Raw genomic sequence first — 228,598 nt, forward strand, 5'->3', positions numbered from 1 at the left:
CATGGTGCTCGGCGGGATCGGCGGGCGCGCCGCCGACCGCGAGTCGATGCGGCGCGTGGCGGAGTCCCTGGCGGCAGAGGGCCTGGACGCGTGCATCGACGGGATGGCCGGTCACCGCCTCGACGGCGCACCGCCGGTGCCGGTGCTGTTCGCCGCCGGGGAGCAGGACGAGATCGCCGCGGACGCGCCGGAGTTCGCGGCGTCGCTGGGTGCGCCGTTCGTGTCGCTCGGAGGGCGCACCCACGTCAACGCCGTGTCCAGCCGCCGGTTCAAGGACGCGGCGGTCGAGTTCCTCGCTCCTGCGGGCTGACCAGCCCGGACTCGTAGGCGAACACCACCAGCTGGGCGCGGTCGCGGGCGTGCAGTTTGGTCATGGCACGGTTGACGTGCGTCTTCGCGGTGAGCGGGCTGATCACCATGTGCTCGGCGATCTCCTCAGTGGACAGTCCCTGCGCGACCAGTGCCACCGCCTCGCGTTCGCGGTTGGTCAGTTCGTCCAAGACCGGGCCGGGGCGCGGTGGCCGGCTGACGTACCGGTCGATGAGTTTGCGCGTGATCGACGGGGCGAGCAGCGCGTCGCCGCGGGCGGCGACCCGGACGGCGTGCAGGAAGTCCTCCGGCTCGATGTCCTTGACCAGGAACCCGGCCGCCCCGGCGCGCAGCGCGTCGAACACGTACTCGTCCAGGCCGTAGTTGGTCAGGATCACCACGTGCACCCCCGCCAGCGCCTCCTCCGCGGCGATGCGCCGGGTCGCCTCGATGCCGTCCACCACCGGCATCTGGATGTCGACGAGCGCGATGTCCGGCACGTGTTCCCGGGCGAGGGCGACCCCGGCCGCGCCGTCGGCGGCCTCGGCGACCACCTCGATGTCGTCCTCGTTGTCCAGCAGCGCGCGGAACCCGCTGCGGATCAGCGGCTGGTCGTCGACCAGCAGAACGCGGATCACGACGCCCGGTCCACGGGGAGCTCGGCCCGGACGGTGAACCCGCCCTCGCCGCGGGGCGCGGCGACGAGGCTGCCGCCGAGCGCGGTGACGCGTTCGCGCATGCCGAGCAGCCCGACCCCGGGCACCGGCGCGGCGTCCGGGGTGGCGGTGCCGTCGTCGTCGACGCGGATCACCACGGCGCCGGACCGGTAGCCGATGTGGACCGACGCGGAGGCGGCGCGCGCGTGGCGGGCCACGTTGGTCAGCGACTCCTGCACGATGCGGTAGGCGGTGCGTTGCACGGCGGCGGGCACGTCGTCGTGTTCTCCCTCGATCGTCAGCGTCGTCTCCAAACCCGTGGATCGCGCGCGGCGCACCAGTTCCGGCACGTCGCTCAGTCCGCGCGGGGGACTCGTGTCGTCGTCGCGCAGCGCCTCCAGCGTCGCGCGCAGTTCGCGGGCCGCTTCCCGCCCGGCGTCCCGGATCGCCAGCAGCGGCTCCGGCACCTCCTCGCCCCGCTTGCCGGCCAGGTGCACGGCGACCTCGGCCTGCACCTTGATCACGGAGATCTGGTGGGTGAGCGAGTCGTGCAGCTCCCGCGCGATGTGCAGCCGCTCCTCGTCGGCGCGGCGCCGCGCGGTCTCCTCCCGGGTGCGCTCGGCCTCGTCCGCCCGGCGCTCGGCCTGGCGCACCGCCTCGCCCGCCGCGCCCGCGGCGACCAGCCAGGCGAGCTGGAGCACGTCCCGGGCCTGGGTGAAGGCCGCGCCCACGGTCAGCTCGTGCGCGACGAGCAGCGCGAACGGCAGCGTCGCGAGCATGACCACCGTGGCCGCCACCGCGACGAGACGGCGCCCGGCGCGGAACGCGGCGAACACCGCGAACAGGTACGCCAGCGCGGGCACGTCGAGCCCGATCGCCTGGTAGCCCAGTGCGCTCAGCCCGGCCGCCGCCAGCACGACCACCGGCGCCCGGCGGTGCGCGGCCAGTGCCAGGCCCCCGGCGACCAGCAGCGCGTAGCCCAGCGGCGCGAGATCCGTGGCGGCGTGCTGCCGGGACAACGCGGTCACCAGCAGGATCGCCGCCATCCCGGCGCCGATCGCCCAGTCCCCGGCACGGCTCATGCGGCAAACCCTAGCCGCAGCGCGGCGTGGGCGAGTCCCGCGCGCGGAGGATCTCGCGACTACCACGGACGCGGTAGATCCGCCGGTCCTGCGGCAGCGGTGGCAGCGCGGATTGCCTGCGTGCGCCGGACGACACACGGCGGCGGCCCGCGCAGGATTGGCCGCAGAAACCGTTACGGCAGAAGGAGTTCACGATGATCGTCGGATCCACACTCGCCCAGGCCGCCGACGTCGGCACGCTGACCTCGGGACGGCTCGTCGGTGCGCTGGCCGCCCTGGTGGCCGTGGCCGGGGTGGTCGTCGGGGCGCTGGCGGTGGCCCGGCACCGGCGGCGCGGGTCCACCGCCGCGCTGGCCACGGGCGTGGCGGGCATGGCAGGCGGCGGGCTGGTGGTGGCGCTGGCCGAAGGCGGGCCCGGCACCGGCTACGGGATCGTCGGCGGGTTCCTGGCGCTGGCGATCGGGCTGGTCGCCGCGGTCCTCGGCGGGCTGGGGCTGGCCCGGTCCCGCGCGTGAAAGCGGTCGCCGCGGCCGCGCGCCGCTGTTAGCTTGCCAGGCGTGGATCTCTTCTCACGCTCGTGGGCGGCGCTGCGGGCCGCGGTCGCCGGACTCGCCGACGACGACCTCGCCCGGCCGTCCGGGTGCGCCGGCTGGCTGGTGCGGGACCTGGTGTGCCACCTGATCATCGACGCCCAGGACGTGCTGATCACGCTGGTGACCCCGGCGGCCGAGGAACCGACCCGGGACGCGCTGACCTACTGGGAAGTCAGCGGCACGCCGCCGACGGGCGAGGACCCGCTCGACGCGCTGACCGTCCGGCTGGCCGCCGCCTACCAGGAGCCGTGGCTGCTCAAGTTCCACCTGGACGACGTCGGCTCCGCCGCGGGGCGCGCGGCGGAGCTGGCCGACCCGGCGGCCCGGGTGCGGACGCGCGAGCAGGTCCTCACCGTGGCCGACTACCTGTCCACCTACGTGATGGAGTGGACGCTGCACCACCTCGACCTGGTCGCGCACCTGCCCTCGGTGCCCGGGCCACCCGCCGACGGGCTCGCCGCGTCGCGGGCAATGCTGGAGAAGATCGCCGGGGCCGCGTTCCCGGCGTCTTTCTCCGACGCCGACGCGCTGCTGGTCGGCACCGGGCGGCGCGCGCCCACCGAGGCCGAACAGGCGGCGCTGGGCGAGCTGGCCGGGCGAGTCCCGCTGGTGCTCGGATGAGGGCCGGGGTGATGCTGCCGCGCGATCTGGCGGCGGCGGAGATCGTGCCGTTCGCGCGGCGGGCCGAGGAGCTCGGGTTCGGCGAGGTGTGGGTCGTGGAGGACCTCGGGTTCCACGGCGGTATCGCGCAGGCGGCCACGGTGCTCGCGGTGACCTCGCGGATCCGGGTCGGGATCGGGATCCTGCCCGCGGGGGCGCGTAACGTCGCGTTCACCGCGATGGAGCTGGCGACGCTGGCGAACGTGCACCCGGGGCGACTCGTGGCGGGCATCGGGCACGGGGTGCCCGGCTGGATGCGGCAGGTGGGCGCGTGGCCGGAGAGCGCGCTGACGTTGTTCGCCGAGTACGCGCGGGCGCTGACCGGGCTGCTGCGCGGGGAGCGGGTCCGCGTCGAGGGCCGGTACGTGCGGCTGGCCGAGGCCGGGCTGGAGTCGCCGCCGGAGGCGGTCCCGCCGGTGCTCGCCGGGGTGCGCGGCCCGAAGTCGCTCGCGGTGGCCGGGGCCGAGCTGGACGGCGTGATCCTGGCCGAACCGGCGCCCGCGAAGTACATCGCCGCGGCCCGGCGGATCCTGCCCCCGCACGCGCGGGTGGTGGCCTTCGAACACGCGGTGGTGGACCCGGACGCCGACGCGGCGCGGGCCCGGGTGCGGCCGCTGCTGGCCGGGATCGGGGGCCAGTCGCTGTCGGCGCACGTCGAGCCGCTGCCGTTCGCGGCCGAGCTGCGTGAGTTGCGCGCGCGGCATCCGGACGACCAGTCGTTCGCGGCGGCGTTGCCGGGGGAGTGGGTGGACGCCCTGACGCTGGCCGGTCCCGCGGAGTCCGTGCGGTCGCGGACCGGTGGGCTGGGTGCGGATTCGGTGGTGATGATCCCGGTGGGGCGGGATCGGCTCGCCGCGCTGGAGGCGTTGGCGTCGGCGCTGTGAACCGCGCCGTTCAGCCGGCCGCCGCGGTGATCGCGCCGATCACCGCGGGGCCGTCCAGCAGCACCGGGTCGTTGTGGTCGGCGCCGGGCACCTCCACCGCCCGCCCGCGCGCCGCCGCGGCCACGGCCCGGCTCTGCTCCGGCGGCACGATCGTGTCGGCGCCGCCGTAGACCACCGTGACCGGCGCGGACACCCGCGCGACCTGCTCGGCGACCGGGAAGGTGTCCAGCAACAGCAGCCGCACCGGCAGGAACGGGTAGTGCCGGCGGGCGACCGCGGCCAGGTCGGTGAACGGCGACCGCAGCACCAGCGCCGCCGGCGGGAAGTCCACGGCGAGCCCGGCCACCACCGCGGCCCCCAGGCTCTCGCCGAAGTAGACCAGCGGCACCCGCGCCTGCGCGGCCAGGAACTCGCGGGCGGCCCGCACGTCCAGCGCCAGCGCGGCCTCGGTGGGCGAGCCCGGGTTGCCGCCGTACCCGCGGTAGTCCAGCAGCAGGGTCGCGATCCCGGCCGCGTGCAGGGCCCGCGCCAGCGGCGCGCGCAGCGCCCGGTTCCCGGCGTTGCCCGGCGCCACCAGCACCGCCGCGCGCGGGGTCTCGACCGGGAAGTACCAGGCGGTGAGCGTCAGCCCGTCCGCGGTGCGCAGCGGGACGTCCCGGCCGCCGGGCAGCACCTGCGCCGCGGACGGCACCGGCCCGCCGGAGGGCAGGTAGATGAGCCTGCGCTGGAAGGCGAAGGCGCTGCCGAACACCACCGCCACGATGATGACGACCACCGCGGCCCCGATCAACACGCGCCTGCACACCACCCCATCTTCCGCATGTGGCGCCGGTCATCGGCAGAATCGGGCCATCGTGTTAAAAAGGCGAATGTGATCGCGCTCCCCGACCGGGGTCGGCCACGGGGGAGCGCGGCAGGAGTACGTCGACGTACGACACCCGGCGTTCGTCGTCCGAGCGTGGACGAGGTGATTCGATGCTGGTCGGAGTGCTGAAAGAGGCCACTTCCGGCGAGACGAGGGTGGCCGCGACACCCGCGACGGTGGCCCAGCTGCTCAAGCTGGGGTACGAGGTCGTGGTGGAGCCGGGCGCCGGGGAACTGGCGAGCTTCTCCGACGAAGCGTACGCCGAGGCGGGTGCGTCGATCGGGAACGCCGTGCAGGCGGAAATCGTCCTGGGGGTGAACGCGCCGGCCAAGGAGCAGCTGGACGCGATGAAGCCCGGCGCGACGCTGATCAGCCTGCTGTCCCCGGCCTTGAACAAGGACCTGGTCGAGGATCTGGCGAAGCGGCCGATCACCGCGATGGCGATGGACGCGGTGCCGCGGATTTCGCGGGCGCAGTCGCTGGACGTGCTGTCGTCGATGGCGAACATCGCCGGGTACCGCGCGGTGGTGGAGGCGGCGCACACGTTCGGCCGGTTCTTCACCGGTCAGGTGACCGCCGCGGGCAAGGTGCCCCCGGCGAAGGTCCTCGTCGTCGGCGCCGGGGTGGCCGGACTGGCCGCGATCGGCGCGGCGGGCAGCCTCGGCGCGGTGGTCCGTGCGACCGACCCGCGGCCGGAGGTGGCCGACCAGGTCAAGTCCCTGGGCGGGGAGTACCTGTCGATCGAGGCGCCTGACGTCGAGGTCTCCTCGACCGGTTACGCCAAGGAGATGAGCGACGACTACAAGGCCCGCGAGCGGCAGCTCTACGAGGAGCAGTGCCGGGACGTGGACATCATCATCACCACCGCGCTGATCCCGGGCCGGCCCGCGCCGCGGATCATCACCGCGGACATGGTGGCGTCGATGCGGTCGGGCAGCGTGATCGTGGACATGGCCGCCGCCAACGGCGGCAACGTCGAGGGCACGGTCGCCGGGAAGGCCGTCACCACGGACAACGGGGTGACGATCCTGGGCTACACCGACCTGCCAGGGCGGTTGCCGGCGCAGTCCTCGCAGCTGTACGGCACGAACCTGGTCAACCTGATGAAGCTGGTGACGCCGGGCAAGGACGGCACGCCGGTGTTCGACCTCGAGGACATCGTCATCCGGTCGATGACCGTGGTGCGCGACGGTGAGCTGTTGTGGCCGCCGCCTCCGGCGCAGGTGTCCGCGGCCCCGGCGCAGGCAGCCCCGAAGGCCGCGGCCAAGGAGCCGGAACCGGAGAAGGAGAAGCTGTCCCCGGCGGCCCGGATCGGGCTGACCGCGGTGGCGGGCGCACTGCTGTTCCTGCTGGTCGCGGCGTCGCCGCCGGCGTTGCAGGGGCACCTGACGGTGTTCGCGATGGCGGTGGTGATCGGGTTCTACGTGATCGGGCACGTGCACCACGCGCTGCACACGCCGCTGATGTCGGTGACCAACGCGATCTCCGGGATCATCGTGGTCGGCGCGCTGCTGCAGGTCGGGCACGGCGGCGGGGTGGTCACCTGGCTGGCGTTCGCGGCGATCCTGCTCGCCTCGATCAACATCTTCGGTGGGTTCGCCGTCACCCGGCGCATGCTCTCGATGTTCTCCCGCAGCTGAGCCGGATCAGGAGACCACAGTCATGACTCTCGACACGATCGCGCAGGCGGCCTACCTGGTCGCCGCGTTGTTGTTCATCCTGGCGCTGGCGGGGCTGTCCAAGCACGAGACCGCCAAGACCGGCAACGGGTTCGGCATCGCCGGCATGGTCGTCGCGCTGGCCGCGACCATCGCACTGGCGGTGCACCGCGATATCTCCACCCTCGGCGTGGTGCTGCTGGTGGTGGCGATGGTGCTCGGCGCCGCCGTCGGCCTGCAGCGGGCGCGGGTGGTGCAGATGACCGGCATGCCCGAGCTGATCGCGCTGCTGCACTCCTTCGTCGGCCTGGCCGCCGTGCTGGTCGGCTGGAACGGCTACCTGGAGGTCGAAGCCCACCCCGGCGGGGCCGAGGCCCAGACGTTGGCGGCGCTCGGGCTGGGTGGCATCCACTCGGCCGAGGTGTTCATCGGCGTGTTCATCGGCGCGGTGACGTTCACCGGGTCGATCGTCGCGTTCCTGAAGCTGTCGGCGCGGATCAACTCCAAGCCGCTGATGCTGCCCGGCAAGAACTTCCTCAACCTCGGCGCGCTGGCGGCGTTCGTCGCGCTCACGGTGTGGTTCGTCATCGACCCGCAGCTGTGGCTGCTGATCGTGGTCACCGTGGTGGCGCTGGCGCTGGGCTGGCACCTGGTCGCCTCCATCGGCGGCGGGGACATGCCCGTCGTGGTGTCGATGCTCAACAGCTACTCCGGCTGGGCCGCGGCGGCGAGCGGGTTCCTGCTGGAGAACAACCTGCTGATCGTCACCGGCGCGCTCGTCGGCTCCTCCGGTGCCTACCTGTCCTACATCATGTGCAAGGCGATGAACCGGTCGTTCATCTCGGTGATCGCGGGCGGGTTCGGGATCGAGGCGGGTCCGGCGGAGGACACCGACTACGGCGAGCACCGGGAGATCACCGCCGACGGCGCGGCCGAGCTGCTGGCCGACGCGAGCAGCGTGATCATCACCCCCGGCTACGGCATGGCCGTCGCCCAGGCCCAGCACGGCGTGGCCGAGCTGACCCGGCGCCTGCGCGAGCGCGGGGTCGAGGTGCGCTTCGGCATCCACCCGGTGGCCGGGCGCCTGCCCGGGCACATGAACGTGCTGCTCGCCGAGGCCAAGGTGCCCTACGACATCGTGCTGGAGATGGACGAGATCAACGACGACTTCGCCGACACCGACGTCGTCCTCGTCATCGGCGCCAACGACACCGTCAACCCGGCCGCGGCCGAGGACCCGGGCTCGCCGATCGCCGGCATGCCGGTGCTGCGGGTGTGGGAGGCCCGCAACGTCGTCGTGTTCAAGCGGTCGATGTCCTCGGGCTACGCGGGCGTGCAGAACCCGCTGTTCTTCCGGGAGAACTCGGCCATGCTCTTCGGCGACGCGAAGGAACGGGTGGAGGACCTGCTGCGCGCCCTGCCCGCGCCGAGCACGGCCGGCGCCGGAGCACGCGCCGGCGGCTGAGTCGGTGAAAGCGCTTCCCCGACGGGCCGTGCCAGGCGCGGCCCGCCGGGGAAACTCCAGGTAACAGATCAAGGCCGATCACCCGGTTGATCTACCCACCTGCTATGTTCGCGCTCCCCACCGTCGAGAACTCCACAAGGACAACGACATGGAAACCGAGAGCGACCAGCACGCTGCTTCAACCGACGTGATAAGCAGCGCGGCCCACGCCGCCCGCTTGGTCATGTTGGACACCATGGACGAGAAGATCCGGTACGCGTGCGAGACCCTGGGCGAGCCGTCGACCTCCGACGTGCTGGCCTTCCTGGTGACCTACGGAGTGGTCACCAACCCCAAGCGCGAGCGGGCCGCCGTCGCGGAGCAGGTCGACAAGTGGCGGAAGGAGCGCGGGCTCGGCGACACCGGGGATCTGCCGCGGTTGTCGGTGAAGATGCTGGCCGAGCTGGACGGCCGCCGCGACGCCGACGCCGCCGAGGCCGCTGAGGCCGAATCGGCCGGTGACGAGACCGACACGCCGACCGGGGAGACCACGGACACCGCCGAGGCCGAGAAGCCGGCGAAGCGGAAGTCGCCGGAGGGGTCGCGCGGGTTCTACCTGGTGGCGTTCATGTCGCTGCTGGTCTCGGTGGACACCTCGTGGCGGTTCTTCGGCGAGAAGCTCGGGATCACCAACGTCTACGAGCGCGCCGCGATGTTCGCCGTGGTCGAGGTCGCGCTGATCGCGTGCGGGTTCGCGATGCGCGCGGAGATCCGCAGCCCCAAGGGCAAGCCCGGTCCGGCCCGGCTGATCCTGTGGGCGCTGTGCGCCGCGTCCGGCTACATGGCCTTCGACCTCGCCGGCCCGGTGTCCGGTCTGGCGCGGGTCACGCTCGGCCCGGTGCTCGGCGTGGTCATGCTGCACCTGGCGCTGGGCATCGAGCTGCGGCACACCCGCAACCGCGTCACCACGTGGTCGCGGGTCAGCCGTGAGCTGAAAGAGCGCTTCCTGTCCCGCCTCGGCCTGGGCGACGACGAACGGGACGCCCTCGCCCGCACCCGGGACCGCGCAGCCCGCCGTGCCGCGCACCTGGCTCGCGCGTCCTGGTTCACGCCGTTCCGCAAGACGCGGCTGGACCGCGCGCTGCGGGCGGCCAACGCCGCGCACGACGACCGGATGCGTGCCCGGCTGATGGCGGAGCTGGCCGCCGTCCAGCACGCCGACGAGCTGCGCAGGCTGGACCTGGCCTCGCCGTGGTCGGACTCGCTGACCAACAGCCTGAAGTTCCTCAAGCGCTGAGGCCTGGTGCGAAACGGCCGCGTGCCCTCGGGTGCGCGGCCGTTTTTCAGTCCGGAGTGGACGGCAGCCCGTGCGCCTCGAGCCAGGCCCTGGCCCGGCGCGGGGAGGCGCGGGCCAGCCACGCGTCCTGCACGATCTCGGCCAGCTCGTCGTAGCCGAGCCGGTCCAGGTGTGCCTCCCGCAGCAGCACCGACGGGTGGCCGCGGAAGTGGGGCGTGGTGAAGAACGGCGAGTGCTCGTCGGCGACGAGAGCTTCCTTGTCGGCCTCGGAGGCGACCCAGAAGACGATCACGTCGGGGTAGCGCTCACCGGTTTCCGGGTCGGCCGCGTCCGGGCGCGGGTTGCGGAAGAACACGAACGACCGGCCGCCGACCTGGTAGACGGGCCTGCCGCGGGTGCCTTCGAGGCGCTGCACGTGCGGCATGCCCATCGCCAGGTCGTGCACGTCCTGGACGCGGGCCCGCCGGCCGGTCAGCCGACCGCCTCGTCGGTGGACCCGAGTCCGGTCTCGCCGCCCGAGGACGTGCCGCCGCCGGTGAGGCGCTGGCGCAGCAGGGCCTTGCCCTGCTCGGCGCCCTTGCGGCTCTCGCCCTGGGCGCGGCGGAAGAACTCGGCCAGTTCGGTGTCGCCGTCCCGCTCGGCGTCGGCGATGTACTGCTCGAGCCGCAGCGCGTTGCTGAGGCAGGCCTCGACGAACCAGATGATGTTGTAGTCCTTGTCCTGGGTGCCGGTGACCTGCCCGGTCTCGCTCGTCGACATCGGTCCTCCTTCCAGTTGACGACGACGGGTACCCGGGATGGGCCCGGTCAAGCGCCCGCCGGGCGGGTTGATGCGCGCGTGTCGGTGACGTTGCGGTGCCGCGCGGTGCGGACGATGGGTTTCGCGACTGGGGGAGGACAGCGTGTTCGGCAGATTCAAGCGTGACCGGGCGCCGCAGACCGCCGGGGTGCCGCGGTGGCCGCTGGAGGCGTGGCGGCGCAAGGACCTCCGAGCGGACAGCCCCTCCTACGTGGCCGTGTGCCTGACGCCGGCGTTCCCGGAAGAGGAGGAGCGTTCGGCGCTCGGGCGGACGAGCAGCACATCGGTCTGGACGGCGAGGCCACCGCCCTGGTCGAGAGAGTGTTCCGCAAGCCGACGGAGCCGACGAGGGCGGTGGTGCGGGCCTTGGCCCGCGCGGCCTCCGCCTGACGAGGGTGGCCGGCAGGCGGAGGTGCGCGGACTGGAACCGCCGCTCGCCAGGTAGGCCGCTGCCCGCGGGCGTTGGCCCGTGGGCCGCGGGCGTGGGCCCGCAGGGGTTCGGTCTGACGGGGGTGGCCGGCAGGCGCCGGTTTTGCGGAGGGGGCCGGCTCCCCGCTACGGCGGAGGCCACTGCGCCGACGAAAGCCCCGGCGCGAGCCCGGCCACCCCCCCCGTCAGGCCGGACAGCCGCGGGCGCTGGCCTCGCTGGCGGCAGGGCGCTGGGCACGGGCCGCTGGCCGCGGACCCCTGCAAGGCCGCCGGCGGGCCGCGGCCTCGTCTTCGCGCAACCACGGACTCCGCAACACCGTGAGGTCCCCGCCAGGCTGTTCTGGCGGCGGTCGCCTTCCGCCGTGGTCCTGCGTCCCTGGATGCCGCGGGCGGGGCGGCCGCCGCTCAACCGGTCAGGAATCAAGAAGCGCAGGTCAGGGCCCGGCGCATAACGTTCCTGTCATGACCTCGATCGACACCATCACCCTCGAAGTGCCCGACACCGCCGCCGCCGAACGGTTCTACGCCGACGCCTTCGGACTCGGCTCCCGGCTCCGCCTGCGCGCCGCCCGGGAGGAGACCACCGGCTTCCGCGGCTTCACCCTCTCGCTCATCGTGTCCCAGCCCGCCGACGTGGAGGCGCTGTTCCAGTCCGCCGTGGACGCCGGCGCCACCGTGCTCAAGCCCGTCGCGAAGAACATGTGGGGCTGCGGCGGCGTGGTCCAGGCGCCGGACGGCACGATCTGGAAGGTCGCCACCCCGGCGAAGAAGAACACCGGCCCCGCCACCCGGAACATCGAGAACATCGTGCTCCTGCTGGGGGTGTCCGACGTGGCCGCGAGCAAGAAGTTCTACGTCGACCACGGGTTCACCGTGGCGAAGAGCTTCGCCCGCATGTACGTCGAGTTCGCCGCCGGGGAGGGCCCGATCAAGCTGGGCCTGTACCGCCGCAAGGCGCTGGCCAAGGACGCCGGCGTGCCCCCGGAGGGCAGCGGGTCGCACCGCATCGCCATCAGCGGCGACGGCGGCCCGTTCACCGACCCGGACGGGTTCGCGTGGGAAGCCACCTCGGCCGCGGCGCTGTCCTGATGTGCCTCCACCAGCCGCCCGCACACCTGCGCACCACCGGAGCGGAGCACGCCCGCGAGGACGTGCGCGACGAGCCGGCCACGGAGACCGAACGCGTCGTGCTCGCCGAACGTCAAGCCAGCGCGGCGATGAGCTCGTCCAGCCCGTCCACCCGAAGATCGAACGCGTCGCCCTCCGACGGCGGGTCGCCGACCGGGCGGTGCACGTAGGCGGTCCGCATGCCCTTCGCCTGGGCGCCGCGCAGGTCCCAGGCGTGGGCGGCGACCATCAGCACGCGGTCCGGCGCGCAGCCGGCGGTGTCGATCGCGTGCTGGTAGATCTCCGGCGCCGGCTTGTAGGCGCGGACGTCCTCACTGGACAGTGCCTGGTGCCAGCGCAGCCCGGCGTGCGCGTTGAGCCGCAGCAGGGCGGCGTGGCTCGCGTTGGACAGGGCAACCACGGGAAACCGCCGCGACAGCCGTTCCAGCCCGGCGACGGAATCGGCCCACGCGGGTAGCCGCTGACCGGCGGTCGCGAGCCGCGCGACGACCGCCGGATCGGTGACCCCGGCGCGCCCGGCCACGAGCCGCGCCGCCTCGGTGTCGAGGACCTCCGAGGTGGCGTAGGCGCGTTCCCCGCGCCCGATGCGGTCCTGCTCGCGCTCGATGTGCTCCTGCCACAGTTCGAGGAGTTCGTCGCCCGCCCCGGGTACCGCCTCGCGGATCGCGGCGCGCAGCCCGCTGGGTTCGTCGACCAGCGTGCCGAGCACGTCGAAGACGACGACCTCGATGTCAGGGGTACCGGGCATGGTTCCCGATCTTGCCTCCGCGCGCGTCACCGGTCAAGCTGGTGACGTGGAGTTCGCCTTCGTGAGTGGTGATCCGGCGCTGGACCTGGCCGGCACGGTGCTGTCCCGCCGGGACGCCCCGGTCGACCTGCTGTCCGCGCCCGCGGACCTGGAGCGCTGGGTGGCCGCCTGCCCCGGCCTCCCGGACCGGGTGCGCGTGGACCGCGCCGGCTTCGAGCTGGCGCGCTCGCTCCGCGAGGCGTGCTACCGGCTGGCGCTCGATCGCGTGCACGGCCGGCCGTTCGACGCGGCGAGCCTGGCGATCGTCAACCGCGCCGCCGCCGCGCCGCCGCCCGTGGTGCAACTCGGCGACACCGGCCTGCGCCTGTCCGGGAACCTCCGCGCGGTCCTGTCGCAGATCGCGCGCGGCGGGATCACCGTGCTCGCCGATCCCGCCGCCTGCCTGAAGGAATGCGGCCGCGCCGGATGCACGCGCCTCTACCTCGACCGGTCCCGCGGTGCGCGGCGCACCTGGTGCGGGATGGCGGAGTGCGGCAACCGCGTCAAGGCCGCGGCCTACCGCGCCCGCCGGCGAACCTCGGCCTGACGCGTCACTCCCGAACCCGGGCCAGGATCCGGTCCAGCGCCCGGCGCACCGCGTCCGGCACGCCGTCGCGGCGCAGATCGTCGCGGAACTGCTCGTTCAGCCCGCCCGGGGTGGTGTGCCGGGTGCTCATCACGGTCAGCGAGTCCGGCCGTTCCAGCAGCGAGGAGCCCAGCTCGCCGAAGACGTGCGTGACGAACGTGCGCGCCGCGTCGTGGTCCACGCCGCGGGCGGCCATCCAGTCGGCGATGGTGCCGAGGTAGTCCAGGTGCGCGGAAAACGCCGCGGTCGCGCCGAGGAACGTCTCCAGCGCCGCTTCGTCGCCGGGCACCAGCACGCTGCCCACCCGCGTGTACAGCTCGCGCGCCACGGCGTTGTCCGGGTACACCACGGTCAGGCTGCGGCGGCGCGTCGCCTGGGGGAGCGGAATGGACCGGACCACCGCACCGGCCGGAGCGGACCACGCGCGCAGCCGCTCCGACGGCACCCCAGCGGTCGCGCTGATCAGCACGTGCTCCGGCCGGAACGTCAGCTCCGCCAGCACTTCGCGCGCCACCGGGGCGGGGACCGCGAGCACGATCGCCGAAGCGTGGCCGAGCACGTCCTGGTTGTCCGCGCACACCCGCACGTTCGGAAACCTTTCGGCCAACTCCGCCGAGACCGCGCGCCCGCGCGGCGACAGGAACACCTCCGGCGGATCGTCGCCCGTGCTCAGGCCGGTCACGATCGCGGCGGTGATCTCGCCGGTGCCCACGAACCCGTACGCCATGGTCACACCGCTCGCAGGTCCTGTTCGACGGCTTCCAGCTCGGCGACCGTGCCCTGCACCTTCGGCCCGGTGAACCACCTGCGCGCGGAGGCGAACCACCACACCGCCGCGCCGCCCAGCACGACGAGGAACGCGATCGGCGTGTAGTTGAAGGTGCTCACCGTGACCGGGTACGCCTGCGGCAGCATGAACAACACGAAGATCACCACCACCCACGCGGTCGCGACGACACCGACCGGCCGGCCCCACCGCCCGAGGTGCCACGGGCCGCGCTCGAACTGCGCGCCCTTGCGCACGCGCAGGAACACCGGGATGACGTAGGCGACGTACAGCCCGACGGTCGCGATCGAGGTCACCGCTGCGTAGGCGGTGGCGCTCCACAGGTACGGCAGCGCGAGGATCAGCGCACCGGTCGCCGCGAACCACACCGAGTTGGTGGGCGTGCGGGTGCGCTTGTTGATGCTGTGCCAGACCGTCGAGCCGGGGATCGCGCCGTCGCGGGCGAACGCGTAGATCATCCGCGAGTTCGCCGTCACCGACGCCATCCCGCAGAACAGCTGCGCGCCGATGGCGATCAGCAGCAGGAACTTCCCGGTGGACGCGCCGGCCGCGTCGAGGAAGATCTGCGCCGGCGGCACCCCGGTCGCCGTGTTCACCGCGCCGTCGTAGTCCTGGATCGCGAACGTCAGGCCCAGCAACAGGATCCAGCCCGCGACGAGCGACACCAGGATCGAGTTCACGATCCCGCGCGGGCCCGCGGTGGCCGCGTTCCTCGTCTCCTCGGTCATGTGCGCCGAGGCGTCGTAGCCGGTGAGCGTGTACTGGGCGACCAGCAGCCCGAGCGCGAACACGTACGGCGCGAAACCCCAGCCGGTGTTGTTCACGAAGTGGCCGAACACGAACGACGCGGGCTGGTGGCGGTCCGGCACGACCACCAGCACCGCGACGATCACCAGGACCCCGGTCAGGTGCCACCACACGCTGACGTTGTTCAGCACGGCCACCAGCCGCACGCCGAACGTGTTCAGCAACCCGTGCACCACCAGGATGATCGCCAGCAACAGGATCGTGTGCCCCGGCGTGGCGGCGAACCCGAACTGCAGGTCCAGGAACGCGTTGAGGAACAACGCGGCGCCGAAGTCGATGCCCGCGGTGACCGCGACCTGGCCGATGAGGTTGAACCACCCGGTGAACCACGACCAGGCCGCGGCCGAGCGCCGCGGCGCGAGCTTCGCCGCCCAGTAGTAGAGCCCGCCCGCGGTCGGGTAGCTCGAGCACACCTCCGCCATGCCGAGGCCGACGAGCACCACGAACACCCCGACCAGCGGCCAGCCCCAGATCATCGCGGCCGGGCCGCCGGTGTCCAGGCCGAACCCGTAGAGCGTCAGGCAGCCGGACAGGATCGAGATGATGGTGAAGGAGACCGCGAAGTTGGAGAACCCCGACATCGTCCGCCGGAGCTCCTGGGCATAGCCGAGCTGGTGCAGCCGGGTGCTGTCGGAGTCCACGGGCTCACCTCGGTGTTCGGTCGACCGGGTGCCCGAACGGTAGTGGTCATCCGCGACGAGCGTCAAGGTCCGTTCGGGTGTCCACATCGGACACGATCCGGCCGGTCGGCGGAACGTGGCGCAGCAGACGGAGGAGCAGCACGGCCACCACGGCGAGGGCGGCGGCGCTGATAGCGGCGACCAGGTGCAGGCCGTCGGCGAAGGCCGCGCGCGCCGGGGTGAGCAGCGCCCGGGCCAGGTCGGCGGGCAGGTGCCGGGCGGCGGCCACCGCGTCGGCGAGGCTGTCCCGCGCGGCGCCGGCCGGGAGGTGCTCCGGCGGGGTGAACCGGCTGGTGTAGACCGCGGCACCGATGCTGCCGAGCGCGGCGAGCCCGAACGCGAACCCGAACTGGCCGCTGGTCTCGTTGAGCGCGGCGGCGGAGCCGGCCTTCTCCGCGGGCGCGGAACTCAGGACCAGGCCGGTGCTCAGCGTGACCAGCGGGCCGGAGCCGAGGAAGATCAGCGCGAACCCGGTCGCCAGGGTCGCCGGGCCCGAGGTGGTGCCGGTGCGGGTGAGCACGATCAGCCCGCACACCGAGATCGCCAGCCCGGCGGCGATCAGGTGAGCGGGCCGGAACCGGCGCGCGAGGACCGGCGACACGACGAAGGACAGGGTGTTGGCAGCGATCGCCGGCATCATCCACAGCGCCGCGCCCAGTGGCGAGAGGCCCTCGACCAGTTGCAGGTCCTGGGTGATGAACAGCATCAGCGCACCCATCAGCAGCGTGCCGGACATCATCGCGCCCAGTGCCGTGCTGAACGAGCGGTTCGCGAACAGGCGCAGGTCGAGCAGCGGGTCGGCCAGGCGGCGTTGCCTGCGGGCGAACACGGTGGCGAAGGCGATCCCGGCGGCCAGGCCGGCGAGCGGCAGCGGGCGCCAGCCGTCGTGGGCCAGCTCCTTGAGCCCGTGGATGGCGGGGATCACCGCGGCCAGCGACAGCGCGACGCTGACCAGGTCGGGCTTGCCGGCCTGCGGGTCGCGGTACTCGGGCAGCAGGACCGGGCCGGCCACCAGCAGCAGCACCATCGCGGGCACGCCGAGCAGGAACACCGAGCCCCACCAGAAGTGCGCGAGCAGGGCGCCGCCGGCGACCGGGCCGATCACCGCCCCGGCGGAGAAGCACAGGCCCCACAGGCCGATCGCCAGACCCATCTGCCGCTGGTCGCGGAACAGGGTGCGGATCAGCGACATCGTGGAAGGCGCCAGCGCCGCGCCGGCCACCCCGAGCACGGCGCGCGCGGCGATCAGCATGGCCGGGCTGGTGGCGAACGCGGCGGCGACGGAGGCGGCCCCGAACGCCGCCGCGCCGATGAGCAGCAGCTTCCGCCGGCCGATGCGGTCGCCGAGGGTGCCCATCGTGATGAGGAACCCCGCCATGGCGAAGCCGTAGACGTCGGTGATCCACAGCTGCTCGACGCTGCTCGCGCCCAGGTCGGCCGCCAGGTGCGGGAGGGCGAGCAGCAGGACGTAGACGTCGATGGAGACGAGCAGGGTGGGCAGGGCGAGCACGCCGAGCGCGAGCCACTCCCGCCGCCCGGCCCGCGCCGGGATCGGGTGGGTCATGCCAGGTCCTTCCGGTCCGTGAGGGGCAGTCACGGACAGGTCGGAGCGGCGACCGGCTTCTCGACACCGGGCGGCCGCCGGATCTCCGGCATCCGGCGGCCGCCCCGGACGTCAGCTCACCGACACCTGCGCGAACCGCCGGGTGATGCGGCTGTCCGTGGACGCCACGGGCGCTTCCGTGTGCACCCAGCCCTCGCCCCCGAAGTACCGCCGCACGATCTGCTCCGCCGTGCGCGTCGCCACCGCCTGGCTGGTCAGCGTCGGGTTCGGGCCGCCCAGCGCGTTGGCCAGCGCGGAGTTGTCGGCCACGAACAGGCGCCGCACCCAGCGGGCCTCCGCCGCGTCGTCGAGCACCGAGTCGCGTTCGGACAGTCCCATCCGCATCGACGAGTGGACGTGCAGGATCAGCGGCGGCCAGTCGATCCGGAACACCTTCCGCGCCCCGGCCGCGCGCGTCACCTCGACCGCCTTGCGGGCCAGGAACTCCCGGTTCGCCACCGTGCGCGCCGAGCGCGCCCGCTGCCGCATCTCGACCTTCGCCACCGGCCCGTGCTCGTCCGCGGGCAGCGCCGACAGCGTCGCCCGGTTGTGCGGCTCGACGTCGTCGTCGGTCATGATCAGGATGTTGAACAACCGGTCCGCGCCGTGGGTGAGCACCTCCTTGAGCTCCTCGCCGAGCAGCCGCCCGGTCGGGCCGTCCCATGGGCCGGTGAAGCCGCGCCCGTTTCCGTAGCGCCCGCGGATCCCGCTGTCGGAGAAGGTGAGCGCGAACTGCTGGATCGCCGGCGGCAGCCCGACGTTCATGATCCCGCCGCGGCCCGGGAAGTCGGCCCGCGCCGCCGACGCCGCGCCCTTGGTCGACCCGGTGTAGTCGTCGAACAGCCCGATCACCCAGTCGAAGTAGTGGTCGGTGTAGCCGCGGCCGACCCAGTCGTTGGGGTTGGGCAGCCCGCTGTTGAACCACAGCCGCGGGTTCTCGGTGCAGCCCGCGGACAGCACCACCACCCGGGCGTCCTCGGAGTGCTCCTCGCCGGTGGTCACCGAGCGCCACGACACGCCGGTCGCCACCGTCTCGCCGCCGCGCTGCTCGGACCGGATCCGGGTGACGAACGCGTCGGTGACCAGCGAGACCGGCTTGCCGTGCGGCGACCACGCGTCGGCGGTCAGCGCCATCGGCATGTAGGAGTTGTCGGCCGACCGCTTGGCCGCCATCGTGCGCGGCGCGCCCGCCGGGTGCTTGCAGCCCTGGAAGCAGTACCCGCAGAACGTGCAGCCGGTCGCCAGCGGCCACTGCACCCGCGGGTCGTCGTGCCCGCTGAACCGCCCCGCGGTGCCGCCGGGCGGCAGGATCGCGTTCTCCTGCGGCCGGTAGGAGTCCCCGGTCGTGGTCTTCGTGGTCTGCAGCGTCATGCCGAGCTTCTCGCAGCCGCGGAAGAACACCGACTCCTTCGTGCCCATCGCCGCGGTGTGCACCGGCAGGGTCGCCTCGACCCATTCGTAGTAGGGCACCAGGTCGGAGTAGGTGAACGGGAACAGGTGCGCGGTGTCGTAGGCCCCGGCGTCGCGGCCCTCGTAGCCGGCGAACACACCCGGGTAGGCGCGCGGTGAGTTGCCGAAGTAGTGCTGGGTGGTTCCGCCGACCCCGGCCAATTGCCACAGCAGCGAGTTCTGCGGGGTCTCCCGGAACCACGCCGGCCGGGAGCGGTCCGACGGCCCGAACCGCATGAACCCGGTGAGCGGGTTGTTGGCGTCGTTCTCGTAGTGGGTCCAATCGGTCTCCGGGTCGGCGTACCCGCCGGCCTCCAGGACCAGCACGTCCAGGCCCCGGGCGGCCAGTTCCTTCGCGACCACCGAGCCGCCGGCACCGGCGCCGATGACGATGACGTCGCGCATCAGACGTTCTCCACCTTCGTGCGGCCCTGGTAGTACCCGAGGAAGTCGTCCCAGCCGTGCACCACGCCGTGCGGCTGGTACCCGGACAGCTGCCAGCCGACCGGCCGCGCGCTGATCGACTTCGTGGCCGGGTCGAACACCGCCCACTCGCAGGCGCTGCCGTAGGCCGCGAACTCCAGCACGGCACCGGCCACGAACCGCAGCACCCCGGACACCGAGCCCTGGACCGGCTCGGGCAGGTTCGCGTCCAGCAGCGACACCAGACCCGCGTGCGGCTCCTCGAGCTGCTCGAACACGCGGCACTTGTCCGCATAGGACAGCCGGGCGAACGGGGAGAGGAACGCGCCGCTCAGCGCGAGCGGGTTCACCTCGGTCGCGACCAGGTTCAGCAGCATCGCGATCACCGACGACAGCGGCAGCGTCTCGTCGTTCTCCAGCAGGGTGCGCAGCGCCGAGTCCAGCGTCCGCACACTGCTCAGCGGCAGGTCCAGCAGCGCGGACGGCAGCGGCGTGCCGGACAGGCCGGTCGCCAGGCTCTGCGTGAGCGGCGTGGCGAGCTGGTCCGGGAACGGGACGTACTCGTCGAGGGCCTTGATCAGGAAGTCGGTGGCGCGGGCCTCCAGCGCGCCCGGCTCGGTGCGCGGCGTGCCCTGGGCGCGGGAGTAGGCGTCCGGACCGGGGCAGGCCATCACGACCAGGCCGTTGAGGGTGTCGCGGGCCAGCTCGGCGAGCACCGGGCGGAGGGCGGTGACCACGTCGGCCAGGCCGGCGGTGCGGACCGGTCGCGGCGCGGCCGTGGCGGTGATCCCGGAGAGCCCGGGGAGCAGGCCGCCGGCGGCGACCGCGGCGCCCAGCACCCCGATCTTCGCCAGGAAGGCCCGGCGGCCGACGTCGTTGTCAGCGTGTGGCATCGATGTTCTCCTGTGGTGGGCGGCGAGTGCCCGGCGGCTCTGCCGGGCTTGCACCGGATGGAGCAATCCTCGGTGAACCGTTCACCGGCGCCCATGTCCCCGGCGACAACTCCCCCGCGCGGGGTTTTGTGCCGGCGGACAAACCGGCCGCCTTAAGCTGCCGGGGTGCCATCGGACATCTCGGGCATCGACGCCCTGGTCACCGCGCTGCTCGGCGAGCTGGACGACCTCGCCGACGCCGTCACCCGGCGCATCCGCCACGAGGTCGTGCTCTACCAGGCCGGCGATCCGGTGCCCGCCGGGTCGCTGCGGCAGTCCGTGCGGGACAACGCCGAGCTGATCCTGCGGCAGTTCGTCAGCGACACCGCCCCCGACCTGTCCGCGCCGTGGGCCACCGGACGCGAGCGCGCCCAGCAGGGGGCGCCGCTGCCGGAGGTGGTGCGGGCCTACCGCGTCGGGTTCGCGCACCTGTGGGACGCGCTGGTCGCCAAGGCACGCGCCTCGTCGTCGGTGGACGACCGGGTGCTCGTCGACTTCGCCGCGACCGTGTGGCGGCTCGTCGGCACCTACACCGACGCGATGGCCGACGCCTACCGGGACACCGCCTCGCAGATCATGCTGGAGCGCGAACACGAGCGGTCGATGCTGGTCGAGGCGCTGTTCACCGGGGTGCTGGCCCAGGACACGCTGTGGGAGGCGGCGCAGACGCTGGGGCTGCCGGTGGAGGGCTGTTTCGTCGTCGTGGCCGCGGAGAACCCCGAGCTGGGCAGGCGGTCCCTGGTGGGCATCGAGTCCCGGCTGCGGTCCGACGGGATCCGCTCGGCGTGGCGGCTGTCGCCCGAGGAGCACATCGGCGTGCTGGCGCTGCCCTACCCGTCGCTGGGGGAGCGGCTGCCGGACCTGCTGCGCGGCCGGGCCACGGCGCGGATCGGGCTCAGCCCCGCCTACCCGCACCTGCGCGAAACGCCGCGGGCGCTGCGGCTCGCGCGGCTGGCGCTGGGCACCCTGCCGCCCGGGCGGGCCGACGTCGCGCCGTGGGACGACGCGCCGGTCGCGGTGCTGATCGCCGCCGCGCCCGGGGAGGCCGAGCGGGTGGCGAGCACGGTGTTCGGCCCGCTGCTGGACCTGCCGCCCGCCGACCGGAAGGTGCTGGTCGACACGCTGGACGCGTGGTTCGCCTGCGCCGGGTCCGCCGCCGAGGCCGGCAAGCGGCTGTACTGCCACCCCAACACCGTGCGGTACCGGTTGCGGCGGGTCGAGGAACTCACCGGCCGCGGGCTGGGCGATCCCCGGGCCGTGGCCGAACTGGCGACGGCGCTCCAGGTCGTGCGGCTGCTGCCGGCACGCGAGTGAGGCTACGGTCGGGCGATGACCGATGATGCCGGCTCGCGCCCCGCGGCGTGGCGGGACGCCTGGACCGAGGGCGGCCTGTTCCCCACGCCCCCCGACGACACCGCGGACTACCGGACCCTGACCTACGAGGTGACCGGGCGCATCGCCCGGATCACGTTCGACCGGCCCGAGCGGGGCAACGCGATCACCGCGGACACGCCGTTCGAACTGGCCGCCGCGGTGGAACGCGCCGACCTCGACCCGCGCGTGCACGTCATCCTGGTTTCCGGGCGGGGCAAGGGCTTCTGCGGCGGCTACGACCTGTCGATCTTCGCCGAGCACGGCGACACGCCCCCGGAGACGGACCCGGACCGGGCCGGCACCGTGCTCGACCCGGTGGCGCAGGCCCGCAACCACGACCCGTCCCGGCAGTGGGACCCGATGGCCGACTACGCCCTGATGAGCCGGTTCAACCGCGGCTACGCCAGCCTGCTGCACGCGACCAAGCCGACGGTGGCGAAGCTGCACGGGTTCTGCGTCGCGGGCGGCACGGACATCGCGCTGCACTGCGACCTGATCGTGGCCGCCGACGACACGAAGATCGGCTACCCGCCCACCCGCGTGTGGGGTGTGCCCGCGACCGGCCTGTGGGCGCACCGGCTCGGCGACCAGCGCGCGAAACGGCTGCTGTTCACCGGCGACTGCATCACCGGCAGGCAGGCCGCCGAGTGGGGGCTGGCGGTGGAGTCCGCGCCGGCGCAGCGCCTGGACGAGGTCACCGAGGCGCTGGTCGCCAAGATCGCGCTGCTGCCGGTCAACCAGCTGATGATGGTCAAGCTCGCGCTCAACAGCGCGCTGACCGCGCAGGGCGTCGCCAACTCGGCGGTGATCGGCACGGTCTTCGACGGCATCTCCCGCCACACCCGCGAGGGCTACGCCTTCCAGGCCCGCGCGCGGACGGCGGGATTCCGGCAGGCGGTGCACGAGCGCGACGAGCCGTTCGGGGACGCCAAACGCCCCTGACGGCTCATCCGGTGGGGATCAGCACCACCCACACCGGTCCGTCGGCGGCGGGCAGCGGGGCGCCGCCCGGGGTGGTGAACGTCGTGGCCGCGTGCGGGGTCGGGCGGGACCAGACGGCGTCGAAGGCGGCGCCGTCGCGCAGCAGGGTCGCGGCGCCGGTGCCCACCGTCTGCGCGACCGGCGCGGTCCGGCCCTGGGCGTCCGCGATGGTGCCCGGGCGGGTGGTCACCTGCTGCAGGATCACCGTGGCCGCGCCGAGCTGCCCCACCTCGGTGGAGGTCAACGGGCTGCCGTCGAGCCACACGAGCCAGCGCCCGCCGTCCCAGCGGAAGTCGAAGGACGCCGCCGCGTAGGACACCGTGCGCCCGGGGGTGGGCGTGCGGCCGGGCGGAGCGGGCCCGCGGGCGATCAGGGCGTCGAGAAGCGGGCCCTCGCCCGCGGGCAGCGCTTCGGGACGCACGAACAGGTTGTGCGGGGCCGGTCGGGCGTCGTCCCGGACGTAGGCGGCGGGTGTGTCGGCGGGGGAGGCGTTGACGATCCGATCCGACAGCGCCGGGGTGTGCAGGGCGCGGTCGATCTCGGGGGCGGCTCCGGCGTAGGCGAACACCGGGCGGCCGAAGGCGGCCAGCAGGTCGTAGTCGGTCTCGCGGGCGCTGCGCACCGGGCCGATGGCCGGCGGGCGGCGGGTGGTGAACACGGCGGCGAGGCGGCTCAGCCCGCCTTCCACGGGCTCGGCGAAGACGATGTCGGCCGAGCCGAGCCCGGTCGCGAGCCGCGCCTGGGCCACGTTGTCGATCTTGACGACGAGCACCGGCCCGGTCGGCGTGGCGGGGGCCGCCGGGCCGCTGCTCCCGGTCGTCGAGCAGCCCAGCAGGAGGCCGGCGCTCGCGAGCCCGGCCAGGAACCGGATCGCCCGTCCCCGCATCGCCCCACCTCCCGTGGTAGCGATTGTCCTACCGCGACGGCCGGCGCGCTCGGGCACGCTCCCGGTTCTTCACGGCGAACCACGCGACGGCGAAGGCGTCGCCGTCCGGGAGGCCCACCGCGACGTCGCCTTCGCGGGGTTCGCCCGCGATCCAGAGCCGGCGCCGGTCGAGGAGTCCGGCGAGGACGTCCGGCGGGCAGTCGGTGATCGCGAAGCGGGCGCGGAGCCCGGTGGGGAACACCGCCCATCCGGAAACCGGCCGGCCGTCGGTCTCGTCCGCGATCGTGGCCGCGGTGACCTCGGTCCACACACCGGCCGCGAGCAACCGCGCGGCGTTGGCGTCCCGCCGGCGCCGCACGGCGGACACCGCGACGACGAGGAGGACGGGAGCCAGCAGCACCCACGGCAGCGCGCCACCCACCACGACGAGCAACGCGACCTCCATCCCCGCGAGGACGGCGGCGGCCCCGAGGACGGCCGTGCGCCCGCGCAGCCGCCGGGCCAGGCCCGACCGCGTGAGGGGACCGGGAGCCCACCGGATCACCAGCACCACCACCCAGCCCACGGCGAGGACGGCCCCGAACCCGGCGTAGAGGGCGTCCACACCGCGGGGCGGGTGTTCGATCAGTCCGATGAGGACAGCCACCATGCCCAGCAAAGCGAGCGGCAGCGCGACGGTCAGCCGGATCTCGCCGGTGGCCCAGGACGGCAACCGCCGGACGAACACCAGCACCAGCGTGGCGGCGAACCCCACCCCGAGCCCCACCGCGGACGTGGAATCCCACCCGCCGGCCAGGTGCACCGCGGCCACCGCGGCGAACAGCGCGAAGAACCGCCAGCGCGGACGCCACGCGCGCTCCTCCACCGTTTCCTCCACTCGCCGATCGCGTCCGCAGCCTAACCAGCCTCCCGCGACGGCGAGTAGTCATTTTCGGCGCTCCCCTTGCGGACAGCGCGCCGGGTGGGTTACCGTGCGAGAGATCTCCGCGGATGCCGGCTCAGCCGCCCGCCAGATCATCTTCCTTCTCGATCCCGGCCCGATCACACCTGTCCGGGTCAATCCGTTCCGGCGCTCGTGCGCCCTCCGTCCTTTGTGGAGTACCACCATGTCCAGTCACGGCATTCTCGACATCCACGGCAAAACCGCCACCCTCGGCTACGGCCGCGGCGGGACCACTGTCCCGTTCGGACTCGTCCGGTCGCACGGCCTGCGGCGCGGCGACGAAATCGTCCTGGACGGCCAGGAACTGGTTTCGGTCAACGGCGCCGATCCCGGCCCCCGTTCCGAGTTCGACCGGCTCACCCCGGTGCACCCGGACCGGCGGCTCGTGCTGGAGACCGCCCGCCACCAGCTCACCACCCGCGTGCTCGACCTCGCCGCGCCGATCGGCAAGGGGCAGCGCGCGCTCGTCGTCGCGCCGCCGCGCACCGGGAAAACCACTGTCCTGCAAGCGATCGCGCACGGCGTCGCCACCAACCACCCGGACACGCACCTCATGGTGCTGCTCGCCGACGAGCGGCCGGAGGAGGTCACCGACCTGAGCCGCTCGGTGCGCGGCGAGGTGATCGCCTCCACCTTCGACCGCGCACCGGCCGAGCACACCGCCGTCGCGGAACTGGCCCTCGAGCGCGCGAAACGCCTGGTGGAGACCGGACGCGACGTCGTGCTGCTGCTCGACTCGCTGACCCGCCTGGGCCGGGCGTACAACCTGGCCGCCCGCGCGTCCGGCCGCATCCTGTCCGGCGGTGTCGACGCGAGCGCGCTGCACCCGATGAAGCGGATCCTCGGCGCCGCGCGCAACATCGAGGACGGTGGTTCGCTCACGATCATCGCCACGGCGCTCGTCGGCACCGGATCCCTGGCGGACACGGTGTTCTTCGAGGAACTCAAGAGCACCGGCAACGCCGAGCTGCGCCTCGACCGCACCCTCGCCGACCACCGCGTGCACCCGGCCATCGACCTGTTCGCCTCCGGCACCCGCCGCGAGGAGCTGTTGCTGTCACCGGCGGAGCTGACGGTGATGACGGAGGTCCGCCGGGCGCTGGCGGGCCAGGACCCGCGCCGCGCCACGGAACAGTTCCTGGAGCAGCTCCGCACGACGAGGTCCAACGCCGAGTTCGTCGCGCGGGTGTCCGCGAGCCTGCACACCCCGGCGGCGGCCTGAAAATATCGGCGGAACTCCGGCGGTCCGGCCGCTACAGTGCGCCGGGTGAGCGCCCTCTTCTGCGACCTCCCGCTGGCCGAGCGGATCGAACGAGCCGAAGCCCGGCGGATGGCCGACGCCACCGCACTCGCGCGGAACCGGCCCGGCTCGGCCGCTTTCGTCCGGCCCGTCGCCGGGGGAGTGGCGACCTTCGCCGAAGCCGGGTCGCCGCTGAACAAGGTCGCCGGCCTCGGGTTCGGCGGCGTGCCGGCCGCGGACGTTCTCGACGAGACCGAACGAGCCTTCGCCGCGGTGGGCTGTCCGGCGCAGGTCGAGCTGGCGCATCTGGCCGACCCCTCCATCGCCGCGACGCTGACCGGGCGCGGGTACCGGCTGGAGTCCTTCGAGAACGTGCTGGGCCGCGACTTGCGGGAGCCGCCGGACCGGGTGGTCCCGCCGGGGATCGAGATCCGGCCGGTAGGTCCCGGGGAGTCCGGTGCCTGGCTCGAGGCTTCCGTGGACGGCTTCACCCAACCCGACACCCCGGCGGAGCCGTCCGCCCACGTGTTCGGGCGCGAGGTCCTGGCCACCGCCCTGCGCGACCTCGTGGCGGCCGGTGACGTGCGGCGCTACCTGGCCGTGTGCGATGGCGTGGTCGCCGGTGCCGCCAGCATGTGCGTCACCGGCGGGCTGGCGCAGTTCACCGGCGCCGCGACCCTGCCCGGTCACCGGCGCCGTGGCGTCCAGACCGCCCTGCTGTCCGCCCGGCTCGCCGACGCCGCGGCCGCCGGCTGCGACCTCGCCGTCGTCACCACGGCGCCCGCCTCGAAGTCGCAGCAGAACGCCCAGCGCCGCGGCTTCCAGGTGCTCTACACCCGCGCGGTGCTGGTGAAACCCGCGGAGTGAGTCCTCCGCCGATCATCGGACCGCGCTGCCCGCCGTCAGTCACCCCGGACGCGATCTGCGTCCGCGAGGTGAGGTCGAGCTTGCGCAGCATCCGCTCGATGAGGTGGCGGCCTCCCGCTGACCCTGGTGGTCACCCACCGAGCAGCGCGGAGATCCACCGGGCGGCGGTCGAGCACCTGCGCGCCACGCTTGAGGGCGGCGCTGAGCGGAGGCCCTGCGTGAGCAGGGCCTCCGCCTTCTGCTGTGCGCGCGTCCGCTGTCAGGCGACACCGCCGCGGCCGCGGCGGTGTCGCCTGACAGCGGACGCGCGCGAGCACGCTGGGTGGCGACAAGATCTTCGCCGCAGTCAGCCCGCTCCAGGGTCTGGCTGGAGCCCTGCCCGGTCATCTGGCGGCCAGAGGCGTGGTCGCATAACGGCTACCGGCGCCAGCTCACGCGCTGGGCGCGTGACCAGCGCAACTGCTTCCCGTCGCGGACCTGGCCACTCAAGCCCGTGCGAGCACGATTGACTCACCCGTGACAGCCGACTCATGGCGGACCTGCAACACCGTCACCTGCTCGATCAGTTCTCGGCTCAGGTCCAGGACCTCCTTGTTGCCGACCAGATCCGCTTCTACCGCGAGCAGGAGGGCACTTTGCCGGAGCCCCATTGCCTGGCCACGCGTCGTCGTCCGCGCGACGTCGCAGCACACTCCGGCGTGATCGACGACGAGAGACGCGATCAGCCCCGTCCATTCGGGCAGCGCCGGCTCTCGCGGGACTGCTTTCCGCAGTTCGGTAGCGACGGTTTGCATGTTCTCGAAATAGATCGACCGCATGTCACGGTGTAAGCCGACCTCATTCATGATCACTGCGCTGATGGTTTGTTCGGCGACAGCAATTTCCTGCATCCGCCGCCGGGACTGAGGGTCGTCTTCCAAGCGCGGTAGGACCACCGAATCGATCGACGGCCGGGACGCCTTCCAAGTGGTCAGACGCCAGGTGGCGATCTCCACGAGAATGTCGTGGCCGCGCGCGGCCGTACTTCGAGGGTGGTTCTGCCGGCGTGCCACCTCGACAGCGAAAACGCGACAGATCAGGTCGAGGTCGTGTTGCGCGTAGAGGAGGTCGGCTTCGGCGGAGGGATTGCCCCGCGCCCGTCGCGCGGCAGCTTTCTCCAAGTTTTGCTGCAATTGCTCCAGGGCTGAAGCGGCGAACGGTCTGAAGCGTCGCAGATGCGGAAGTAGGAAATCCATGGTCAGTGCCAGCGCTCGCCACATCGCGGGCAGCTTGCCGTCTGCGTCCGAGGTTGACATGCTCGGCGCACGGCGGATGCAGCTGTCGATCAGATGTCGCATCTGCCAGATCTGTTGAACCGCAGTCTCGTAGGCGCCGTAGAAGTCGTCGGGATGTGTCGGAGCGTTGTCCGCGGTTTGTGTACGGAGATAGAGGAGCTGACCGAAGAGTGGATCGTCGCTGATCTCCTCGGTGAGCAGATCCCTGACCTTGGTCTCCGGAACTTGCCGGTCCGCGGTTTCGGCGGACGTGGGCCACAGTCGTGGGAGGCCTGGTGCTTGCGGTGCGACCCAGGCGCTTGTCGTCGAACTCGTCAACACGTCGGTAGCGGGGCCGCTGCCTTCGCGAAGCTGATCCAGTTCGTCTTCAGTGGGAAGCCGGTAAACAGTAGCGCCGTCGGTCGATACTATGGTGTTCAGCCAGAAGACGAATGCTTCGACGTCGTTCGCCCAGACACCCTTCGCCGGCGTCATCCCCTGCTGTGGATCGATCGCCGGAGGGGCGACGGATACCAGCTCGGGGCGAGTGTCGTGGAGGAACAGGCGATAGAGCTCCTCCGGGATCGGGCGTGGGCACACTCGTGAACCGTCGAGCGTGAGCATCACCTCGTTCGTGTGCCTCGTCGCGAGCACCCCCGCGACGAGGCGACGGTGCTCGGGTGCTGTGTCGTGCAGGAATGCGGCTGCCAGAAGGTCGTCGAGCCGGTTTCGTAGCTCCGGCGCGAGATCACTTTCGTTTTCGGTGCAGTCGAAGGCCAAAGACAGGGCGGTGACCTTTCCTGAAGCCAGACAGGCCCGCACGATGTCGTCGGCGTCAGCGCCAGCGACGAAGAGAAGGCTGGTCTCTCGCCACCACACATCGTCGACATTCCTCATCAGGACCTCGCCGAGGGCCTTCTGTTGAATGTGCCGGGCCGCGAGGAACTCCTGAAGTGTCTGGTGTGCGAACGCGTAGAGGTCCTTTTCACGTTCGATCAAGAGTCCGTTCGAGCTGACGTCGTCGATAAAACTCTCGCCGTCCACTGCGGTGGAGATGCGCCGGAGCCCTGGTGACACCAACTCGAGCAGCCGTGTGCGCGACAGGTCGCGGACCCGCTCGTTCATCATGGTGAACGCAACCTGTGCGAGCAGTCGTTCCTTTGCCGGCCCGCTGAGGGCGATCGGCAGGCGTTTCGCTTCCTGGCGGCGCCACAGCATCACCTGGCATACCTCGCTGTACAGGTCAGCGCGGCTGCCCGGCAGTGCGCCACGGTATCGGTGTACGTTCGCGATCATCGTAAGCAACAGGGGATTGACGGCGAGATCGTAGAGCGCAGGTGCCACGGCGATGCGCTGCAACAGGTCCGCGGCCTTCTTGTCCGCCCGATCGCGGCTCTCTTCGTCGTGTTCGTCGGTCGCCCGCCGCTCGGCGGCGAGGTACCAATTGTGCAAAAACAGGCGAATTTGCCGATCGGTAAAGGAACGGACCTGGACAACCCGGGCGGCGTCGATCACGGCGGTTCGGTATCCGTGTGGCCGGGACGTCACCACGAAGTCGTTCTGCGGGTAGCAGTTCACCTGATAGCTGATCCACCTGGCTACCGAAACCCGGTCCTCCGAGTGAGCGACCTCGTCCAGACCGTCCAGTAGGACGGTGCAGCGTCCGGCCAGTAGTTGTTCTTCCCACCAGCCATTCGGTTCGCTGGAGGCAAGGGTGGGCAGCGTGTTCCGGAGAAGCTCCGGTAGAGGGATGCGGGTGTTTTCGCGAATGGCCTCGGCGTGGTCCCGCAGCTCGAGCAGGATCGGCAATGGTCGACGGTGATTTCGCCCGCCCTGGACGACCCGGCGTGCAACGTGCCGCAACAAGGTTGTCTTGCCGCTACCGGGTGCTCCGATCACGGCCAGCACCACCGCTTCCGGCCGATCAACCAACTCCCAGATGGAATGCCGCTCGGTCACGTGGGCCGGTACCTCGGCCAGCATGCTGCCCCCCACCTGGTGGGGTGCCCTCGGCACGAGGCTGACGTCGATGTAGATCTCGTCGAGTCTCGGCGTGCTGTCACCTGCGGTGGCCAGCCCCTTGGTGTCGATATATCGCAGCGACGCCAGCACATAGTGGAGATAGTGGCGGCCGTACCGCGTGATACGACGGTCCAGTTTCTGGTCGATTTTCTCGCTCAAGCGGCCGAGCTGCCGGAGAACGGCGCGGCGCATGGCGCCCACGAGGAGAAGACCGGTCGCTAGGAGCAATTCCCAAGCGACAGCGAGCAGGATTGCCGTGGTGGGATGCTGAACGAGCAGATCCCGCCACAGAGTGCCGGCTGTCGCGGGTACTCCGACGGCAAGGGCGGCTCCGGTGAGAACCTTCCAGGATTGAAGCAACAATGTGATCTTTCTCTCCGAGTGGGAATCGGAGTGTAGCAATGTAGGGCCTCAGGCAAGCCGCGGCGCGGGTATGACCAGAAAGCGAGGAGTGGAGCGAGTGCGCGGCTGGCGGAGATGCATTTCCAGGTGCGTCCGGCCGCGCCGCGGTGCTCGTCTTGTTGCGGTGCCGAACGGCGGGGCAGGTGTATCGCCGGTGGCAGTCGGCGGCGTCCCGGCTGGTTGCGGCAGCAGTGTGACCTGGGTCGGCGCCCCGGTCGGGGGACACGCCGCGCCCCCTAACTTGATTTATTCCAGACTAGTGCTCTAGGGTCGGCCGCGTGATGTCGGACTTCGAGGCGCAGCTGCGGGCGGTCTCGTTGCGTGTGACCCGGCCCCGCCTGGCGGTGCTGGCCGCGCTGCGCGACCACCCGCACGTCGACACCGAAACGGTGATCGAGCTGGTGCGCGCCGACCATCCGACGGTGTCCCACCAGGCCGTCTACGACGTGCTGCGGGCCCTCACCGAGGCCGGGCTGGTGCGCCGCATCCAGCCGGCCGGCGCGAACGCCCGCTACGAAACCCGGGTGGGTGACAACCACCACCACGTCGTCTGCCGCTCCTGCGGTGCGATCGCCGACGTCGACTGCACCGTCGGGCACGCCCCGTGTCTCACCGCCTCGGACGACCACGGCTTTCTGATCGACGAGGCGGAGGTCGTCTTTTGGGGCATCTGCCCCGATTGCTCGGCCGCCGCAGTTCCCAACGAAACCGCCAGCTCGGAAGGCAAGTAGATGAGCGACACCCAGGACAACACCCCCTCGAGCGCGCAGGGGGTGGACAAGAAGGCGGCGGCCGGGTGCCCGGTCGCACACGACTCGGTGACCTCGCACGGCAGCGAGAGCGAGAACCCGGCCATCGACTCCCCGACGCCGAAGTCGGGCGGCCGTCCGCGCACCAACCGCGACTGGTGGCCCAACCAGCTCGACCTGTCGGTGCTGCACGCGCACGACTCGAAGAGCAACCCGCTGGGCAAGGACTTCGACTACGCCAAGGAGTTCGCCAAGCTCGACGTCGAGGCCCTCAAGCGCGACATCGAGCAGGTGCTCACCACCTCGCAGGACTGGTGGCCCGCCGACTTCGGCCACTACGGCGGCCTGATGATCCGCATGAGCTGGCACTCCGCGGGCACCTACCGCATCCACGACGGCCGCGGCGGCGCCGGTGACGGCGCGCAGCGCTTCGCCCCGCTCAACAGCTGGCCGGACAACGCCAACCTGGACAAGGCGCGCCGCCTGCTGTGGCCGGTCAAGCAGAAGTACGGCCAGAAGATCTCGTGGGCCGACCTGCTGGTGTTCGCCGGCAACGTGGCCCTGGAGTCGATGGGCTTCAAGACCTTCGGCTTCGGCTTCGGCCGCGAGGACATCTGGGAGACCGAGGAGGTCTACTGGGGCCCCGAGGACGACTGGCTGGGTGACGAGCGCTACGTCTCCGACTCGGAGATGGTGCCCGAGCTGGGCGCCACCGAGATGGGCCTGATCTACGTCAACCCGGAGGGTCCCCGCGGCAGCGCGGACTTCATGGCCGCGGCGCACTTCATCCGCGAGACCTTCGGCCGCATGGCGATGAACGACGAGGAGACCGTCGCGCTGATCGCCGGTGGTCACACCTTCGGCAAGACCCACGGCGCCGGCGTCGCCGACGACCACGTGGGCCCCGAGCCGGAGGCCGCGCCGCTGGAGGCGCAGGGCCTGGGCTGGCTGAGCACCCACGGCTCCGGCAAGGGCCCGGACACGATCACCAGCGGGCTCGAGGTCACCTGGACCGACAAGCCGACGCAGTGGAGCAACCGCTTCTTCGAGATCCTGTTCGGCTACGAGTGGGAGCTGACCACCAGCCCCGGCGGCGCGAAGCAGTACGTCGCCAAGGACGCGCCGGAGATCATCCCGGACCCGTACGACCCGAACAAGAAGCACAAGCCGACCATGCTCACCACGGACTTGGCGTTGCGCTTCGACCCGGTCTACGGCAAGATTTCGCGCCGGTTCCTGGAGAACCCGGACGAGTTCGCGCTGGCGTTCGCCAAGGCCTGGTACAAGCTGCTGCACCGCGACATGGGCCCGGTCAGCCGCTACCTGGGCCCGTGGGTCGCCGAGCCGCAGCTGTGGCAGGACCCGGTGCCGGCCGTGGACCACGAGCTGGTCGGTGAGGCCGACATCGCCGCCCTGAAGGCGAAGGTGCTGGAGTCCGGCCTGACCACCGCGCAGCTGGTCACCACCGCGTGGGCGTCGGCGGCGAGCTTCCGCTCCACCGACAAGCGCGGTGGCGCCAACGGCGCACGGATCCGGCTGGAGCCGCAGCGCAACTGGGAGGTCAACCAGCCCGAGGAGCTGGCGAAGGTCCTGGAGACCCTCGAGGGCATCCAGCGCGAGTTCAACGAGGCCGGTGGCGCGAAGATCTCGCTGGCCGACCTGATCGTGCTGGCCGGTTCGGCCGCGGTGGAGAAGGCCGCGCGGGACGCGGGCGTCGAGGTGACCGTGCCGTTCCACCCGGGCCGCACCGACGCCAGCCAGGAGCAGACCGACGTCGAGTCGTTCAAGGTGCTCGAGCCGCGTGCCGACGGGTTCCGCAACTACCTGCGGGCCGGCGAGAAGCTCCAGCCGGAGGTGCTGCTGGTCGACCGCGCCTACATGCTGGACCTGACCGCGCCGGAGATGACCGTCCTGGTCGGTGGCCTGCGGTCGCTGGGCGCCAACTACGGCGGCGTGCGGCACGGTGTGCTCACCGACCGGCCGGGCGTGCTCACCAACGACTTCTTCGCCAACCTGCTCGCGCCGGGCACCAAGTGGAAGGCGTCGGAGTCGGAGGAGAACGTCTACGAGATCCGCGACGTGGCGACCGACGAGCTGAAGTGGACGGCCACCCCGGTCGACCTCATCTTCGGCTCCAACTCGCAGCTGCGGGCCCTCGCGGAGGTCTACGCCAGCGACGACGCGCGGGAGAAGTTCGTCAACGACTTCGTCGCGGCCTGGACGAAGGTCATGGAACTGGACCGGTTCGACCTGTCCTGATCCAACGTCACCCGGGCGAGCCCGGCCGGTCCCTGGCGGACCGGCCGGGCTCGTCCCGTTGCGCCCATCGCACTGAGGCAGGAGAACGCATGATCCGGCGCTGGAACCCGGACACCGTGGCCGCCCCGATCGGGATGTACAGCCACCTCGCCCACGTGCCGCCCGGGCACGAGCTGGTGGTGATCTCCGGGCAGGTCGGCGCGCTGCCCGACGGCTCGCTCGCCGCCGACGCCGAGTCCCAGACCGAGGCGGTGTTCGCCAACCTCGAGCGGCTCCTCGCCGCGGCGGGCGCGGAACCGAGGCACCTGGTGAAGCTGTTCAGCATGGTGGCCGGCACCGAGCACCTGCCGGGCTTTCGCGCGGTGGTGAAGCGGACCTTCACCCGCTGGTTCCCGAACGGCGACTGGCCGGCCCAGTCGCTGATCGTGGCGGCCGCGCTGGCCAGCCCGGACATCCTGGTGGAGGTCGAGGCCATGGCCGCGGTGCCCCGCTGACGTCCGCCGGGTTCTGGAAGTTCCCGCCCGCCGCGACGTGTCCCCGGCGTGGTTCTCGTGGCTCGGCGCTGCGCCTGTACCACCAGCTGGGCCCGGTGCGGGTCGAGTGGGCGCCGGGCCCGCACCGGGTCCACAGTGGACCCGGATCGCACATCGCCGTCCCGGCCACCGCCGCCGGCCGGATCGCCCGGTCACCGGCCGGGCACGGCGTGCGCCCGTTTCGGGTTCCACTACTTCGACGACGAGTCCGACGACGGGGTAGGCGCGCCGCCCCAGCGGGTCAACCGGGGTGGTGGCCCGCGCCGCCGGCAGTCAAGCTGGGGGAGTGACCGAGCAGCGGATGCGGTTCGCGGAGGTTCTGGCGGCGTTGTCGACCGCCACGGATCTCGGGCTCGGGCAGCCTGCCGGGCACGCGGCGCGGACCTGCCTGCTGGCGATGCGGATCGCCCGCGCGCTCGGCGTCGGCGGCGCCGCGCTGTCCGATGTCTACTACGTGTCGCTGCTGCGGTACGTCGGCTGCACCGCCGACGCGTTCGAGGTGGCGGCGCTCGCGGGCGACGAGATCGGCATCGCCGCGGCGGTGGGCCCGGTCGTCATGGGGGAGCCGGCCGAGGAGGCCGCCGCGGTCGCGCTCCCCGGCGGGACCGCGGCCAAGGCCGTCATGATGGCGACCCATTGCGAGGCCGCCGAGCTGCTGGCCGCCCGCCTGGGCCTCGGCGCCGGGGTGCTCACCGCGCTGCGGCACGGGTTCGAGCGGTGGGACGGCCGCGGCAACCCGGCCGGGCTGGCCGCGGAGGCGGTGCCGCTGCCGATCCGCATCGCCGTCGTCGCCCGGGATGCGGAGCTGTGGCACCGGCGGACCGGGTACCCGGTGACGGCGGAGGTGCTGCGCCGCCGCCGCGGTCGCGCCTACGACCCGGCCGTGGTCGACGCGGTCCTCGGCGGCGGCGAGCCGATGCTCGCCGAGACGGCCGGGTCGCCCTGGGACGAGGTCCTGGCGGCCGAACCCGCTCCCGTCCTGATCGGAGCTGACCGGCTGGACACCCTGCTGACGGTGGTGGCCGACTTCGCCGACCTCAAGTTCCCCGCCGCTCTCGGGCACTCCCGCCACGTGGCGCGGCTGGCCGAAGCCGCGGCCCGCGAGGCCGGCCTGGGCGAGGAGTGCGCGGTCCGGCTGCGCCGGGCCGGGCTGCTGCACGATCTGGGGCGCACCGGAATCAGCAATGTCGTGTGGGACCAGCCACGGCGGCTGTCGGCCGACGAATGGGAACGGGTCCGCCTGCACCCCTACCTGACCGAACGCGTCCTGGAGCGCACCGCGCTGCTGCGTCCGCTGGCCCGCCTCGCCGGAGCCCACCACGAGCGGCTGGACGGCAGCGGCTACCACCGCGGCAGCACCGGGTCCGCGCTCGGGATGGCCGAGCGCGTCCTGGCCGCCGCGGACTGCTACCAGGCGATGCTCCAGCGGCGGCCGCACCGGCCGGCGCGGACCCCGGGCGCGGCGGCGCGTGAGCTGGTTGCCGAGGTCGCCGGAGGCCGGCTCGATCCGCGAGCGGCGGCCGCGGTGACCGCGGCCGCCGGGCACGCGCCCGTCCGGGTGCCGTCCCGCTGGCCCGGCGGGTTGACCGACCGGGAGGTCGACGTGTTGCGGCTGGCCTGCCGCGGGCTGTCCAAGCCGCAGGTCGCCGAGGCGTTGTGCATCTCGGTCAAAACCGTGGGACGGCACCTGGAGAACAGCTACGCCAAGATCGGCGTGTCCAGCCGCGCGTCGGCCGCGCTCTACGCCGTGCACCACGGTCTCCTCGGCGAGCCGGGGTGAAAGATGGGGCGATCGCCCAAGGCGGTGGCAGGCCCGTCCGGCGCACACTTCTCCCATGCGAACCCGACTCTGCGACCTCCTCGGACTCGAAGTACCGATCATCTGCGCCCCGTTCGGCCCGTGGGACTCGGTCGACCTCGCGGCGGCCGTCTGCGCGGCCGACGGGCTGGGCAGCCTGGGCACCGCGGTGCGGCCGCTGCCCGATCTGCGCGAGCAGTGGCGACGGCTGCGCGAACGCACCGCGCGGCCGTTCGCGATCAACCACACCACCCGGCCCTTCGACGAGGAGGTGTTCACCGCGAGCCTGCGGGCGCGGCCGTCGGTGATCTCCTTCCACCTGGGCGACCCCGGTGACCTCGTGGCCAGGGCGCACGACGCCGGGTGCACCTGGGTGCAGCAGGTCATGGACGTCGACCAGGCCCGGCAGGCGCTCGACCGCGGCGCCGACGTCCTGATCGCCCAGGGCACCGAGGCCGGCGGGCACAGCGGTTTCATCGGAACCCTGGCGCTGGTGCCGCAGGTGGTCGACGTCGCGGGCGAGGTGCCCGTGGTCGCCGCGGGCGGCATCGCGGACGGGCGCGGGCTGGCCGCCGCGCTCGCGCTCGGCGCGCAGGGCGTGGCCATGGGCACCCGGTTCCTCGCCAGCACCGAGATGGCGGTCAGTCCGGAGTGGAAGCAGCTGCTCGTCGAGGCATCCTCCCGCGACGCCGTGCACGAGGACCTGCTCGACGTGCTGCTGCCGCCGTACAACCGGCCGCGTCACCCCGCCCAGGGGCGCCTGCTGCGCACCCCGTTCCTGCGCGAGTGGGCCGCGCGGCGGGACGAGCTCGCCGATCGGGTCGGCGACATCGGCCCTGAGGTGGTCGCGGCGGTTCTGGACGGGCGAGGCCACGAGTACGTGCCCTTCGCGGGCCAGTCGGTCGGCCTGATCGAGGACGTCCGCCCCGCGGCGGAGATCATCCGCGACGTGGTCACCGAGGCTGAAACGATCCTGGCCAAGCTGGGGCGGGGCTAGGCGTGGCGTCCCGCAGCCGTGGGACGGCCCGTCCTGTCCCGGCCACGCGCGCCAGGATCGACGGCCGCATCAGCGCCGACGGCGGGTCCAGGAACGCGCTGACCCGCATGAACTGCGCCGCCACCACCGGATCCCGTTCGGCGGCGGTGAGCACCCGCTCCACGTACCGGTTCACCAGCCGCACCGGCAGCGGTCGCGGCGCCTGGACCTGGGGCAGCGTCAGATCGCTGCCCACCGACAGCCGCCACGCCACCCCGATCGGTTCCGCCGCCGCGCGGAAGAACCGCCGGGCCAGGTTCCGCTCGCCGCGCCGCAGGCAGTCCCGCAGCGCCAGCGCCTCCAGCGCCGCCACCGACATGCCCTGCCCGTAGATCGGGTTGAAGCTGCAGATCGCGTCGCCGAACACGAGCAGGCCCTCCGGGAAGCGGCGGAGCTTGTCGTAGCGGCGCCAGCGGCTCGCCGGGAAGGCGAACGTCGCCACGTCCGAGAGCGGTTCGGCCGCCCGCAGTGCCTCGATCAGGTGCGGCGGCGCGGACCGCGCGGCGAAGCCGACCATCTCGTCGTAGTCCGGACGCGGATGGTCCTCGCCGTAGCCGGCCACGGTGAACAACCAGGTGTCGTCCTCGTAGGCGAACAGGGCCATCCCGTGGGGCCGCTCCGGCGTGGCGCCGATGACCACCAGCGTCTCCCGGACGGCGTCCGGCCGCAGCCGCACCAGGCGGCTGGTGTACCGCAGGTGGACCGGCACCTCGTCCTCGTCCGGCCGCCGGTAGCCGAGCTCGTCCAGCCACGCGGGGGTGCGCGCGCTCCGGCCGAGCGCGTCGACCACCAGGTCCGCGTCCAGGGTCTCCTCGGCGCTGGCCGGCGCCCGCCGCTGGACGCGCACGCCAGTGACCCGGTCGCCCGCCGCGCTGGTGGTCAGGCCGGTCACGTCGTAGCCGTCGCGAAGATCGACAGTGGACAGTCCGCGCAGCCGGTTGCGCACGTGCGCCTCGAGGAACGGCCGGCTCGGCTGGTGCATCGGCGGCAACTGCATCTCCGGCGACAGCCGGTGCCCGCCGGGGGAGAAGTGCAGCCGCGAGTAGTCCGCCAGCACCGTGCCGCCGTCGGCGACGAGCTCGGCGAGCAGCCCGGGGAACAGCTCGTCCACGATCTCCCCGCCGCGCGGCAGCAGCGCGTGGACGTGCCGGCCCTGCGGGACGCCGCGCCGGTGCGCCACCGCCTCGCCGAGGTGGTCCCGCTCGACCACCGTCACCCGGTCGTAGAAGCCGGCGAGCACGCGGGCCGCGAGCAACCCGCCCATTCCCGCGCCCAGCACCACCGCGTGCGTTCGTTCCTGCGTCGTCATCGTGCGCCTCCTCCGTGGCCGCCCCTGCTGTCCGGCACAGCGTGACCGGACAGCAGGGGCGGACGCATGGAGGAGAGGTGGGGAAAGCGTGGAGACTTCGCGGTGAGCGTGACTACGCGCGCCGGCCGTGGACGGCCCCGTCGTCACCGTCCACGGCCGGCACCCGCGGTCACTGGTACAGCGCCGCCTGGATCTTCGGGTCGTTGATGTTGGTCTTGTCGTACCAGTAGTACGCGGTGTCGATCCGCTTGGGCAGCTGCTCGTGGTTGATCGCCTTCAGCGCGGCGTCCACCAGCTGCCGTCCCATGTCGACCGGGTCCTGCGTCACCGCGCCGGCCATCAGGCCGCTGTTGATCGCGTCGATCTGGGCCTTGCCGGAGTCGAACCCGACGATCGTCAGGCCCTGCTTGCCGCTCTCCTGCACGCCCTTGATCACGCCGATCGCCGAGCCCTCGTTGGAGGCGTAGATCCCCTTCAGGTCCGGGTTGGCCGCGATGATGGACTTGGTGATGTTGGCCGACTCCAGCTGGTCACCGCCGCCGTACTGGGGCGGCAGCACCGTGATGCCGGGCGCGTTCTTCGCCATCCAGTCCAGGAACCCGTCCCGCCGGTCCTTGCCGGACAGGCTGGTCTGGTCGTGCACCACCAGCGCGACCTTGCCCTGTCCGCCGATCTGCTCGGCCAGGTGCTTGGCCGCCTCCGCCGCCGCGGCCTTGTTGTCGGTGGCCACGGTGGTCACCGGGATGTCACTGTCCACACCGGAGTCGAACGCCACGACCGGGATGTTCTGCGACTTGGCCTGCTGCAGCAGGGGAGCGGCCGCCCGCGAGTCCAGCGCGGCGAACCCGAGCGCCTTCGGTGACTTGGCCAGCTCGTTGGTGAGCATGTTGACCTGCTGCTCGACGTCCTTCTCGGTCGCCGGGCCGACGAAGGTGGTGCGGGCGCCCTTCGCGGCGGCCTCGTCCTCGGCGCCCTTCTTCACGGCCTGCCAGAACTGGTGCTGGAAGCCCTTCGACACGATGGCGATGAGCGGTCCGTTCCCGCCGCCGCCACCGCCGGTGTCGCCGCCCTGGCCGCACGCGGTCATCGTCAGCGCCAGCACGGCGCCGGCGACCGCGGCGACGATCTTCTGCGTCCTCATCAAGAACTCCTTTGTTCTCCTCAGGCTTCCCGTTTCCGGATCCGGTCGGTGTAGACGGCCACCAGGATCACGCACCCGAGGATGACGTTCTGCCACTCCTGCGGGATCGACATGATCTGGAGCCCGTTGTTGAGCACCGAGATGATCAGGGCGCCGATCAGGGTGCCGATGATCGAGCCCTTGCCGCCGGACAGCGACGTCCCGCCGATCACCACGGCGGCGATCGCCTGCAGCTCGTACCCCATGCCGGTGGCCGGCTGCGCCGACCCCAGCCGGGCCGAGATCATCACCCCGGCCAGGCCCGTGAACAACCCGGCGAAGGCGTAGATCCCGACCTTCCACCGGCGCACGTCGATGCCGGACAGCGCGGTCGCTTCCTCGTTGCTGCCGATCGAGTACGTGTAGCGGCCGAGCACGGTCTTGGTCAGCAGCACGCCCGCGATGATCGCGATCGCGGCCAGGATGAGCACCGCGTTGGGCACGTTCGGGATCAGGTTGCCCGCGGAGATCTCGATGTAGCCCGGCGAGTCGCTGAAGTAGATCGGGGTGCTGTGGGACAGCACGAGCGCCAGCCCCTCGGCGACCAGCATCATCGCCAGTGTCGCGATGAACGGCGGGATCTTCAGCAGTGCCACGTTGATGCCGTTGACCAGCCCCATCAGCCCGCCGAACAGGATCGCCAGCGGCACCCCGACCGCCAGCGGCAGGCCGGAGTTCACGATGAACACGCCGGACATCACCGCGCACAACGCCATGCCGGTGCCGATCGACAGGTCGATGCCGCCGGTGATGATGACGAACGTGGTGCCGATCGCGAGCGTCCCGATCACCACCGTGGAGAACAGGATGGCGATGAAGTTGCCGTAGGAGAAGAAGAACGGGCTGACGATCGAGAAGAACGCGTAGATCACGATGAGGCTGGCGAAGGCCAGCAGTTGCTGCAGCCTGCTCTTGATCGCGCCGGCCACCCCGCCGGTGCGCTGCGGCTCCGCCGTGGGAGCTTTCACCGTGGTCATGACTGACCTGCCTTCCCTTCCGGGGCGAGACCGAGTTCGGCGGCGTCGGCGGGATTCTCGTCCGGCCGCAGGGTCGCGTAGTGCATGATGTTCTCCTGGGTCGCCTCGTCGGCGTCGAGCACGCGGGTCACGCGGCCCTCGCTCATCACCACCACGCGGTGGGACATGCGCAGGATCTCCGGCAGTTCCGAGGAGATCATGATGATCGACTTGCCCTGCCCGGTCAGCTCGCGCAGCAGCTGGTAGATCTCCTCCTTCGCGCCGACGTCGATACCGCGCGTCGGCTCGTCGAAGATGAGGATGTCGCAGTCCTTGGCCAGCCACTTGGCGATGACGACCTTCTGCTGGTTGCCGCCGGAGAGGTTCTTCGCGGTCTGGTCGAGCGAGGGTGTCTTGATGCGCAGCGCGCCGACGTAGCGGTCGGCCTTCGCACGCAGCGCGCAGTCGCGCACGAACCCGGCCTTGGTGAACTGGCGCAGCGCGGACAACGCGATGTTGGCCTTGACGTCCTGGTCCAGCAGCAGGCCGAACCGCTTGCGGTCCTCCGACAGGTAGCCGATGCCGAGCTTCGCGGCGTCGGCCGGGGTGGCGATGCGGACCGGCTCGCCGTGCAGGGTGACCGCGCCCGCCTCGGCCTTGTCCGCGCCGACCAGCGCCCGCGCGACCTCGGTGCGGCCGGCGCCCATCAGCCCGGCGAAGCCGAGGATCTCGCCGTGCCGCAGGTCGAACGACACGTCCTTGAGCAGGTCCCGGGTGCGCAGGCCCTCGACCCGCAGCACGACCTCCCGGTCGGCGCGCACCCCTTCCGGGCGGGCCTCGGTGTCGATGGCCCGGCCCACCATCAGCGCGATGATGTCCGGGGTGGCGGCGGTGGCCATGTCGAGCGTGTCGATGTACTCGCCGTCGCGGATCACGGTGACCCGGTCGGCGATGCGCTTGATCTCCTCCATCCGGTGGGAGATGTAGATGACGCCGGTGCCCGGCCGCACGAACCGCCGGATCAGTTCGTGCAGCGTCGCCACCTCGGCGTCGTTGAGCGCGGCGGTCGGCTCGTCCATGATCAGCACGCGCGGGTCGTAGGACAGCGCCTTGGCGATCTCGACCATCTGCTGGTTCGCGACGGTCAGCTCGCCGACCACCGCCCGCGGGTCCAGGCGCAGGTGCAGGCGGTCGAGCAGCTCGGCGGCGTCGGCGTTGAGCTTGCGCTCGTCGAGCAGCAGCCGCCCGCGGCGGGGTTCCCGTCCGATGAAGATGTTCTGCGCGACCGTCAGGTGCGGCACCAGGTTGAACTCCTGGTGGATGATGCTGATGCCCAGCTCCAGCGCGTGCCGCGGGCTCGCGGGCTGGTAGGGCTCGCCGCCCAGCCGGAAGTGGCCGGCGTCGGCGCTGTGGATGCCGGACAGCAGCTTCATCAGCGTGGACTTGCCCGCGCCGTTCTCGCCGACCAGCGCGAGCACCTCGCCCGAGCGCAGCTCCAGCCGCATGTCGTGCAGCGCGCGGACACCGGGGAAGCTCTTGTCCACGCCCTCGACTTCGAGCAACGGTTCCGTCATCGTCGCGACCCCGCTCATCGCACCCGCTCCGCCACACCGTAAATCGCGCTCGCGGTGCCCGACAACACGAGCGACCGTTCGGTCTCGGACAGCTCACCGATCAGTGTCGAAACGGTGTCCCAGGTTTGGCCGTACCCTCCACTGGGGACGGTCATCGGCCAGTCCCCGCCGTACATCAGCCGCCGGGCGCCGAACACCTCGAACGCCGCCTCCACCGCCGGCCGCGCGGATTTCACGGTCAGCGGCTCGCCCGGCCGTTGCAGCCCGGAGACCTTCGCGACCGTGTTGGGGTGCGCGGCCACCGCGCGCAGCGTGGTCAGCCAGGCGCGGAACTCGGCCGGATCCGCGGGCGGCTTGCCGAGGTGGTCGACCACGATCGTCAGCTCCGGCAGGGCCGCCGCCAGGTCGGCGACCTGGCCGAGGTGCCGGGGCCAGGCGTCGGGGACGTCGAACGGCAGGCCGCGTTCGGCGAGCACGGCCAGCGAGCGGCGCACCGCGGGCAGGCCGAGGAAGTCCGCGCGCGGGTCGTCGTGCACCAGGTGCCGCACCCCGCGGAAAGCCGGGTGCTGCTGCCAGCGGTCGAGCTGACGCCGGGCGGTGTCCGGGTCGTCCAGGCGGACCCAGCCGACCACTCCGGCGATCCAGTCGTGCCGGCCGGCCTGGGCGAGCATGAATTCGGTGTCGGCCTCGGAGTCCTCCGCCTGCACGAGCACGGCCGTGGCGATTCCGGCGGCGTCCAGCTCCTGCCGCGCCTGCTCGGCGGTGAAGGTCCGGTGCAGCGGGCTGCCGGGCGGCAGCCACGCGTACTCGCTGACGGTGAGGTCCCACAGGTGCAGGTGGGTGTCGACGACGTGCTCGGTCATGCCCGGATCAGCCCCTTGTCCCGCAGCGTCGTCCACACCTCGTCCGGCACGGTGGCCGCCAGCCGCCCGGCGTTCTGCCGCACCTCCTCCGGGGTGGCCGCGCCGGCCACCACCGCGCGCACCGCCGGGTCGCGCAGCGGGAAGTGCAGCGCGGCGGTGGGCAGGTCGACGCCGAACTCGGCGCACACGGCGGCGATCTCGCGCGCGGTGACCAGGACGTCCGGGGGAGCGGCGGCGTACTCGTAGCGGCCCGCCGGCTCGGGGGTGGCGAGCAGGCCGGAGTTGAACACGCTCGCGGCCGCCACCCCGATCGACCGGGTGCGGCACTCGGGCAGCACCTCGTCCAGCGCGGACTGGTCGAGCAGCGTGAACCGGCCGGCGACCATGAGCAGGTCGGCGATGCCGAACCGCGCGGCAGCGGTGAGCGCGGCGACCGACTTGGAGCCGACGCCGATCGCCCGCACCACGCCCTCGTCGCGGAGGCGGGCGAGCGCGGGCAGCCCGGAGGCCAGGGCCGGTCCGAGGTCGTACTCCTCGGGGTCGTGCAGGTAGACGACGTCGACGGAGTCCAGTCCCAGCCGGGTCAGCGACTCGTCGAGGCTGCGCCGCACCCCGTCGGCGGAGAAGTCCCACACCCGCCGGTGGTCGGCGGGGACGGCGAACTGGTTCGCCTCGTCCAGGCGGTCCGCGCCGTCCGGGTCGGGCACCAGGAGCCGCCCGGCCTTGGTGGACACCACGAACTCGGCGCGCGGCTTGCCCGCGAGGAAAGCGCCCAAGCGGCGCTCGGACAGGCCGAGGCCGTAGTGCGGCGCGGTGTCGAAGTAGCGGATGCCGCAGTCCCACGCGGCCTCCAGCACGGCGTGGGCCTGCTCGTCGCTCATCGGCACGTACAGGTTGCCCAGGTTCGCGGCGCCGAGCGCGAACGGGCCCGGCACGCTAGCCATGGGCGTACTCCGCCAGCGACGCCGCGTGCATCTCGGTGCCCGCGCCGGGGGCCTTCGGCGCGAAGTAGCGTCCACTGTGGACGTCCACCGGGGTGACGAAGTGTTCGTGCAGGTGGTCGACGAACTCGATCATCCGGTCCTGGACGGTGCCGGAGACCGCGACGAAGTCGAACATGGCCAGGTGCTGCACCGCCTCGCACAGCCCGACGCCGCCGGCGTGCGGGCACACCCGGACGCCGAACTTGGCGGCCAGCAGCAGGATCGCGATGTTCTCGTTGACCCCGGCCACCCGGGTGGCGTCCAGTTGCAGCACCGACAGCGCCTGGGCCTGCAGGAGCTGCTTGAACAGCACGCGGTTGGCGCCGTGCTCACCGGTGGCGACCGGGATCGGCGCGACCGCCTTGGCGATGGCGGCGTGGCCGAGGATGTCGTCCGGGCTGGTCGGCTCCTCGATCCAGGCGAGGTCGAACGGGCGCAGCCGCTCGATCCAGGCGATCGCGTCGCCGACGTCCCAGCGCTGGTTGGCGTCCACCGCGATCCGCACGTCCGGGCCGCACACCTCGCGCGCGATCCGCAGGCGGCGCACGTCGTCGTCGAGGTCGGCGCCCACCTTGAGCTTGATCTGGCCGAAGCCGTCGGCGACCGCCTCCCGGCACAGCCGGGCGAGCTTGTCGTCGTCGTAGCCCAGCCACCCGGGGGTGGTGGTGTAGGCGGGGTAGCCCTCGCTGAGCAGCCGCGCCTCCCGCTCGGCGCGGCCGGGCTGGGCGGCGCGCAGGATGTCCAGCGCCTCCTCGCGGGTCAGCGCGTCGGTCAGGTACCGGAAGTCGACCAGGTCGACGATCTCCTCCGGGCTGAGCGAGGACAGCAGCTGCCACAACGGTTTGCCTTCGCGCTTGGCGCGAAGGTCCCACAGCGCGTTGACGGCCGCGCCGATGGCCATGTGCATGATCCCCTTCTCGGGGCCCAGCCAGCGCAGCTGCGAATCGTGCACCAGCTCGCGCCACAGCCCGCCGAGGTCGGCGAGCGTGGCGTCCACGTCGCGGCCGAGCAGGTGCGGCTCCAGGGCGCGGAGCGCGGCGACCTGGACGTCGTTGCCGCGGCCGATGGTGAAGACGAAGCCGTGGCCCTCCAGCCCGTCCCCGGCGTCGGTGACCAGGCGCAGGTAGGCGGCCGAGTAGTCGGGGTCCGGGTTCATCGCGTCGGAACCGTCGAGCGTCTGCGACGTCGGGAACCGGACGTCGTGCGTGTGCAGGGCGACGATGCGTGCCACGGACCCACTCCCTTGTACGCCTCGGTGACGACGCCGACGATAGAGATCCGATGTCTGTGCCGTCAAGGCTCGCGGACGACGGGAAAGTTCGCCTAGGATTTCGACGACTCCCGGAGAGAGACCCGACCAATATCGTGAGGATGTGAACCGTGCACCTTGTCCGCCTCGGTCCCGTTGGACAGGAACGTCCCGCCGTCGTCGCCGACGGCACGACCTACGACCTGACCGGGCTGACCGCCGATCTCGACGGCGGGTTCCTCGCCGGGGGCGGGATCGCGGCGGTGCGGGCCGCCCTGGACGCCGGTGAGCTGCCGGAACTGGCGGACGCCGATTCACTGCGCGTCGGCTCGCCGGTGGCGCGGCCCGGCGCGATCCTCTGCATCGGCATGAACTACGCCGAGCACGCCGCCGAATCCGGCTCGGCCCCGCCGGACGTGCCGATTCTGTTCCTCAAGACCCCGAACACTCTCGCGGGCCCGCACGACCCGGTGACGATCCCGCCCGGCAGCGAGCGCACCGACTGGGAGGTCGAACTCGGCGTCGTGATCGGCAAGCGCGCCCTGTACCTGGATTCGCCGTCGTCCAGCCTGGAGCACGTCGCCGGGTTCGTGGTCGGCAACGACGTCTCCGAGCGGCAGTACCAGCTCGTCGACTCCGGCGGGCAGTGGAGCAAGGGCAAGTGCGCGCCCGGGTTCAGCCCGCTCGGGCCGTGGCTGGTGCCGGCGGACGAGGTGGACCACACCGATCTGCGGCTGCGCAGCTGGGTCAACGGCGAACCGCGCCAGGACTCCACGACCGCGGACATGATCTTCGGCGTCGAGCACCTGGTGTGGCACCTGAGCCGCTACCTCGCGCTGGAGCCGGGCGACGTGATCCTGACCGGCACGCCGCAGGGCGTCGCGCTGTCCGGGAAGTACCCGTACCTGCGGCCCGGGGACGTGGTGGAGCTGGAGATCGAGGGACTGGGCAGGCAGCGGCAGGAGTTCGTCGCGGCGGAGGTGGGGTGATGGGGGAGTTCGACGGGCTGGTCGCCGCGGTCACCGGCGGGGCGTCCGGCATCGGCGCGGCGATCGTGGCGGCGCTGCGGGAGCGGGGCGCGCGGGTGGCGGCGCTGGACGTGACCGAAGTCGAGGACGGCGTGCGGGCCGACGTCACCGACGACGCTTCGGTGCGGCAGGCGATCTCGGCCGTGGTGGACCGGTTCGGCGGGCTGGACATCGTGGTGAACAACGCGGGCATCGGGGCGCAGGGCACGGTCGCCGACAACGACGACGCGGAATGGCTGCGGGTGCTGGACGTGAACCTGCTCGGCATGGTGCGGGTCAGCCGGGCGGCGCTGCCGCACCTGCGCCGGTCCCGCGCCGCGGCGATCGTGAACGTCGGCTCGATCGCGGCCACCGCGGGCCTGCCGCAGCGGGCGCTGTACAGCGCGTCGAAGGGCGCGGTGGCGGCGTTGACGCGGGCGATGGCCGCCGACCACCTGCGGGAAGGGATTCGGGTCAACTGCGTGCACCCGGGCACGGCCGACACGCCGTGGATCGGCCGCTTGCTGGACCGGGCGGAGGACCCCGAGGCGGAGCGGGCGGCGCTGGAGGCGCGGCAGCCGCACGGCCGGCTGGTGTCACCGCAGGAGGTCGCCCACGCGGTGGTGTACCTGGCCAGCCCGCTGGCGACGTCCACCGCCGGGGCGGGACTGGCCGTGGACGGCGGGATGCAGGACTTGCGCCTGCGGCCGAGGTGAGTTCGCCGGGGTGCTGAGCGCTGCGTCGGCTGCTGGGGCCGCGTCCGGGCGGTGCCGCCCGCGCCAGCGGCCTTCGGGCGGCGGCCGGGCCATTCGGCGCGTGGGTTCGCGGCGCGGCCGATCTCACTCCACGAGGGTCTGGCGCAGCCACTGCTCCACGCCGGCGATGTGCACCGTCGCGGCGGCGCGGGCCACGTCGGGCTGCCTGGCGGTCAGCGCGTGGAGGATCGCGCGGTGCTCGGCCAGCGTCCGCTCCGCCACGCCCTCCTGCGTGATGCCCCGCCACGTCCGGGCCCGCTGCGTGCGCCCGGACAGGCTCTCCAGCAGCGAAGCCAGCACCGGGTTCCCGCAACCGCCGGCGATGCGCCGGTGGAACTCCAGATCGTTTTCCACCAGCTGGTCCACCGTCGGCCGGTCGCCCAGTGAGTCGAGCAGCTTCGCGAGGTCCTCCAGGTCGGCGTCGGGCATCTGCCGCGCCGCCATCTCGGTGACCGCGGGCTCGATGACGCGCCGGGCCTCGAGGAACTGCAGCACGGTGTCGTCGCGGTGGAAGTCGACCACGAACCCCATCGCGTCCATCAGCAGCGACGGCTCCAGGCTCGTCACGTAGGTGCCGTCGCCGCGGCGGACGTCCAGCACGTGGATGAGCGACAGCGCGCGCACCGCCTCGCGCAGCGAGTTGCGCGACAGGCCGAGGCGGTCGGCGAGATCGGCCTCCCGGGGCAGGCGGTCGCCGGGGCGCAGCTCGCCGTCCACGATCATCTGCTTGATCGCCTCGATGGCGTCGTCGGTGACGGACATGCCGCTCAGCGTTCCGTCTCGGACAGCTGCCCGGCCAGGCTCCAGAGCAGCGGCAGGCCGTCGTCGGCGCCGGAGTAGTCGTCCGGCGTGGCGTGCAGCGGGCCGACGGTCTCCTGCCAGCGCACGTTCGCCGGGTGGTCCCGCAGGGCGTGCCGCATCCGCCGGTAGTCCTCGACGTCGACGAGGTGGAACAGGTGCGTGCCGTCGCGCCAGATCCGCCAGTTGCGGACGCCGCTGCCGACGAGCGCGGCCACCACATCGGAGGGGATGGACCGGTGCACGGCCTCGTAGTCCAGCTCCGAACCCGGCTTCAACTCCGTGTGCAGCGCGATCTCCGGCATGCCCGCTCCCTGTCTGTCATGTAGGGGCAGGATACATCGGATCTTTCGCCGGTTCGTGCACCCGCAGCACGCCTGGCCGCGCGGCCACCAGGCCGCACACGAGTTCGGGCACCACCAGCCCGAGCAGCAACCAGATCGAGGCGTGCCAGCCGCCGGTGAGGGTGTGCAGCAGGCCGAACGTCAGCGGCCCGGACGCGGCGAGGAGGTACCCGCCGGACTGGGCCATGCCGGACAGCCGCGCGGTGGTCGCGGCGTCCGGGGAGCGGAGGTTGAGCAGCGTCAGGGCGAGCGGGAACGCGCTGCCCGTGGCGATGCCGAAGATCGTGGTCCACACCCAGCCGGCGCCCGGCGCGAGCAGCAGTCCGCCGAGCCCGATCACCATCAGCGCGGCGACCGCGAGCACGAGCGGCCGCTGGTCCCGCATCCGGGCGGCGACGACCGGCACGACGAACCCGAGCGGGATGCCGATGACGATGATGACCGAGTTCATCGTCCCGGCGGTGGCGGCCGGGACCCCGTGCTCACGCATGATCTGCGGCAGCCAGGAGGTCAGCGTGTAGAACATCAGCGACGCCATGCCCATGAACACCATCACCGACCAGGCCAGCGGCGAGCGCAGCAGCGACAGCTCCCCGCGCTGCGGGGCGGACGCGGGTCCAGCGGCGGGGCGTCGCGCGAGCGGGCCCCACGCCAGCGCCGCGACCAGCGCGGGCACCGCCCACACGACCAGCGCCAGCCGCCAGCCGCCGGCCTGCTCCAGCGGCACGGCCAGCCCGGCCGCCGCGGCGCCGCTGACCGACATGAGCATCATCGCCAGGCCGGTGAGTGATCCCGCGCGGGTGGGGTAGACGCGTTTGATGACCGCCGGCACCAGCACGTTGCCCGTCGCGATCCCGGCGCCGGCCAGCACGGTGCCGGCGAACAACGCGCCCTTGCCGGGGATCGCGCGCAGCAGGAGCCCGGTCGTGAGGACCAGCAGTGCCACGGTGATCGCCGCCTCCGTACCGATCCGGCGGGCCAGCGCGGGGGCGAGCGCGGAGAACAGGCCCACGCACAGCTCCGGCAGCGTGGTGAGCACGCTGAGCTCGACGCCGGACAGCCCGAACACGCCCTGCAGCTCGCCCAGGACCGGCGGGACACCGGTGATGGCCGCCCGCAGGTTGAGGGTCAGCAGCACCAGGCTGACCAGCGCCCACGCCGCCTTCACGGCCGCGACCGGGAGGACCAGCGGGCGAGCGCGGCGGCGACGGCGGTCACCACCACGGTCTCGGCGAGCAACGACAGCCACACGGTGATCATCGGGACACCTCCTGGTTCCAGCGTGCGTCGCCGAACCGGGTAGGTCCAGGTTGCGTTTCCGGACATGACCGTGAAGAATCAGCTACATGATCGACCTGCGGAGGCTTCACGTGCTGCGCGCCGTGGACCACTACGGCACGGTGCGGGCGGCGGCGGAGGCCCTGCACTTCACCCCGTCGGCGGCCTCCCAGCAGATCCGCCAGCTGGGTCGCGAACTCGGCGTCACCCTGCTCGAACCGCAGGGCCGCCGGGTGCGGCTCACGCCCGCGGCGCAGCGGCTGCTGGCGCACGCGGACGAGATCCAGGCCCGCTGGGAGCTGGCCGAACGGGACCTGCGCGCCGACGACGACGAACCCGCCGGGCTCCTGCGGCTGGCCGGGTTCCCGGTCGCGGTCACCACGCTGCTCGCCCCGGCCGCCGCGGCGCTGGTGACGCGCCACCCCCGGCTGACGCCGCGGATCAGCGAGGCCGAGGCCGGGGAGTGCTTCGACCTGCTGTTCACCGGCGACGCCGACCTGGCCCTGGTGGAGGCCAAGCCGGACGAGCCGCCGCGCGACCGCGCCCGGTTCGACCAGCGGCCGCTGCTGGACGACCCGTTCGACCTGCTGGTCCCGGCCGGGCACCGGCTCGCCGGCCGCGAGCGGGTGGACCTGGCCGAGGCCGCCGGCGAGCCGTGGATCGTGCCGAGCACGCCGTGCACGTGCCGCACGCACGTGCTGTCCGCCTGCGGCGCGGCCGGCTTCACGCCGGAGGTGGCCCACGACGCGGTGAACTGGGACGTCACCATCGCACTGGTGGCGCACGGATTGGGCGTGGCGCTGGTGCCCCGGCTGGCCCGGGTGCCGTCGAGCGCCGCGGTGGCCCGGGTGGCGTGCGAGGGCGAGCCGCGGCGCAAGATCCTCACGGTGACCCGCCCGGGCGGTCGCGCACGCCCCGCGGTGGCCGCGGCGCTGGCGGAACTGGAGCGGGTGGTGCCCGCGATGCTGGCGGTGTGAGCGCGGCCAGCGGGCTCTGCCCCGTGGTTCGGGGTGGACGGCGCCCCGCGGCGGTCCGTGCCTGACTGGCGGCCCGGCCGCGAGCGCCGGGGTGGCCCGGTGGCGTGCGAGGGCGAGCCGCGGCGCAAGATCCTCACGGTGACCCGCCCGGGCGGGCGCGCACGCCCCGCGGTGGCCGCCGCGCTGGCGGAACTGGAGCGGGTGGTGCCCGCGATGCTGGCGTGTGAGCGGAGTTGCGGCGGCGGGCTGCCCCTGGCGCGGCCGGCTGCCGGTCAGTTCGCGCCCCGCCGCGGGGCGCCGTCCACCCCAAACCACGTGAGCGCCGCGGGCGGGCTCAGCTGTCCAGCGCGGGCAGGTGCTGCGGCAGCCCGATGAGCGGGGCGAGCGGATCCCCCAGCTCCGCGACCCGATCCAGGACCGTGCGCACGGTCCAGCGGTCCGGGCGCAGGTCCGGGTCGTCGAGCTCGTCCCAGGTGATGGGAACCGACACCGGCGCGCCCGGGGCCGGGCGCGGGCTGAACGGCGCGACCAGCGTCTTGTTGATCGCGTTCTGCGTGTAGTCCAGGCGCGCCAGCCCACCGCGCTCGTTCTTGTACCACCGCCAGCTGACCAGGTCGGGCAGCACGCGCCCGACCACCCGGGACAGCGCCTCGACCCAGGCGCGAGTGTCGCCGAAGCTGTAGCCGGGCGCGATGGGTACCCAGACCTGGATGCCGCGCCGCCCGGTGACCTTCGGCATGCCCCGCAGGTCCAGGTGCTCCAGCGCGGTGCGGTAGAGCCGGGCGAGTTCGACGATGTCGTCGAAACCGGTGGTCGTGCCCGGGTCGATGTCGATCAGCGCCCAGGTCGGCTGGTGCACGTCGGGCAGCCGCGAGGTCCACGGGTGCAGCTCGACGCCACCGAAGTTCGCCATCCACACCAGCGCGGGCACGCTGTCCAGCACCGCGTAGCACTGCGTCTCACCCGGGTCGGCTTCCGTGTTGTGCCAGCGGGTGAGCCACTCCGGCGCGTGGCTGGGCACCTCCTTGTGCCAGAACCCGGGCCGGTCGACGCCGTCGGGGTAGCGGTGCGCGTTGACCGGGCGCCCCGCGAGGTAGGGCAGCATGAACGGCGCGATCCGCGCGCTGTAGCGGATCAGGTCCCGTTTCGTCACCGGGGGTTCCGCGCCGGTGCCGGGGAACAGCACCTTGTCCAGGTTGGTGAGCTTGAGCCGGCGCCCGGCCACCCTCCCGGTGCCCGACTTGCCGATCTCGTCCAGCGCGGCCAGTTCCTCCGCGGTCGGGGCTTCCCAGCGCGGAGCCAGGGACACCTCCGCTTCGGCGGCCGGCACGCCGCTGCGCCACATCGCTTCCGGCGCGGCGGCGACCTCGTCGTTGGTGCGGCCCGACTTGACCGACCGCGGCAGCTCCTCGGGATCCCACCCCGGCCGGGCGTGGTCGTCGTGCTTGTGGATCAGCAACCACTGCTCCTTGCCCCGCCGGGTGGAGCGGACGAGCGCGAACCGCCCGGCCAGCTTCTCGCCGCCCAGGTCGAAGTGCAGCTCGCCGTCCTCTATCGCCCGCGCCGGATCGGTGCCGTCGGCCGGCTGCCAGGTGCCCCGGTCCCACACGATCACGTCCCCGCCGCCGTACTGGCCCTTCGGGATGACGCCCTCGAAGTCGGCGTACTCCAGCGGGTGGTCCTCGACGTGCACCGCGAGCTGCCGCACCCCCGGATCGAGCGTCGGGCCCTTGGGCACCGCCCAGCTGGCGAGCACCCCGTCGACCTCGAGCCGGAAGTCGTAGTGCAGCCGTCGGGCGCGATGCCGCTGCACGACGAAGCGGCGGCCTGGCTCACCCGCCGCCGAGCCGGCGGGTTCCGCGGTCACCGAGAAGTCGCGCTTGGCCCGGTAGGGGGCGAGCCGGTCCGGTTTCCGACGCGAGGGACTCACCCCGCCCGGTTACCCACCGCGGCGCCGGGTCAGTCGGGGCGGTGGGACTTCTCCGGCCAGGAGGGCCACTCCTCGAACGCCCAGCACCGGCCGTCCGCGGCGAAGCGATGATCCACAGGTGCCGCGGTGGCCCATCAGGAACCCGGTGCGCTGAGCGGCCAGCCCCGCGCGAGGGCCTACCGCGGCGTCTCCTGGCGTGGGAGCCGCACCTGCGGCGTCCGGCGCTCGAACGCCGCCACCGCCCGGGCGGCGCTCTCCGCCGCGGCGCGCAGGTCGTCGGCGGCTGCCGCGGCCTGGTCCAGCTCCACGCAGACCGGGGTCTGCCGGATGGCCCGCTCACGCGTCTGCTCCCGGCGCAACCCGTCGAGCAGCGCCGTCAGCACGGCCGCGGTCTCGGCGACCGTCGCGAGGGTCGCGCGCAACGACTCCGGGTCCCGCCCGGCACCCGGCGGCCCGCCGTCCCCGTACACCGGGAACCACGGCTCGCGCTCGGCGCGCGTCCGGCTCCCGGTGGTTTCACTGGCTGGCTCGTGGGAAACGGTGGTCAACGTCGTGCGCCTCCTCCGGTAACGCCCGCAACCGGATCCGGACCACGCGCTCCACAGTGGACACGGAACGCGAATTCCTTTCGGGACGGTCCGGGTGGCACCGCCGAGGTCTGGAGCGGTGGCCCGCGCCGCGCTCGGAAAAGCCGTCTGCCCTCGAACTTCTCCCGCGGCTGAGCCGACACTATGTCCTCGTCCCGGAAGAGTCCAGCCCCAGGGCGCCCCCTGGTCGCATGGCGCGCGCCGCCGCCTTGATCGCGGCCTGGATCGCCCCGGGGTGGTGCGCGACCGTCCGCCTACCCCGCGCCCGCGCGCTGGTACACCCTCCGCCCGGCGAACCACGTCTGTTCCGCCCGCGTGCCCGCCAACCGGTCCGCGGGCACGGCGAACGGGTCGCGGTCGAGCACCACGAAATCGGCCGACTTGCCCGGCTCGAGCGAGCCGGTCACGTCGTCCACGCCCATCGCGCGCGCCGCGTCCAGCGTGTACGCCCGCAGGGCCTCCTCGAGGGTCAGGGCCTGCTCCGGCCACAACCGGCCGGGGTGGGTGCCAGTCGGGTCGGCACGCGTCACCAGCCCCTGGATCCCCGGCCACGGGTCCGGCGAGGGCACCACTGGCCAGTCCGAACCCCCGGCCACCAGCACCCCGGCATCCACCAGGTCCCGGTTCGGGTGCAGCCGCTCCGCCCGCTCCCGCGGCACGCACGCGCAGATCGCGTCGAAGATGACCCCCGGGAACCACAGCGCGGGCGACAGGTCCGCGACGACCCCCAGCTCGGCCAGCCGCGGCACGTCCTCCTCCGCGACGTACTGCCCGTGCGCGATGTGGAACTTCGCCTCCCCGTACCCGGCGGCCCGCACCGCGGCCACGGCGTCCAGCGTCATCCGCACCGACGCGTCCCCGGTGCAGTGGATCTTCGCCGACATGCCCTGCCCGGCCACCCGCAGCAGCCACCCGGTCAGTTCGTCCGCGCTCATCGTGGTCTCCCCGCGCCAGGACGGGCCGTGCACGTCGTCGGGCAGGTACGGCCGCAGGAACGCGGCGGTCTTCGACGTCGGCACCCCGTCCAGGAAGATCTTGACGAAGTCCGGCCGGTGCCGGCTGCCGCGGTAGTCCTCCCGGACGTCGATCAGGTCCTGCCCGAGCGGGTGCGTGCCGAAGATCTTGTCGTTGACCTGCAACGACGTAACCACCCACGCGTCCAGCCGCCCGGTGTCCTCCAGATGCTCGAGCGCCCGCAGCATCGGCAGCGACGCGGCGGCGTCCTGGAACGCGGTGACCCCGAACGAGTGCAGGATCTCGATGGCCCGCAGGCACGCCCGCGCATCCTGCTCCACAGTGGACGGCGCCGAGGCCGCATAGGCCCGCTCGACCGGGATCAGGGCGGACTCGATCAGCAGCCCGGTGCCGGCGGAGATCCCGGCGAGCGCCAGCGCCGCCGAGGACACCCACCGGTTGTGGCAGCTGTCGTCGCGCAGCAGCACCGGCCGTCCGCCGGCCGCCTCGTCGAGCGCGGCCAGCGCTTCCGGGGTGGACAGTTCCGGGATCAGCGTGCTGCCCCAGCCGCCGCCGACCACCCACGCGTCCGGCGGCAGCTCCGCCGACCAGGCCCGGATGGCGGTCAGCAGGCCGGGCAGGTCCTCGGTGCCGTCGAACCGCAGCTCGAACAAATCGGCCCGCCCGGCGGTCAGGTGGTGGTTGTGCACGTCGGCGAGCGCGGGCATCAGGAACGCGCCGCCGTGGTCGACGACCTCGCCCTCGAACCGCGAGACCAGCTCCTCGTCACCGACGGCGGTGATCACCCCGTCGGTGACGACGAGGACGGAGGCGCGCGGCCGCGCCGGGTCGAGCGTGTGGATGCGGGCGTTGCGGTGCACCTGGACGGACATCGGGTTCCTCCACTCAGTCGCAGCAGTGCGCGCCGCGGGTCTTGGGCACGTCGAGGGCGGGGTTGCGGTCGAAGAACCCGACCGGCTTGAGCGTGAACCCGGTGTGGTCGACCGGCATGATCGGCCAGTCCTCCGGGCGCGGGAAATGAGTGAGCCCGAAGGTGTGCCACACGACGAGGTCCTGTCCGTCGATGTCCCGGTCCTCCGCCACGTACGCGGGCAGCCCGGCGCCACCGGGGTGCTGGTTGACGAAGTCTCCGGCGGCGTAGCGCTGCGCAGGGTCGTAGCGGGTGACCCACAGGTGCTTGGTGGCGAAGGTGGCGCGGCGGTGGATCGAGGACTCCGCGTCGGCGAGCAACTCGGGATTGCCCTCGGGGATCAGCGCGTAGGCGACCGGGTCGCCGAGCCGGTTGCGGGACTCCGGATTGGTGATGTGCCAGACCCGGCCCCGCCGGGTGTCGGCGAGCCGCTGCGCCTCCGACTCGCGCCGCAGCGGGGTCCGCCGGTGGGTGAAGGCGTTGCCGCGCGGGTTGTCCGGCCCGATCGGCACCCGCTCGACCTCGACCTCCTCCACCAGGTTCGCCGGCCCGTCCACGGCCATGTCCAGGCGGGCGCTGAACAGGTGCTGGTGGTAGGGCGCCCCCAGGCCCGGGGCGAGTTCGGAGGCGTAGGGGTAGCCCTTGCCGGGGTAGGCCGAGGTGAACACGACGCCGGTGGCCTTGACCTCGCACTCGATGGTGCCGTCGAGGTAGAGGTACCAGTAGAAGCCGTAGTCGTAGTTGCCGACCGTGGTGAAGAACGAGATCACCATGCGCCGCTGACGGCGGGTCTCGGACGAGCCGGCCCACAGGTCGGTGTGCTTCCAGAGGATGCCGTAGTCCTCTTCGTGCAGGCAGATCGCGTTGGGCAGCACGCGCGGGTGGCCGAGCTCGTCGGCGATCACCGCGTCCAGGTAGGTGATCTCGCCGAGGCAGTCGCAGCCGAGTTCGAGCGCGTTGGCGTAGCGGCCGATGAGGTACTCGCCGGTGTCGAAGTAGTTCTGCCACGAGCGGATGGGGGAGGGGTCGGCGTAGGGCACGACCATCTCCGAGATCGAGGCGCGGTGCACGATCGGCCGGTCCCGGTCGCCGTCGCGGAACGAGATCTCGTGCAGGACAAGGCCTTCGCGCGCGTCGAACCCGATGCGCAGCGACCAGTTCTCCCACCTCAGCAGGTTCCCGTCGAGGGTGAAGCTGGGGCCTTCGGGCTGGGTGATCTCCAGCGGCTTCTGCGAGGTCCGCGGCGGTCCGGTGACGGCGGGGTCGTCGAAGTTGCCCGGTTCGGCGGGGACGGGGACCGGGCCGAGGTCGATCACCCGGGTGACCTCCCGCGCCAGGACGTCGACGAACCCGACGAGCCCGTCGACCGGATGCGCCCATGCGTGGTCGGCCGGGTGTTCCTGGACGAACGCCAGGCCGCGCAGGATGCGCCGCCCGGTCTCCTCCGGGTAGCCGAACACCCCGGCCGACAGCGGCGCCACCCGCACCTTCGTCACGTCCAGGTCGCGGGCGGCCAGCGCGGCCAGCCACCGCTCGTCCTTCGCCAGCACCTCCTCGACCAGGGCGAACTCCTCGTCCAGCACCGGCAGCTGCCCGTCCACGGCGGGGTCGAGCGCGCGCTGCGCGAGCACGGTCTCCGCGGTGAGCGACACCAGCACGTCCCGGCCACCGGTGACGTCGTGCAGGAGGACCCGCACCACGCGATCGGGGCGGACGGTCTCCTTGGCGGGTTCTTCGAGCCCCAGGTAGACGACCCGGGCGGTGTCGGGGAACAGGCCGGCGCCGGTGAGGACCCGGCGGGCGGTGGTGATCTCGCCGGCGGTGAGCGGGGCGAGCGGGTGGGCCGGAGGCATCGTCGGACTCCTTTTTTTCTCCACGTGTAGACGAAAGCGTGAGGCATCGTCGCCGCGAGCGCAAGAGGCCGTTACCGTGAACGCATGCCGAAGCAGGTGGACCACGACGAGCGGCGCGCGGAGATCGCCGGCGCGGCGTGGCGCGTCATCGCCGAACGGGGCATCGACGCGGCCACCATGCGGGCCATCGCCGAGGAGATGGGCATGGCCAACGGCGCGCTCAAGCACTACTTCCCGGGCAAGAACGCCCTCATCCGCACCGCGTTCACCCGCGTCGTCGACAACACCGACGCCCGCGTCCGGGACCGGCTCGGCGACGCGACAGGCCTGGCGGCCCTGCGCGTGTTCTGCCACGAGGTCATGCCGGTCGAGGACGTCACGCGGCTGGAGGCCCGGGTCGTGCTGCCGTTCTGGCAGCGCGCCCTCGCCGACGCCGAGCTGGAGGCGGTCTACGACGCGGCGATGGCCGCCTGGCGGGAGCGGATCGGCGGGTTCCTGCGCGACGCCCGCGCCGCGGGCGAGATCCGCACCGCCGTCCCGGACGAGGTGATCGTCGAGCAGCTGCTCGCCATGCTCAACGGCGTGCAGGCCCTGGCGCTGCTCAGCCCGGGCACCACCACGCCGGAGCTGCAACGGCGGATGATCGAGGCGTTCCTGGACGGCCTGGCGGAATAGGGGAATTCTTCAGCCGGCGCAGGGATACACCCATTGTCGCCCGAACCCGCCCGTAGTTAGCGTTCCCGGAACGCTGACGAGGAAATCACGGGAGGCGTTCGTGCCGTCGAGCGAAGACTTGTTGCCCGGAGAACGGAAATCCTACGCCTACCAGTGGTACGTGGTGGCGGTGTGCATGGTCGCCTACGTGTTCTCCTTCGTCGACCGGCAGATCCTGTCGCTGATGATCGAGCCGATCAAGCGTGACCTGCACCTGTCCGACACCCAGTTCAGCCTGCTCAACGGGCTGGCCTTCTCCCTGCTGTACTCGGTGATGGGCCTGCCCATCGCGATACTGGCGGACAAGCGCTCCCGCCCGCTGATCATCTCGATCGGGGTCGCGTTCTGGAGCCTGGCCACCGCCGCCTCCGGGCTGGCGAAGGGATTCGTGCACCTGTTCTGCGCGCGGATCGGCGTCGGGGTCGGCGAAGCCGCGCTTTCCCCGGCCGCGTATTCCATGTTCAGCGACATGTTCCCGAAAAGCAAACTCGGGCGCGCCTACGGAATCTATTCGCTGGGCTCGTTCATCGGCGGCGCCGCCGCGTTCGTCATCGGCGGCTACGTCATCAACCTGCTCAAGTCGGTCGACACCGTCACGCTGCCGCTGATCGGCGAGGTGCGGGCGTGGCAGCTGACGTTCCTGATCGTCGGGCTGCCCGGGATCGTCCTGGCCGTGCTGGTCTTCCTCACCGTGCGCGACCCGCGGCGCCGCGGCCTGCAGCGCGACGCCGACGGCGGCGTGCGCAAGGTCGCGCTGCGTCACGTGTTCGCGTTCCTGTGGCGGCACCGGCGCACGTTCACCGCGCACTACCTGGGGTTCTCGCTCTACGCGCTGGTGCTGCTCGGGATGATGGCCTGGACCCCGGCGTTCTACATCCGCGCCTTCGGCCTGACCTCCACCCAGGCCGGCTACCTGCTCGGCGTGGTGGTGCTGGTCGCCAACGGCAGCGGCGTGCTCTTCGGCGGCTGGCTGGTCGACCTGCTCGCCCGGCGCGGACACCCCGACGCCGCGATGCGGGCCGGGGTGATCGGCGCGCTGGGCATGATCGTCCCGGTGGTCGTGTTCACCCAGGCCGGTCAGCTGTGGCTGTCGCTGGTGCTGCTGGCCGTGGCGATGTTCTTCGCCTCCTTCCCGATGCCGGCCTCCACCGCCGCGATGCAGGTGCTCAGCCCCAACCAGATGCGGGCCCAGGTGTCGGCGATCTTCCTGCTGATCTCGAACCTGATCGCGCTCGCGCTGGGCACCACCCTCGTCGCGCTGGTCACCGACCGGGTCTTCGGCGACCCGAAGATGGTCGGCTCGTCACTGTCCATTGTCTACGGCCTCGCCTCCGTGGCGACCGTGCTGCTGCTGTGGCGCGGGTGCCGGCACTTCCGGCACAGCCTCGCGGCCGAGCGGGAGACCGGGGAACGCGCCGCACAACCGGAAGGAGTCAGCTAGATGAGGATCGCAGTGCTGGGCGGTGGACACGGCTGCTGGGCCGCGGCGGCCGAACTGGCCGAGACCGGGCACGACGTGCGGTGGTGGCGCCGTGATGCCGCCGCCCACCAGGCCCTCCGCGCGGCCGGGGCGATCACCGTCCGCGATCACCGCGGCACCCGGCAGGTGCGGGTGGGCGAGCTGGTCACCGACCTCGCCGCAGCCGTGCGCGACGCCGAGCTGATCGTCATCCCGCTGCCCGCCACCACCCACCCCGACCTGGCCGCCCGGCTCGCCCCGCTGCTCACCGACGGTCACGTGGTGTTCCTGCCGCCGGGCACGCTCGGCTCGGTGCTGTTCGGCAAGGCGCTGGCCGACGCGGGCAACCCAGCCGACGTGGCGTTCGCCGAGACCGGCACGCTGCCGTACCTCGCCCGCCGGCACGGGGACACCGAGGTCGTGATCAGCGGTTACGCGACCCGGCTGCCCACCGGCGTGTTCCCGGCGCGCCTGGCCGGCAAGGCGTTCGACGTGCTGCGCGCGGCCTACCCCAGCGTCGAGGAGAGCGAGGACGGCCTCAGCGGGGCGCTGATGAACGCCGGACCGGTGATCCACCCGCCGCTGATCCTGATGAACGCCGGGCCGCTGGAGCACTTCGACGCCTGGGACATCCACAACGAGGGCACCCAGCCCGCGATCCGGCGGGTCACCGACGCGCTGGACGCCGAACGGATCGCGCTGCGCGAGGCGCTGGGCTACGGCGCGCCGCACTTCCCGCTGGCCGACCACTACGCCACCGACGGCGACGAGTGGATGTACGGCCGGGCGGCGCACGAAAAGCTCACCGACAGTGGCGACTGGCGGGAGAAGATCGACCTGCTCACGCACCGCTACATGCTGGAGGACACCCGGCTGGGCCTGTCGCTGCTGGTGTCGGCCGGCCGCTGGGCCGGGGTGCCGACACCGGTCGCGGCCGGACTGCTGAGCCTCGCTTCCGCGGTCACCGGGCGCGATCTCTACGCCGAGGGCCGCACCCTGGAGAGCCTCGGGCTGGCCGGGCTGTCCCGGCCGGAGCTGGGCCGCCTGCTGCGGGAGGGGTACACCTCGTGAGCGAGCCGATCGCCGTGGTGGGAGCCGGCCGCATGGGGGAGGGCATCGCGCTCACCTGCCTCGCGGCCGGTTTTCCCGTCGTGCTGGCCGATGTGAAGGACCGCACCGAGGAGGACCGGCGTGCCTACGCCGACCGGCTCCGCGCCCGGCTCGGGGCCGGGGTGACCGTGTGCGGGCGGGAGCCGGGCGCGCTGGCCGGTGCCTCGGTGGTGTTCGAAGCCGTGCCGGAGGTCCTGGAGATCAAGCGCGACGTCCTGGCCTGGGTCTGCGCCGAGGTCGCCGGGGACGCGGTGATCGCCTCGACCACGTCGACGTTCCTGGTCACCGAGATCGCCGAGCTGGTCGACCGGCCGGAGCGGGCGGTCAACGCGCACTGGCTCAACCCCGCCGACGTGATGCCGCTGGTCGAGGTCAGCCGGAGCGACGGCACCGACCCGGCGGCGGTCACCCGGCTGACCGGGCTGCTGGAGCGCCTCGGCAAGATGCCGGTGGTGTGCGGGCCCGCGGCGGGCTACATCGTGCCGCGCCTGCAGGCGCTGGTGATGAACGAAGCGGCCCGCATGGTCGAGGAAGGCGTGGCGAGCGCGAGCGACATCGACCTGGCCGTGCGGGCCGGGCTCGGCCCACGGTTCACGGTGCTCGGGCCGCTGGAGTTCATCGACTGGGGCGGCGGTGACATCCTCTACTACGCCTCCCGCTACCTGGCCGCCCAGCTCGGCGACCGGTTCCGGCACCCGGACGTGATCGAGGAAAACATGACGGCCGGCCGCCGCGGCCAGCGCGACGGCGCCGGGTTCTACACCTACGACCCCGACCGGGTCGCCGGGTACCGGGCGGCGCGGATGCGTGAGTTCGCCGAACTGTTCCGCCTGCGCGAACCGGAACTGCGGGCCGGCACCCCGGTGCCGGCCCGCAGGCCGTCAGGACGCCAGGGCCACGGCGGCGCCGGACCGTCGGCGGTGCACCACCGCGACTGCGAGCCCGAGGACGAACACGGCCACGACGGACGCCAGTAACCCGGCCGCGGTCGCGGCCGAACCGCCGGTGAGCGTCCGGAAGTTGTCGACCAGCAGGACGATCCCGGCCAGGATCAGGATCGCCGCCAGTGCCGGGGAGACCGTGGTGTGCCAGACCGGTTCCCCGCGCCGGTCCCGCCGGAACCAGACCAGCACCGAGACGCTGGTCAGCACGTAGAGCACCAGCAGCCCGACCACCGACACCCCGCCGAACCACGAGAACAGCGTCAGCACCGGATCCAGGCCGCCCACGGCGAACGGGACCACCAGCGCGGCCGCGATTCCCGTCGACGCCAGGCCCGCGACGTACGGGGAACCGTGCCGGTTGGTCCAGGCCAGCCGCCGCGGCAGGATCGCGTTCTCCGCCAGCGAGTGCAGGTACCGGTTGATGGCGTTGTGGAAGGCGAGGATCCCGGCCAGCAACGAGGTCGCGAGGATGATGCCGACCGCGTGCGCCGCCCAGCCACCCAGCGTCGCCTGGATCGCGCCCGCCACCAGCGTGCTCGCCTCACCCGCGCCGACCGCCTGCCCGGCGGCGTCCACAACGGACCCGGCGCCGTAGAAGCTGACGACCATCCAGGACACGAAGGCGAAGAACCCCGCCACGACCGCCACCGCGAGGTAGGTGGCGCGGGGGATGGTGCGCCGCGGATCGCGGGCCTCCGGCGCGTACAGGGCCGTCGACTCGAAGCCGAACATCGACGCGACGGCGAAGGTGAAGGCGACGCCGGGCGCGCCGGAGGCGATCGCCGACGGGCCGAAGGTCGCGGAGAACCCGAGGCCCTGCGGCCCGCCGCCGCGGACGAGCGTGATCACCGCGAACACCAGCAGGATGCCCATCTCCAGCGCGACCAGGCAGGCCAGGGCGCGGGCGCCGATCTCGATGTTCAGCCACGCCCAGGCCATGACGAGCACCATGGTCACCAGGGCGCACGCCCACCACGGGACCGAGATCCCGGCGTAGGCCGCCAGCAGGCCCGACACGGTCGCGCCGTAGAGGCCGTACATGGCGGCCTGCACGGTGCAGTAGGCGAGCAGGGCGACGAAGGCCGACGCCGTGCCGGTCGCCGCGCCGAGGCCGCGGCCGATGTAGGTGTAGAAGGCGCCGCCGTCGGTCACGTGCCTGCTCATCGTGATGTAGCCGGCGGCGAACACCGCCATCACGATTCCGACGAGCAGGAACGTGGCCGGGGCGGCGGGCCCGTTGCCGAGGGCGATGGCGATCGGCAGCGCGCCCGCGATCCCGGTGAGCGGGGACTGGGCCGACAGGACGAAGAAGACGATCGCGGCGACGCCGAGCGAGCCCCGGCGCAGCGCGGTGGAGGGGAGAGACATCGTTGTCCTTCCGGTGGGTTACAGCGGGGAGGCGGCGGCCTCGGGCATGTGCCCGGCGGTGATCTCGACACCGGAAAGGGCGCCCGCGAACGCGGTGAACTCCGGGATGTCGCCGGCGCCGGCGTTGGCCCGCTCGGCCGCCTCCTGCGTACGGTAGATCCAGACGTCGGTCCACGAGCCGTCCTCGCCGCGGCTCAGCGCGGGCACGGACAGCAGGTCCGGATGGGCTGTGCGGACGGCCAGGATCGCGGCCGACCGCAGCGCCACGAGACGGTCCTCGGGCAGGGCCGTGCGGTAGCGGACGAACTCGACGAAGTAGGACATGGTTGTTCTTCCTTCCGGTGTGGACGGTTCAGCGGGTGAGCAGCCGCCGGGCGACGGTCAGGCCGGTTTCGATGGCGCCGTCGATGAATCCGGCCCAGCCGGTCGCGTAGCCGCTGCCGGCGAAGTGGAGACCGTCGTGCGGCCGGCGGAATTGGTCGAGCGCGCGGAGCTGGCCGGGGGCGAGCATCGGCCAGGTCTCCCCGGCGTACTCGTCGGCGACCCAGTCGTGCCCGTCGGCCGCGACGACCTCGAGATCGGGCCGCCACAGCGCGAGCGCCTTGGCCACCGCCTCGGTGTCGTCCGGCCGCAGCGCGGCGGCGCGCGGGCCGAACGCGACCAGCAGGGTGTCACCGTCCACGGCGTACTCGGTCTGGCCGAACGTCAGCGGCGAGTCCGGGCCGGCAAACACGACGAACGGGTCTACCTCACCGCGCAGGCGGATCCACGTCTTCATCCCCTTCGAAGCCTGTCCGGCCCGGGCGGCGTCCCGCAGGACCGCGGGCAGGCCGGGCTCGAACTCGATCGAGGAGAGGATGTTCTGGGGCAGGGTCACCACGACGTCGCCGGCTTCGAAGGTCTCGCCCGACGCGGTCTCCACCGCCATCCCGGTGGCCGTGCGGCGGACCTTCGTGACGACCGTGCCGAAACGGATGTCGGCGTCCGCGTCGGCCGCGATGGCCTCGGCCAGTGCCGCGGTGCCGTCGGCGAACTTGACGCTCGCGCAGGTCTCGAACATCAGCGGCCAGCTGCCCGAGGCCGCCGCGCACCACCGGAGGGCCTGGGTGAGCGCGCCGTCCTCCGGCGGGCTGTTGAAGTTCAGCGCCCACATGCCCGCCAGGAGTTCGCGGTCGGTCGCCGGCAGCCCGAGGGCCTCGATCCGGTCGGTGACCGACAGCCGGTCGAGCGCGTGCAGCGCGTCCGGATCGGGGCGGCGGAACGGCTCCCACGGCCACTCGAACGCCTCGCGGCTGTCGGCGAGGAACGCCCGCATCCCGGGGTCGAACAGGGCGAACAACTCCTCGGCGGTGCCTTCGCGAGCCTGCCCGCCCACGTGCCAGTAGGCCCTGGCGGGAACCGGGCTGCGGGTCAGCCGGAGTGAGTAGCGGGTGATCTCGGCCCACACGTGCGGCTGTGTCCAGTGCACCCAGGTGCCGCCGAGGTCCAGCTTCCGGCCCAGGCGGTCGGTGGTCCAGGTGCGGCCGCCGATGCGGTCGCGGGCCTCCAGGACGGTGACCGCGGTGCCGCGGTGGGTCAGTTCGCGCGCGGCCGTGAGGCCCGCGAACCCGGCTCCGATCACGACGACGTCGGCGCGTTCAGGCATGGGAAATCCCTTCGATGTGCTGGGCAGATCGAATGCGGAAGAACTGGTGGACGGGCGCCGCGGCCGGAGGGTGTCCGTCGCCCGCGGCGGTGTGCCCACTGTGACCCGGCCGGCCAAATTAGTCAAGTGGATAATTTGGGCGCCCGGTACCATCGCGACGGTGACGAGACAGACGGGCGGGCGGACGCGGCCGCACGGCACGGGCCGGGAGGCGCTGCTGGAGGCGGCCGTGCGGGTCGTGGCCCGCCAGGGCCTCCGGCAGCTCACCTACCGGTCCGTCGCGAAGGAGGCCGGCGTCAACCACGGGCTGGTGACCCACTACTTCGGCAGCATCGACGAACTGACCGCCCAGGCCCTGCGCCGGTCCCTGGACAGCAGCGTGCCGTCGGTGACCCCCGAGCCCGGCTCCGGCCGTCTCGACCTGCTCGCCGACGGCCTCGCCGACTTCGTGGCCGAAGAGCCGGAGACCCAGGCGTTCCAGTACGAGCTGGCGCTGGAGTCTCGGCGCCGGGCCGAGCTGGCGCCGCAGGTCCGCGCGCTCTACGACAGCTACCGCGCGGCGATCCGCACCGAGCTGGCCGCGGCCGGACTGGACGACGAAGACCTGGCCGCGCTGGTGTTCGCCGCCCTGGACGGCCTGGTGTTCCAGCAGATCTGCGGTGTCAACGCAGTGCCGACCGAGCGGGTCCTCGATGCCCTGCGCCAGGTGCTCACGCGGCTGCGGCCGGACGCCGGCTGAGCCTCACCGGCTCGGCTCCGGGACGGCGGTGCGGCGGCTCGCCCGGCTAGCGCGCACCGGCGCGGTTTCGGGCAGGCAGAGCAGGCACACCAGCGACAGCACCAGCAGCGCGGCCAGGTAGAAGCCCACGTTGTGCGCGTCCCCGGTGCCGGCGATGATCCGGTTCGCGATCATCGGCGAGATGCCGCCGCCCAGCACCGCTCCGACGTGGTAGCCCACGCCCACCCCGGACTGGCGCTGCTCGCGCGGGAACAGCTCGCTGAAGAACGTGTACATCGGTCCGAAGAGGACACCGGTGGCGCAGAACCCGAGGATCACCGCGGTGTTGACGGCGGCGACCGTGCCCGCCGAGCTGAGCGGGAACATCACCAGCGCGGAGGTCAGCGACAGCACGGCACCGGCCAGCATCACCGGCTTGCGGCCGACCCGGTCGGACAGCCACGCGGCGCCCACGTTGCACAACGCGTGGCAGACCAGGGCGATCATCGAGCCGTTGACGATCGGCTGCCGAGGCAGCCCGAGGCCCTCCGGGGCGCGGGCCGTGGCGTAGGACAGCATGAACGTCGCCAGCGCGAACGTGCTGGCGGTGAGCCCGATGTTGACGCCCGCGACCAGGGCGAGCCGCCGCCAGTTCGTCTTCACCACCGCCAGCAGCGGGGCCTTCTCCCGCGCGCCCTCCTGTTCGGCCATCCGCCGGAACTCCGGGCTCTCGGCGACGCCCTTGCGGATCCACAGGCCGACGACGAGCACCAGGCCGCCGGCGAGGAAGGGGATCCGCCAGCCCCAGCCCAGGACCGCGCCGTCGGGGAGCAGCAGCACCAGGGTGAAGGCGAGGTTGGCCAGGATCGTGCCGACGGGCGAACCGATCGCCACGAACGACCCGTACAGGCCGCGGCGGCGCTGCGGCGCGTGTTCGATCGCCAGCACGGCGGCGCTGGAGTTCTCGCCGCCGCGCGCCAGGCCGTGGCACAACCGCAGCAACACCAGCATGACCGGCGCGGCGACACCGACGGCCGCGTAGGTGGGCAGCACGCCCATCCCCAGCGTCGCCAGGCCCATCAGGACGAACGCGCCGAACAGCGCGGTCTTGCGGCCGCGCCGGTCGCCGAGCCAGCCGAAGACGGCGCCGCCGAGCGGGGCGGCCACGAAGCCGATCGCGAACGTCGCCAGGCTCATGAACGTGCCGAACCACGCGTCGCCGGTGGCGAAGAACACCTGGCCGAACACCAGGGCGGCCGCGGTTCCGTAGATCTGGAAGTCGTACAGCTCGAGCGAGGTGCCGACCGCGGCGGCCACGCCGATGCGTGGCAGGCTGGGCCGGGCGGGATCCGGTGTGGTCATGGACCGTCCTCATCGTCCGTGGTGGTTCCCGCTACGGTAGGAAAACGTCGGCCGTGCCTCCCAGTCGCAAATCCCGCAGCCGCGTAGGGAAAACCTGCAGCACGCTTGACAAGCTCGGAGCCGGTGACTGAGGGTGTTGGGCATCGCGCCTTCTGCTGCGGAGAAGGAGAACTCTGTTGACCGACGCGGCTTTGGAAGCACTCGCCCGGCGGGTGGCGGTCCTCGAGGCCGAGGCCGACATCCGGCGGCTACAAGCTCGTTACATGTTCCTGTGCGACACGCCGCTGCCCGAGTACGGGGTCGCCGGTGACGCGGAACGCATCGAGCTGATCCTCCAGCTCTACACCGAGGACGCGGTGTGGGAGGGCGTCGGCGAGTACTACGACGGCCAGTTCGGCCGGGCCGAGGGCAAGGCGGCCATCCGCGCGCACTTCGAGCGGTTCTGGGGCGAGAAGCGGGATCCGGCGCTGCTGCTCAACGCGCACTACCTGACCTCGGAGCAGATCCACGTGCACGGCGACACCGCCGACGGGCAGTGGATCCACATGCAGCCGTGGCTGTTCTCCGACGGCTCGGCCCTGTTGCGGTCCAGCCGCCTCAACAACACCTTCCGCCGGGACGAGGGGGTCTGGCGGATCACCCGGACCCGCACCGAGAACGTGTTCGTGGCGCCGCTGCCGGACCACTTCGCCAGCGCCCACCCGTCGGCGTCGGTGCTGCTGAAGCCATGACGGGCGAAGCGGTGGTGCACATCGTCGACGACGACGAGGGGCTGCGGCAGTCGCTGGCGTTCCTGCTGGAGAGCGTGGGGATCCAGGCGCTGACCTACCCGGACGCGCCGGCGTTCCTGGCGGAGTTCGACCCGGACGAGCCGGCGGTGGTGATCGTCGATGTGCGGATGCCGGGCATGAGCGGGTTCCAGCTGCAGGAGGAGCTGACCGCGCGCGGCTACCCGGCGCCGGTGGTGTTCTGCTCGGCGCACGGTGACATCCCGATGTCGGTGCGCGCGCTCACCCGCGGCGCGGTGGACTTCCTGGAGAAACCCTACGAACCGCAGCGGATCCTGGAGGTGGTGCAGCGCCAGCAGCAGGACGCGTGCCGCCGCTTCGCGCGCGACGCCGCGCGGCGGGCCGTGCAGCAGCGGTTGAGCCAGCTGACCCAGCGGGAACGCGAGGTGCTGCGGCTGGTGGTGGAGGGGGTTTCCAGCCAGATGGCGGCCAACCGCCTGGGCACCAGCGTGAAGACGATCGACGTGCACCGGGCCCGCATCAAGGCGAAAACCGGAGCGGACAGCCTGGGCGCCCTGGTGCACGACATCCTCACCCACCGGGTGACGGTGTAGTAGTTAGCTGGCGCGCGATCGGGTGGCTCCCGCGCGGGGGCCACCCGAGGGCGGCGCCTCCTGGGTGGACGGGGGCGGTCAGCGCTTGCTGTGGCGGGGAGCAGCCCAGCGCGGCGCGTCCTGGGTGGACGGGGGCGATCGTCGCTTGCCGTGGCGGCTCAGGCGCCGGGTCGCCGGGTCGAACTCACCCGGCCAGGGCGCGTTCCGCTGGCCGGCGGCGGATCAGCTGGCGCCCGAGGGCAAGCCGCGCCTGCGCTCGGGCGGCGGATCACCGCGTCATCGGCTACAACTCACCAGCCAGGGCGCGTTCCACCCAGCAGCCCGTGGCCGGTCGCGCGGTTTCCTGCCGCGCGTGGCTGATCAGGTGCCCGGCGCCTGCCAGGGCCGGCTCACGGGCGGGGGGAGCCCTAGGGACGGCGCGTCCTGGGTGGACGGGCGCGATCAGCGCTTGCCGTGGCGGCTCACGCGCTGAGTCTCCGGGTGGACTCACGGGGCCACGGCGCGTCCCGCTGGCCGGCGGCTCACGCACCGCGTCCTCGACTGGAACTCATCCGGCCAGGGCGCGCTCCACCCAGCAGCCCGTCGCCAGCAGGGCCGTTTCCTGTCGCGCCCGGCCGATCAGCTGCAGCCCCAGCGGCAGGCCGTCCTTCGTGGACAGGCCGGGCACCGCCAGCTGCGGGACTCCCAGTGCCTGCCACGGGCGGCTCAGCACCGGGTCGCCCGTCGCGGTCAGGCCGGCCGGTGCGGGGCCCGGCGCCGCGGGGCCCAGGATCGCGTCGCAGGACCGCAATAGCTCCGACACCACCCCACCCGCCGAGCGCACCACCTCCCGCGCCCGCCGGTAATCCGCCTCCGGGGTGCGCGCGCCGGTGCGCAGCAGCGTCGCCAGTGGCGCGCTCAGCTCGTCGGCCCGCGCCAGCTCGGCCGCCCGCTCCCGGGCCGCCTCGTAGGCCATCACCACCGGGTGCGCGGCCGTCACCTCCGCGATCAGCCGCTCGTCCGGGAACGCCTCCACCACCGCCCCGGCCGCGACCAGCCGCTCGCGCGCCTCCGCCAGCGCCTCCCGCATCTCCGGGCCCGCCGTCCCGGTCCACAGCAGCAGCCGCGGCGGAACCAGCGGCGCGGCACCCGCGTCCGGCTCGCCCGTCAGCGCCGCGAACGCCAGCGCCAGATCCGCCACCCCCGCCGTGTAGAAGCCGTGGCTGTCCAGGCTCGGGCTCAGCCCGGTCACCCCGTCGACCGGGAACCGGCCGTGGCTGAGCACCAGCGCCGCGACCCCGCAGAACGCCGCCGGCCGGATCACCGAACCCGCGGTCTGCGAACCCAGCGCCAGCGGCACCTGACCCGCGGCGACGGCGGCCGCCGACCCGCTCGACGACCCGCCCGGCGAGTGGCCCGGCGCGCTCGGGTTGTCCGTCGGCCCGGGGGAGAAGAACGCGAACTCGGTGGTCACGGTCTTGCCCACCGGCACCGCCCCCGTCCGTCGCCACGCGGTGACGATCGCGGCATCGGCCTGCGCGGGCGGGGCGCCGGCGCGCAGACTGGACCCGCACCGCGTGGGCAGGCCGGCGACGTCGATGATGTCCTTCACCCCGAGCGGCACCCCTCCGAGCGGACCGGACACGGTCAACGACGGCGCCTCCGCGAACTCCACCCACGCCCGCAGCCTCGGCTCGGTTTCCGCGATGCGCTCCCGCGACCGCCGCAGCGCCCCGTCGGTCGAACCGGTCACCAGCTCCCGCAGCGACCACGGCGCCCTCACGCGTCCTCCCAGGCGGCCTCGGCGACCCAGTAGTCCATGCCGCTCTCGCTCACCCCGTGCCGCCACTCCGAGATCCGGCGCAGCGTCGGCTCGACCCGCGCGGTGACGGCGTCGGCCGCCTCCGGGCCGTCCTCGGGCACCTGCCAGTGCACCCAGTTCAGCTCGCGGCCCTCGGCGTCGTGCACGAACAGGTCCACGTGCCGCCAGCCGTAGCCGTGCGTGTCGGTGTAGCAGGTCAACGTCATCCGTTCCATGCGCGCTCTCCTAGGCCGCCGTGGTGCCGAGGCTGTGGAACCGGCGCCGGAAGTACACCAGCGCCGCCGGGTCGTCCCCGGTGAGCACGGTGTCCACCTCGACGAACAGCACCGAATGCGACCCCGACGCCTGCTCGCCCACGATGGTGCCGACCACCGACGCGCACGCCCCGGTGAGCACCGGGACCCCGTGGGTCGCCAGGTCCCACCGCCCGTCGGTGAACCGCTCGGCGGTGGGCACCCCGGTGGCGCCGGCGAAGTGCAGCGCCAGGTCCTCCTGGCCGGCGCCGAGCACGTTCACCGCCAGCCGGCCGTTGCCGACCAGGATGTCGTGCGAACGGGCGGTGCGGTTGACGCAGACCAGCACCGTTGGCGGCGAGTCGGTCACCGAACACGCCGCGCTCACGGTCAGGCCGGCGCGGCCCCGCGGGCCGTCGGTGGTGATGACGGTGACCGCCGCGGACAGGGTGGCCATCGCGGCGCGGAACTCGGTCTGCCGCCGGGTCAGCTCGGGCACGATTCCTCCAAACGATCGCCGGACGAGTTGACCGTACGCGCGCGCCGGGGCGGCCGGGAATTGCGACTTCTTCCGCTGCCGCTAAGGGTTTTCCTTACGTCTCGGCGAGCGGCAGCGCGAACCCGAACCGGGACCCGCCGCCCTCGCGCGGCTCGGCCCAGATGCGGCCATGCTGGCGCGTGATGATCCGGTGCGACAGCGCCAGCCCGATCCCGCTGCCGTGCTCCTTGGAGGTGAACGACTCGGCGAACGGGTCGCGCGGCAGCCCGCGTCCCCGGTCGTCGACGGTCAGCACGCCCTCGCCGCCCTCGGCGCGTGTGGTCAGCACGATCTCGCGGCGCTCCGGGTCGCAGGCGGCCACCTCGTCGATCGCGTTGAAGCAGAAGTTGAGCACCACCTGCCCGGTCAACACCCGTTCGCACCGCACCGGCACCGGACCCGGATGCTCGCGCACCACCACCTCGACCCCCGCCGCGTCCGCCCGCAGCCGCACGAAGTACAGGCACTCGGTGACGATGTCGCCGAGATCGGCCACCTGCCGCACGTGTTCCAGGTGCCCGACGAACGCACGCAGGGCGGCGACGATCGCGCTCGCCCGGTCGATCTGCCGGACCGCGCTGTCGATGCCGAAGGTCACGTGCTTCGCCGCGGCCTCGCCCGCGGCCGCCAGCGAGGCCGCGTGGCGGGCGGCGCCGCCCAGGAAGTTGCCCGCCGCCGCGAGCGGCTGGCCCAGCTCGTGCGCGATCGCCATCGCCATGTCGCCCATCGCGTGGTACCGGGCCAGGTAGTTCTCCTGCTGCAGCTCGCGTTCCCGGCGCAGGTCGGCCCGCACGCGCCCGGACACGTCGTGCAGGATCATCAGCAGCGCGTCCCCACCGGTCTCCTGCAGCAGTTCCAGGCTGCCCTCCAGCCACACCGGCTCCTCCGCCGCGGCGACCGCGAGCTGCACCGTGGTCACCGGATCGGCGCGCTCCAGCACCTCCGCCCAGGACACCGGACGGCCGGCCAGCCGCAGCGTGCCGTAGCGCTCCAGCGGGCCGAGCGGCTGCCCGCTGTCCGCGCCGATCACCTCCAGCGCGGTGTCGGTGGCGAACCGGAGCGTTCCGGCGCGGTCCAGCATCAACGCGATCGTCGAGGTGCGGTGCGCCAGCGCGTCCATGTAGGACGCGGTCCGCCGCAGCTCCTGCTCGACCTCCTGCTCGCGTTCGATGTCGCGGAACTGCACCATGACCGCGGTGCCCTGCGCGAGTTCGACGCGGATCGCGATCGCCTCGGTCGGGATCACCCGGCCGGTGCGCGAGCGGTAGTGCCACTCGATGCTGTTGGTGCCCTTCTCCACCGCCTCCTGCAGCCACGCCCGCCCGATCACGCGGTCGTACTGGCGGGCCGTGCTGCTCATGTGGTGCGCCTTGAGCGGCCGCAGCTCGGCCACGCTCCACTCGAGCATCTCGCACGCGGCGGGGTTGGCCCACAGGATGTTCTTCGTCGCGGCGTCGTGCACCAGCACGCACATGCGGCTGGCGTTGAGCATCGCCACGAAGTCCTCGGTGACCAGTTCGGGCGCGCGGGGATCCACCTGCATCCCGCCAGCGTAGGCCGGGCGTGCCGGCGCCGCGCTGAAGGAATCCCCTACCCGGGGCCGCAGAACCACCAATTCCGCGCGGTGTGCCCGGCTGCCTACCGTCGCAAGGACAACCCGCGACGAGGAGGAGGCGCGATGGTGCACACCCCGGAGGGCGTCGGGTTCGGCGACGTCCTCGCCGAGCTCGCGCGGCGGCGGCAGGAGTTCCGCGAGCAGCGCTACGTGCCGAAGGACTTCGTCGACCGGCTCAAGCGGATCGGCATCTACCGCGCGGCGACGCCGAGCAAGTTCGGCGGGCAGCCGCTGCCGCCGGCCGAATTCCTGGACGCCGTCGAACGGATTTCGGTGGTCGACGGCTCCACCGGCTGGGTCGCCAGTTTCGGCTCCGCCCAGATCTACCTGGCCGCACTACCGCTGGAAACCCAGGCCGAGCTGTACCGCGACGGCCCGGACGTGGCGTTCGCGGGCGCGTTGTTCCCGATGCAGCGCGCCGCGGCCACCGAACGCGGTTACCTGGTCGACGGGCACTGGAAGTTCGCCAGCGGCTGCATGGGCGCCGACGTGATCGGGGTCGGGCTGCCCGGCGACGAGGACTCCGGCGGCAAGCCGCGCACCGCCGTGCTGCGGCCGGACCAGGTCGAGATCGTGCAGGACTGGGACGTGGTCGGCATGCGGGCCACCGGGTCGTTCGACATCGTGGTGCGCGGGGTCGAGGTGCCGCGCGAGTGGACGTTCATCCGCGGCGGCGCGCCGACCGTGGACGAGCCGCTCTACCACTACCCGACGATCGCCTACGCCTCCCAGGTCCTCGCCGTGGTCGGCGCGGGCGTGGCGCGCGCGGCGCTGGACCACGCCAAGCAGGCCGGCGGCGGCTACACCGGCGTCACCGGCGCCCCGAAACTCGCCGACCGGGCCTACTACCGCACCGAGGTCGCCCGCGCCGAGGCCGAGCTGTGCTCGGCCCGCGCCTGGTTCTACGACCTCAGCGACCAGGTGTGGCAGCACGTGCTGCGCGGCGACCCCGCCACCGACGAGCACAACGCCCGGCTGCGCCTGGCCGCCGCGCACCTGGCCCGGGTGTCCTCGGCGGTGGTGGACCGGCTCGTGGAGATCTCCGGCACCGCCCCGATCTACACCGGGCACCCGCTGCGGGACCTCGCCGGCGACGCCGTGGTGCCCAAGCAGCACGCCTTCCTCGGTCCGGCCATCTTCGACTCGGCCGGCGCCGTCCTGATGGGACTGTCACCCACCAGTCCCGGTTTCCGCTGACCCGACCACCCCCGACGAGGAGGACCGAGATGAGCGCACCCCCGCTGCGCGTGCTGTTCTGCATCGGCATCAACCAGAACTTCTTCGACCTGCCCGCCGACGGCATCACGCCCGGCCACGTGTGGCAGGCGTTCGTGTCCATGATGGACGGCATCAAGGCGTTGCCGGGTGTGGACTTCATCGGCGACATCGACGACGACGCGCACATGGTCGGCCCCTCCGACGGCTGGCCGTGGACCGCCTACCTGCTCGCCGACGTGGACACGGTCGACACCGTCAAGGCCGCCTGCAACCTGTTCCGCACCACCCCGGTGGGCGACGGCGACGCGAAGCTGTGGCGCTTCGCCAAGGTCGAAGCCCGCATCGGCCGCGCGCTGACGGTGCGCGACGACGTCGAGCTGCCCGGCTGAGGAGAGGACACCATGACCGACGACATCTTCGCCGAGGCGCCCGCGGACCTCGTCCAGCCGGACCGGGTCGCCGGCCGCCTCTACACCGACCCGGCGATCTTCGAGCAGGAGATGACGAAGATCTTCGAGCGCACCTGGGTGTGGGTCGCGCACGAGAGCGAGCTGCCCAAGCCCGGCACCTTCAAGTCCACCTACGTGGGCCGTCAGCCGGTGATCGTCTCGCGGGACCGCAAGGGCAACCTGCACACGCTCCTCAACCGCTGCCGCCACCGCGGCGCCAGCCTCTGCGAAAAGCCGCGCGGGCAGGCCAACGGCTTCACCTGCCCGTACCACGCCTGGTCCTACGGCCTGGACGGCACGCTGCGCGGCATCCCCTACCCGGACGGCTACGAGGGCGTGGTGGACAAGAAGGACCTGTCGCTGCGCAAGCTGCGCACGGAGTCCTACGGCGGCATGGTGTTCGCCACCTTCGCCGGCGACATCGAGCCGCTGGCGGACTTCCTCGGCGACGCCAAGCTGTGGCTGGACCGGTTCATGAAGCAGGGCGGCGGCTATCCGGTCAAGGTGCTGGGCCGCCACCAGTTCCGGTTCCGCGGCAACTGGAAGATCCAGCTGGAGAACACCACCGACGGCTACCACTTCCCGATCGTGCACCGCTCGTGGATGGCGTCGGTGGACGCCGAGACCGCTGACATGATGTCGTTCATGACCGACCCGGCGGCGATCACGCACGCGCTGGGCAACGGTCACAGCGTCATGCAGATGGTGCCGGAGCACTCCGACCTCGACGCCGACGACGGCACCGAACCGCTGCAGGCCCGCTTCGACCACGTCGTGGCCGAGCTGTCCAAGACCCTGGACGACGGGCAGGTGCGCAAGCTGGTCCGCGCCATGCACGGCACCGGGTTCAACCTGAACCTGTTCCCGAACGTGTCGATGTCGGCGGCGTTCTTCCGCGTCCTGCGGCCGATCGCGGTGGACGAGACCCTGATCGAGCACATCGCGATCGGCCCGGACGGCCCGCCCGAGCTGGACGTGGTCAACCGCGAGCGGATGCGCATCCACGAGCACTTCCAGGGCCCGTTCGGGTTCGGCACCCCGGACGACGCCGAGGGCTGGGACCGCGTGCAGCGCGGCGCCCAGGCCGCGCCGGAGATGCCGATCCTGGTCAACCGCGGCCTTGGCCGGGAGAAGGACGACGAGCACGGCTGGCCGACCTCCCACGTGACCGACGAGGCCGGCATGCGCGCCGCGTACTCCCAGTGGAAGCAGATGATGAGCGATGACTGAGGCGACGATCGTCCCGGCGACCGACACGCGCGTCACCCGCGCGATCGAGCTGATCTGGCGCGAAGCCGAACTGCTCGACCGCAAGGACTACCTGGTGTGGCAGGAGCTCTACACGCCCGACGCGTACTACGTCGTGCCGATCGATCCGGACACCGAGGACTTCGCCGGCTCGCTCAACATGATCTACGACGACGCGCGCATGCGCCAGGCGCGCGTGGCCCGGATGACCGAGGGGTACGCCCTGGCCGCCGTCGACGCCGCCCGCACGGTCCGCACGGTGTCCCGGTTCGTGCCGGAGTCCGTTTCGGACGAGGAGGTGGTGCTGCGCTCGGCGCAGGTGCTGATCGCGTTCAAGCGCGGACGGCACGACATCTGGGCCGCCGACGTGCGCCACCGCATCCGGCTGTCCGACGAGGGCGACCGCATCGCCGAGAAGGTCGTGCGGCTGGTGGACAGCGAGGACGCCGTGCCGGCCGCGGGGTTCCTGCTGTGAGCGCGCAGACCGCGGTGGTCACCGGCGGCGCCCACGGGCTCGGTGAGGCGATCGTGCGACGCCTGCACGCCGAGGGCTTCCGCGTCGCGATCGCCGACCTCGACGGGACCGCCGCCGAGGCGCTGGCGAAGGAACTCGGCGCGGCGAAGGGGTACGCGGTCGACGTCGCCGACCCGGCCGCCCTGACGGGACTGCTGTCCGGCGTGCTGGCCGACTTCGGGTCGGTGCACGTGCTGGTCAACAACGCCGCCCGCACCCAGGCGAAGAAGCTGATGGACATCACCGCCGAGGAGCTGGACGCGGTCCTGAAGGTCAACCTCGGCGGCACGTTCCACGCCTGCCAGATCTTCGGCGCGCACTTCGCCGCGCGGGGCTACGGCCGGATCGTGAACATGGCGTCGCTGGCCGGGCAGAACGGCGGCACCGCGACCGGCGGGCACTACGCGTCGTCCAAGGGCGCGATCCTGTCCGCCACCAAGGTGTTCGCCCGCGAACTGGCGCCGCACGGGGTCACCGTCAACGCGGTGTCGCCCGGCCCGCAGGACAGCCCGGCGGTGCGGTCCATTGTGGACGACCTGGACGGGTTCGTGCGGACCATCCCGGTCGGCCGGCTCGGCGACCCGGCGTTCGTCGCCCGGATGGTCGCCCTGCTCGCTTCGCCCGAAGCCGCCTCGGTCACCGGCGCCTGCTGGGACGCCAACGGCGGCCTCTACCTGCGCTGACCCCGAGGGAGGGACGATGACGAGAACCGTGGTCCGCGTCGCGGAGGTCAGGCAGGAGGCCGCCGGGATCCGCGCCCTGCGCCTGGTCCGCGACGACGGCGCCCCGCTGGGACCGTACGAGGCCGGCGCGCACGTCGACGTCGTCGGCCCGACCGGCCTGGTGCGGCAGTACTCGCTGTGCTCGCCGCCGCACGAGCCTTCGTCGCTGCTGATCGCGGTGAAGAAGGAGGCCGCCTCACGCGGTGGTTCCGCAGCGCTGCACACGGTTCAGGCCGGGGACACGCTGGAGATCGGCGAGCCGCGCAACCTGCTGCGGATCGCCGACGCCGCCCGCCATGTCCTGGTGGCCGGTGGCGTCGGCGTGACCCCGCTGCTGAGCCTGGCCTACGAGCTGGACCGCCGGGGTGCGGAGTTCGAGCTGCACTACTTCGCGCGGGCCCGGGAGCAGGCCGCGTTCGCCGACCTGGTCGCTGCCGAGTTCGGTGCCCGGCTGCATTTCGGCGTGCCGCGCGCCGAGCAGCCGACGCTGCTCAAGGAGGTCGCGGCTGATCTGCCCCCGGACGCACGCGTCTACACGTGCGGGCCGGAGGGGTTCATGGCGCAGGTCGGCGCGGTGTTCGCGCCCGTCGTCGGTGCGGAGCGGGTGCACGTCGAGCACTTCGTGGCCGCGGAGATCGACACCAGCGGGGACCGCCCGTTCACCGTGGAGCTGGACACCGGCGAGGTGTTCGCGGTGCCCGCGGACAAGTCGATCCTCACCGTGCTGGGCGAGAACGGCATCGAGGTGTTCTCCTCGTGCGAGGAGGGCATCTGCGGCTCGTGCGTGTCCGGGGTGCTGGAGGGCGAGCCGGACCACCGGGACAATTGCCTGTCGGCGGCCGACCGGGCGGCCGGGGACCAGATGGCGCTGTGCGTCTCCCGCGCGAAAACCCCCCGGTTGAAGATCGAGCTGTACTGATTCGCTGCCGGAGCAGCTGCGAGGACGCCAACCGGCGGGGCGCGCCGGTTGGCGTTCACTCGGCAGATCAGCCCAGGGCGGCCCGGGCCGCGCGGGCGATCCCGTCCGCGTCGAGGCCGTAGTGCCGGTACAGGTGGGTCGGCGGTCCGATGAGCGCGTACTCGTCCCGGAGCCCGTGCCGCACCACCCGCGCCGGGAGGCCCTGTTCGGCGACGACCTCGGCGACCGCGCCGCCGAGCCCGCCCAGGATGCTGTGCTCCTCGACGGTCAGGATCACGCCGGACCGGGCGGCCGCCTTCGCCACCGCGTCGGCGTCGAGCGGCTTGACGGTGTGCATGTCCAGCACGCCGGCCGAAATCCCCTCGGCGCTCAGCGCCGCCGCCGCGGACAGGGCGGGGTGCACCATCGATCCGGTGGCGATGATCGTCAGATCGCCGCCGGCCGAGTGCTCGATCGCCCGCCCGATGGTGAACTCCCGGTCGCCGCGGTCGTAGACGTCGGGATCCTGTCCGCGCCCGATCCGGAAGTAGATCGGGCCCGGCCAGGTGGTGGCCGCCCGCAGCGCGGACCGCAGCTGCGCCGCGTCGGCCGGGGCGATCACGGTCAGGCCCGCGATGCTGCGGGTGATGGCGAGGTCCTCGGTGGCGTGGTGCGAGGTGCCGTAGTAGCCCAGGGTGATGCCGGCGTGGTGGCCGATCAGCCGGACCGGGAGCTTGGTGTAGGCCACGTCCGTGCGGATCTGCTCGCACGCGAGCAGGGCCAGGAACGAGGCGAAGGTCGCCACGTGCGGCTGCCAGCCGGTGGTGGCCAGGCCCGCGGCGGTGGACACCATGTGCTGCTCGGAGATGCCGAACTGGACGTAGCGGTCCGGGTGGCGGTCCTGGAAGCGGACCAGGCCGTTGGAGTACTTCAGGTCCGCGGTGCCGGCGACGATCGGATGTCCCTCGTCCACCAGATCGCCGAGGGTGTCGGCCAGGGCGTGCAGGCCCGGGGCGCGGTCCAGCAGGGTCAGCAGGTGCCAGGATTCGGGCTGCAGCCCGGGTGCGACGCTCATCGGCCCCTCCGCAGTTCCTCGATCGCGTTGCGCTCGTCCTGCTCGGCGAGCCAGCCCAGGTGCCAGCCGAACTCGGCTTCCATGTAGGAGATGCCCTTGCCCTTCACGGTGTCGGCGATGATCACGACGGGAGTGGTGCGGGTGGTGTCCGCGACGACCTCGCGCAGCAAGCCGAGCAGCGCGGCCACGTCGTGCCCGTCGACCCGGTGGGCCTGCCAGCCGAAGGCGCGCCACTTGTCTTCGAGCGGCTCGATCCCGGTGACGGTGTCGATCCGGCCGTCGAGGGAGTGGTCGTTGCGGTCGACGATCGCGATCAGGTTGGACACCCGGTGGTGGGCCGCCCCGAGCGCCGCCTCCCAGATCTGCCCCTCGTGCAGCTCGCCGTCGCCGAGCAGGACGAAGACGTTCGAGTCGTAGCCCCGCATCCGGGTGCCCAGTGCGATCCCGGTGCCGGTGGACAGCGCGTGGCCCAGTGATCCGCTGCTGAAGTCGATGCCGGGGATCCGGGTCATGTCCGGGTGATCGCCGAAGGCGTTGCCCAGCCGGGTGTAGTCGTCCAGCTCGCGCGGGTCGAAGAACCCCCAGTCGGCCAGCAGCGGGTACAGCGTCGCCGCGGCGTGGCCCTTGCCGAACAGGAAGCGGTCGCGCTCGGGCCAGTCCGGCTCGCCGCGCCGCAGCCGCATGACGCCGTAGTAGAGCGTGGCGAGGATTTCCGCGCAGGAGAAGCCGGAGGCGTAGTGACCGGTCTTGGCGATGGAGATCAGCCGGACGGTTTCCAGGCGGGCGTGCAGCGCGCGCTCGCTGATCGTGTCGATGAGGTCCGCGAGCCCGGGCCGCGGATCGTGGTTGACGACTGTCATGAGACGGCAAAGTACCGTCTGTCGGGCACGCTGTCCATAGAACGAGAATCCTTTCTGATGGTCGTCGTGTCCGCAGAGCGGTAAGATTCCGTGGTGGCGAATGACGGAAGCGTGATGCTGGTGCGCAAGGTGGCGCAGGTGCTCGACCACCTCGCGCAGGGAGAAGCGACGGCGGCGGAACTGGCCGAGGCGCTGGGGGAGCCGCGCAGCTCGGTCTACCGGCTGCTGTCCAGCCTGCAGGCCGAGGGCCTGGTGGAGCACGGATCCCGGCGCGGGCAGTTCCGGCTGGGGTTCAAGCTGCTCACCCTGGGTACCGCGGTGGTCGCCAGGTTCGACGAGCGCGAGTTCGCGCAACCGGTCCTGGAACGGCTGCACGACCTGACCGGGGAAACGGTCTTCCTCTGCGTCCGCCGGGGGGACACCGCGGTGTGCATCGAACGGCTCGCCGGCAAGCGGGTCCAGTCGCTGGCGCTGCAGCTCGGCGGATCGCTGCCGCTGCACGCCGGCGCGGCCTCCCGTGCCCTCCTGGCGTTCGCGCCGGAGACCGAATGGGAGGCCTACCTCGAGCGCAACGTGCCGTTGTCGCGGTTCACCGGGTCCACGCCGTCCGAGCCCGGCACGCTGCGCAAGCTGCTGCGGCAGGCCCGGGAGGAGGGGTTCGCGCTGAGCGACCAGGACGTCACGGTCGGCGTGGCGGCGATCGGGGTGCCGGTCGTGGACTACCGGGGTGAGGTCCGCGCCGCGGTGTCGATCAGCGGCGTGCGCGAGTCGATCCTCGGCGAGGACTTCCCCCGCTGGCGCGACCTGCTGCTCGACGCGGGCCGTGAAGTGTCCCGCGCGCTGGGCTCGGAACTCGCGGGCAAGAACATCGCGCGGTTCGACTGACGCCGTCTTCCCGGCCGCAGGCGGAGCCAGAATTCTCACCCACTAGACGAGTCGTCCTTTGTATGAGAACGTGTCTCCCAGTGCGGGGCGCTCCAGCCCCTGCCTGACGGCTGAGGGAGGCCAGTCATGGTCGACGGTGACCTGTCCGGTCGGGTCGTGGTCATCACCGGCGCGGGCGGCGGCATCGGGCTCGCCTGCGCCCGGCGCGTGCTGGACGCGGGCGCCGTGGTCGTGGGGGCCGACCTGCAGACCACGCAGCTCGAAGAGCTCGCCGGCCCGGACCGGGTGCGGGCCGTGCGCGCCGACCTGCGCGCACCCGGCGCGGCGGAGGAGATCATCGCGGCCGCGCTGGACGGGTTCGGACGCGTCGACGTGCTGGTGAACAACGCCGGAGTCGCCCCGGTGCGGGACGGTTTCCTCGGCATCACCGACGCCGACTGGGCCGCGACACTCGAGCTGAACCTCATGGGCTACGTCCGGGCGGCCCGCGCCGCGGTGGCGGCGATGCGTGACGCCGGCTCGGGCGCGCTCGTCCACATCGCCTCCGAAGCGGCGCGCATGCCCAACCCCCGGCTGCCGGACTACAGCGTCTCCAAGGCCGCCGTGCTGATGCTGTCCAAGGTGCTCGCCGCCGAGTTCGCGCCGTTCGGCATCCGGTCCAATGTGGTCTCCCCGGCGTTCGTCCGGTCACCCATCTACGACCGTCCCGGTGGTCTCGCCGACAGTCTCGCCGACGAGTTCGGTGTGGACCGCGAGACCGCGCTGCGGCGCTACGTCGAGCTCAACGGCATTCCGCTCGGCCGGCTCGGCACCGTCGGCGAGGTCGCCGAGATGGTGGCGTTCCTGGCCTCCGACCGCGCGGGTTTCGTGACCGGCGCGAACTTCTGCGTCGACGGCGGCGTGACCCCGGTCGTCTGACGCTCCAGCCGATCCGGGCAGGGGTGCCTGCCCTTTTCCGCGAACAGACAAGGAATCGACGATGATCCATCGCATGCTGCCCTCGGGCCGGCCGCTGCGCCGCTTCGGCGCGCTGGCCGCGGCCGGGCTCACGGTCCTCGCCGCACTCGCCGGCTGTGCCTCCGGCGCCGGTTCCGGCGCGGGCGGTCTCACCGTCGGCGTGACGCTCAACGCCGCGTCCAACCCGTTCTTCCTCGCCGAGGGCAAGGCGATCGAGGAGGCGGCCGGCCCCGGGGTGCGCGTCACCGTCCAGTACGCCAACGCCGATGTGGCGACCCAGAGCAACCAGATCGACGCGTTCATCCGCCAGCGCGTGGGCTCCATCGTCGTCGACGCGGTCGACTCGGACGGGATCGGGCCCGCGGTGCTGCGCGCCGAGCAGGCCGGCATCCCGGTGGTCGCCATCGACGTCACCGCCGCGGGCGCCGACGCCACCGTCGCCAGCGACAACGTGCAGGCGGGCCGCGACGCCTGCGCCTACCTGGCCGAGCAGCTCGGCGGCCGGGCGAAGATCGCGATCGTGGACGGGTCGGCGGTGTCGGCCATCGCCGATCGCATGACCGGCTGCCGTCAGGCGCTCGCGCAGGCGCCCGGGATCGAGGTCGTCGCCACCCAGCGCGCCGACCTGACCCGCGACAAGAGCATGACCGTGGCGAGCAACATCCTCACGGCCCACCCCGATGTCGCCGGGTTCTTCGGCGTCAACGACCCGACCGCGATCGGGATCGCGCTCGCCGCTCAGCAGAAGGGCGCCCGCGTGAAGGTCGTGGGCGTGGACGGCGCCCGGCAGCTGACCGACCTGTTCGGCGAGGGCCTGATCATCGGCACCTCGGGGCAGGACCCGGCGAAGCTCGGGCGCACCGGCCTCGACCTGGCCACCCGCCTGGCGCGCAAGGAGCAGGTGCCCTCCGCGCCGGTGCTGATCCCCACCGTGCTGGTCACGCCGCAGACGCTCGGCGCCTACCCGAGCTGGGGCTGACATGGCAGTCAACCACGACACAGCCGACACAGCCGACACAGCCGATGACGCCGTGGTGCGGCTGGACGAGGTCACCAAGTCCTTCGCGGGCAACCCGGTGCTGCGCGGTGTCTCGCTCGGCCTGACGCCCGGCGAGGTGCACGTGCTGGCCGGGGAGAACGGGGCGGGCAAGTCGACGCTGATCAAGGTGCTGACCGGCATCCACGCCCCGGACAGCGGGCGCGTCCTGGTCGACGGCGCGCCGGTGACGTTCGCCGGTCCCGGTGACGCCCGGCAGCGCGGACTCACCGTCGTGCACCAGGAACTGAGCCTCGTGCCGGAGCTGACCGTCGCCGAGAACATCGTGCTCGGCCGGGAGCCGCGGCGGCGCGGCGGACGGTTCGACCGCGGGCAGGCCCGGGCACGGGCCGCCGACGCGCTGGCCCGGGTCGGTGCGTCGCTCGACCCGGACGCCCGCGTGGCCGAGCTGGGCACCGGGCAGCAGCAGCTGGTCGAGATCGCCCGGGCGCTGGCCGACCGTCCGCGGGTGCTGGTACTCGACGAGCCCACCGCCGCGCTGTCCGACGAGGAGGCCAAGGCGCTGCTGGGCATCGTCGAGGAACTGCGCGACGCCGGTCTCGGCCTGCTCTACATCAGCCACCGGATGGCCGAGATCGACCGGATCGCCGACCGCGTCACGGTCCTGCGTGACGGCCGGGTGGCCGACACCATGTCCCGCACCGGGATGAGCGAGGACCGGATCGTCACCTCCATGGTCGGGCGGCCCGTCGCCAACCTCTACCAGCACGGTGAGCGGCGCCCCTCGGCGCAGGTGCGCCTGCGGGTGGAGCGGATCAGATCGCGGGACGTGCGCGAGTGCTCGTTCGAGGTGCGGGCCGGTGAAGTGGTCGGGTTCGCCGGCATCGTCGGCGCCGGCCGCAGCGAGCTGTGCCGCCTGATCGCCGGGTTCGACCGGAGCGACGGAGGCGTCGTCACGGTGGACGGCCGGCCGGTCGACACCGCGCGGCCCGCGTCCGCCGCGTCGGCGGGCATCGTGATGCTGCCGGAAAGCCGCAAGAGCCAGGGCCTGTTCCCGGCGATGTCGGTGGCGGACAACGTGTGCACCGGCACCCGGCTGGGCCGTCGCCCGCTGGGACGGACCTCGGCGGGTGCCCGCAGGTCCGCCGCGCGCTCCTACGCCGACCGGATGCGGATCAAGGCGGCCGGCCTGGACCAGCGCGTCGCCGAACTGTCCGGCGGCAACCAGCAGAAGGTCCTGCTCGCCCGGTGCCTGGCCCGCCGCCCCGCGGTGCTCATCCTCGACGAGCCCACGCGCGGCGTCGACATCGGCGCGAAGGCCGACATCTACGCCCTGGTCAACGAGGTCGCCGCCCGCGGCGTCGCCGTCGTGCTCATCTCCTCCGAACTGCCCGAGGTCCTCGGCCTGGCCGACCGCGTCCTGGTGATGAGCGGCCGGTCGATCGTCGCCGAGCTGTCCGGCGCGGCGATGACGGAGGAAGAGGTCATCCGGCACGCGACCGGCTCGGCGAACGCACCCGCCGAACTCACACAGAGGTGATCCGATGGAAACCACGTCACTGACCGAAGCCGTCCGGCTGGACCGGCCGGAGAGGCGGCGCGGGCCGCGCGGACGCGGCAGCGTGACCGACTGGCTCGGCGTGCTGTCCGCGTTGCTGGTGCTGGTCGTCGTGTTCGCGATCGCGGCCCCGTTCTTCTTCACCGTGCCCAACCTGCTGGACATCGCCCGGCAGATCGCGGTCACCGCGATCCTCGGCGCGGGCCTGACCTTCGTCATCATCACCGCGGGCATCGACCTGTCGGTCGGCTCGGCCGTCGGCGTCACCGCGTTCGTGGCGGTTTCCCTGTCGCTGCAGGGTTTTCCGGCACTGGTCGCGCTCCCGGTGGCGCTGGCGGCCGGCGTGGCCGTCGGCCTGGTCAACGGGGCGCTCGTGGCCGGTCTCGGGCTGGCCCCGTTCATCGTGACCCTGGCCGCGCTCACCTACCTGCGGGGCGTGACCTACGTGGGCACCGACGGGACCACGCTGTTCTCCACCGAGCTGAGCTACGCGACGCTCGGCAGCGGGGTGGTGCTGGGCGTCCCGACGCCGGTGCTGGTCATGGTCGCGGTGTTCGCGATCGGCGGCTACCTGCTCAACCGCACGGTGTTCGGCCGGTGGGTGTTCGCCGTCGGCGGCAACCCGGAGGCGGCGCGGCTGGCCGGGATCCCGGTCCGGCGCGTGCTCGTGTGGGTGTACGTCCTGTCCGGACTGTGCGCGGCGATCGGTGGCGTGATCGCCTCGGCCCGCCTGCAGAGCTCGGTGCCCGATCTGGGCAGCGGCTACGAGCTGTCCGCCATCGCGGCCGTGGTGCTCGGCGGCACCTCGCTGATGGGCGGGCGCGGCTCGCTGACCGGGACCTTCCTCGGCGCCGCGATCATGGGTGTGCTGGTCAACGGCATGACCCTGCTCGACGTGTCGTCGTTCTACCAGCAGATCATCCAGGGGGCCGTCATCGTCGTCGCCGTCGCACTGGACCGCCTGCGGTCCCGCCGGACCGGAGCAGGCCCGGCATGAGCCCGATCCACACAACCACGGGGAGAGAACAACAGTGACCACTCGGACCACACTCGTCGTCGGCGCGCACGGCGTGATCGGCGGAGCGGTGGCGCAGCGGCTGCGCGACCACGACCGGCGGGTGGCGACCCTGGCGCGCCGCGGCCCGGTGACGCTCCCCGACGGCAGCGTGATCGACGACCACGTGCGGGTCGACCTGCTCGACCCCGCGGCCACCACCGCCGCGCTGGCGGACCGGGCGGACATCACGGACGTGGTGTTCGCCGCCTACGTCGAGCGCGAAACCATGGCGGCCACCGTCGGCCCGAACGTCGCCATGCTGCGGAACCTCCTCGACGCGCTGCACGCGAGCGCGTCCACGGTGCGGCACGTCGTGCTCATCGGCGGGGGGAAGTCCTACGGCGAGCACCTCGGCCACTACAAGACCCCGGCCAAGGAGAGCGATCCGCGTTTCCTCGGGCCGATCTTCTACAACGACCAGGAAGATCTGTTGTGGGCGGACGCCGGCCGGGCGGGCTACACCTGGACGGTGCTGCGGCCGGACGGGGTGCTGGGGGTCAGCCTCGGCTCGCCGATGAACCTCGTCACCGGGCTGGCCGTGTTCGCCGCGGTCAGCAAGCACCAGGGGGTGCCGCTGCGGTTCCCCGGCACCCCGCAGGCGTGGACGGCGCTGCACCAGGCCACCGACGCGCGGATCGTCGCCGGCGCGGTCGAGTGGGCCCTGGACAGCCCGGCCGCCCGCGGTGAGGTCTTCAACGTCACCAACGGCGACCACTTCCGCTGGCAGCACCTGTGGCCCGACATCGCCGTGTCCTTCGGGATGCCCGCGGCCCCGCCGCAGCCGATGTCACTGGCCGAGCAGATGGCGGACAAGGACAGCACCTGGGACGAGCTGGTGGCCGAGCACGATCTGCGGCAGCTCCCGCTGTCCGCCGTGGCGGCGTGGCCGTTCATCGACGGCTGGCTCGCCAACGGCGCCGACATGGTGCAGAGCACCATCAAGATCCGCCGCGCCGGATTCATCGAATGCCTCGACACCCACGAGAGCTTCCTGGACAACCTCGACCGGATGCGCGCCCTGCGCCTGATCCCCTGACCGACCCTGAGGAGACGATGATGACGACGACCGACCCGGAGACGATCGCCGCGCGCTGGCTCGACGAGTTCGGCAACCTGCTGACCCACGGGTCCGATCTGTCGCCGCTGTTCGCGAGCGAGTGCTACTGGCGCGATCTGGTGGCGTTCACCGACGACATCCACACGGTGGCGGGGGACCGGGTGCCCGCGGAGCTGACCGCCCGCCAGCCGGTCGCGAAGGCGTCCGGATTCCGGGTCGCGGCCGGCCGCACGCCGCCGCGGTTCGTGGAGCGCAACGGGATCCGCGCGCTGGAGGCGATCTTCGAGTTCGAGGTCACCGCGGGCACCGGCGCCGGGGTCGTGCGGCTGGTCGAGGAACCCGGGCGCGGTCACGTGGCGCGGAACCTGCTGACCACGGTGGACCAGCTGGCCGGCTATCCGGAGCGGGTCGGCGAGAACCGGCCGGTCGGCCAGCGCGACTCGGCGAAGTTCGGGGGTCCGAACTGGCTCGACCGCCGGGAGGCGGCCCGCGCCTACGCCGATCACGATCCGGACGTCCTCATCGTGGGCGGCGGGCAGAGCGGGCTGGCGCTCGCCGCGCGACTGGGGCAGCTGGACGTCGACACGCTCGTGGTCGACACCCACGAGCGGCCCGGGGACAACTGGCGCAAGCGCTACCACGCGCTGACGCTGCACAACGCGGTCTGGCTCAACGACCTGCCGTACCTGCCGTTCCCGCCGACCTGGCCGGTGTTCGTGCCCAAGGACAAGCTGGCCGGCTGGTTCGAGTCCTACGTGGACGCGATGGAGATCAACTTCTGGGGTGGCACCACGTTCCAGGGGGCCGCCTACTCCGCCGAGAACGGCACCTGGGAGGCGCGCTTGCGGCGCGCGGACGGCAGCACGCGCGTGCTGCGCCCGAAGCACGTCGTGATCGCGACGGGCGTGAGCGGCCTGCCCTTCGTCCCGGACCTGCCCGGGCTCGGCGAGTTCGCCGGGGAGGTGCTGCACTCCAGCGCCTACCAGGACGGGGCCGACCACGCCGGCAAGCGCGTCATCGTCGTGGGCACCGGCAACAGCGGGCACGACGTGGCGCAGGACCTGCACGCCAACGGCGCGTCGGTCACGATGATCCAGCGCAGCCCCACGACCGTGGTCAGCATCGAACCGAGCGCCGCGCTGGCCGACGCCTCCTACCTGACCGCGCCGACGCTGGAGGACAGCGACCTGATCGGGCTGTCCGTGCCGTACCCGGACCTCGTGGTGGGCGCGAAGCAGCTCACCGCGCGGATGAAGGAGCTGGACCGCGACCTCGTCGAGGGGCTGAACCGGATCGGGTTCCGCACCGACTACGGCCACGACGAGACCGGGCAGCAGATGAAGTACATGCGCCGCGGCGGCGGGTACTACCTCAACGTCGGGTGCTCCGACCTGCTGATCTCCGGCGAGATCGGCCTGGTGCAGTGGGCGGAGGCGGACCGGTTCACCCGCGACGGCCTGCGCATGTCGGACGGTTCGGTGGTGGAGGCCGACCTCGTCGTGCTCGCCACCGGGTACCAGAGCCAGCAGGAAGGGTTGCGGCACCTGATGGGGGACGAGGTGGCCGACACCGTGGGACCGATCTGGGGCTACGACGACGAGGGCGAGGTCCGCAACATGTGGCGGCACACCGCCCAGCCCGGCCTGTGGTTCACCGCGGGCAACTTCCAGATGTGCCGGACCTACTCCAAGGTGCTCGCCTTCCAGCTGCGGCGCAGCCTCGACCAGGCCGGGTGAGCGGGGCGGCGGTCAGCTCCGGGCGGGCTCGGCCGTCGCGCCGGGCCAGTGCTGGCCGCGCGCCCACGAGTCCAGCACGATCAGGGTCTTCGTGCTGGTGATGCGGTGGCTGCGGCGCAGCTCGTCGACCGTGCGCTGCAGGTGCTGCAGGTCGCGCACCCGCAGCCACACCAGGGCGTCGGGGTCGCCGGCGATGGTGAACACCGCCTGCGCCTCCGGCATCCGGGTGGTGGTTTGCACGATCTCGTCCACGTTGGTGGTGCCGAAGAACCGCAGCTGGGTGAAGGCCTCCACACCCCAGCCGAGCTTCGCGTGATCGACCTGCACGGTGAACCCGGTGATCACGCCGGTCTCCTGCAGGCGGTCGACGCGGCGCTTCACCGCGGCCGTGGACAGCGTGACGCGAGAGGCGATGTCGGACAGCGTCCGCCGGGCGTCCTCCCGGAGCAGGGCCAGGATCTCCCGGTCGGTCGCGTCGATCAGTTCGTCGGCCATGCCCGCGGATCGTACGCAACAAATGCGAGCTGGAACACTGCACCGGCGAGAATCTTTGCGTGCTTCGCGGAGCCGGCCCGGTGGTTGTTGCGCGTGGCTGATGTCATTGGCTGAAGTGATCCACGTCCCAACCGGCGTGACGCGAAAGGCCCGGCATGACGACCTTCACCCTGGACGAGCGGTACGTGCGCGACTCGGGCACCGTCTACCTGACCGGCGTGCAGGCCCTGGTGCGGGTGGTGCTGGACCGTGTCCGGCACGACCGGCGGGCCGGGAACGACACGGCCGCGTTCGTGTCCGGGTACGAGGGCTCGCCGCTGGCCGGGTTCGACCTGGAGCTGGCGCGCCGGTCGAAGCTGCTGGACGAGCACGCGGTCGTGCACCGGCCCGGGCTCAACGAGGAGCTGGCCGCCACGTCGGTGATGGGCAGCCAGATGGCCGCGAACCTCGGCGCGCTGCGCACGGACGGCGTGACCGGGTGGTGGTACGGCAAGGCACCGGGCCTGGACCGGGCCACCGACGCCCTGAGACACGCCAACCTCGCCGGCACCCACCCGCGTGGCGGCGCGGTCGCGCTGGTCGGTGACGACCCGAACGCCAAGTCCTCGACCGTGCCGTGCGCCTCCGAGCACGCGCTGGCCGACCTGGCGATGCCGGTGTTCTTCCCGGCGGACTCGCAGGACGTCCTGGACCACGGGCGGCACGCCGTGGAGCTGTCCCGCGCCAGCGGGCTGTGGACCGCGATGAAGATCGTCGCCAACGTCGCCGACGCGGCGGGCACCGCGGAGGTGGACCCCGTGTGGGCCGCGCCGGCGCTGCCCGAGGGCGCCTACGGGCACCGGCCGAGCAGCCGCCTGCTCGGCCCGGAACTGGCCGCGCTGGAGCACAGCCTGCACCGGATCCGGCTGCCGCTCGCGCTGGAGTACGTCCGGGCCAGCGGCGTCAACCGGATCGTGCGGTCCGGGCCCGGGGACCGGGTCGGGATCGTCACCGCGGGCAAGTCCTATCTGGACCTGCGGCAGGCGTTGCGCACGCTCGGGCTCGACGAAGCCGACCTCGGCCGCTACGGCATCCGTCTGCTCAAGCTGGGCGTGATCCACCCGGTCGAGCCGGAGATCGTCACCGAGTTCGCGCGCGGCCTGGAGCAGATCGTGGTGGTGGAGGAGAAACGCGCGCTCGTCGAACCCGCCGTCAAGGAGATCCTCTACGGCCGCACCGGCGCGCCGCGGGTGCACGGCAAGACCGGCCCGGACGGGCGGACGCTGTTCACCGAGCTGGGCGAGCTGGACCCGGAGTCGATCGCGAAGGGGCTCGCCCGCCTGCTCGGCGACATCGAACCCGTGCGCGCGTGGCAGGGGCGGCGCCGGCGGGAGCGGATCGCGGTGCCCCTGCTGGCCCGCACGCCCTACTTCTGTTCGGGCTGCCCGCACAACTCCTCGACCAAGGTGCCCGAGGGCACGCTCGTGGGCGGTGGCATCGGCTGCCACACGATGGCCTTGTTCATGGAACCCGAGCACGTCGGCGACGTCGTCGGCATCACGCAGATGGGCGGCGAGGGCGCCCAGTGGATCGGGATGGCGCCGTTCGTGCAGGTGCGGCACCTGGTGCAGAACATCGGAGACGGCACGTTCACCCACTCCGGCAGCCTCGCCGTGCGGGCCGCGGTCGCGGCGGGCGTGAACATCACGTACAAGCTGCTGCACAACTCCGCGGTGGCGATGACCGGCGGGCAGGACGCGGTCGGCGCGCTGCCGCTGGACAAGCTCGCCGCGCTGCTGCTGTCCGAGGGCGCGGCCAAGGTCGTGATCACCTCCGACCAGCCGCGCAAGCTGCGGCGGCTGCGGTTCCCGCGCGGGGTCGAGGTGCGCTCGCGCGACGATCTGTTGCGCACGCAGGAGGAGCTGGCCGCGGTCCCGGGCGTCACCGTGCTGATCCACGACCAGGAGTGCGCGGCGGAGAAGCGGCGCAAGCGGCGGCGCGGCAAGCAGGAGACCCCGGCGACCAAGGTGTTCATCAACGAGCGGGTGTGCGAGGGCTGCGGCGACTGCGGGGTGAAGTCCAACTGCCTGTCCGTGCAGCCGCATGAGACCGAGTTCGGCCGCAAGACCCGCATCCACCAGGCGTCGTGCAACGTCGACTACTCGTGTCTGAAGGGCGACTGCCCGTCGTTCGTGACCGTGGTGCCCGGCCACCGGCCGCGGCGCCGCGAACTGCCGCCGCTGGACGCGACGGCCCTGCCCGACCCGGTGGCCGCGACCGGCGATGTGGCGGTGCGGATCACCGGTATCGGCGGCACCGGCGTGGTGACCGTCGCGCAGATCCTGGCCACCGCCGCGGTGCTCGACGGACGGCACGTGCGGACCCTCGACCAGACCGGGCTCGCGCAGAAGGGCGGCGCGGTGGTCTCCGACGTCAAGATCACCACCGCGCCGGTGGAGCAGGCGGCCAAACTCGCCGCGGGGGAGTGCGACCTGTACCTGGCCTGCGACCCGCTGGTGGCGGCCGACCCCGCGCACCTGGCCGTGGCCGACCCGGCTCGTACCGTCGCCGTGGTGTCCACTTCGGAGGTTCCGACCGGGCGGATGATCGTCGACACCGCCGTGTCCTTCCCGGACCAGCCGGCGATCCGGTCCGTGTTGGACGATGCCACCGCCCGCGGCCACTACCTGGACGCGCGCGCGGCGGCCGAGGCCCTGTTCGGGGACGACCAGTTCGCCAACATCCTCCAGCTGGGCGCGGCGTACCAGACCGGGGCGCTCAACGTCAGCGCCGAGGCCATCGAACGGGCCATCGAGATCAACGGCACCGCCGTGCCGGCCAACCTGCAGGCGTTCCGCCGGGGCCGGCAGCTGGTGGCCGACCCGGACGCGCTGTCCGCCGAGCTGGCTCCGCCGACGGCGCCCGAGGCGGTTGTCGCCGACCCGGCCGCGGTCGCCCGGGTGCGGTCGCTGGTCCGCACCGAGGGCGGTGAGCTGGCGCGGCTGCTCGACGTGCGGGTGCCGGACCTGATCGCCTACCAGGACGAGGCGTACGCGCGGAGCTACGCCGAGTTCGTCGAGCAGGTCCGTGCCCGCGCTGGGGATGGCCCGGTCACCCAGGCCGTCGCCCGGAACCTCTACAAGCTCATGGCGTACAAGGACGAGTACGAGGTCGCGCGGCTGTCGCTCGACCCGGCGCTGGCCGCCGAGATCCAGGCGCAGTTCGGGCCCGGTGCCCGCTACGCCTACCAGTTCCACCCGCCGGTGCTGCGGGCGCTGGGCCTGCAGCGCAAGATCGGGCTCGGCCCGTGGGCGCGGCCGGTGCTGCGGGCGCTGCGGGCCGGACGACGGCTGCGCGGCACCCGGTTCGACGTGTTCGGCTACGCCCGGGTGCGGCGCGTCGAACGGCAGCTGATCACCGACTACCGCTCTGCGATCACCCGCGCGCTGGCCGGCCAGGCGGCGGAGCCGGTGCTGCTGGAACTCGCCGGGCTGCCGGACGTGGTGCGCGGCTACGAGGACATCAAGCTCGCCGGGGTCGCCGAGTACCAGCGCCGCCAGGCGAAGCTGCTGGAGGAGATCGACCACGCGGGCACCGGCCGCACCCCGGTGGCCGGCGCCTGACCGGCTGACGGGCCGCGGGTGCGCCGCACGAGGCGTGGCGCGTCCCGGGGAAGCCGCGCGCCGATGGCGCACAGCACGGCCGCGGCCGCGCTGCGCACGCGCGTCCCACGCGGGTGCGCGTCGCACGTGGCCGCGCGTTGCACGTAGGTGCGAGGGAGCCGCGTGCGGGTGGTGTGCCCGGCGCCCGCCACATGTGGCGCGCTGTGCCAGCAGCGGCTCTCACCGCCCGTGTCAGGCGGGTTGGGCGAGGAAGTCGGCGACGAGGTGGCTCGCCTCGGGGCGGCACTCCTCGAAGTAGGCGTGCCGCGCTCCGGGGAACACGTGCACCCGCGCGCCCGGGATGCGCTCCGCCAGCAGGGTGGCGTTCACGGCGGGGGTGAGCTGGTCGTCCGCACCGTGGAGGACCAGCGTCGGGGCCGTGATGCGCGGCAGCGCGTCCCACGCGTCGTGCTCGTTGCTCGCCCGCAGGTGGTACTTGCGCGCGTGCGCGGGCATCGACGGGTCGCCCAGCGTGCGGTACGGGCCGGGGTGCGTGGTCCGCCAGCCGGGCGTGTACATCAGATCCGCCAGCGTCTCCGCGGCGTCCGGCCGCAGCAGCGCCCGCCGCACCTCCGCCGACCGTTCGACCGCGTGCCGCCCGCCCGGCGAGGCGCAGCCCAGCACCAGCCGGCCCACCCGCTCCGGGTGCCGGATCGCCAGCCACTGCGCCACCCGCCCGCCCATGGAGGTGCCGTACACGTCCGCCCGCTCGATACCCAGCCCGTCCAGGACCGCCACCACGTCGTCGGCGAACAGCTGGGTCGAGTAGGGCACGTCCGGCTTGCCGCTCGCCCCGGTGCCGCGGTAGTCCATCGTGATCGTGCTGTGGGCCGGGTGGAAATCGGCGCGGGTGGAGTCCCACCAGGTGTGGTCGTTGGCCTGGCCGGCCAGCAGCACGAGGGGGCGTCCCGTGCCCCGCCGCTGGACCGCGAGCGCGGTCCCGTCCGCCGCGATCACCTGGTCGGTCATGACTCCCCGTTCTCTCGTGGTGGCCCCAGTGTCTCACCGGACCGAGTGGAGTGACGCTCCTTGCGGCCGCTGTCACAGCTGTGGCGCGATCACAATGTCCGAAGAGGACGAAAGGGCGATGGGGGAGGGGGCCACCGCGCGGCGCCAGGGCAAGATGCCCTCGCTGGACGAGATCCGGCTCCGCTAGCGGCCTCCTCGCGGTCCCGTGTCATGCTGTCTGCCGGACAGCTGCCACGACCGAACGGATGCGAGTGTGACCGACCACGCCACCACCACCTTCGCCGACGTCACCCGGCTCGAGGAGATCTCGCCGGGCCGCTACCAGGCGCAGGCGCATCCGGACTGGACCATCGGCGGCAAGCCCAACGGCGGCTACCTGCTGGCGATTCTCGGGCGCGCCGCGACCCGCTCCGCCTCGCACCGGGACGTGCTGGCGGCCAGTGCGCACTACCTGCGTGCGCCGGATCCGGGCCCGGTGGAGGTGGGTGTGGAGGTGCTGCGGACCGGGCGCTCGGCGAGTCAGGTGCGGGCCCGGCTGACCCAGGGTGGCACGCCGTGCGTGGAGGCGATGTTCACGCTCGGCACGCTGGACGCGGAGTCCAAGCCGTACTGGAGTCAGGGCATGCCGGAGCCGGAGGGGCGCGAGTACGCCGACTGCGTGCCGGTCACCGGCCCGGCCGGGGGTGGTCCGGGGCCGGCGATCATGGACCAGGTGGATCTGCGCATCCAGCCGGAGGACCTCGGTTTCGGCCGGGGCGCTCCGAGCGGGGCGGGGGTGCTGCGCGGCTGGCTGGGCCTGCCCGGCGGCGCGGATTTCGACCCGTTGTCGCTGCTGTACGCGGTGGACGCGTTTCCGCCCGCGACGCTGGACATCGCGCTCACCGGCTGGGTGCCGACGCTGGAGCTGACCGCCTACGTGCGGGCGGTGCCGGCCCCCGGCCCGGTGCGGGTGCTGCACCAGGCGCGGCTGATCGAGGACAACCGCGTCGACGAGGTCTGTTTCGTGTGGGACAGTCGCGGCCGGCTGGTCGCGCAGGCGACCCAGCTGGCCGGGATCCGGCTGGACCCGCCGGCCTGAGCCGAGCGGCCGCCCGGCGGGCGCGGGTGTCGTAGTTCTGCACCGCCCTGACACGCCCGGAGCTACTCCTGGCGGGCCGGGGTGCGGCTGTCTTCCCGCAGGTCCTCGGCGCGCAACAGGGGAGCGCCCGCGGTTTCGCGGAGGGTGCACGCCGCCACCAGGCCGAGAACCGCCGCGGCCATCAGGTACGGGCCGGGCACCAGGGTGCTGCCGGTCGCCGAGATCAGCACCGTCATCAGGTAGGGCACGGTGCCGGCGAACAACGCCGCGGTCAGGTTGTAGGCGATCGACAGGCCGCCCTGGCGCGTGCGGGTCGGGAAGATCTCCGCCGACCACACCGCGTAGGTGCCGAGGATCGCGGCGAGGATGACGCCCAGGCCGAGCCCGGCGATCCAGGTCCCGGCCAGGCCGGTGCGCATCAGCAGGAACGCCGGCGTGGCGAGCACGAACAGCGCGACCCCGGCGCTGATCAGCACCGGCCGCCGTCCGACGCGGTCGGACAGCCGGCCGAACGCGGGCACCAGCAGCAGCCCGGCGAGCGAGATGACGGTGGACAGCAGGGCGGCGCTGCCCGCGGAGTGTCCGAGGTGGTCGGTTTCGTAGGTGACCAGATAGGTCAGCACCGCGTAGAACGGCACGTGCATCATCGTCATCAGCCCGGCGGCCTGCAGCAGCTGCTTCTTGTTGTGCCGGAACAGTTCCTTGACCGGGCTGCGCGGGATGTTGTCGGTGGCCTCGAGCGCCCGGTACTCGGGGGTGTCCTCGATCTTGGTGCGGATGACGAACCCGATGACGCCCAGCGGGGCGGCGATGAGGAACGGGATCCGCCAGCCCCACGCCGACAGCTGGTCGGTCGACAATCCGGTGGACAGCAGGAAGAACACGAACGATCCGGCGAGGAAGCCCAGCAGCGAGCCCACTTCCAGCCAGCTGACGCCGAACCCGCGGCGGCGGCGCGGCGCGTGCTCGGCGAGGAAGCTGGCCGCGCTGCCGAACTCGCCACCGGCGGCGAAACCCTGCACCAGCCGCAGCAGCACCAGCAGCAGCGGCGCGAAGATCCCGAGCGTCGAGTAGCCCGGCAGCAGTCCGATCGCGAGCGTGGCGCCGGACATCACGAAGATGACCAGCGACAGCGTGCGCTTGCGGCCGATGCGGTCGCCGAGCGGGCCGAACACCAGCGCGCCGACCGGGCGGATGCCGAAGGACACCGCGAACACCCCGAACACCGCGAGCAGGCCGGCGGTGCTGTTCTCGTCCGGGAAGAACACGTCGGCGATGGTGCTGGCGAGATAGGCGTAGGCGGCCCAGTCGAACCAGTGCACGAAGACGCCGACCGCGCCGGCCGCGACGCTGCGCCGCAGCGACGCGGGATCGGCGAGGGCCTCGGTGAGATCCTCGGCCGCGGGGGTGTTGCGGGTGGTCATGGTGCCTCCTCGGGTTCGCGGACGACGCTAAGCGCGGCCGAAGCATCGGACAAGAAGAAAGACATGGAGCATTGCATCGGAAAATCCGAAGCAGAGGCGGTGAGCTGCGGTGACACTTCGCTCCAACAGCGGGGAAACACAGTGTTCACAGTGGACGGCGGCGCGTCAGGCCACGCGCCTGCCGGTGAGCGCCTCGGGAGTGGTCAGCTCCCGCAGCTGTTCCTCGGTGAGCAGGGCCCGTTCCCGCACCACGTCCAGCGCCGGCCGGCCGGAGTGGTGGGCCTCGAGTGCGATGGCGCACGCCGTCTCGTAACCGAGGACGGGGCTGAGCGCGGTCACCAGCCCCGTGGAGGCGGCCACCAGGTCGGCCAGGCGCTCGCGGTGGGCGGTGATCCCGGCGACGCAGTGCCGGGTCAGCACCCCGATGCCGGCGGTGAGGTGGTCCAGCCCGGCGGTCAGGGCACGGGCGATGACCGGTTCGAAGGCGTTGAGCTGCAGCTGCCCGCCTTCCGCGGCGAGGGTGACGGTGACGTCGTGGCCGATGATCTCGAACGCGATCTGGTTGACCGCCTCGCAGATCACCGGGTTGACCTTGCCCGGCATGATCGACGAGCCGGCCTGCCGGGCGGGCAGCGTGATCTCACCGAACCCGGCCCGCGGACCGGACGACAGCAGCCGCAGGTCGTTGCAGATCTTGGACAGCTTGACCGCGACCCGTTTCAGCACCCCGGACAGCTGGACGAACACGCCCACGTCCTGGGTGGCCTCGATGAGATCGGGGGCGGAGACCAGCGTGGGGATCCCGGTCAGCACGCGCAGGTGCGCCACCGCCCGCTCGCGGTAGCCCGGCCGCGCGTTGAGGCCGGTGCCGATCGCGGTGCCGCCGAGGTTCAGCTCGTGCAGCAGCAGGCGCGCTTCGGCCAGGCGCTGCTCGTCCTCGGCGAGCGTGGCCGCGAACGCCCCGAACTCCTGGCCGAGCGTCATCGGCACGGCGTCCTGCAGCTGGGTGCGGCCCATCTTGAGCACGTCGGCGAACTCCGCGGCCTTGGCGCCGAAGGCTTCCCGCAGCCCGGCGAGCGCGGTGAGCAGTTCGGCGAGGTGCTCGTCGAGGGCGAGCTTGACCGCGGTCGGGTACACGTCGTTGGTGCTCTGCCCGAGGTTGACGTGGTCGAGCGGGTGCAGGAACCGGTAATCGCCGCGGCGGTGGCCGAGCATTTCCAGCGCCCGGTTGGCGATCACCTCGTTGGCGTTCATGTTCGTCGACGTCCCGGCGCCGCCCTGGATCAGGTCGACGACGAAGTGGTCGTGCAGCGCGCCGCCGCGGATCTCCGCGCACGCCGCCGCGATGGCCCGGGCCCTGGCCTCGTCGAGCGCGCCGACCTCGGCGTTGGCCGCGGCGGCGGCCTGTTTCACCGCCGCGAGCGCGGTGACCAGGTGTGGCCGGTCCGCCAGTGTTTCCCGCGTGATCGGGAAGTTGGTCAGCGCGCGGGCGGTGTGGGCGCCGTAGTAGGCGTCCGCGGGCACACTGATCTCGCCGAGCATGTCGTGCTCGATCCGCGGCTGGGACATCCTTGTCCTCCTGGATTCTCCGGACTCAGGTGAGCGTCGGGGTGGTCGCGCGGTCGATGCCGGTCCACGCGAGCGCGATGGCCCCGTCGAGCAGGGCCCGCTGGGCGGTGCCGCCGACGCAGAACGCGGCGAACTCGCGCTGGTGGTTGACCGCGGGCAGTGAACCGATGCCGATGTAGGGGTGGATCGCGGGCACGACCTGGGACACGTTGCCCATGTCGGTCGAGGCGCGGTTCATCCGCGCCGCGGTGCCGGGCGGGGCGAACTCGCGGCCGAGCGCCTCGGCGTTGGCCCGGTAGGCGGCCAGCGCCATCTCGTCGGCGCGGAACTCCGCGTACGGCTTGCTTTCCGGCTCCACGCTCAGCTCGCAGCCGGTCGCCAGCGCGCCGGCCTCGAACGCGCGCATCACGCGGGGTTCCAGCTCGGCCAGTTCGGCCAGGGTCTCGGCCCGCACGTACCAGCGCCCGGTCGCGGTCTCCGGGATCGCGTTCGGAGCGTCGCCGGCGTGCGTGACGACGCCGTGCACCCGCGCCGAGGCCGGGAGCTGCTGGCGCAACAGTCCGATCGCGACCTGCGCGACGGTGAACGCATCGGCGGCGTTGATCCCGGCCTCGGGGTAGGCCGCGGCGTGGGCGGACTTGCCGGTGTAGGTGATCTTGGAGTGGCTGACCGCGAACGGGCGGGCCTCGGCGACGTCGACCGGCGCCGGGTGCACCATCATCGCCAGGTCCGCGCCGGTGAACGCGCCGCGGTCGAGCATCTCGATCTTGCCGCCGCCGCCCTCCTCGGCCGGGGTGCCGTACACCTCGACGGTGATCCCGGCATCGTCGGCGACGGCGGCCAGGCCCAGCGCGGCGCCGACCGAGCTGGCGGCGATGAGGTTGTGCCCGCAGGCGTGGCCCAGGCCGGGGAGGGCGTCGTACTCGGCGCACACCGCGATCCGGGTGGGGCCGCTGCCGAACCGGGCGTGGAACGCGGTGTCCAGGCCCAGGTAGCCCGCGGTGACGTCGAACCCGGCGCGGTCGAGCAGGTCGGGCACCATCGCGGCGGCCCGGTGCTCCTCCCACGCCGTCTCGGGGTCGGCGTGCAGCCGCTCGGACAGGCGGATCAGGTCGTCGGCGTGCCCGTCGATCCGCGCACGGGCGGCGTCCTTGGCGGCCATCACAAGTCCCCGGGCACGCCGTAGGACGGGGCCGAGGCGGGGTCGAGCCCGCGTCGGACGTAGTCGTCGCGCTGCGGCAGCCAGACGTCGAGGATCTCGGCCAGGCGGTCCACCGGGTCGTCGGCCCAGTCCACCCGCAGATCGGTGACCGGCCAGTCCACGCCGGCCACCACGACCAGGCCGGCCGAACGCACCGGGCCTTCCTCACCGCCGGCCGCCACCGCCGCCCGCAGCGCGGCCAGCAGGCGCTGTTCCAGCTCGCCGCCCGCCGCGGTGAACGCGTCGATCATCACCCCGGGGATGTGTTCGCCGGCGAGCATGTTCCCCGCCGCGACCGCGCCGTCGGCGGTGGCCGTGGCGTGCGTGCCCAGGGTGCGGGCGCCGCTGTAAGCGAACCCCGGGCCGGTGCGGCCGAGCACCGTCAGCTGCCGGTAGCCGATGTCCGCCGCCGCACCGGCCACTTCGGACAGTGCCCGCCCGGCGTCGCCGTGGTCGGCCAGGCGGTCCAGCAGCCGGGTGCCCAGCCGCGGGTCGGTGACGTTCTGCGAAGCGGCCGCGCCGACGCCGGGCCGCAGGTGCGCGACGCGCGCCACCACCGCCGGGCTGGAGGAGCTGGCGACGACGCCGAACCGGTCGCCGTCGCGGGCCACGAGGGAAAAGGTCACCGTTCCTCCTCCGGGATCACCGCGATCGCGTCGATCTCGCACAGCCACTCCGGGCGGGCCAGCGCGGAGACCACCACGCCGGTCGAGATCGGGTGCACGCCCCGGGTCCAGCGGCCCACCACGCGGTACACCGCTTCCCGGTAGCGCGGGTCGATCAGGTAGATCGTGAGCTTGACCAGGTGCTCCATCCGGCTCCCGGCCTCTTCCAGGAGCATCTTGATGTTCGCCATCGCCTGCTCGGCCTGGGCCGCGGCGTCCCCGATGCCCACCGATTCGCTGGTGTCCAGGTTCTGCCCGATCTGCCCGCGCACGTAGACCGTGCCGTTCGCGACGACGGCCTGGCACAGGTCGTTGGCGAGGTTCTGCTCGGGATAGGTGTCACGGGTGTTGAACGGGCGGATCCGTTTGTGCGTGGTCACGGGGATCAGCGTGACCGGCCTCGCAGCTTCTGTCCAACAGATGTTTTAGCACCACTGCATCGAAACCGTTGATGCCAGAGTTATCGCGAAAACAGATGTCCAAGGCCAACAACATCTGTTGGACAGGAAATCTCGCGGCCTCCAGGATTCGGTGAGGCGTACACAACCGAGGTGGAGGTCTGGATGTCGAGCCGAGAGGTGGAGGTCCTCGTCGTGGGCGGGGGCCAGGCCGGGCTGGCGATGAGTGAGCACCTGAGCGAGGCCGGGGTGCCGCACCTCGTCCTGGAGCGGCACCGGATCGCCGAGCGCTGGCGCACGCAGCGGTGGGACTCGCTGGTGGCCAACGGCCCCGCGTGGCACGACCGCTTCCCGGGACTGGAGTTCGGCGACCTGGCCCCCGAGGAGTTCGCGTCCAAGGACCAGATCGTCGGCTACTTCGAGGCCTACGCGGACAAGATCGCCGCGCCGGTCCGCACCGGGGTGGAGGTGACCTCGGTGCGCAGGCACACCGGACGGCCCGGCTTCCGCGTGGAGACCTCCGACGGGCCGCTCGACGCGCGGTTCGTGGTCGCCGCGACCGGGCCGTTCCAGCGGCCGGTGATCCCGCCGATCGTCCCGGACGGCGCCGGCCCGGTGCAGATCCACTCCAGCTCGTACAAGAACCCGGAGCAGTTGCCCGACGGCGCAGTGCTCGTGGTCGGGGCCGGCTCGTCCGGGGTGCAGATCGCCGAAGAGCTGCACCGGTCCGGGCGGCGCGTGTACCTCTCGGTCGGCCCGCACGACCGGCCGCCCCGCCGGTACCGCGGGCGCGATTTCTGCTGGTGGCTCGGGGTCCTGGGCAAGTGGGACGCCGACACCCCGCCGCGCGGCGCGGAACACGTCACGATCGCCGTCAGCGGCGCCCGCGGCGGGCACACGGTGGACTTCCGCGCGCTGGCCGCGCTGGGCGTCAACCTCGTCGGCATGACCAGCTCGTTCGACGGCGGCATCCTCCGGTTCGCGCCGGACCTGGGTGCCAACATCGCCCGCGGCGACGCGAACTACCTGGCGCTGCTCGACGAGGCCGACGCCTTCGTCGAGCGCAACGGCCTGGACCTGCCCGAGGAGCCGGAGGCCCGCGAACTCGGCCCCGACCCGGCGTGCGTCACCGACCCCACCCTCGAACTCGGCCTCGCCGCCGCCGGGGTCACCTCGATCGTGTGGGCGACCGGGTTCGCCGTCGACTACAGCTGGCTGCAGGTCGACGCGCTCGACGAGAACGGCGGGCCGCGGCACCGGCGCGGCGTGTCCACCGAGCCGGGCGTGTACTTCCTGGGCCTGCCGTGGCTGGCGCGGCGCGGGTCGAGCTTCATCTGGGGCGTGTGGCACGACGCGAAGTTCGTCGCCGACCACATCACCACCCAGCGCGGCTACCTACGGCAGTGAACCGTCCGGGTGCGCGTAGAGGTCGCGGCACAGCTTGACGAACTCCTGCGACCGCCGGGTCAGGCGCACGCCGCGCATCCACGCGACGACGATCTCCAGCGGATCGACGTCGTCGGTCACCGTGAGCGGGACGGCGCGCGCCCCCGCGTAGGTCGTGTCCACCGGCGGGCGCTGGTTGAGCACGGCGAACCCGTGGCCGTGCGCGACGAGGGCGCGCACGGTTTCGTAACCGCTGGTGCGGTGGCGGATCACCGGCTCGACGCCGGCGTCGCGCAGCACCGACTGCAGGTATTCGCGGCTGTTGGGCAGATCGAGCAGCACCATGGGCTCGCCGGCCAGCTGCGCCAGCGACACCGTGCCGCCCTTGCTCCTGGCGAGCGGGTGGTCCGGCGCCACCAGCACGTAGGGCGGCGCGGTGTCCACGACGACGTGCTCGATGTCGTCGTCGAGGTCGTAGCCGTACAGCAGCGCGACCTCGCACTTGCCGGCCCGCAGCGCCGTCTTCAGCGCGGAGTGCTCGCCCTCGCGCACCGACACCCGCACCTGCGGATGGCGTCGCTCGAACTCGGCGAGCAGGCTGGGCAGCCGGAACGGCGCCAGCGTCGAGAAGCAGCCGACCGTCAGCGACCCGACGAGCTCGGTGCCGGCCTGCCGCGCCGCTTCGACGAGTTCGGCGCCGTGGGCGAGGAAGTCCAGCACCCGCTGGTGGAACTCCTTGCCCGCGGTGGTGAGGCTGAGCCCGCGCGCGTGGTGACGCAGCATCAGCTGCACGCCCAGCTCACGCTCCAGCTGCGCGATCGCGGTCGACACCGCCGACTGCGACACCATCAGCTCCCGCGAGGCGGCGGTCATGCTCAGGTGCCGGGCCGCCGCCTCGAAGTACCGCAGCTGGACGAGGGTGAAGGAGGGCTCGCTCACCGCGTCATCCTGCCTCGCCGCCCCGGGCCCCGCCACGCCCGGGGCCTTGCGGCACCGTCCACACCGGATCAGGGCGGCCGTCGCGTGGGGGCAGGAACGAGAACGCCTATCCCACGGCGGTGGCGATCACGTCCAGCGCGGACCGCGGGGCCCGGCCGAGTAGATCGGCCAGGTCGCCGCCGGTTTCGGCCAGGAAACCGGCGGCGATGACGGAGTAGGTGGAGACCACGATCGGGATCTGCCAGCCCGGGACACCGGCGGTGGTGAGCGCCTCGCGGAGCTGGGCCAGTGTGCCGGGCTCGTAGACGACGTCCTTTCCGGTTGCCTCGGCCACCGCGCGGGCGATGTCGGCGCCGCCGATGGCGTGCTCGCCGACCAGTTCGTAGATCTTGCCACCGTGGCCGCCTGGCTTGGCCACGATCTTGGCGGTGACGTCCGCGAGGTCCTCCCGGGCCACCGCGGCCAGCCGTCCCTCCCCGAGCGGGCCCGTGAACCTGCCGGTGGCCGCGGCCTCTGCCGCACCCGGGATGCTCATCTCGGCGTAGATGCCGTTGCGCAGGATCGTCCAGTCCGCACGGCCGGCCATCAACCGGCGCTCCGTCCAGCGATGCGGAAGCGCGAACGCGAGGTGGTCCCCGGCCGCGGACAGACTCGTGTAGACGATGTGGCCGACCCCGGCCTGCTCCGCGGCGTCGATGGCGGCCCCATGGCGGGCGATGACCACGTCGTCTTCCGCATATCCGGCCGAGATGAGCAACAACACCTCCGCGCCCTCGAACCCCTTCGTCAGACTCGCCGGGTCGTCGAAGTCGACAAGGCGTGTCGGCACGTTCACCGCCAGCTGATGCGGAGTCCTGCTCCCCGCCCACACGCCCTCGTTCTCGGTCAGGCGCTCCAGCACAAGGCTTCCCAGCCCACCCGACGCACCGGTCACCAGGATCAACGCTGCCCCCTCGATATGGTTCTCTTCGGTAACCGCTCCAGTGTCGGCCGCTGCCGGGCGGAGCGTAAGGAGGCACGTCAATGTCGGTGAGGCACACCGGGGTAACCACCGATCCCGTCATCGTCCGTGACGACGAACAGGCGGCCTGCGATGTCCGGGAGGTCCTGGACCGCATCGGCGACAAATGGACGGTGCTGGTGATCAACGAGCTGGCGCACGGCGTACGCCGCTTCCGGCGACTCCAGCGGGACGTCCCGGGCATCTCCCAGCGCATGCTGACCCTGACCCTCCGCCGCCTGGAACGGGATGGCCTGGTGGTACGCACCGTCTATCCGACCGTTCCGGCGCGCGTCGAGTACGCGCTCACTCCCACTGGTCACAGCCTCACATCCGTACTGAAAGCCGTCGCCGACTGGGCGGCGGAGCACCGCCACACCGTGATCGAGTCCCGCGCCCGCTGGGACAGCGGGACAGGAGCGCCTGGTCCCGGTGTGGACGCCTAGGGCCTGTCCTCAAAGTCGGTGATTCGACCGGGTTGATCCCGGCCGGGCAGGGTTCTGGCCGACAAGGGCTACTCCACCGGAGCATGAGCGACCTGGCCACACTGCTCATCTGGCTTTGCGGACAGGCCCTGGAACTCACGCGCCCAGGGCGGCCAGCACCAGCGCGGTGATCTCCGCCCGGTGCGCCGGGCTGTCCTGCCACCGCAGGCGGCGGCCGGCCTCGAAGACCACCCCGAAACCGGCGTGAACCAGTACCCGCGCCTGGCGCGAGTCCAGGTCCGGGCGCACCGACCGCAGCTGCTGCTCCCACACCGCGATGTGCTCGCGCTGCGCGGCGACCAGCGGCCGCCGCAGGGTGTCCGGCAGCCCGGCGATCTCGGCGTTGGCGACCGTGGTCAGCGCGTGGTAGGTGAAGCTGTACGCCACATACGTCGCCGCCAGCGTGGCGAGCGCGTCCCGTGGGCCGGTCACCCCGCGCAGGTTGTGGTCCACCGCCTGGGTGAGCAGTCCGGCCGCCTGCAGGCACGCGGCCGCGAGGATGTCGGCTTTGCCGGGGAAGTACCGGTACAGCGCGGACGGGACCAGTCCCACGGCCTCGGCGATCCGGCCGTTGGTGACGGTGGCGAACCCGTCGCGCTCGAACAGCGGCACCGCCGCCGCGAGGATCTGCGACCGGCGGGTCCGGGGCACGGGCTGGACGGGGAGTTCGACCAGCCGCGGGCTCTCGACCGCGCCGCTCGCCACGACCCGCAGGGCAGCCGCCCGCAGCACGTCCTCGAGCCGCCGCTGGGCGATCGAGGTGTGGTGCATCGTGATCGACCCGATCGCCCCGAGCGCCGCCACCGCTCGCAGGTGCTCCCCGGGCAGCGGGTGTTCCCGCCGCACCGCCTCCGCCACCCGCCCGGCCACGCGGTCGAACTTCCCCCGCAGCACCCGGCGGTCGTCCCGGTCGAGGTAGCGGGCCTCCCACCGGTAGACGCCGCCGGAGGCGCGGTGGGCGACCGTGACGCGGGTGACGGCGGCGAGCACGTCGGCCAGCGGCGCCTCCGCGGGCACCTCGTCGAGCGTGCGCACCAGCCGGTCGGCCATCACGTTCGCGCACTCGGCGAACAACGCGTACTTGTTCGGGAAGTGCCGGTACAGGGCAGCGGCGGTGATGCCCACGCCGGCGGCGATCTCCTCCATCGACGCCGCGTGGTAGCCGCGCTCGCTGAACACCCGCCCGGCTGCTTCCACGATGAGCTGCCTGCGGTTGCGCGGCCGCACGGCCGCGGTCGGCTCGGCGGTCACAGCGGCGCGGACGGACGCGGGAACTGGGCCATGCGCGCCAGTCAACCACCACGTCTTGCCGACGGCGTGCCCACCTCGATATGTTAATCGGAAATCTCCCCTGGAACCAGCAGACACCGCACCATACCTACCAAGGAAGCTAGGTAAGTAAATGAGCGATCTCAACCGAAGGCGAGCACTGTCGCTGGGCGTCGCACTCGGACTGGCCGGCGCGGCGAGCGCCACCGCCCCGGCGTGGGCGTGGTCCCCGGCGAGCTCGGTCGCCGGCACCGGCTCGGGCGCCGACCCGTGGTGGGTCTGGGACGACGAGGTGGACACCCTGGTCGCCGGGCTCTTGGCCGCCGGCCGGATCCCCGCGGTCAACACGGCGCTGGCGTCGTGGGTGAACAACCGCGACCCGCTGCCGTCCGGCCTGCCCGCCGAACTGTCGGCCTACCTGCGGAAGGTCAACCGGTTGCCGTCCTGGGCCGACCCGGTCAAGCTGCGCCGCGCCGCGGACTTCAACCGGCGCAAGGACACCTACCTGTTCATGCTGTACGGCCTGGGCAGCGGCATCATGAGCACGGTGATCCCGCGCGAGGCCAAGTCGGTGTACTGGTCCGCGGGCGGCGCCGACATGAAGGACCGCGCGGCCAAGACGTTCACCTTCGGCTACGACCTCAGCGACCTCGACGCGTTCGAGCCGTCGGGCCAGTTCGTGGTCACCGCCAACAAGACGCGCCTGGTGCACGCCGCGGTGCGGCACCTGCTGCCGCAGTCGCCGCACTGGACGGCGGTCGCCGACGAGCGGATCCCGATCAGCAACGGCGACATCCTGATCACCTTCCACAGCCTGGGCACCTTCGTGCACCGCAAGCTGATCGAGTGGAAGGTCCCGATGTCGGCCGCCGACGAGGAGGCCTTCCTGCACTCCTGGCAGGTCGCCATCCACCTGCTCGGGGTGCGGGAGGAGTTCATCCCGAAGACCTGGGCCGACGCGGACGCGCAGTCCGCGCAGGTGCTCACCCCGCTGCTCGCGCCGACGTTCGAGGGCCACGAGCTGGCCGAGGACCTGCTCGGCCTGACCGCGCAGGTCGACCTCGGCGTCACGCGCGGCTTCCTCAACGAGTTCGTGCGGTACGTGCTCAGCGACGAGATCGGCGACTGGCTGAACCTTCGCCGCGACTACGCCGCGGCCGGCCTGATCCGCGCCGGGTGGCCGGCCTACATCGCCTTCCGCGAGGGGCTGCTGCCGGTCGCCCCCGCCGGGTTCTACCTGTTCGACCAGTTCGTCCGCGCGCTGGCGATGCTGTTCCTGAACAACGGCAGATCCCCGGTGACGACCCCGATCACCATCCCCACCGGGAACCGGCCCGGGTCGTGAACCCCCGTGGGGCGGCCCGGCGGACCGCCCCACGGCGCCGGTCAGTCCAGCAGGTCCTCGATCCGGATCGGGATGTGCCGGACCCGGATGCCGGTGGCGTTGTGGATGGCGTTGGCGACCGCCGCGGCCACGCCCACGGTGCCGATCTCGCCGAGGCCCCGCGCGCCGAGGTCGTTGTGCAGCGTGTCCGGGTACTCCACGAAGTGCACGTCGATGTCCGGGATGTCGGCGTTGACCGGGATCAGGTAGCCGGCGAGGTCGGCGTTGGCGAGCCGCCCGCCGGCCTCCACCTCGAAGCCCTCGTGCAGCGCCGCCGACACGCCCCAGATCATGCCGCCCTCGAGCTGGCTGCGCGCCGCCCGCTCGTTGATGATCCGGCCGCCGTCGAAGACCCCGAGCATGCGCGACACGCGGGCCTCGCGCGTGAGGCGGTGCACGCGAACCTCCACGAACTGCGCGCCGAACGAGCTGAACGAGTGCTTGGTCAACTCCTCGCCGGGCGCCGACGAGCCGACCGCCGTCAGGCTGGGGCGGCCCACCGCGCGCAGCACCTCGCCGAAGGTCATCGACCGGCCCTCGCCGTGGACGCGGCCGTCGGCGTAGGTGACCTCCTCGCCGGCGAACGGGGCGCCCGGGGCGGAGGCCACCGCGAGCAGCTCGTCGATCACCTGGGACGCGCCGGCCATGATCGCGGTGCCCGCGCTGGCCGTGGCGGTCGAGCCTCCGGACATCCCGCCGGGCGGCAGCGCCGAGTCGCCAAGGCGCGGCGTGATCCGCCCGGGCGCGATGTCCAGCGATTCCGCGCCCACCAGGGACAGCACGGTCAGCAGGCCGGTCCCGGGGTCCGCCCCGCTGGTCTGGATGTCGGCGGTGTCGTCCGCGTTGAGGGTGACCCCGACTGAGGCGGGGAACCGGAGCGCGGGGAACATCGCCACGGCCATGCCCATGCCGACGAGCCAGTCGCCGTCGGTGCGTCCCCGCGGCCTGCGTTCGGCCCATCCGAACCGCTCCGCGCCGATGCGGAAGCACTCGTCCAGGTGCTTGCTCGACCACTGCAGGTCCCGGCCGGGCGGTGCGAGCGAGTTGTTCCGCCGCCGCAGCTCGATCGGGTCCATGCCGAGCGCGTCGGCCAGCTCGTCCATCGCGCTCTCCAGCGCGAACGACCCGGGCGCCTCGCCGGGCGCGCGCATGAACGTGGTCGGCGGGAGGTGCAGCGGCACGATCCGCTGGCTGATCGACAAATTCCGCGTCGCGTACCACTCGCGGGACGTGCCGTGCGAGGTCGGCTCGACGAACGACCGGGCGGGATCGGTGCCGCACCACGAGTCGTGCCGCAGCGCGACGAGCGTGCCGTCCCGTTCCGCGCCCAGCGTGATCCGCTGCACCGTCGCCGCCCGGCCCGCCGTCGCCGTGAACACCTGCTCCCGCGTGAGCGCCGCCTTCACCGGCCTGCCCAGCGCGCGGGACGCGGCGGCCGCCAGGAACGCCGGCGCCGAGGTGCGGGCCTTGCCGCCGAACGCGCCGCCCACGAACGGGTTCACGGCCCGCACCGCCGACGGGTCCAGCCCCAGCGCCGTGGCCAGCTCCACGGCCTGCAGGTTGGCGGCCTGGTTTCCACTGTAGACGGTGAGCGCGCCGTCGGCCCACACCGCGACGGCCGAGTGCGGCTCCATCGGGGTGTGGTGCTGCGCTGCCGTGCGGTAGGTCGCGTCGACGACCACCGGGCTGGCGGCGAACGCGTCCTCGATCGAGGTGACACCGTCCTCGAGCACCGTGAGCGTCGGCGGAGCGTCCACGTGCCCGGGCGCGGCCTCGATGGCGGTGTCCAGCCCGTCTTCCAGCGACGTCAGCGCGGGCAGCTCGCGGTAGGCGACCTCGACCAGCGCGGCGGCGTCCCGCGCCTGTTCGAACGTCTCCGCCACGACGAAGCCGATCGGCTGGCCGACGTAGGTGACCTCGGTGTCGCGCAGGGGAACCCACGTCTCGCCGAACATCGGCGTGATCACCGGGTTCAGCACGAGCGGGTCGAACGGCGAGTACACCCCGAGCACGCCCGGGGCGCTCTTCGCCGCGGTGACGTCCATGCTCTCGATCTCGCCGTGCGCGATCGTGCTGACCACGACGTAGCCGTACACCATGCCGGGGAAGTTGTGGTCCAGCGCGTACTTCGCGCCACCGGTGACCTTCAGCGGCGCGTCCAGCCGTGCGGGCATCAGCGGCTCCCCTCGGTGACTTCGAGCAGGGCGCGGACGATCGTCCGCGGCAACAGGGACAGCTTGAAAGCGTTGTCCGCCAGCGGCTTCGCGCCCTCGACCGCGAGCGCGGCCGCGGCCGTGAAGGACTCCTCCGTGGCGGGTTTCCCGCGCAGCGCCGCCTCGACGGCGGTGAGCCGCCACGGCACGGTGGCCACCCCGCCGGCCGCCACCCGGGCGTCGGCGACGACCCCGTCCCGCACGTCCACGGCGACCGCGGCCGAGCACAGCGCGAACTCGTAGGACTGCCGGTCGCGCACCTTGACGTAGGTGGACCGCGCGGCCCAGTCCAGCCGCGGCACGACGACCTCGGTGATCAGCTCGCCGGGCCGCAGATCGTGTTCGGCCTGCGGGGTGTCGCCGGGCGTGCGGTAGAAGTCGGTGAGCGCGACGACGCGCTCGCCGCCGGGCCCGGCCAGCCGGACCGAGGCGTCCAGCGCGACGAGCGCGACCGCCACGTCGCTGGCGTGCGTGGCGACGCACGCCTCGCTCGTGCCGAGCACCGCGTGCATCCGGTTCGCGCCGGTGATCGCGGGACAGCCGCTGCCCGGGTCGCGGCGGTTGCACGGGGTGGACACATCCCGGAAGTACGTGCACCGCGTCCGCTGCATCAGGTTGCCGCCGATGCTCGCCATGTTGCGCAGCTGCTGGGACGCGCTGAGCAGCAACGCGCGCGAGATCGCCGGGTACACACCGGGGTGCGCGGCGATGTCGGCCATCCGCTCCAGCGCGCCGATCCGCAGCCCGTCGCCGGTGTCGATGCCGCGCAACGGCAGCCCGTTGATGTCCAGCACCTGCCGCGGGGTCAGGACGTCGAGCTTCATCAGGTCGACCAGCGTGGTGCCGCCGGCCAGGAAGGTGCCGGAAGTGCCCAGCGCGTCGGCGACGGTCGCCGGGGCGGTCAGCTCAAAGGGTCGCATCGGCCCTCCTCGCGCGCTCCACGGCCCGGACGATGTTCGGGTACGCCGAGCAGCGGCAGAGGTTGCCCGACATGAACTCCCGGACGTCCTCGACGTCCTGTTCGACGGCGGCCACCGCGGACATGATCTGCCCGGGCGTGCAGAAGCCGCACTGCAGCGCGTCCTGCTCGGCGAAGGCCCGCTGCACGGGGTGCGGTCCGTCCCCTGTGGACAGTCCTTCCACGGTGGTGACCGGCTCGGTCACGGTGGCGGCGAGCGTGAGGCAGGACAGCACGGGCCGTCCGCCGACGTGCACCGTGCAGGCGCCGCACTGGCCGCGGTCGCAGCCCTTCTTGGGACCGGTGATGCCGAGCCGTTCGCGCAGCGCGTCCAGCAGCGTCACCCCGGGGTCGATGCTCAGGTCGGCGGGGTCGCCGTTCACTTCGAGTGAGATGTCCACGGAAAACTCTTCCCTGAGAGCGTGGTGGGGCCGGGAAACCGGATCGGATACTTATCCGCTAGAGCTGCGGTCGACGGTATCGGATTACAATCCGCTTCGCAACGAACAGTACTCCCGGAGCTGCTCCAAGTGACCGGGTTACGGTGGTCCGGCACCAGGAGAGGGAGGCGCCATGACGACGGGTTCGGTCAGCCCACGGCGTGCCGACACCCGGCGCAACCACGAGCGCATCCTCGCCGTCGCAGCGCGGACCCTCGCCGAGACGGGCGAGGTGTCGTTCAACGCGATCGCGAAACGGGCCGGGGTCGGGGTGGGCACGGTGTACCGGCACTTCCCGGCACCGGCGGACTTGATCCTGGCGGTGTACGACCGCGAGGTGCGGCACTTGGTGGATATCGTGCCGGAGCTGCTGGCGCGCACCGGCCCGGACGAAGCCTTCCGCACCTGGGCGACGGGCCACCTGGCGCCCTACATGATGACCAAGCGCGGCCTGGCGAAGGCACTGGCCGCGGCCACGGCGCAGCGCGGGACGCTGCCGGCCGGCGCCGTGCAGTCCATCAGGGAGGCGATGGACGCACTTCTGAAAGCGAACATCGAGGCAGGCCTGGTGCGGCCGGAGATCGACGGGGAGACCGTGATGCGCGGCCTGCTGGGCCTGCTCTACCTCGACCCGGATGGCGACTGGCAGCGGCAGAGCGCCGACCTGATCGACCTCGTGTGGCGCGGCATCCGCGCGGACTGACGCGTTTGTGTGAAAACCGGCCCGCGTAGGTGCCCCCGTCCTCTAAGGTTCACTGGCGGCCCGCGTCGAGCGGGTGTCCCTGGGGGAGAGGTGTCCACGCATGCGGCGAACTCTGGCGACCGTCCTGTGCCTGCCGGTTCTGGTGACGGCCGGCGCTTGTGGTGGTTCGGACGGTCCGGCGACGGGGCTGACCACCTCGGCCACCGCCGCGCCCGGATCCACGTCCGCCACGCCCGCGGCCAAGACCGCTGACCCGCCGACGGCGTTCGACGTCGCCGGCGCCGTCGCGCTGCCCAGCACCGCGCTGCGCGCCAACGTGGCCGGCTCGGTGGTGTCGAAGTTCGCCGCCTTGCGCGACCGCACCGCCTACATCGTCACCCCGACGGAGCTGACCGCGGTGGACGTGCTGACCGGGCAGCAGAAGTGGACCGTCCCGATCGACGGCGAGCCCGGCGACCCGCACGGCCAGAGCGGGCCGTTCGTCAACCCGACCGGCCCGCGTCCACCCGTGGTCACCGGCGACCTGGCCGTCGCCGCCGTCCCGGTCGTCATCCCGGAGAAGGGCACGACCCCGGCCTCGGTCGCGTTGTCCGTCGTCGCCGCCGAGCCCGGCAAGGGCACCAAGAAGTGGCAGGTGGACGTCCCGGTGTCGGACGACCCCTACGCCGACGCCGGCAACGCGGTCACCCAGGTCGTCGCGGTCACCGGCGGCGCCGTGATCGCCAGCTACGGCAAGCAGGACGACCACCTCACCGTCGCGCTCGACCCGGCCAGCGGACGGACCCTGTGGACCCGGCAGGACTACGAGGCCGGCAGCGTCCACGGCGACATCGTCGTCGGCACCGACTACAACGTGCCCGAGAACTCCTCGATGACCCAGGCCACCGCCCTCGACGTGACCACCGGCGGGCAGAAGTGGGTCGCCGCGCGCGAATCCAGCCAGCTCACGATGATCCCCGCCGACCCGGCGCTGGTCGTGGTCAACCGCACCGACTACGGCACCGGCCACCCGTTCCTGCTGTTCCTCGACCCCGCCACGGGTGCGGAGAAGGTCAAGCTCGAAGGCGAGGGCGGGTTCGGCTCGCGCGCCTACGGGGAATGCCTCTACGACGAGCAGTCCGTGCTGCTGTGCCAGCAGGACGACGTGCTCACCGGCTACGACGCCCGGACCGCGGCGAAGCTGTGGAGCCTGCCCGACGAGGCGGCCAACCGGGTCGCGCCCGGCAGCGTGACCGCCGCCTGGCACGGCGCGGTCTACGGCACCACCGCCGGCGGTCAGCCCCTCGTGCTGGACGCCGCGACCGGCAAGGACCTGTCCACCGAACCCGGCGTCGTTCCGGTGCTCGTGAGCGAGTACGCCGGCATCGGCGTCGACGACGACGGCACGCCCACCGCGTATCCGGTCAAGGGCTGAGCACACCGGAAATCCCGGTGACGATGGCCGTCGGGGAGTCCTACGTCGAGCGCCCGCCGTCGCCCGGTTTGGCGGGGGTGGTGCGCACGGTGTGGATCCAGCGCACGGGTGACGCGCCGTACGTGCAGCGGCACTTGCCCACGGGCGGAGTCGAGATCCACTGCCCGCTCGGTGGCCGTCCGCGGCTGCTCGGTCCGCTCACCGGCCCGGAGATCGAGGTCATCCCGCCGCACACGACCCTGGTCGGGGTGCGGTTCCGCCCGGGGACCGCGCCGCCGTTGCCGACGGCGCTCGACGACCTGGCCGACCGGCGGGTGAGCCTGGCCGAGCTGTGGGGACCGCGGGTGGACCGGCTCGTGGAGGCCATGGGCGGGACGCCGGAGCGCGCGCTGACGGTCCTGCGGGCCCACCTCCTGGCGGAGTTCCGCGCCGGGGGAGTGGATCCCCTGGTGCGTGCGGCCGCGTCGGCGCTGATGCCCTGGCGCCCGGTCGGCATCGACTCCCTCGCCGCGCACCTGGCGCTGTCCACCAGCCAGCTGCGGCGGCGCTGCCTGCGGGCGGTCGGCGTGGCACCCAAGGTGCTGCAGCGGACGTTGCGGTTCCAGGGGTTCCTCGCGCTCGCCCAGGCGGGAGCCACGGCGACGGGGAGGCGGGGCGCGGACGGCATGGCGGGCCTGGCGGTCGACGTGGGCTACGCCGACCAGGCGCACCTCAGCCGGGAATGCGTCCGCCTCACCGGTCTCACCCCGCGCGAACTCCTCGGCGGCGACGTCGAGCGCTGCGGGTGCGGCCACGACCACTCGGCGTCCTACCGGCCCTTCCTCGCCGGGCGCGGCCGTGCGCGATTCGTTCAAGACCCGGCGCCGCGCCGACCCTAGTGTCGGTGCCGGGTTCGGCAGCGAAGGAGAGCGATGAGCAAGGTCCTCGTCACCGGCGGGCTGGGCATGATCGGCGCCCACACCGCCCGCGCACTCGCCGACCTCGGACGGGACGTGGTCGTCACCGCGCACCGCCGGGCCGAGGTGCCGTCGTTCCTCGCCGGCGAGGTCGCCGTGGAATCCCTCGACGTCACCGACGCCGAGGCGTTCCTCGCCCTCGGCGGACGGCACGACATCGCCGACATCGTCCACCTCGCGGGCAGCATCCCCGGTGACGACCCGGTCGCCTTCTTCCGCACCGACACCACCGGTCTGCTCAACGCGCTGACCGCCGCCCGCGCGTGGGGCGTGCGCCGGTTCGCCGTCGCGAGCAGTCTCGGCGTCTACCTCGGGCGGCCCGAGATCCCGTGGCACGAGGACCTGGCGCTGCCCGCCGCCGAGGTGCCGCACCTGATCATCGCGTTCAAGAAGGCCGTCGAGCCGCTCACCACGCACAGCCTGCGGGGCAGCGGCGTCCAGCCGGTGGTCCTGCGCATCGGGAGTGTCTGGGGGCCGCTGATGGACCCGGAGTCGCCGTTCAACCCGATCCCGCCGTACATCAGCGCGGTGCTCCGCGGTGAGCAGCCGCCGCCGCTGCACGCCGACGACGGCGGCGACAGCTGCTACGCACCCGACGCCGGGCGCGCGATCGCGTTGCTGATCACCGCGGAGACGCTGCGCCACGACACCTACAACGTGTCCCGGGGCCGGCCGTTCACCCACCGCGAGCTCGCCGGCGCCCTGGAGGCGATCAGCCCCGGCCTGCGGCTCGACCTGCGGCCCGGTGCGCGGAACGGCCCCGCCCCGTACCTGGACATCACCCGGCTGACGCGGGACACCGGCTTCACGCCCGCGTTCGACGTCGCCGCCGCGGTCGCCGACTACGTCGCCTGGCGCGGCGGCAACCCCCGCTGAAGGAGAGTGCGAATGCTCGGCCCCGACGTGCGCCGAGTCCTCGACGGCACTTCGATCGCCCACCTCGCCACTGTCCTGCCGGACGGCTCGCCCCACGCCGCACCCGTCTATGTGGGCACCCGCGGCGAGCACATCGTCTTTTTCACCGGCCCGGGGATGCAAAAGGCCCGCAACCTGCGCCGCGATCCACGGGTGGCGCTGTCCATCGCGCCGGCGGACAACCCGTTCGAGCCCGTCGTCGTGCGGGGGAGGGTGGTCGGCTGGCTCGAGGGCGACGAGGCGTGGGAGATCGTCGACCAGCTGGCCGTGAAGTACACCGGCGAGCCCTACCCCCGGGGCGACGAGCGCGTCGTGGCGCTGATCGAGCCCGGGCGGCAGCGCGTCGGGATCGGCTGACCCGTGCTCAGTGGTCGTTGTACCACTGAGCGGTGTCCTGGTAGGCGTAGGGCGTGCCGCTCTTGTAGAGGTAGATGCGGAAGTTGATGTAGGCGTTCTCCGGCAGGTTGTGCTCGTTCGCGTCGGTGGCGTCGCAGTTGCCGTTGCCACCCGCCTTGAGCGTGTAGGAGCCGCCGTTCCAGTACACGTCGAGGCCGACGGCCCACCCGTCCGATTCGATGTCGCAGACCTTGACCACGTCGCCGTACTCGGTGAAGTAGGCGACGCCTCCGGGATCCGCGTCATTGGTGTGAACCTCGTGATCGGCGGCGGCGGCTTCCGGCGCGGCCAGCACGGAGAGCGCGGTGAGCATCCCGGCGCTGACGACACCGGCGAGCTTGTGTGAGCGTTTCATTCGACCCTTCAGGTTTTCGGGAGCGGTATCGAAAGGAATGCTCGCAGGCGCGGCCCGCAGGGGAGGGACGTTTCGCTGATGCCCGGTCCGGCCCTGGGACGGCCGTGAAGCCGGGTGGTGTGCGGTTCGGGTGCGGTTGCGGTACGGAAGGCGCCGCCTCAGGAACGTTCCGTGCCTTCACCTGGAAAGAGAACCGAGCCGAACCGGAGTTCGCGCTCGCTCCTTGTCACGGGGACGTCTCGACCGCGATCGGCGCTCCGCCGGTCGTGCGGACTGAAGGCTCCGGACACGGGCGCGGAAACGCGCCGTCGGCCTGGGCAGCTCGGTCGCCGCCGAGCAGGATCTCCGTGGTGTGGCTGATGTGCCGCGCCAAGGCCTCGACAGCGGCTTCGGTGTCGCGGGCGAGCGCGAGTTCCATAAGCGTGCGGTGTTCTGCGATGACATCGCGGCCGGGGTGCCTGGAGTGCTGCTGCGACCACGAGCGGTACAGCTCCGCGGAGTCGCGCAGCGAATTCGCGATGCTCAGCAGGCGGGAGTTGCGGCAGCCGGCCAGCAGCGTGTGGTGGAAGTCGGCGTGGGCGCGTGACCAGGCGTCGCTGACCCGTTCCGGATCGTCCTGGTCGTACTGCGGAGTCCGCTCGAGCGTGTGGTGCTTCGCGACCAGATCCGATTCCCACGGCGTGTCGCCCTCGGCCAGCGACATGCGCAACACCAGGCACTCGATCGCCACGCGGGCGGCGGTGAGGTCGGTCAGGTCCTCCGCGGACAACGGCGTCACCTGGAAACCCTGGTGCGGCTGCGACCGGACGAGGTCCTGCTCGGCCAGCCGAGTCAGTGCTTCGCGAAGCACCCCCACGCCGACGCCGTACCTGGCGCCGAGTTCCGGGAACTTCAGCTTCTCGCCCGGGGCCAGCCGCCCGGCCAGGATGTCGGCCCGCATCGTCGCGAACGTGTCGTCCGCCCGGGTGCCGTGCGTGGATCGCGCCATGTTTCCACAGTAGCAGGAGAAGAGAACGTCGCAGAAACTTTCCGCTTTCTCTTGAAGTTTAGAAAGTTAGGCGGCATGCTGAGACCCGCAGCGCAGGGTGGCGCCGGCCGCCCGGCCGAGGAGGACGACGATGAAGTTGGCAAACCTGGCAGGACGAGCGGTCTTGGTGACCGCCGACGGAGCGGCTGACGTCGCCCGGGACAGCGACGGGCGCTTCGGCCCGGATCCGCAGGCGGTCCTGGAGCGTTGGGCCGAGTTCCGGGAGTGGGCGCGAAGTGCGACGCTGACTCCGCGGAGTTTCGACGAGGCGTTGCTCGGCCCGCCTGTGCCGAGGCCGCGGCAGATCTTCGCGATCGCGCTCAACTACCGGGCGCACGCGGTCGAGTCGGGCTTCGAGATCCCGGCCAAGGCCTCGGTGTTCACCAAATTCGCCTCGTCGCTGACCGGACCGGCCGGCGACATCGCCCTCGTCGACGGGAACGTCGACTGGGAAGCGGAACTGGTCGTCGTGATCGGCCGCGAGGCGCGCGCCGTGCGCGAACAGGACGCGTGGGACCACGTCGCCGGGCTGACCAACGGCCAGGACATCTCCGAGCGCACCCGGCAGCTTGCCGGGCCCGTGCCGCAGTTCAGCCTGGCCAAGTCGCACCCGGGCTTCAGCCCGATCGGGCCGTGGGTGGTCACCCCCGACGAACTGGAGAACCCGGACGACCTGGAGATCGCCTGCGCGATCAACGGCGAAGAGGTCCAGAAGAGCCGGACCTCGGACCTGATCTTCCCGGTGCCCGTGCTGATCGCACAGCTTTCCGAGGTCCTCACCCTCTACCCGGGCGACCTGATCTTCACCGGAACCCCGGCCGGCGTCGGCCTCGCCTCGAACCCCCAGCGCTACCTCGCCGCCGGCGACGTGCTGACCACCCGGACCGAGGGGCTGGGCCGGATGACCCACCGCCTCGTCGCGCCCCGGGACTGACCGGGAAGGAGACCGACCATGCGAGTCGTCGAAACCGATGTCCTCGTCGTGGGCGCCGGGCCCTGCGGACTCACGGCCGCGGCGTTCCTGGCGATGTACGGCGTCGAGGCCATCACCATCACCAAGTACCCGCGCACCGCCAACACCCCGCGGGCGCACATCACGAACCAGCGCACCATGGAGGTCATGCGCGACCTCGGCATCGAGGAACAGGTGCGTGCCGTGTCCGTCCCCAACGAGCTGATGGCCGACAACGTGTGGGCCACGAGCATGGCGGGCAAGGAGATCGCCCGGGTGAAGACCTGGGGGACGATGGTCGGCCGCAAGGCCGACTACGAGGCGGGAAGCCCGTCGGCCATGTGCAACATGCCCCAGCACCTGTTCGAACCGCTGATCCTGCAAGGCGCGGTCGACCGCGGCGCCGACGTCCGGTTCTCCACCGAACTGACCGAAATCGCCCAGGACGACACCGGTGTCACGGCGACTGTTCGGTACCGCCACACCGGCGAGACCTATCTGATCAAAGCGAAGTACGCCATCGGCGCCGACGGCGGCCGCTCGACGGTCGCCGAACAGCTCGGGTTCACGCTGGAGGGAGAAACCGGTCTCGGCTACGCGGTCAACATCTGGCTCGAAGCCGACCTCTCGCGCTTCCGCGCACACCGCCCGGGCGTGCTGTTCTGGACCGCTCAGCCGGGCAACGACTTCTGGCTCGGCTCCGGGGTCTTCATCACCGTGCGGCCCTGGAACGAATGGGTCCTGGTGTTCATGTACGACCCGGACACCGAGGAGATCGACACCAGCGAGGAAGCGATGCTGCCTCGCATCCACAAGGCCATCGGCGACGACAGCGTCCCGGTCACGATCAAGAACGTCTCGACCTGGCAGGTCAACCACGTCCTCGCCACCGAGTACCGGCGAGGACGGGTGTTCCTCGCCGGTGACGCCGCGCACCGGCACCCGCCCGCGAACGGGCTCGGGTCCAACACCTCGATCCAGGACGCCTACAACCTCGCCTGGAAACTGGCCGCGGTCCTCAAGGGCCAGGCCGGCGAAGCGCTGCTCGAGAGCTACCACCAGGAACGCCACCCGGTAGGTCGCCAGGTCGTCGACCGCGCCCTGAAAAGCGCCGACATCGTCGGCCGGGTGCCGTCCATCCTCGGCATCCGGCCGGGCCAGACCGACGAGGAAGGCTGGGCGGCGATCGACGGGTTCTTCGCCGACACCGACGACGGCCGCAGGCGACGGAAAGCTCTCGAAGACTGCCTCGACGAGAACGCATATCACTTCCACGCGCACGGCGTCGAACTCGGCCAGCGCTACACCTCGGTCGCCGTTGTCGACGACGGCACCCCGTTCCCCGCCTACACCCGCGATCCCGAGCTCTACTACCACCCCACCACCCACCCCGGCGCGTACCTCCCACACGTCTGGGTCGAACGACACGGCAAGCAAATCTCGACGCTCGACGTCGTCGGGCACGGCAAGTTCACCCTGATCACCGGCATCGGCGGCGAAGCATGGACCGCCGCCGCGGAGAAGGTCAGCGCGGAGCTGGGCGTCGAGATCGCCAGCGCACCCATCGGCTACCGGCTCGCCTTCGACGACGTGTACGGCGACTGGGCCAGAACCCGCGAGGTGACCGACGGCGGCTGCCTGCTGGTCCGGCCCGACCGGCACATCGCCTGGCGCAGCCACGACAAGGCCGACGACCCGGTCAGCGTGCTGCGCGAAGCGGCCAAGTCCGCCCTCTCCCGCACCTGAGCCCGGCCATTCATTCGATCAAGGAGGCTCGAAATGACCATCACGACCGGCACCATGACCGACGAACAGCGCAAGTCGGTAGCCCTGGAGTTCCTCAAGCGAGTCGATTCCGGCGGCAACGTCGTCGAACTCTTCGCCGACGACGCCGAGTTCTGCTTCCCGAAATACGGCATGGTCCGTGGCATCGACAAGATCCAGGAATTCTTCGGCCAGCTCGGCGGCATCATCTCGTCGATCGAGCACCACACCGCGTACTTCAACTACGTCGTCGACGGCGACAAGGTCGTCGTCGAAGGCACCAGCCACGGCACGACCGCGAACGGCGTCGAGTGGCGTGCGGGAGTCACCTCCTCCGGGCCTTGGTGCGATGTGTTCGAAATCCGCGATTTCAAGATCCAACGCCTCTTCGTCTACCTCGACCCGGACTACGCCGGCGAGGACACCGCCCGCTACCCGTGGCTCAACAAATAGACTTTCCCTTCTGCCGTAAGGATCCTTGACTCATGACGACCATGCGACCGGACGCAGCACTGTCCCGCGACGAGATCATCGCGCGCAATCTCGAGGTGGTACAAGAACACTTCCACAACGAAAACCCTGACGACGTCGACAAGGCGATCGCTCTCTACGCCCCGGAAATCTCCTGGGAAGCGCCCAACCGCGGGCTCGTGTACACCGATGCCGGCGACGTCCGCGACGCCTACATGAAGATCTTCCGCACCCTGCAGTTCCACTCGCTGACCACGTTGCGGCGCTTCGCCACGGAACAGTTCGTGTTCGACGACGCAGTCGCCGACGTGACCGTGGTCGGCGACGAGATGCCCAACCTGCCGTTCTCCGTCGGCAGCCGGATCAGCCTCCGGATCGTGCACTGCTTCGAACTCCGGGACGGCAAGATCACCAAGGAGATCGCCTACGAGATGTGGCGCGAGGACGGCGGCCCGCTCGTCAACGACGTCGTCCCGCCGGGCTCGCCGGTGGAGTACTTCCCCGAACCGGGCAACGCCGAAGGCTGACGACACGATGAACGTGGCAACTCTGCTGGCAGCCAGCGCGCTCCGGGTACCGACACGGGATGCCTGGCGCCACGGCGACCGGTCCGCGAGCTACGCGCTCGCCCGCGAGCGGATCGCGCGCCTGGCCGGAGGGCTCCAGGCGCTCGGGCTCCGTACCGGCGACCGGGTCGCCCTCGTCCTGCCGAACGGGCCCGAGCTCTTCGAACTGCTGTGGGCGACTTTCTGGGCCGGGCTGGTGACGGTGCCTCTCAACCGCCACCTGCACCCCCGCGAGGTGGCGTTCGTCCTCGCCCACTCCGGAGCGAAGGTCGTCGTCGTCGCGCCCGAAACCGAGGACGCGGCGAGCAGCGACACCACCGGCGCAACCGTGCTCCGCACCGGCTCACCGTCATACGAGGCGCTCACAGCCGGACCGCCGGTGCCTGTCGCCGAGGTCCGTCCCGAGGACGCCGCCTGGATCTTCTACACCTCAGGGACCACCGGGCGGCCGAAGGGGGCCACCCTCACCCACCGGAATCTGCTGAGCATGACGCTCAACTACTACGCCGACGTCGACCCGGTCCAGGACGATGCCGTTTTCCTCCACGCCGCTCCGCTCACCCACGGCAGCGGGATGTACCTGCTCCCCGCCGTGGGACACGGAGCGGTCAACGTGATCTCCGCGGCCGGCAGCTTCGACCCAGCCGACTACCTCGCACTCGCCGAAGCCAACCAGGTCACCCACGGAGCGTTCCTCGCACCCACGATGCTGCGCCGGCTGACCGACGAAGTCCGAGCCGGCTCCGCACCGGAGCTTCCGCGGCTGCGCAGCCTCGTCATCGGCGGAGCCGCGCTCTACCAAGAGGACCTGCAGCATGCGCTCGACGCGTTCGGCCCGGTCATCACCCAGATGTACGGACAAGGCGAGGCGCCCATGACCATCGCCGTCATGAAACCGGACCAGATTCCCCACGACAACGCACACCCCCGTCGCCGGTCCTGCGGCCGGCCGTTCACCGGCGTCGAGGTCCGGGTCGCCGACGCCGAGGGCAACGAACTGCCCGCGGGAACGACCGGGGAAATCCGGGTTCGCGGCGATGTCGTGATGACCGGCTACTGGTCCGATCCGGCCGCGACCGCCGGCGCCATCGACAACGGCTGGCTGCTGACCGGCGACGTCGGGCACGTCGACGAACACGGATTCCTGTATCTCACCGACCGGTCGAAAGACGTCATCATCAGCGGCGGCTCGAACATCTATCCCCGCGAGGTCGAAGAAGTCCTGCTCGCACATCCGGCCGTCTGCGAAGTGGCGGTCGTCGGCCTCCCCGACCCCGAATGGGGCGAGAACGTCGGCGCCTTCGTCGTGACCGACCCACGCGCCGACGTCACCGAAACAGAACTCATCGCGCACACCCGTGCGCACCTGGCGTCCTTCAAGAAGCCGAAGTCCATCACGTTCCTCGACGAGCTTCCCAAGAACGCCAACGGGAAGATCCTCAAACGCGAGCTGAGGACCATTCGCCCATCCGGCGACCTTCGACGCTGAGCTTCAGAACATCGATCGCCGTCGCAGGCCGGCCCGGTTCACACCTCCACGGCACTGTCCACCGCCGCCGGTGACGACGTCGAACTACGTTCCTCGCGGCTGATCGCTGCGAACACGCAACAGGCGATCGCTATGGTCCATATCCCGTGGAAGGCCGCCACGCAGTAAGCCGTGACAAATCCGTCCCAGGCAAACGGGCCGGTCTGCGCGAAGGAGAAGGTCTGTACGGCGTTGGGCAGGATGACCACGACTTGAGCCAAGGTGAGCCAGGCGAGCCAGCGTGGAAAAAGCGCCGGAGTATTTGCGTCCCGGAAGATGGCGATCGCCACGGCGATCAGCCAGAGAACATATGGCGGCCAGGTGTAATAATAGAGGAACCACGCGATGTCGTTGAGCGTCAACGTGATTTCGGGAGATATGTCACCAGCACGAAATGCGGTGACCGCATAGGCGATGGCCATCAGTTCGACTGCCATCGTGTTGATGGCGTTGAGGATGAGTGTGGCGAAGGTCAGGACGGGGAATCGGCGGGATTCCATTCGCCAGACCCACAGTGAGATGACGGCCGTCCACCATCCCCAGAAGGCGAAGCCGACCATCATCAGTACGCAGCCGAGCTGGATCCGGTCGGGATTTCGGCTGTATATTTCGACAATATGTGTCGCGGTCCAGGTCGCATTCTGCGGCGGCCACACCCGCGCGAGTAGCAGGCCGGCGAACATCACGGGTAGGGCGGCGAGTCCACTGAGAGCGAACCAACGTTGAGTCTTGGCGTTCAGCGCATGGGATCCGGCAACGTCGCTCATTCCACAGCACCTCTCGATCGGCTCGAGCCAGCTCGTCCGCACCCGTGCAGGGTGTGGCTGCTGACACAGCCTAGAAAGTAGATCAATCTATCTAGTGGCTGTCAACCCGGGCGAGGTCGGTTGCGTGGCTGGCTGGTGTGGCCCGGCGATGTCGGTGTCGGTAGGCGCGGCTTCAACCAGCTCGAACACTGGCGCGGAAATCGCCACCCGGTTCGACACACTCGCCACCGTCTACCGCGCTGCCATCCTCATCTGCGACGTGATCACCTGGACAACGGCCTTTTCAGACATGACCTAGTGGTGCGCCAGGAGCTGGTGGGCGGCTTCGGCGCCGGCGACGGGTTCGGTGTGCACCACGGCGGCGGTCAGGCGCGGGACCTCGTGGATGAGCCGGTGCTCGACCTCGTGCGCGAGCCGGTGCGCTTCGGCGACAGTGAGGGTGGCGTCGACGCCGACGGCCAGTTCGGCGCGCAGCGCGTGCCCGATCCAGCGGATCCGCACCTGCCCGGCGCGCTGCACCCCGTCCACGGTGGCCGCGGTGCGCTCGACGAGTCCGACGGTGGCCGGGTCGACGGCGTCCATCAGGCGGCGGAAGACCTCCTTGGCGGCGTCGCGCAGCACGAGCAGGATCGCGGCGGTGATGACCAGGCCGATGATCGGGTCGGCCAGCGGGAAACCGAGCCCGACGCCGGCCGCGCCGAGCACCACGGCGAGCGAGGTGAAGCCGTCGGTGCGGGCGTGCAGTCCGTCGGCCACCAGCGCCGCCGACCCGATCTGCCTGCCGACGGTGATCCGCCACCGCGCGACGAGCTCGTTGCCCAGGAACCCGATCACCCCGGCCGCGGCGACCACCCAGAGCCCGGTGACCGGCTGCGGGTCGATCAGGCGCTTGACGGCCTCGTATCCCGCCAGCGCCGCGGACAGGGCGATGATCACCACGACCACCACGCCGGCGAGGTCTTCGGCGCGGCCCAGGCCGTAGGTGAACCGGCGGGAGGCGGCGCGGCGGCCCAGTGCGAAGGCGATGCCGACCGGCAGGGCGGTCAGCGCGTCGGCGAAGTTGTGGATCGTGTCGCCCAGCAGCGCGACCGAGCCGGTGAACAGCACGATCACCAGCTGCGCGATCGCCGTCACGAACAGCGCCAGGAACGACCACACCAGGGTGCGCATCCCGCGCTTGCTGGTCTCCAGGGCGCTGTCGAACCGGTCGGCGCGGTCGTGGCTGTGCGGGGTGACCACGTGCCGCAGCTGCGTCCACGCCCGGCCGGCCCAGCTGCCGGGGCGGCGGCCGTGACCGTGCGCGTGACCGTGACCGTGGCCGTGCGCATGGCCGTGGCCGTGCTGGTCGGTGTGCTCGTGCGCCGTGCCCATCCGCGTCTGTCCCTCGTTCGCCCTTGCCAGGTACCCCTGACAACGCCCATTATGCAAGCATGCGCGCGCATGACAACGCCTCGGGGGCGGGTGCCTCCGAGGCCGAGCGGCTGACGGTGGCGGCCGAGGTGCTCGGACACCTGGCCGACCCGACGCGCCTGCACCTGCTGCGGTTGCTGTCCACCGAGCAGGACGTCACCAGCCTGACCACGCGGGTGGCGGCGTCGCGGTCGTCGGTGTCGCAGCACCTGGGCCGGTTGCGGCTGGCCGGCCTGGTGCAGGCCCGGCGGGACGGTCGCCGGATGCTCTACCGCCTGACCAGCGACCACCTGGCGGACCTGGTCGGCCAGGCCCTGGACTTCGCCGACCACGCGGTGCGCGGCATCCCGCACCACCAGCACCGCATCACCGCCGGTGAGGGCACCGGCCACGCGGCCGGGTGACGGGACGCCTCCGCCCGTGCGCCGCGAGACCCAGAACATCCTGCTGCTCCTGCTCGGGAGTGCGTTGCTCGAGATCGGCCTGGACGGCAGCCGCCTGCGCTACGTCAAGGCGCCGCCGAGGGCGACTTCCCTCCGTCGCCGGAGGGTGGGGTACCACCTGCCTCGCCGAGGTCGCGCTCGACTGCCGCGCCGCCGACGCCTTCCCCTGCCCTTGGGCTCGGCATGGTGACGAGCAGGCAGGCTCGTCCACTGTGCACGCCCCGGGTGGTGCGCAGTGGACTGCTGTCCGCGCTGGCCGCGATGATCACCATCGCCGCGCACTCGGCCGGGGGCGGCGAAGCGCCGCACACCTCGTCCACGGTCATCATCACGCTGGTTCTCGCTCTCGCGGGTACCGCGATCGTGGACCGTCTGCACAACGCAGTCGCGGTCGTCGCCGGGCTGGGCGCCGTCCAGCTCGTCCTGCACGGCGCGCTGAGCGTGGTGGAGTACGTGACGGCGCACTACCACGCCGCGCCGCAGGTGAGCACGCCGGCGATGACCGGGGCGAACGTCACCGCGATCGTGGTCATCGGCATGCTGCTGGCCCGCGCCGACGCCGCGGTCAACGCGGTGGGTTCGATGCTCGCGCACGTGCTGCCGCGCAAGCCCTACACGCCACCGTCGCAGGCGCCCCTGCGCTTGTCCGTGGCGCCGGCCATCCCGGCCGGCGTCGTCGACGTGGTGTGGAAACGCATCCGCGTTCGCCGCGGGCCGCCGGCCCGTTCCTGACCCGCATCCGCGGGTTCTGAACAGACCGGCTTCCCGATGACGTCGGCCGCCCGCTGTCGCGGTGCCGGCCGGACCCCGAAAGGCGAACCAGATGCCCTCCTCACGGCAACACGTCCCCACCGCGCGCCACGCCGCGTCGCTGGCCCGCGCGGCCTGGCACCGCGGCCTGGCCACGATCGGCCTCACCCACTCCGAGCGGAGGATCTCCGCCGACGCCCAGTCCTACTGGGCCGAACCCGCGGACGAGGACTGGAAGGACAACTCGCACTGGGCCGACGGGCCGGTGTTCGGCAACAGCGACCTGTGGCGGGAAATCGGCCGGCGGCACCTGGAGCTGTTCCACCGTGGTGCCCGTCTGGCCGAGTTCACCCGCCCCTGGGACCGGATCGTGGAATGGGGGTGTGGCGGCGGGGCCAACGCCGTCCACTTCGCACCGCGGGCGCGCGAGGAGTTCGTCGGCATCGACATCTCCGCCGACAGCCTCGCCGAGTGCGAAAAGCAGGTCAAGGGGGTGTGCGACACCCCGTTCCGCGGCGTCGAGATCGACGTCACCGACCCCGAAGCCGTGCTGCGGCATGTCACCGAGCCGTGCGACATCTTCCTGTGCCTGTACGTGTTCGAAGTGCTGCCCACGCCCGAGTACGGGCAACGGGTGCTGCGCCTGGCCCACCGGATGCTCGCGCCCGGCGGGCTGGCACTCGTCCAGATCAAGTACGACGACGGCCGCTGGGTCAGCAAGCCCCGCCGCCGCGCCTACAAGTCCGGCGTCTCGCAGATGACCACCTACCCGATCGCCGGGTTCTGGCAACTCGCCGAACGCTGCGGCTTCAAGCCCGAAGGCATCGAACTGGTGCCGCAGAACGAACTCGACGAGCGCTACGCCTACTTCTTCCTGTCCAAGTGACCCGACCGCCGCCGCGCGCTCACCGCGCGGCGGCGGAGACGGGCAGGTGGGCGAATTGAGAACCCCCGCCCGGGATCACTCGCGCTCGAGCTTGCGCAGCCCGTGCGCCGGGGTCCACCACTCGACGACGAGCATCGTCGCCTCCTCGTTGAGGTGCGTGTGCACGACCTCGGCGATGTCGGCGCGGAAGAGTTCGCCCGGCGGGCCGTCGGTGATCGGGCCCGCCGCGATAGCCCGGCCGGCGATCTTCGCCTCGCCCGGCCACCGGGCCTCCTCGCCCTCGACCGGGTCGACGGTGGCGCTGTGCAGCGCGAACCGCGGGTCCCGGCGCAGATCGGCGCCCTTGCGCGCGCCCGGCATCGAGCCGAAGGTCAGTTCGCCGTCCCGGAACTCCGACTCGATGCCGGAGATCCGCGGCGCACCGTCGGCGCGCACGGTCGCGATCGTCTTGTGCTTGTGCGCGTCGAACAACGCCCGCACGCGACGCGCGAACTCCGGCGCCGCCTCCTCGAAGTCCCGCCACGTCGTCATCCCGGGGATCGTACCGGCGGACGGGGCCGGGACACGAGCACCGGCCGGGGGACCGTCCACTGTAGAACGCCGCGGATCACGAACCGGCAACGCCCTTGACGGTGATCGGGGCCACTGGTTACAGTTCTCCGGCAACCATTAATACGTATTAGGAGTCGCGATGGTCCCGCCCCGACGAGGTCGCCGGCCCACCCAGGTGGACGTGGCCAAGCGCGCCGGCGTCTCGCAGGCCACGGTCTCGCTCGTGCTCTCCGGTGGCGCGGTGAGCGACCAGATCGCCGAGTCCACCCGGGCGGCGGTCTTCGCGGCCGCGGCCGAACTGGGGTACTCGGCCAACGTCGCGGCGCGCAGCCTCAAGGGCGGGCGCAACCACCTGCTCGGCCTCTACACGTTCGAGCCGGTCTTCCCGACCGACCAGCGCGACTTCTACTTCCCGTTCCTGCTCGGGGTGGAGGAGGAGACCGCGCGCCAGGGCTACGACCTGCTGCTGTTCAGCTCGGTCAGCGCGGGCCACCGGGGGATCTACGCCGGCGGCGCCAACCGCCTCAAGCTGGCCGACGGGTGCGTGCTGCTCGGCCGCAACGTGCACCGCGAGGAACTGGCCGAACTGGTCCGCGAGGACTTCCCGTTCGTGTTCATCGGGCGCCGCGAGGTCGAGGGCGCCGAACTGTCCTATGTGGCCGCCGACTACGTGAGCGCGACCGGTGGCCTGGTCACCGAACTGCTGCGGCTCGGCCACGAACGCATCCTGTACCTGCACGCGGCGCAGGACAGCGAGCCGACCCGGGACCGCGAACAGGGTTTCCGCCAGGCGATGGCCGCAGCCGGGCGGACCGTGGACCCCTCGCTCGTCCGCGGGCTCGCCGATCCGGACGACCTGACGCCCGAGGCCGTCCGGCGCTGGGTGCGCGAGGAGGGCGTCACCGCGATCCTCGTCGAGCCCACCGAGGACACCCGGCTGACCACCGCGCTCGACGCGATCAGCGCGACGTCCGGGGTGAGCTTCCCGGAGGACTGCTCGATCGCGCTGCTCGGCGACCCGCCGTCGTGGTCCCCGCAGCTACGCGACTGGACCCGCTTTTCCCTGCCCCGCGCGGAAATGGCCCGCACCGCGGTGCAGACGCTCGTCGAACTGCTCGAGCACCCGGCGTCCGCGCCGCGGCAGATCACCGTCCCGTGCCGCTTCGTGGCGGGTGATTCCCTCGGCCCGGCGACTCACCGTTGAGGAGCTTCCCATGCCCGGTCCCCCCGACACGCGAAGAACCACCGCCCGCTCCCGGGTCCGGATCCCGTCATGACCCGGATGGTCGTCCGCAGGCTGCTGATCGGCCTGTTCGTGCTGTGGGGTGCGGCGACGCTGATCTTCCTCATCGTCCGGGCCGCCCCGGGTGATCCGGCGCAGGTGCTGCTCGGACCCGACGCGAGCCGGCAGCAGATCGCCGAGGTCACCGCGAACCTCGGGCTCGACCGCCCGCTGTACGAGCAGTACCTCGGATACCTCGGCGACGTCGCGCGGTTCGACTTCGGCGAATCGCACCGGCTCGCCCGGCCCGCGATGGACGCGGTGCTGGAGCGGTTGCCCGCGACGATCGACCTGACGCTGGCCGCCACCGCGCTGGCCGTGGTGCTCGGACTGGTGCTCGGCGTGCTCGCCGGCGGACGTCCCGGCGGGCGGCTGGACCGCGTGGTGTCCTCGGCGACGATCGCGCTGCAGTCGTTCCCCACATTCTGGGTGGGGATCATGCTGATCCTGCTGTTCTCGCTCGGCCTGCGGATACTGCCCAGCTCCGGCGTCGGCACGCCGGCGCACCTGGTGCTGCCCGCGGTCACGCTGTCCCTGCCGTTCATCGCGATCGTCGCGCGGGTCACCCGCAGCAGCCTGGCCGAGTCGATGGGCGAGCAGTACGTGCAGACCGCGCGGTCCAAGGGGCTGACCGAGAACCAGGTGCTGCTCGGGCACGTGCTGCGCAACTCGCTGATCCCGGTCGTCACGGTCGTGGGCCTGCACGTCGGCCAGCTGATGGGCGGCGTGGTGATCGTGGAGAACGTGTTCGCCTGGCCGGGCCTGGGGTCGCTGATCGTGGACGCCGTGGCCAACCGGGACTACGCCGTCGTTCAGGCGGCGACGCTGCTGATCGCCACGGTGGTGATGGTGCTGAACCTGGTCGCCGATCTGGTTTACCAGCGGCTCGACCCGCGCATCCGGCTGGAGGGAGTGTCGTGACGACCACCGTGCTGCCCGATCGGGTTCCGCTGAGCTCACCGGCCCGGCGGCGGCGCCGGGGCGGGCTCGTGCCCCGGATCGTCCTCGGCCTGTTCGTGCTGGTCGCCGTCGTCGGCCCGCTGCTGGTGCACTACGACCCGGTGCACACGCCGCTGGCCGACCGGCTGCTCCCGCCCGGCTCGGCGACCAGCACCGGCACCGCGTGGCTGGGCACCGACGGCCTCGGCCGCGACGTGCTCGCCCAGATCGTGCACGGCGCCCGGACCTCGATGCTCATCGGCGCGGCCACCGTGCTGACGTCCTGCCTCGTCGGCGTCTGCGTCGGGGTGGTGGCCGGCTACGCCCGCGGCTGGGCCGACGCGATCCTGGCCCGGGGCATCGACGTGCTGCTGGCGTTCCCGGGCATCCTGCTGGTGATCGTGATCGCGGGCGCGTTCGAGCGCAGCGTCCTGGTTGTGGTGGCCGCGCTGTCGGTCACCGGGTGGATCTCCTTCGCCCGCGTCACCAGGGCAGTCACGCTGTCGCTGCGCGAGCGGGCCTGGGTGGACGCGGCGCGGGTGATGGGGGTGCCGCGGCGGTCGATCATCGTGCGGCACGTCCTGCCGTTCGCGGCGGGCCCGGTGGTGGCGATGGCCACGCTGGAGTTCGCCCTGGTGGTGCTGGCCGAGGCGGGGCTGAGCTTCCTCGGCATCGGGCTGCCCTCCGACGCGGTGTCCTGGGGCCAGACCATCGCCAACGGCAAGCAGTACCTGGAGACGGCGTGGTGGATCTCGGCGCTGCCCGGCATCGCGCTGTCCCTGCTGATCATCAGCGTCGGGATTCTCGGCGACCAGCTCACCGCCCGGCACGGGCGCGGGCGTTCGGTCTGAACGGCTCGCGCGGAACAAGACAGGAGCACAGTGTGGTGACCAGATTGCGCAGGCGGGCGAGCGCGCTCGCGGTGGTGGTGGCGGCGTTCGCGCTGGCCGCGTGTTCCACCACGACCGGTGGCGGCAGCGGTTCCGGCGGAGCGGGCGACGGGGAACTGACCGTCGCCGGCACCTACCCCATCGAGAGCCTCGACCCGCACGCGCTCAGCGGCGGCTCGACCGGCACCCAGCTGGCCGACAAGGCGATCTTCAGCAGGCTGCTCGCCACCGATCCCGACGGCAAGGTGGTCGGTGACCTGGCGACCGGTTGGGGCCCCGGCGCGGACGCCTCGGAGTGGCGCTTCACCCTGCGTCCGGGTGTCACGTTCTCCGACGGGTCCCCGTTGACCGCGCAGGACGTCGTGGACTCCTTCACGCGGATGATGACGGTCAACGGCCCCAACGCCGCGAACTTCACCGGTGCCACCATGACCGCGTCCTCCGACACCGAGGTCGTGCTCAAGGCGCCGAAACCGGACGCGTCGATCCCGGGCAAGCTCACGCTCTTCTACGTGATCCCGTCCGGCGTGGCTCCCGGCGACACGGCGTTCTTCGACAAGCCCGCCGGGTCCGGCCCGTTCACCGTCACCCGATTCGTCCCGGGCGAGGTGCTCGAGCTGGCGCGCAACGAGAAGTTTTCCGGGAAACCGGCCGCGATGGACAAGGTCGTGATCCGCACGATCCCGGAGCTGGCGGCCCGGCTGACCGCGCTGCGCACCGGTGAGGCGGACGTGGTGTGGGGCATTCCCGACGACCAGCTGCCCGGGCTGCGGGGCGACACCTCGCTGACGATCGAGACGGTGCCCAGCACCGCGTTGTTCACGATGTGGTTCAACTCCTCGGTGCCCGCGCTGTCGGACGCGGCGGTGCGGCGGGCGATCTGGCAGGCGGTCGACTTCCGGACGATCATCGAGCAGCTCTATCCGGAGACCGGTGAACCCGCCGACTCGCCGGTCGCGCCCGCGGTGCTCGGCCACGTCGCGCAGCCCCCGGTCGCCTACGACCCGGCCGCGGCCAGAGCCGCGCTGCAGGCGGCCGGGTTCGACTTCGGCCGCAAACTGCGGCTGCAGTTCGCCAACGCGGAGTTCCGCCCGTTCGTCCAGGCCGTGGTGTCCGACCTCGCCGAGATCGGCGTCCAGGTCGAGCCGCTGGAGAAGGAACAGGCGGTGTTCACCCAGGACCTGGTCGCGCTGAACTGGGACATCAACTTCCAGCAGCTGACCACGCCGACCTTCGACGCCGGCAGCAACCTCGGCCGGCTCTACCCGTGCGCGGCCCGCCGCACCGGCTACTGCAACCCGGAGCTGGACAGCCTGCTGGCCGCCGCGGGCGCGGCCACCGACCAGGCGCAGCGGGTCGCGGCGTACGGGCGGGCGAGTGAGATCATCTGGCGGGACGCGGTCGGCATGTACCCGATGACGGCCGGGATCGCCTACGCGTGGAACCGCGGTCTCGCCGGTTTCCGCCCGGATCCCAGTGGCCTGCCCGATTTCGCCACCGTCACCGCTGCCGGCGCATGACCAGCCAGGTGCGGCAGCCCGAGGTGGACCTCGCGCTGCTGGAGATCGACGGGCTGACCGTGGACCTGCCCGGTCCGCACGGTCCGGTGCGGGTGGTGGACGGGGTGTCGCTGGACGTGCCGCCCGGGACGACGGTCGGGCTCATCGGGGAGTCCGGCAGCGGCAAGACGATGACCGCGCTCGCGGTGATCGGCCTGCTGCCCGCCGGCGCCGAAACCGGTGGCGTCCTGCGCTGGCGCGAGGAGAACCTGCTCACCGCGAGCCCGGCGCGGCGGCGGAGCGTGCGGGGCCACGAGATCGCGATGATCTTCCAGGACCCGCTCGCCGCGCTGAACCCCGGCCAGACCATCGGCCGGCAGGTCGGTGAGATCCCGCGCCGGGACGGCAAGTCCCGCGCGGAGGTGCGGCGCATCGTGATCGATCTGCTGGACCGGGTGGGCGTGCCGGACCCGGCGACGCGCATGCACGCCTACCCGCACCAGTTCTCCGGCGGATTGCGGCAACGGGCCATGATCGCGCTGGCCCTGGCCGGGAACCCGTCGCTGCTGCTCGCCGACGAGCCGACCACCGCGCTGGACGTGACCGTGCAGGCGCGCATCCTGCGCCTGCTGCGGTCGGTCCAGGAGGACCGCGGACTGGCGATGCTGCTGGTCAGCCACGACCTGCGGGTGGTGGCGCACGTCGCGGACCAGGTGGTGGTCATGTACGCCGGGCGGGTCGCCGAGCGCGGCGCGGCCGCCCAGGTGCTGCGCCGTCCCGCGCACCCGTACACCAAGGCCCTCGTCGCCAGCGTGCCCGCGGTGCGGACCCGCACCGCGCTGGCCCACCCGCTGCCCGGGGCGCCGGCCACCCCGGCGAACCGCCCCTCCGGGTGCGCGTTCCACCCGCGGTGCCCGCTGGCCCGCGACCGGTGCCGGAGCGAGGTGCCCGCGGTCCGCGAGGTCGAAGCGGGCCGGTGGAGCGCGTGCCACTTCGCCGAGGAGGTGCTCGGAGGTGCTTGAGGTCGACGACCTGCGCGTGACGTTCGGCGGGCGGGGCCGCCGTCGCCGCGGCGCCCTCGCCGCGGTGGACGGCGTGAGCCTGCGCGTCGAACCCGAGGAAACCCTGGCGGTGGTGGGCGAATCCGGATCCGGGAAGACGACGGTGGCCCGGTGCGTGGTCGGGCTGCAGCGCCCGGACTCCGGCAGCGTCCGCTTCGACGGGCAGGTGCTCGGGCCCGCCGGGCGGCGGCCGCCCGCGCTGCAACGCGCCATCCAGATGGTGTTCCAGGACCCGCGGTCGTCGCTCAACCCCCGGATGACCGTGGCCGCGCTGATCGGCGAGGCGTGGCGGACGCACCCCGCGGCGGCGCCCTCCGGTGACCGCACCGAGGCGCTGCGCCGCGTCCTCGCCGACGTCGGGCTGGACGGTGACGTCGCCGGCCGGCGGGCCGGGGACCTGTCCGGCGGGCAGTGCCAGCGGGTGAGCATCGCCCGCGCGCTCGCCGTCGGGCCGCGGCTGCTGGTGTGCGACGAGGCGGTTTCCGCGCTCGACGTGTCGGTGCAGGCGCAGATCCTGCGGCTGCTGGCCGACCTGCGCACCAGCCACCGGCTCGCGCTGCTGTTCATCACGCACGACCTCGGTGTCGTGCACCAGATCGCGGACCGGGTGGCGGTGATGCGCCGCGGCGTGGTCGTCGAGGAGGGGCCCGCGGGCGAGGTGCTCGGCGCGCCGCGGCACGAGTACACGCAGGCGCTGCTGGACGCGGCGCTCGACCTGACAGTGGAGGCCTGATGCCCGTCCCCGCCGGGTGGAACACCTGGGACGTCGACACGCACACCGGCATGGCGCACCTGCCCTCCGGGATCCGGATCCGCTTCGGCGTCCCCGGTTTCCCGCTCGACGGGTTCACCTGGCGCGACGGCCTGGTCCGGCTCGGCCACCACACCGTCGACGGCTCCTACGCCGAGGTCACCGTCGAGGCGGGCGGCGGCCGGCTGAGGCTGGAGATGGCCGGGGGACCGGGCGACGTGCTGTACGTGCGGGCGGAGGGCACCGCCGGGGTGGTCGCCGAGATCGACGGGTGGCAGTCCGATAGGGACACCACGGGCTGGCGGCTGGACACCTCGGTGCCGTCACGGGTACCGGACCGGCTGGAGTTCGACGGGGAAGTGGATGTGTTCCTCGCCCCGGCCGGAGCCCCCGGTGGAGCGGGGGATGCCGGGCGGGTGCTCGCCGAGCGCCGGGCCGCGGCGGAGTGCACGCTCCCGCGCTCGTCCGGCTGGCTCGGCGACGCCGCCGCGGCGGCCACCCGCGCCGTCACCTGGAACACGATCTACGCGCCGGACCTGGGCCGGGTGCTCACGCCGACCTCCCGCGACTTCGTCTCCGCGCGGCGCAAGGGGTTCTACGGCTCCTGGGCGCTGCACGCGTGGGACACGTTCTTCACCGGGCTCGTCGCGTCCACAGTGGATCGCGAATACGCGCGGGAGATCTTCGGGCAGATCCTGCCGTTCGCGGACCCGTCCGGGATGGTGCCCAACCGGGTGTCCGACGACCGGGGCGCGACCCTGGACCGCTCTCAGCCGCCGGTCGGCGCCCTGACCGTGCACCGGGCGTACCTGGCCAGCGGACTGTCGGCGCAGACCCGCGATCGCGAGTTGCTCAGCGGGACGTTTCCCGCCCTGCTGACCTGGCACGACTGGTGGCCGCGCGCCCGCCGGGGCCCGCACGGCCTGCTCGCCTGGGGTTCCGATCCCGTCGAGGGCGATGCCGGGTCGGGCACGCTGGACCGCGCGAAGCGGGAGTCCGGGCTCGACGACTCGCCCATGTACGACGAGGTGACCTACGACCCGGCCACCCACACGATGGATCTCGCCGACGCCGGGCTCGCCGCACTGCACATCGCCGACGCCGAGGCGCTGGCCGACATCGCGACCGTGCTCGGCGAAACCGCGGTGGCGCAGCGGTTGCGGGCCGAAGCGTCCGCGGCCCGCGCGCACGCCGACGAACTGCTGTGGGACACCGAGACCGGCGGCTACCGCAACCTGCGGGCGGACGGCAAGTACGACCCGCACGTCTCACCCACCCTGCTCTACCCGCTGCTCGCCGGCATACCGGACGCCGCGCGCGCGGCCGCACTGGCCGACCGGCTGCTGCGTCCCGGGACGCTCGGGGGCGACCCGCCACTGCCCAGCGTTGCCCGCGACGACCCGGGCTACGCCGCGACCTACTGGCGCGGGCGCATCTGGGGGCCGATGGCCTTCCTCGCGATCGAGGGCCTGCGCCGCTACGACCTGACCGCCCACGTCCGGCCGCTCGTCCGCGCGCTGCTTCGGCTGTTCCAGACTGAATGGGACACCCACAGCCACGTCCGGGAGAACTACCCGGCGACCACCGGCGAAGACGTGCGCACGTTCGAAGCGCGGTCCGACGGGCTGATGGCGTGGGGCGGGCTGCTGGCCCGCCTCGCGTTCGCCGAACTGGCCGACGCGCGTCCCGACGGCTGGCGCTTCGCCCACCCCGGCGAGCCCGCCGAACTGGCGAACCTGCCACTCGGCGAGGGCAGGCTCGCGGTGGTCGCCGGCGACCGGCTCACCGTGTCGCTGGAGGGCCGGATGCTGCTCGACGCGGCACCGGGCGTCGTCGTCAGCGGCTACCGGCGCACCGCCACCGAGGTCACCGGGTTCGCGCACGGTGAAGGCGACCTCCTCGTCAGCCCGCCGGGCCCCGGCGATCCGGTCCGGGTCTGCGCGCCCGGCCCCTTCCGGCTCGCCACACCACAACAGATGGGGGATCTGCCCAGTGCGTAAGGAAACCGAGACCGACATCCTCGTCGTCGGCGGCGGGCTCGGCGGCGTGGCCGCGGCGCTGGCCGCACTGCGGCGGGGCCGGTCCGTGGTGCTGACCGAGGAAACCGACTGGATCGGCGGCCAGCTGACCAGCCAGGGCGTCCCGCCCGACGAGCACACCTGGATCGAGCAGTTCGGCTGCACCCGCACCTACCGCGCGCTGCGTAACGCGATCCGCGACCACTACCGGACCTGGTACCCGCTGACCGACGAGGCCCGCGCGCGCCCCGACCTCAACCCGGGGGAGGGCCGGGTCAGCCGGTTGTGCCACGAGCCCAAGGTCGCCGCCGCGGTGCTGGAGGCCACCGTCGCGCCCTACGTGTCGGCCGGGCGGCTGCGGATCCTCTACCGGCACCGGCCCGTCGCCGCCGAGGTGGACGGCGACCGGGTGCGGGCGGTGACGCTGGAGAACCCCGCCGGGGACCGGATCGAGGTGACCGCGCCCTACGTCCTGGACGCCACCGAGCTGGGCGACCTGCTCCCGCTCGCCGACGTCGAACACGTGACGGGCTTCGAATCCCGGCACGACACCGGCGAGCCCAGCGCGCCGGAGGAGGCGCAGCCGGCGAACATGCAGGCGTTCTCCTGGGTGTTCGCCGTCGAGCACCGGGCCGGGGAGGACCACACGATCGACCGCCCGGCCGGATACCCGGACTGGGTGCGCTACCAGCCGCCGAAGTGGCCGAACCCGCTGCTGAGCCTGTCCGCGCCGGACCCCCGGACGCTGGAGACCGTGCGCCGCGACTTCGTGCCGAACGCCGACTCCGGACCGGTCGTGGCCGATCAGCGCGCCGATCCGGGCGACAAGGAGCTGTGGGCGTTCCGGCGTGCCCTGTCCCGCAACATCTTCCGTCCGGGCTTCGCGCACAGCGACGTGACCGTGGTGAACTGGCCGATGATCGACTACCTGCCCGGCCCGCTGATCGGGGTGAGCGACGAGGAACGGGACAAGCACCTCGCCGGCGCGCGCGAGCTGAGCCTGTCGATGCTGTACTGGCTGCAGACGGAGGCGCCGCGCCCCGACGGCGGCACCGGCTGGCCGGGTCTGCGGCTGCGCGGCGACGTGATGGGCACCGCCGACGGGCTGGCCAAGGCGCCCTACATCCGGGAGTCGAGGCGGATCCGCGCGCGCTACCGGATCGTCGAGCAGGACCTGTCGATGGCGGTGCGCGGCGAGCGCGGCGCGGTGGCCTACCCGGACACGGTCGGCATCGGCATGTACCGCATCGACCTGCACCCCTCGACCGGCGGCGACACCTACATCGACGTCGCCAGCTGCCCGTTCCGGATCCCGCTCGGCGCGCTGGTGCCGGTCCGGGTGCGCAACCTGCTGCCCGCGGGCAAGAACATCGGCACCACCCACATCACCAACGGCTGTTACCGGCTGCACCCGGTGGAGTGGAACGTCGGCGAGGTCGCCGGGGCGCTCGCCGCGCACTGCCTGGACCACCGGCTCGAACCGGAGCAGGTGCACGCCGATCCCGCCCGGCTGACGGCGTTCCAGGACGAGCTGGCGGCCGACGGCGTCGAGCTGGCCTGGCCCGAGATCGAGGGGTACTGATGGGGCTGCTCGGCGGGGTGATGGTGCCGCTCGTGACGCCGATGTCCGCGCCCGGCCGCCCGGCCGAGGCGGACGATCTGCTGCGGGCGCTGGCCGGGTCCGGGGTGCGGAGCCTGATGTTGTTCGGCACCAACGGCGAGGGGCCGTTGCTGCCGGCCGCGGCGCTGACGGACTTCGCGCGGTGGGCGGTGCGCCGGTGGCGCGAGCTGACCGGCGGCCCGGTGCTGTGCACGGTGACGGCGGCCGGAACCGCGGAGGTCCTGGAGCGGGTCGCCGCGGTCGCCCCGGCCGGTCCGGACGCGCTCGTGCTCAGCCCGCCCATCTACTTCCGGCACCGCCCCGACGAGATCGCCGCCCACTACGCCGCCCTGTCCGATGTGGACGTCCCCGTGGTGGCCTACAACGCGCCGCGCTACGCCAACCCCCTGGACGCGGACCTGGTCCGGGCGCTGGCGGAGATGCCGCACGTGACCGGCGTCAAGGACAGCTCCGGTGATCTCGGCCTGCTGGGCGAGTTCGTCCGGGTGGCGAAGGGCAGGCCGGGCTTCGAGGTCAGCCAGGGCGCGGAGACCAAGCTGCTGGCCGCGCTGCGGCTCGGCGCCGACGGCGTCGTGCCGGGCCTGGCGAACCTCGCCCCGCGGCTCGCCGTCGAGCTGGTCACCGCGCACGAGGCCGGGCGCGACGACGACGCCGAGGCGGCGCAGCGCGCACTCGACCGGCTCTTCGCCCTGCACACCGTGCGGCCGGGAGTGCCGTCGGTGAAAGCGATCCTGCACCACCGCGGGTTGTGCGCGCCGCACGTGGCGCCCCCGCTCGCGCCCTGCTCGGACGACGAACTGCGTGACCTGCTCGCCCTCGTCGGCGAGGACGCCGGACATCTGTTATCCCGCTGACCAACGGAGGTAAGCGTGACCACATTCAACCGCCGCACGTTCGGCCTCGGCGTGGGCGTGGCGGCCGCGTCGCTGGCCGCGTCACCCGGCCTGGCGGCCGCGAAGCCGCGCCGGCGAGCCTTCGACGAGACCACGTTGTGGGACGCCGACGTGGACCCGCTGGTGAACTACCACGTGCACGGGCTGGCGGTGCTGCCGGACGACACGATCCTGGCGGCCACCGAGGGCAGGCACGAGGTGTGCGACGCCGGCCCGCGCGACCTCGTGATGCGCCGCAGCCACGACCGCGGCGACAGCTGGACGCCGACCCAGACGCTCGTCGCCTCGGTGGACGGCCAGTCCTGGGGCAACCCGGCGTTCGTCGTCGACCGGACCACCGGCGCGGTCTTCCTGTTCTACATGCTCTCGGTCCAGCTGCCGGAGAACACCACGTGCTCCGGCGACTCCGGCGAGATGTACGTGATGTCCAGTGTGGACGGCGGCCGGACCTGGGGTGAGCCGCGGTCGCTGGCCGGGATCTTCGACCACTTCCCCTACGACTGGGCGCTGCACGGACCGGGGCCGGGGCACGGCATCCAGCTCGACGACGGCAGGCTGCTGCTCAACTGCGCGCACCGCAGGGTGATCGTCGGCAACACCGTCGAGCAGCGGTTCTACGGCGTGTCCACCCTCTACAGCGACGACCACGGCGCGACCTGGCAGGCCGGCGGCGAGGTGCCGGTGTCGGTGCCGTACCCGATCAACGAGGCCCGCCTGGTCCAGCGCGCGGACGGCACCGTGCTGGTGAACGGCCGGTCGGCGGCGGGCGGCAACCGGCAGCGGATCGTCGCGGTGAGCACGGACGGCGGGCTCACCTGGTCGCCGCCGCGTCAGGACGGGGCGACCGGCACGTTCAACGCGGTGGACGCCAGCCTGCTGCGGTACCCCGGTGACCGGATGCTGTTCAGCCGGCCCGATTCGCCGGTGCGGACGAACATGACGGTGTCGGTGAGCTACGACGACGCGCATTCCTTCCGGTACCACAAGGTGATCAACGAGGGCCGGTCGTACTACTCGGAGCTCGGTCACCTGTCCGACGGCACGATCCTGCTGCTCTACGGCTGCGACGGGGACATCCCGAGCTTCCCGCGGCGGGTGGCGATCTGCCGGTTCTCGCTGGAGTGGCTCACCGGCGGCCGGGACGGTGCGCAGGGCCCGCTCCTGCACGAGCGGCTCGTGGACCTCGGGGTGGGTGGCCGGGCCGCAGGTGGAGCGCTGGCGTCGATCGCGGATCCGGTGGCGCGCCGGGGGAACCGGGTGGAGTTCACACCCGATGCCGTCGGCGCGTACGTGGAGTACACAGTGGACATCGCCGCGGCGGCGGACTACGAGTTCCTGTTGCGGTACTTTCGGTCCGCGGCCGGTGGCCTGGTGACCGTGACGGTGGACGGCGAGCGGCTCCGCACGGCGGTGCTGGACACCACAGCCGAGCGGGCGGACGGCTACGACGTGGCGGTGCTCGGCACCGTGCGCCTGCTGCCCGGCGCGCACACGGTGCGGTTCACCGCGTCGGGCACCGGCCGGGGCGGCGGGACGCTCGTGTCGCTGGACGCGCTGAGCCTGATCACCGCGCCGTACCCGGCCGACGTGCGCGAGGAAGTGCTGGTGGACAACGACGAGCTGGGGTACCAGGTGGTCGCGGGCACGTGGTCGGCGGGCACCGGCGTGGCCGGGTACCGGGGGAGCAACTACCGCTCCGCACCGGCGGGCACCGGGGAACGGTCGGTGCGCTGGCGCCTGGTGGTCCCGCACGACGGTGACTACGAGGTGCAGGCCTCCCACACGGCCGACCCGAACCGCGCGAGCAACGCCCCGTTCACGGTGACCCACGCCGGCGGAACCACGGTGGTGCGGGTCGACCAGCGGGTGGCGGGCACCCCCGAACCCCGCGGCGGCTCCTGGGTGTCGCTGGGCACATACCGGATGACCGAAGGCCTGACCACGATCAGCCTCAGCAACGATGCGAACGGAGTCGTCATCGCCGACGCGGTGCGGCTGCTCCGCCGCTGACGGTGGGCGTGGGGCTCGCGCTCGGGGCGCGAGTCCCACGTTCGCGCGGGCGAGTCCCACGTTGGTGGACTGCGCGCGAGCCAGCGCCGCGGCCGTGAGCGCCGCGCTTCCGCGCGGGGCGCAGGCCGCGGCCGGGCCTCGCGGGATCCGCCGCAGGCCCGTCCCCGGCGGCTACCTCTCTTCGCCCGCCCCCAGGCTGAAGGCCCGCGCCGGGTTGGTCACCAGCGCGCGCTTCACCACCTCGCCGAGGCCGGCCGCGGTCAGGCGTGGCACGAAGCGCGTCAGCAGGTAGTCCAGCCCGGGCCCGCCGCCCAGGGAGCGCCAGTAGCTGCGCCGCGCGAGGTCGCTGCCCAGCAGGAGCCGTCCGCTGTGGCCGCGCTCGTGCAGGGCGGCGATGAGCGTCACCGACTGGCTGTCCGGCGCGTACTTCACCCGGCCCGGCATGTCGAACGCCAGCCACGCGCCCCGTGCCGCCAGCTCCGCCAGATACCCCGGGTCCGGGTTGTGGTCGATGTGCCCGAGCACCACCTTCTCGCCCGGCACCCCGGCCCGCGCCAGCGCGTCGAGCAGTTCGTGCCCGCCGGTGCCCTGGTCGGTGTGCGTGGTCACCGGCACGCCGGTGCGCGCGTGGACGATGCCGGCCGCCTCGATCAGCTTGCCCACCGACCGGCCGAACCGGTGGTAGCCGGTGCCGATCTTGACCGCGCCCGCCCGTGCCGCGGTGCGGTCGAGCAGCGGCCCCACCAGGCCGTGCTCGTCCATGCCCTGCTCGATCTCCGCGGCCAGCAGGCCGGCGATCTGCTCGGCGGAGTACCGGTGCAGCCAGTGCCGGTCGCTGTAGTACCCCACCTTGTGGAAACCGGTCACGGCCACCACGTGCACCCCGGTGCGGCGGCTGATCTCGGCCAGCCCGCGCGGGCTGCGGCCGAAACCCAGCGGAGTCATCTCGACCACCGCCGACAGCCCGGCGGCCCGTGCCGGCGCGATTTCCTCGACGGCGCTGTCCACGCTGTCCAGCCGGAAGTCCGGCTCGTCCATCACCGGCCAGTCGCCGGTCATCAGCAGGTGCTCGTGGGCGAAGGTGACCCCGAGATCGGCCGGGTCCACGTCGCCGAGGACGGTCCGGATCACAGCAGCGCTCCGTGCAGGGCCAGGGCCGCGCGCAACGCGGCCGGATCGGTGTCCGCGACGTCGCCGGTCGCCAGCGCGGCGGCGGTCCCGGCCGCCTGCCCCGCCGCCATGCACTGCGCCATCGACCGCACCGACGCGTGCGCGTCGTGCGTGGCCGACAGGCACCGGCCGGCCACCAGCAGATGACCGGTCCGCTCCGGCACCAGACAGCGCAGCGGCACCCCGTAGGAGCGCCCGGACGGCCCGCCGCCCACGTACACCCAGATCGTGCCGTTCCCGCCGTCGTGGTCCTCGATCGGCGCCCCGCACCGGGCGATCGCGTCCGGGAACTCCCGCGCCCCCAGGACGTCCTCGCGAGTGAGCACGTACCGGCCGCGCAGCCGCCGGGTCTCCCGCACCCCGATCCGCACCGAAACCCCCAGCAGGTAGGCGTTTTCGTAGCCCGGCACCCGTTCGGTCAGGAAGCGGACGTACTCGGCGACCTGCCGCCTGCCCTCCCGCTCGGCCGCGGACAGCTGCCACGGGTCGGTGGCGTCCACGCCGCTGACCCGGGTGAGGTTCGTGTGCACCACGCCGGGCAGCACGGTGCGGTGCACCGACCCGTCCAGCCGCGGCAGCCGGTAGTCCCCGGACGCGGCCGCCATCAGCCGGTGCAGTTCGGCGACCGGCGTCGCCCCGAGGTCCACCCCGCCCATCCGGAACGTGGCGGTCAGCGGCTGCACCCGGTTCTGCTCCGCGGGGCGGTCCACGGCGGCACCGGCCCGCCACGCCACCTCCGCGTCCCCGGTCGCGTCGATCGTGTTGCGCGCCAGGACGACGCCGGGCCCCGCCGCCGTGTCCACCACCGCGCCCCGCACCCGCTCGCCGTCGAGGACCACGGCGACGATCCGCGCGTGGTGCAGGACCCGGGCGCCGGCGCCGAGCACGAGTTCGTCCCACGCCCGCTTGAGCGCCTCCGGTTCGTACGTGACGCCGGTGCCCGCGCCGTAGGTGTTCGGACGCTCGAACGCCTGCCCGTCCTCGAGCAACCGCTCGCACAACTCCCAGCCGACGCCCGCCACGACCCGCCCGCCGCCGGGCGCGTAGAAGCCGTAGAACGTGTCCAGGACCGCGGCGCCGGTGCCGCCGAGGAACCCGGCCGGCTCGACCAGCAGCACGTCCGCGCCGCTCCGGGCCGCCGCGACCGCCGCCGCGCAGCCCGCCGATCCGCCACCGGCGATCAGCACGTCGCCGCGCCACAGCAGCGGGAGCGCGGCGGCCTCCGTGCGCGTATACCGGGTGTTCACCGGGCCCACCCGCCGTCCGCCGGGATCACGGCGCCGGTCACCAGGCGGGAGGAGTCCGAGAGCAGCCAGCTGACCACGTCCGCGACCTCGCCGGGGTGGGCCGCCCGGCCGGTGAGCGGCATCAGCGCGCCGAGGCGCCCGCCGATCCGGTCGTCGGTCAGGGCCCGGCGCGCCATCGGCGTGTCCACCAGGCCGGCGGCGGCCACGTTGACGCGGATGCCGTACGGCGCGCACTCCTGCGCGGCCACCCGCGCCAGCGCCTCCAGAGCGGACTTGCTCACCGCGTACGCCACCGTGTGGAAGTCCGCGTCGACGCGCGCCCGGGCCAGCGCCGAACCGACGATCGCGATCGAACCGCCACCGCACTCACGCAACGCCGGGATCGCCGCCCGCAGCAGCCACATCGCCGAGGTCAGGTTGACCTGGAGCAGCGTCTCCCACGCCTCGTCCGCGCAGTGCTCCAGCGGGCCGTCGCCCAGGCGGCGCCCGGACATCCCGATCGCGTGCACCACCCCGTCCAGACCGCCGTGCCGCGACACCGCGTCCGCGACCACCCGCTCGGCCACACCCGGCTCACCGAGGTCCGCCTCCGGACGGTCCACTCCGGACACCACACACCCGGCCGTCCGCAACGCCCGCACGCACGCGGCGCCGATCCCACCGGACGCGCCCGCCACCAGAACCCGCTTCACACGCCGCTCCGCAACACCCGCGCGGCCCGCCCGGCGTGATCCAGGTACGCCTCGTCGAACAGCTTCCGGCTCCGCTCGGCGCCGACCACGGTCGCGGCGGTGAGCACGGCCGGCATCCGGCCCATCGCCGCCAGCCGCTCCGCGGTGCGCACCTTCACCTCGTTGACCAGCGCCACCCCGGCCAGGGTGCTGCCCGGCCCGACCGGCACGTCCACGCCGTCCACCTCGCACAGCGCGTCGCCGGGCGGGGTGCACAGGTCCAGCACCACGTCGGCGTGGTCGAGCAGCCGCGTGCCCGACGAGTGCCGCGGCTCGCCCGCCATCGACTGGGCCACCGAGGTGACCGCGACGACCTTGAGCCCGGCCTCCCGCGCGATGGCCGCCATCTCCAGGGTGACGGCGTTGTTCCCGCTGGCGCTGAACACCATCAGCGCGTCGGCAGGGCGCAGCGTGAAGTTGTCCCAGATCTGCCGGGCCAGGCCCTCGACCCGCTCGAGGAACATCGCCTGCCGCTGGCCGTTGGCGCCGACAACCTGGGTGTGGAAGGTCGTGGACAGCTCGACGATCGGGTGGAACCCCGGGAACGAGCCGTAGCGGGGGAACATCTCCTCGACCGGGATGCGCGAGTGCCCGGACCCGAAGGTGTGCACCACCCCGCCCGACCCGATCGCGTCCGCGCAGATCCGGCTCGCCTCGGCGATGGCGCCGGACTGGCTCGCCTCGATCCGGTCGAGCAACCGCCTGGCCTCCTCGATCCACGTCACGTGCCGACCCCTTCCTGTTGTGCCGCGTAGAACGCGGCGCCGATCGCGCCGGCGCCGGTGCCCAGCGCCGCCGCGACGACCTCGACCTCGCCGACGAACGACCGCCGCTGCGCGAGCCGTCCGGTGATCGCCTCCCGCATCCACGGCAGCGCGCCCGCCACACCGCCACCGGCCACGACGGCCTGGGCGGGCAGCAGCCCGAGCACGCTGGCCAGGACCGCGCCGATCGCGTCCCCCGCGGCGGCGAGCACGTGCGCCGCGTCGGCGTCGCCCGCCGCGGCGGCCGCGACCACCGCGCGGGCCTCGGCCGCGATCCCGCTCCGGGCCCGGTAGGCCCGGCTGATCGCGACGCCGCTCGCGACCGTCTCCAGGCATCCGCGCGCACCGCAGCCGCACCGCGGCCCGGTTTCGTCGTGGATGACGTGCCCGATCTCGCCGAGCCGGTCGCCGGGCCCGGACAGCACCCGTCCGCCACTGGCGTACGCGCCACCGACGCCGGTGCCCAGCGTCAGGAACAGCACGTCGCACATCCCGCGCGCCGCCCCGGTGCGCAGCTCCGCCAGCGCGAACGCGCGCGAGTCGTTCAGCACCCGCACCGGGCGGCCGGTCTCCGCGGAAATCCCGGCGCCCAGCGGGAAATCCGTCCAGTCGCCGGGCAGGTTGGGCACGAACCGGACCACCCCGGTGCGCCGGTCGAGGTGGCCGGGCACCGCCACCCCGATCGCGTCCGGCCGGTGCTCGCCCGCCAGCGCCGCGATCACCGACCGGACCGCGGGCGGACCGGACCGCGGCGTGGGCAGGTGGCCGGAGGCGACGGGCGCCGCGTCCCGGACCACTGCCCACTTGATGGCCGTGCCCCCGACGTCCACGCCGAGCAGGAGCGTCACCGGAGGGCCAACGGCACCCGGCCGGCGGGCACCGCGACGGTGACCGTGCGGTCCGGCTCGACGGCCACGGTGCTGATCGCCCCGTCCACCTCGACGGTGACGGTGCGGGCCGCACCCGGCACGCCGAGCGTCACCGCTCCGGGACCGGCCGAGCGGGCCACCGCGCGCACCGAGTCCGCCGTGCGCGCGTAGTCCTCGATCACCGTGGTGGCGGGTGCGTCCACCAGGACCACGCCGTCGAGGGTGACCCGCAGCCGGTCCCCGGCGGCCACGCTCAGCCTGCCCTCGGTCAGGGCGAGGTTGGTCAGCGTGGCGGGCTTGCCGGGGTGGGCGAACCGCCAGCCCCCGGGCCGGGGGTCGGCCAGCTCCTGCATCGCCAGGTAGGCCAGCAGGTTGCCCCAGCTCAGCAGGAAGTCCGAGCGCGCCTCGAACGGGTGGATGTCCTCGGCCGGGTCGGAGAAGTAGTTTTCGTGCACGTGGCTGTGCTGCTCCCACTCGTCGCGGAACAGTGTCAGCAGATCGTCCACAATGGAGGAAACGTGGTCGTCGAGGCCGTAGCGGCGCAGGCCCTCGACGACGAGGAACGCGACCGGGCCCCAGATCCGCCCCCGGCAGTAGAACCGGTTGAAGCCGGGGTCGCTGCGGGACGTGCTGGGCAGCGGCGGCGACCCGCCGAGCAGCTCGGGCACCAGCAGCGTGTCCACCGTCCGCCGGGCCCGCGCCGCGTCGGGGATCCCGGCCAGCAGCGGGTAGACCATGGTCGGGGTCAGGTGCACGTCGAAGGCGCCGTCGGCGCGGACGTTGCGGTAGTGCCCGCTCTCCTCGTCCCAGAACAGCTTGTCGGTCCGTTCCCGGGCCCCGGACAGTTCCGCGCGCAGCCGTCGGGCGGTGCCGGTGTCGCCGAGCCGGTCGGCCATCGACGCCAGCGCCTCGGCGTCCACCACGTGCAGCGCGTTGAGGCCGACATCGGCGAGGTCCATCGTGTGGGTGGCCGGGTCGTAACGGATCTCGTCGTACATCGGCGAATCGTCCAATCCGGACTCCCGCCGGGTGCTGTCCACGGTGGCCGACTTCGGGTCGTCGGTCGGGTCCGAACCCCACGCGAGCACGCCGTGCGGGCCGCGGCGCGCCTTGGGCCACCAGTCGTGCCAGCCCAGCAGCACCGGGTAGGTCTCGGACAGCAGCCCGCGGTCCCGGGTCTCGTCGGACAGGCCCGTGCTCAGGTAGGACTTGAGCACGGTGTAGGCCCCGACCGGCGGCTGCGACCGGTCGTCGGTGCGGCCCCGCTCGTCGGACACCCGGTTGGGCACGAACCCGGCCGGCGTGACCTGCTCCAGGATCTGGCCGTGGATGCCGCGGGCGTAGTCGTGGTCGATCCAGGTCGCGGTGAGGCCGCAGAAGAACGTGTCCCAGCCGTGCAGGGCCCAGGTGCCGTAGAACCCGTCCCGTCCCTGGTGGACGAAGTCCCGCGAGGTCGGCGTGATCACCCGGCCCAGATCGGTGCGGATGACCGTGTTCCACGTCAGCGCGCGCTGGTAGCCTTCGGCGGCGCGGCCGAGCCAGCCGCCGCTGCCGATCGCGGCCGACTCCGCCTTCTCGCGCAGGGCCTCCAGGTCGGGCGCCGGGTCCGGTTCCGGTGCCGCGGCGGGGGAGCAGGTGAACCGGACGGCTGCGCCGGGGCGGAAGTCCAGCCGGAGCCCGTCGCCGTGGGTGCGGACGGTGGCCGGTGCGGACAGGGCCAGGAGCCACCGCGACTCGCCGGCGGTGAGGTCCAGCCGGTCGGTCGATCCCGTCGAATCCGCGGTCACCGGCCCGGCCGCCCCCGGCAGGCGGTCGATGAGCAGGTGCACGCGGTGCCCGTCCGCCTCGTGCGGCTCGGCCAGCGCCGCGAGCACGTCCGGCTCCGGGCTGGCGAACACCAGCCGCACCCGGGCGTCGTCGCAGCGCAGGGTCACCTCGGCGTATTCGCCGTCGACGGTGTGGTGGCCGAGCCGGTCCAGCCCGCGCCGCCAGGTGAAGTCGTCGGCCAGCCCGCCGTCCGGGGTCCCGACGGCGAGCCGGATCCGGAGTCCGGAGGGCAGGTGCGCGGCGGCGGTGTGGTACTGGGTGTCCCAGGTGTTCCACCCCGCGGGAGCCGGTCTGGTCATGACACCGTCACTTTCGTGAAGTCGGGCTGGTAGGCGGGGCTGGTCCGGAAGCCGTGCACGGTGTCGCGCCAGGCGTAGGGGATGTTGACGAACATCGGGTACATGCCGACCGCCGCGCGCCAGATGATCCGCTGCGCCTGCCCGTACAGCTCGGCCCGGCGGGCGGGGTCGCTGATCGCGCCGGCCTCGGCCAGCACCCGGTCCAGTTCGGGATCGCAGTAGCCGGTGCGGCCCGCCGCGCAGGGGTAGAGGCGGCCGAGGTTGCTGGCCAGGTCACCGGTGTCGATCGCGAGCGACTGCAGGTTGATGTCCCACCGCATGCCCAGCAGGTCCTCCAGGAAGACCGCCTTCTCCTTCTCCCTCGGCTCGACCTTGACGCCGATCTTCGCCAGGTCGGAGGCGACCGCCTGGGTGAACTGGCGGAACTCCGCGCCGGAGAACTGCAGTTCCAGCGTCCGGCCGAAGTCGAACCCGGCCTGGGTCAGCGCCTCCTTCGCGGCGGCGGGATCGTGGACCACCGGGGGCTGTTTGGCGTACCCGGGCACGCCGGGCGGGACGGGGGAGTCGGCCGGGCTGCCGGTCTCCGGGTACAGCGAGGCGATGATCGAGCCGAAGTCCACCGCCTGCCACAGCGCCCGCCGCACCCGCTCGTCGGCCAGCGCCGGGCGGCCGGAGTTCATCCACATCGTGTAGACCGCCAGGCTCGGCACCGACTCGACGGTGATCCCCGGCTCACCCTCGACCTGCGCGATCTGATCGTCGGGGATGCCCCAGGTCGCCTGGATCTCACCGGTCCGCAACGCGGCGACGCGCGCCGAGACCTCCGGGATGGTGCGCATGACGACCTTGTCCAGCTTGGGCCGCTCGCCCCAGAAGTGTTCGTTGGGCACGAGCACCAGCGACTGGCCGGGTGTGAAACCGTCGACCCGGAACGGGCCGGAACCGACCGGGCGGTTGAAGAAACCCGGCTCCTCGGACCGGACCGCCGGCGTGATCCACAGCAGCGTGAGCTTGCCGAGCACGCTGGCGTCCGGTTTCGTGGCGGTGAGCACCACCTGGTTCGTCCCGGCCGCGGTCGCGGTGATCCCGCTCCAGCTCGCGGCCTGCGGTCCCTTGAGGTTCGCGATGCGCTGGACCGAGGCGACGACGTCACCGGGCCCCAGCGGCGAGCCGTCGGAAAACGTCAGCCCGTCGCGCAGGGTGAACGTCCAGGTCTTGGCGTCCGGCGAGGCCGTCCACCCGGTCGCGAGGTCCGGCACGTACTGGCCGTCCTGGAGCCGGACGAGCCGGCTGTAGATCTGCGTGCCCGCGCTCGCGGTGCCCGCGTCGGCCTGCGGCCCGTGCGGATCGAGCGTGACGATGGGGTAGAAACCGGCGACGGTGAGCTGGCCGGGCGTGCCGCCACCGGACGCGGCGCCGCTGCACGCGCTGACGGCGAGGAGCACCGCCGCCGCGAGGGCGCCGATTCTCAGCCGCCCAGGACGAGGTTTCATGGGTGGGGTCCTCTCTGTCCACGTTGACAAGGGGGGAGATCAGCGCGGCCCGACGGTCGCGCCCGGCACCACGGTGCAGGCCACGCCCTCCACCAGGGCGGGCGCGTCCGGGTCGTCCAGCAACCGCACCAGCAGGCGGGTGGCGGTGCGGCCCATCGCCTCGCGGGGCACCACGAAACCGGTCCAGTCGACGTCCTCGCCGGACGCCCCGGTGGAGTCACCGAGGACGGCGATGCTGAGATCACCGGGCACGGACAGCCCGCGCCGCAACGCCGCCGACCGCAGCCGCTCGGCCAGGAGCTGCTGCTCGGCCAGCAGGCCGGTGACACCGCCCGCGACCAGCTCGTCGAGCAGCCCGTCCAACTCGCCTGCGCTCTCGAGTGTCCACACCGGACCAGTCAGCCGCCGGGTGTGGGCAGCCCGCAACGCCTGCCGGAAACCCTTTTCCCGGTCCCGGCTCGGTTGCGCGTCGCCGTCGCCGAGGCGGGCGTAGGCGAGGCGGGCGTGCCCGAGGCGCAGCAGCCGTTCGGTGAGGCGCCGGGTCGCGCCGGCGTAGTCGGCGGCGACGTAGGACACCGGCGCGCCGGACACCTCGCGGTGGCCGACGTAGACGAACGGGTAGCCGGAGTCGCGCAACCGCTCGATCTCGGCCAGGTCGGGGTGGCGGCCCAGCAGCAGCGCACCGTCGGCCAGCGACAGCCGGTTGACCCCGTCCCGGAAGACTTGGCGCCGCCCGCCGACGCTGGTGAACAGCAGCAGGTCGTGCCCCAGCCCGGCGGCTTCCTGCTCGATGCCGAGCAGGAACGGGAAGTAGAAGTCCACGCCGGTGGTCGGGAAGACCGGCTCGAACGTGTGCACGCCGATGAGCCGGTTGCGCCCCCCGGCGAGCGCCTGCGCCGAGGCGTTGGCGACGTAGCCCCGCTCGCGCATGGCGGCCAGGACCCGTGCCCGCGTGCGCGGGCTGATCCGCAGGGCGGCGTCGCGGTCGTTGAGCACCAGGGACACCGTCGCCTGGCTGACTCCGGCCAGGCGCGCGATGTCGGCCTGGGTGGGACGCTTCACGGTCGGGCGACTCATCCGCACCCTCCAGCTAATGCGGCCCACCTGGCGGATCTCCCGCCGGCGGGTTGCGTGCGGTCACTATGACCAACGCCGGACTGCTAATGCAAATTAGGTCGCGAAGATCTTTTTCGCCTCAGCGGTCGCAGCCGCCGTCCTTGTCCGGGCGGAGGTAGGTGTGCGTGGTGTCGGTGATGCCCTTGTAGGCGTAGGGATCTTCGCCCGCCACCAACACGATGTCGCGGTAGTCCCAGTTCGCCGCCGCCGTGCCGGGCGGCACCTTCCAGCACAGCGGGGACTCGGCGCTCATGTAGTGGTGGACCAGCGCCCGGCGGAAGCCGTGCCGGCCGGAGTTGGGCAGCGACCGGTGCAGCAGGTAGCCGTTGAAGATCACCGCCGAGCCGGCCGGGACCTCGACCGGGACGGCGTCCTCGTCGCGGTGGGGGAAGCCGTAGGCCTCGATCGAACAGTCGAAGCGCGGGTCGTCCTGCTCGCGGTCGGGGTAGAGCACGCCGCGCCGGTGCGAACCGGGCAGCACCCACAGGCACCCGTTCTCCACGGTCGCGTCGTCGAGGGCGATCCACACCGCGGTGAGCGAGCGGTCGCGGGTGGGGATGAAGAATTCGTCCTGGTGCCAGGGCTGGCCGGGTTTTCCTTCGGCCTTGACGAACAGCATCGACTGCATGGCCTTGACGTTGGGACCGATCACCCGGGTCAGCACGTCCAGGATCCGGTGGTGCGCCAGTGATCGGCGGATGAGCGCGGAAGTCTTGTGTGGATGGTGCAGGCACAGGTGACGGCGCAGCACCTCGGCGTCGGACTCGCCGTCGGCCGCGCCGGCGATCCCGCGGCACAACCGGACCGCTTCGGCGTTGATCCCCGCCACCTCGTCCGCGGTGAGCGCGTCGTGCAGGATCCCGTACCCGTCCTGGTGGACCTGCCGGATCAGGGCCTGCTCCGGCGACTCGGGCGAGAGGACGGTCATCGGCTGTTCTCCTTGCGGTGAAAGGAAATGTGCGCCACCAGTATCGGGTGGGCGCGCTCGCCCGGCCATGTCCGTGCGCCACCGTTAGCCTGTCTGTTCATGACATCCGCACCGGCCGGGATCCGGGTCCGCAACGGGCCGGCGGTCGCGCACTACCCGCCGGGTGCGACGCTCGGCCCGCGCGTGCTGCCCTGTTTCGAGTTCGTCTGGATGCTCCGCGGCCGGGCCGGCTGGAGCGGTGGTCCGGCCACGCATGCCCTCGAGCCCGGCGTGTTGCTGCTGGCCCGGCCGGGTGTGCCGGAGTCCTACACCTGGGATCCGGACCGCCCGTGCGCGCACGGCTTCGTCACCTTCTACCTCGACGAGCCCGGCGCACTGGGGTCACCGCCGCGGGAGTGGCCTTCGATTCGCCGGTTCACCGCCGGGGATCCAGTGGGCGCGCTGTGCCGCTACCTGCTCCGGCTCGCCGGTACGGACGACGAGCGCGCCCCCGCGCGCATCGCCGACGTCCTGGGGTGGCTGACCGACCTGTTCGTCCACGGCCCCCTGACCGGGGAGGACACGCCGCTGCCCGGGCACCTCGCGCCGCTGGCCGACCACCTCCGCCGGAGCTGGCGCGACGGGCCGGCCCGGCCCCCGGCTCTCGCGGAAATGGCGGCCGCGGCCGGTGTTTCGCCCGGCCATCTGGCCCGGATCTTCCGGCGGCGGTACGGCGCGGGCCCGGTCGGCGCCGTGGAACTGATCCGGCTCGCCCGCGCGGCGATCCTGTTGCAGCGCAGCAACCTCACCGTCAGTGCCATCGCGGAGGCGTGCGGGTTCGTCAACCCGTTCCACTTCTCCCGGCGGTTCCGGGCGACCTACGGGGTGCCGCCGCGCGAGTACCGGGCCGCGCCCCCGGTGGAGCCGCTCGCGCCGATCCGCCGCGCCGGCCTGCTCGACCTGGCGCGGCCCCTCCTCGGCGAAGACGGGTGAGTCTGCCGGGAACGCATCGGCTCGGTCGTTCGTTGCCAGTACCTACGCGACCGTAGCTTACGGGACCGTAGCTTCGCCGGACACCGTGGAAGGACGTGTGCATGACGGTTCCCGACAGCACCAGGTTGATGTACGAGCTCGAGGGGACGGTGGAGGACAACCTCAACCGTCACCTGGCGGCCGCCCAGGAGTGGATGCCGCACGAGTTCGTGCCGTGGAGCGAGGGGCGCAACTTCGCCGACCTCGGGGGGCAGGCGTGGGATCCGGAGCAGTCGCGGGTGTCGCCGGTGGCGCGCACCGCGCTGGAGGTCAATCTGCTGACCGAGGACAACCTGCCCAGCTACCACCGGGAGATCGAGCGCGCGTTCGGCCGGGACGGTGCGTGGGGCACGTGGGTGCACCGGTGGACCGCCGAGGAGGGCCGCCACGGCATCTGCATCCGCGACTACCTGCTGGTGACCCGGGCGGTGGACCCGGTCGAGCTGGAGCGGATGCGCATGGAGACCATGCAGGCCGGCTACGACAGCGGGGACAAGCCGTTGCTGCGGGTCTGCGCCTACGCGTCGTTCCAGGAGCTCGCCACGCGGTTGTCGCACCGCAACACCGGCCGCTACACCCAGGACCCGCTGGCGGAAAAGCTGCTGGCCAGGGTGTCCACGGACGAGAACCTGCACATGGTCTTCTACCGCAACCTGGTGAAGGCGGCGCTGGAGATCGAGCCGGACGCGACGATGCGGGCGATCACCGACGAGGTCCTCGACTTCGCGATGCCGGGCGCGGTGATCCCGAGCTTCACGCGCAAGGCCGCCCTGATCGCCAAGGCGGGCATCTACGACCTGCGCATCCACCACGACGACGTGGTGATGCCGTTGCTGCGGTACTGGAAGGTCTTCGAGCTGGAAGGCCTGGGCCAGGTCGGCGAGACAGCCCGCGAGGAGCTCGCCGGCTTCCTCAAGACGCTCGACGCGCAGGCAGCACGCTTCGAGGACCGTCGAGCAGCCGCCCTCGCCCGCGACGCCGCGCGGGAGCGCTCGCTGAGCTGACCCCGCCGAGTCAGTGGGCGAGGGCGCGGCGGAAGAAGGCGGTACGGGTCTCGAACGAGGCGCGGGCCACGGCCGCCTGCGTCGCCGACATCGCTGTAGGAGCGCGGCAGCCTGGACAGGTCGGTCGCCCGCGCCGGCGTCGCGTAGCAGGAGACGTCGGCGGTGCCGCGTCGTGCGCCGAGCGACGCCGTCCACCCCCGGATCACCGACACGCGGCGGTAGCGGGGGAGAAGGGCACCGCGCGTCGCTCGGCGGCCATTGCGATCCGGCAGAGGGTCAGGGTCGTACTCGCGCGGGCATAACCGGCGCTGCTGAGGGGGTTGTACCCGAGCCGGCGCTCAAGCCAGTCGATGCGCTGGCGCATGGTGGAGTGGTGCAGGTGCTGCAGGCGGGCGACCTCGCGGACGCTGGTGTGGCTCAGCACCGCCTCGAGGGTCGCGACGACCCATGGTCGCTGCTCTTGGAGCTCCCTGAGCCGGCGGACATCGGGTGCTCGTGCGGCGGTGTCCGCGTCGACGCTCTCCACGATCGTCGCGACGCTCCCGAGCTGCTGGTAGTGCACGTGTGCGGGACGACCGCTGGTGAGATCGACCGCGATGCGCAGCGCGGTGCGTGCGTGCTCGCAGCCGCGGTGGACTTCGGCGGCTTCGCAGGTGTCGATGCCGGCCGCGATGTCGTCGGGAATCAGGCGCGACGCCGTCGATGCGGGGAACAGGTGGATCCGGTGCCGGTCGAGGACGAGCCCCGGTGGCATGCCCCGTGAATCGGCCGCATGGGTGGCCACGACCGTGACCGTGGCCCCCAGGCCGAGGCGGCGCAGCGCGTTCTCCCGGTCGGCGGGTGCGGCGTCCGGATCGCAGGCGATCCGCGTCGCGGCCGCGACCGGGGAGGTTTCGCGGGTCTTCTTGACCGCGTGCAGGCTGCGGGCGAATCGCTCGAGAATCAGGTGGTCCAGGACCCACGGCGGACCGTCTCGATCCAGCCAGACGGTGATCTCCTCGTAGTGCCGTATCTGCCGGGCCCGGCTTCCGGCGTCGAGGTCGGCGATGGGTCGGCCCGCGGCGTCGACGCCGAGGCGCAGGCCGCGTTCCGGATCCTCCAGCCCGACCCGGCACTCCGCCAGTGCCGCCGCCGCCCGCAACAGGGCCATCGCCGAGGACCGCTGATCGACCAGCGTGTCGAAATGCTCGATCACCCGCAGGGCTGCCGCCGCGCCGCCGTCGATCGTAGAGAGTTTGACTATCCACTCGCGCACGAACGAACTCCTCGATCCTCCGGCGTGGCCGCCGGGTGCACGACCTCGGCGTCCGGGACTTCGGGTGACGCGGCCGCGGCGGGGAACAGGCCCGCGACGGCGGCGACGATCGCGGCGCGGCGCGCAGTGTACGAAGGGTCGCGAACCTGCCCCTCGGCCAGTTCGACCAGGCCCGGCTGCCAGGCCCAGGCCTGTGCGATCTGGTTGACGACGACCATGATGTCGATCGGGTCCCACGACGGATCGAGATGACCGGCCGCCTGCGCCTGCCGCAGCTGCTCGATGCCGTCGCGGACCGTCCGGCGCACGGACTCCTGGAAGGGGTCGCCGGGGGCCTGGGAGACGCCGATGTCCAGCAGTCCCCAGTGCAACAGCCGCAGGTGGTCGGGGCGGGCCATGAAGTAGTCGTGCACGCGGCCGGCGTAGCCGGGCAGGTCGGTCGCGTCCATGTGCGTGGCTTCGGTCATCGCGGCCAGCTCGCGTTCGGCGACGACGTGGTAGAGCTGCTGCTTGCTGCGAAAGTGCGCGTACAGCCGTTCCTTGCTGGTCTTCGCGCTGCGGGCGATCCGCTCGATGCGCGCCCCCGCGACCCCGTACTGGGCGAACTCGTCGGCGGCGGCGGCGAGGATGCGCTCGCGAGTGGTGTCCGGCCCGGAGGAAGTGCTCACGGTCACACTGTACCAAACCAAACGGTTTGGTGTGGTCACGTGTCATGCCCCAGGTCGCCGTGGGGGGCGACCTGGGGCATGAGGGAGCGACGTACCGTCGTTACGTCGCCTCGCCGGCGATCTTGTCGCCCGCGATTTCGCGGTGAATCACAGACGCACGATGGTCCGGCCCCGGACGGCGCCGGCGAGAATGCGAGACGTCACCTCCGGGATTTCGTCCAGGCCGATTTCCTGCGAGATGCTCTCCGCCAGGCTCTTCGGCTTGAGATCGGTGCCGAGGCGCCGCCAGACCGTGGCGCGCACGTTCTCCGGGCACATGACCGAGTCGATGCCCAGCAGGCTCACCCCGCGCACGATGAACGGCACCACGGTCGTGGTCAGGGCCAGACCGCCGGTGAGGCCGCAGCTGGCGACAGTGCCGCCGTAGCGTGTGGTGCGCAGCAGGTACGCCAGCGTGTCGCCGCCGACCGGGTCGATGCCGGCGGCCCACCGCTCAGCCTCGACAGGAGCGGGGCTCGCCGCGGAGACGTCCTCGCGACCGAGGAGCTGCGTCGCGCCCAGCCCGCGCAGGTAGTCGTGCTCCTCGGCCTTGCCGGTGCTGGCGGCGACCTCGTAGCCGAGCCCGGCGAGCATGTTCACCGCCGTGCTGCCCACGCCGCCGGTCGCGCCGGTGACCAGTACCGGACCGTCGCCGGGCCGCAGGCCGTTGTCTTCCAGCCGCTGGATCGACAGGGCGGCGGTGAACCCCGCGGTGCCCAGCGCCATGGCTTCCTTCGCGGTCAGCCCCTCGGGAAGCGGCTCGAGCCAGTCGGCCGACACGCGCGCGTACTCCGCGTAACCGCCGAAGTGGTCGGTACCCAGTCCGCGGCCGATCGCGACCACTTCCTGGCCGGCCGTGAAGCGGGGATCGTCCGACTCCGCCACGGTGCCGGCGATGTCGATGCCCGGGACCATCGGGTACGCGGTGACCACCGGGCTTTCTGGGAGGCAGGCGAGGCCGTCCTTGTAGTTGACGCTCGAGTAGCGCACGCGCACCGTGACGTTGCCCGCGGGTAGGTCGTCGAGCGTGAGCTGCTGGACGCCGGCGCTGAACCCCGCGTCGCTCTTGTTGACGACGAATGCGTTGAAGGACTTGGACATGACACCTTCCTGGGTCGGGAACTCCGCGACGTCCGGCACGGTCGCCGAGCCGGCGATCGGAACCGACTAGATAGATTGATCTAAAGCACGGTAGTGGGGGTTCGCCGCGTCCGTCAACGGGTGGCAGGGCGGTGCCGCCGGGGCTGGACAGCGGCTCTGGCCGGCCGGGTGCCTATCCGGTCGCGACGGGAACGGTGTGACCGGGGGTGGCGCGATCGAGCACGAGCGCGGCGATGCGGGACCGGTGTTCCTCGGCGGTGCCCAGCAGGGCGGCGTCGGTGACCGCGCGCTTGAAGTACAGGTGCGCCGGGTGCTCCCAGGTGAAGCCGATGCCGCCGTGCACCTGGATGGTGTCGCCGGCGATGCGGGTGAAGACGGCCGAGCAGGTCGCCTGCGCGATCGACACCGCGAGCTCACGGTCGTCGGTGCCGTCCTGGAGTGCCCAGGCGCCGTGGTAGGCGGCGGATCGGGCGTGCTCCTGCTCGACGAGCATGTCGGCGAGCCGGTGCTTCACGGCCTGGAACGACCCGATGGGGCGCCCGAACTGCAGGCGCTGCTTGGCGTAGGAGACGCTCAGGTCGAGCAGGTGCTGGGCGCCGCCGACCTGCTCGGCGGCCAGCAGCACACCGGCGGTACCCAGCGCGTGCTCACAGACCCGGGCCGTCTCGTCCGGGCCGGCGAGCAACCGGGCCGGCGTGCCGGTGAACCGGACGGTGGCCTGCGGCCGGGTTCGATCCATTGTGGACAGCACCGCACGTTCCACTCCGGAACCGGCGGCGTCGACGACGAACAGCGACACCCCGTCCGGGCCGTTCGCGGCGACGAGCAGGTCGTCCGCCGCGCCGGCGTCCACCACCCGCTCGACGGTGCCGGAGACCGCCCACCTCCCGCCCGAGCCGGTGGCCCGCACGGTGACGGCGGAGGTGGCGAAACGCCCGCCCTGGTCCGGAACAGCGAATGCGGCGGTCCGCGCGCCCGCGACGAGCGGGCCCAGCGTCTCGGCGCGCACCGCGGTGTCCGGTGCGGCCACCAGAGCCGGGATGGACAGCGCGAAGGTGCCGAAGACCGGGCCGCAGTACAGCGCGGCGCCCAGCTCCTCGGCCACGATCGCGGCCTCGACCAGGCCGCCGCCCGAGCCGCCGAGTTCCTCCGGGACTGCCAGCCCGAGCACACCCAGCTCGGAACCCAGTCGCGCCCAGGTCTTGTCGTCGAACGCGGGCGTGGACTCCATCAGCCGTCGAACGGTCGCCTCGTCGGAGTGCTCGGCGCAGAAGCCGCGCACCGCGGCACGCAGCTCGTGCTGCTCGGGTGTGAAGGCGAATCGCTCGCTCTCAGTGGGGTTCGGGTCAGCCACGGGGCACCTCACGCCAGGGTCGTCCGGAGTCGGCACGCAGGTCGCCGGGCAGGCCCAGAATCCGCTCGCCGAGGATGTTCCGCAGCACCTCGGAGGTGCCGCCTTCGATCGTGTTGGCGCGCGAACGGAGGAACCGCTGTTGCACCGGCCCGGGTTCGGTCTCGCCGACGTCGCGCATCGTGTAGTCACCGTAGAGCAGCCCCTCCGGGCCGAGCAGATCCATGCAGAACTCGTAGACCTGCTTGTTGAGCTCGGCGCCGACGAGCTTGCCGATCGAGCCTTCGGGGCCGGGCCCGCGCACGGAGGCGGTGGCGCGGGCGCGTTCGGCGGTCAGCCGTTGCACCTCCGAGCGCAACCAGAGCTGGGCGAGGCGGTCGCGCAGCACCGGGGTGTGGCGGTCCGGCCGCTGCGCCCACAGCGCGACGGCGTCGGCGATCGTGCCGTCCCCGCGGCGGATGCCACTCGCGCCGATCGAGCTGCGCTCGTTCATCAGCGTCGTCATGGCCACCTGCCAGCCCGCCCCGGCCGCGCCCAGCCGGTGCGCGTCCGGAATCCGCACGTCGGTGAGGTAGACCTCGTTGAATTCGGCCTGGCCGGTCAGCTGGCGCAGCGGCCGGGTTTCCACGCCCGGGGCGTGCATGTCGACGACGAAGTAGCTGAGGCCCTGGTGTTTCGGCACGTCCGGATCGGTGCGGGCGAGCAGCAGCGCCCAGCGGGCGCGGTGGGCCAGGGTGGTCCACACCTTCTGCCCGTTGACCACCCAATCGTCGCCGTCGCGGACCGCCGAGGTCGCGAGGCCGGCCAGATCGGAGCCGGCGCCAGGCTCGGAGAACAGCTGGCACCAGATGTGCTCGTTGGTCGCCAGTGGACGCAACCACGCGCGCTTGAGCTCGTCGGACTGAGCGTGTTCCTGCACGGTGGGCGCGGCCATGCCGTAGCCGATGGGGTTGAGGCTGAACGGATTGGGGGCGCCGGCCGCCTGGAAGATCGCGTCCGCGACGGCTTGGAGACCGCGCGGGACGCCGAGGCCGCCCTGGCCCTCGGGAAAGTGGACCCAGGACAGCCCGGCGTCGAAGCAGGCTCCGAAGAACTCGGTCAGCGGCACGGATCGGGGATCGTGGTCCCGCACGACCTGTTGCGCGGCGCCGGACACCCGGGCTCGTTGGTCATCGATGGTCAACTGTGGCTCCAGTGATCGCGCTCGCTCCTAGATAGAGCGATCTAGTGGAGCGTAAATCAGCGTGGTCACCCAGTCAACGATCCCGCGGTTGGTACCCCTCGCTCACCGCTCCAGGGCCCGGCGGATGAATTCGTCCCGCACCGCGCGGGAGGCCTGCGAGATCGCCGGCTGGCTGATGCCGATGTCGAAGCCGTGGAACCCGCCGCCCCACACGTGCAGGTCCACGTTCACCCCGGCCTGGCTCAGGCGCTGGGCGTAGTCGATCGCTTCGTCGCGGAAACCCTCGACCGATCCGACGTCGATGAAGGTGCGGGGCAATCCGGCCAGGTTCTCCGCCCGGGCGGGCGCGGCGTACGGGCTGACGTCGTCGGTGCCGCGACGGTCACCGAGCAGTGCGGTCCAGGCCCACAGGTTCTCGTTGCGATCCCACAGGCCTTCCCGGTCGAGCATCTGTGCGCTGTGGGTCCGCAGGCGATCGTCGAGCATCGGACAGCCGAGGATCTGGTGGCTCAAGGCCGGGAAGCCGCGGTCGCGCGCCAGCAACGCCACACCCGCGGCGAGGTTGCCGCCACCGCTGAACCCGATGGCGATGATGTGGCCGGGGTCGATCCGCAACAGGTCCGCGTTCTCGGCTGCCCAGCACAGGCCCGCGTAGCAGTCCTCGACCGGCGCCGGATGGGGGTGTTCGGGGGCGAGCCGGTATTCGATCGACGCCACGACCGCACTGCCGCCAGCGACGTAGGGCACCATCTCCGAGAGCGCGCTGTGCCGGGTGCCGGCGACGATGCCGCCGCCGTGGATGTAGTGCAGCAGCGGCCACGGCCCCGATCCGGCCGCCGGCGTCAGGACTGTCAGCTCGAGCTCTCCGGCGGGGCCCGGGATCGTCCGTTCGTCGACTCGCACTGCGCCGCCGGCCGTCAGATCGGGCCTGGGCTGACCGGGGATGCCGTTGGCCGTCACCTCTCGAACCCGGTCGAGGGTTTCGTCGGTGAGCTACGGGACGAGTGAATGGACTGCCTGCAACACCGGGACCAGTTCGGCGTCGAACGGTGGCCGGGCCGGGGTGCTGCGGGTCGAGGGTTCTGTCTGTGTCATGGCCCCAGTTCAATGCGGCGGCGGCATGCGACCGTAGCCACCAAACACCCACATCCGCCCGGGAGGTACCCGCCACATGGCGGTCCGCGCCCGGACCCGCGACCGTTGACGTGATGGGTGCCCGGCTCTACGGTAGATAGATCAATCTAATTCCGGATTGGTCCCGGGTTTCCCGAGCGGAGGGTCCACCGAAACGATGATCGCCTTCGAGCCGATGACCGCCGATTCCGGCACGCTGCGCCGGGCATTCGGATGTTTCCCGTCCGGGGTCACCGCGGTGTGCGCGCTGGTCGACGGCGAACCGGTCGGCATGGCAGCCAGTTCGTTCACCTCGGTGTCGGTCGAGCCTCCACTGGTCTCGGTGTGCTTCCAGACGTCCTCGTCCACGTGGCCGCGCCTGAGGGACCGGCCCCGGCTGGGAATCAGCGTGCTCGCCGAGGGGCACGACGAGATCTGCCTGAGCCTGGCCCGCACCACCGCCGACCGCTTCGCCGATGTCGCCTGGGACAGCTCCGCCGCCGGCGGGGTGTTCGTGCACGGGGCCACCGCGTGGCTGGACTGTTCGCTGTACGCCGAGGTCCCCGCGGGCGATCACACCCTGGTCCTGCTCGAAATCCACGGCCTGCGGGCCGATCCCGAGGCCGCGCCGCTGGTCTTCCACGGCAGCCGGTTCCGCCGGCTCGCCGCCATCTGACCCGGCTCGGCCTGCCGGCTGCGACGCGTCGCAGCCGGCAGGCCGAGCGTGGAGTCAGAAGATGGTGTACCCGCCGTCGATCACGATCTCGTCGCCGGTCTGGAACCCGCCGACCCCGCCGGCCAGGTACACCGCCAGCCGCGCGAAGTCATCCGGTCGCCCCCAGCGGCGATGGGGCATCCGCTTCATCACGTTCTGCTCGAACGCGGGGTTGTGCATCTCCCGGGAGATCAGCGGTGTCTCCGTCCAGCCCACGACCAGCGAGTGTGCGTTGATCCCATAGCGCGCCAGCTCCACCGCGCATCCCCGGATGATCGCGGTCAAGCCGGCCTTGCTGGCCGCATAGGCCTGGCCGCGCGGTGTGCCGTGGACCGAGGAGACGCTGGATGTGCCCACGAGCACGCCGCCGCCACCACGCTCCACCATGTGCCTGGCCGCGGTGCGCAGGGTCACGAACGCGCCCTCGAGGTTCACCCTGGTGGCCGCACGGAAATCCGCGAGGCTCGTCTCGACGAAGGCGAGGTCGGGGGCGCGCGTGCCGGCGTTGGCGAAGCAGGAGTCGACCCGGCCGAAGTAGTCGAGTGTTTCGGCGAAGCTCGCTGCCACAGCGTCCTCGTCGCCCACGTCGCAGCGGATCGCCCGCACCCGCGTGCCGTGCTTGGCGAGTTCCTCGACGGCGGCCTCGTTACGTTCGGCGTTGGTGCCCCAGATGCAGACGTCGGCGCCGCAGCCGGCGAGTCCGTGCGCCATCCCCAGCCCGATCCCGGAGTTGCCCCCGGTGATCAGCGCGACGTGGCCGGTGAGATCGAAAAGCGAGGTCATGCACGTTCCTCCGAGATTTCTTCGCCGGAAGGCGATTGATAGATCAATCTAATCCCACTATATTCCCCTCGGGTGAACACCTTCCAGCGGATAGCGAAGACCATGAACGCGGCGGTCGTCCCCCTGCTCAACACGCCGGTGGTCGGCCGCCGGTTGTCGAAGTCGGTAGCGGTGATCTCCTACACCGGTCGCCGCTCGGGCAAGACGTTCCGCACTCCCGTCAACTACGTGCGGCAGGGCGACACCCTCACCATCCGCGTTGTGATGCCGCACCGGAAGACCTGGTGGCGCAACTTCTACCCGGAACCTGGCCCCATCGCCGTCGCCATCGGCGACGTCGAACGCGCGGGTACCGCCGTCGCCCGGCGCGACGAGCGGGGCGGTGTGCGTGTGCAGGTCGCCCTGGCTACCTGAGATCGGTCCGCGTCCCGGCGGTTCCCGTGCCGGCAAGGGTTGACGGGGACCGGGAACTATGCCTAGTCTGACGCAACTAGATCAATCTATCTAGCTCACCGGTGAGCGGGCCGGCTTTCAGCGGCATCGTGATGTGCGGCCGGTGGGCGCGAGGCCAGCGGAGGCGAATCATGGCCATCAAACGCGTAGGGCACGTGGTGCTGAAAATGCGGGACCTGGAGGCGGCCAAGAGGTTCTACGCCGGGGTCCTCGGCATGAAGATCTCGTCGGAGTCCGACATCGCGGTCTTCTTCCGCTTCGCCGACTACCACCACGACATCGGCGTGTTCAAGGTCGCCGAGGACGCTGAGCCGCCGAAGGAGGCTCAGGTCGGGCTGTTGCACTTCGCCCTGGTGGTCGGGAGCCAGGAGGAACTCGTGCAGATGCACGAGCACCTGAAGAGCCAGGGCGTCAAGATCGAGGCGATGTACGACCACGGCATGACGCGGAGCCTGTACATCTTCGACCCCGAGGGCAACGCCATCGAAATCTACTGCGAGGTGCCGGAGTACGACTGGCACACCAACGACGACTTCGTCGGCTACCTCAAGCCGATCGACGTCGAGGCCCTGACCCACTGAACCCTACCGTTCCACCGACTTCCGAGAGGCTGCAATGAAGCTGCTTGCGCACGATGTCGACAGTCACGAGATGATCCCGAGCCACCTGCTCGAAGACGTTCTGGGTCAACCCGGCCGGATCATGGCGAAGGTGTTCGAATCCGCCGACCGGCTGCGTCCGGATCCCACGGACACGAACATGCACCAGCCGGACGTCGCGGGCGACACGAAGGAGATCGACCCCGAAGGCATCTGGAAGATCAAGGGACCGTCGGCTCCGAGCGCCATCGACCTGGGGCGGCGAGCCGAGGTCCTGGATGTGATGGGCATCGATCGCCAGCTGGTCTTCCCGACCACGGCCATCGCGGCGATGATCATCGGCGAGATGACGGACCTGGCCTACGAAATGCGGTTCGGCGGCGACCAGTCGGTGTTCGAGGGCGTGTCCAGGCCCGATTTCGCGAAGAGCTACGTGCGGTCGTACAACGACTGGGTCAAGGCCAACGCGGTCCTGGCCGACGGGCGGATCCGGCTGGTCGGGATCCTCAACACCAGCCCGGACGTGAACGAGATGATCGCCACGGCGAAGGATCTGGTCGACGCCGGAGTCCGCGCGGTGTACCTGCAGGCGGATGTCCCGCCGGGGGGAGTTTCGCCGGCGCACTCGGCCCTCGACCCGCTGTGGGGGCTGCTCGAGGCCAACGACGTCGCGGTCACGCTCCACATCGGAACCGAATTCGCGTTCCTGGACCCGGGCTGGATGATCGCGGAAACCTTCCAGGACCTCTTCCAGTCCCCGGAGATCCCGAACACCAACATCCAGCTGTTCTCGACGGTCCACATGGCCATCGACAACTACCTGTCCGCCATGGTGCTCGGCGGCGTCTTCGAGCGTTTCCCCCGCCTGCGCGTGGGGCTGTTCGAAGTCGGTGCGCACTGGGTCGGCAACGCCGCCCGCCGGATGAACATGTACATCGACGTGTTCCCCGGGGCGGCCGCTGCCAAGTTCCCGCTGAAGCCTTCCGAGTACATCGCGCGGAACGTGCGGGTGTCGCCGTTCAACTTCGAGCCGGTCGATCGCTACTTCCGCGACGACCCCGATCTGTCCGACGTGTTCTGCTATTCGACCGACTACCCGCACGTCGAGGGCACCAAGGACTCGATGCGGAACATGCGCGCGAAGGTCGAGCCGCTGGGTGAGGAGATCACGACGAAGTTCTTCCGGACGAACGCCGAGTGGCTGCTGCCGTGATCCAGCAGGCGGGCGCCGGGTGGCGCCCGCCCACCGGCCCGGTCACCGACCGGGACGTCCCGCACACCCGAGGAGCAGCACGTGGCTACTGCCGTGACACCCGGCGCCGCAGCCTCCATTCCCCACCTCGGCCCGCTCGGGATCTGGTCCTACCAGCTCGACGTGCGGCCGATGGCCGAGGCCCAGAAAGCCGCCGCCGAGCTCGATGAGCTGGGATTCGGTGCGCTGTGGGTGCCCGAGGCGGTGGCTCGCGAGCCGTTCGCCAATGTCGCGCTCCTGTTGTCGGCCACCGACCGCCTGACGGTGGCCACGGGTATCGCCAGTCTGCACGCCCGCACCGCGATGACGATGAACGCCGGCTGGCGCACCGTGAGCGAGGCCTTTCCGGGCCGATTCCTGCTGGGCGTCGGGGTGAGCCATCAGCCCTTGGTCGAGGCGAACCACCAGGGCCGGTACGGGGCCAAACCGTTCAGCACCATGGTCGGCTACCTCGACCGGATGGACGCCGCGACCTTCTGGGGCGCGGCCTCGCCGGTCGCGCCCCAGCGGGTGCTAGCCGCGCTCGGGCCGCGGATGCTGCGGCTGGCCGCCGCACGGGGCGTGGGGGCGCACACCTACTTCGTGCCGGTCGAGCACACCGCCGTCGCCCGTGCGGCGATGGGACCCGGCGCGCTGCTCGCCCCTGCGCAGACCGTCGTGCTGGAAGCCGATGCGACCACGGCGCGCGCGATGGCCCGGCGGTTCATGCGGCGCTACCTCGCATTGCCGAACTACACGAACAACCTGCGCCGATTGGGCTGGGGTGACGACGATCTGGACGGCCAGGGCAGCGACCGGCTGGTCGACGCCCTCGTCGCCTGGGGTTCGCTCGACCGGATCGCCGCCCGGGTGCAGGCGCACCTCGACGCGGGCGCCGACCACGTGTGCGTGCAGGTGCTCACCGCGGATCCGCAGACCCTGCCCCTCGCGGAGTGGCGCGAACTGGCCTCGATCACCCCGTCACTGCGCACCCGACCGTCCACATGAAACCCGTCCCCGCACCGAACGGACAGCTCTCCATGCCGCACACCGCTGCTTCCCGCTACCTCACCGCGCTCGCCGAACAGGGTGTCGAGTGGTTCTTCGTCAACGCGGGCACCGACTTCGCGCCGATCGTCGAGGCCTACGCCGACAACGAGCAGGCCGGCGGGCCGACGCTGCCGACGCCCGTGCTGTGCGCCCACGAAAACCTCGCCGGCGGAATGGCGCACGGCGCCGCTCTCGTCACCGGACGGCCGCAGGCGCTCATGCTGCACGTCAACGTGGGTACGGGCAATGCGGTGTGCGCCGTGGCGAACGCGGCGCGGGACCGCGTCCCGCTGCTGGTCACCGCCGGTCGCTCACCGATCCTCGAGTTCGGCGCCGTGGGCGCCCGTGACCTGCCGATCCACTGGTCGCAGGAGATGTTCGACCAGGCGAGCATGGTGCGCGAGTTCGTCAAGTGGGACTACGAGCTGCGTGATCCGCGGCAGGTCGAGGCCGTGGTCGATCGCGCCCTGAGCGTGGCCACGGCCCACCCGCGCGGGCCGGTGTACCTCTCGCTTCCTCGTGAGGTTCTCGCGGAGACGGCGGACGAACCGCCGCAGGTGCAGTCGCCCACGCCGGTCCCCGCCACGCTGCAGCCCGACCCGGCCGCGATCGACACGCTCGCCGACCGGCTCGCCGCGGCGCGGTTCCCGGTGATCGTGGCCGCGGCGGCCGGCGCCGAGACCGAGTCGGTCGGTGTGCTCGCCGATCTGTCCACCCGGTTCGCGATCGCAGTCGCCGACCCGTGGGCCCGCTACCTGAACATCCCGGTGGACCATCCGCACCGCCTCGGATCCGATGTGACCGCGGTCCTCGAGCGGGCCGATGTCGTGGTGTTCCTCGAGTGCGACGTCCCGTGGATCCAGGCGCGCACGGCGCCGGCCGCGGACTGCTTCGTCGCCCAGGTCGGTGTCGACCCGCTGTTCACCAGTTATCCGATGCGTTCACACCGGTCGGATCTCACCATCAGTGCGACGCCGACCGCGTTCCTGGAGAGGTTGACCGAGGCGCTGGAGGCCCGCGCCGACGGCATCGACGCGGGCCGGGCCGAGCCGATCCGGGCTCTCGCCGCGGCGAACCGCGACGCCGCCGAGGGTCTGCGGCAGGCCGAGCTGGCCCGCGGCGACGACGAAGTGATCAGCATGGCCGCCATCTCCGCCGCGCTCGGCGATCTGCTCGACGACGACGACATCGTGTTCAACGAGTACGTCTCCTACCCGGAGCTGCTGGGCCGCACCAAGCCGGGCACGTACTACTTCCTGCCCGCCTCGGGTGGTCTGGGCTGGGGCCTTCCCGCCGCGCTGGGCGCCAAGTACGCGGCGCGGGACCGCACCGTGGTCGCCACCCTCGGCGACGGCGCCTACCTGTTCGCCAATCCGGCGGCCTGCCACCACGCGGCCGCCAAACACGACCTGCCGGTGCTGACGATCGTCGCCAACAACAGCAACTGGACCGCGGTCGACTCGGCGACCTACCTCGTCTACCCCGACGGCACCGCGGCCACCACCGGTGAGGACCGCTTCTCCAACCTCGCGCCCTCGCCGGACCTCGCCGCGTACTGCATCGCCTCCGGCGGTCACGGCGCGACGGTGCACCGGCGCAGTGAGCTCGCGGGCGCGATCAAGGAGGCGCTGCGGGTCGTGCGTGACGAGGGACGTCAGGCGCTGCTCGACATCCGCTGCAAATGACCCGGTCGCCGACCTGATGGAGATCTGATGCGCTACAACCACGCCGAGCTGTTCGCCGGTGTCGCCGCGGCGGCACCCGAGCGCGACTGCATCGTGTTCCGGGAAAAGCGGCTCACGTATCGAGCCGTGGCCGAACGAGTCAACCGCCTGGCGAACCTCCTCCTGTCGCGGGGGATCACGGTCCACCGGCCGCGCGCCGAGCTGCGACCGTGGGAGTCCGGTCAGGACCACGTCGCGCTGTACCTGCTCAACGGCAACGAATACCTCGAAGGGATGCTGGGGGCCGCGGCGGCCCGCGCGGCATCGCTGAACGTGAACTACCGGTACGTCGAGGCCGAGCTGGCCTACCTGCTCGACGATTCCACCCCGCGCGCGATCATCTATCACGCCCGCTTCGCGCCGACACTCGCCGCCGTACTCGGCTCGCTGCGCACTCCGCCGGATCTGCTGCTGCAGGTGGCCGACGAATCCGGCAACGCGTTGCTTCCCGGCGCCCTCGACTACGAGGAGGCGCTGGCGGCCTCCAGCGCCGCGGCGCCCCCCACGGCCCCGGATCCCGACGACCTCTACATGGTCTACACCGGCGGCACGACCGGGATGCCGAAGGGGACGCTCTGGGCGCAGGCGGACATCCTCGAAAGCGCGTTGGCCGCTTTCCTGCCGGAGGGCTTCTTCGATGCGGCGTCGCTGGCCGCGGGCGTCGAACTGGCCGTGGCGAGCGATCGCCGAGTGGTGCTGCCGTTGCCGCCGTTGATGCACGCCGCGGCTCAGTGGATCGCCCTGGCCGGTGTGCTCAGCGGCGGCACCGTGGTCTTCCCCGACGTCGTGGACCGGCTCGATCCCGCCGCGGTGTGGCGGGTGATCGACCGCGAAGGCGTGCAGCTGATGAATCTCGTCGGCAATTCGTTCGCGACCCCGCTGTGCGATGAGTTCGAGCGAGGCGGCTACCACGGGCGTTCGCTGCAATTGGTCGGCACCGGTGGCGCTGTCGCCAGTGCCTCGGTCAAGGACCGCATTCTGCGGCTGCTGCCGCACGTCGCCATCGTGGATGTCGCCGGTTCCTCGGAGACCGGTTCCCAGCTGTCGAACGTGAGTACCAGCGCGGAGCCGGCGGTTTCGGGGGTCTTCGCCCCGGCTGCCGGTACCTGCGTCGTTGCCGGGGACCGGCGGCGGATCCTCGAGCCGGGTGATCCGGAGACCGGGTGGCTGGGCCGGTACGGCGCCATCCCCTTCGGGTACCTCGGTGATCGCGAGAAGACCGAGCGCACCTTCCCGGTGATCGAGGGACGCCGCATCGCGCTGCCCGGCGACCGGGCGCGGCACCGGGCCGACGGAAGCATCGAACTCCTCGGTCGCGACTCGGTGACCATCAACTCCGGCGGGGAGAAGATCTTCGCCGAGGAGGTCGAGGAGGCGCTGATCGTCCACCCCGCCGTCGCGGACGTGATCGTCGTGGGCCGGCCGAGCGAGCGCTGGGGGAACGAGGTCGTCGCGGTCGTGGCGCTGGCTCCCGGATCCGACCCGACCGACGCGGAGCTGCTCGCCGACGCGGCTCAGCGGCTCGCCCGCTTCAAACTGCCGAAAGCCATCATCCGGGTGGACTCGGTGGTCCGCAGCCCCGCGGGCAAGGCCGACTACCGGTGGGCCCGCGAGCTCGCCACCCAGGAGCTGTCCGCACAGAAGGAACTGATCCCATGACCACCACCACCGAACCGATCGTCGACGTCACGCCCGAGGAACTGCGGCGCCTCCTCGACGCCCAGCGCGCCGCACACGCCCGCGATCCGATCCCGGACGCGGCGACGCGGCGCGATCGCATCGACCGCCTGGTCGCCGCCGTCCTGGAGCACCGGGACGAACTCGCCGAGGCGCTCGACGCCGACTACGGCGGCCGCCCGGTGACCACCTCGCTGGAGGTCGACATCCTGGGCGCCCTGCAGAGCATCGCCCACACCCGCGAGCACCTCGAATCGTGGATGGCCCCCACCGAGGTGCCCGCGGCGATGGGCGGCGCCATCCCGGCCTTCGTCCAGAACCGCCCCAAGGGTGTGGTCGGCGTGATCGGCCCCTGGAACTTCCCGCTGGTGCTCGTCTTCCTGCCGGCCGTGGAGGCGCTGGCGGCGGGCAACCGGGTGATGATCAAGTTCTCGGACATGACGCCGCGTACCGGTGCGGTGTTCGCCAGGGCGGTCGCCACGCGGATGAGTCCCGAAGAGGTCGTGGTCGTCACCGGCGGGTTGCAGACCGCCGCCGCCTTTTCTTCGCTGCGGTTCGATCACCTCTTCTTCACCGGCTCGCCGAAGGTGGGCCGCCTCGTCGCGGCGGCCGCCGGCCGGAACCTGGTGCCGGTGACGCTCGAGCTGGGCGGCAAGAACCCGGCGATCGTCGCGCCCGACGCGGACGTCGCCGAGGCAGCGGCCCGGATCGCCGCCGCGCGCCTGTTCAACAACGGGCAAGTGTGCCTGTCGCCGGACTACGCCTTCGTTCCCGAATCGAGCCGGGACGTGTTCGTCGACGCCTACCGCGCGGCGGTGCTGACGCACTTCCCGACCTTCGCCGACAACCCCGATGTCGTGTCGATCATCAACGACGCGAACTACGCCCGCGTGACCGGGCTGGTCGAGGACGCGAAGTCCCGGGGCGCGACGGAGGTGGTGATCGTGCCGGAGGAGGAAAAGGGCCGGGTCCCCGACCCGGACTCGCGCCGGGTGCCGCCGACGCTGCTGCTCGACACCCCGGCCGAGGCCGAGATCAACGCCGAGGAGATCTTCGGTCCGGTGCTGGTGGTGCACACCTACTCCGACGTCGACGAAGCCATCGCCTACGTCGCGGCCGGCGAGCATCCGCTGGCGTCCTACTGGTACGGCGGGGACACCGATGACTTCCAGCGGTTCCTGGTCAAGACCACCTCCGGTGGTGTCTCCCGCAACGACTTCGGTCTGGCCTACGGCAACGACGCCCTGCCCTTCGGCGGCGTCGGGATGAGCGGTTCCGGCGCCTACCACGGCAAGGCCGGATTCGACACGTTCTCCCACCAGCGTCCCGTCGCCTCCCACGACCTGCCGAGCGGGCTGGCCGGCGCGCTCGTCCCGCCGCTGGCACCCGAACGGGTCGAGGCTGTCGCCGCGGCGGCCGCGGCGGCCGCGGCCGAGGTCACCGCCCGGCTGCGCGGCTCCAACGGACACGGGCGGCCATGACCGGGTTCGACACCATCCGCTACGAGCGGCCGGCCGAGAAGGTCGCCCGGATCGTGCTCGATCGCCCCGAGGCGCGGAACGCCCAGAGCATGCGCATGCTCTACGAGCTCAACGACGCGTTCGACCTCGCCGCGCAGGACGATTCGATCAGCGTGATCATCCTCGCGGCCGAGGGCCCGCACTTCTCGGCCGGCCACGATCTGCGCGAAACCGATGCCCTGCGGGTGGTGACCGACCACCGGCGGATCGGCACCTGGTGCGGATTCGGTTGCGCGGGCGCCGAATCGCAGATGGCGGTCGAGAAGGAGATGTACCTCGGGTTGTCCGAACGGTGGCGCAACCTCCCGAAGCCGACCATCGCGGCCGTTCAGGGCAAGGTCATCGCCGGTGGCCTCATGCTGGTGTGGCCCTGCGATCTGATCGTCGCCGCCGAGGACGCGCTGTTCCAGGACAACACCGTGGCGATGGGGGTGTCCGGAGCCGAGTTCTTCAACCACCCGTTCGAGGTGGGGGTGCGGAAGGCGAAGGAAATGCTGTTCACGGCGGACTTCCTCACCGCCGCGGAGGTGCACCGGCTCGGCATGGTCAACCACGTCGTGCCGGGTGATGAGCTGGAGTCGTTCACGCTGCGGCTGGCCACGCGGATCGCGGAGAAGCCGCTGTTCGCGCTGAAGCTGGCGAAGGAAGCGGTCAACGTCGCCCAGGACAACCAGGGCCGCGCCACCGCGATGCAGACGTCGTTCGCCTATCACCAGTTGTGCCACAGCCACAACCAGCAGGTCCACGGTTCGCTGATCGACCCGGGCTTCCTGCGGGCGACGTTCGGGAAGGGACAGAAATGAAAGCGGCGTTGTTCTACGGCAAGGAGGACATCCGGATCGAGGAGGTGGGTGAACCCAGCCCCGGCCCCGGCCAGGTGAAGCTGCGCAACGCCTACTCCGGCATCTGCGGCTCCGACCTGCACTTCTACTACTTCCCCGAGGCCTTGCCGTGGGACGTCACCCAGGCCCATCCGCTGTCCGGCGCCACCTTGCCCCAGGTGCTGGGGCACGAGTTCGCCGGCACGGTCGTCGAGGTCGGTCCCGGGGTGACCGAGGTGCAGGTCGGCGATCGTGCCGCGGTGTTCCCGCTCGCCGTCTCCTGTGGACAATGCGCGGCGTGCCGGCGTGGCCTGCCGTTCTCCTGCCCGATGATGGGCTCGATCGGCGCGAGTGCGCCTGGCGGCGGGTTGTCGGAGTACACCACGGTGAGCGCGTCAGCGCTGCACCTGCTTCCCGAGAACGTCGACCTGCGCATGGGCGCGCTCGTGGAGCCGATGGCGGTCGGCTGGCACGCCGTGGCGCGCAGCGGTGTCGAGGCCGGCGGGACGGCGCTGGTCGCCGGCGCGGGACCGATCGGCATCGGCGCTTGGTTCGCGTTGCGGGCACGCGGCGTGGAGAAGGTGCTCGTGTCCGAGCCGAGTGCCGACCGCCGCGCGATCATCGCCGCGCTCGGGGCGACCGTCGTCGACCCGGTCGGCCAGGACCTCGCTGCCGCGGTCGCCGACCTCACCGACGGCGCCGGGGTGGATGTCGCCGTGGAGGCCGCCGGCGCCGGCCCTGCGATCACCTCGGCACTCGCCGCGCTGACCCCCGGTGGCCGGGTCGTGGTCGTCTCCCTGCACGAGCACCCGATGGAGTTCCAGCCCACCCAGCTCATGATGGGCGAGACCGAGATCGTGGGCGCCGTCGGATACCGGCCCGAGGAATTCGACGCCGTCATCGCCGCGATGGCGGATGGTGTTTACGACACCACCGGCTGGGTCGAGGAGATTCCGTTGTCCGGCGTTGTGGACGCCATTCATGCGCTGCGCAAAGGGACCGGCGCCAAAGTGCTGATCCGGGCGTCCTGACTCGCGAAGCAATTCGCACGAAAGGACCGCGGGCGCTGATCAGAAATTGACGAATGGGTGTCCGCCTCCATTGTGAAATGATCGAACCCGGGATAACCTTGAAAGTATGTCGATTCACGATTTTTCGGTTACCACGGCGGACGGCGAAGATCATTCCCTGAAACAGCACGCGGGCCGGGTGGTGCTCATCGTCAATGTGGCCAGCAAGTGTGGCTTCACGCCGCAATACGAAGGTCTCGAGGCGTTGTACCGGGAACTCCGGGGACGCGGGCTGGAGATCCTCGGTTTTCCGTGCAATCAGTTCGGTGATCAGGAACCGGGGACCGACTCCGAAATCCAGGAGTTCTGTTCGGCGACCTACGGCGTCACGTTTCCGGTGTTCGGCAAGGTCGAGGTCAACGGGCCCGATGCGGATCCGCTGTTCACCTACCTGCGCGCCGAGGCGCCAGGTGACTTCGGCCCCTCCGCCGGGCCGCTGTACGAGCACATCCGGAGTACGCGCCCGGAAGCGCTCGGCACCGACGAGGTGAAGTGGAATTTCACCAAGTTCCTGGTCGACGGCGACGGCAAGGTGGTCCGACGTTTCGAGCCGACGGTGACACCGGAGCAGATCAAGCCCCAGATCGTCGCGCTCCTCGAGTGACGACAGCGTGGGCGGGCAGCGTGAGGAACTGCCCGCCCACATTGTTCGTGCCTTGGGCCGGTCAGCCCTGCGCGACCACCCGCGTGGGGCTGAGGTGCAGGACGATGCGGTTGTCCCGGGCAGTGGGGAAGGTGTCGGGGTCGTGGCCGTAGTGGCGGAGGATGCGGTCGAGCACCGTCAGGCCGGGGTCGGGACGGACGCTCGCGGTCGCGCGGACCTCCAAGGTGCGGTACGGATTCGCGGGGTCGACGATGAACAACGTCGCCTTCGGACGGGCGACGACGTTCCGGTACTTCTGGCGGTTGGTCATCACGGAGGTGAGGATGCCGTCCCCATCGGCGAGGTACCACAGTGCGGTGACCTGAGGGGTGCCGTCGGCGCCGATGGTGCTCAAGGTCGCCACATGCGCACTCTCCAGGAGGTCGCGATGGGTCTCGGGAACGGAGTTCATGGAGAGCCTTTCGGTGGAGTTGGGTGGACATCGCCGCCGGCCCGCCGATTGGCGGGTGGCGGGCGGCGACCAGGCGGCGGTCGGCGGGTACCGGCCGGCCGGCTGTGCGGTGAGACTTGCCGCATTCGAAGCGGTCGGCAGAAGTAGTACGGGCAGCTGACCCGGAAAGGACGCGAATGATGGACTGGCCGGCCGGAGAAACGGCGTTCGTCACCGGAGCGGCGTCGGGGATCGGTCTTGGCATCGCCCGTGCGCTGCTCGGCGCGGGAGTGAAGGTGGCACTCGCCGGGATCGACCACAGGCGGCTCGCCGAGGTCGCGGAGGACCTGGCCGGAGCCGGTGGCGCCGTGATGGCGGTACCGCTCGACGTGAGCGACCCGGGCAGCTGGACCAGGGCGGCCGACCGCGCGGAGGACGCGCTGGGGCCGGTCTCGATCCTCTGCAACAGCGCGGGAGTCACCGGGAGCGGTCCGGGTGGCGAGACGTCGCTCGACGCGTGGCGCTGGCTGCACCGCCTCACCGTGGAGACGCAGTTCCTCGGCGTGGCGACGTTCCTCGCGCGGTTCAGCAGCCGCGGCGGTCGCGCGCACATCGTGACCACCGCGGGCCGGGCCCCGCTGGCCGGCGTGGACGACTGCGCCGCGGCGCCGAACCTCGCGGGCGTCCGGTTCGCCCTGGCGCTCCGCCACGAGGTCGCGGGTACCGGCATCGGGTTCTCGGTGCTCTGTCCCGGTTCGGCGGACGACCCCGATCACGTCGGAGAGCAGGTTCTGCGCGCCATGCGCGAGCGGCAGACGTTCGTCCTGGGCCCTCCGCCGCCGCACGGCTGGGAACAGGCGGCGGCCGAATGCGCGTCCGGCGCCTGGGCGGAGCTCGTGGACGGGCTGCTGGTCAGCGGCGCGCGTCGGATCTGATCGACATCGCTTCGCCGGTGGCATGCTTTGCCCGGTACCGCTCAGTAAAGGGGGGAGAAGTCGGTGGGATCGAGGAACGTCGACGTCGCGCTGGCCGTCACCTGCTCGCCGCTGGACCGGGCGGCGATCCAGTCGGGATCCGCCCAGAACGCCGCCCAGGATTCCGCTGCGGCTTCCCGGCTGGCGTGAGCCACGAGGTACACCAGGTTCTCGGTGGGGTTGCCCTCGTCGTCGGTCTGGACCCAGTAGCCGATGCTGGTCATCCCGTGCTTTTCGAACAGCGGCACGGCGTGCTCGCGGAAGCGGGTCAGGAGTGCGTCCAGTTTGCCGGGGACCGCGGTGTACGTACGGAGTTCGAAGGTGCGCGTGTCTGCCATTAGATCAATCTATCTAGAGGAGCGGCCCCGGTCAACTCTTCCCGATGAGCCCGCGGAAGATCGCTACGTCACACAATGCGGGACATTAGAGCGATCTGTCGGGTACGGTTGGGGGCATGTCTGCTACCTCGTCAACCGTCGAAGGGCAGCCGGACACGCGGGCCCGTCTGGTGGAGGCCGCGTCCGAGCTGTTCAGCCGTCAGGGCTACGCGGCCACGGGCGTCAAAGCGGTCCTCGCGGCCGCGCGCGCACCCTACGGGTCGCTGTACCACTTCTTCCCCGGAGGCAAGCAGGAACTCGGCGTCGCCGCGGTGGAGCGCGGCGGCGAGCGCTACCGCGAGCTGCTGGAGGCGGCGTACCCGCCGGGCGCCGACGTCGTCGAATCCACGGCGGCCTCCTTCGTCCTCGCTGCCGACATCCTGGAGGCGTCCGATTACGCCGACGCCTGCCCGATCGCGACCATCGCGCTGGAGGTGGCCAGCACCGACGAGCCGATGCGGGCCGCGGCCGCGGCTGCGTTCGAATCCTGGCTGAAAGTTCTGGAGGAGCGCTTCACGACGGCGGGGATGACCGAAGATCGTGCCCGCGAGGTGGCGGTGGAGATCTTCTGCCTGATCGAGGGTGCCGATCTGCTGGCGCGCACCGCCCGGTCGACCGCGCCGCTGCAGACCGCCCGGCGGGCCGCGGTCAACGCCGTGGCGGCCGGCCTGGCCGCCAGCCGCAACGAACGCGCGGATCAGGGCAAAGCCGCGCGCTGAGGTTCCAGCTGACCTGGCGGGGTGCCATAGGCGCTCCGGAAACGCCGCGTCGGGTGACCCGGGGGAGTCCGCGCGGGGGTGTGCGGGCAGGGCGGGGGCGCGGGTGCTCCTGGCCTCATGGGCGCGTCGTCGTGCCTACGCCGCGAGAGTGGCTTCGAGGACGAAACTAGCGGTGCGTGGCGCGGTGACTGACGCGCGCCGCGGCCGTGATCCTCCCGTCCGCGGCGCCGCCCGGACTGGGCGGCCCGCCATGATCACGTGCGGCCAATCGCGCTCTCCTGCGGCAGAAGCGGCAGGATTCTCCGTCCGACCCGGCCCGGAGGCGGGAGTGGCGACCGTCGTTACGGTAGCTAAATAGACCGTTCTAGTCGAGCCTTGACGTCCGTGAATCTCGCGGTCTAGGGTGGTGTGCATCACTAGATCAATCTATCGCCTGCCGGTGCGGGCTCGCCCCGCTCCTGATCCGACCCGAGGTTTTCCCACCCAGTGACGAAGAGGTCAACGATGACCAGTGCCGTGCTCCTCGACGCAGGCCGGTCGGCAATCGTCCCGGATGATCCCGGCCTGCCCGAAACGCCCGTGGGTCTCACCGAAGACCTCATCCGCGCGATGCTCTCCAGAACGCGCCTCCGCCCGGCCGAACTCACCGACTTGTTCCTCGCCGACCCCCGCTGCCTGTCCACGGGCTGCTCGGCGGGCGAGGCGGGGTGGGTCTTCGAACCGCCGCCGTTCGGGCTGAGCACGACGGTCTGCGCGAGCAGTTCAACGGCCGTGCAGCAGGCGATCCGGACGATCGAACGGCAACCGGAGGTCGTGGCCGTGGTCGCCGCGATCGACTTCGGAGCGGTGCCGGCAGGACCTGGCGAGAGCGCTGCCGAACTCCTCAGGCACCAGCGCGCGGCGCGGATGGTCGCGGCCCGTTGGGACGTCGCGCCCGATGAACTCGGCCGCTGGGCCCGCTGGTCCGCCAAGCGAGCCGCCGAGTGCTCGGCGGCCGGGGACTTCGCGGCGGAGATCCTGTGCACCAGCCGTGGTTACCTCGCCGACCGCTTTCCCGATCCCGCCCCGGGCGACGCGTTCAGCGGTGGGTCCGGTCGAGGTGCGGCAGCGGTGCTCGACGACGGGCCGGCTGTCCCCGCCTGCCCGTCCCGCGGGGCCAGCGCGATGATCCTCGCCAGTGAAGCCAACGCCGTCGAACTGGGGCTGCGGCCGCGTGCCTGGCTGCGCGCGACCGGCACCGTTCGCGGGCACACCTGCTGTGGCGTAGCGCCACCCGCCGGTGCGGTCGATGAGCTGCTCGCGCCCTGCGGGCTCGACGTCCACGAACTCGACCAGCTCGAGGTCCCGGAGAAGTTCGCCGTGACGCCGATCGCCTGGATCAAGGAGACCGGGATCAGCCCCTACCTGGTGAACCCCCGCGGCGGCGAGCTCGCGTTCGGTCACCTTCCCCGGTCCGGTCATCTGCGGTCGCTGGTGACCATGCTGAACTCGCTGGAAGCCACCGGCGGCCGGGCAGGTGCGGTCGTGGCCGCCGAGCGTGATGCGACCACCGGCGTCGTCGTCCTCCGCGACTGAGACGGGGCGGTGACCCTGAGCGGAGCAGAGCGCCGCTGAACCCGGCGGCGAGTACCAGCCGCGCAGGCAGGGGTACTCGCCGCCGGGGGAGGGATCAGCGGACCTCGGTGGTCTCCAGGTCGGCGTCCGCGCGGGCGATCAGCGCGCGCTCGGCCGCGATGTCGAGGCTGCGGCACGCCAGCAGGTACACCGCGCCCGACACGACCAGCCCGGGCAGCATGGCGATGTCGGTGCCGCCGAGCAGCCGCGCCACCGGTCCGGTGTAGAGCGCGGAGTTGACGAACGGCAGCATCGCGACGAACCCGGCCGCGTAGGCGAGCAGGCCCCGCCAGCCCCAGCGGCCGTACATGCCGCGCGGGTTGAAGATTTCCCGGATCGAGTAGTGCGTGTGCCGCACCCAGAAGAAGTCGACCAGGTTGATCGCGGTCCACGGGGTGAACAGCAGCAGCAGGATGCCGAGGAAGTGCTCGAACTCGTGCAGGAAGTTCGCCGACGCCGACAGCGCCACCGAGGTGGACAGCACCGCGCAGATCAGCAACGTCACGATCCGCTTGGCGCGGCTGGACCGCACCGGCCGCACCGAGTCCGCGATGGACAGCAGGGTCAGCGACGCGCCGTAGAAGTTCAGCCCGGTGATGGTGATCAGCCCGAGCAGCGCGAGCACCACCAGCACGGTACCGAACCCGGGGAAGATCGCGTTGCCGGCCTGGTGGATCGCCTCCGAGGTGTTCAGCCCGGCGTTGACCGAGGCGGCCACCGCGCCGACCAGCATCATCCACGCCCCGCCGATCAGCGCCCCGAGGTAGGTCCACCAGAACGTGGCCCGCACCCCCACGGTGCGCGGCAGGTAGCGCGAGTAGTCCGACACGTAGATCGCCCAGCTGAGCTGGTAGGCCGCGGCGACGAAGAACTGGATGGCGAACGCTTCGGCGTGGAAGCCGGACGCGGAGAACTGCCCGGACGGGATCCGGCCGGTGAACCCGATGCCCACGCTGAACACGCCCAGCACCAGCAGCAGCCCGTACGCCAGCCACCGCTGCGCCTTGTGGATCCAGTCGTAGCCGAACACCGCCAGCAGCACGGCGAGCACGGTGAACACCAGGTAGGCCACGGTCGGGTCGACGCCGAACAGCAGGTGCGCCGCCTCACCGGCGAGCAGCTGGTTGAAGGCGTTGTAGCCGAGGTAGGTGACCAGGGCGACCACCCACACCAGCAGCGCCCCGAGGTAGCCGAACTGCGGGCGGGACTGGATCATCTGCGGCAGCCCGAGCTGCGGGCCCTGCGAGGAGTGGAACGCCATGAAGAAGGTGCCGAACGCGCAGCCGGCGATGATGGCGATACCGGTCCACAGCAGGTTCGACCCCATCGAGATGCCCAGCACGCCGGTGGCGACGGTGGCGAGGTGGGCGTCGCCGGTGAACCACACCGGCCACAGGTGCCAGGCCTTGCCGTGCCGCTCGCGCAGCGGCACGTAGTCGATGGAGCGGGATTCGATGCCCCGCAGGCCGCCGGGGCGCGGCGGGGTGTTCCGGGAGTTGACGACGGTGTCCATGACTCCTCCGGTGGGGTGAACGGTCAGGTGCGGTTGAGCGCGGCGTAGGCCAGCTGCTCGAGCAGCAGCGCGGTCCGGTGCGAGGACTCGGCGGCCGCGGCGATGACCTGCTTGGTCCACGCGAGTGCCTGCGGCGGCGCGGCGGCGAGTTCGGCGGCGAGCGCGCGGGCCCGCTCGATGTGGCTCCCGGCGGGCACGACCTCGCTGATCAGGCCCCAGCTCGCGGCCTCCGCGGGTGAGAACCGGCGGCCGCGCAGCACCAGGTCACGGGTGCGGGCCGGGCCCAGCTCGCGCACCGCCCTGGCGACGCCGCCGGAGCTGGGCAGGATGCCGAGCCCGATCTCGGGGAAGCCGAACTCGGCCCGCTCGTCGGCCACCCGCAGGTCGCAGGCCAGCGCGAGTTCCAGGCCGCCGCCGAGGCAGTAGCCGGTGATCGCGGCGACCGTCGGCTGCGGCAGGTCCGCGACCGCCTCGTACACCGCGCCGGAGGTGCGGTAGTAGGCGGCGATCGCGGCCGGCGTCATCTCCCGCAGCTCGGTGACGTCCGCGCCGGCGGAGAACACCTCCGCCCCGCCGGTGATCACCACCGCGCGGGCGTCCACAACGGACGGTGACCGCAGCGCGGCGGCCAGCCGCGACTCCAGGTGGGTGGACAGGGCGTTGCGCTTGGCCGCCCGGTCCAGGGTGACGACGGCGATGCCGTCGGCCGTCGCCACCCCGACCGTGCCGGCGCCCGGCCCGGTCACCCCGCCTCCGGGAAGGTGACCAGCGAGCCCAGTCCGCGCTTGGCGACGTGGTTGGCGATCACCAGGCGCTGGATCTCCGAGGTGCCCTCCCAGATCCGGTCGACCCGCAGTTCGCGCCACAGCCGCTCGACCGGGTACTCGCGCATGTAGCCGCGGCCGCCGAAGATCTGCTGGCACCGGTCGGCGACGCGGTTGGCCGCCTCGGACGCGGCCAGCTTGACCGTGGCCGCCTTGGCGTGCAGCGTCTTGCGCACCACCGGGTCGCTCAGGTCGCCGTGGTCGAACTCCCACGCCACCTGGTGCGTCAGCGCCCGGTTGGTGGCGATGTCCACCACCGAGTCGGCGATCATGCCCTGGATCAGCTGCCGCTCGATCAGCGGCACCCCGCCCTGCACGCGTTCCCGCGCCCAGTCCGTGGCGAGGGTGAGCGCGCGTTCGGCGGCACCGATCGTGCGGGCGCCGATCATCAGCCGCTCCTCGGTGAACCAGTCCCGGGTCAGCTCGTAGCCCTGTCCGACGCCGCCGAGCACCGCATCCGCCCCGAGCCGCACGTCGGTGAAGGTGAATTCGGGGTGCTCGTAGACGAAGGTGTGCGTGTAGCGCGGCACCCGCTTGATCCGCACCCCCGGCAGGTCGGTGTCGACGAGGAACATCGTCGGCCCGCCGTCCGGCACGTTCGCCAGCACCAGCAGGAAGTCGGCGGCGTCGCCGACCGTGACGAACCACTTCTCGCCGTTGAGCACGTACCCGTCGCCGTCGCGGACGGCCGTGGTGGCGATTCCGGACGGGTCGGACCCGGCGTCGGCCTCGGTGATCGCCACCGCGTCCCGGCGTTCGCCGCGCGCGTCCGGCACCAGGTAGCGCTCCCGCTGCTCGGGGGTGGCGTGCACCAGCGGGTTCGCCGGCCGCCACACGGTGTCCCACAGCGCGTTGGTGAGCTTGCCCAGCTCGTCCTGCACCACGACCTGCTCGAGTACGGACAGGCCGGCGCCGCCCCACTCGACCGGGGTGTTGATCGCCTGCAGACCGCTGGCCAGGACCTCCTGCCGGATGGCGGCGTGCGCCTCGGGCGGCAGGCCGTTCTCCCGCTCGCACTGGTCCTCGTACGGCATGATCTTGGCGGTGAGGTCGGCGGCCCGCTGCTTGAGCTCGGCCAGGCGGGGGGAGTAGGCGAAATCCATCGGGATCCTTTCGGTGTCGGGTAAAGCGATTTCAGTCGTCGGCGAGGACGATGCGGGCGTCGAGCGCGGTGACCCGGCCGGGCGCGGCCAGCAGGGGGTTGATCTCCAGCTCGGCGATCTCGGGGTGGGCGGCGGCCAGGGCGCTGATCGTGGCGACGACCCGCGCGGCCGCCGCGACGTCGACCGGTGGGCGGCCGCGGGCGCCGGTCAGCAACGCCGAGGCGCGCAGGCCGCGCAGCAGCCGCTCGGCGCCGGCCTGGTCCACCGGGGCGAGTGCGAAGGCGACGTCGGCGAGCACCTCGGTGAACACCCCGCCGAGGCCGACCATGACCACCGGCCCGAACCGCGGGTCCCGGCGCACGCCGGCGATCAGCTCGACGGTGTCGCGCAGGTCGGCCATCGCCTCGACGGTGTAGCCGGGCGGGCGCAGCCGGTCGTGCATGTCCGCCAGCGCCGCCCGCACATCGTCCGCTGTGGACAGTCCGAGTGCGACACCGCCGGCGTCGGACTTGTGCAGCAGCCCTTCGGCCTTGAGCACGACGGGGTAGCCGATCCGCCCGGCCGCGGCCACCGCGTCCGCGGCGGTGGTGACGCGGGCCCCGTCCGGGAACGGCACCCCGGCGGCGGCGAACAGCGCGCGGGAGGCCCAGTAGCCGTCGTCGGTGACCGGTTCGGCCGGTGCGGGCCACGCGGCCGGCGCGGCAGGGGCGGGGGCCGACCCGAGCAGCGCGAGGGCGCGGGCGGCCTGTTCGACGGCGCCGAACACCGGCACCCCGCGCTCGGCGAGCGCCCGCGCTGCCGGGCTGTCCGCGCGCATGGTGTGCACCACCACCGGCTTGCGCTGCCCGCGCACCAGGTCCGCGATGCGGTGGGCGGTGGCCAGTTCCCCGGCGCCCAGCCGTTCCCCGTACTCGCGGTAGCCGCCGAAGTAGCCGGTCATCAGGACCGCGTCGGTGTCCGGTTCGGCCAGGGTCACCTCGAGCACGCGGGCGAACGAGGTGATGTCCTGCTCGCCGGCGCCGGCCAGGTCGATCGGGTTGCGCACGCCCGCCGAGGGCGGCAGCTCGCGGCGCAACGCGGCGGACAGCCGCGCGGAGAACTCGGGCACCGCGAGGCCGGCCGCTTCGGTGACGTCCGCCGCGACCGAGGCGTGCCCGCCGCCGTCGGCCAGGACGGCCACCCGGCGCACCGCGACCGGGCCCTGCTGCCGCAGGGTGGCGGCCAGATCGGCGAGCTCGCGGGGAGTCGCCACGCGGTAGACGCCGGCCGCGCGGCAGGCGGCGTCGATGACGTCGCTGTCGGAGGTGAGCGATCCGGTGTGCGACGCGGCGCCGCGCACCGACGCCGCGCTGCCGCCGACGGTGAGCAGCACGACGGGTTTGCCGGCCGCCCTGGCCTGTGCGGCGGCGTCGACGAACTCGCGGCCGTCGCCGAAGTCCTCGCAGTACACCGCGATCAGCTCGGTGCCCGGGTGCCGCGTGCACGAGCGGATCAGGTCGGCGACGCCCACGTCGGCCTGGTTGCCGAGCGAGGCGAAGCGCGCGAACCCGAGGCCGTGGCCGGTCAGGAACCCGCTCAGCTCCAGCGCCATGTTGCCGCTCTGCGACAGCAGGCTGACCGTGCCGGACGGCATGGGGTTGGAGGCCAGCGTGAGCCCGGTGGTCGAGTCCGCCACGCCCAGGCAGTTCGGCCCGAGCAGGACGGCCCCGGCGGCGCGCACCCGTTCGGTGACCCGCTGCTGCAGAGCCCGGCCCTGTTCGCCGAGCTCGGCGAAGCCCGCCGTGATGCCCACGACGGCGCGGGCGCCGACGGTGAGGGCGTCCTCCACCGCCGCCTCGAACCCGGCCGCCGGCACGGCCACCACCACCAGGTCGACCGGTTCGGCGAGCTCGGCCAGCGAGCGGGCCGCGGTGCGGCCGAGGACGGTCCCGCCGCGGCGGTTGACCAGGTGCACCGGACGGCGGCCGAGCATGCGCAGCGCCTGCACCGCGATCCAGTTGCCGTACTTCGACTCGTCGTCGCTGGCGCCCACGATCGCGACCGACGCCGGGTCGAACAACACGTCCACGTCCCGCCCGGCGCGGGGGAGCACGGCGGTCATCGCACCGCCTCCGGGACCGGGTGGCCGGTGCCCCACGCGTCCGCGCCGCCGTCGACCACGATCGTCGTCCCGGTGACGTACCGGCCGCCGGGCGAGGCGAGGAACGCCACCACGTCGGCGACCTCCTCCGGCGTGCCCAGCCGCCCGAGCGGCACCGCCTGCGCCCAGCGCGCCCGATCGGCCGCCGCGTAGTTCTCGCGCAGGCCCTCGGTTTCGATGGTGCCGGGCGCCACGCACAGCGAGCGGATGCCGTAGCGGCTCCACTCCAGCGCCAGCCCCGCGGCGAGGTTCTCCAGCGCGGCGCGGGCGGCGGTCGCGTGCACCATGCCGGGGATCCCGCGGCGCGGCGAAAAGGCGAGGAAGAACACCACGCCGGTGCGCGCGGGGATCATCGCGCGCACCGCGACCTCCCGCGTGACCGCCCAGCTGCCGTCGACCGCGAGCCGGTGCACGGCCCGCCAGCCCTTCGCGGTGATCTCCTCGGCGGGTGCGGCGAACTGGCCGCCGGCGTTGTTGACCAGCACGTCGATCCGGCCGAACTCGGCCAGTGCCCGGTCCACCAGCCGCGTGACCTGCTCCTCGTCGCGGATGTCCGCGGGCACGGCGAGCGCGCGGGCGCCGAGCTCGGCGATCTCCCCGCGCACCTTCTCCAGGTGCTCGGCGCGCCGGCCGGCCAGCACCACATCGGCTCCGCATCGCGCCAGCGCGACCGCGGTCGCCCGGCCGATGCCCGTACCGCCGCCGGTGACCAGGGCGATCCGCCCCGCCAGCGCGTCCGGCCGGAGCACGCCCTCGTGCCCCTGCCCGTCGAGTGTCATCGAGCCCACCCTTCTCCGTCCGGTCTGACTGATGCGTCAGTTAGCGGCATGGCGGGGGTTGTTGTCAAGAGGCGCCCTCGTTCCCTGGCGGAGAAGAACGCTGGTCAAAGTGCCGTTTTGGCCGGGTGGATTCGCCTTGACCGATCCGGTAACCGACTCTGACTGACGCGTCAGTTGAACGGTTGTGGTTAGATCGGGGCCGGGAGAAGCACCACGGCAGAGGGAGGACCAGGAGTGCCCACCGCGGCCGAGAGCGCCACCAGCACACCGCCCGCCGAACCGGAACGGGACGCCCGGCGCGCGGCGATCCTCGACGCGGCCGCGCGGCTGATCGCCGAGCGCGGCTACCACGCCGTGCGGGTCGCCGACATCGCGCGCGAGGTGGGGACCAGCACGGGTGCGGTCCACTACTACTTCCCGGGCAAGAACGACGTGCTCACCGCGGCGCTGCGCAGCGCGGTGGACCGCGCGTTCGAACGGCAGAGCGCGGAGCTGCGCCGGCTGGACGACGCGCACGCCCGGCTGCTCCGGTTGATCGAGATGCAGCTGCCGAAGGTCGGGGTGGTGCGCGACGAGTGGTCGGTGTGGATGCAGTTCTGGGCGGAGGCGACGATCAACCCGGAGCTGCGCCCGGTGCACAACGCCTTCTACGCCCGCTGGCACGACACGATCGCGCGGATCGTCCGCCGGGGCCAGCGGCAGGGCACCTTCTCGGCCGACGTCGACCCGGACGAGGTGGCCGTGCGGCTGAGCGCCCTCACCGACGGCCTGGCGATCCAGGTGCTGACCGGCGCGCCGGGCATCACGGTGACGGTGATGCGGGAGCTCCTGGTGGATTTCGTGCGACGCGAACTGTCCGCCTGACGCCGGGCGGCTGGTGCGTGTGACAAGCGTCCGGCAAGGAGGCCGATCACGTCCGTTCACGCGCGGTACAGGTGCCGGGTGTTCTCGCCGTGCAGACTTCGCCGGACTCTCGGGCGAGCGGACAAGGCGGCAGCAGCATGGCGCACACGGTGGACCGGCGCGGATTCTTCACCCTCACCGGAGGAGCGTTGGGCGCGCTGGCGCTGACGCACCTCCCGGACGCGTCCGCGGCGGAGCTCGACCCGGCCCCGTTCACCCTCGGTGTCGCGTCCGGGGAACCGGATCACACCAGCGTCGTGCTGTGGACCCGCCTGGCTCCCGACCCGCTGGACGCCGCGACGGGCGGGATGCCGGCGCGGCCGGTCGCGGTGCGCTGGTCGGTGGCCCGGGACGAGGGCTTCCGGCACGTGATCGCCTCCGGCGAGGTCACCGCCGAACCCGCCGCGGCGCACACCGTGCACGTCCTGGTCGGAGACCTCGCTCCGGACAGCTGGTACTGGTACCGGTTCGAGGTGGACGGCACGCGCAGCCGCACCGGCCGCACGCGCACGCTGCCCGCGCCGGGCGCGAAGCCGGACCGCCTGCGGTTCGCGTTCGTGTCGTGCCAGTCCTGGGTGGGCGGGCCCTACCCCGCCTACCGCGATCTGGCCGGACAGGACCTCGACTTCGTCGTCCACCTCGGTGACTACATCTACGAGACGGCGGGCGGCAGCCTCGCCGAGTTCCGGCGCCTGCACGCGCTGTACAAGACCTCGCCGGACCTGCGTGCCGCGCACGCCCGGTTCCCGTTCTTCCTGACCTGGGACGACCACGAGGTGCAGAACAACTACGCCGGCGCGGTCGCCGGCGGCGCGGGGGACGGGCGCCCCTTCCTCGAGCGCCGCGCCAACGGGTACCAGGCCTACTACGAGCACCTGCCGATGCGGCCGCAGCAACGCCCCGACGGTCCGGACGCGCTGATGTACCGCCGGATGGACTTCGGGCGGCTGGCGCGGTTCAGCATCCTCGACACCCGTCAGTACCGGTCCGACCAGGCGCTGGGCGACGGCCGGAAGCAACCGTCCGGTGAGGTGTACGACCCGGCGCGCACGATGACCGGGCCGGCGCAGGAGCGGTGGCTGCTGGACGGGCTCGCGGCCTCGAAGGCCACCTGGAACGTGATCGCCCAGCAGACGATCATGGCGCAGTTCGACTACGACCTGGGTCCCGGGCAGATCGTGAACCTCGACCAGTGGGACGGCTACCCGCCCGCCCGCGCCCGCATCCTCGGCTTCATCGCCGAGGAGAAGCCGTCCAACCCGGTCGTGCTCAGCGGTGACTGGCACACCCACTGGGTCAACGACCTCAAGACCGACTTCGGCGATCCCGCCTCGCCCACGATCGCCACCGAGTTCGTCGGCACCTCGATCTCCTCGGGCGCGGGGTGGGACGCCGACGTGCGGCAGGGCCTGCCGGCGAACCCGCACGTCAAGTTCTACAACGGCAGCTACCGCGGTTACGTGCTCTGCGACGTCACGCCACAGCGGTGGCGCAGCGATCTGCGCATCGTGCTCAACGCCCGCGACGCGGCCTCCCCGGCGTACACCCTGGCCGCGTTCGAAGTCCGCGACGGCGTTCCGGGAGCGCAGCGCGTCGACGGTGGCGACGGCCTGGCCGGCCGCGTGACCGACCAGGCGACCGGTGCACCGCTGGTGAACGTGGAGATCACCGTCTCCGACACCGCCGGGACCGTCCTCACCAGCACGACCACCGACCCGGCAGGGGACTACATCACGTTCGTCCCGCCGGGAACGTACACGGTGAGCGCCAACGGCGTCGGTTACGACCCCGCGGCCCGGGCCTCCGCGATCCGCGCGAACGGCCGGACGACGGTGGACTTCCCGCTCAACCGGGCCACGGCGGGCGCGCGGACCGGCCGTCTCGTGCCCGGGCCGCAGTCGGAGGCGTCCACATCGGACATCGTGCTGTCCAACGACATGCTGGCACTGGCGGTTTCCGCGGTCACGAACGATCCGCAGCTGACCGGTGTCACCGCGGGCAAGCCCCTCGATCTGGCCGCCGTCGGTCACCTCGACCAGATCGACTGGATCAACCTCCCGTACGCCTCGGCGGCGCAGCCCCGGGGTGGTAGCGCCTGGCAGCAGCGGACGGTGCGCTCCACCGCGGTCGAGATCACCTCGCCCACCACGGTGCGGGCTTCCGGCGCCAGTGTGGCCATCCCGGACATCGAGGTGATCACCACCTTCGGCATTGCCACCGGCCGGCGGTGGGTCAGCGCGGAAAGCGTGTTCACCAACCGGGGCACCACCGAGCACACGCTGTGGGTCGGGGACGTGCTCGACCACGACGGCGCCGGCCAGCGCAGCGGCGTCGCCGGGCACGGCACCATCACCGCCTCCGCCCCGGCCGACTTCACCCCGGCGCGCCCGTGGATCGGCATGACCGGATCGGACCGCCAGACCTACGGGCTGGTCTACGACGACACCGCTTTTCTCGCCTACGCGTGCGGGATCTGGGTCATGAGCCAGCGGCGGATCACCCTCGCCCCGGGCGAGGCCTTCACCCTCCGCCGGCGCATCGTCGCCGCCGACAACGGCGGCGCCACCGACCCCTTCGCCCTGCTCGACGACCTCGGCTGAGTTCCGAGCCGCGACGGTGGGCCTGGAGCGCGCCCGAAAACCTGGTGTCCGCGGTGGAGAGGTTCCGGCCACGCGCGGTCGACTTCGGGGGTCACCGTGCTCCACACCGCCACACGCCGAGCACCCGATCACGGCGCAGCAGAGCGAGTGGTCACTGTGGACCCGTTATCTCGAAGCGGACATCGTGCCGGTGTGCCGCGAGCTCGGCGTCGGTATCGTCCCGTTCCCCGCTCGGGCGCGGTTTCCCCACCGGCCGCTACGACTCGGTAGACCCGCCCTGCCTCGGGGAGCTCGCCGTGGCCTGGGTGCAGCACCGGGGCGAAGACGTGGTCCCGATCGCCGGCACCCGGCGGCAGCGGTACCTCGAGGAAAACCTCGCGGCCCTCGAGGTCGAGCTGACCGCCGACGATTTCGCCGTGATCGAGACTGCCGCCGCGGGTGGGCAGTTCGCGGGCGACCGGTACGACGCGACCAGTCTCACCTTCGTCAACGGCTGAGCCGGAACGCGAGGTGCCCGGCCGGAGCGGTCCGGCCGGGCACCCGCGGCGTCACCGCCGCAGAACGTTCACCAGCAGCGTGTGCACGGGGTCGTGATCGCGCACGTCGTGCAGGCGGGCACGACCGCCGCGCACGGTGTACCAGTCCAGCGCCCCGGAGTAGCGGACGTGGGCGACGAGGTCGCCGTTGCCGTCACAGGTGGTGCGCAGTTCGAGGGCACCGGTGATGGTGCCGACCTCCTCGGTCCACACTCCCTCCGCTGGTGCGGTGAACGGCGTGCTCCGCCGGGTCATGAGGCGCACGTGTTCAGCATGCTCTGCAGCGCGGACTTCTCGGCGGACTGCAGCGTCAGGCCCCAGTGGTACTTGGAGCGGACCCACATCTTGGCGTACGTGCAGTGGTAGGCCGACCGCGGCGGCTTCCACGCCGCCGGGTCCTTGTCGCCCTTGGCCTGGTTGACGTCGTCGGTCACGGCGATCAGCTGCGGGTAGGTGAGGTCGTTGGCGAAGCTCTGCCGTTTGCTGGTGGTCCACGAGTTCGCCCCGGATCGCCAGGCTTCGGCGAGCGGCACCACGTGGTCGATGTCGACGTCGGAGGCCGCGGACCAGGTGGCGCCGTCGTACGGGCTGTACCAGCGGCCCGAGGTGGGGTAGCAGTCGCTGCCGGGGACGACGTTGGATCCGTCGCGTTTGAGCACGGTCTCGCGGGTGTTGCAGGTGCCGGAGATGGTGATCCAGTGCGGGAACGCCTCACGCGAGTAGCCGGTGGTGGAGCCCTCGGCGGCGACGGTCAGTGCGTTGAGTTCGGCCTGGGCGGTGGACTTGCTGGGGATGTTGGGCGGGGTGGCCGACGCCGGGGCGGCGAGGGTCACGGTCAGGGTGAGGGCGGCGGCGCTCACGCCGAACACGCGGCGCCGGGACAGGACAGAGCGCAGGGACACTGGTTTCTCCTGAGGGTCAGAGGCCGGTGCGGAACGGGCCGGTGACCTCGTAGGTGATGCCGCCGCTGGAGGAGCCGGTGGTGCCGCGCTGGGAGGAGAAGTACAGGCGGTTGCCCGCCGGGTTGAACGCCACCCCGCACAGTTCGGAGGCCGACTGGCCGGTGACGCGCAGGAACGGGGCCACGACGTCGGTGGGGGTGATGACGCAGATCTCCATGTTGCCGCCGTCTTCGGCCACGAAGAGGTCGCCGACGTGGGCGTCGGCGGTGATGTTGTCGACGCCGGTCAGCGGCGGGTTGCTGGTGAGGTCGTCGTCGTAGACGGTCTGCAGGGTGTTCGCGGCGGCGTCGTAGACCCAGACCTTGTTGTCGCCCTTGGTGGTGAAGTAGCACTTGTCGTTGCGGTAGTAGGCGCCTTCGCCGCCGTTGAACACCTTCATGCCGGAGACCTGCTTGCGGGTGGTCGTCGGCGAGCCGTCGGGGTCGGGCACGGTGGCCCAGGTCAGGTCGTTCTTGAGCACCTGGAGGGTGCCGGCGGACAGGTCGCCCCAGACGGTGGGGACGAAACGGTAGAACCCGCCGTCGGTCTTGTCCTCGGTGAGGTAGACGACCTTGCGCACCGGGTCGCAGGCGGCGGCCTCGTGGTTGAACCGGCCCATCGCGGCGCGCCGGACGGCGGGTTTGACGCCCGTGGGGTCGGTTTCCCAGCAGTAGCCGGTGTCGACCTCCTCGCAGGAGATCCAGGTGTTCCACGGCGTGGCGCCGCCGGCGCAGTTGCGGTTGGTGCCCGACAGGATCCGGTAGGCGCCGGTGATGGTGGCGTTCGCGTCGAACCGGATCGCGCTGGCCCCGCCGCTGCCGCTGATTTCGGAGTTGGAGACGTAGATCCAGCCCGTTCCGTCGGCGAAGCAGGCGCCGCCGTCCGGGGCGCTGTGCCAGACGTAGCCAGTGCCGGCCACGGTCTGGGTCGAGCGGGCGATCACCCGGCTGGTGAAGCCGGAGGGCAGCATGATCCCGTTGGCGTCGGCCGGGAGCAGGCTGCCATACGGGCTCGGCCCGGTCTTGGCCGGATAGGCGAGCGCTTCCCGGGTGACGCTGAACCCGAAGGCCGCCGAACCGGCGCCGACGACGGCCGCACGCAAGAAACTACGACGTTCCACGGAGTGTCCTTCCGCTACAGGGGGAGGGGAAGCCGGCCGGCGAAAAGTACGGTAAGGGAGGAATCTGGCGCGTGAACACGGTTCGCCGTGAACTGTGCGTTGCCGGGACATGACCGGAACGCGGTCTTCTGCGCGGGTTTCTCGCGCCGTGGAAAGGCCCCCGCCCGGATGCGCTCCGGACGGGGGCCACTCGGGCGACGATCGGTCAGCCGTCGGATTCCGAGGACGGGATGTAGGCACCCGGCACCTGCTCCGGGGCGAAGATCCGGTCCTCACCCGGGTAGGGCTGGGCCCACCCGTGCGTCTGGTACCACGTGAAGTGGTCCATCTGCGCGGGGTTGGCGTAGTCCGGCACGGCATCCGGCCCGGTCAGGCGCTGGTGTCCCTGCCACTCCGCCCACTGCGCCGCCACCTGCTGCTTGTCCGCCGGCACCGCGTCGGTCGCGACGGCTGTGGCGGTGGCGTTCTGCGGAGCCGGCACGTCCGCGCCGCACGGGGGCGGCGTCTTCAGGCCCGCGGTCAGCGAGGTCCGGTTGGGCAGGGCGGTGAACGGCGTGAAGTCCGGCGTCTGGGTGAACGCCGCGCTCATCGGGGTCGCCGCGCTGTCCTTCTGGTTCATCGGGTGGATCCCGAGGATCTGCTCGATGGTCCGGATCATCGTGATCTGCGAGTAGTAGCGGCTGTCGACCACGCCGTGCCGCGCCCACGGGCTGATGATCTGGATGGGGGCCCGGTGGCCGTCGATGTGATCCAGCCCGGCCTGCGAGTCGTCCTCCACGATGAAGATCGCCGAGTCCTTCCAGTACGGGCTGTGCGAGATCGTGTCGACGATCTCGCCGACCGCAGCGTCGTTGTCCGCGACCTGGGCGGCGCCGTTGGGCGGGCCACCGGTGTGGTCGCTGGACAGCCAGAACATGTTCAGGTTCGCCGGCCCGTTCCGGGCGAAGTCACGCTTCCAGATCTCGGCCCGGTAGATGTCCGGCACGCTGGTGTCGAACTTCGGGAACCCGGGCACCGACACGTCGTTGAGCGAGGGAATCGGCGAGGACGACACCATCGGGTAGGCGGTGTCCTGGCCGGTCGCCTGCATGTTCCTGGTGTCGCAGTACAGGTTCTGCCAGGTCGCGCCGGCCGGCTTGGTCAGGAACTGCTGGAACTCGCCGAAGTTGCGCACCGACTTCCCGGCCGCCTGGGCGCCGGACCAGATGAAGCCGGTCCGCTGGTGTCCCAGCGCGTCGTCCTCGGTGTCGTAGCTGCGGGCGTACTCGCCGGCCGAGGATTCGGTGTATTCCGGGTTGTCGGCCTGCATCAGCCAGTTGTGGCCCTCGGCGGAGTTGGTGCCGATGTCGTAGGTGTTGTCGTACAGCCCGAACTGGCGGGCCAGCGCGTGCTGGTTCGGCGTCACGTTCTCGCCGAACTGCGCCAGCGCCGGGTCGCCGTTGCCCTCCGGCATGTCACCGAAGACCTGGTCGTAGGTCCGGTTCTCCTTGACGATCAGGAACACGTGGTTGATCGTCGACGGCTCGCCGAGCTTCTGCGGGACCGGCACCGGGGTCTTGCTGCCGTTGTCCTTGGCGAGCTGTACCGAGTTGCCGATCCACCCGTTCTGCTGGAAGACCTTCGCCGTGTAGCCGTGGATCGCGGCGTCGCTGGGCAGCCGGAACTTCTGCAGGCTCGCGGTGGTGTCGTGGGTGGCGTGCCCGGCCGCGGTGGTGGGACGGCGGGCGTCGATGCCGCGGGTGTTGGACACCAGCACGTCGTCGCCGACGGTGGTGATCTCGGCGGGGAAGTAGTCCGTGGGGAGCAGGCCGACGTAGCTGACCGGCTCGAGCGGGCTGGTGTACCGGTAGACGGCGACCGCGTTGGCGCGGCCCAGTGTCACCAGCAGGTGCCCGTCACCGGTGAGGGTCACCCCGTCGGGCTCGTACCCGACCGACGCCTCCGGCCACGGCTGGGTCGCGATGGTCTGGACGACCTTGTCGCTGCCGGTGTCGATGACCGAGACGTCGTTGGTGGCGGTGTTGGTGACGAACAGGGCGCCGTTCTTGGCGTACAGGGCGGTCGGGTGCAGGCCGACGTCGATGCTGCGGGCAGCGGCGGCCGGGTTCGCCAGGTCGATGACGCTGACCGTGCCGGTGGTGGTGGCGCCGGTCGAGGGGTCGGCGGGGACCGGCGTGTTGTAGGAGTTCAGCGTGGGCTCGCCCGGCTGGGCCGGACGGCCGCCCTCGTTGCTGACGTAGAGCTTGGTGCCGACCTGGACCAGGTCCCGCGGGGCGTTGCCCACGGCCCAGCTCCGCTGGATCGCGCCGGTCGCCGCGTTGATCGCGACCACCCGGTTCTGGCCGTTGACCGCCGAGTACACAGTGGAGCCGTCGGAGGAGAACACGGCCTCACCGGCCAGCGCGTGCCGGGGTCCGTCGGCCGGGATGGCGACGAAGGCCGGGTTCGCGACGCTGCCGTCCGGGTTCACGGTGAACCTGCGGTAGCCGTCGGTCTGGCCCAGCCACAGCTGCTTGCCGTCGGGCGAGTAGGTGGGGCCTTCCTGGCCCACGTCGTTGCCCGGGATGCGCAGGTTCGCCGCGGCGGAGTTGCCGACGAGCTGCTGCACCTTCCAGGTCTTGAGGTCCACGATGGACAGTGCCAGCCCGCCGTCGGTGATCGAGGCGGCGAGGTGGGTGCCGTCCGGGCTGACCGCCGACGACATGATCTTGCCGTTGTTGAGGACCAGGCGGTCGCCGATCGGGTCGATGTACTGGTCGGCGGAGACGACCTGGCCCCGGTCGGTGACCTGGCCGACCTGGTCGTCGCCGAACTGCTGGGTCTGGGCGAGGCCGATCCCGGTGCCGGTGACGACGAGCGCCAGCGTGGTGGTGCCGGCCGCCGTGAGCCGGGTACCACGCCGGCTCTTCCCGGTCCGCCGTCTGCGGCGTGTTACCTGCATTGACTATCCCTTCGTGGTGGGGAGGAGCCCGACGGTGCCGTCGAACTGCCAGAGGGGGTTCGGGGTGTCCCCGGCGGGGGTGTGCACCTGGAAGTAGCCGTTGACTTCCTTCGGTCCGTCGCCGTCGGCGACGAACCGCCCGTCGGGGGTGACGTCGAGCTGGTAGATCGCGGTCCCGGTCGCGTCGATTCCCGGGAGGTGCCAGGAGACGACGCAGCGCCAGTCGTTGCCCGGTCCTTCGGGGGCGACCAGGCCGTCGCCCTTGGTGCAGGCCGCGGTGGCGCCGAGCTGGTCCTCGGTGACGTCGGGGCGGTTCAGTTGCGCGGTCTGCAGGCGGTAGAGGTGGGCGAACGCGGTGGCGACCGACCGCTGCAGCTTCTCCTGCCCGATCCCGGACCCCGCGGCCGGGATCGAGATCGCGACGACCCCGATGGTGACGGCGAGGAGCGCGGCCAGCGGCAGCGCGCCGAGGGTGAGCGCGCGGCGGGCGGAGCCGTCGTCGGTGAGGTTGGTGAAGTCGCGGCGCCGGAAGACCAGGTAGGCCAGCGCGGTCGCCGCCACCGTCCACACCAGACCGGACGCGACGCTGATCAGCAGCGGGCCGAGTTGTGCGGGGTCGGTGAACAGGCCGTTCCACGCGATGAACGCGTAGGTGGGCAGGGCCAGTCGCACGACGACGGGCAGCGGCAGCATCTGGGCGAGCGCCATCACCAGCGCGACGACCGCGGGCAGCAGCAGGCCCATCGGCGACCGTCCCAGCGCGACGGACCCGAGCAGCCCGATCGCGGCCAGTGCCAGGGTGGGGGCGAGCGCGCAGACCCAGGCGAGCAGCACCTTCCCGGCGGCGTCCCCGGGGGTGAGCAGGTGCCCGTCGAGTCCGACGAGCGGCCGGCTGCCGGCCGCGAGGAGACCGCCGGCCGCGCTGGATGCCGCCAGGCCGGTGACGAGCACCAGGAGGACGGTGAGACCGGCCAGTGCCTTGGCGGCGAAGATCCGGCCCGGCGAACGCACCGCCACCAGCAGGTGCCGCCAGGTGCCGAGGCGGTCCTCGGAGGCGAACACGTCACCGGCGACGACCGAGGTCAGCAGGGGCAGCGCGTAGGTGCCCGCGAAGCCGAGCATCACCAGCGGCCCGGCCCAGCCGGTGGCGTTCATCCACCGCCCGAAGAGGGTGTCCACGGGCAGCGAGCTCTGCAGGCTGACCGCGGCGACGACCACCGCGGGCGCGATCCAGCACGCGAGCACCAGCAGGCGGATCCGCCACTGGGAGGTCAGCTTGACCAGTTCGAAGCGGTAGCCGCGGGCCACCGGGACGGGGCGGGCCGGGGCGGTGGCGACGGTCGCGGTCATCGGGTCGGCTCCTGGTGCTCGGTGAGGGCGAGGAACGCGGCTTCCAGAGGTGAGACCACGGGGGCGAGCTCGCGCACCGGGATGCCCGCGCGGACGAGCCGGGCCACCATCTCGTCGAGGGCGGGCACCGGGGCGCGCACGACGAGCGCGTCGCCGGTGCCGGCGAGGTGGACTCCGGGAGTGCCGGCCGCGATCCCACGGGCCGCGTCCGGATCGGGGGTGCGCAGCCGGTACTCCAGGTCCCGGCTCTCGGCCGCGAGTTTGCCCAGCGGGCCGGAGAACACGACCCGTCCGGTGGCGAGGATGGTGACCTCGGAGCACAGCGCCTCGAGGTCGTCCATGCGGTGGCTGGAGAGCACCACCGCGGTGCCCTCCTCGGCCAGCCGGTGCAGGACCGCATGGACGTGTTTCGTGCCGGCGGGGTCGAGGCCGTTGGCGGGCTCGTCGAGCACCAAGAGCCGGGGCGCGGTGAGCAGCGCCGCGGCGAGGCCGAGCCGCTGGCGCATGCCGAGGGAGAACCCGCGGACGCGGTCGTCGGCGACATCGGTGAGCCCGACCTGCTCCAGCACGTCGCCGATCCCGGCCGTCCGGGCGTCGATGCCGCGGAGACGGGCCAGCGCGGCGAGGTTCTGCCGCGCGGTCAGCGACGGGTACAGGCCGGGACCGTCGACGAATCCGGCGACACCGCCGGGAGCGGCGGGGGCCTGCGCGCCGAGGATTTCGAGGCTGCCGGCGTCGGCGACGGCGAGGCCCAGCAGCAGGCCGAGCAACGTCGTCTTCCCGGCGCCGTTGGGGCCCGCGAGGCCGTGGATCTGCCCCGGCGCCACGTCCAGGTCGACCCCGTCGAGCGCGACGACGTCCCCGAAGTACTTGCTGATCCCGCGAGCTCGCACGGTCTGCATGGGGTTTCCTCAGCTCCTTCACAGGTCGGCTTCAGAAACTTAGGTACGGCAAGTGACTCGGTCCGGCCGGCTGGATGAACGACGGTGGAACGCGGGCTGACCGCCACGTCGCTAACGTCGATCGTGGACATTTCGGACTGGTTCGCGCCGCGAGTCTCGGCAGGCTTCAGTCGATGTTGGTTCGCTCGTAATATGAGCCGCCTCGACGGTCCGGGAGGAGAGTGCGCTCATGGCCACTGACGCGGTCGGCACCACCGGTACAGGTCCCCGGCCCAGAACGGCCACTGTGGATCTTCCGTTCGTCCACGCCGAGTTCCGCGCACCCGACCTGCACCTTCCGCGCGTCCCCACGCCGCGGGTGCCGATGCCCAACCGCGGCGAGCTCACCTCCGCGCTGGACACCGTGCGATCCTTCCTGCCGCCACCCCGGCAGCTCGCCTATTACGGCGCGCTCGGGGTCCTGGCCGCCGTGGAACTGATCGAATGGCCGGTCGCGGTCGCGATCGGTCTCGGCACGGCGGTGGCCGGACGCGGCGGGCAGCCCGGTGCGGCCAAGCCCGCGGAATCCACCATGACGCCGAAACCGGCCGGACCCGCGCAGGTGGCCGCCCCGGCCGAGCCGGCCAAGCCCGTGGATACGACTACCCCGGCGCCGCAGGCGACACCCGCGGCCCCGGCAGCGCAGCACAAGCCGCGGGCGGCGGCGAATCGCGCCACGCCGGCGGGGCAGCCCGTGCCGGCGGGTGCGCCCCGGCCCGTCCCTCCGCGCCGGAGCAAGTCCACGCAGCCGGGGAGTGGCTCGGCAGCTGACGGTACGTAAGCGATGCGCCTGCCCACGCTGGCCGGTTTCGTCGTCAAACCGGCCGTCGCGGTGCTGGGTGCGCTCGCGGCTCCCGGGCGGCGGTCCTGGACGTCCGGGGAACGCACGCACCTGGAGGTGCGCGGCTTCCACGAACCGGGCCGCGAGGACGCCGCGCGGGATCTCGAACAGCGTCTGGCCGCGGTCGAGGGGGTGCGCGGTGTGGCGGTCAACGCGGCGCTGGGCCGGGTGGTCGTCGGCCACGAACCGCAGGTGACCGCCGGCGCGCTGGCCCGGGTGATCGGTGCGGCCGAGCGGGACTGGGCGCTCACCGGGCGGGCGCCGCGCGGTGAGGCGCACCCGGCCAATCCCGCACCGGCGGCTCGTGAGCTCGTCGCGCTGGGCACCGCCGTGATCGGCTTGTCCTACGCCGCCCTCGGCCGGGTACTGCCCGTGCGGGCGCTGCCGCCGGTGGTGCCGGCGCTGGCGGCGCTGGTCGATTCGACGCCGGGACTGCGTGGCGGAATCGAGAGGCTGTTGGGGCGGCCGGCGACCGACGCGGTGTTCGCCATCGGCGGCACGGCGAGCCAGGCGCTGGCGCAGCGGCCGATCGCGCTGGTCACCGACGCCGCCTATCGCTGGTGCCTGCGCGGCGAGCTGATCGCCCGCGGGCAGGCGTGGGAACGGTGGGAGCGGCGCACCGGTGACCGGATGGAGCTGCACCGGGCGCCCGCGGTGGAGCGGCCCTCGCGGCCGCGACCTCCTCCGGCGGGCCCGGTCGAGCGGGTGGCGCACGCCTCAGCCGGGCTCGGCGCGGCCGGGGCGGCCGGGGTGCTGCTGGCCCGTCGCGACGGCAGGCGGGCCACCGGGTTGCTGATCGCCGCGGCGGCGCGTCCGGCCAAGGCGAGCCGGGACGCCTTCGCGGCCCGCCTCGCGCGGGACCTCTCCGCGGCCGGGTCCCTCGTCCTCGAACCGGATGCCCTGCGACGGCTCGATCGGGTGGATCGCGTCGTGCTCAGCACGGACCTGCTGCGCACCGGACGCCGCGTGATCGGCGAGGTCGCGGTCACCGACGAGACCACTGACCTGGACGAGGCCACCAGCGTCGTCTACGACCTGGCCGAGCCCGACGGCCCACCCCGCTCGCGCGGTGACTGGACCGTGCGGCAGCGGGGTGACGAGCTCGAAGTGCACCACCGCGGTACCAGGGTCGCGGTGGCAAGCCTGGAGGAGGAACGCCATCCGCTCGCCGATGCCGTGCTGGACGCGGCGAAGCGGGCAGGCGCCGTGGTGGAAACACCGCCTGACGAGGTGGCGGCCCGGGTGCGGGAACTGCAGACCGACGGTCACCTGGTGGCGGTCGTCTCGGCGGACCCGGCGGCGCTGGCCGGCGCCGACGTCGCCATCGGGGTGCCTGCCGGCGACGACCGGCTCCCGTGGCAGGCGCACGTGCTGTGCCCGGAACTGCGCGAAGTCTGCGGTGTCCTGGACGCGGTCGAACCGGCCCACCGGGCCAGCCGTCACGGCGCCGTGCTGTCCATCGCCGGATCGACGTTCGGAGCGCTGTTCGGGGGGTTCGGCCCGTCGGCGACGGCGGCCGGGCGAGCGTCCTTCCCGGTCCACTTCGCGACGTTGCTCGCGCTGGCCGCCGGCACCTGGACCGGGTCGGAAGCCGGGCGGCGCCCGCTGCCCATCCCCGCCGACCGCACACCCTGGCACGCGATGTCGCCCGAGGCCGTGCTCACCAGGCTGAACAGCCGCCGCGCCGGGTTGGCGGACGAGGAATCGGAGGAGCGCAGGCGGGCCGAAGCCGCCGTCGGCGAGCCCGAGGTGATGGGTCTGGCGCGGGCGTCGGCCGAGGAGCTCGCGGGACCGCTGACCCCGGCGCTCGCCGCCGGTGCCGGGGTCTCGGCGAGCCTGGGTTCGCTCACGGACGCGGCGTTGATCATCGGTGTGCTCGGGCTCAACGCCCTCATCGGCGGCCTGCAGCGGCTGGGCGCTGATCGGGAACTACACCACCTGATCGACAGCAGCGCGCTGCAGGTGCGGTTGCGCCGGGTCGGAACCGCCCTGACCGCGCGCGCCGACGTGCTGGTCCCGGGGGACGTGATCGAACTGCGAGCCGGTGACGCGGTGCCCGCAGACTGCCGCGTGCTCGACGCCGCCGGGCTCGAGGTGGACGAATCGAGCCTCACCGGCGAATCGCAGCCGGTGGCCAAGAGCCCGCCGCCGACCACGAAGGCGGGCGTGGCGGACCGCACGTCGATGCTCTACCGCGGCACCACGATCGCGGCCGGGCGCGGCAGCGCGGTCGTCGTCGCCACGGGCGAGCGCACCGAGGTGGGACGCACCGCACGGCTCGACGGGGATGCGCCGCCGGTGACCGGGGTGGCTGCCCGGCTGGCCGGCCTGACCCGCCTCACGCTGCCGGTGACGGTGGGCGCCGGGGCCGCGCTGCTGCTGGCGGATCTGGCCCGGGGCAACGGGATCAGCCAGGCCCTGGGGCGCGCGGTCGGTCTGTCGGTGGCGGCCGTGCCGGAAGGACTGCCGTTCGTCGCGACGGTCGCCGAACTGGCGTCGGCTCGCCGGCTGGCGCACCGCGGCGTGCTGGTGCGCAGCCCGTCGACGATCGAAGCGCTGGGCCGCGTCGACCTGTTGTGCTTCGACAAGACCGGGACGCTCACCGAAGGCCGCATCCGGCTTCGGCTCGTCTCCGACGGGAGCACCACCCGCGAGGTGGGCGAGCTGACTCCGGCGCTGGCCGGCGTCCTGGCCGCCGCGGTCCGGGCGAGCCCGTGGCACGAGGCCGCGGAATCGCTGCCGGACGCCACCGACCGGGCCGTGCTGGACGCCGCCCAGGCCCACGGGATCGAGACCGGCGGCCCGGGCGAGGTGACCTGGCTGGGCGCACTGCCGTTCGAACCCTCCCGCGGCTACCACGCCACACTCACCGGCACCCCGGACGGCCCACTGCTCAGCGTGAAGGGGGCACCCGAAGCGGTGCTCGCCCGCTGCGACCCGCCGGTGTCGCTCGAAGCCGTCGATCGGCTGGCGCACCAGGGATTCCGGGTGCTCGCGGTGGCCGAGCGGCGCGCGGGCGGGCTCGACGACCTCGACGACGACCGCGTCCGCGGCCTGACCTTCCGCGGCCTGCTCGCCCTCGCCGACCCCGTACGGCCGACCGCCGCGCAGGCCGTCGCCGACCTGCGCCGGGCCGGCGTGCGTGTCGCCATGATCACCGGCGACCACCCCAGCACGGCCGCGGCGATCGCGGCCGAACTGTCGCTCGGTGACGGGACAGCCCTCATGACCGGGGCGGAGGTCGAGGCGAGCGACGACGACGAACTCGCCGCCCGCGCGCCGGAGATCACCGTGTTCGCCCGGGTCAGCCCCGCACAGAAAGCCCGGATCGTGCGGCAGCTCAACCGGGCCGGGCGCATCGTCGCCATGACCGGCGACGGTGCCAACGACGTGCCCGCCATCCGGCTGGCCCACGTCGGCGTCGCGCTGGGCGCCACGGCGACGCCCGCCGCACGGGAGGCCGCGGACCTCGTGGTCGCCGACGACCGGATCGAAACGATCATCCACGCCATCGTCGAGGGGCGGGCGATGTGGGCCTCCGTACGAGACGCCCTCTCCATCCTGCTCGGCGGCAACCTCGGTGAGGTCGGGTTCACCGTCGGAGCCGGGCTCGTCAGCACTCGCGACACCCTCAACGCGCGACAGTTGTTGCTGGTCAACCTCCTCACCGACGTCCTGCCCGCGATGGCGGTCGCGGTGCGCCCGCCGCCCGGCACCAGCCCCGAGGACCTGCTCAGCGAAGGTCCGGAAGCCTCACTCGGAGCGGTGCTGACCAAGGACCTCATCGCCCGCGCCGCGACCACCGCGACCGCCGCACTCGCCGGCTGGCTCGCCGTGCGGCCGGTCGCCACCCCACGGCAGGCCAGCACCACCGGACTGGTGGCGCTCGTCGCCGCGCAGCTGGCCCAGACCGTGGCGGTGCGAGGCCGCACGCCACTGGTCGTCGCGGCCGGCGCCGGATCGTTGCTGGCGCTCGCCGCGGTCGTGCAGATCCCCGGCTTGAGCGGATTCTTCGGCTGCAGCCCGCTGCTGCCGCACCAATGGGCGCTCGCCCTCACCGCCGCGACGGCCGCGGCTGTGACGCAGATCGTCCTGCAACGGGTGCGGCATTGACGCACCGGTAGTTCCCGCCGGGTTCACCGGCACGACATCCCCGCTCCGTCCCGGGCTCATCCACGCGAGCGACCGTGCAGGCAGTCCAACACCTGCTAGGAGTCCACAATGGCCGAATTCTTCGCCACCGTCCTCGCCAAGATCGGCGCGAACCTCATCGAGTCGCTGATCCTGCGCCTCGCGCAATCCCTGTTCACCCGCGCCTACGCCCCGGCCGTCTGACCCGGTAGCCGTCGGAGCCGGCCGAGGAAGGCCTCCAGCAGTGCCGTGATCGCGGCCGGTTGTTCCAGCGTGCTCGTGTGGCCGCAGCCAGGGAGGAGTCGCAGGTCGGCGGCCGGGATGAGGTCGGCGATGCGGCGTGCCTCCACCGGGGGAGTCGCTACGTCGTCCGCGCCGGTGACGACCAGGGTGGAGACTGCAATCCGGCCGAGTTCGGTCTCGACGCCGGGCCGGTCGGCCACCCCGTGCACGGCCCCGCGCAGGCCCGTGCGGTCGAGGCGGACCACACGTCGCTGCCAGGCGCTGAGGACCGGGCGGGCGGCGGGGTTCGCCAGGAAGGCGGGGCCGAACAGCAAGGGCCGGATCCGGGGCAGGAGCGGGCGCACTCCGATGACCCGCTGGACCCCGGCCATCCGGCGGTAGTCCCGTGCCTTGCCGGGGTCCTCGGCGCCAGCCGAGGTGCCCAGCAGCGTCAGCGACCGCAGCACCTCACCGTGGCGGGCGGCCAGCCGCTGGCCGACGAAACCGCCCATCGACAGGCCCACCCAGTGCGCCGGCGCGAGCCCGAGCGCCTCGATCAGGCCCAGGGCGTCCGCGGTGAGCGTGTCCATGTCGTAGCCGCCGGGCGTGGCCGGGCTTTCGCCCTGACCGCGCCAATCCAGCGTCACGCACCGGTAGCGCGTGCACAGCGCGGCGATCTGCGGGCCGAACATCCAGCCGCCGAAGAGGAGACCGTGCCCGAACACCACGACCGGGGCGTCGCGGGGCCCGGTGTCGGTGTAGGCGATCCGGGCACCGTTCACCTCGGTCACGGGCACGGCTACACCGCCAGGGTCAGCTCGGCGGGACCGCGGACGTTGATGCGCCCGTTCCAGCGCAGCTCCGCCACCTCGGCCGACGGGAACCGCCGGACGAATCGCGTGACCGCCAGCCGCGCTTCCAGCCGGGCCAGCGCCGCGCCGAGGCAGTGGTGGATGCCGGCCCCGAAGGAGACGTGCCGGTGCGCCTCCGGGCGGTCCAGCCGCAGCACATCGGCGTCCGGGCCCCAGAACTCCGGATCGCGGTTCGCCGCGGCCAGGCAGGCGACCACGAAGCTGCCGGCCGGGATCCGCTCGCCGCGCACCAGCAGCGGTTCGACCGTGATCCGGCGCATCAGGTGCACCGACGTGTCGTACCGGGTCAGCTCCTCCACGGCCGCGGCCGCGGACGACGGGTCCTCCCGCAGCAGGCGGGCCTGCGACGGGTTCCGGACCAGCGCGAGGATCCCGTTCGCGATCAGGTTCACCGTCGTTTCGTGCCCGGCGATGTAGAGGAACATGACCTGGGCGAGAAGCTCGTCCTCGGTGAGCACCTCGTCGCCGTCCCGGGCCGCCAGCAGCGCGGTGACCAGATCGTCGCCGGGATGGGTCCGCTTCCAGCCGATCAGCTCCCGGGTCAGCTCCGTGAGCTCGTCGTTCGCGGCCCGGATTTCGGCCTGCAGTTCCGGGCCGGTGAGCGGTTCGAGCGCCCGCACCAGGATCCCGGTCAGGTCGCGCAGCCGTGCGTGCTCGACCGGCGGGGTGCCCAGCAGTTCCGAGATCACCGTGAACGGGAGCGGGAACGCCAGCTCGCCCAGCACATCCCCGGTCGCGGCCACGCGGTCCAGGGCCGCGTCGACGAGTTCGCCGACGCGGGGCGCCAGTGCCTCGACCGACCCACGCGTGAACACCTGCGACACCAGCCGTCGCAGGCGGGTGTGCCGGGGCGGGTTCTGGTCCAGCATGGACAGTCCGCGCATCGGCCGGTTGGCCTCGACCGGCACGTCGCCGTCCCGCTTCCACACGGGGATCTCGGTCAGGTCCCGTTCGTCCACCGAATGCGGTGCACGCTGCAATCGCGCCACGTCGTCGTAGCGCGACAGCAGCCAGAACCCGAGCGGATGGCGGTAGGCGGGTGCGGTCTCACGCAACCGGGCGTAGTGCGGGTAGGGGTCTTCGGCGAAGCCGGCCGCGAAGAGGTCGAACACGGCTCAGCCCGGCAGCTTGACGTTGCGCAGCGTCACCAGCGCGGTGGCGCACAAGGCTTCTTCGCCAGCGGTCACCGCGAAGACGTCCGCGGCCGCGACCGTCGTGCTGTGGCCCGCTCGCACGACCCGGCCGCGGGCGACGATCCGGTCGCCCCGCGCGGGCGCCACGATCTTCACCGTGTAATCGACCGTCATGTTCACCCAGCCGGGCGGCAGCAGCGTTCCGGCCGCGCTGCCGCCGGCGAAATCGGCGAGCGAGCCGAGCACCCCGCCCTGGAAGTAGCCGTTGTGCTCGGTGAGTTCGGCCCGGTACGGCTGCACGATCTCGGCCATCCCGGGTTCGAGACGGCCGAAGGTGAAGCCGAGGTGCTTCGCGGCGGGCATCGTCAGCACCGCCGCCGTCACGTGTTCTGCATAATCCGGGTTCGCCGCCGTCATCGTCCGTTCCCTTCGAATCCGCCCGCCAGGTAGCGGGTCCGCGCCGCCGACCGCATGATCTTGCCGCTGCTGGTCTTGGCCAGCTGCCCGTGCGCGGTCAGCACCAGATCGCCGATCGTGAGCCCGTGCTCGGCCAGCACGGCCGCGCGGACGGCCTGGGTGATCTCGACCGGATCGGCGTCGTGGCGGTGGTCCCGCTGGATCTCCTGGACCACCACCAGCCGTTCACCGTCGGCGCCCGGCACGCCGAACGCAGCCGACCCGCCTGCCCGCAGCGCCGGGTGCGCGTTCATCGCCGTTTGCTCGATGTCCTGCGGGTAGTGGTTGCGGCCGCGGATGATCAGCAGGTCCTTGATGCGGCCGAGCACGTACAGTTCGCCGTCGTCGATCACGCCGAGGTCGCCGGTGCGCAGGTAGGTGCGCCCGTCGACGACGGGGAACGTCTCGGCCGTCGACTCCGGCCGTTTCCAGTAGCCCTGGGTGACGTGTGGGCCGCTCACCCAGATCTCCCCGACACCGTCGCGCGGGTCCGCGATCCGCACGTCCTCGCCCGGCAGCGCGGTGCCGGAGCCGGCGACCAGGGTGCCGTCCGGGCGGTGCGTGAACCGCGGGCCGCGGCCCTTGCGGCTGCCGGTGACGATCAGCGTCGCCTCGGCCAGCCCGTAGCACGGGTACAGGGCTCGCTCGTCGAACCCGTACGGCGCGAACGTCCGGGCGAACTCGCGCAAGGTCGCCGGGCGGATGGGTTCGGCGCCGTTGAACGCGACCTGCCAGCAGCTGAGGTCGAGATCCCCGGCGTCGCCGCGGCGGGCCCGGGCCACGCAGGCGTCGAAGGCGAAATTGGGGCCGCCGCTGGTGTGCGCGCGGTAGCGGGAGATCGCCGACAGCCACAGCAGCGGGCGGCGGATGAACGCGGCCGGGGACATCAGGATGCTCCGCGCGCCCACGTACAGCGGCTGCAGCACGTTGCCGATCAGCCCCTGGTCGTGGAAGAACGGCGCCCAGCCGACCACAGTGGACTCCGCGTCGTGGCCGAAGGCGTCGCGGATCATCTCCTGGTTCGCCTCCAGGTTCCCGTGGGTGACCATCACGCCCTTCGGTGTCGAGGTGGAGCCCGACGTGTACTGCAGGAACGCCAGCGAGTCCGGTTCGGCGGGCGGCGGCGTGAAGCCGTGGTCCGGCACGGCGTCCACGGCGATCGACGGGAGTCCGGGCAGCGACGCGGGCGCGCCGGAGAGGGTGAGCACGACCGCCGGTTCACAGTCGCTGACGATCGCGCGGGTGGCTTCGGGCACGTGGGTGCGCCGCGGCGGGTTCACCGGCACCGCCACGACCTGGGCGTAGAGGCAGCCGAAGAACGCCACGATGAAGTCGAGGCACTGCGGGAACACCAGGAGCGCGCGGTCGCCGGGCGCGCACCGCAGGCTCAGTTCGTGCGCCACGGCCAGCGCGCGCGTGTGCAGCTCGCCGAAGGTGAGGCTCGCGGACTCGGCGCCGTCCTCGTCGAGGAAGACGTAGGCGGTCACGTCCGGGGTGTGCTCGGCGCGGGAGGTCAGGACATCGGGCAGCAGCATGGTCACTCCAGAGCCCGGGTCATGGCCGCGGCGAGGGCCGCCCGGTGGCGGTGGTGGAAGAAGTGGTCGCCGGGGAAGGCGCGGAGGGCGAACGCGGCGGCCGTGTGCTGCCGCCACGCCTCGGCCTCGGCGGCGCTGACGATGGGATCGTGCAGGCCGTGGAAGACCGTGAGAGGGCAGGGCAGCGGTGGCCCGGGGACGTGCCGGTGGTCTTCCGACAGCCGCAGGTCGGCGCGGATGAGCGGGAGCGCGTAGCGGCGGAAGACGGGGCTGCGGCCGGGCCCGGCGCCGACGGCTTCGAGCTCGTCGGCGAACCGGTCGTCGGGCAGCTCGTGGATCGGCGGGCGTGTAGCGGCCAGGTGCGGGGCGCGGCGCCCGGAGACGAACAGGTGCACGGGCGGGACGCCGTGCCCGGTGAGCGCCCTGGCCAGCTCGAACGCGAGCAGGGCGCCCATGCTGTGCCCGTAGAGCGCGACGGGCGGACCCCCGAGGTGCGGCAGCAATGTCGAGACCGCCTCCGGCACGTCCCGGAAGGCCGGACGGCCGGCGAGATCCTCGCGGCCGGGCAGCTGGACCCGCACCAGGGCGATCCCGGGCGGGAACAAGCCGGTCCAGCGGGCGAACGAGCTGGCCCCGCCGCCGGCGTGCGGCAGACAGACCAGCCGGAGTGTCCCCGCGGTGAGCTCGGTGCGCAGGAGTGCGGTCATCGCGTGCCCCGCACGGTCACCGGCAGCGCCTTCAGGCCGCGCACGATGAAACTGTGGTCCTGCCACTCCGGCTCGCCGGCCAGGTCGAGGTCCAGCCGGGACAGGGCCTCGAACACCACCTCGGCCTGCAGCTGGGCCAGCTGGCCGCCGAGACAACCGTGCATGCCGTGCCCGAACGCCAGGTGCCCGCCGGTGCCTCGGGTGATGTCGAAGGCGTCCGGGCGGGCGAAGACCGCCGGGTCCCGGTTGGCCGCCCCGAGGCACAGCAGCACCTGGTCACCCTCGGCGATCCGGTGCCCGTCCAGTTCCACGTCGCGGGTCGCGACGCGTTTGGTCAGCTGGAGCGGGCTGTCGTAGCGCAGCGCCTCGGCGACCGCGCCGGGCACCAGGTCCGGCCGCCCGGCCAGCGCCGCCGCCTGCTCCGGGTGCCGCAGCAGCGCGAGCAGACCGTTGCCGATCAGGGACTTCGTGGTCTCGTTGCCGGCGACGAAGCACATGATGCACAGGAACACCAGCTCCTCTTCGCCGAGCCGGTCGCCGCCCGCGGTGCGCGCGGCCAGCAGGGCGCTGACCAGGTCGTCGCCGGGGCGCCGCGCGCGGTCCCGCACCACCTCGGTCAGCGCCGCGACGAACGTCTCCACCACCTCTCCGACGCGGCCGAAGTCGTCCGCCGTCATCAGGCCGGGCTCCAGCAGGAACCGGATGTCGTGCGTCCAGGCCGCCACGTGCGCGCGCAGCTGAGCGGGCAACCCCATCCACTCGGCGAGCACGGCCACCGGCAGCGGCGCGGCCAGCCCGGTGATCGCGTCCGTCCCGCCGTCCGCGCGGGCGCGGCTCACCAGCTCGTCCGCGATCCGGTGGACCAGCGGCCGCAGCCGGGTGACCGCCTCGGCGGTGAACACCCGGTTGACCAGCCCGCGCAGCCTGGCGTGGTCCGGGTTGTCGGTGAACACCAGGGACGCGCGGCCGAGCCGCTCGATCCGGCCGACCGCTGATCCGGTGAGCCGTCCGGCGTGCTTGGCGACCAGCCGCGGGATCAGCCCGGCGCTGAACGTGCGGTCCCGCAGCACGGCCCGGACGTCGGCGTGCCGGGTGAGCACCCACATGCCGAGGGTGCGGTGCACCGGTTCGGTCTCCCGCAGCTGCCGGTACAGCGGGTACGGGTCGCGGCGGAACCCGGCGTCGAACGGGTTGAACCGCACCTTGGCCGCGGTCACCGGAAGAACCCGTTCCGGTAGGGCCGCAGCACGATCCGCAGCAGGCCGATCTTGCCCATGCGGAATCCCAGCGCGGACAGCTTCAGGTAACGCTCGTAGCGGGCCACCACCTCCGGGCCGGCCACCTCGACCGCCTCGGCGCGGCGGGCACGCAACCGGCGGGCCCACTGCTCGCACGTCCAGGCGTACTCCAGGCGTCCGTTGTGGACGGACTGGACCTCGAAGACCCCCTCGGCGGCGGCGGTGATCTCGGCGAGCGTCGGCAGGTCCGCGTCCGGGAAGATCTCCTGCCGCATGAACTCGCTGGCGTCGGCGGCGGACATGTTGGCGTAGGCGATCGTCTGCAGGGACAGCACGCCCTCCTCCCGGAGCCAGGAGCGGCAGCGGGTGAAGAAGTCCCGGTACACGGCCACCTTGTCGTCGCCGGGCGCGGCGAAGTGCTCGAACGCGCCGATCGAGACGATCCCGTCGTAGGCCGCGGCCGGTTCGTGGTGCAGCCAGTGCTCGGTCCGCACCGACACCCCCGGGTACCCGCGCGAGGCGATGTAGGCCGCCTGCCGCGGGCTCAGCGTCAGCCCGACCGCCCGCGCGCCCCGCCCGGACAGCCGCTGCAGCACCGAACCCCATCCGCAGCCGACGTCCAGGACGTGCCGGGCGTCGCCGATCGCGTCCAGGTGGAACCGCAGCTTGCGGTCCTGCGCCGCGTCCAGGGTGTCGTCCGGGCCGTCCGGCATCGCGCACGAGTAGGTCATCGAGCGGTCCAGCCACAGCGCGTAGAAGTCGTCGCCGACGTCGTAGTGGTGCCGGACGGCGGCCGCGGCTTCGGCCGGGGTGACCATGGCTAGGCCACGCTCCGCTCGGCGTGCGTGTGCAGGTACTCGGCGACGGCGTCCAGGGTGGGGTCGGCGAACAGCGCCTCCGGCGGCAGTTCGACGCCGTAGCGCTCCTCGACCTCCATCAGCAGCGACACGGCCAGCGCCGAGTCCACGCCGAGCCGGTCGAAGTCGGCGTGCGGGTCCACGGCTTCGGCCGGGACCTGCAGCAGATCCGCCAGGTACTCCTGGCACCACGTGACGATCGCGTCCTTGCTGGTGTCCATGTCTTCGTTCCTCACGCGGGGTCGGGGGAGACGCGCTTGGCGGCGCGCCGTTCGTCGGAGGGCAGCTTCAAGTCCCACGCCAGGCCGCACGCGGCCAGCGCCCGGATCACCCAGAAGCCGGGGTCGAGGCGGTACCAGTCGAGGCCGAACGAGGGCGATTCGGGGAAGGCGTGGTGGTTGTTGTGCCAGGACTCGCCGAGCGTGACCAGGGCGAAGACGCCGCCGTTGCGGCTGTTCTCGCGGGAGGCGTAGGGCTTCGTGCCGAACATGTGCAGGAACGAGTTGATGGCCCACACGATGTGCTCGAGCAGGAAGATCCGCACCAGCCCGCCCCACAGCAGCCCGCTGACGGCGCCGGACCAGCTCAGCGACACCAGGCCGCCGGCCAGCGCGGGGATCGCCAGGCCGAGTACCACCCAGTGGTAGTAGTAGCGGGCCACCCGGACCAGGGCCCGGTCGCGCAGCAGGTCCGGCGCGTAGTGGACGATGTTGGGGTATTCGTGGCGGCGCATCCAGAGGAAGTGCGAGTGCGCCAGCCCGCGCAGCCGGCCGCGCCAGCCGCCGCCGGACAGGTTCGGCGAATGCGGGTCGCCCTCGCGGTCGCTGCACTCGTGGTGCCTGCGGTGCAGCGCCACCCACGACACCAGCCCGCCCTGCCCGGCCATCGAGCCGAGGACCGCGAGCACGACCGCGACCGGCTGGGCCGCCTTGAACGTGCGGTGGGTGAAGAGCCGGTGGTAGCCGACGGTGACGCCGAGCCCGGTCAGCAGCCACAGCGACAGCAGCAGCACTCCTTCGGTGACCCCGAAGGGGTGCACTGCCAGGAACGCGAACGCCGCGGCGGTGCCGATGATCGGCAGGACGTCGAACAGCAGGAAGTGGCGGCGCTGCAGGCGGTGCAGGTAGGGGCTGCTGATCACCTTGCGGCGCGGGGGCGGAACGGTTCCGGTCATCTCAGGCGCCTCCGAACGGCTGGACCAGGCAGGTGCACGTGCCGTGCGCGACGAGCTTGCCCGCCGCGCTGTGGATCTCGGCCTGCGCGGTGGCGGTCCGCCGTCCGACGTGGACGGTCGTGGCGGTGCACCGCAGCTCCGGGTCGTCCAGGGCCACGCCGCGGATGAAGTTGACCTTCAGCTCGAGCGTCGTGTAGCCGGTGTGGTCGGGCAGCCGCGTGAAGATCGCGCTGCCCATCGCGGTGTCCATCAGGGTGGACAGCACCCCGCCGTGGACGGTGAGCATCGCGTTGGCCTGGGCCTGGTTCGGCTTGAGGGTGTAGACGGCCCGGCCGTCGCCGAGGTCGGCGCACTGCACGCCGAGCGAGTGGCCGACGCCGATGCCTTCGGTCAGTCCTTTCGTCAGCAGGGCCTGCAGCTCGCTGATCCGCTGGGACACGGTCACGGTTTCCTCCGGAGTGAGACGGGCAGGGTGGCCAGGCCCCGCATCGACACGCTGGGCCGGTACTCGGGCTCCTCGGTCAGCACGGTGACCTCCGCGCGCGTGTAGAGGCGGTCGAAGGTGAGGGCGCTTTCCAGGCGCGCCATGGGGGCGCCGAGGCAGAAGTGCGGGCCGTGGCTGAACGCGAGCTGGCGGTGGACGGCCTCGCCGGCGAACCGCCGGACGTCGAGCCGGTCGGGCTCGGCGAACGCGGCCGGGTCGCGGTTGGCCGACCCGAGCAGGAGGATGACCCCGGTGCCGCGCGGCAGCTCCTGCCCGGCCAGCTCCACGTCCCGCATCGCGACGCGCGTCGGGAACGGCACCGGGGTGTCGAACCGCAGCAGTTCCTCGACCGCCACCGCCGGGTCCGCCAGCAGCGGCGTGATCTGGTCCGGGTTGCGGTGCAGGGCCAGCACCCCGCTGGAGATCAGGTTCATCGTCGTCTCGTGGCCGGCGATGAGCAGCAGCACCCCGATGTCGACGATCTCCTTGACCGTCAGGCGGTCGCCGCTCTCCTCGGCCGACACCAGCCCGCTGAGCAGGTCGTCGGCGGGGGCGCGGCGGCGCTGCTCGATCAGGTCGGTGAAGTAGGCGGCGAACTCCTCGACCGCGACCGCGCGGGCGGCCTTCTCCGCGTCGGTGAGCACCGCGTCCGGGTCGAGCCCGCGGCTGATGTCGGCCGTCCAGCCGCCGAAGAGCGCGCGGTCGGCGACCGGGACGCCGAGCAGTTCGCAGATCGTGGTCAGCGGCACGGGGAAGGCCAGCGCCGCCACCAGGTCGACCTCGCCGGCTTCGAGCGCTTCGTCGAGCAGCCGGTCCACCAGGGCGGTGATCCCGGGCCGCAACGCGGCGACGGACCGCGGGGTGAACGCCTTGGCGACCAGCGACCGGAGCCGGCCGTGCTCGGGCGGGTCCAGCAGCAGGAACGAGCCGGGCAGGTCGGCGGGGTCGACCCCGGGCCGGAACGGGTTGATGCCCGCGGTGTAGCCGTGGCCCCAGGCCGGATCGGCCAGCACGGCGGCGCAGTCGGCGTAGTGCGGGACGAGGTGGATGCCGAACCCCGTCGGGTGCAGGCGCCCGCTCTCGCGCAGCTTCCGGTAGGCGCCGAACGGGTCGGCGCGCAGGGCGGGGTCGAACACGTTCATGATCGCGCCGTGAACCGGACGGGCAGCTCGGCGAGCCCGCGCACGATGAGGTTCGGCTTGTACCGCGGCTCCGCCGTCAGCGGTGCCATCGTGCCGACGCGGCGCAGCAGCTCGTGCAGCAGCACCTCCATCTCCAGCAGGGCCAGCGGCGCGCCGAGGCAGTAGTGGATGCCCAGGCTGAACGCGAGGTGGCGGGGCGGCGGGTTCGTGCGGTCGTGGTAGCGCGCGACGTCGAGCCGATCGGGGTCGGCGAAGACCTGCGGATCGCGGTTGCCGGAGTTGATCAGCACCACCACGCCGTCGCCCGGGGCGAACTCGTGCCCGGCCAGGGTCATCGGCTCCTTCGCCGAGCGGGTGGTCATCTGCACCGGCGGCTCGTAGCGCAGCAGTTCCTCGACCGCGCTGGGCACGTACTCGGGGTGCTGCCGCAGCCGCTCGAACTCCGCGGGCTGCCGCATCAGGGTGAGCAGGCCGCTGCCGACGAGGTTGACGGTCGTCTCGTGGCCGGCGACCAGGGTGGTGACACAGGTGGTGAGCAGTTCGAGCTCGGTCAGCACGTCCCCGCGGTCCTCGACCGCGGCCAGCGCGCTGAGCAGGTCCTCGCGCGGCCGCTCGCGGCGGTAGTCGATGAGGTCGCGGAAGTAACGCATGAACTCGCGTGAGGCGGCGCTGCGCGCGGCGTGCGCCTCCGGCGTCATCAGCACGTCCGGGTCGAACCCGCGGGCCAGGTCCTGCGACCACTTCTGCACCACGCGGTGGTCGGCCGCGGGAACGCCGATCAGCTCGCACACGATGGTCAGCGGCAGGGGATAGGCGATGAGGTCGATCAGGTCGAACTCGCCCCGCTCCAGCGCGGCGTCCACCAGTTCGGTGCACAGCTGCTCGATCCGCGGCCGCAGGCGGGTGACCGTGCGGGGCGTGAACGCCTTCGACACCAGGGTGCGCAGGCGAGTGTGGTCGGGCGGGTCCATCCACAGGAACGAGGTGGGCAGCTCTTCGGCGGCCTCCTCGGGCGAAATGCTCGGGTGCAGCTGGCCGGCCTCGTCGGCGTGGCTCCACGCGGTGCTCTGCAGCACGGCGGCGCAGTCGGCGTAGCGGGTCAGCAGGTGCAGGCCCAGCGGGGTGCGGTGCACCGGGCCGGCCTCGCGCAGGCGGCGGGCCGGTGTGTAGGGGTCGGCGCGATGGGCGGGCAGGAACAGCTCCGCCATCGCCGTCTCGATCGTCGCAGTGTCCACTGTGGAGTCATCTCCCTCGCTCGACGATGGGTGACTGTCCTCGCGTCCGGTGAACGATCGCTGAATCGCCGCTGACAATTCCGGTTTCGCCGCGCAATGCCGATGGACCGATAGGTGCGGGCCGTTTTCCGTTGCCTCGCGGGCGATCCGTCGCCGAAGGTGGGGACACCGAGTCCGGAGGTGAGGAAATGCGGCAGGCCGTGGTTCTCGGCGCGAGCATCGCGGGTTCACTCGCGGCGCGCGTGCTCGCCGGTTCCTTCGACCGGGTGCTGATCGTGGAACGCGACGATGTCGCCGGGGTGACCCCGCGGCGGGGCGTGCCGCAGGCGCGGCACCTGCACGGCCTGATGGAACGCGGCAGGCAGATCATGGAGGAGCTCTACCCCGGGCTCACCGACGACCTCGCCGCCGAGGGTGCCCCCACCACCGAGGTGCTGCGGGGCTCCCGCTGGTACCTGTCCGGGCTGCGGGTGTTCCCGACCGCGACCGGGCTGACCACGCTGCTGGCCAGCCGTCCGATGCTGGAGAACGCGATCCGCACCCGCACGCTGGCGCTGCCGGGCGTCGAGCTGCGCACCCGCTGCGCGGCGGTGGGCCTGACCGGCGGAGACGAGGTCACCGGGGTCCGGCTGGCCGGTGGCGAGGTGCTCGACGCCGATCTCGTCGTGGACGCCACCGGCCGCGGCTCGCGCGCCCCGGACTGGCTGGCCGCGCTCGGGCACGAGCGCCCCGGCGAAGACCGCGTGGACGTCGACCTCGGCTACGCCTCCCGCACCTACCGGCGCAAACCCGAGCACCTCGACGGCCACCTGGCGGTGGTCGTGTCGACGATGCCCGGTTTCCGCGGCGGCGGCGCGATCACGCTGGAAGGCGACCGGTGGCACGTGACGCTCGCCGGGATGCTCGGCGACCACCCGCCCGTCGAACCGGCCGAGTTCGAGCGGTTCGCCGCGACCCTGCCCGTGCCGGACGTGCACGAGATCGTCCGCGACGCCGAACCCCTCGACGACCCCGTGCCGCACCGGTTCCGCGGCTCACTGCGCCGCCGCTACGAGCGGCTGCGGCGGCCCCCGCGCGGCCTGCTGGTGCTGGGCGACGCGCTGTGCAGCTTCAACCCGCTCTACGCGCAGGGCATGACGGTCGCGGCGCAGCAGGCCCTGGTGCTGCGCGACTGCCTGCCCGATCCTGATCCGGGGCGGTTCTACCGCGCGGCCGCCGGGGTCGTCGACGTGGCGTGGGGCATGTCCACCGGCTCGGACCTGCGCTACCCCGGGGTCGAGGGCCGCCGCTCGGCCCGCGGCCGCCTGCTCGGCGCCTACGCCGCCCGCGCCCAGGTCGCGGCGCACCGGGACGCGGTGGTGGCCCGCACCTTCATGCGCACCGCGAATCTCACCCTGCCCCCGACGGCCCTGCTCGCGCCGGACATCGTGCTCCGGGTCCTGCGCGCCGGGCGGAGGTGACCCGATGACCCTGCCCGGACGGTTCGACGCGGCCGCATCCCGCGCGGCCGAGGAGACGATCTCGTTCCCGAGCGAGAACGAGACCCTGACCTACCACGATCTCGCCGCGACCTCCCGGCGCATGGCCGCGGGACTGGCCGCCGCGGGCGCCGGGCCGGGCAGCGCGATCGGTGTGCTCGCCCCGAACTCGGCCGCGTTCCTGCAGGCGGTGCTGGCGGCCGGACGGCTCCGGGCCGCCGCGTGCCCGCTGCCGCTGCCGATGGGGCTGCGCGACATCGAGGCCTACCTCCGCCGCACCCGGGCCATTGTGGACGCCGCCGGACTCGATCACCTGGTCACCGTGCCGAAACTACGGCCCCTCACCGAGCACCTCACCGGCCCGCGCATCCACGACGCCGCGGAACTCACCCGGCACGAGCCCGCCGTGCTGCCCGGGGCGCAACCGGGGGACACCGCCGTCCTCCAGTTCACCTCGGGCAGCACGGCCGCCCCCAAGGGCGTGGTGCTCACCCACGCCAACGTCGTCGCCTGCGCGGACTCCATCACCGAAGCCATCGCCATCACCGCCGCCGACTCGTGGGGCAGCTGGCTGCCGCTGTTCCACGACATGGGCCTGTTCGGCACCGTCACCGGCCTGTTCAACGGGATCCGGCTCACCGTGTGGTCCCCGGCCGCGTTCGTCAAGAGCCCCGCGGCGTGGCTGACCGAGTTCACCGCGGCGCGCGCGAGCATCTGCGCGATGCCGAACTTCGGGTACGACTACCTGCTGTCCACCGTGCCCGCGGACCGCGAACTGGACCTGGCGCACTGGCGGGTCGCGTTCAACGGCGCCGAATCGATCGCCGTGCCGTCGGTGCGGGCCTTCCTCGACCGGTTCGCCCCCGCCGGGTTCCGCCCGGAGGCGATGACCCCGGCCTACGGCATGGCGGAGGCGACGCTCGTGGCGACCCTGCCGCCGCTGGACCGGCCGCCGGTCTGGGAGTGGGTCGACCGCGCCGCCCTGGCCGGCACCGGGAAGGCGATCGCCGTCGCCGAAAGCCCGGACGCGCGTGGGATCGTGGGGCTCGGCCGCGCCGTCCCGGGCATGCGGGTCCGCGTCGCCGGGGGAGTGCCGGACGGCGTGGTCGGCGAGATCGAGGTCACGGGCGCGGCGGTGACCAGCGGCTACCTCGGCCACCGCGACGGTCCCTTCACCGCGGACGGGTGGTTGCGCACCGGCGATCTCGGCTACCTGCGCGACGGTGAGCTGTTCTTCACCGGCCGCAGCAAGGAAATGATCACGGTGCGGGGCGAGAACGTCTACCCCCTCGACGTGGAGGCGGTCGCGCAGCGCGTCGAGGGCGTCTACAAGGGACGGTGCGTCGCGTTCGCCGACGAGGAGCGGATCGTGCTGTGCGCGGAGACCCGGCTGCGCGAGGACGACGAGCGGGAGCGGCTGCGCGAGACCATCGCCGCCCGCTGCGCCGCGGAACTCGGCGTGGGGCCGGTCGTGCACCTGGTCGAACCCCGCGCCATCCCCAGGACCACGAGTGGAAAGCTCCAGCGGCTCGGCATGCGGGAGCGCTACCGGACGGAGAAGTCATGACGCAGGCGCCTGACATGCAGGACATGCACAGCTTGGAGGTGTTCCGGCACTACGACCGCAACCACTGGCGGCTGTCCGGGCTCCCGCTGCGCTCGGTCGACACCGCACTGGTCAAGCCCGAGTACGTCACGCTGGTCAAGAGCGCGGTGATGGGCGAGTCCAACGTGATCGCCGCGGTGCACGGGTTCCTCAACGAGTTCGCCGACGACTACGACTTCTCCGCCTTCGCGGTGATCTGGGGCTACCAGGAGGTGCAGCACCACTACGCGTTCACCTCGTGGCTGCAGGCCGTCGGCGAGACGGTGGACAATCGCGCGGTCGCCGCGATGCGCGCCCCCTACGACCCGGGCACCACCCCGTCGGCCACGCTCGCCACCAACATCATCTCCGAGCTGACCGTCAACCACGTCTACCGCGCCGTGTCGGCGTGGGTGGACGAGCCGGTGCTCAAGGAACTGTTGCTGCGTGCCAGCCGCGACGAGGCCGGGCACGCCCGCGAGTTCCGGCACTTCCTCGGCAAGCGGCTCCAGGCGCATCCGGGGGAGGTCGCCTCGGTGCTGGAGACGCTGTACTTCTACACCTCCGACGACAAGATCCGGCACCCGGTCGGCGTGTTCAAGGCCGGCCTGGACGAGCTGTCCGAGACCGAGACGATCGACACCGGGTTCGAGTTGTTCCTCGACACCGTCGCCGGCGCGGGCGAGCTGGACGAGCTGCAGGACAAGATCCGCCGCACCTTCGGGTCGCTCACCGGCTACGACACTTCCAGCAACCGCGCGGTCCGCCGCGCACTGGCCACGGCGCTCGGATGACCACCGTCCTGCCCTGGGCCGGCCGCGCCGACCACCACTGCTTCGGCTGCTCGCCCGCCAACCCCGGCGGGCTGCGGCTGGAGTTCACCGAGGACGGCGACACCCTGACCGCCGAGTTCACCCTCGGCAAGCACTTCGAGTCCTACCCCGGCGTCGTCCACGGCGGCATCACCGCCGTGATCTGCGACGAAACCATGGGCAACCTGATCGTGCTGCGGCACGGGGTGCCCGCCCTGACCACCTCGATGCGGACCCGGTACGTCGGCGTCGTGAGCGTGGGCCGCACCTACCGCTGCGTCGCCCGCGCCACATCCGGCGCCGAACTGGTCCCCGCCTCGGCCGAGATCCTCGATTCCCGCGGGCAGGTCGTCGCGACCTCGACCGCCACGTACAAGATGCGAAGGAGTGCCCCGTGACTGCCGACGCCGGTACCGTCGCCGACACCGTGACCGAGATCGTGGCGGCCGCCCTGGGCCGGGACGCCGCCGAACTGACCCCGGACACCGACCTGCGGTCGGTCGAGGGCGCCGACTCGATCAAGGTCCTTCGGATCGTCGCCAAACTCGAGCAGACCTACGACATCGAGCTGGAGGACGACGAGATCTTCGGCCTGCGCACGATCGACGAGGTGGTCGCCGTGGTCGGCCGCGCGCTGGACCGGGACCACGGATGAGCACCGCCACCAACCAGCACTACGACCTCGACCCGGACGTCTTCGCGCGGTTCCTCGACCCGCTGCGCAAGTACTCGGCCGGGCTGTTCGACTCCGGCACCACCACGCTGGAGCAGGCGCAGCGGCGCAAGCTGTCGTTCGTGGCCGGCCAGCTGCGCCTGCTCGGCGGCGAACGGGTGCTCGACATCGGCTGCGGCTGGGGCGCGCTGCTGCTGTTCCTGGCCCAGGAGTACGGCTGCCGCACCCACGGCATCAGCCCCGCACCCCGCCAGCACGACTACATCGCCGGCCGGGTGGCCGAACTGGGGCTCGGCGCGCTGGTGACCAGCGAGGCCGTGGCGATCGAGGACTACGAGCCCGCGCCCGCCGCGTTCGACGCGGTCACCATGCTCGGGTCGGTCGTGCACATGCCCGACCTGGCGGGCGTGCTGATCAAGGTGCGGCGCGCGCTGCGGCGCGGCGGGATGCTGTACCTGTCGGAAAGCTGCTTCCGCAGCGAGGCCGTCCGCCGCGCCTGCGACGACCGGCCCGGCACCGAGTTCGTGCGGCACGGGGTCTTCGGATCCGGCGACCTGCGGCCGCTGTCCGAGCTGGTCGCCGGCGCGGAGTCGGCCGGGTTCTCCATCCGCGCCGTGCACGACCTGACCGGCGACTACCGGCGGACCATCGACTGCTGGATCACCAACCTCCGGGCCGCGGGCGACCTGCCCGGCGCGGCGGACCTGCTGCGTTACCTGGAGATCGCCAACGCCGGATGGGGCTACACCACCAAGCACTACGCCCTCGTCTGCGCCAAGGCCCGGTGAGCCCGATGAGCAGTTTCGAGGCGAGCGTGCTGCCCGCGCAGGACATGGCCTCCGCCGTCGGCCGGTACTTCGCGGGCGCGGCCCACGCTCGCACCTGGCACGTCGAGACGGCGATGGACTGGGCGGCGGCCGACGCCGGGCGCCTGACCGAGGGGCAGCGGTCCGCGGTGGAGTTCATCACCATCATCGAGGACCACCTGCCCGGCTACTTCGCGCTCTACACCGAGAACTTCCCGGTCGACGGCTCGGTCGGGCCGGGCCTGTACGTGCACAACCGCGAGCTGTACCACTTCACCGTGCGCTGGGCGGCCGAGGAGGACAGCCACGCCCGGGCGCTCGCGCGCTACCAGTCCGCGTCCGGCCTGCGCGACGAGGACGCCGTGCGGCAGGCACTGGCCGGACCCGGCCAGGGGCGGTTCGACCTGCCCTTCGACCACCCCGTCCAGTTCTTCGCCTATGCCCTGGTGCAGGAGAAGGCCACCCAGATCTACTACCAGCAGCTGCGGGCGGTGGCCGGCGACCCGGTGCTGGGGGAAGTGCTGACCCACCTCTCCCGCGACGAGGCCCGCCACTTCACCTTCATGGCCGACGTGGTCGCGGCCTACCTGCGCGTCCACGGCGACGCCGTGCTCGACCCGATCCGCGCCGTGATCGCCGAGTTCCGGATGCCACTGGCCGGCACGCTGCGCGGCTACTGGCGTTGGGCGCTCAAGATCGCCGACACGGCCCGCTACGACCACACCGACGCCTACGAGCACCTGATCAAGGTGCTCAACCGGGCGGTGGACGCCCGCAGCGACCGGCTCGGTGAGCTGATCGCGTTCATCGGCTCCTGCCGGACCCTGAGCGCCTAGGGACGAAGGTCACTTCCGCGGGGGAGCGGGCTGTACTCGCGGGTAGCCGTCTGGCAGGGTCGGTGGCTCCGGCCGGGTTCGCGGGCGGTGTGGAGAAGGGGTGAGCACGTGCCCGGGACACTGGAGAAGATCGCCCACCGGCGCCGGGGTGAGCAGGAGATCCGGCGGCTGGAGGCGCTCCTGCGTCTGGAACAGCCGCAGTTCGCGCCCGGTGTGGTGCACGAGTGGGTGGCGCGCGAGTTCGCGCGGTTCGACGACGCCCCGGTGCGGGCTTACATCCCGATCCTCGTGGAACGCGCGGTCCGGGCGCGGCTGCGCGCGACCCCCGTGGTGCCCTATTGGCCCGCGGTCGAGCTGGTGGATTGGGCACGCGGGACGGCCGAGATCCTGCTCGCCGGGGAGCTGCCACGCCGCTGGCAGCACACCCGGGGAGTGGCCGGGCGGGCGAGTGAGGTGTCGGTGGTTCTGCCGCCCGGCGAGCGCGCGGTGCTGGTCGCGGCCGCGTGGCTGCACGACATCGGCTACGCGAGCCCGGTGTCGGCCACCGGGTTGCACTCGCTCGACGGCGCCCGGTTCCTGGCCCGGCTCGGCGTTCCGTCTCGGGTGTGTGCGCTGGTCGCGCACCACTCCGGCGCGGCGGCCGTTGCCTCGCTTCGCGGGCTGGCCGGTCAGCTCGCCGAGTTCCCGGACGAACGTGGGCCCGTGCGGGACGCGTTGTGGTACTGCGACATGAGCACCAGCCCGTGGGGCGAGCCGGTCTCGTTCGAGCAGCGGATGGCCGAGATCCAGTCCCGCCGGGGGCCGGAGGACCCGGTGGTCCGGGCGCTCGCGATCAACCGGGGCGAACGCGCCGCGGCGGTCGAGCGGACCGCGGAACTGCTCCGGCGAACCGGGCGCTGCCCGGCCTCCGTCACCCGTTCGGACGCACGTTCGAGCACGTCGCCATGTTGTTGTCCCGGAGGTTGCAGCGGGGGTTCATCGGCTGTTCGCCGTCACGGAGCACGCTGAACGACGCACACGGTCCGGGCGGAGGAACCTGTCATGGAGTTCAGGCATCTGGTGTCGTTCCTGGCGATCGCCGACGAGCTGCACTTCGGGCGGGCGGCGGCGCGGCTGCACCTGACCCAGCCGTCGCTGAGCCAGCAACTGCAACGCCTCGAGCGCACCCTCGGCGTCGAACTGGTCGCCCGCACCTCCCACGAGGTGCGGCTGACGTCGGCGGGCCGGGCGTTCGAGGTCGAGGCGCGCGCGATCGTCAACCGGATGGGCAAGGCCGCCCAGTCGGCGCGGGAGGCCGCGGCCGGGCGCACCGGCACGATCAGCGTCGGCTACAACTTCCCCGCCGGCCAGCACATCCTGCCGGCGACCCTGGCCAAGATGCACGCCGAGTACCCCGACGTCACCGTGAAGCTGGAGGAGAAGCGCACCGGCCCGCAGCTGGCCGCGCTCGCCGAGGGGACCCTGGACATCGCCCTCGTCTACGGCCGCCCGGTCACCTCCGACTTCCAGTACCGGCGCCTGCTGCAGCTGCCGATGGTCGCCGTCGTCGGGCCCGGCCACAAGTGGGCGGGCCGCCCCGGAGTGCCCTTCGCCGAACTCGCGCGGCAGTCCTGCATCCTGTTCGACCGCGAGCAGTGCCCGGCGATGTACGACGCGATCCTCGCCGCCGCCGAACGCACCGGGATCCGGCTCACCGTCGCCCACGTGATCGACGACCCCGGCGCCACCGCGATCCTGGTGTCGGTCAAACCGCTCGTCGGGTTCGCCTCCGCCTCCCGCGGCATGCTCGCCGGCTCCGCGGTCGGCGGCGTGCGCCCGGTGCCGGTGCAGCTCTACGACCCGGTGCCCACGATCGACCTGTACGCGGTGTGGCGCGACACCGGGGTCAACCCGCTGCAGGAGGTCTTCCTCGACTGCCTGGAGGCGGTCGGGCCGTTCCAGATCCCGGCGATGCGGGCGGAAGCACGCGCGGCGCGATAGGCAATTCCAACCGGACGTTCGCCGAATACGCGTTGCCCCATTCCGCAGCCACCCGAAGAATTGTCGTACGTGAAGACTTCGTTCACCGGGAATGGTTTCGCCCTGGCGCTCGACCGGGGCCTGTATTCGGTACTCGAGGAAGGGCTCCGGCGCGATCCGGACCGCCCGGTCCTGTCCCGCCCGGCCGACGGCGGCTGGCACGACGTCACCTACGCCGAGCTCACCCGCCACGTCCGCGCCGCCGCGGCCGCGCTGCGCGAACGCGGCGTGCGGCAGGGCGATCGCGTCGCGATCCTCGGCCGCACCTCCTACGAGTGGGTGGTCGCGGACTTCGCGGCGCTGGCGCTCGGGGCGGTGACCGTGCCGGTCTACCCCACGGCCTCCGAACACCAGATCCGCCACGTGCTCACCGATTCGGGGGCCCAGTGGTTCGCCGCCGAGACCGACGACGACGCGTCCCGGCTCCAGGCCGCCGGCGCGGGCAAGGTCTGGACCTTCGCCGAGGTCGGGTCGTGGCGCGACGACACGGCCGGACCGGTGGACAGCCCCGTGGCCGCAGCCGATCTCGCGACCATCGTCTACACCAGCGGCACCACCGGAGCGCCCAAGGGCTGCCTGCTCACCCACGCCAACATGTACGCCTCCTCGGCCAACACCGTGCTGCAGACGGACTGGCTGTTCCACCGCGCCGCCCCCGGCGACACCGCCCCCGCGGCCACGCTGCTCGCGTTGCCGCTGTCGCACGTGTTCGGCCGCACCATCCTGCTGTCCTGTCTGATCGCCGGCACCCGCACCGGGCTGGTCGCCGGCATCCCGGACATGCTGCCCGCGCTGCGGCAGTTCCGCCCGACGTTCCTCGCCCTGGTGCCCTACGCGCTGGAGAAGGTGCGCAAACTCGGTGGTGACCTGCTCGCCCCAGCCCGTCACGTGATCTGCGGCGGAGCGTCGCTGGACGACACCACCGCCGCGTTCTACGCCGCCGCGGGCACCGAGATCCTCAACTGCTACGGCCTGACCGAGGCGGCGACCGCGGTCACGGTCAACGCCCCGGCGACCAACCGGCGCGGCACGGTCGGGCGCCCGATCCCCGGCACGACCGTGGGCATCGCCGACGACGGCGAGGTCCTGGTGCGCGGGGCGAACGTCTCGCCCGGGTACTGGCCCGGCTCGGTCGCGGGCGATCCCGGTTGGCTGCACACCGGCGACCTGGGCGAGCTCGACGACGACGGCTACCTGCGGATCACCGGGCGGCGCAAGGAGATCCTGGTCACCAGCGGTGGCAAGAACGTCGCGCCGACCCTGCTGGAGGACCGCGTGCGACTGCACCCGAAGGTCAGCAACTGCATGGTTGTGGGCGACGGCAGGCCGTTCGTCACGGCACTGATCACAGTGGACGGTGCGGTGTCGCCCGAGGAGCTGCAGCCGGTGGTGGACGAAGCGAACAGCCTGGTGTCCCGGGCGGAGTCGATCCGGGCGTTCCGGATCGTCGAGGGCGATTTCACCGTCGCCGCCGGGCTGCTGACCCCGTCGATGAAGCTGCGCCGGGCCGCCATCGAAGAGGCCTACGCCGCCGACATCGCGCAGCTGTACGGCACGTGAATGGTGCCCCAATTTCCCGCCGGGAATTGTTTCCGGGTTGTTCCGGGAATTGTGCGGCCCAATCGCGCCATGGCACGTGCGCATTCGCGTTGATCCGGCATCGCGGCCGAACCGAGAATTGATCCGTATCCGCTGGTCCGACAGGAGTCCGATCATCATGTATGACGTCATCGTCGTCGGTGCGCGCTGCGCCGGGTCGCCCTTGGCCATGTTGCTGGCCCGCCACGGTCACCGGGTCCTGGTCGTCGACCGGGCGAGTTTTCCGAGCGACACCGTGTCCACCCACTACCTCCACCAGGCCGGGCTGTCCCGGCTGCGGGACTGGGGCCTGCTCGACCGCCTGATCGCCACCGGTGTGCCCGCCATCCGCGAGCTGAACTTCACCTACACCGGCATCGACATCCGCGGCTTCGCCGACCCGATCGACGGCATCGACGCCGTGTACTGCCCGCGCCGCACCGTGCTGGACGAGCTGCTGGTCGGCGCCGCCCGCGAGGCCGGCGCCGAGGTGATCGAGGGCTTCACCGTGAGCGAGCTGGTGTTCGACGGCGACCGCGTCATCGGCATCCGCGGCTCCGAGGGCGACGCGCCCGAGCAGGAGTTCCGCGGCCAGGTCGTGGTCGGCGCGGACGGCGCGGGCTCGATCGTCGCGCAGCAGGCCGGCGCGCAGACCTACCGGCACGTGCCCGCCGCCGGGTTCATCTACTACTCCTACTACAGCGGCCTGGACTGGGGCATGCACCACCGCACCGGGTTCGGCGAGCAGCAGTTCGGCACCTGGCCCACCAACGACGGCCTCAACCTGCTGGCGATCATCCGGCCGCGCGAGCGGTTCGGCGAGTTCCGCGCCGACCCCGAGCGGCACTTCCAGGACATCTTCGACCAGATCGACCCGGAGATGGGCGAGCAGCTGCGCGACGCGGGTGTGCGCGAGGAGCCGTTCCGCCCGATGCGCTATCCGGACAACTACTACCGCCGCTCGTGGGGCCCCGGTTGGGCGCTGGTCGGCGACGCCGCCTACCACAAGGACCCGTTCACCGGCTGGGGCATCACCGACGCGTTCAAGTACTCCGAGCTGCTGGCCCAGCAGCTTCACAGCGCCCTGTCCGGTGAGCGCTCGCTGGCCGACGCACTGGGCGAGTACGAGAAGGTGCGCGACGCCGAAAGCGCCGGAACGTTCAACCTGACGGTGAGCCTGTCCACGCTGAAGCTGACCCCGTACTACGACGCCGTCTTCCGGGCCACCAGCCAGAGCCCCTCCTACACGCGCAAGTTCTTCGGCCTCATCGCCGGCGGCTACCACGGTGAGGAGTTCTTCGCACCGCACAACCTCGAGCAGCTCTACGACGAGGTCGGCACCCCGGCCGCGCAGCGCCTGCTCACCAACCCGGGGGAGTAGCGACCGCGATGCCCGCGATCCGGATGACCGTGCTCGGCGACAGCTTCGTGGAAGGGCGCGGCGACCCGGCTCCCGGCGGCGGCTGGGCCGGCTGGGTGCCCCGCTTCGCCGGGGCGCTCGGCCTGCCCGCCGCCGCGGTGCGCAACCTCGGCACCCACGGCGCCACCACCGCCGACGTGCTGGCCCGCCAGCTGCCGCGCGCCCTGGCCCCGAAACCGCCCCTGATCGGCGTCGTCTGCGGCGTCAACGACCTGGTGTCCGCCTACGACGCGGACGGCTTCCGCGCCAACCTGCGGTCCCTGTTCGGGGCCCTGCGCGGCTTCGACACCACCGTCTTCACCGCCAACTACCCCGACATCCCCGGCAACCTGCCGGTGCCCGACGGGTTCCGCCGTCTGCTGCGCGAGCGGTTCGCCGCCGCCAACACCGTGCTGGCCGAGGTCACCCGCGAGACGGGGACCCTGTGCCTGGACCTGGCCGGGCGCCCCGAGTGGAACGGCCCCGGGCTGTGGTCGCCCGACGGCCTGCACCCCAGCCCCGAGGGGCACCGCGCCTTCGCCGACGCCGTGGCCGACCTGGTCACCGAGGCCACCGGACTGAGCAAAGCCGCCTGAGCAAGACTTCGAGAGGAAGACCGTGAGCGAGCACCCCGAGCTGTCGGACCGACGGCTGGCCCGCACCCCGATCGCGATCGTCGGCATGTCGGGCCTGTTCCCGATGGCCCGCAACCACCGCGAGTACTGGCAGAACATCGTCGACGGCACCGACTGCACCACCGACGTGCCCGCGTCCCGCTGGAGCCTCGACGACTACTACGACGCCGACCCGTCCGCGCCGGACAAGACGTACTCGCGGCGCGGCGCGTTCCTGCCCGACGTCGACTTCGCACCCCTGGAGTTCGGGCTGCCGCCCAACCAGCTCGACGTGACCAGCACGATGCAGACGCTCAGCCTGGGCGTGGCGCGGGACCTGCTGCGCGACGCCGGCGCCGAGGGCGAGTGGTACGACCCGTCACGCACGGGCGTCGTGCTCGGCACCACCGGCCCGGTGCCGCTGATGCACCCGCTGGCCGCGCGGCTGTCCACCCCGGTGCTCAAGGAGGTCGTGCGCAGCTGCGGTCTGTCCGGTGAGGACGCCGACGCGATCGCGGACAAGTACGTGCAGGCGTTCGCGCCGTGGGAGGAGAACTCCTTCCCCGGGCTGCTCGCCAACGTCGTCGCCGGCCGGGTCGCCAACCGGCTCGGCCTGGGCGGCATGAACTGCACCGTCGACGCCGCCTGCGCGGCTTCGCTCTCGGCGCTGCGCACGGCCATCGCCGAGCTGGTCGACGGCCGCGCCGACACCATGATCACCGGTGGCGTGGACACCGAGAACACGATCTTCATCTACCTCTGCTTCTCCAAGGTCGGCGCGCTGTCCAAGAGCGGCACGATCCGGCCGTTCGACGACACCGCGGACGGCACCCTGCTCGGCGAGGGCATCGGCATGCTCGCCCTCCGGCGGCTGGCCGACGCCGAACGCGACGGCAACCGGATCTACGCGGTGATCCGCGGTCTCGGCTCGTCCAGCGACGGGCGCTCGAAGAGCATCTACGCGCCCCGCGCCGAAGGGCAGAAGGTCGCGCTGGAGCGGGCGTACACCGACGCCGAGGTCTCGCCGGCGTCGGTGGAGCTGTTCGAGGCGCACGCGACCGGCACCGCCGTCGGTGACCGGACCGAGCTGACCGCCCTGGGCGAGGTCGTGGGCGCCGAGTCCGGTGAGACGCGGTTCGCCGCGCTGGGCAGCGTGAAGTCGCAGATCGGGCACACCAAGGGCGCGGCGGGCACGGCGAGCCTGATGAAGCTCGCGCTCGGGCTGTACCACAAGGTGCTGCCGCCGACGATCAACGTCGACCGGCCGAACCGCGTGCTCGACGGTGACGTGCCGTTCTACGTCAACGTGAAGACCCGCCCGTGGATCCGCGACCCGCACCGCCCGGTCCGGCGGGCGGCGGCCTCGGCGATGGGCTTCGGCGGCACCAACTACCACGTGGTGCTGGAGGAGCACGACCCGGCGCGCGGGCCGGTGCTGCACCGCACGGCGACCGCGCACCTGTGGCACGCGCCGTCCCCAGTGGAGTTGCTCGAGCTGGTTCGTTCGGGTGCGCCCGGCGTGTCCGGCGAGATCCCGGCTTCGCACGCACGGGCCGGATTCGTCGCGGCGGACGACGTGTCGGCTGAGGAACTGCGGTCGTTGCTGGTGGCGCAGCTGGAGGCCGAGCCCGAAGCGGTGGAGTGGTCGCACCCGCGCGGGGTGTTCTTCCGGCGGCAGGCGGTGCCGGACCTGAAGATCGGCGCGCTGTTCGCCGGGCAGGGCAGCCAGTACCTGGAGATGGGCCTGGACGCGGCGCTGAACAACCCGATCGTCGGGGCCGCGCTGGACGAGGCCAACGCCGTGTTCGACGGTGACGACGTGCGCCTGGCGCAGGTGGTGTTCCCGCCGCCGGTGTTCGACGCCGAGGAGCGGCAGCGCCAAGAGGCGACGCTGCGGCGGACCGAGTACGCGCAGCCGGCGATCGGCGCGCTGTCGGCGGGTCAGTTCCGGTATCTGCGCGAGCTGGGGTTGCGCTGCGACGGGTTCCTGGGGCACAGCTTCGGTGAGCTGACCGCGCTGTGCGCAGCCGGGTCGCTGTCCGATGTGGACTTCTTCGCGCTGGCGAAGGCGCGCGGCGCGGCGATGGCGCCGGTGTCCGGCGACGCGGGCGCGATGGCCGCGGTCAGCGCCTCGCGCGCCGACGTCGCGGACCTGCTCGTCGACGACGTCGTGGTGTGCAACCACAACGCGCCGGACCAGGTCGTGGTCGGCGGTGCGTCGGACGCGGTCGCGCGGTTCGTGGACCTGTGTGGTGAGCGGGGTGTGTCGGCGAAGCTGCTGCCAGTGGCCGCGGCGTTCCACACCCGGTTCGTGGCCCACGCGGTGGACGCTTTCCGGCCCGCGGTGGAGGCGGTGACGGTGGGGTCGCCCGCCGCGCCGGTCTACGCGAACTCGCCCGGCGCTGCCTACGGTACGGATGTCGAGGCCAACCGGCGCACGCTGGTCGAGCAGCTGCTGCAGCCGGTCGAGTTCGTCGCCGCGCTGGAGGCGATGCGTGCCGACGGGTGCACCGTGTTCGTCGAGTTCGGGCCGAAGCAGGTGCTGACCGGGCTGGTGCGGCGCACCCTCGGCGACGAGGTGATCGCGATCCCGACCGACGGCGGCCCCCTCGGGGACGGTGACCTGGCGCTGAAGCAGGCCGCGGTCCGGCTGGCGGTGCTGGGCGCGCCGGTGTCGGACGTCAACCGCTTCGACGCGCCACCGCTGGAGGCGCCGGAGCCGGCCGGGATGACGGTGCGCCTGTCGGCACCGGAGTACGTGTCCGCCGAGCGGCGCGAGGCGTACGAGCGCGCCCTGTCCGACGGGTACCAGGTCGCGGTTGCCGCCGACGTGGCGCCGGTAAGTGTTCCGGAGCCGGCTTCCAGGGAGGCTGAACCCGCTTTCGCCCCGGTGCCGCCGGTGGCCGAGCCGGCGCGGGTGCATGAGGTGGGCGCGGCGCTGCAGCAGCACATCACGGTGCACGGGGAGTTCCTGGAGAGCCAGCTGCGGGTGGCCGAGCAGCTCGCGGCCTCGGCGCGGGACGGTCTCGATCCCGCCGTCGCGCAGGCCGTCGCCGGGCAGAGCATCGCGATCGGGCAGGCGCACACCCGGGCCAACGAGATCCTGGCCGCCCTCGCCGGCCTGGAGCCGGGTGCGGCGCCGGGCCCGTCCGGTGTGGACGCCGAACTGGCCGCGCTGATCGAAGCCACCCCGCCACCGGCCGTCGCGCCGCCCACTGCGATTCCCGGACCCACCCCGCACCCGCCCGCCGCGGCGCCCACTGTCCAGGCGATCCCCGCGGCAGCCCTGCCGGTGCCGAGCGAGCCCCCGGCACCGGCGATTCCTCCGGCCGCACCCTCGAACGGCGCGGCGCCCGGGCCGGATGTGCGGTCGGTGTTGCTGGAGGTGGTGGCCGAGAAGACGGGCTATCCGGTGGAGATGATCGACCCGGGTATGGACCTGGAGGCCGATCTGGGGGTGGACTCCATCAAGCGGGTTCAGGTGCTGGGTGCGGTGCAGGAGCGCATCCCGGGCCTGCCGGAGATCGGTCCGGAACAACTCGGTGAGTTGCGCACCCTGGACCAGATCGTCGCCTACCTCGATGGTGCTGCGCCGAGCACGGGTTCGGATGTGCGGTCGGTGTTGCTGGAGGTGGTGGCCGACAAGACGGGCTATCCGGTGGAGATGATCGACCCGGGTATGGACCTGGAGGCCGACCTGGGCGTGGACTCCATCAAGCGGGTTCAGGTCCTCGGCGCAGTCCAGGAGCGCATCCCCGGCTTGCCCGAAATCGGCCCGGAACAACTCGGTGAGTTGCGCACCCTGGACCAGATCGTCGCTTACCTCGACGGCGGTTCGCCGAGCACGGGTTCGGATGTGCGGTCGGTGTTGCTGGAGGTGGTGGCCGAGAAGACGGGGTATCCGGTGGAGATGATCGACCCGGGTATGGACCTGGAGGCCGATCTGGGGGTGGACTCCATCAAGCGGGTGCAGGTGCTGGGTGCGGTGCAGGAACGTATCCCCGGCTTGCCGGAGATCGGCCCGGAACAACTCGGCGAACTCCGCACCCTGGACCAGATCGTCGCGTACCTGGACGGTGATGCCGGCCCAAAAGCGCGTGACGCCGGGCCGATCGCGCTCCGGCACCGCGTCGGGCTCGTTCCCCTCCCGCCGGCCGACCGGCTCGCCGATGCCTTCCCCGGCACCAAAACCGCCACCGTGATCGAACTCGGCGAGGACGGCCACGACTACCGGCAGCGCCTCGCCGACCACGGCTGGACCGTCCACACCGAACCCACCCCCGGCGAACTGTGCCTCGTCCTCCTCGGCACCGGCGACGACTGGGACCGCAACACCGAAACCCTCACCCAGGCCCTGTTCACCGCCCAGCGCGCCCTGACCACCCTCCGCGGCGACCGCGCCGCGTTCGTCACCGTCACCCGGCTCGACGGCGCCCTCGGCCTCCAGGGCACCCGCGGCGTGGCCGAGAACCTCGTCGGCGGCGTCGGCGGCATCGTCAAAACCCTCGCCGCCGAGGCGCCACACCTGTTCTGCCGCGCCGTCGACATCGCCCCCGGCCACCCCGACCCCGCCGGAGCCCTCCTCGCCGAACTCGAGGACGCCGCCACCGACGTCCTCGAAGTCGGCATCGACGCCGACGGCCACCGCACCACCGTCGTCCCCAGCCGCCACCGGCCCACGAGTGACACCAGCGCGATCCACCCCCCGGACACCACCGCCCTCGACGACACCGACCTGCTCGTCGTCACCGGCGGCGCCCGCGGCGTCACCGCGCTCTGCGTCCGGGAACTCGCCCGGCACAGCCAAGCCCGCTTCCTCCTGCTCGGCCGCACCGAGCTCACCCCCGAACCGGAGTGGGCCGCCACCAGCGACCTCAAGACCGCGATCATCGAGCACCTGCGGGCCTCGGACACCAAACCCACCCCGCGCGAGGTCGACCGCATCCAGCGCGACCTGCTCGGGCAGCGGGAGATCCGGGACACCCTCGCCGCGCTCGGCGACCGCGCCCAGTACCTCGCCGTCGACGTCACCGACCCGGCCGCCGTCCGCGCGGCACTCGAACCGCACGACGTCACCGGTTTCGTGCACGGCGCCGGCGTCCTCGCCGACGCCCTCCTGCCCGACAAGACCCCCGAGCAGGTCGAGCGGGTCTTCCGCACCAAGCTCGCCGGTGCGAAGGCGGTCCTCGACGCCCTCGACGGGAAACCGCTGCGCCACCTGGTGTTCTTCACCTCGGTCGCCGGCCTGCACGGCAACGCCGGCCAGGCCGACTACGCCGCCGCCAACGAAGCCCTCTGCCGGATCGCGGTGGGCTGGCGGCACCGGCACCCGGCAACTCACGCGGTCGCGATCGACTGGGGCGCGTGGGACGGCGGCATGGTCACTCCCGAGCTGCGGGACCTCTTCGCCGCCCGCGGTGTCCCGCTGCTCGACCCGGACACCGGAGCCCGCGCCTTCGCCGAACAGTTCGCGCCCGCTCGCGAAGCCGACACGTGCGTCCTCATCGGCGCGGACGTCGCCCTCTCCGGCGGCCACGACGCGGCCAAACCGGCGTTCACGGCCCACCGCGACCTGGCCCGTCTCGCCGGCGACCCGGTCATCCGCGCCCACCGCATCGGCGCCGACCTGGTCCTGCCCGCCACCTACGGCCTCGGCTGGATGATCGCCGTCGTCGAACGCGCCCACCCGGGCCGCCGCGTCGTCGAGGTCCGCGACTACCAGGTCCACAAGGGCATCATCCTCGGCGGCGACCTCGGCGGCTTCCGGGTCGAGGCCGCGGCCGGCGCCACCCACGGCGAGCGCGTCACGGTGCGTGCCGCCGTCCGCTCCGGCGACCACACCTCGCACTACGCTGCCGAACTCGTCCTCGCCCCGGCCGCGTCCGAGGCGCCGGTGCTCCAACCCTGGCGCCTCGGCGAAGGCCCGGAAGACGCGCTCGCCCTCTACCGGGAGGCGACCCAGTTCCACGGCCCGCGCCTGCAGGGCATGCGCCGGATCCTGGAACGCGAGCAGGACCGCCTGGTCCTCGAGTGCCGCCTCGACGACACCGAGCCCGGCGCCTTCCACGGCCACCTGCACAGCCCGGTGCTCGCCGACGTGCTGCTGCAGGGCCCGCCCGTGCTCGGCAAGGACCTGCTCGGCCAGGCCTGCCTGCCGCTGGGCATCGGCCGCGCCGAGTACTTCGCCCCGCTGCCCGGTGGGGAGCCGTTCGTCCTGGTGCTCGACGACGTCCGGCCCGGGCCGAGCACCGTCACCGTGACCGCCACCGCCTGCGCCCCGGACGGCCGCGTCCTGCAGCGCTTCGCCGACGTGACCGTGGTGTCCACCCCGGACATGGCGGACAAGTTCGCAGAGTCCGTCCGCACCTGGATCGAGGAGACCTCGTGACCACCCTTGAGTTCGCGGGGGACCCGCTGCCCCTGCTGCCCACCGCACCCGCGCCGCGCCCCGAACCCGCGGCCGCCACCCCCGGGGCAAGCCTGCGCGATACCGTCGCCCAGGCGCACGTCAGCGCGCTGCGCGCCCAGGCCGCGTTGCAGGCGCTGATGCTGCGCACCCGCACCGCGACCGCGCCGCGGTCCACCACACCGGCGGTCGCCGAGGAGGGCGCGTTCAAACCGCTCGCCCACACCCCGGTCACGACCCTCACCGCGGCCCAGTTGGTCCGTCTGGTGGCGGGCGATATCGCCGGTGTGTTCGGGCCGGCCTACGACCAGGGCGAGGCCAACCCCGACCTGCGGCTGGCCGCCGGGAAGCCCCTGGTCCTGACTGGCGTCGACCACCTCACCCGCACCGGGCTGACCGCCACCTGCGACACCGCCGACCTCGTCGAGGCGGCCGTGCAGGCGGCCCAGGTGCTCGCGCTACGGCTCGGGCTGCACCTCTGCCTGCCGGACGCGACCTTCGTCCAGCAGCACTCCGGTCACGCCGAGGGCGTCGCGGGTGGCGGGCTCGAGCTGACGGTCGTTTCCGCCGGTCTCGTGCCCCGCCCGCACGTCAAGGTCGAGGCGGCCTTCCGCGGCGGCGGGCGCGTCAGCGACCTCGTCGTCGCGGTCCACGAGAAGCCCGGCACCCCGATCGGGCCCGAGCGCGGCGGCACCGTCCCGGTCTGGCTGGGCCGCCAGGGCGCCACCGGCGAACGCGCGATGCTCAGCGAGTTCCACCTGGCCCACCTCGCCCACGGCGACCAGGGCATCGCCTTCGGCCCCGAGTTCGCGCACTACACCGGGACCAAGGCCACCCGGCTGCCCAACGGCGGGCTCCTGCTCGTCGACCGCGTCCTGCACCTGCGTGGACGGCGCGGCGAGCTGGAGGGCGCCACCTACGAGACCGAGTACGACTCGCCCGCGGACTCCTGGTACTACGGCGACACCGCGAACGAGTCGATGCCCAACTTCGTCTACATGGAGACGTCGCTGCAGGCGGCCCTGCTCATGGGCTACTACCTGGGCCCCACACTGTCCACCCCGGACGCGACGATGAGCCTGCGCAACCTCGGCGGCACGGCCACCGTGCTGCGCGAGGTGGACCTGCGCGGCAAGACGATCCGGCAGCGCTCGGAACTGGTGTCCACCACCATCCTGCCCGGCTCGTCGCTGCAGAGCTTCCGCTACGTGCTCTCCTGCGACGGCGAACCGTTCTACCAGGGCGAGACGCTGTTCGGGTACTTCAGCGACGAGGCGCTGGCCAACCAGACCGGCCTGGACGCCGGCCGCTCGGTGCCGACCTGGCTCGCGGAGAACCCGGCGCCGGTGCGGCGCCTGGACATCGCCGCGCGCCGGGCCGATCCGGGCGCGCGGCTGGTCGCGCGGAACAAGCTCGCGCTGCTGGACCACGTCGACGTGGTCGACGGCGGCGGCCGCCACGCGCAGGGCTACCTGCACTCGGTGCGCCGCATCGACCCGGACGAGTGGTTCTTCGCCCGGCACTTCCACCTCGACCCGGTGATCCCCGGATCCCTCGGTGTCGAGTCGGTGATCCATGCCCTCCAGGAATGGCTGCTGGACTCCGGCCTGGTCGGCGACCTGCGCGACCCCGGGTTCATCGTCCCGGTGGGTGCGGAGTTCACCTGGAAGTACCGCGGCCAGTTCCTGCCCACCGACGGCGAGACCCGCCTGGAGGCCCACATCAAGGACGTCCGGCGCGGTCCCGGCCGGGTCCGGGTGACGGCCGACGCGAGCCTGTGGAAACCGGGCCTGCGCATCTACGAACTGACCGACCTGGCCGTCGAGCTGCGGGAGCGGGGTGCCCAGCCGTGGTGACCGCGACCGCCGACCTCGCCCGCGACGAGGACGCCATCCACCGCACGCTGCTCGACCTCGGCCGCCCGGTGTTCGTCGTCCGGGACAGCCAGGGCATCGCCCTGACCACCGACGACACCGCCGCGCGCGCCGCCCAGGTGCTGGCCGTCGTGCCCGCCCTGCGGCCGGAATCGCTCGGTGACGCCGCCTTCCGCACCGCACACGGCGTCACCCACGCCTACCACGCCGGGGCGATGGCCAACGGGATCGCCTCCGCGGCGCTGGTCACCGCCCTGGCCAACGCCGGGTTCCTCGCCTCCTACGGCGCGGCCGGGGTCGTCCCGGCCAAAGTGGACGCGGCGCTGACGCACATCCGCGCGAACGCCCCTGGCAAACCGTTCGCCTGCAACGTGATCCACAGCCCCAGCGAGCCCGCGCTGGAGCGGGCCACGGTCGATGCCTGTCTGCGGCACGGCGTGACCTGCGTGGAGGCCTCGGCGTTCCTCGACCTCACCCGCGAGATCGTGCGCTACCGCCTGACCGGGCTCACTGCGGACGGCCGGGCCCGCCACCGGATCATCGCGAAGGTCTCCCGCGCCGAGGTCGCCGAACGCTTCCTCCGTCCCGCGCCGGAACCGCTCGTGCGGGCCCTGCTCGACGCCGGTCAGATCACCGCGGAACAGGCGAGCGCGGCCCGGCGGGTGCCGGTCGCCGACGACATCACCGCCGAGGCCGACTCCGGCGGGCACACCGACCGCCGCCCGCTCACCGTGCTGCTGCCCGAGCTGATCGCCCTGCGCGACCGCGTCCAGCGCGAGCTGGGCTACACCACCCCGGTGCGGGTCGGCGCGGCCGGCGGCATCGGCACCCCCGCCGCGGCGGCGGCCGCGTTCGCCCTCGGCGCCGCCTACATCGTCACCGGCTCGATCAACCAGGCCTCCGTCGAGGCCGACCAGTCGGAGACCACCAAGCGGCTGCTCGCCGCCGCGGGCGTGGCCGACTGCGAGATGGCGCCCTCGGCCGACATGTTCGAGATGGGCGTCGACGTGCAGGTCCTCAAGCGCGGCACCATGTTCCCGGGCCGCGCCAAGAAGCTCTACGAGATCTACCGCACCTTCGACGGCATCGAGAGCCTGCCCGCCGCCGTTCGCGCCGAACTGGAGGAGCGGATCATCCGGCGCCCGCTGGAGGACGTGTGGGGCGACTGCGTCCGGTTCTTCACCGAGCGGGACCCCGGCCAGATCGCCCGTGCCGAGGGCAACCCGAAACGCCGGATGGCGCTGATCTTCCGCTGGTACCTCGGCCTGTCCTCGGGCTGGAGCATCTCCGGCGCACCCGACCGGACCGCCGACTACCAGATCTGGTGCGGGCCCGCGATGGGCGCCTTCAACGACTGGGTCGCCGGCACCTACCTCGCCGCCCCGGCCCACCGGCACGCCGCCGAACTCGCCACCCAACTGATGCGCGGCGCCGCGTTCGCCGCGCGCGTCCACCAGCTGCGGCTGGCCGGCGTCCGCCTGCCCGCCGCCAGCGCGACCTACGTGCCCACCCCTGGGAGGCAATCGTGACCGCCACACTGCCCGAGACCGGCGCCTGGCTGCTCTGCGGCGGCTGCCGGCGAATGCTCTACGGCAAGCGGTTCGCCCGCGCCGGCCGGGTCTGCCCCGAGTGCGGGTGGCACGCACCGCTGACCGCGCCGCAGCGGATCGAATCCCTGCTCGACCCGGACTCGGTGCGGCTGCTGGAGATCGCGGCCGCCGACACCGACCCGCTGTCCTTCATCGACACCCGGCCCTACACCGAACGCCTTGCCGGCAACCGCGAGCGCACCGGCCTGCCCGAAGCGGTGGTGTGCGCGCGGGGCCGCATCGAGGGCAACCCGGTCGTGGTCGCCGCCATGGACTTCCGGTTCCTCGGCGGCAGCCTCGGCTCCACCGTCGGCGAAGCCGTGACCCGGGCGGCCGAGATCGCCCTCGCCGAACGCACCCCGCTGCTGCTGGTCACCGCCTCCGGCGGGGCCCGCATGCAGGAAGGCGTGATCTCGCTGATGCAGATGGCCAAGACCAGCCAGGCCCTGGGCCAGCTCGACGAGGCCGGCATCCTCACCGTCTCCCTGATCACCGACCCGACCTTCGGTGGTGTCGCGGCGTCGTTCGCCACCTCGACCGACATCATCATCGCCGAACCCGGCGCGCGCCTGGGGTTCGCGGGCCCGCGGGTCATCGAGCAGACCATCAAGCAGACCCTGCCACCCGGGTTCCAGACCGCCGAGTTCCTGCTCGACCACGGAGTCGTGGACAGCATCTGCCCGCGCGCGGAGCTGCGCACCCGGCTGGGCAAGCTGCTGTCGGTGGCCAGCCGCCGCCCCGACGACGTGCCCCACCAGCTCACCGCCGACTCCGCGCTGATCACCGACCCGGCCGCGTTGCCCGAGCGCGACCCGTGGGACTGCGTCCGCGCCGCCCGCCGCCTCACCCGGCCCTCCACACTGGACTGGCTGGCGCTGCTGGTGGAGGACTTCACCGAGCTGCACGGCGACCGGGCGGCCGCGGACTGCCCCGCGCTCATCGCCGGGCTGGGCCGGTTCGAAGGCGTCCCGGTCGCGGTCATCGGCACCCAGAAGGGGCACACCGCGGACGAGCTCGCGGACCGCAACTACGGCATGCCCAGCCCGTCGGGCTACCGCAAGGCGGCGCGGATCATGCGGCTGGCGGCCAAGCTTGGCCTGCCGGTGGTCACGCTCATCGACACCGCCGGCGCGTACCCGGGCATCGAAGCCGAGCAGCGCGGCCAATCGGTCGCCATCGCCGAAAACCTCAAGCTGATGGCCGGGCTGCCGGTGCCCGTCGTCGCCGTCGTCACCGGCGAGGGCGGCAGCGGGGGAGCGCTCGCGCTGGCCTTCGCCGACCGGGTGCTCATGTGCGCGAACGCCGTCTACTCGGTGATCAGCGCCGAGGGCTGCGCGGCGATCCTGTGGAAGGACCCGGCCGCGGCTCCGCGGGCGGCGGCCGCGCTGCGCGTGGACGCCCGCTCCCAGCTCGCGCTCGGCGTGATCGACGGCGTGGTGCCCGAGCCCGTCGACGACTCCGACCACCTCGCCTTCGCCGGTGCCCTGCGGGCCGCGCTGGCGAGCACGCTCGCCGACCTGCTGCCGCTGGACCAGATGAA

General features: G+C 72.3%; 202 protein-coding genes and 2 pseudogenes (2 of these 204 running past the window's edge). 107 read left to right on the top strand and 97 right to left on the bottom strand.

Annotated features, from left to right (window positions below; genetic code table 11):
• Window positions 1-310, top strand: partial view of an alpha/beta fold hydrolase gene (locus IE290_RS02485; protein ID WP_191242838.1) — the 3' end only. It extends 341 nt beyond the left edge of the window; only the last 310 of its 651 coding nucleotides appear in the window; its start codon lies off the left edge, out of view; the stop codon is at window positions 308-310.
• Here the strand turns inward: IE290_RS02485 and IE290_RS02490 are convergent.
• Both IE290_RS02490 and IE290_RS02495 read right to left on the bottom strand, forming a co-directional pair.
• The gene (locus tag IE290_RS02490) at window positions 270-947 is read right to left on the bottom strand and encodes a response regulator (protein WP_191242839.1); all 678 of its coding nucleotides are present in this window, start codon (window positions 945-947) and stop codon (window positions 270-272) included. The two genes, IE290_RS02485 and IE290_RS02490, sit on opposite strands and share 41 nt — an antisense overlap.
• On the bottom strand, window positions 944-2,047 hold the full coding sequence (locus IE290_RS02495) for a sensor histidine kinase (protein ID WP_191242840.1): 1,104 nt from the start codon (window positions 2,045-2,047) through the stop codon (window positions 944-946). Before IE290_RS02495 ends, IE290_RS02490 begins: the two co-directional genes overlap by 4 nt.
• A 194-nt stretch (window positions 2,048-2,241) precedes the next feature.
• Between IE290_RS02495 and IE290_RS02500 the strand changes: the two genes are divergently transcribed.
• Genes IE290_RS02500 through IE290_RS02510 form a run of 3 tightly spaced genes read left to right on the top strand, consistent with a single transcriptional unit; the run spans window position 2,242 to window position 4,184 of the window.
• Window positions 2,242-2,562 (top strand): DUF6223 family protein, encoded by a 321-nt coding sequence (locus IE290_RS02500; RefSeq protein ID WP_191242841.1) that lies wholly within the window; start codon window positions 2,242-2,244, stop codon window positions 2,560-2,562.
• A 42-nt stretch (window positions 2,563-2,604) separates the two neighbouring features.
• Window positions 2,605-3,261 (top strand): maleylpyruvate isomerase N-terminal domain-containing protein, encoded by a 657-nt coding sequence (locus IE290_RS02505; RefSeq protein WP_191242842.1) that lies wholly within the window; start codon window positions 2,605-2,607, stop codon window positions 3,259-3,261.
• On the top strand, window positions 3,258-4,184 hold the full coding sequence (locus tag IE290_RS02510; protein ID WP_191242843.1) for an LLM class flavin-dependent oxidoreductase: 927 nt from the start codon (window positions 3,258-3,260) through the stop codon (window positions 4,182-4,184). Before IE290_RS02505 ends, IE290_RS02510 begins: the two co-directional genes overlap by 4 nt.
• Window positions 4,185-4,194: 10 nt before the next feature.
• Here the strand turns inward: IE290_RS02510 and IE290_RS02515 are convergent, their stop codons facing one another.
• On the bottom strand, window positions 4,195-4,977 hold the full coding sequence (locus tag IE290_RS02515) for an alpha/beta hydrolase (RefSeq protein ID WP_373300370.1): 783 nt from the start codon (window positions 4,975-4,977) through the stop codon (window positions 4,195-4,197).
• Window positions 4,978-5,159: 182 nt separating this feature from the next.
• Between IE290_RS02515 and IE290_RS02520 the strand changes: the two genes are divergently transcribed.
• The 3 genes from IE290_RS02520 to IE290_RS02530 all read left to right on the top strand — a co-directional run bounded on the left by IE290_RS02520 (window position 5,160) and on the right by IE290_RS02530 (window position 9,448).
• On the top strand, window positions 5,160-6,689 hold the full coding sequence (locus IE290_RS02520) for a Re/Si-specific NAD(P)(+) transhydrogenase subunit alpha (RefSeq protein ID WP_191242845.1): 1,530 nt from the start codon (window positions 5,160-5,162) through the stop codon (window positions 6,687-6,689).
• 22 nt (window positions 6,690-6,711) lie between these two features.
• Window positions 6,712-8,172, top strand: coding sequence for a Re/Si-specific NAD(P)(+) transhydrogenase subunit beta (gene pntB / locus IE290_RS02525; protein WP_191242846.1), 1,461 nt, complete (start codon window positions 6,712-6,714; stop codon window positions 8,170-8,172).
• 235 nt (window positions 8,173-8,407) lie between these two features.
• Window positions 8,408-9,448 (top strand): hypothetical protein, encoded by a 1,041-nt coding sequence (locus tag IE290_RS02530; RefSeq protein ID WP_229874065.1) that lies wholly within the window; start codon window positions 8,408-8,410, stop codon window positions 9,446-9,448.
• 46 nt (window positions 9,449-9,494) lie between these two features.
• On the opposite strand, the gene IE290_RS02535 is transcribed toward IE290_RS02530, so the two are convergent.
• Window positions 9,495-9,893, bottom strand: coding sequence for an MmcQ/YjbR family DNA-binding protein (locus IE290_RS02535; protein ID WP_229874067.1), 399 nt, complete (start codon window positions 9,891-9,893; stop codon window positions 9,495-9,497).
• Between the two features lie 26 nt (window positions 9,894-9,919).
• Entirely contained in the window at window positions 9,920-10,207 is a 288-nt protein-coding gene (locus tag IE290_RS02540) for a hypothetical protein (RefSeq protein ID WP_191242848.1), read from the bottom strand.
• 930 nt (window positions 10,208-11,137) lie between these two features.
• Here IE290_RS02540 and IE290_RS02545 point away from each other — a divergent pair.
• Window positions 11,138-11,764: a VOC family protein gene (locus IE290_RS02545; protein WP_191242849.1), complete on the top strand. Its 627-nt coding sequence runs from the start codon at window positions 11,138-11,140 to the stop codon at window positions 11,762-11,764.
• 112 nt (window positions 11,765-11,876) lie between these two features.
• Here IE290_RS02545 and IE290_RS02550 read toward each other — a convergent pair whose 3' ends face one another.
• Entirely contained in the window at window positions 11,877-12,551 is a 675-nt protein-coding gene (locus tag IE290_RS02550; RefSeq protein WP_191242850.1) for a haloacid dehalogenase type II, read from the bottom strand.
• A 46-nt stretch (window positions 12,552-12,597) separates the two neighbouring features.
• On the opposite strand from IE290_RS02550, the gene IE290_RS02555 reads away from it, so the two are divergent.
• On the top strand, window positions 12,598-13,137 hold the full coding sequence (locus tag IE290_RS02555; protein WP_229874069.1) for a CGNR zinc finger domain-containing protein: 540 nt from the start codon (window positions 12,598-12,600) through the stop codon (window positions 13,135-13,137).
• Between the two features lie 4 nt (window positions 13,138-13,141).
• Here the strand turns inward: IE290_RS02555 and IE290_RS02560 are convergent, their stop codons facing one another.
• From IE290_RS02560 to IE290_RS02580, 5 genes are all read right to left on the bottom strand, one after another.
• Window positions 13,142-13,903, bottom strand: coding sequence for an NAD(P)-binding domain-containing protein (locus tag IE290_RS02560; RefSeq protein ID WP_191242852.1), 762 nt, complete (start codon window positions 13,901-13,903; stop codon window positions 13,142-13,144).
• Window positions 13,904-13,905: 2 nt separating this feature from the next.
• Complete coding sequence (locus tag IE290_RS02565) at window positions 13,906-15,411, bottom strand: amino acid permease (protein WP_191242853.1); 1,506 nt, start codon at window positions 15,409-15,411, stop codon at window positions 13,906-13,908.
• Window positions 15,412-15,457: 46 nt separating this feature from the next.
• Window positions 15,458-17,014, bottom strand: a complete 1,557-nt coding sequence (locus tag IE290_RS02570; protein WP_191242854.1) for an MFS transporter — start codon at window positions 17,012-17,014, stop codon at window positions 15,458-15,460.
• A 111-nt stretch (window positions 17,015-17,125) separates the two neighbouring features.
• A complete protein-coding gene (locus IE290_RS02575) occupies window positions 17,126-18,907 on the bottom strand; it encodes a GMC family oxidoreductase N-terminal domain-containing protein (protein WP_191242855.1) in 1,782 nt (593 codons plus the stop codon).
• Complete coding sequence (locus IE290_RS02580; RefSeq protein ID WP_191242856.1) at window positions 18,907-19,818, bottom strand: hypothetical protein; 912 nt, start codon at window positions 19,816-19,818, stop codon at window positions 18,907-18,909. Before IE290_RS02580 ends, IE290_RS02575 begins: the two co-directional genes overlap by 1 nt.
• 165 nt (window positions 19,819-19,983) lie before the next feature.
• On the opposite strand from IE290_RS02580, the gene IE290_RS02585 reads away from it, so the two are divergent.
• Together IE290_RS02585 and IE290_RS02590 are read left to right on the top strand one after the other, a co-directional pair.
• Complete coding sequence (locus IE290_RS02585) at window positions 19,984-21,171, top strand: PucR family transcriptional regulator (RefSeq protein WP_191242857.1); 1,188 nt, start codon at window positions 19,984-19,986, stop codon at window positions 21,169-21,171.
• 15 nt (window positions 21,172-21,186) lie between these two features.
• On the top strand, window positions 21,187-22,173 hold the full coding sequence (locus IE290_RS02590; protein ID WP_191242858.1) for a crotonase/enoyl-CoA hydratase family protein: 987 nt from the start codon (window positions 21,187-21,189) through the stop codon (window positions 22,171-22,173).
• Between the two features lie 4 nt (window positions 22,174-22,177).
• Here IE290_RS02590 and IE290_RS02595 read toward each other — a convergent pair whose 3' ends face one another.
• Together IE290_RS02595 and IE290_RS02600 are read right to left on the bottom strand one after the other, a co-directional pair.
• Complete coding sequence (locus tag IE290_RS02595) at window positions 22,178-23,098, bottom strand: DUF3048 domain-containing protein (RefSeq protein WP_191242859.1); 921 nt, start codon at window positions 23,096-23,098, stop codon at window positions 22,178-22,180.
• 28 nt (window positions 23,099-23,126) lie between these two features.
• On the bottom strand, window positions 23,127-23,963 hold the full coding sequence (locus IE290_RS02600; protein WP_229874071.1) for a hypothetical protein: 837 nt from the start codon (window positions 23,961-23,963) through the stop codon (window positions 23,127-23,129).
• 241 nt (window positions 23,964-24,204) lie between these two features.
• On the opposite strand from IE290_RS02600, the gene rho reads away from it, so the two are divergent.
• Together rho and IE290_RS02610 are read left to right on the top strand one after the other, a co-directional pair.
• On the top strand, window positions 24,205-25,263 hold the full coding sequence (rho, locus tag IE290_RS02605) for a transcription termination factor Rho (protein ID WP_191242861.1): 1,059 nt from the start codon (window positions 24,205-24,207) through the stop codon (window positions 25,261-25,263).
• A gap of 45 nt (window positions 25,264-25,308) precedes the next feature.
• A complete protein-coding gene (locus tag IE290_RS02610) occupies window positions 25,309-26,148 on the top strand; it encodes a GNAT family N-acetyltransferase (RefSeq protein ID WP_191242862.1) in 840 nt (279 codons plus the stop codon).
• A 485-nt stretch (window positions 26,149-26,633) separates the two neighbouring features.
• Here the strand turns inward: IE290_RS02610 and IE290_RS02615 are convergent, their stop codons facing one another.
• Window positions 26,634-29,615 (bottom strand): NACHT domain-containing protein, encoded by a 2,982-nt coding sequence (locus IE290_RS02615; protein ID WP_229874319.1) that lies wholly within the window; start codon window positions 29,613-29,615, stop codon window positions 26,634-26,636.
• A gap of 491 nt (window positions 29,616-30,106) precedes the next feature.
• Here IE290_RS02615 and IE290_RS02620 point away from each other — a divergent pair, with 491 nt between their 5' ends.
• The 5 genes from IE290_RS02620 to IE290_RS02640 all read left to right on the top strand — a co-directional run bounded on the left by IE290_RS02620 (window position 30,107) and on the right by IE290_RS02640 (window position 36,161).
• Window positions 30,107-30,556: a Fur family transcriptional regulator gene (locus IE290_RS02620; protein ID WP_191243920.1), complete on the top strand. Its 450-nt coding sequence runs from the start codon at window positions 30,107-30,109 to the stop codon at window positions 30,554-30,556.
• Window positions 30,557-32,833 carry a catalase/peroxidase HPI gene (gene katG / locus IE290_RS02625; RefSeq protein WP_191242864.1) on the top strand — a complete coding sequence of 759 codons (2,277 nt, stop codon included), beginning with the start codon at window positions 30,557-30,559 and terminating at the stop codon, window positions 32,831-32,833.
• An 89-nt stretch (window positions 32,834-32,922) separates the two neighbouring features.
• Window positions 32,923-33,327 (top strand): RidA family protein, encoded by a 405-nt coding sequence (locus IE290_RS02630; RefSeq protein WP_191242865.1) that lies wholly within the window; start codon window positions 32,923-32,925, stop codon window positions 33,325-33,327.
• Window positions 33,328-33,652: 325 nt separating this feature from the next.
• A complete protein-coding gene (locus IE290_RS02635; RefSeq protein WP_191242866.1) occupies window positions 33,653-35,146 on the top strand; it encodes an HD domain-containing phosphohydrolase in 1,494 nt (497 codons plus the stop codon).
• Between the two features lie 55 nt (window positions 35,147-35,201).
• Entirely contained in the window at window positions 35,202-36,161 is a 960-nt protein-coding gene (locus IE290_RS02640; RefSeq protein ID WP_191242867.1) for an NAD(P)H-dependent flavin oxidoreductase, read from the top strand.
• Here the strand turns inward: IE290_RS02640 and IE290_RS02645 are convergent.
• The 7 genes from IE290_RS02645 to IE290_RS02675 all read right to left on the bottom strand — a co-directional run bounded on the left by IE290_RS02645 (window position 36,118) and on the right by IE290_RS02675 (window position 44,296).
• Window positions 36,118-37,509, bottom strand: a complete 1,392-nt coding sequence (locus IE290_RS02645) for an FAD-dependent oxidoreductase (RefSeq protein ID WP_191242868.1) — start codon at window positions 37,507-37,509, stop codon at window positions 36,118-36,120. The genes IE290_RS02640 and IE290_RS02645 overlap by 44 nt on opposite strands.
• Before the next feature lie 169 nt (window positions 37,510-37,678).
• Complete coding sequence (locus IE290_RS02650; RefSeq protein WP_191242869.1) at window positions 37,679-38,650, bottom strand: ABC transporter substrate-binding protein; 972 nt, start codon at window positions 38,648-38,650, stop codon at window positions 37,679-37,681.
• 20 nt (window positions 38,651-38,670) lie between these two features.
• A complete protein-coding gene (locus IE290_RS02655; RefSeq protein ID WP_191242870.1) occupies window positions 38,671-39,666 on the bottom strand; it encodes an ABC transporter permease in 996 nt (331 codons plus the stop codon).
• Window positions 39,663-41,219 carry a sugar ABC transporter ATP-binding protein gene (locus IE290_RS02660; protein WP_268246298.1) on the bottom strand — a complete coding sequence of 519 codons (1,557 nt, stop codon included), beginning with the start codon at window positions 41,217-41,219 and terminating at the stop codon, window positions 39,663-39,665. Before IE290_RS02660 ends, IE290_RS02655 begins: the two co-directional genes overlap by 4 nt.
• 14 nt (window positions 41,220-41,233) lie before the next feature.
• A complete protein-coding gene (locus IE290_RS02665) occupies window positions 41,234-42,082 on the bottom strand; it encodes an amidohydrolase family protein (protein WP_191242872.1) in 849 nt (282 codons plus the stop codon).
• Window positions 42,079-43,026 carry an aldo/keto reductase gene (locus tag IE290_RS02670; protein WP_191242873.1) on the bottom strand — a complete coding sequence of 316 codons (948 nt, stop codon included), beginning with the start codon at window positions 43,024-43,026 and terminating at the stop codon, window positions 42,079-42,081. Before IE290_RS02670 ends, IE290_RS02665 begins: the two co-directional genes overlap by 4 nt.
• Window positions 43,019-44,296: an L-fuconate dehydratase gene (locus tag IE290_RS02675; RefSeq protein ID WP_191242874.1), complete on the bottom strand. Its 1,278-nt coding sequence runs from the start codon at window positions 44,294-44,296 to the stop codon at window positions 43,019-43,021. Before IE290_RS02675 ends, IE290_RS02670 begins: the two co-directional genes overlap by 8 nt.
• 149 nt (window positions 44,297-44,445) lie before the next feature.
• Here IE290_RS02675 and IE290_RS02680 point away from each other — a divergent pair, with 149 nt between their 5' ends.
• Window positions 44,446-45,303: a fumarylacetoacetate hydrolase family protein gene (locus tag IE290_RS02680; RefSeq protein WP_191242875.1), complete on the top strand. Its 858-nt coding sequence runs from the start codon at window positions 44,446-44,448 to the stop codon at window positions 45,301-45,303.
• Window positions 45,303-46,037, top strand: a complete 735-nt coding sequence (locus IE290_RS02685; protein WP_191242876.1) for an SDR family NAD(P)-dependent oxidoreductase — start codon at window positions 45,303-45,305, stop codon at window positions 46,035-46,037. The genes IE290_RS02680 and IE290_RS02685 overlap by 1 nt, the downstream gene beginning before the upstream one ends.
• A 123-nt stretch (window positions 46,038-46,160) precedes the next feature.
• Here the strand turns inward: IE290_RS02685 and IE290_RS02690 are convergent, their stop codons facing one another.
• The 3 genes from IE290_RS02690 to IE290_RS02700 are packed head-to-tail and all read right to left on the bottom strand — an operon-like array spanning window position 46,161 to window position 48,386.
• Window positions 46,161-46,838, bottom strand: coding sequence for a FadR/GntR family transcriptional regulator (locus IE290_RS02690; protein WP_191242877.1), 678 nt, complete (start codon window positions 46,836-46,838; stop codon window positions 46,161-46,163).
• Between the two features lie 5 nt (window positions 46,839-46,843).
• Window positions 46,844-47,179 (bottom strand): L-rhamnose mutarotase, encoded by a 336-nt coding sequence (locus IE290_RS02695; RefSeq protein WP_191242878.1) that lies wholly within the window; start codon window positions 47,177-47,179, stop codon window positions 46,844-46,846.
• A gap of 16 nt (window positions 47,180-47,195) precedes the next feature.
• Window positions 47,196-48,386, bottom strand: a complete 1,191-nt coding sequence (locus IE290_RS02700) for a CynX/NimT family MFS transporter (protein ID WP_191242879.1) — start codon at window positions 48,384-48,386, stop codon at window positions 47,196-47,198.
• A 178-nt stretch (window positions 48,387-48,564) separates the two neighbouring features.
• Between IE290_RS02700 and IE290_RS02705 the strand changes: the two genes are divergently transcribed.
• Entirely contained in the window at window positions 48,565-49,473 is a 909-nt protein-coding gene (locus IE290_RS02705) for a LysR family transcriptional regulator (RefSeq protein ID WP_191242880.1), read from the top strand.
• Window positions 49,474-49,807: 334 nt separating this feature from the next.
• Here the strand turns inward: IE290_RS02705 and IE290_RS02710 are convergent, their stop codons facing one another.
• From IE290_RS02710 to IE290_RS02725, 4 genes are all read right to left on the bottom strand, one after another.
• On the bottom strand, window positions 49,808-51,403 hold the full coding sequence (locus IE290_RS02710; protein ID WP_191242881.1) for a non-homologous end-joining DNA ligase LigD: 1,596 nt from the start codon (window positions 51,401-51,403) through the stop codon (window positions 49,808-49,810).
• Between the two features lie 176 nt (window positions 51,404-51,579).
• Entirely contained in the window at window positions 51,580-51,951 is a 372-nt protein-coding gene (locus IE290_RS02715) for a hypothetical protein (protein ID WP_191242882.1), read from the bottom strand.
• 293 nt (window positions 51,952-52,244) lie between these two features.
• Window positions 52,245-53,837: an amidohydrolase gene (locus IE290_RS02720; protein ID WP_191242883.1), complete on the bottom strand. Its 1,593-nt coding sequence runs from the start codon at window positions 53,835-53,837 to the stop codon at window positions 52,245-52,247.
• A gap of 13 nt (window positions 53,838-53,850) precedes the next feature.
• A complete protein-coding gene (locus IE290_RS02725) occupies window positions 53,851-55,728 on the bottom strand; it encodes a primary-amine oxidase (RefSeq protein WP_191242884.1) in 1,878 nt (625 codons plus the stop codon).
• 84 nt (window positions 55,729-55,812) lie between these two features.
• Here IE290_RS02725 and IE290_RS02730 point away from each other — a divergent pair, with 84 nt between their 5' ends.
• The 4 genes from IE290_RS02730 (at window position 55,813) to IE290_RS02745 (ending at window position 59,988) form a co-directional block, all read left to right on the top strand.
• A complete protein-coding gene (locus tag IE290_RS02730; RefSeq protein ID WP_191242885.1) occupies window positions 55,813-56,403 on the top strand; it encodes a TetR/AcrR family transcriptional regulator in 591 nt (196 codons plus the stop codon).
• Between the two features lie 100 nt (window positions 56,404-56,503).
• A complete protein-coding gene (locus tag IE290_RS02735) occupies window positions 56,504-57,883 on the top strand; it encodes a spinster family MFS transporter (protein WP_191242886.1) in 1,380 nt (459 codons plus the stop codon).
• Window positions 57,884-58,972: an NAD/NADP-dependent octopine/nopaline dehydrogenase family protein gene (locus IE290_RS02740; protein WP_191242887.1), complete on the top strand. Its 1,089-nt coding sequence runs from the start codon at window positions 57,884-57,886 to the stop codon at window positions 58,970-58,972.
• Window positions 58,969-59,988, top strand: a complete 1,020-nt coding sequence (locus IE290_RS02745) for a 3-hydroxyacyl-CoA dehydrogenase NAD-binding domain-containing protein (protein ID WP_191242888.1) — start codon at window positions 58,969-58,971, stop codon at window positions 59,986-59,988. Before IE290_RS02740 ends, IE290_RS02745 begins: the two co-directional genes overlap by 4 nt.
• Here IE290_RS02745 and IE290_RS02750 read toward each other — a convergent pair.
• Genes IE290_RS02750 through IE290_RS02760 form a run of 3 tightly spaced genes read right to left on the bottom strand, consistent with a single transcriptional unit; the run spans window position 59,893 to window position 62,968 of the window.
• Window positions 59,893-61,323 (bottom strand): APC family permease, encoded by a 1,431-nt coding sequence (locus tag IE290_RS02750; RefSeq protein WP_191242889.1) that lies wholly within the window; start codon window positions 61,321-61,323, stop codon window positions 59,893-59,895. The two genes, IE290_RS02745 and IE290_RS02750, sit on opposite strands and share 96 nt — an antisense overlap.
• Window positions 61,324-61,341: 18 nt before the next feature.
• Complete coding sequence (locus tag IE290_RS02755) at window positions 61,342-61,647, bottom strand: hypothetical protein (RefSeq protein ID WP_191242890.1); 306 nt, start codon at window positions 61,645-61,647, stop codon at window positions 61,342-61,344.
• A 28-nt stretch (window positions 61,648-61,675) separates the two neighbouring features.
• Window positions 61,676-62,968: a flavin monoamine oxidase family protein gene (locus IE290_RS02760; RefSeq protein WP_191242891.1), complete on the bottom strand. Its 1,293-nt coding sequence runs from the start codon at window positions 62,966-62,968 to the stop codon at window positions 61,676-61,678.
• 160 nt (window positions 62,969-63,128) lie between these two features.
• Between IE290_RS02760 and IE290_RS02765 the strand changes: the two genes are divergently transcribed.
• Window positions 63,129-63,707: a TetR/AcrR family transcriptional regulator gene (locus tag IE290_RS02765; RefSeq protein ID WP_229874073.1), complete on the top strand. Its 579-nt coding sequence runs from the start codon at window positions 63,129-63,131 to the stop codon at window positions 63,705-63,707.
• A gap of 3 nt (window positions 63,708-63,710) precedes the next feature.
• Here IE290_RS02765 and IE290_RS02770 read toward each other — a convergent pair whose 3' ends face one another.
• Window positions 63,711-65,048: an MFS transporter gene (locus tag IE290_RS02770; protein ID WP_191242893.1), complete on the bottom strand. Its 1,338-nt coding sequence runs from the start codon at window positions 65,046-65,048 to the stop codon at window positions 63,711-63,713.
• 176 nt (window positions 65,049-65,224) lie between these two features.
• Between IE290_RS02770 and IE290_RS02775 the strand changes: the two genes are divergently transcribed.
• Together IE290_RS02775 and IE290_RS02780 are read left to right on the top strand one after the other, a co-directional pair.
• Window positions 65,225-65,779: a nuclear transport factor 2 family protein gene (locus IE290_RS02775; RefSeq protein WP_191242894.1), complete on the top strand. Its 555-nt coding sequence runs from the start codon at window positions 65,225-65,227 to the stop codon at window positions 65,777-65,779.
• Window positions 65,776-66,390, top strand: a complete 615-nt coding sequence (locus IE290_RS02780; RefSeq protein WP_191242895.1) for a response regulator transcription factor — start codon at window positions 65,776-65,778, stop codon at window positions 66,388-66,390. Before IE290_RS02775 ends, IE290_RS02780 begins: the two co-directional genes overlap by 4 nt.
• 547 nt (window positions 66,391-66,937) lie before the next feature.
• On the opposite strand, the gene IE290_RS02785 is transcribed toward IE290_RS02780, so the two are convergent.
• The 4 genes from IE290_RS02785 to IE290_RS02800 all read right to left on the bottom strand — a co-directional run bounded on the left by IE290_RS02785 (window position 66,938) and on the right by IE290_RS02800 (window position 70,505).
• A complete protein-coding gene (locus IE290_RS02785; protein ID WP_229874076.1) occupies window positions 66,938-68,152 on the bottom strand; it encodes an amidase family protein in 1,215 nt (404 codons plus the stop codon).
• The gene (locus IE290_RS02790; protein ID WP_191242896.1) at window positions 68,149-68,406 is read right to left on the bottom strand and encodes a hypothetical protein; all 258 of its coding nucleotides are present in this window, start codon (window positions 68,404-68,406) and stop codon (window positions 68,149-68,151) included. Before IE290_RS02790 ends, IE290_RS02785 begins: the two co-directional genes overlap by 4 nt.
• A gap of 10 nt (window positions 68,407-68,416) precedes the next feature.
• Window positions 68,417-68,923: a flavin reductase gene (locus IE290_RS02795; protein ID WP_191242897.1), complete on the bottom strand. Its 507-nt coding sequence runs from the start codon at window positions 68,921-68,923 to the stop codon at window positions 68,417-68,419.
• Between the two features lie 94 nt (window positions 68,924-69,017).
• The gene (locus IE290_RS02800; protein WP_191242898.1) at window positions 69,018-70,505 is read right to left on the bottom strand and encodes an ATP-binding protein; all 1,488 of its coding nucleotides are present in this window, start codon (window positions 70,503-70,505) and stop codon (window positions 69,018-69,020) included.
• A 135-nt stretch (window positions 70,506-70,640) separates the two neighbouring features.
• Here IE290_RS02800 and IE290_RS02805 point away from each other — a divergent pair, with 135 nt between their 5' ends.
• Genes IE290_RS02805 through IE290_RS02830 form a run of 6 tightly spaced genes read left to right on the top strand, consistent with a single transcriptional unit; the run spans window position 70,641 to window position 75,647 of the window.
• The gene (locus IE290_RS02805) at window positions 70,641-71,774 is read left to right on the top strand and encodes an acyl-CoA dehydrogenase family protein (RefSeq protein ID WP_191242899.1); all 1,134 of its coding nucleotides are present in this window, start codon (window positions 70,641-70,643) and stop codon (window positions 71,772-71,774) included.
• Window positions 71,775-71,803: 29 nt separating this feature from the next.
• On the top strand, window positions 71,804-72,184 hold the full coding sequence (locus tag IE290_RS02810) for a hypothetical protein (protein WP_191242900.1): 381 nt from the start codon (window positions 71,804-71,806) through the stop codon (window positions 72,182-72,184).
• Window positions 72,185-72,196: 12 nt separating this feature from the next.
• Entirely contained in the window at window positions 72,197-73,474 is a 1,278-nt protein-coding gene (locus tag IE290_RS02815; protein WP_191242901.1) for an aromatic ring-hydroxylating oxygenase subunit alpha, read from the top strand.
• On the top strand, window positions 73,467-73,967 hold the full coding sequence (locus IE290_RS02820; protein WP_191242902.1) for an aromatic-ring-hydroxylating dioxygenase subunit beta: 501 nt from the start codon (window positions 73,467-73,469) through the stop codon (window positions 73,965-73,967). The genes IE290_RS02815 and IE290_RS02820 overlap by 8 nt, the downstream gene beginning before the upstream one ends.
• On the top strand, window positions 73,964-74,689 hold the full coding sequence (locus IE290_RS02825) for an SDR family NAD(P)-dependent oxidoreductase (protein WP_191242903.1): 726 nt from the start codon (window positions 73,964-73,966) through the stop codon (window positions 74,687-74,689). The genes IE290_RS02820 and IE290_RS02825 overlap by 4 nt, the downstream gene beginning before the upstream one ends.
• Before the next feature lie 16 nt (window positions 74,690-74,705).
• On the top strand, window positions 74,706-75,647 hold the full coding sequence (locus IE290_RS02830) for a PDR/VanB family oxidoreductase (protein ID WP_191242904.1): 942 nt from the start codon (window positions 74,706-74,708) through the stop codon (window positions 75,645-75,647).
• Between the two features lie 67 nt (window positions 75,648-75,714).
• Here IE290_RS02830 and IE290_RS02835 read toward each other — a convergent pair whose 3' ends face one another.
• Window positions 75,715-76,701, bottom strand: a complete 987-nt coding sequence (locus IE290_RS02835; RefSeq protein ID WP_191242905.1) for a transketolase family protein — start codon at window positions 76,699-76,701, stop codon at window positions 75,715-75,717.
• Window positions 76,698-77,561: a transketolase gene (locus IE290_RS02840; protein WP_191242906.1), complete on the bottom strand. Its 864-nt coding sequence runs from the start codon at window positions 77,559-77,561 to the stop codon at window positions 76,698-76,700. The genes IE290_RS02835 and IE290_RS02840 overlap by 4 nt, the downstream gene beginning before the upstream one ends.
• Window positions 77,562-77,654: 93 nt before the next feature.
• On the opposite strand from IE290_RS02840, the gene IE290_RS02845 reads away from it, so the two are divergent.
• The 7 genes from IE290_RS02845 to IE290_RS02875 all read left to right on the top strand — a co-directional run bounded on the left by IE290_RS02845 (window position 77,655) and on the right by IE290_RS02875 (window position 85,808).
• On the top strand, window positions 77,655-78,446 hold the full coding sequence (locus IE290_RS02845) for an IclR family transcriptional regulator (protein ID WP_191242907.1): 792 nt from the start codon (window positions 77,655-77,657) through the stop codon (window positions 78,444-78,446).
• Window positions 78,447-78,572: 126 nt separating this feature from the next.
• Entirely contained in the window at window positions 78,573-79,364 is a 792-nt protein-coding gene (locus IE290_RS02850) for an SDR family NAD(P)-dependent oxidoreductase (RefSeq protein WP_191242908.1), read from the top strand.
• 61 nt (window positions 79,365-79,425) lie between these two features.
• On the top strand, window positions 79,426-80,382 hold the full coding sequence (locus tag IE290_RS02855; RefSeq protein ID WP_191242909.1) for a substrate-binding domain-containing protein: 957 nt from the start codon (window positions 79,426-79,428) through the stop codon (window positions 80,380-80,382).
• A gap of 1 nt (window position 80,383) precedes the next feature.
• Window positions 80,384-81,940 carry a sugar ABC transporter ATP-binding protein gene (locus tag IE290_RS02860; protein ID WP_191242910.1) on the top strand — a complete coding sequence of 519 codons (1,557 nt, stop codon included), beginning with the start codon at window positions 80,384-80,386 and terminating at the stop codon, window positions 81,938-81,940.
• 4 nt (window positions 81,941-81,944) lie between these two features.
• Window positions 81,945-82,955, top strand: coding sequence for an ABC transporter permease (locus IE290_RS02865; RefSeq protein ID WP_191242911.1), 1,011 nt, complete (start codon window positions 81,945-81,947; stop codon window positions 82,953-82,955).
• Window positions 82,956-82,989: 34 nt separating this feature from the next.
• Window positions 82,990-84,051: an SDR family oxidoreductase gene (locus IE290_RS02870; RefSeq protein ID WP_191242912.1), complete on the top strand. Its 1,062-nt coding sequence runs from the start codon at window positions 82,990-82,992 to the stop codon at window positions 84,049-84,051.
• Between the two features lie 20 nt (window positions 84,052-84,071).
• Window positions 84,072-85,808 (top strand): flavin-containing monooxygenase, encoded by a 1,737-nt coding sequence (locus IE290_RS02875; protein WP_229874078.1) that lies wholly within the window; start codon window positions 84,072-84,074, stop codon window positions 85,806-85,808.
• Window positions 85,809-85,820: 12 nt separating this feature from the next.
• Here IE290_RS02875 and IE290_RS02880 read toward each other — a convergent pair whose 3' ends face one another.
• A complete protein-coding gene (locus IE290_RS02880) occupies window positions 85,821-86,303 on the bottom strand; it encodes an Lrp/AsnC family transcriptional regulator (protein ID WP_191242914.1) in 483 nt (160 codons plus the stop codon).
• 155 nt (window positions 86,304-86,458) lie between these two features.
• On the opposite strand from IE290_RS02880, the gene IE290_RS02885 reads away from it, so the two are divergent.
• A complete protein-coding gene (locus IE290_RS02885; RefSeq protein ID WP_191242915.1) occupies window positions 86,459-89,905 on the top strand; it encodes an indolepyruvate ferredoxin oxidoreductase family protein in 3,447 nt (1,148 codons plus the stop codon).
• 231 nt (window positions 89,906-90,136) lie between these two features.
• Here the strand turns inward: IE290_RS02885 and IE290_RS02890 are convergent, their stop codons facing one another.
• Complete coding sequence (locus tag IE290_RS02890) at window positions 90,137-90,913, bottom strand: alpha/beta fold hydrolase (protein ID WP_191242916.1); 777 nt, start codon at window positions 90,911-90,913, stop codon at window positions 90,137-90,139.
• Window positions 90,914-91,166: 253 nt separating this feature from the next.
• Here IE290_RS02890 and IE290_RS02895 point away from each other — a divergent pair, with 253 nt between their 5' ends.
• Window positions 91,167-91,991 carry a thioesterase family protein gene (locus tag IE290_RS02895; protein WP_191242917.1) on the top strand — a complete coding sequence of 275 codons (825 nt, stop codon included), beginning with the start codon at window positions 91,167-91,169 and terminating at the stop codon, window positions 91,989-91,991.
• Window positions 91,992-92,053: 62 nt separating this feature from the next.
• Here the strand turns inward: IE290_RS02895 and IE290_RS02900 are convergent, their stop codons facing one another.
• The 5 genes from IE290_RS02900 to IE290_RS02920 all read right to left on the bottom strand — a co-directional run bounded on the left by IE290_RS02900 (window position 92,054) and on the right by IE290_RS02920 (window position 97,230).
• Window positions 92,054-93,415 (bottom strand): MFS transporter, encoded by a 1,362-nt coding sequence (locus tag IE290_RS02900; RefSeq protein WP_191242918.1) that lies wholly within the window; start codon window positions 93,413-93,415, stop codon window positions 92,054-92,056.
• 165 nt (window positions 93,416-93,580) lie between these two features.
• Complete coding sequence (locus tag IE290_RS02905) at window positions 93,581-94,984, bottom strand: aspartate ammonia-lyase (protein ID WP_191242919.1); 1,404 nt, start codon at window positions 94,982-94,984, stop codon at window positions 93,581-93,583.
• 25 nt (window positions 94,985-95,009) lie between these two features.
• Window positions 95,010-96,146, bottom strand: coding sequence for a M20 family metallopeptidase (locus tag IE290_RS02910; RefSeq protein WP_191242920.1), 1,137 nt, complete (start codon window positions 96,144-96,146; stop codon window positions 95,010-95,012).
• Window positions 96,146-96,811, bottom strand: a complete 666-nt coding sequence (locus IE290_RS02915; protein ID WP_191242921.1) for a DUF1028 domain-containing protein — start codon at window positions 96,809-96,811, stop codon at window positions 96,146-96,148. The genes IE290_RS02910 and IE290_RS02915 overlap by 1 nt, the downstream gene beginning before the upstream one ends.
• Window positions 96,808-97,230, bottom strand: a complete 423-nt coding sequence (locus IE290_RS02920; RefSeq protein WP_191242922.1) for a RidA family protein — start codon at window positions 97,228-97,230, stop codon at window positions 96,808-96,810. Before IE290_RS02920 ends, IE290_RS02915 begins: the two co-directional genes overlap by 4 nt.
• Window positions 97,231-97,413: 183 nt before the next feature.
• Between IE290_RS02920 and IE290_RS02925 the strand changes: the two genes are divergently transcribed.
• Window positions 97,414-98,655 carry a flavin-containing monooxygenase gene (locus IE290_RS02925; protein WP_191242923.1) on the top strand — a complete coding sequence of 414 codons (1,242 nt, stop codon included), beginning with the start codon at window positions 97,414-97,416 and terminating at the stop codon, window positions 98,653-98,655.
• Here the strand turns inward: IE290_RS02925 and IE290_RS02930 are convergent.
• Both IE290_RS02930 and IE290_RS02935 read right to left on the bottom strand, forming a co-directional pair.
• The gene (locus IE290_RS02930) at window positions 98,644-99,573 is read right to left on the bottom strand and encodes a LysR substrate-binding domain-containing protein (RefSeq protein ID WP_191242924.1); all 930 of its coding nucleotides are present in this window, start codon (window positions 99,571-99,573) and stop codon (window positions 98,644-98,646) included. The two genes, IE290_RS02925 and IE290_RS02930, sit on opposite strands and share 12 nt — an antisense overlap.
• Before the next feature lie 106 nt (window positions 99,574-99,679).
• Window positions 99,680-100,507 (bottom strand): NAD(P)H-binding protein, encoded by an 828-nt coding sequence (locus tag IE290_RS02935; protein ID WP_229874079.1) that lies wholly within the window; start codon window positions 100,505-100,507, stop codon window positions 99,680-99,682.
• An 89-nt stretch (window positions 100,508-100,596) separates the two neighbouring features.
• On the opposite strand from IE290_RS02935, the gene IE290_RS02940 reads away from it, so the two are divergent.
• A complete protein-coding gene (locus tag IE290_RS02940) occupies window positions 100,597-101,019 on the top strand; it encodes a winged helix-turn-helix transcriptional regulator (protein WP_191242926.1) in 423 nt (140 codons plus the stop codon).
• A 135-nt stretch (window positions 101,020-101,154) separates the two neighbouring features.
• Here the strand turns inward: IE290_RS02940 and IE290_RS02945 are convergent, their stop codons facing one another.
• On the bottom strand, window positions 101,155-102,309 hold the full coding sequence (locus IE290_RS02945) for a TetR/AcrR family transcriptional regulator (protein WP_191242927.1): 1,155 nt from the start codon (window positions 102,307-102,309) through the stop codon (window positions 101,155-101,157).
• Between the two features lie 151 nt (window positions 102,310-102,460).
• On the opposite strand from IE290_RS02945, the gene IE290_RS02950 reads away from it, so the two are divergent.
• Complete coding sequence (locus IE290_RS02950) at window positions 102,461-103,672, top strand: oxygenase MpaB family protein (RefSeq protein WP_191242928.1); 1,212 nt, start codon at window positions 102,461-102,463, stop codon at window positions 103,670-103,672.
• Between the two features lie 41 nt (window positions 103,673-103,713).
• Here the strand turns inward: IE290_RS02950 and IE290_RS02955 are convergent, their stop codons facing one another.
• From IE290_RS02955 to IE290_RS02965, 3 genes are read right to left on the bottom strand one after another with little or no spacing between them, the layout of a single operon-like run.
• Entirely contained in the window at window positions 103,714-105,885 is a 2,172-nt protein-coding gene (locus tag IE290_RS02955) for a xanthine dehydrogenase family protein molybdopterin-binding subunit (protein ID WP_191242929.1), read from the bottom strand.
• Entirely contained in the window at window positions 105,885-106,844 is a 960-nt protein-coding gene (locus IE290_RS02960; protein WP_191242930.1) for an FAD binding domain-containing protein, read from the bottom strand. The genes IE290_RS02955 and IE290_RS02960 overlap by 1 nt, the downstream gene beginning before the upstream one ends.
• A complete protein-coding gene (locus IE290_RS02965; RefSeq protein ID WP_191242931.1) occupies window positions 106,831-107,283 on the bottom strand; it encodes a (2Fe-2S)-binding protein in 453 nt (150 codons plus the stop codon). The genes IE290_RS02960 and IE290_RS02965 overlap by 14 nt, the downstream gene beginning before the upstream one ends.
• Window positions 107,284-107,455: 172 nt before the next feature.
• On the opposite strand from IE290_RS02965, the gene IE290_RS02970 reads away from it, so the two are divergent.
• From IE290_RS02970 to IE290_RS02990, 5 genes are all read left to right on the top strand, one after another.
• Window positions 107,456-108,025 carry a TetR/AcrR family transcriptional regulator gene (locus tag IE290_RS02970; RefSeq protein WP_191242932.1) on the top strand — a complete coding sequence of 190 codons (570 nt, stop codon included), beginning with the start codon at window positions 107,456-107,458 and terminating at the stop codon, window positions 108,023-108,025.
• Window positions 108,026-108,125: 100 nt separating this feature from the next.
• The gene (locus tag IE290_RS02975) at window positions 108,126-109,439 is read left to right on the top strand and encodes an outer membrane protein assembly factor BamB family protein (RefSeq protein ID WP_191242933.1); all 1,314 of its coding nucleotides are present in this window, start codon (window positions 108,126-108,128) and stop codon (window positions 109,437-109,439) included.
• 23 nt (window positions 109,440-109,462) lie between these two features.
• Complete coding sequence (locus IE290_RS02980; protein WP_191243922.1) at window positions 109,463-110,317, top strand: DUF6597 domain-containing transcriptional factor; 855 nt, start codon at window positions 109,463-109,465, stop codon at window positions 110,315-110,317.
• A 33-nt stretch (window positions 110,318-110,350) separates the two neighbouring features.
• Window positions 110,351-111,271: an NAD-dependent epimerase/dehydratase family protein gene (locus IE290_RS02985; RefSeq protein WP_191242934.1), complete on the top strand. Its 921-nt coding sequence runs from the start codon at window positions 110,351-110,353 to the stop codon at window positions 111,269-111,271.
• A gap of 12 nt (window positions 111,272-111,283) precedes the next feature.
• Window positions 111,284-111,667, top strand: a complete 384-nt coding sequence (locus tag IE290_RS02990; RefSeq protein ID WP_191242935.1) for a TIGR03618 family F420-dependent PPOX class oxidoreductase — start codon at window positions 111,284-111,286, stop codon at window positions 111,665-111,667.
• 7 nt (window positions 111,668-111,674) lie between these two features.
• Here the strand turns inward: IE290_RS02990 and IE290_RS02995 are convergent, their stop codons facing one another.
• Window positions 111,675-112,061, bottom strand: a complete 387-nt coding sequence (locus tag IE290_RS02995; protein WP_191242936.1) for a hypothetical protein — start codon at window positions 112,059-112,061, stop codon at window positions 111,675-111,677.
• A 226-nt stretch (window positions 112,062-112,287) separates the two neighbouring features.
• Window positions 112,288-113,049: a GntR family transcriptional regulator gene (locus IE290_RS03000; RefSeq protein WP_229874080.1), complete on the bottom strand. Its 762-nt coding sequence runs from the start codon at window positions 113,047-113,049 to the stop codon at window positions 112,288-112,290.
• A gap of 130 nt (window positions 113,050-113,179) precedes the next feature.
• Between IE290_RS03000 and IE290_RS03005 the strand changes: the two genes are divergently transcribed.
• The 5 genes from IE290_RS03005 to IE290_RS03025 are packed head-to-tail and all read left to right on the top strand — an operon-like array spanning window position 113,180 to window position 118,330.
• Complete coding sequence (locus IE290_RS03005) at window positions 113,180-114,022, top strand: fumarylacetoacetate hydrolase family protein (RefSeq protein WP_191242937.1); 843 nt, start codon at window positions 113,180-113,182, stop codon at window positions 114,020-114,022.
• A gap of 18 nt (window positions 114,023-114,040) precedes the next feature.
• Window positions 114,041-115,786: an FAD-dependent oxidoreductase gene (locus tag IE290_RS03010; protein WP_191242938.1), complete on the top strand. Its 1,746-nt coding sequence runs from the start codon at window positions 114,041-114,043 to the stop codon at window positions 115,784-115,786.
• Window positions 115,787-115,819: 33 nt separating this feature from the next.
• Window positions 115,820-116,257 carry a nuclear transport factor 2 family protein gene (locus tag IE290_RS03015; protein WP_191242939.1) on the top strand — a complete coding sequence of 146 codons (438 nt, stop codon included), beginning with the start codon at window positions 115,820-115,822 and terminating at the stop codon, window positions 116,255-116,257.
• A gap of 32 nt (window positions 116,258-116,289) precedes the next feature.
• The gene (locus tag IE290_RS03020; RefSeq protein WP_191242940.1) at window positions 116,290-116,802 is read left to right on the top strand and encodes a nuclear transport factor 2 family protein; all 513 of its coding nucleotides are present in this window, start codon (window positions 116,290-116,292) and stop codon (window positions 116,800-116,802) included.
• Between the two features lie 13 nt (window positions 116,803-116,815).
• Window positions 116,816-118,330 (top strand): class I adenylate-forming enzyme family protein, encoded by a 1,515-nt coding sequence (locus tag IE290_RS03025; RefSeq protein WP_229874081.1) that lies wholly within the window; start codon window positions 116,816-116,818, stop codon window positions 118,328-118,330.
• A 38-nt stretch (window positions 118,331-118,368) separates the two neighbouring features.
• On the opposite strand, the gene IE290_RS03030 is transcribed toward IE290_RS03025, so the two are convergent.
• Window positions 118,369-119,136 carry a hypothetical protein gene (locus tag IE290_RS03030; RefSeq protein ID WP_191242942.1) on the bottom strand — a complete coding sequence of 256 codons (768 nt, stop codon included), beginning with the start codon at window positions 119,134-119,136 and terminating at the stop codon, window positions 118,369-118,371.
• Window positions 119,137-119,430: 294 nt separating this feature from the next.
• On the bottom strand, window positions 119,431-120,507 hold the full coding sequence (locus IE290_RS03035; RefSeq protein ID WP_191242943.1) for a cation diffusion facilitator family transporter: 1,077 nt from the start codon (window positions 120,505-120,507) through the stop codon (window positions 119,431-119,433).
• 59 nt (window positions 120,508-120,566) lie between these two features.
• Here IE290_RS03035 and IE290_RS03040 point away from each other — a divergent pair, with 59 nt between their 5' ends.
• The 4 genes and pseudogenes from IE290_RS03040 to IE290_RS03050 all read left to right on the top strand — a co-directional run bounded on the left by IE290_RS03040 (window position 120,567) and on the right by IE290_RS03050 (window position 122,625).
• Entirely contained in the window at window positions 120,567-120,950 is a 384-nt protein-coding gene (locus IE290_RS03040; RefSeq protein ID WP_191242944.1) for an ArsR/SmtB family transcription factor, read from the top strand.
• Window positions 120,951-120,966: 16 nt separating this feature from the next.
• Window positions 120,967-121,059, top strand: a pseudogene (locus IE290_RS37610) (TIGR03943 family putative permease subunit); the annotation flags it as partial.
• A gap of 113 nt (window positions 121,060-121,172) precedes the next feature.
• Entirely contained in the window at window positions 121,173-121,721 is a 549-nt protein-coding gene (locus tag IE290_RS03045; RefSeq protein ID WP_191242945.1) for a hypothetical protein, read from the top strand.
• A gap of 91 nt (window positions 121,722-121,812) precedes the next feature.
• Window positions 121,813-122,625, top strand: a complete 813-nt coding sequence (locus IE290_RS03050; RefSeq protein ID WP_191242946.1) for a class I SAM-dependent methyltransferase — start codon at window positions 121,813-121,815, stop codon at window positions 122,623-122,625.
• Window positions 122,626-122,700: 75 nt separating this feature from the next.
• On the opposite strand, the gene IE290_RS03055 is transcribed toward IE290_RS03050, so the two are convergent.
• Window positions 122,701-123,156: a pyridoxamine 5'-phosphate oxidase family protein gene (locus tag IE290_RS03055; RefSeq protein WP_191242947.1), complete on the bottom strand. Its 456-nt coding sequence runs from the start codon at window positions 123,154-123,156 to the stop codon at window positions 122,701-122,703.
• Window positions 123,157-123,316: 160 nt separating this feature from the next.
• On the opposite strand from IE290_RS03055, the gene IE290_RS03060 reads away from it, so the two are divergent.
• The 10 genes from IE290_RS03060 to IE290_RS03105 all read left to right on the top strand — a co-directional run bounded on the left by IE290_RS03060 (window position 123,317) and on the right by IE290_RS03105 (window position 136,141).
• The gene (locus IE290_RS03060) at window positions 123,317-124,381 is read left to right on the top strand and encodes a LacI family DNA-binding transcriptional regulator (protein ID WP_191242948.1); all 1,065 of its coding nucleotides are present in this window, start codon (window positions 123,317-123,319) and stop codon (window positions 124,379-124,381) included.
• A 69-nt stretch (window positions 124,382-124,450) separates the two neighbouring features.
• Window positions 124,451-125,380 (top strand): ABC transporter permease, encoded by a 930-nt coding sequence (locus tag IE290_RS03065; RefSeq protein WP_191242949.1) that lies wholly within the window; start codon window positions 124,451-124,453, stop codon window positions 125,378-125,380.
• Window positions 125,377-126,249, top strand: coding sequence for an ABC transporter permease (locus tag IE290_RS03070; protein WP_191242950.1), 873 nt, complete (start codon window positions 125,377-125,379; stop codon window positions 126,247-126,249). The genes IE290_RS03065 and IE290_RS03070 overlap by 4 nt, the downstream gene beginning before the upstream one ends.
• A 32-nt stretch (window positions 126,250-126,281) precedes the next feature.
• Window positions 126,282-127,808, top strand: coding sequence for an ABC transporter substrate-binding protein (locus tag IE290_RS03075; RefSeq protein ID WP_191242951.1), 1,527 nt, complete (start codon window positions 126,282-126,284; stop codon window positions 127,806-127,808).
• Entirely contained in the window at window positions 127,805-128,809 is a 1,005-nt protein-coding gene (locus IE290_RS03080) for an ABC transporter ATP-binding protein (protein WP_191242952.1), read from the top strand. The genes IE290_RS03075 and IE290_RS03080 overlap by 4 nt, the downstream gene beginning before the upstream one ends.
• Window positions 128,802-129,581: an ABC transporter ATP-binding protein gene (locus IE290_RS03085; RefSeq protein ID WP_191242953.1), complete on the top strand. Its 780-nt coding sequence runs from the start codon at window positions 128,802-128,804 to the stop codon at window positions 129,579-129,581. The genes IE290_RS03080 and IE290_RS03085 overlap by 8 nt, the downstream gene beginning before the upstream one ends.
• On the top strand, window positions 129,581-131,599 hold the full coding sequence (locus tag IE290_RS03090; RefSeq protein WP_191242954.1) for an MGH1-like glycoside hydrolase domain-containing protein: 2,019 nt from the start codon (window positions 129,581-129,583) through the stop codon (window positions 131,597-131,599). Before IE290_RS03085 ends, IE290_RS03090 begins: the two co-directional genes overlap by 1 nt.
• Window positions 131,592-133,199 carry an FAD-dependent oxidoreductase gene (locus tag IE290_RS03095; protein ID WP_191242955.1) on the top strand — a complete coding sequence of 536 codons (1,608 nt, stop codon included), beginning with the start codon at window positions 131,592-131,594 and terminating at the stop codon, window positions 133,197-133,199. The genes IE290_RS03090 and IE290_RS03095 overlap by 8 nt, the downstream gene beginning before the upstream one ends.
• The gene (locus tag IE290_RS03100; protein ID WP_191242956.1) at window positions 133,199-134,092 is read left to right on the top strand and encodes a dihydrodipicolinate synthase family protein; all 894 of its coding nucleotides are present in this window, start codon (window positions 133,199-133,201) and stop codon (window positions 134,090-134,092) included. The genes IE290_RS03095 and IE290_RS03100 overlap by 1 nt, the downstream gene beginning before the upstream one ends.
• Before the next feature lie 15 nt (window positions 134,093-134,107).
• Window positions 134,108-136,141 (top strand): golvesin C-terminal-like domain-containing protein, encoded by a 2,034-nt coding sequence (locus tag IE290_RS03105; RefSeq protein WP_191242957.1) that lies wholly within the window; start codon window positions 134,108-134,110, stop codon window positions 136,139-136,141.
• Between the two features lie 171 nt (window positions 136,142-136,312).
• Here IE290_RS03105 and IE290_RS03110 read toward each other — a convergent pair whose 3' ends face one another.
• The 9 genes from IE290_RS03110 to IE290_RS03150 form a co-directional block, all read right to left on the bottom strand.
• Window positions 136,313-137,272 carry a phosphotriesterase family protein gene (locus IE290_RS03110; RefSeq protein WP_191242958.1) on the bottom strand — a complete coding sequence of 320 codons (960 nt, stop codon included), beginning with the start codon at window positions 137,270-137,272 and terminating at the stop codon, window positions 136,313-136,315.
• Window positions 137,269-138,558 carry an FAD-dependent oxidoreductase gene (locus IE290_RS03115; protein ID WP_191242959.1) on the bottom strand — a complete coding sequence of 430 codons (1,290 nt, stop codon included), beginning with the start codon at window positions 138,556-138,558 and terminating at the stop codon, window positions 137,269-137,271. The genes IE290_RS03110 and IE290_RS03115 overlap by 4 nt, the downstream gene beginning before the upstream one ends.
• On the bottom strand, window positions 138,555-139,250 hold the full coding sequence (locus IE290_RS03120) for an SDR family oxidoreductase (protein ID WP_191242960.1): 696 nt from the start codon (window positions 139,248-139,250) through the stop codon (window positions 138,555-138,557). The genes IE290_RS03115 and IE290_RS03120 overlap by 4 nt, the downstream gene beginning before the upstream one ends.
• A complete protein-coding gene (locus IE290_RS03125) occupies window positions 139,247-140,014 on the bottom strand; it encodes a sugar isomerase domain-containing protein (RefSeq protein ID WP_191242961.1) in 768 nt (255 codons plus the stop codon). The genes IE290_RS03120 and IE290_RS03125 overlap by 4 nt, the downstream gene beginning before the upstream one ends.
• Window positions 140,011-140,901, bottom strand: a complete 891-nt coding sequence (locus IE290_RS03130; RefSeq protein WP_191242962.1) for an ROK family protein — start codon at window positions 140,899-140,901, stop codon at window positions 140,011-140,013. Before IE290_RS03130 ends, IE290_RS03125 begins: the two co-directional genes overlap by 4 nt.
• A complete protein-coding gene (locus IE290_RS03135; RefSeq protein ID WP_191242963.1) occupies window positions 140,898-143,048 on the bottom strand; it encodes an MGH1-like glycoside hydrolase domain-containing protein in 2,151 nt (716 codons plus the stop codon). Before IE290_RS03135 ends, IE290_RS03130 begins: the two co-directional genes overlap by 4 nt.
• Window positions 143,045-144,541 (bottom strand): ABC transporter substrate-binding protein, encoded by a 1,497-nt coding sequence (locus IE290_RS03140; protein ID WP_191242964.1) that lies wholly within the window; start codon window positions 144,539-144,541, stop codon window positions 143,045-143,047. Before IE290_RS03140 ends, IE290_RS03135 begins: the two co-directional genes overlap by 4 nt.
• Before the next feature lie 39 nt (window positions 144,542-144,580).
• A complete protein-coding gene (locus IE290_RS03145; RefSeq protein ID WP_191242965.1) occupies window positions 144,581-145,618 on the bottom strand; it encodes a LacI family DNA-binding transcriptional regulator in 1,038 nt (345 codons plus the stop codon).
• A 118-nt stretch (window positions 145,619-145,736) separates the two neighbouring features.
• The gene (locus IE290_RS03150) at window positions 145,737-146,585 is read right to left on the bottom strand and encodes a phytanoyl-CoA dioxygenase family protein (RefSeq protein WP_191242966.1); all 849 of its coding nucleotides are present in this window, start codon (window positions 146,583-146,585) and stop codon (window positions 145,737-145,739) included.
• A 99-nt stretch (window positions 146,586-146,684) separates the two neighbouring features.
• On the opposite strand from IE290_RS03150, the gene IE290_RS03155 reads away from it, so the two are divergent.
• Together IE290_RS03155 and IE290_RS03160 are read left to right on the top strand one after the other, a co-directional pair.
• The gene (locus tag IE290_RS03155; protein ID WP_191242967.1) at window positions 146,685-147,557 is read left to right on the top strand and encodes a helix-turn-helix transcriptional regulator; all 873 of its coding nucleotides are present in this window, start codon (window positions 146,685-146,687) and stop codon (window positions 147,555-147,557) included.
• 101 nt (window positions 147,558-147,658) lie between these two features.
• Complete coding sequence (locus IE290_RS03160; protein ID WP_191242968.1) at window positions 147,659-148,600, top strand: acyl-ACP desaturase; 942 nt, start codon at window positions 147,659-147,661, stop codon at window positions 148,598-148,600.
• A gap of 202 nt (window positions 148,601-148,802) precedes the next feature.
• Here IE290_RS03160 and IE290_RS03165 read toward each other — a convergent pair whose 3' ends face one another.
• From IE290_RS03165 to IE290_RS03190, 6 genes are all read right to left on the bottom strand, one after another.
• Window positions 148,803-149,855, bottom strand: a complete 1,053-nt coding sequence (locus IE290_RS03165; protein WP_191242969.1) for a helix-turn-helix domain-containing protein — start codon at window positions 149,853-149,855, stop codon at window positions 148,803-148,805.
• The gene (locus tag IE290_RS03170; RefSeq protein ID WP_191242970.1) at window positions 149,840-150,523 is read right to left on the bottom strand and encodes a TetR family transcriptional regulator; all 684 of its coding nucleotides are present in this window, start codon (window positions 150,521-150,523) and stop codon (window positions 149,840-149,842) included. The genes IE290_RS03165 and IE290_RS03170 overlap by 16 nt, the downstream gene beginning before the upstream one ends.
• Before the next feature lie 147 nt (window positions 150,524-150,670).
• The gene (locus tag IE290_RS03175; protein ID WP_191242971.1) at window positions 150,671-151,663 is read right to left on the bottom strand and encodes an oxidoreductase; all 993 of its coding nucleotides are present in this window, start codon (window positions 151,661-151,663) and stop codon (window positions 150,671-150,673) included.
• Window positions 151,664-151,835: 172 nt separating this feature from the next.
• Entirely contained in the window at window positions 151,836-153,017 is a 1,182-nt protein-coding gene (locus IE290_RS03180) for an acyl-CoA dehydrogenase family protein (protein WP_191242972.1), read from the bottom strand.
• Window positions 153,010-154,197, bottom strand: a complete 1,188-nt coding sequence (locus IE290_RS03185) for an acyl-CoA dehydrogenase family protein (protein WP_191242973.1) — start codon at window positions 154,195-154,197, stop codon at window positions 153,010-153,012. Before IE290_RS03185 ends, IE290_RS03180 begins: the two co-directional genes overlap by 8 nt.
• A 102-nt stretch (window positions 154,198-154,299) precedes the next feature.
• Window positions 154,300-155,100 carry an alpha/beta hydrolase gene (locus tag IE290_RS03190; protein ID WP_229874082.1) on the bottom strand — a complete coding sequence of 267 codons (801 nt, stop codon included), beginning with the start codon at window positions 155,098-155,100 and terminating at the stop codon, window positions 154,300-154,302.
• Between the two features lie 388 nt (window positions 155,101-155,488).
• On the opposite strand from IE290_RS03190, the gene IE290_RS03195 reads away from it, so the two are divergent.
• Window positions 155,489-155,986, top strand: a complete 498-nt coding sequence (locus IE290_RS03195; RefSeq protein WP_191242974.1) for a flavin reductase family protein — start codon at window positions 155,489-155,491, stop codon at window positions 155,984-155,986.
• A gap of 54 nt (window positions 155,987-156,040) precedes the next feature.
• Here IE290_RS03195 and IE290_RS03200 read toward each other — a convergent pair whose 3' ends face one another.
• Entirely contained in the window at window positions 156,041-156,808 is a 768-nt protein-coding gene (locus IE290_RS03200; protein WP_191242975.1) for an SDR family NAD(P)-dependent oxidoreductase, read from the bottom strand.
• Window positions 156,809-156,880: 72 nt separating this feature from the next.
• Between IE290_RS03200 and IE290_RS03205 the strand changes: the two genes are divergently transcribed.
• The 10 genes from IE290_RS03205 to IE290_RS03250 all read left to right on the top strand — a co-directional run bounded on the left by IE290_RS03205 (window position 156,881) and on the right by IE290_RS03250 (window position 167,557).
• Window positions 156,881-157,222 carry a nitroreductase/quinone reductase family protein gene (locus tag IE290_RS03205; RefSeq protein ID WP_191242976.1) on the top strand — a complete coding sequence of 114 codons (342 nt, stop codon included), beginning with the start codon at window positions 156,881-156,883 and terminating at the stop codon, window positions 157,220-157,222.
• 170 nt (window positions 157,223-157,392) lie between these two features.
• On the top strand, window positions 157,393-157,842 hold the full coding sequence (locus IE290_RS03210) for a VOC family protein (protein WP_191242977.1): 450 nt from the start codon (window positions 157,393-157,395) through the stop codon (window positions 157,840-157,842).
• Between the two features lie 70 nt (window positions 157,843-157,912).
• Window positions 157,913-159,073 (top strand): amidohydrolase family protein, encoded by a 1,161-nt coding sequence (locus tag IE290_RS03215; protein ID WP_191242978.1) that lies wholly within the window; start codon window positions 157,913-157,915, stop codon window positions 159,071-159,073.
• Between the two features lie 81 nt (window positions 159,074-159,154).
• Window positions 159,155-160,099 carry a TIGR03620 family F420-dependent LLM class oxidoreductase gene (locus IE290_RS03220; RefSeq protein WP_229874083.1) on the top strand — a complete coding sequence of 315 codons (945 nt, stop codon included), beginning with the start codon at window positions 159,155-159,157 and terminating at the stop codon, window positions 160,097-160,099.
• A 32-nt stretch (window positions 160,100-160,131) separates the two neighbouring features.
• Complete coding sequence (locus IE290_RS03225; RefSeq protein ID WP_191242979.1) at window positions 160,132-161,826, top strand: thiamine pyrophosphate-requiring protein; 1,695 nt, start codon at window positions 160,132-160,134, stop codon at window positions 161,824-161,826.
• Window positions 161,827-161,853: 27 nt separating this feature from the next.
• Complete coding sequence (locus IE290_RS03230) at window positions 161,854-163,524, top strand: AMP-binding protein (protein ID WP_191242980.1); 1,671 nt, start codon at window positions 161,854-161,856, stop codon at window positions 163,522-163,524.
• Complete coding sequence (locus tag IE290_RS03235) at window positions 163,521-165,023, top strand: aldehyde dehydrogenase family protein (RefSeq protein ID WP_191242981.1); 1,503 nt, start codon at window positions 163,521-163,523, stop codon at window positions 165,021-165,023. The genes IE290_RS03230 and IE290_RS03235 overlap by 4 nt, the downstream gene beginning before the upstream one ends.
• Window positions 165,020-165,865, top strand: coding sequence for an enoyl-CoA hydratase (locus IE290_RS03240; protein WP_191242982.1), 846 nt, complete (start codon window positions 165,020-165,022; stop codon window positions 165,863-165,865). Before IE290_RS03235 ends, IE290_RS03240 begins: the two co-directional genes overlap by 4 nt.
• Window positions 165,862-166,914 (top strand): 2,3-butanediol dehydrogenase, encoded by a 1,053-nt coding sequence (locus tag IE290_RS03245; protein ID WP_191242983.1) that lies wholly within the window; start codon window positions 165,862-165,864, stop codon window positions 166,912-166,914. The genes IE290_RS03240 and IE290_RS03245 overlap by 4 nt, the downstream gene beginning before the upstream one ends.
• 106 nt (window positions 166,915-167,020) lie before the next feature.
• Window positions 167,021-167,557 (top strand): glutathione peroxidase, encoded by a 537-nt coding sequence (locus tag IE290_RS03250; protein WP_191242984.1) that lies wholly within the window; start codon window positions 167,021-167,023, stop codon window positions 167,555-167,557.
• A gap of 61 nt (window positions 167,558-167,618) precedes the next feature.
• Here the strand turns inward: IE290_RS03250 and IE290_RS03255 are convergent, their stop codons facing one another.
• A complete protein-coding gene (locus IE290_RS03255) occupies window positions 167,619-168,008 on the bottom strand; it encodes a PPOX class F420-dependent oxidoreductase (RefSeq protein ID WP_191242985.1) in 390 nt (129 codons plus the stop codon).
• 179 nt (window positions 168,009-168,187) lie between these two features.
• Here IE290_RS03255 and IE290_RS03260 point away from each other — a divergent pair, with 179 nt between their 5' ends.
• Window positions 168,188-168,922 (top strand): SDR family NAD(P)-dependent oxidoreductase, encoded by a 735-nt coding sequence (locus tag IE290_RS03260; RefSeq protein ID WP_191242986.1) that lies wholly within the window; start codon window positions 168,188-168,190, stop codon window positions 168,920-168,922.
• Between the two features lie 41 nt (window positions 168,923-168,963).
• Here IE290_RS03260 and IE290_RS03265 read toward each other — a convergent pair whose 3' ends face one another.
• Window positions 168,964-169,299: an NIPSNAP family protein gene (locus tag IE290_RS03265; protein WP_191242987.1), complete on the bottom strand. Its 336-nt coding sequence runs from the start codon at window positions 169,297-169,299 to the stop codon at window positions 168,964-168,966.
• 116 nt (window positions 169,300-169,415) lie between these two features.
• Between IE290_RS03265 and IE290_RS03270 the strand changes: the two genes are divergently transcribed.
• Together IE290_RS03270 and IE290_RS03275 are read left to right on the top strand one after the other, a co-directional pair.
• Entirely contained in the window at window positions 169,416-170,057 is a 642-nt protein-coding gene (locus IE290_RS03270; protein ID WP_191242988.1) for a TetR/AcrR family transcriptional regulator, read from the top strand.
• A 504-nt stretch (window positions 170,058-170,561) separates the two neighbouring features.
• Window positions 170,562-171,632 carry an acetyl-CoA C-acetyltransferase gene (locus IE290_RS03275; RefSeq protein WP_191242989.1) on the top strand — a complete coding sequence of 357 codons (1,071 nt, stop codon included), beginning with the start codon at window positions 170,562-170,564 and terminating at the stop codon, window positions 171,630-171,632.
• Window positions 171,633-171,726: 94 nt separating this feature from the next.
• Here the strand turns inward: IE290_RS03275 and IE290_RS03280 are convergent, their stop codons facing one another.
• Genes IE290_RS03280 through IE290_RS03300 form a run of 5 tightly spaced genes read right to left on the bottom strand, consistent with a single transcriptional unit; the run spans window position 171,727 to window position 178,030 of the window.
• Window positions 171,727-173,184, bottom strand: a complete 1,458-nt coding sequence (locus IE290_RS03280; RefSeq protein ID WP_191242990.1) for a purine-cytosine permease family protein — start codon at window positions 173,182-173,184, stop codon at window positions 171,727-171,729.
• Window positions 173,185-173,207: 23 nt separating this feature from the next.
• Window positions 173,208-173,930, bottom strand: a complete 723-nt coding sequence (locus tag IE290_RS03285; RefSeq protein WP_191242991.1) for an enoyl-CoA hydratase/isomerase family protein — start codon at window positions 173,928-173,930, stop codon at window positions 173,208-173,210.
• Entirely contained in the window at window positions 173,927-175,111 is a 1,185-nt protein-coding gene (locus tag IE290_RS03290) for an acyl-CoA dehydrogenase family protein (RefSeq protein WP_191242992.1), read from the bottom strand. Before IE290_RS03290 ends, IE290_RS03285 begins: the two co-directional genes overlap by 4 nt.
• A 31-nt stretch (window positions 175,112-175,142) precedes the next feature.
• Window positions 175,143-177,212 carry an acetate--CoA ligase family protein gene (locus tag IE290_RS03295; RefSeq protein WP_191242993.1) on the bottom strand — a complete coding sequence of 690 codons (2,070 nt, stop codon included), beginning with the start codon at window positions 177,210-177,212 and terminating at the stop codon, window positions 175,143-175,145.
• Entirely contained in the window at window positions 177,209-178,030 is an 822-nt protein-coding gene (locus IE290_RS03300) for an SDR family oxidoreductase (protein ID WP_191242994.1), read from the bottom strand. The genes IE290_RS03295 and IE290_RS03300 overlap by 4 nt, the downstream gene beginning before the upstream one ends.
• A gap of 234 nt (window positions 178,031-178,264) precedes the next feature.
• On the opposite strand from IE290_RS03300, the gene IE290_RS03305 reads away from it, so the two are divergent.
• From IE290_RS03305 to IE290_RS03315, 3 genes and pseudogenes are all read left to right on the top strand, one after another.
• Window positions 178,265-178,894 (top strand): TetR/AcrR family transcriptional regulator, encoded by a 630-nt coding sequence (locus IE290_RS03305; protein WP_191242995.1) that lies wholly within the window; start codon window positions 178,265-178,267, stop codon window positions 178,892-178,894.
• Window positions 178,895-179,031: 137 nt separating this feature from the next.
• Complete coding sequence (locus IE290_RS03310; protein WP_191242996.1) at window positions 179,032-181,533, top strand: alkaline phosphatase D family protein; 2,502 nt, start codon at window positions 179,032-179,034, stop codon at window positions 181,531-181,533.
• 112 nt (window positions 181,534-181,645) lie between these two features.
• Window positions 181,646-182,030, top strand: a pseudogene (locus IE290_RS03315) (aldo/keto reductase); the annotation flags it as partial.
• Between the two features lie 51 nt (window positions 182,031-182,081).
• On the opposite strand, the gene IE290_RS03320 reads toward IE290_RS03315, so the two are convergent.
• The 6 genes from IE290_RS03320 to IE290_RS03345 form a co-directional block, all read right to left on the bottom strand.
• A complete protein-coding gene (locus IE290_RS03320; protein ID WP_373300380.1) occupies window positions 182,082-182,333 on the bottom strand; it encodes a hypothetical protein in 252 nt (83 codons plus the stop codon).
• The gene (locus IE290_RS03325) at window positions 182,321-182,929 is read right to left on the bottom strand and encodes an HNH endonuclease family protein (protein ID WP_373300411.1); all 609 of its coding nucleotides are present in this window, start codon (window positions 182,927-182,929) and stop codon (window positions 182,321-182,323) included. The genes IE290_RS03320 and IE290_RS03325 overlap by 13 nt, the downstream gene beginning before the upstream one ends.
• A gap of 58 nt (window positions 182,930-182,987) precedes the next feature.
• Complete coding sequence (locus IE290_RS03330; RefSeq protein WP_191242997.1) at window positions 182,988-184,130, bottom strand: alkaline phosphatase PhoX; 1,143 nt, start codon at window positions 184,128-184,130, stop codon at window positions 182,988-182,990.
• Window positions 184,131-184,335: 205 nt separating this feature from the next.
• Window positions 184,336-187,071 (bottom strand): bifunctional YncE family protein/alkaline phosphatase family protein, encoded by a 2,736-nt coding sequence (locus tag IE290_RS03335; protein ID WP_191242998.1) that lies wholly within the window; start codon window positions 187,069-187,071, stop codon window positions 184,336-184,338.
• Between the two features lie 3 nt (window positions 187,072-187,074).
• Window positions 187,075-188,421 carry an ABC-2 transporter permease family protein gene (locus tag IE290_RS03340; RefSeq protein WP_191242999.1) on the bottom strand — a complete coding sequence of 449 codons (1,347 nt, stop codon included), beginning with the start codon at window positions 188,419-188,421 and terminating at the stop codon, window positions 187,075-187,077.
• Window positions 188,418-189,323, bottom strand: a complete 906-nt coding sequence (locus IE290_RS03345; protein WP_191243000.1) for an ABC transporter ATP-binding protein — start codon at window positions 189,321-189,323, stop codon at window positions 188,418-188,420. The genes IE290_RS03340 and IE290_RS03345 overlap by 4 nt, the downstream gene beginning before the upstream one ends.
• 286 nt (window positions 189,324-189,609) lie before the next feature.
• Between IE290_RS03345 and IE290_RS37620 the strand changes: the two genes are divergently transcribed.
• The gene (locus IE290_RS37620) at window positions 189,610-190,143 is read left to right on the top strand and encodes a hypothetical protein (protein ID WP_229874086.1); all 534 of its coding nucleotides are present in this window, start codon (window positions 189,610-189,612) and stop codon (window positions 190,141-190,143) included.
• Window positions 190,144-190,146: 3 nt separating this feature from the next.
• Complete coding sequence (locus tag IE290_RS03355; RefSeq protein ID WP_191243001.1) at window positions 190,147-194,316, top strand: cation-translocating P-type ATPase; 4,170 nt, start codon at window positions 190,147-190,149, stop codon at window positions 194,314-194,316.
• Between the two features lie 203 nt (window positions 194,317-194,519).
• On the opposite strand, the gene IE290_RS03360 is transcribed toward IE290_RS03355, so the two are convergent.
• From IE290_RS03360 to IE290_RS03415, 12 genes are read right to left on the bottom strand one after another with little or no spacing between them, the layout of a single operon-like run.
• A complete protein-coding gene (locus tag IE290_RS03360) occupies window positions 194,520-195,347 on the bottom strand; it encodes an alpha/beta fold hydrolase (protein WP_229874088.1) in 828 nt (275 codons plus the stop codon).
• Window positions 195,348-195,355: 8 nt separating this feature from the next.
• On the bottom strand, window positions 195,356-196,540 hold the full coding sequence (locus IE290_RS03365) for a cytochrome P450 (RefSeq protein ID WP_191243003.1): 1,185 nt from the start codon (window positions 196,538-196,540) through the stop codon (window positions 195,356-195,358).
• Between the two features lie 3 nt (window positions 196,541-196,543).
• Window positions 196,544-196,978, bottom strand: coding sequence for a PaaI family thioesterase (locus tag IE290_RS03370; protein ID WP_191243004.1), 435 nt, complete (start codon window positions 196,976-196,978; stop codon window positions 196,544-196,546).
• Window positions 196,975-198,552 carry a fatty acyl-AMP ligase gene (locus IE290_RS03375; protein WP_191243005.1) on the bottom strand — a complete coding sequence of 526 codons (1,578 nt, stop codon included), beginning with the start codon at window positions 198,550-198,552 and terminating at the stop codon, window positions 196,975-196,977. Before IE290_RS03375 ends, IE290_RS03370 begins: the two co-directional genes overlap by 4 nt.
• 2 nt (window positions 198,553-198,554) lie before the next feature.
• Window positions 198,555-199,259 carry a thioesterase II family protein gene (locus IE290_RS03380; protein WP_191243006.1) on the bottom strand — a complete coding sequence of 235 codons (705 nt, stop codon included), beginning with the start codon at window positions 199,257-199,259 and terminating at the stop codon, window positions 198,555-198,557.
• Entirely contained in the window at window positions 199,256-200,476 is a 1,221-nt protein-coding gene (locus tag IE290_RS03385; RefSeq protein WP_229874089.1) for a cytochrome P450, read from the bottom strand. The genes IE290_RS03380 and IE290_RS03385 overlap by 4 nt, the downstream gene beginning before the upstream one ends.
• Window positions 200,473-201,315 (bottom strand): SAM-dependent methyltransferase, encoded by an 843-nt coding sequence (locus IE290_RS03390; RefSeq protein WP_191243007.1) that lies wholly within the window; start codon window positions 201,313-201,315, stop codon window positions 200,473-200,475. Before IE290_RS03390 ends, IE290_RS03385 begins: the two co-directional genes overlap by 4 nt.
• Before the next feature lie 2 nt (window positions 201,316-201,317).
• Window positions 201,318-201,575 carry an acyl carrier protein gene (locus tag IE290_RS03395; RefSeq protein ID WP_191243008.1) on the bottom strand — a complete coding sequence of 86 codons (258 nt, stop codon included), beginning with the start codon at window positions 201,573-201,575 and terminating at the stop codon, window positions 201,318-201,320.
• 11 nt (window positions 201,576-201,586) lie between these two features.
• Window positions 201,587-202,528: an acyl-CoA desaturase gene (locus tag IE290_RS03400; RefSeq protein ID WP_191243009.1), complete on the bottom strand. Its 942-nt coding sequence runs from the start codon at window positions 202,526-202,528 to the stop codon at window positions 201,587-201,589.
• 1 nt (window position 202,529) lies between these two features.
• Complete coding sequence (locus IE290_RS03405) at window positions 202,530-202,973, bottom strand: PaaI family thioesterase (RefSeq protein WP_191243010.1); 444 nt, start codon at window positions 202,971-202,973, stop codon at window positions 202,530-202,532.
• Complete coding sequence (locus tag IE290_RS03410) at window positions 202,970-204,154, bottom strand: cytochrome P450 (RefSeq protein ID WP_191243011.1); 1,185 nt, start codon at window positions 204,152-204,154, stop codon at window positions 202,970-202,972. The genes IE290_RS03405 and IE290_RS03410 overlap by 4 nt, the downstream gene beginning before the upstream one ends.
• On the bottom strand, window positions 204,151-205,389 hold the full coding sequence (locus IE290_RS03415; protein ID WP_229874091.1) for a cytochrome P450: 1,239 nt from the start codon (window positions 205,387-205,389) through the stop codon (window positions 204,151-204,153). The genes IE290_RS03410 and IE290_RS03415 overlap by 4 nt, the downstream gene beginning before the upstream one ends.
• A gap of 188 nt (window positions 205,390-205,577) precedes the next feature.
• Between IE290_RS03415 and IE290_RS03420 the strand changes: the two genes are divergently transcribed.
• The 16 genes from IE290_RS03420 to accD all read left to right on the top strand — a co-directional run.
• Window positions 205,578-206,849 carry an FAD-dependent oxidoreductase gene (locus IE290_RS03420; RefSeq protein WP_191243012.1) on the top strand — a complete coding sequence of 424 codons (1,272 nt, stop codon included), beginning with the start codon at window positions 205,578-205,580 and terminating at the stop codon, window positions 206,847-206,849.
• A 4-nt stretch (window positions 206,850-206,853) separates the two neighbouring features.
• Window positions 206,854-208,434, top strand: coding sequence for an AMP-binding protein (locus IE290_RS03425; protein WP_191243013.1), 1,581 nt, complete (start codon window positions 206,854-206,856; stop codon window positions 208,432-208,434).
• Window positions 208,431-209,246 carry a ferritin-like domain-containing protein gene (locus IE290_RS03430; RefSeq protein ID WP_229874093.1) on the top strand — a complete coding sequence of 272 codons (816 nt, stop codon included), beginning with the start codon at window positions 208,431-208,433 and terminating at the stop codon, window positions 209,244-209,246. Before IE290_RS03425 ends, IE290_RS03430 begins: the two co-directional genes overlap by 4 nt.
• Window positions 209,243-209,662 (top strand): PaaI family thioesterase, encoded by a 420-nt coding sequence (locus IE290_RS03435; protein WP_191243014.1) that lies wholly within the window; start codon window positions 209,243-209,245, stop codon window positions 209,660-209,662. The genes IE290_RS03430 and IE290_RS03435 overlap by 4 nt, the downstream gene beginning before the upstream one ends.
• The gene (locus IE290_RS03440) at window positions 209,659-209,919 is read left to right on the top strand and encodes an acyl carrier protein (protein ID WP_191243015.1); all 261 of its coding nucleotides are present in this window, start codon (window positions 209,659-209,661) and stop codon (window positions 209,917-209,919) included. Before IE290_RS03435 ends, IE290_RS03440 begins: the two co-directional genes overlap by 4 nt.
• Entirely contained in the window at window positions 209,916-210,725 is an 810-nt protein-coding gene (locus IE290_RS03445; RefSeq protein ID WP_191243016.1) for an SAM-dependent methyltransferase, read from the top strand. The genes IE290_RS03440 and IE290_RS03445 overlap by 4 nt, the downstream gene beginning before the upstream one ends.
• Window positions 210,726-210,730: 5 nt before the next feature.
• Window positions 210,731-211,579, top strand: a complete 849-nt coding sequence (locus IE290_RS03450) for an acyl-ACP desaturase (protein ID WP_191243017.1) — start codon at window positions 210,731-210,733, stop codon at window positions 211,577-211,579.
• Window positions 211,580-211,687: 108 nt separating this feature from the next.
• Window positions 211,688-212,587 (top strand): HD domain-containing protein, encoded by a 900-nt coding sequence (locus IE290_RS03455; protein WP_229874095.1) that lies wholly within the window; start codon window positions 211,688-211,690, stop codon window positions 212,585-212,587.
• 33 nt (window positions 212,588-212,620) lie between these two features.
• Window positions 212,621-213,559, top strand: coding sequence for a LysR family transcriptional regulator (locus IE290_RS03460; RefSeq protein WP_191243018.1), 939 nt, complete (start codon window positions 212,621-212,623; stop codon window positions 213,557-213,559).
• A gap of 69 nt (window positions 213,560-213,628) precedes the next feature.
• On the top strand, window positions 213,629-215,158 hold the full coding sequence (locus tag IE290_RS03465; protein ID WP_191243019.1) for an AMP-dependent synthetase/ligase: 1,530 nt from the start codon (window positions 213,629-213,631) through the stop codon (window positions 215,156-215,158).
• Between the two features lie 157 nt (window positions 215,159-215,315).
• Window positions 215,316-216,557 (top strand): NAD(P)/FAD-dependent oxidoreductase, encoded by a 1,242-nt coding sequence (locus tag IE290_RS03470; RefSeq protein ID WP_191243020.1) that lies wholly within the window; start codon window positions 215,316-215,318, stop codon window positions 216,555-216,557.
• 8 nt (window positions 216,558-216,565) lie between these two features.
• Window positions 216,566-217,171: an SGNH/GDSL hydrolase family protein gene (locus IE290_RS03475; protein ID WP_191243021.1), complete on the top strand. Its 606-nt coding sequence runs from the start codon at window positions 216,566-216,568 to the stop codon at window positions 217,169-217,171.
• Between the two features lie 22 nt (window positions 217,172-217,193).
• Entirely contained in the window at window positions 217,194-223,577 is a 6,384-nt protein-coding gene (locus tag IE290_RS38155) for a type I polyketide synthase (protein ID WP_268246303.1), read from the top strand.
• Window positions 223,574-225,451 (top strand): hotdog family protein, encoded by a 1,878-nt coding sequence (locus IE290_RS37635; RefSeq protein ID WP_229874097.1) that lies wholly within the window; start codon window positions 223,574-223,576, stop codon window positions 225,449-225,451. Before IE290_RS38155 ends, IE290_RS37635 begins: the two co-directional genes overlap by 4 nt.
• The gene (locus IE290_RS03485; RefSeq protein ID WP_229874099.1) at window positions 225,445-226,998 is read left to right on the top strand and encodes a PfaD family polyunsaturated fatty acid/polyketide biosynthesis protein; all 1,554 of its coding nucleotides are present in this window, start codon (window positions 225,445-225,447) and stop codon (window positions 226,996-226,998) included. Before IE290_RS37635 ends, IE290_RS03485 begins: the two co-directional genes overlap by 7 nt.
• On the top strand, window positions 226,992-228,598 hold the 5' portion of the coding sequence (accD, locus tag IE290_RS03490; RefSeq protein WP_373300412.1) for an acetyl-CoA carboxylase, carboxyltransferase subunit beta. 88 nt of this gene lie beyond the right edge of the window; 1,607 of the gene's 1,695 nt are visible here — the first part of the coding sequence; its start codon is at window positions 226,992-226,994; its stop codon lies off the right edge, out of view. Before IE290_RS03485 ends, accD begins: the two co-directional genes overlap by 7 nt.

Origin of the sequence: Amycolatopsis deserti (assembly GCF_014653945.1) — a bacterium.
In the GTDB taxonomy this organism is placed as follows: Bacteria; Actinomycetota; Actinomycetes; order Mycobacteriales; family Pseudonocardiaceae; genus Amycolatopsis_E; species Amycolatopsis_E deserti.

What these genes read in the sequence shown, in the direction of transcription:
- IE290_RS02495 (WP_191242840.1), bottom strand. Translation starts at nt 2,047, where the DNA reads ATGAGCCGTGCCGGGGACTGGGCGATCGGCGCCGGGATGGCGGCGATC.
- IE290_RS02500 (WP_191242841.1), top strand. Translation starts at nt 2,242, where the DNA reads ATGATCGTCGGATCCACACTCGCCCAGGCCGCCGACGTCGGCACGCTG.
- IE290_RS02510 (WP_191242843.1), top strand. Translation starts at nt 3,258, where the DNA reads ATGAGGGCCGGGGTGATGCTGCCGCGCGATCTGGCGGCGGCGGAGATC.
- IE290_RS02520 (WP_191242845.1), top strand. Translation starts at nt 5,160, where the DNA reads ATGCTGGTCGGAGTGCTGAAAGAGGCCACTTCCGGCGAGACGAGGGTG.
- pntB (WP_191242846.1), top strand. Translation starts at nt 6,712, where the DNA reads ATGACTCTCGACACGATCGCGCAGGCGGCCTACCTGGTCGCCGCGTTG.
- IE290_RS02530 (WP_229874065.1), top strand. Translation starts at nt 8,408, where the DNA reads ATGGACGAGAAGATCCGGTACGCGTGCGAGACCCTGGGCGAGCCGTCG.
- IE290_RS02540 (WP_191242848.1), bottom strand. Translation starts at nt 10,207, where the DNA reads ATGTCGACGAGCGAGACCGGGCAGGTCACCGGCACCCAGGACAAGGAC.
- IE290_RS02545 (WP_191242849.1), top strand. Translation starts at nt 11,138, where the DNA reads ATGACCTCGATCGACACCATCACCCTCGAAGTGCCCGACACCGCCGCC.
- IE290_RS02550 (WP_191242850.1), bottom strand. Translation starts at nt 12,551, where the DNA reads ATGCCCGGTACCCCTGACATCGAGGTCGTCGTCTTCGACGTGCTCGGC.
- IE290_RS02560 (WP_191242852.1), bottom strand. Translation starts at nt 13,903, where the DNA reads ATGGCGTACGGGTTCGTGGGCACCGGCGAGATCACCGCCGCGATCGTG.
- IE290_RS02570 (WP_191242854.1), bottom strand. Translation starts at nt 17,014, where the DNA reads ATGACCCACCCGATCCCGGCGCGGGCCGGGCGGCGGGAGTGGCTCGCG.
- IE290_RS02575 (WP_191242855.1), bottom strand. Translation starts at nt 18,907, where the DNA reads ATGCGCGACGTCATCGTCATCGGCGCCGGTGCCGGCGGCTCGGTGGTC.
- IE290_RS02580 (WP_191242856.1), bottom strand. Translation starts at nt 19,818, where the DNA reads ATGCCACACGCTGACAACGACGTCGGCCGCCGGGCCTTCCTGGCGAAG.
- IE290_RS02590 (WP_191242858.1), top strand. Translation starts at nt 21,187, where the DNA reads ATGACCGATGATGCCGGCTCGCGCCCCGCGGCGTGGCGGGACGCCTGG.
- IE290_RS02595 (WP_191242859.1), bottom strand. Translation starts at nt 23,098, where the DNA reads ATGCGGGGACGGGCGATCCGGTTCCTGGCCGGGCTCGCGAGCGCCGGC.
- rho (WP_191242861.1), top strand. Translation starts at nt 24,205, where the DNA reads ATGTCCAGTCACGGCATTCTCGACATCCACGGCAAAACCGCCACCCTC.
- IE290_RS02615 (WP_229874319.1), bottom strand. Translation starts at nt 29,615, where the DNA reads ATGCGCCGCGCCGTTCTCCGGCAGCTCGGCCGCTTGAGCGAGAAAATC.
- IE290_RS02620 (WP_191243920.1), top strand. Translation starts at nt 30,107, where the DNA reads ATGTCGGACTTCGAGGCGCAGCTGCGGGCGGTCTCGTTGCGTGTGACC.
- katG (WP_191242864.1), top strand. Translation starts at nt 30,557, where the DNA reads ATGAGCGACACCCAGGACAACACCCCCTCGAGCGCGCAGGGGGTGGAC.
- IE290_RS02630 (WP_191242865.1), top strand. Translation starts at nt 32,923, where the DNA reads ATGATCCGGCGCTGGAACCCGGACACCGTGGCCGCCCCGATCGGGATG.
- IE290_RS02640 (WP_191242867.1), top strand. Translation starts at nt 35,202, where the DNA reads ATGCGAACCCGACTCTGCGACCTCCTCGGACTCGAAGTACCGATCATC.
- IE290_RS02645 (WP_191242868.1), bottom strand. Translation starts at nt 37,509, where the DNA reads ATGACGACGCAGGAACGAACGCACGCGGTGGTGCTGGGCGCGGGAATG.
- IE290_RS02650 (WP_191242869.1), bottom strand. Translation starts at nt 38,650, where the DNA reads ATGAGGACGCAGAAGATCGTCGCCGCGGTCGCCGGCGCCGTGCTGGCG.
- IE290_RS02655 (WP_191242870.1), bottom strand. Translation starts at nt 39,666, where the DNA reads ATGACCACGGTGAAAGCTCCCACGGCGGAGCCGCAGCGCACCGGCGGG.
- IE290_RS02660 (WP_268246298.1), bottom strand. Translation starts at nt 41,219, where the DNA reads ATGACGGAACCGTTGCTCGAAGTCGAGGGCGTGGACAAGAGCTTCCCC.
- IE290_RS02665 (WP_191242872.1), bottom strand. Translation starts at nt 42,082, where the DNA reads ATGACCGAGCACGTCGTCGACACCCACCTGCACCTGTGGGACCTCACC.
- IE290_RS02670 (WP_191242873.1), bottom strand. Translation starts at nt 43,026, where the DNA reads ATGGCTAGCGTGCCGGGCCCGTTCGCGCTCGGCGCCGCGAACCTGGGC.
- IE290_RS02685 (WP_191242876.1), top strand. Translation starts at nt 45,303, where the DNA reads ATGGGGGAGTTCGACGGGCTGGTCGCCGCGGTCACCGGCGGGGCGTCC.
- IE290_RS02690 (WP_191242877.1), bottom strand. Translation starts at nt 46,838, where the DNA reads ATGTCCGTCACCGACGACGCCATCGAGGCGATCAAGCAGATGATCGTG.
- IE290_RS02695 (WP_191242878.1), bottom strand. Translation starts at nt 47,179, where the DNA reads ATGCCGGAGATCGCGCTGCACACGGAGTTGAAGCCGGGTTCGGAGCTG.
- IE290_RS02705 (WP_191242880.1), top strand. Translation starts at nt 48,565, where the DNA reads ATGATCGACCTGCGGAGGCTTCACGTGCTGCGCGCCGTGGACCACTAC.
- IE290_RS02720 (WP_191242883.1), bottom strand. Translation starts at nt 53,837, where the DNA reads ATGTCCGTCCAGGTGCACCGCAACGCCCGCATCCACACGCTCGACCCG.
- IE290_RS02725 (WP_191242884.1), bottom strand. Translation starts at nt 55,728, where the DNA reads ATGCCTCCGGCCCACCCGCTCGCCCCGCTCACCGCCGGCGAGATCACC.
- IE290_RS02730 (WP_191242885.1), top strand. Translation starts at nt 55,813, where the DNA reads ATGCCGAAGCAGGTGGACCACGACGAGCGGCGCGCGGAGATCGCCGGC.
- IE290_RS02740 (WP_191242887.1), top strand. Translation starts at nt 57,884, where the DNA reads ATGAGGATCGCAGTGCTGGGCGGTGGACACGGCTGCTGGGCCGCGGCG.
- IE290_RS02750 (WP_191242889.1), bottom strand. Translation starts at nt 61,323, where the DNA reads ATGTCTCTCCCCTCCACCGCGCTGCGCCGGGGCTCGCTCGGCGTCGCC.
- IE290_RS02755 (WP_191242890.1), bottom strand. Translation starts at nt 61,647, where the DNA reads ATGTCCTACTTCGTCGAGTTCGTCCGCTACCGCACGGCCCTGCCCGAG.
- IE290_RS02760 (WP_191242891.1), bottom strand. Translation starts at nt 62,968, where the DNA reads ATGCCTGAACGCGCCGACGTCGTCGTGATCGGAGCCGGGTTCGCGGGC.
- IE290_RS02770 (WP_191242893.1), bottom strand. Translation starts at nt 65,048, where the DNA reads ATGACCACACCGGATCCCGCCCGGCCCAGCCTGCCACGCATCGGCGTG.
- IE290_RS02780 (WP_191242895.1), top strand. Translation starts at nt 65,776, where the DNA reads ATGACGGGCGAAGCGGTGGTGCACATCGTCGACGACGACGAGGGGCTG.
- IE290_RS02790 (WP_191242896.1), bottom strand. Translation starts at nt 68,406, where the DNA reads ATGGAACGGATGACGTTGACCTGCTACACCGACACGCACGGCTACGGC.
- IE290_RS02800 (WP_191242898.1), bottom strand. Translation starts at nt 70,505, where the DNA reads ATGCAGGTGGATCCCCGCGCGCCCGAACTGGTCACCGAGGACTTCGTG.
- IE290_RS02805 (WP_191242899.1), top strand. Translation starts at nt 70,641, where the DNA reads ATGGTGCACACCCCGGAGGGCGTCGGGTTCGGCGACGTCCTCGCCGAG.
- IE290_RS02810 (WP_191242900.1), top strand. Translation starts at nt 71,804, where the DNA reads ATGAGCGCACCCCCGCTGCGCGTGCTGTTCTGCATCGGCATCAACCAG.
- IE290_RS02815 (WP_191242901.1), top strand. Translation starts at nt 72,197, where the DNA reads ATGACCGACGACATCTTCGCCGAGGCGCCCGCGGACCTCGTCCAGCCG.
- IE290_RS02820 (WP_191242902.1), top strand. Translation starts at nt 73,467, where the DNA reads ATGACTGAGGCGACGATCGTCCCGGCGACCGACACGCGCGTCACCCGC.
- IE290_RS02830 (WP_191242904.1), top strand. Translation starts at nt 74,706, where the DNA reads ATGACGAGAACCGTGGTCCGCGTCGCGGAGGTCAGGCAGGAGGCCGCC.
- IE290_RS02835 (WP_191242905.1), bottom strand. Translation starts at nt 76,701, where the DNA reads ATGAGCGTCGCACCCGGGCTGCAGCCCGAATCCTGGCACCTGCTGACC.
- IE290_RS02840 (WP_191242906.1), bottom strand. Translation starts at nt 77,561, where the DNA reads ATGACAGTCGTCAACCACGATCCGCGGCCCGGGCTCGCGGACCTCATC.
- IE290_RS02850 (WP_191242908.1), top strand. Translation starts at nt 78,573, where the DNA reads ATGGTCGACGGTGACCTGTCCGGTCGGGTCGTGGTCATCACCGGCGCG.
- IE290_RS02855 (WP_191242909.1), top strand. Translation starts at nt 79,426, where the DNA reads ATGATCCATCGCATGCTGCCCTCGGGCCGGCCGCTGCGCCGCTTCGGC.
- IE290_RS02860 (WP_191242910.1), top strand. Translation starts at nt 80,384, where the DNA reads ATGGCAGTCAACCACGACACAGCCGACACAGCCGACACAGCCGATGAC.
- IE290_RS02865 (WP_191242911.1), top strand. Translation starts at nt 81,945, where the DNA reads ATGGAAACCACGTCACTGACCGAAGCCGTCCGGCTGGACCGGCCGGAG.
- IE290_RS02875 (WP_229874078.1), top strand. Translation starts at nt 84,072, where the DNA reads ATGACGACGACCGACCCGGAGACGATCGCCGCGCGCTGGCTCGACGAG.
- IE290_RS02880 (WP_191242914.1), bottom strand. Translation starts at nt 86,303, where the DNA reads ATGGCCGACGAACTGATCGACGCGACCGACCGGGAGATCCTGGCCCTG.
- IE290_RS02885 (WP_191242915.1), top strand. Translation starts at nt 86,459, where the DNA reads ATGACGACCTTCACCCTGGACGAGCGGTACGTGCGCGACTCGGGCACC.
- IE290_RS02890 (WP_191242916.1), bottom strand. Translation starts at nt 90,913, where the DNA reads ATGACCGACCAGGTGATCGCGGCGGACGGGACCGCGCTCGCGGTCCAG.
- IE290_RS02900 (WP_191242918.1), bottom strand. Translation starts at nt 93,415, where the DNA reads ATGACCACCCGCAACACCCCCGCGGCCGAGGATCTCACCGAGGCCCTC.
- IE290_RS02905 (WP_191242919.1), bottom strand. Translation starts at nt 94,984, where the DNA reads ATGTCCCAGCCGCGGATCGAGCACGACATGCTCGGCGAGATCAGTGTG.
- IE290_RS02910 (WP_191242920.1), bottom strand. Translation starts at nt 96,146, where the DNA reads ATGGCCGCCAAGGACGCCGCCCGTGCGCGGATCGACGGGCACGCCGAC.
- IE290_RS02925 (WP_191242923.1), top strand. Translation starts at nt 97,414, where the DNA reads ATGTCGAGCCGAGAGGTGGAGGTCCTCGTCGTGGGCGGGGGCCAGGCC.
- IE290_RS02940 (WP_191242926.1), top strand. Translation starts at nt 100,597, where the DNA reads ATGTCGGTGAGGCACACCGGGGTAACCACCGATCCCGTCATCGTCCGT.
- IE290_RS02950 (WP_191242928.1), top strand. Translation starts at nt 102,461, where the DNA reads ATGAGCGATCTCAACCGAAGGCGAGCACTGTCGCTGGGCGTCGCACTC.
- IE290_RS02955 (WP_191242929.1), bottom strand. Translation starts at nt 105,885, where the DNA reads ATGCCCGCACGGCTGGACGCGCCGCTGAAGGTCACCGGTGGCGCGAAG.
- IE290_RS02960 (WP_191242930.1), bottom strand. Translation starts at nt 106,844, where the DNA reads ATGCGACCCTTTGAGCTGACCGCCCCGGCGACCGTCGCCGACGCGCTG.
- IE290_RS02970 (WP_191242932.1), top strand. Translation starts at nt 107,456, where the DNA reads ATGACGACGGGTTCGGTCAGCCCACGGCGTGCCGACACCCGGCGCAAC.
- IE290_RS02975 (WP_191242933.1), top strand. Translation starts at nt 108,126, where the DNA reads ATGCGGCGAACTCTGGCGACCGTCCTGTGCCTGCCGGTTCTGGTGACG.
- IE290_RS02980 (WP_191243922.1), top strand. Translation starts at nt 109,463, where the DNA reads ATGGCCGTCGGGGAGTCCTACGTCGAGCGCCCGCCGTCGCCCGGTTTG.
- IE290_RS02985 (WP_191242934.1), top strand. Translation starts at nt 110,351, where the DNA reads ATGAGCAAGGTCCTCGTCACCGGCGGGCTGGGCATGATCGGCGCCCAC.
- IE290_RS02990 (WP_191242935.1), top strand. Translation starts at nt 111,284, where the DNA reads ATGCTCGGCCCCGACGTGCGCCGAGTCCTCGACGGCACTTCGATCGCC.
- IE290_RS02995 (WP_191242936.1), bottom strand. Translation starts at nt 112,061, where the DNA reads ATGAAACGCTCACACAAGCTCGCCGGTGTCGTCAGCGCCGGGATGCTC.
- IE290_RS03000 (WP_229874080.1), bottom strand. Translation starts at nt 113,049, where the DNA reads ATGGCGCGATCCACGCACGGCACCCGGGCGGACGACACGTTCGCGACG.
- IE290_RS03005 (WP_191242937.1), top strand. Translation starts at nt 113,180, where the DNA reads ATGAAGTTGGCAAACCTGGCAGGACGAGCGGTCTTGGTGACCGCCGAC.
- IE290_RS03010 (WP_191242938.1), top strand. Translation starts at nt 114,041, where the DNA reads ATGCGAGTCGTCGAAACCGATGTCCTCGTCGTGGGCGCCGGGCCCTGC.
- IE290_RS03015 (WP_191242939.1), top strand. Translation starts at nt 115,820, where the DNA reads ATGACCATCACGACCGGCACCATGACCGACGAACAGCGCAAGTCGGTA.
- IE290_RS03020 (WP_191242940.1), top strand. Translation starts at nt 116,290, where the DNA reads ATGACGACCATGCGACCGGACGCAGCACTGTCCCGCGACGAGATCATC.
- IE290_RS03030 (WP_191242942.1), bottom strand. Translation starts at nt 119,136, where the DNA reads ATGAGCGACGTTGCCGGATCCCATGCGCTGAACGCCAAGACTCAACGT.
- IE290_RS03035 (WP_191242943.1), bottom strand. Translation starts at nt 120,507, where the DNA reads ATGGGCACGGCGCACGAGCACACCGACCAGCACGGCCACGGCCATGCG.
- IE290_RS03040 (WP_191242944.1), top strand. Translation starts at nt 120,567, where the DNA reads ATGCGCGCGCATGACAACGCCTCGGGGGCGGGTGCCTCCGAGGCCGAG.
- IE290_RS03045 (WP_191242945.1), top strand. Translation starts at nt 121,173, where the DNA reads ATGGTGACGAGCAGGCAGGCTCGTCCACTGTGCACGCCCCGGGTGGTG.
- IE290_RS03050 (WP_191242946.1), top strand. Translation starts at nt 121,813, where the DNA reads ATGCCCTCCTCACGGCAACACGTCCCCACCGCGCGCCACGCCGCGTCG.
- IE290_RS03055 (WP_191242947.1), bottom strand. Translation starts at nt 123,156, where the DNA reads ATGACGACGTGGCGGGACTTCGAGGAGGCGGCGCCGGAGTTCGCGCGT.
- IE290_RS03060 (WP_191242948.1), top strand. Translation starts at nt 123,317, where the DNA reads ATGGTCCCGCCCCGACGAGGTCGCCGGCCCACCCAGGTGGACGTGGCC.
- IE290_RS03065 (WP_191242949.1), top strand. Translation starts at nt 124,451, where the DNA reads ATGACCCGGATGGTCGTCCGCAGGCTGCTGATCGGCCTGTTCGTGCTG.
- IE290_RS03080 (WP_191242952.1), top strand. Translation starts at nt 127,805, where the DNA reads ATGACCAGCCAGGTGCGGCAGCCCGAGGTGGACCTCGCGCTGCTGGAG.
- IE290_RS03090 (WP_191242954.1), top strand. Translation starts at nt 129,581, where the DNA reads ATGCCCGTCCCCGCCGGGTGGAACACCTGGGACGTCGACACGCACACC.
- IE290_RS03100 (WP_191242956.1), top strand. Translation starts at nt 133,199, where the DNA reads ATGGGGCTGCTCGGCGGGGTGATGGTGCCGCTCGTGACGCCGATGTCC.
- IE290_RS03135 (WP_191242963.1), bottom strand. Translation starts at nt 143,048, where the DNA reads ATGACCAGACCGGCTCCCGCGGGGTGGAACACCTGGGACACCCAGTAC.
- IE290_RS03140 (WP_191242964.1), bottom strand. Translation starts at nt 144,541, where the DNA reads ATGAAACCTCGTCCTGGGCGGCTGAGAATCGGCGCCCTCGCGGCGGCG.
- IE290_RS03145 (WP_191242965.1), bottom strand. Translation starts at nt 145,618, where the DNA reads ATGAGTCGCCCGACCGTGAAGCGTCCCACCCAGGCCGACATCGCGCGC.
- IE290_RS03150 (WP_191242966.1), bottom strand. Translation starts at nt 146,585, where the DNA reads ATGACCGTCCTCTCGCCCGAGTCGCCGGAGCAGGCCCTGATCCGGCAG.
- IE290_RS03155 (WP_191242967.1), top strand. Translation starts at nt 146,685, where the DNA reads ATGACATCCGCACCGGCCGGGATCCGGGTCCGCAACGGGCCGGCGGTC.
- IE290_RS03160 (WP_191242968.1), top strand. Translation starts at nt 147,659, where the DNA reads ATGACGGTTCCCGACAGCACCAGGTTGATGTACGAGCTCGAGGGGACG.
- IE290_RS03175 (WP_191242971.1), bottom strand. Translation starts at nt 151,663, where the DNA reads ATGTCCAAGTCCTTCAACGCATTCGTCGTCAACAAGAGCGACGCGGGG.
- IE290_RS03195 (WP_191242974.1), top strand. Translation starts at nt 155,489, where the DNA reads ATGATCGCCTTCGAGCCGATGACCGCCGATTCCGGCACGCTGCGCCGG.
- IE290_RS03200 (WP_191242975.1), bottom strand. Translation starts at nt 156,808, where the DNA reads ATGACCTCGCTTTTCGATCTCACCGGCCACGTCGCGCTGATCACCGGG.
- IE290_RS03210 (WP_191242977.1), top strand. Translation starts at nt 157,393, where the DNA reads ATGGCCATCAAACGCGTAGGGCACGTGGTGCTGAAAATGCGGGACCTG.
- IE290_RS03215 (WP_191242978.1), top strand. Translation starts at nt 157,913, where the DNA reads ATGATCCCGAGCCACCTGCTCGAAGACGTTCTGGGTCAACCCGGCCGG.
- IE290_RS03225 (WP_191242979.1), top strand. Translation starts at nt 160,132, where the DNA reads ATGCCGCACACCGCTGCTTCCCGCTACCTCACCGCGCTCGCCGAACAG.
- IE290_RS03230 (WP_191242980.1), top strand. Translation starts at nt 161,854, where the DNA reads ATGCGCTACAACCACGCCGAGCTGTTCGCCGGTGTCGCCGCGGCGGCA.
- IE290_RS03235 (WP_191242981.1), top strand. Translation starts at nt 163,521, where the DNA reads ATGACCACCACCACCGAACCGATCGTCGACGTCACGCCCGAGGAACTG.
- IE290_RS03240 (WP_191242982.1), top strand. Translation starts at nt 165,020, where the DNA reads ATGACCGGGTTCGACACCATCCGCTACGAGCGGCCGGCCGAGAAGGTC.
- IE290_RS03245 (WP_191242983.1), top strand. Translation starts at nt 165,862, where the DNA reads ATGAAAGCGGCGTTGTTCTACGGCAAGGAGGACATCCGGATCGAGGAG.
- IE290_RS03250 (WP_191242984.1), top strand. Translation starts at nt 167,021, where the DNA reads ATGTCGATTCACGATTTTTCGGTTACCACGGCGGACGGCGAAGATCAT.
- IE290_RS03255 (WP_191242985.1), bottom strand. Translation starts at nt 168,008, where the DNA reads ATGAACTCCGTTCCCGAGACCCATCGCGACCTCCTGGAGAGTGCGCAT.
- IE290_RS03260 (WP_191242986.1), top strand. Translation starts at nt 168,188, where the DNA reads ATGGACTGGCCGGCCGGAGAAACGGCGTTCGTCACCGGAGCGGCGTCG.
- IE290_RS03265 (WP_191242987.1), bottom strand. Translation starts at nt 169,299, where the DNA reads ATGGCAGACACGCGCACCTTCGAACTCCGTACGTACACCGCGGTCCCC.
- IE290_RS03270 (WP_191242988.1), top strand. Translation starts at nt 169,416, where the DNA reads ATGTCTGCTACCTCGTCAACCGTCGAAGGGCAGCCGGACACGCGGGCC.
- IE290_RS03275 (WP_191242989.1), top strand. Translation starts at nt 170,562, where the DNA reads ATGACCAGTGCCGTGCTCCTCGACGCAGGCCGGTCGGCAATCGTCCCG.
- IE290_RS03280 (WP_191242990.1), bottom strand. Translation starts at nt 173,184, where the DNA reads ATGGACACCGTCGTCAACTCCCGGAACACCCCGCCGCGCCCCGGCGGC.
- IE290_RS03290 (WP_191242992.1), bottom strand. Translation starts at nt 175,111, where the DNA reads ATGGATTTCGCCTACTCCCCCCGCCTGGCCGAGCTCAAGCAGCGGGCC.
- IE290_RS03295 (WP_191242993.1), bottom strand. Translation starts at nt 177,212, where the DNA reads ATGACCGCCGTGCTCCCCCGCGCCGGGCGGGACGTGGACGTGTTGTTC.
- IE290_RS03300 (WP_191242994.1), bottom strand. Translation starts at nt 178,030, where the DNA reads ATGACACTCGACGGGCAGGGGCACGAGGGCGTGCTCCGGCCGGACGCG.
- IE290_RS03310 (WP_191242996.1), top strand. Translation starts at nt 179,032, where the DNA reads ATGGCGCACACGGTGGACCGGCGCGGATTCTTCACCCTCACCGGAGGA.
- IE290_RS03335 (WP_191242998.1), bottom strand. Translation starts at nt 187,071, where the DNA reads ATGCAGGTAACACGCCGCAGACGGCGGACCGGGAAGAGCCGGCGTGGT.
- IE290_RS03340 (WP_191242999.1), bottom strand. Translation starts at nt 188,421, where the DNA reads ATGACCGCGACCGTCGCCACCGCCCCGGCCCGCCCCGTCCCGGTGGCC.
- IE290_RS03345 (WP_191243000.1), bottom strand. Translation starts at nt 189,323, where the DNA reads ATGCAGACCGTGCGAGCTCGCGGGATCAGCAAGTACTTCGGGGACGTC.
- IE290_RS03355 (WP_191243001.1), top strand. Translation starts at nt 190,147, where the DNA reads ATGCGCCTGCCCACGCTGGCCGGTTTCGTCGTCAAACCGGCCGTCGCG.
- IE290_RS03370 (WP_191243004.1), bottom strand. Translation starts at nt 196,978, where the DNA reads ATGACGGCGGCGAACCCGGATTATGCAGAACACGTGACGGCGGCGGTG.
- IE290_RS03375 (WP_191243005.1), bottom strand. Translation starts at nt 198,552, where the DNA reads ATGCTGCTGCCCGATGTCCTGACCTCCCGCGCCGAGCACACCCCGGAC.
- IE290_RS03380 (WP_191243006.1), bottom strand. Translation starts at nt 199,259, where the DNA reads ATGACCGCACTCCTGCGCACCGAGCTCACCGCGGGGACACTCCGGCTG.
- IE290_RS03390 (WP_191243007.1), bottom strand. Translation starts at nt 201,315, where the DNA reads ATGGTCACCCCGGCCGAAGCCGCGGCCGCCGTCCGGCACCACTACGAC.
- IE290_RS03395 (WP_191243008.1), bottom strand. Translation starts at nt 201,575, where the DNA reads ATGGACACCAGCAAGGACGCGATCGTCACGTGGTGCCAGGAGTACCTG.
- IE290_RS03400 (WP_191243009.1), bottom strand. Translation starts at nt 202,528, where the DNA reads ATGACCGGAACCGTTCCGCCCCCGCGCCGCAAGGTGATCAGCAGCCCC.
- IE290_RS03410 (WP_191243011.1), bottom strand. Translation starts at nt 204,154, where the DNA reads ATGAACGTGTTCGACCCCGCCCTGCGCGCCGACCCGTTCGGCGCCTAC.
- IE290_RS03420 (WP_191243012.1), top strand. Translation starts at nt 205,578, where the DNA reads ATGCGGCAGGCCGTGGTTCTCGGCGCGAGCATCGCGGGTTCACTCGCG.
- IE290_RS03425 (WP_191243013.1), top strand. Translation starts at nt 206,854, where the DNA reads ATGACCCTGCCCGGACGGTTCGACGCGGCCGCATCCCGCGCGGCCGAG.
- IE290_RS03430 (WP_229874093.1), top strand. Translation starts at nt 208,431, where the DNA reads ATGACGCAGGCGCCTGACATGCAGGACATGCACAGCTTGGAGGTGTTC.
- IE290_RS03435 (WP_191243014.1), top strand. Translation starts at nt 209,243, where the DNA reads ATGACCACCGTCCTGCCCTGGGCCGGCCGCGCCGACCACCACTGCTTC.
- IE290_RS03445 (WP_191243016.1), top strand. Translation starts at nt 209,916, where the DNA reads ATGAGCACCGCCACCAACCAGCACTACGACCTCGACCCGGACGTCTTC.
- IE290_RS03450 (WP_191243017.1), top strand. Translation starts at nt 210,731, where the DNA reads ATGAGCAGTTTCGAGGCGAGCGTGCTGCCCGCGCAGGACATGGCCTCC.
- IE290_RS03460 (WP_191243018.1), top strand. Translation starts at nt 212,621, where the DNA reads ATGGAGTTCAGGCATCTGGTGTCGTTCCTGGCGATCGCCGACGAGCTG.
- IE290_RS03470 (WP_191243020.1), top strand. Translation starts at nt 215,316, where the DNA reads ATGTATGACGTCATCGTCGTCGGTGCGCGCTGCGCCGGGTCGCCCTTG.
- IE290_RS03475 (WP_191243021.1), top strand. Translation starts at nt 216,566, where the DNA reads ATGCCCGCGATCCGGATGACCGTGCTCGGCGACAGCTTCGTGGAAGGG.